The sequence below is a fragment of the Vibrio sp. Vb339 genome (genome assembly GCF_902751245.1).
GTDB classification, from domain to species: domain Bacteria; phylum Pseudomonadota; class Gammaproteobacteria; order Enterobacterales; family Vibrionaceae; genus Vibrio; species Vibrio coralliirubri.
Genome location: NZ_CADDIS010000002.1, coordinates 1 through 230686, shown reverse-complemented (window position 1 = coordinate 230686; position 230686 = coordinate 1). Strand labels below are relative to the sequence as shown.

229 protein-coding genes, 1 tRNA gene and 4 pseudogenes (1 of these 234 cut by a window edge) are annotated in these 230686 nt (G+C 43.3%); 73 read left to right on the top strand and 161 right to left on the bottom strand.

Features of this window, described 5'->3' with window-relative positions; genetic code table 11:
• The 3 genes from HRQ85_RS09880 to HRQ85_RS09870 form a co-directional block, all read right to left on the bottom strand.
• Window positions 1-494: the 5' portion of a glucose 1-dehydrogenase gene (locus tag HRQ85_RS09880; RefSeq protein WP_004733853.1), read on the bottom strand. Its footprint begins 238 nt before the window's first position; the window shows 494 of its 732 coding nt (coding positions 1-494); the start codon lies at window positions 492-494; the stop codon falls past the left edge of the window.
• A gap of 51 nt (window positions 495-545) precedes the next feature.
• Window positions 546-929, bottom strand: a complete 384-nt coding sequence (locus HRQ85_RS09875) for a nuclear transport factor 2 family protein (protein WP_172379506.1) — start codon at window positions 927-929, stop codon at window positions 546-548.
• Between the two features lie 105 nt (window positions 930-1034).
• Window positions 1035-1754 (bottom strand): HAD family hydrolase, encoded by a 720-nt coding sequence (locus HRQ85_RS09870; RefSeq protein ID WP_172379505.1) that lies wholly within the window; start codon window positions 1752-1754, stop codon window positions 1035-1037.
• A 255-nt stretch (window positions 1755-2009) separates the two neighbouring features.
• Here HRQ85_RS09870 and HRQ85_RS09865 point away from each other — a divergent pair, with 255 nt between their 5' ends.
• The gene (locus HRQ85_RS09865) at window positions 2010-2342 is read left to right on the top strand and encodes a PBPRA1643 family SWIM/SEC-C metal-binding motif protein (RefSeq protein WP_017068336.1); all 333 of its coding nucleotides are present in this window, start codon (window positions 2010-2012) and stop codon (window positions 2340-2342) included.
• Between the two features lie 94 nt (window positions 2343-2436).
• On the opposite strand, the gene HRQ85_RS09860 is transcribed toward HRQ85_RS09865, so the two are convergent.
• The 3 genes from HRQ85_RS09860 to HRQ85_RS09850 all read right to left on the bottom strand — a co-directional run bounded on the left by HRQ85_RS09860 (window position 2437) and on the right by HRQ85_RS09850 (window position 5083).
• On the bottom strand, window positions 2437-2988 hold the full coding sequence (locus HRQ85_RS09860; RefSeq protein WP_172379504.1) for a DUF1349 domain-containing protein: 552 nt from the start codon (window positions 2986-2988) through the stop codon (window positions 2437-2439).
• Window positions 2989-3005: 17 nt separating this feature from the next.
• A complete protein-coding gene (locus HRQ85_RS09855) occupies window positions 3006-4034 on the bottom strand; it encodes a B12-binding domain-containing radical SAM protein (protein WP_172379503.1) in 1029 nt (342 codons plus the stop codon).
• A 149-nt stretch (window positions 4035-4183) separates the two neighbouring features.
• Complete coding sequence (locus HRQ85_RS09850) at window positions 4184-5083, bottom strand: LysR family transcriptional regulator (protein WP_172379502.1); 900 nt, start codon at window positions 5081-5083, stop codon at window positions 4184-4186.
• A 149-nt stretch (window positions 5084-5232) separates the two neighbouring features.
• Between HRQ85_RS09850 and HRQ85_RS09845 the strand changes: the two genes are divergently transcribed.
• Window positions 5233-6192, top strand: a complete 960-nt coding sequence (locus HRQ85_RS09845; RefSeq protein WP_172379501.1) for an NAD(P)H-dependent oxidoreductase — start codon at window positions 5233-5235, stop codon at window positions 6190-6192.
• 176 nt (window positions 6193-6368) lie between these two features.
• Here HRQ85_RS09845 and HRQ85_RS09840 read toward each other — a convergent pair whose 3' ends face one another.
• The 26 genes from HRQ85_RS09840 to HRQ85_RS09720 form a co-directional block, all read right to left on the bottom strand.
• On the bottom strand, window positions 6369-6839 hold the full coding sequence (locus HRQ85_RS09840; RefSeq protein ID WP_172379500.1) for a DUF302 domain-containing protein: 471 nt from the start codon (window positions 6837-6839) through the stop codon (window positions 6369-6371).
• 151 nt (window positions 6840-6990) lie between these two features.
• Window positions 6991-7995, bottom strand: coding sequence for a S66 family peptidase (locus HRQ85_RS09835; protein WP_172379499.1), 1005 nt, complete (start codon window positions 7993-7995; stop codon window positions 6991-6993).
• A gap of 96 nt (window positions 7996-8091) precedes the next feature.
• A complete protein-coding gene (locus HRQ85_RS09830) occupies window positions 8092-8550 on the bottom strand; it encodes a GNAT family N-acetyltransferase (RefSeq protein ID WP_172379498.1) in 459 nt (152 codons plus the stop codon).
• A gap of 126 nt (window positions 8551-8676) precedes the next feature.
• Complete coding sequence (locus tag HRQ85_RS09825; protein ID WP_017080543.1) at window positions 8677-8934, bottom strand: hypothetical protein; 258 nt, start codon at window positions 8932-8934, stop codon at window positions 8677-8679.
• 203 nt (window positions 8935-9137) lie between these two features.
• Entirely contained in the window at window positions 9138-9719 is a 582-nt protein-coding gene (locus HRQ85_RS09820) for an HD domain-containing protein (protein WP_172379497.1), read from the bottom strand.
• A gap of 67 nt (window positions 9720-9786) precedes the next feature.
• On the bottom strand, window positions 9787-10194 hold the full coding sequence (locus HRQ85_RS09815) for a GNAT family N-acetyltransferase (RefSeq protein ID WP_172379496.1): 408 nt from the start codon (window positions 10192-10194) through the stop codon (window positions 9787-9789).
• 73 nt (window positions 10195-10267) lie between these two features.
• A complete protein-coding gene (locus HRQ85_RS09810; protein ID WP_050712024.1) occupies window positions 10268-10687 on the bottom strand; it encodes a GNAT family N-acetyltransferase in 420 nt (139 codons plus the stop codon).
• Between the two features lie 52 nt (window positions 10688-10739).
• Window positions 10740-11156, bottom strand: coding sequence for a VOC family protein (locus HRQ85_RS09805; RefSeq protein WP_017061801.1), 417 nt, complete (start codon window positions 11154-11156; stop codon window positions 10740-10742).
• 119 nt (window positions 11157-11275) lie between these two features.
• The gene (locus tag HRQ85_RS09800) at window positions 11276-11620 is read right to left on the bottom strand and encodes a VOC family protein (protein ID WP_172379495.1); all 345 of its coding nucleotides are present in this window, start codon (window positions 11618-11620) and stop codon (window positions 11276-11278) included.
• 88 nt (window positions 11621-11708) lie between these two features.
• Window positions 11709-12179 carry a GNAT family N-acetyltransferase gene (locus tag HRQ85_RS09795; protein ID WP_172379494.1) on the bottom strand — a complete coding sequence of 157 codons (471 nt, stop codon included), beginning with the start codon at window positions 12177-12179 and terminating at the stop codon, window positions 11709-11711.
• Window positions 12180-12215: 36 nt separating this feature from the next.
• Entirely contained in the window at window positions 12216-12572 is a 357-nt protein-coding gene (locus tag HRQ85_RS09790; protein ID WP_172379493.1) for a hypothetical protein, read from the bottom strand.
• 89 nt (window positions 12573-12661) lie between these two features.
• Window positions 12662-13096, bottom strand: coding sequence for a GNAT family N-acetyltransferase (locus tag HRQ85_RS09785; protein WP_172379492.1), 435 nt, complete (start codon window positions 13094-13096; stop codon window positions 12662-12664).
• A 34-nt stretch (window positions 13097-13130) separates the two neighbouring features.
• Window positions 13131-13550 carry a GNAT family N-acetyltransferase gene (locus tag HRQ85_RS09780; RefSeq protein ID WP_172379491.1) on the bottom strand — a complete coding sequence of 140 codons (420 nt, stop codon included), beginning with the start codon at window positions 13548-13550 and terminating at the stop codon, window positions 13131-13133.
• 80 nt (window positions 13551-13630) lie between these two features.
• A complete protein-coding gene (locus tag HRQ85_RS09775) occupies window positions 13631-14062 on the bottom strand; it encodes a DUF2000 domain-containing protein (RefSeq protein WP_172379490.1) in 432 nt (143 codons plus the stop codon).
• A gap of 151 nt (window positions 14063-14213) precedes the next feature.
• Complete coding sequence (locus HRQ85_RS09770) at window positions 14214-14621, bottom strand: bleomycin resistance protein (RefSeq protein WP_172379489.1); 408 nt, start codon at window positions 14619-14621, stop codon at window positions 14214-14216.
• Window positions 14622-14682: 61 nt separating this feature from the next.
• Window positions 14683-15600, bottom strand: coding sequence for a class I SAM-dependent methyltransferase (locus tag HRQ85_RS09765; RefSeq protein WP_050653437.1), 918 nt, complete (start codon window positions 15598-15600; stop codon window positions 14683-14685).
• A gap of 483 nt (window positions 15601-16083) precedes the next feature.
• Complete coding sequence (locus tag HRQ85_RS09760; RefSeq protein WP_172379488.1) at window positions 16084-16422, bottom strand: GFA family protein; 339 nt, start codon at window positions 16420-16422, stop codon at window positions 16084-16086.
• A 45-nt stretch (window positions 16423-16467) separates the two neighbouring features.
• Window positions 16468-16884: a nucleotide triphosphate diphosphatase NUDT15 gene (locus tag HRQ85_RS09755; protein WP_172379487.1), complete on the bottom strand. Its 417-nt coding sequence runs from the start codon at window positions 16882-16884 to the stop codon at window positions 16468-16470.
• A 56-nt stretch (window positions 16885-16940) separates the two neighbouring features.
• Window positions 16941-17786 (bottom strand): MBL fold metallo-hydrolase, encoded by an 846-nt coding sequence (locus HRQ85_RS09750; protein WP_172379486.1) that lies wholly within the window; start codon window positions 17784-17786, stop codon window positions 16941-16943.
• 108 nt (window positions 17787-17894) lie between these two features.
• Window positions 17895-18308: a GFA family protein gene (locus HRQ85_RS09745; protein WP_019823483.1), complete on the bottom strand. Its 414-nt coding sequence runs from the start codon at window positions 18306-18308 to the stop codon at window positions 17895-17897.
• A 76-nt stretch (window positions 18309-18384) separates the two neighbouring features.
• Complete coding sequence (locus tag HRQ85_RS26405; protein WP_086049349.1) at window positions 18385-18519, bottom strand: hypothetical protein; 135 nt, start codon at window positions 18517-18519, stop codon at window positions 18385-18387.
• Between the two features lie 233 nt (window positions 18520-18752).
• Window positions 18753-19565, bottom strand: a complete 813-nt coding sequence (locus HRQ85_RS09740) for a DUF2971 domain-containing protein (protein ID WP_172379485.1) — start codon at window positions 19563-19565, stop codon at window positions 18753-18755.
• A 140-nt stretch (window positions 19566-19705) separates the two neighbouring features.
• On the bottom strand, window positions 19706-20314 hold the full coding sequence (locus tag HRQ85_RS09735; RefSeq protein ID WP_172379484.1) for a sugar O-acetyltransferase: 609 nt from the start codon (window positions 20312-20314) through the stop codon (window positions 19706-19708).
• A 96-nt stretch (window positions 20315-20410) separates the two neighbouring features.
• Window positions 20411-20785, bottom strand: a complete 375-nt coding sequence (locus tag HRQ85_RS09730) for a VOC family protein (RefSeq protein WP_048611985.1) — start codon at window positions 20783-20785, stop codon at window positions 20411-20413.
• A 78-nt stretch (window positions 20786-20863) separates the two neighbouring features.
• Entirely contained in the window at window positions 20864-21562 is a 699-nt protein-coding gene (locus HRQ85_RS09725) for a pseudouridine synthase (protein WP_172379483.1), read from the bottom strand.
• Complete coding sequence (locus tag HRQ85_RS09720) at window positions 21562-21723, bottom strand: hypothetical protein (RefSeq protein ID WP_017059212.1); 162 nt, start codon at window positions 21721-21723, stop codon at window positions 21562-21564. Before HRQ85_RS09720 ends, HRQ85_RS09725 begins: the two co-directional genes overlap by 1 nt.
• A 209-nt stretch (window positions 21724-21932) precedes the next feature.
• Between HRQ85_RS09720 and HRQ85_RS09715 the strand changes: the two genes are divergently transcribed.
• Window positions 21933-22334 carry a YkgJ family cysteine cluster protein gene (locus HRQ85_RS09715; protein WP_017065706.1) on the top strand — a complete coding sequence of 134 codons (402 nt, stop codon included), beginning with the start codon at window positions 21933-21935 and terminating at the stop codon, window positions 22332-22334.
• A 53-nt stretch (window positions 22335-22387) separates the two neighbouring features.
• On the opposite strand, the gene HRQ85_RS09710 is transcribed toward HRQ85_RS09715, so the two are convergent.
• From HRQ85_RS09710 to HRQ85_RS09660, 12 genes are all read right to left on the bottom strand, one after another.
• On the bottom strand, window positions 22388-22789 hold the full coding sequence (locus HRQ85_RS09710; RefSeq protein WP_050653426.1) for an NUDIX hydrolase: 402 nt from the start codon (window positions 22787-22789) through the stop codon (window positions 22388-22390).
• A gap of 228 nt (window positions 22790-23017) precedes the next feature.
• The gene (locus HRQ85_RS09705) at window positions 23018-23398 is read right to left on the bottom strand and encodes an STAS/SEC14 domain-containing protein (RefSeq protein ID WP_172379482.1); all 381 of its coding nucleotides are present in this window, start codon (window positions 23396-23398) and stop codon (window positions 23018-23020) included.
• 112 nt (window positions 23399-23510) lie between these two features.
• The gene (locus HRQ85_RS09700) at window positions 23511-24014 is read right to left on the bottom strand and encodes an HAD family hydrolase (RefSeq protein WP_172379481.1); all 504 of its coding nucleotides are present in this window, start codon (window positions 24012-24014) and stop codon (window positions 23511-23513) included.
• Window positions 24015-24057: 43 nt separating this feature from the next.
• On the bottom strand, window positions 24058-24558 hold the full coding sequence (locus tag HRQ85_RS09695; RefSeq protein ID WP_172379480.1) for a GNAT family N-acetyltransferase: 501 nt from the start codon (window positions 24556-24558) through the stop codon (window positions 24058-24060).
• Window positions 24559-24597: 39 nt separating this feature from the next.
• A complete protein-coding gene (locus HRQ85_RS09690) occupies window positions 24598-25542 on the bottom strand; it encodes a D-2-hydroxyacid dehydrogenase family protein (RefSeq protein ID WP_172379479.1) in 945 nt (314 codons plus the stop codon).
• Window positions 25543-25635: 93 nt separating this feature from the next.
• Window positions 25636-26103 (bottom strand): ASCH domain-containing protein, encoded by a 468-nt coding sequence (locus HRQ85_RS09685; RefSeq protein WP_172379478.1) that lies wholly within the window; start codon window positions 26101-26103, stop codon window positions 25636-25638.
• A 261-nt stretch (window positions 26104-26364) separates the two neighbouring features.
• Window positions 26365-27420, bottom strand: a complete 1056-nt coding sequence (gene glpQ / locus HRQ85_RS09680; protein WP_172379477.1) for a glycerophosphodiester phosphodiesterase — start codon at window positions 27418-27420, stop codon at window positions 26365-26367.
• Window positions 27421-27498: 78 nt separating this feature from the next.
• Window positions 27499-28872, bottom strand: coding sequence for a glycerol-3-phosphate transporter (gene glpT, locus HRQ85_RS09675; protein WP_029235560.1), 1374 nt, complete (start codon window positions 28870-28872; stop codon window positions 27499-27501).
• A 501-nt stretch (window positions 28873-29373) separates the two neighbouring features.
• Complete coding sequence (locus tag HRQ85_RS09670) at window positions 29374-29628, bottom strand: DUF3297 family protein (RefSeq protein ID WP_017059204.1); 255 nt, start codon at window positions 29626-29628, stop codon at window positions 29374-29376.
• Window positions 29629-29870: 242 nt separating this feature from the next.
• Window positions 29871-30305 carry a GNAT family N-acetyltransferase gene (locus tag HRQ85_RS09665; protein WP_172379476.1) on the bottom strand — a complete coding sequence of 145 codons (435 nt, stop codon included), beginning with the start codon at window positions 30303-30305 and terminating at the stop codon, window positions 29871-29873.
• A gap of 66 nt (window positions 30306-30371) precedes the next feature.
• Window positions 30372-30506, bottom strand: coding sequence for a hypothetical protein (locus tag HRQ85_RS26400; RefSeq protein ID WP_017059202.1), 135 nt, complete (start codon window positions 30504-30506; stop codon window positions 30372-30374).
• 23 nt (window positions 30507-30529) lie between these two features.
• A complete protein-coding gene (locus tag HRQ85_RS09660) occupies window positions 30530-31660 on the bottom strand; it encodes a PcfJ domain-containing protein (RefSeq protein ID WP_136982730.1) in 1131 nt (376 codons plus the stop codon).
• Between the two features lie 235 nt (window positions 31661-31895).
• On the opposite strand from HRQ85_RS09660, the gene HRQ85_RS09655 reads away from it, so the two are divergent.
• From HRQ85_RS09655 to HRQ85_RS09640, 4 genes are all read left to right on the top strand, one after another.
• Entirely contained in the window at window positions 31896-32318 is a 423-nt protein-coding gene (locus tag HRQ85_RS09655) for a universal stress protein (RefSeq protein WP_017063967.1), read from the top strand.
• Window positions 32319-32511: 193 nt separating this feature from the next.
• Window positions 32512-33888 carry a DASH family cryptochrome gene (locus HRQ85_RS09650; RefSeq protein WP_172379475.1) on the top strand — a complete coding sequence of 459 codons (1377 nt, stop codon included), beginning with the start codon at window positions 32512-32514 and terminating at the stop codon, window positions 33886-33888.
• Entirely contained in the window at window positions 33885-35456 is a 1572-nt protein-coding gene (locus tag HRQ85_RS09645) for a cryptochrome/photolyase family protein (protein ID WP_172379474.1), read from the top strand. Before HRQ85_RS09650 ends, HRQ85_RS09645 begins: the two co-directional genes overlap by 4 nt.
• The gene (locus HRQ85_RS09640; RefSeq protein WP_172379473.1) at window positions 35456-36196 is read left to right on the top strand and encodes an SDR family oxidoreductase; all 741 of its coding nucleotides are present in this window, start codon (window positions 35456-35458) and stop codon (window positions 36194-36196) included. The genes HRQ85_RS09645 and HRQ85_RS09640 overlap by 1 nt, the downstream gene beginning before the upstream one ends.
• 146 nt (window positions 36197-36342) lie before the next feature.
• Here HRQ85_RS09640 and HRQ85_RS09635 read toward each other — a convergent pair whose 3' ends face one another.
• From HRQ85_RS09635 to HRQ85_RS09600, 8 genes are all read right to left on the bottom strand, one after another.
• Window positions 36343-37227: a PA4780 family RIO1-like protein kinase gene (locus HRQ85_RS09635; protein WP_081231109.1), complete on the bottom strand. Its 885-nt coding sequence runs from the start codon at window positions 37225-37227 to the stop codon at window positions 36343-36345.
• Window positions 37228-37374: 147 nt separating this feature from the next.
• The gene (locus tag HRQ85_RS09630) at window positions 37375-37524 is read right to left on the bottom strand and encodes a DUF2256 domain-containing protein (RefSeq protein ID WP_086970005.1); all 150 of its coding nucleotides are present in this window, start codon (window positions 37522-37524) and stop codon (window positions 37375-37377) included.
• A gap of 330 nt (window positions 37525-37854) precedes the next feature.
• Window positions 37855-41571 (bottom strand): AAA family ATPase, encoded by a 3717-nt coding sequence (locus tag HRQ85_RS09625; RefSeq protein WP_172379471.1) that lies wholly within the window; start codon window positions 41569-41571, stop codon window positions 37855-37857.
• Between the two features lie 5 nt (window positions 41572-41576).
• Window positions 41577-42830, bottom strand: a complete 1254-nt coding sequence (gene sbcD / locus HRQ85_RS09620; RefSeq protein WP_172379470.1) for an exonuclease subunit SbcD — start codon at window positions 42828-42830, stop codon at window positions 41577-41579.
• A 213-nt stretch (window positions 42831-43043) separates the two neighbouring features.
• Window positions 43044-43613: a porin family protein gene (locus tag HRQ85_RS09615; protein WP_102454198.1), complete on the bottom strand. Its 570-nt coding sequence runs from the start codon at window positions 43611-43613 to the stop codon at window positions 43044-43046.
• 508 nt (window positions 43614-44121) lie between these two features.
• Window positions 44122-44778, bottom strand: a complete 657-nt coding sequence (locus HRQ85_RS09610) for a glutathione S-transferase family protein (protein ID WP_172379469.1) — start codon at window positions 44776-44778, stop codon at window positions 44122-44124.
• Window positions 44779-44952: 174 nt separating this feature from the next.
• Window positions 44953-45549: a LysE/ArgO family amino acid transporter gene (locus HRQ85_RS09605; RefSeq protein ID WP_172379468.1), complete on the bottom strand. Its 597-nt coding sequence runs from the start codon at window positions 45547-45549 to the stop codon at window positions 44953-44955.
• A 14-nt stretch (window positions 45550-45563) separates the two neighbouring features.
• Complete coding sequence (locus HRQ85_RS09600; RefSeq protein WP_172379467.1) at window positions 45564-46088, bottom strand: GNAT family N-acetyltransferase; 525 nt, start codon at window positions 46086-46088, stop codon at window positions 45564-45566.
• 274 nt (window positions 46089-46362) lie between these two features.
• Between HRQ85_RS09600 and HRQ85_RS09595 the strand changes: the two genes are divergently transcribed.
• Together HRQ85_RS09595 and HRQ85_RS09590 are read left to right on the top strand one after the other, a co-directional pair.
• The gene (locus tag HRQ85_RS09595) at window positions 46363-47658 is read left to right on the top strand and encodes a sensor domain-containing diguanylate cyclase (protein WP_172379466.1); all 1296 of its coding nucleotides are present in this window, start codon (window positions 46363-46365) and stop codon (window positions 47656-47658) included.
• A 212-nt stretch (window positions 47659-47870) separates the two neighbouring features.
• On the top strand, window positions 47871-48614 hold the full coding sequence (locus HRQ85_RS09590; RefSeq protein WP_172379465.1) for a class I SAM-dependent DNA methyltransferase: 744 nt from the start codon (window positions 47871-47873) through the stop codon (window positions 48612-48614).
• A 130-nt stretch (window positions 48615-48744) separates the two neighbouring features.
• On the opposite strand, the gene HRQ85_RS09585 is transcribed toward HRQ85_RS09590, so the two are convergent.
• Together HRQ85_RS09585 and HRQ85_RS09580 are read right to left on the bottom strand one after the other, a co-directional pair.
• Window positions 48745-50775 (bottom strand): TonB-dependent receptor domain-containing protein, encoded by a 2031-nt coding sequence (locus HRQ85_RS09585; protein ID WP_172379464.1) that lies wholly within the window; start codon window positions 50773-50775, stop codon window positions 48745-48747.
• Between the two features lie 181 nt (window positions 50776-50956).
• Window positions 50957-51877 carry a LysR family transcriptional regulator gene (locus HRQ85_RS09580; RefSeq protein WP_050621429.1) on the bottom strand — a complete coding sequence of 307 codons (921 nt, stop codon included), beginning with the start codon at window positions 51875-51877 and terminating at the stop codon, window positions 50957-50959.
• 457 nt (window positions 51878-52334) lie between these two features.
• Here HRQ85_RS09580 and HRQ85_RS09575 point away from each other — a divergent pair, with 457 nt between their 5' ends.
• Window positions 52335-53339, top strand: coding sequence for a substrate-binding domain-containing protein (locus tag HRQ85_RS09575; RefSeq protein WP_048611268.1), 1005 nt, complete (start codon window positions 52335-52337; stop codon window positions 53337-53339).
• A gap of 133 nt (window positions 53340-53472) precedes the next feature.
• On the opposite strand, the gene HRQ85_RS26115 is transcribed toward HRQ85_RS09575, so the two are convergent.
• The 6 genes from HRQ85_RS26115 to HRQ85_RS09550 form a co-directional block, all read right to left on the bottom strand.
• Entirely contained in the window at window positions 53473-53706 is a 234-nt protein-coding gene (locus HRQ85_RS26115; protein WP_207908201.1) for a glycoside hydrolase family 30 beta sandwich domain-containing protein, read from the bottom strand.
• Entirely contained in the window at window positions 53706-55058 is a 1353-nt protein-coding gene (locus HRQ85_RS09570; RefSeq protein WP_216655509.1) for a glycoside hydrolase, read from the bottom strand. The genes HRQ85_RS26115 and HRQ85_RS09570 overlap by 1 nt, the downstream gene beginning before the upstream one ends.
• Window positions 55059-55118: 60 nt before the next feature.
• Window positions 55119-56075, bottom strand: coding sequence for a hypothetical protein (locus HRQ85_RS09565; protein WP_156172544.1), 957 nt, complete (start codon window positions 56073-56075; stop codon window positions 55119-55121).
• Window positions 56076-56100: 25 nt separating this feature from the next.
• The gene (melB, locus tag HRQ85_RS09560; protein WP_172379463.1) at window positions 56101-57453 is read right to left on the bottom strand and encodes a melibiose:sodium transporter MelB; all 1353 of its coding nucleotides are present in this window, start codon (window positions 57451-57453) and stop codon (window positions 56101-56103) included.
• 81 nt (window positions 57454-57534) lie between these two features.
• The gene (locus HRQ85_RS09555) at window positions 57535-60585 is read right to left on the bottom strand and encodes a beta-galactosidase (protein ID WP_086775452.1); all 3051 of its coding nucleotides are present in this window, start codon (window positions 60583-60585) and stop codon (window positions 57535-57537) included.
• Between the two features lie 577 nt (window positions 60586-61162).
• Entirely contained in the window at window positions 61163-63352 is a 2190-nt protein-coding gene (locus HRQ85_RS09550; RefSeq protein ID WP_172379462.1) for an immunoglobulin-like domain-containing protein, read from the bottom strand.
• A gap of 581 nt (window positions 63353-63933) precedes the next feature.
• On the opposite strand from HRQ85_RS09550, the gene HRQ85_RS09545 reads away from it, so the two are divergent.
• Window positions 63934-64455: a hypothetical protein gene (locus tag HRQ85_RS09545; protein WP_102463799.1), complete on the top strand. Its 522-nt coding sequence runs from the start codon at window positions 63934-63936 to the stop codon at window positions 64453-64455.
• Between the two features lie 374 nt (window positions 64456-64829).
• Complete coding sequence (locus HRQ85_RS09540; protein ID WP_050645223.1) at window positions 64830-65297, top strand: hypothetical protein; 468 nt, start codon at window positions 64830-64832, stop codon at window positions 65295-65297.
• A gap of 293 nt (window positions 65298-65590) precedes the next feature.
• Here HRQ85_RS09540 and HRQ85_RS09535 read toward each other — a convergent pair whose 3' ends face one another.
• From HRQ85_RS09535 to HRQ85_RS26225, 9 genes and pseudogenes are all read right to left on the bottom strand, one after another.
• Window positions 65591-66565, bottom strand: a complete 975-nt coding sequence (locus HRQ85_RS09535; RefSeq protein WP_172379461.1) for a porin — start codon at window positions 66563-66565, stop codon at window positions 65591-65593.
• Between the two features lie 295 nt (window positions 66566-66860).
• Entirely contained in the window at window positions 66861-67301 is a 441-nt protein-coding gene (locus HRQ85_RS09530; protein ID WP_172379460.1) for a low molecular weight protein-tyrosine-phosphatase, read from the bottom strand.
• Window positions 67294-68712 (bottom strand): O-antigen ligase family protein, encoded by a 1419-nt coding sequence (locus HRQ85_RS09525; protein WP_172379459.1) that lies wholly within the window; start codon window positions 68710-68712, stop codon window positions 67294-67296. Before HRQ85_RS09525 ends, HRQ85_RS09530 begins: the two co-directional genes overlap by 8 nt.
• 159 nt (window positions 68713-68871) lie before the next feature.
• Window positions 68872-69615: a hypothetical protein gene (locus HRQ85_RS09520; RefSeq protein ID WP_172379458.1), complete on the bottom strand. Its 744-nt coding sequence runs from the start codon at window positions 69613-69615 to the stop codon at window positions 68872-68874.
• 67 nt (window positions 69616-69682) lie between these two features.
• Window positions 69683-70114, bottom strand: a complete 432-nt coding sequence (locus HRQ85_RS09515) for a VanZ family protein (RefSeq protein WP_172379457.1) — start codon at window positions 70112-70114, stop codon at window positions 69683-69685.
• A 90-nt stretch (window positions 70115-70204) separates the two neighbouring features.
• Complete coding sequence (locus tag HRQ85_RS09510) at window positions 70205-70987, bottom strand: hypothetical protein (RefSeq protein WP_172379456.1); 783 nt, start codon at window positions 70985-70987, stop codon at window positions 70205-70207.
• A 257-nt stretch (window positions 70988-71244) separates the two neighbouring features.
• Window positions 71245-71388, bottom strand: a pseudogene (locus tag HRQ85_RS09505) (sugar phosphate nucleotidyltransferase); the annotation flags it as partial.
• A gap of 322 nt (window positions 71389-71710) precedes the next feature.
• Window positions 71711-72028: a hypothetical protein gene (locus tag HRQ85_RS09500; RefSeq protein ID WP_102463793.1), complete on the bottom strand. Its 318-nt coding sequence runs from the start codon at window positions 72026-72028 to the stop codon at window positions 71711-71713.
• 549 nt (window positions 72029-72577) lie between these two features.
• Window positions 72578-72842, bottom strand: a pseudogene (locus tag HRQ85_RS26225) (helix-turn-helix domain-containing protein); the annotation flags it as partial.
• A 322-nt stretch (window positions 72843-73164) separates the two neighbouring features.
• On the opposite strand from HRQ85_RS26225, the gene HRQ85_RS09490 reads away from it, so the two are divergent.
• The 4 genes from HRQ85_RS09490 to HRQ85_RS09475 all read left to right on the top strand — a co-directional run bounded on the left by HRQ85_RS09490 (window position 73165) and on the right by HRQ85_RS09475 (window position 75305).
• Complete coding sequence (locus tag HRQ85_RS09490) at window positions 73165-73638, top strand: hypothetical protein (protein WP_172379454.1); 474 nt, start codon at window positions 73165-73167, stop codon at window positions 73636-73638.
• On the top strand, window positions 73631-74095 hold the full coding sequence (locus tag HRQ85_RS09485) for an N-acetylmuramoyl-L-alanine amidase (RefSeq protein WP_172379453.1): 465 nt from the start codon (window positions 73631-73633) through the stop codon (window positions 74093-74095). The genes HRQ85_RS09490 and HRQ85_RS09485 overlap by 8 nt, the downstream gene beginning before the upstream one ends.
• A 78-nt stretch (window positions 74096-74173) precedes the next feature.
• On the top strand, window positions 74174-74515 hold the full coding sequence (locus HRQ85_RS09480; RefSeq protein WP_172379452.1) for a hypothetical protein: 342 nt from the start codon (window positions 74174-74176) through the stop codon (window positions 74513-74515).
• Window positions 74516-75017: 502 nt separating this feature from the next.
• Window positions 75018-75305, top strand: a complete 288-nt coding sequence (locus tag HRQ85_RS09475) for a GIY-YIG nuclease family protein (RefSeq protein ID WP_172379451.1) — start codon at window positions 75018-75020, stop codon at window positions 75303-75305.
• Window positions 75306-75657: 352 nt separating this feature from the next.
• On the opposite strand, the gene HRQ85_RS09470 is transcribed toward HRQ85_RS09475, so the two are convergent.
• Window positions 75658-76623 (bottom strand): DHH family phosphoesterase, encoded by a 966-nt coding sequence (locus tag HRQ85_RS09470; protein ID WP_172379450.1) that lies wholly within the window; start codon window positions 76621-76623, stop codon window positions 75658-75660.
• Window positions 76624-76665: 42 nt separating this feature from the next.
• On the opposite strand from HRQ85_RS09470, the gene HRQ85_RS26395 reads away from it, so the two are divergent.
• A complete protein-coding gene (locus HRQ85_RS26395; RefSeq protein WP_301540142.1) occupies window positions 76666-76794 on the top strand; it encodes a hypothetical protein in 129 nt (42 codons plus the stop codon).
• Window positions 76795-76799: 5 nt separating this feature from the next.
• Here HRQ85_RS26395 and cysC read toward each other — a convergent pair whose 3' ends face one another.
• From cysC to HRQ85_RS09405, 13 genes are all read right to left on the bottom strand, one after another.
• Window positions 76800-77432, bottom strand: a complete 633-nt coding sequence (cysC, locus tag HRQ85_RS09465; RefSeq protein ID WP_172379449.1) for an adenylyl-sulfate kinase — start codon at window positions 77430-77432, stop codon at window positions 76800-76802.
• A gap of 732 nt (window positions 77433-78164) precedes the next feature.
• Window positions 78165-79931: an SLC13 family permease gene (locus HRQ85_RS09460; RefSeq protein ID WP_172379448.1), complete on the bottom strand. Its 1767-nt coding sequence runs from the start codon at window positions 79929-79931 to the stop codon at window positions 78165-78167.
• 29 nt (window positions 79932-79960) lie between these two features.
• Entirely contained in the window at window positions 79961-81166 is a 1206-nt protein-coding gene (locus HRQ85_RS09455) for an MATE family efflux transporter (protein ID WP_172379447.1), read from the bottom strand.
• Window positions 81167-81218: 52 nt separating this feature from the next.
• Window positions 81219-82259, bottom strand: coding sequence for a glycosyltransferase (locus HRQ85_RS09450; RefSeq protein ID WP_172379446.1), 1041 nt, complete (start codon window positions 82257-82259; stop codon window positions 81219-81221).
• 6 nt (window positions 82260-82265) lie between these two features.
• Window positions 82266-83366 (bottom strand): EpsG family protein, encoded by a 1101-nt coding sequence (locus tag HRQ85_RS09445; RefSeq protein WP_172379445.1) that lies wholly within the window; start codon window positions 83364-83366, stop codon window positions 82266-82268.
• Between the two features lies 1 nt (window position 83367).
• Window positions 83368-84489, bottom strand: coding sequence for a hypothetical protein (locus tag HRQ85_RS09440; protein WP_172379444.1), 1122 nt, complete (start codon window positions 84487-84489; stop codon window positions 83368-83370).
• Window positions 84464-85438, bottom strand: coding sequence for a sulfotransferase family protein (locus tag HRQ85_RS09435; protein ID WP_172379443.1), 975 nt, complete (start codon window positions 85436-85438; stop codon window positions 84464-84466). The genes HRQ85_RS09440 and HRQ85_RS09435 overlap by 26 nt, the downstream gene beginning before the upstream one ends.
• Entirely contained in the window at window positions 85435-86226 is a 792-nt protein-coding gene (locus HRQ85_RS09430) for a glycosyltransferase family 2 protein (RefSeq protein ID WP_172379442.1), read from the bottom strand. Before HRQ85_RS09430 ends, HRQ85_RS09435 begins: the two co-directional genes overlap by 4 nt.
• A complete protein-coding gene (gene cysN / locus HRQ85_RS09425; protein WP_172379441.1) occupies window positions 86210-87634 on the bottom strand; it encodes a sulfate adenylyltransferase subunit CysN in 1425 nt (474 codons plus the stop codon). The genes HRQ85_RS09430 and cysN overlap by 17 nt, the downstream gene beginning before the upstream one ends.
• Window positions 87634-88551 carry a sulfate adenylyltransferase subunit CysD gene (gene cysD, locus HRQ85_RS09420; protein WP_172379440.1) on the bottom strand — a complete coding sequence of 306 codons (918 nt, stop codon included), beginning with the start codon at window positions 88549-88551 and terminating at the stop codon, window positions 87634-87636. The genes cysN and cysD overlap by 1 nt, the downstream gene beginning before the upstream one ends.
• A gap of 1040 nt (window positions 88552-89591) precedes the next feature.
• The gene (locus HRQ85_RS09415; protein ID WP_172379439.1) at window positions 89592-91832 is read right to left on the bottom strand and encodes a GumC family protein; all 2241 of its coding nucleotides are present in this window, start codon (window positions 91830-91832) and stop codon (window positions 89592-89594) included.
• A gap of 115 nt (window positions 91833-91947) precedes the next feature.
• Window positions 91948-92532 (bottom strand): polysaccharide biosynthesis/export family protein, encoded by a 585-nt coding sequence (locus tag HRQ85_RS09410; RefSeq protein WP_172379438.1) that lies wholly within the window; start codon window positions 92530-92532, stop codon window positions 91948-91950.
• A 144-nt stretch (window positions 92533-92676) separates the two neighbouring features.
• Entirely contained in the window at window positions 92677-94098 is a 1422-nt protein-coding gene (locus HRQ85_RS09405; RefSeq protein ID WP_172379437.1) for an undecaprenyl-phosphate glucose phosphotransferase, read from the bottom strand.
• Between the two features lie 447 nt (window positions 94099-94545).
• Here HRQ85_RS09405 and HRQ85_RS09400 point away from each other — a divergent pair, with 447 nt between their 5' ends.
• Window positions 94546-94785 (top strand): PAS factor family protein, encoded by a 240-nt coding sequence (locus HRQ85_RS09400; protein WP_172379436.1) that lies wholly within the window; start codon window positions 94546-94548, stop codon window positions 94783-94785.
• Window positions 94786-94928: 143 nt separating this feature from the next.
• On the opposite strand, the gene HRQ85_RS09395 is transcribed toward HRQ85_RS09400, so the two are convergent.
• From HRQ85_RS09395 to HRQ85_RS09380, 4 genes are all read right to left on the bottom strand, one after another.
• A complete protein-coding gene (locus HRQ85_RS09395) occupies window positions 94929-96653 on the bottom strand; it encodes a methyl-accepting chemotaxis protein (protein ID WP_172380050.1) in 1725 nt (574 codons plus the stop codon).
• A 617-nt stretch (window positions 96654-97270) separates the two neighbouring features.
• Window positions 97271-97687 carry a MarR family winged helix-turn-helix transcriptional regulator gene (locus HRQ85_RS09390; RefSeq protein ID WP_017059185.1) on the bottom strand — a complete coding sequence of 139 codons (417 nt, stop codon included), beginning with the start codon at window positions 97685-97687 and terminating at the stop codon, window positions 97271-97273.
• A complete protein-coding gene (gene dmeF, locus HRQ85_RS09385; protein WP_172379435.1) occupies window positions 97665-98660 on the bottom strand; it encodes a CDF family Co(II)/Ni(II) efflux transporter DmeF in 996 nt (331 codons plus the stop codon). The genes HRQ85_RS09390 and dmeF overlap by 23 nt, the downstream gene beginning before the upstream one ends.
• A gap of 276 nt (window positions 98661-98936) precedes the next feature.
• Entirely contained in the window at window positions 98937-99809 is an 873-nt protein-coding gene (locus HRQ85_RS09380) for a LysR family transcriptional regulator (protein ID WP_172380049.1), read from the bottom strand.
• A gap of 852 nt (window positions 99810-100661) precedes the next feature.
• Here HRQ85_RS09380 and HRQ85_RS09375 point away from each other — a divergent pair.
• Window positions 100662-101921, top strand: coding sequence for an adenylosuccinate synthase (locus HRQ85_RS09375; RefSeq protein ID WP_050653965.1), 1260 nt, complete (start codon window positions 100662-100664; stop codon window positions 101919-101921).
• Between the two features lie 73 nt (window positions 101922-101994).
• Here HRQ85_RS09375 and HRQ85_RS09370 read toward each other — a convergent pair whose 3' ends face one another.
• From HRQ85_RS09370 to HRQ85_RS09300, 15 genes are all read right to left on the bottom strand, one after another.
• Window positions 101995-102936, bottom strand: coding sequence for a GGDEF domain-containing protein (locus HRQ85_RS09370; RefSeq protein WP_172379434.1), 942 nt, complete (start codon window positions 102934-102936; stop codon window positions 101995-101997).
• Window positions 102937-103071: 135 nt separating this feature from the next.
• Window positions 103072-103710 (bottom strand): OmpA family protein, encoded by a 639-nt coding sequence (locus tag HRQ85_RS09365; RefSeq protein ID WP_172379433.1) that lies wholly within the window; start codon window positions 103708-103710, stop codon window positions 103072-103074.
• A gap of 8 nt (window positions 103711-103718) precedes the next feature.
• The gene (locus HRQ85_RS09360) at window positions 103719-105275 is read right to left on the bottom strand and encodes a TadE/TadG family type IV pilus assembly protein (protein ID WP_172380048.1); all 1557 of its coding nucleotides are present in this window, start codon (window positions 105273-105275) and stop codon (window positions 103719-103721) included.
• A 10-nt stretch (window positions 105276-105285) separates the two neighbouring features.
• On the bottom strand, window positions 105286-105843 hold the full coding sequence (gene tadF / locus HRQ85_RS09355) for a tight adherence pilus pseudopilin TadF (RefSeq protein ID WP_057622512.1): 558 nt from the start codon (window positions 105841-105843) through the stop codon (window positions 105286-105288).
• Window positions 105833-106315 (bottom strand): TadE family protein, encoded by a 483-nt coding sequence (locus HRQ85_RS09350; RefSeq protein WP_172379432.1) that lies wholly within the window; start codon window positions 106313-106315, stop codon window positions 105833-105835. The genes tadF and HRQ85_RS09350 overlap by 11 nt, the downstream gene beginning before the upstream one ends.
• Window positions 106302-107039: a tetratricopeptide repeat protein gene (locus HRQ85_RS09345; protein ID WP_172379431.1), complete on the bottom strand. Its 738-nt coding sequence runs from the start codon at window positions 107037-107039 to the stop codon at window positions 106302-106304. Before HRQ85_RS09345 ends, HRQ85_RS09350 begins: the two co-directional genes overlap by 14 nt.
• A gap of 10 nt (window positions 107040-107049) precedes the next feature.
• Entirely contained in the window at window positions 107050-107892 is an 843-nt protein-coding gene (locus HRQ85_RS09340) for a type II secretion system F family protein (protein ID WP_172379430.1), read from the bottom strand.
• A complete protein-coding gene (locus tag HRQ85_RS09335; RefSeq protein WP_050621443.1) occupies window positions 107889-108791 on the bottom strand; it encodes a type II secretion system F family protein in 903 nt (300 codons plus the stop codon). The genes HRQ85_RS09340 and HRQ85_RS09335 overlap by 4 nt, the downstream gene beginning before the upstream one ends.
• A gap of 1 nt (window position 108792) precedes the next feature.
• Window positions 108793-110064, bottom strand: a complete 1272-nt coding sequence (locus HRQ85_RS09330) for a CpaF family protein (protein ID WP_048611307.1) — start codon at window positions 110062-110064, stop codon at window positions 108793-108795.
• Window positions 110061-111302: an AAA family ATPase gene (locus HRQ85_RS09325; protein ID WP_172379429.1), complete on the bottom strand. Its 1242-nt coding sequence runs from the start codon at window positions 111300-111302 to the stop codon at window positions 110061-110063. Before HRQ85_RS09325 ends, HRQ85_RS09330 begins: the two co-directional genes overlap by 4 nt.
• A complete protein-coding gene (locus tag HRQ85_RS09320) occupies window positions 111302-111781 on the bottom strand; it encodes a hypothetical protein (protein ID WP_172379428.1) in 480 nt (159 codons plus the stop codon). Before HRQ85_RS09320 ends, HRQ85_RS09325 begins: the two co-directional genes overlap by 1 nt.
• Window positions 111778-113148: a type II and III secretion system protein family protein gene (locus tag HRQ85_RS09315; RefSeq protein WP_172380047.1), complete on the bottom strand. Its 1371-nt coding sequence runs from the start codon at window positions 113146-113148 to the stop codon at window positions 111778-111780. Before HRQ85_RS09315 ends, HRQ85_RS09320 begins: the two co-directional genes overlap by 4 nt.
• Complete coding sequence (cpaB, locus tag HRQ85_RS09310) at window positions 113148-113972, bottom strand: Flp pilus assembly protein CpaB (protein ID WP_172379427.1); 825 nt, start codon at window positions 113970-113972, stop codon at window positions 113148-113150. Before cpaB ends, HRQ85_RS09315 begins: the two co-directional genes overlap by 1 nt.
• Window positions 113973-113993: 21 nt before the next feature.
• Entirely contained in the window at window positions 113994-114419 is a 426-nt protein-coding gene (locus HRQ85_RS09305; RefSeq protein ID WP_172380046.1) for a prepilin peptidase, read from the bottom strand.
• Between the two features lie 148 nt (window positions 114420-114567).
• Window positions 114568-114774: a Flp family type IVb pilin gene (locus HRQ85_RS09300; RefSeq protein WP_019826707.1), complete on the bottom strand. Its 207-nt coding sequence runs from the start codon at window positions 114772-114774 to the stop codon at window positions 114568-114570.
• Window positions 114775-115190: 416 nt separating this feature from the next.
• On the opposite strand from HRQ85_RS09300, the gene HRQ85_RS09295 reads away from it, so the two are divergent.
• Window positions 115191-116084 carry a LysR family transcriptional regulator gene (locus HRQ85_RS09295; RefSeq protein ID WP_172379426.1) on the top strand — a complete coding sequence of 298 codons (894 nt, stop codon included), beginning with the start codon at window positions 115191-115193 and terminating at the stop codon, window positions 116082-116084.
• Window positions 116085-116723: 639 nt separating this feature from the next.
• Here HRQ85_RS09295 and HRQ85_RS09290 read toward each other — a convergent pair.
• Window positions 116724-116800 (bottom strand) — tRNA-Val (locus tag HRQ85_RS09290).
• A 265-nt stretch (window positions 116801-117065) separates the two neighbouring features.
• Window positions 117066-117734 carry a DUF2726 domain-containing protein gene (locus tag HRQ85_RS09285; RefSeq protein WP_017630504.1) on the bottom strand — a complete coding sequence of 223 codons (669 nt, stop codon included), beginning with the start codon at window positions 117732-117734 and terminating at the stop codon, window positions 117066-117068.
• 272 nt (window positions 117735-118006) lie between these two features.
• On the opposite strand from HRQ85_RS09285, the gene HRQ85_RS09280 reads away from it, so the two are divergent.
• On the top strand, window positions 118007-118192 hold the full coding sequence (locus HRQ85_RS09280; protein WP_017059179.1) for a hypothetical protein: 186 nt from the start codon (window positions 118007-118009) through the stop codon (window positions 118190-118192).
• 135 nt (window positions 118193-118327) lie between these two features.
• Here HRQ85_RS09280 and HRQ85_RS09275 read toward each other — a convergent pair whose 3' ends face one another.
• Complete coding sequence (locus HRQ85_RS09275) at window positions 118328-120286, bottom strand: tetratricopeptide repeat-containing diguanylate cyclase (RefSeq protein WP_172379425.1); 1959 nt, start codon at window positions 120284-120286, stop codon at window positions 118328-118330.
• A gap of 261 nt (window positions 120287-120547) precedes the next feature.
• Here HRQ85_RS09275 and HRQ85_RS09270 point away from each other — a divergent pair, with 261 nt between their 5' ends.
• Window positions 120548-121654: a M20/M25/M40 family metallo-hydrolase gene (locus tag HRQ85_RS09270; protein ID WP_050645257.1), complete on the top strand. Its 1107-nt coding sequence runs from the start codon at window positions 120548-120550 to the stop codon at window positions 121652-121654.
• Window positions 121655-121762: 108 nt separating this feature from the next.
• Here the strand turns inward: HRQ85_RS09270 and HRQ85_RS09265 are convergent, their stop codons facing one another.
• Both HRQ85_RS09265 and HRQ85_RS09260 read right to left on the bottom strand, forming a co-directional pair.
• A complete protein-coding gene (locus HRQ85_RS09265) occupies window positions 121763-122185 on the bottom strand; it encodes a DUF3859 domain-containing protein (RefSeq protein WP_172379424.1) in 423 nt (140 codons plus the stop codon).
• A 78-nt stretch (window positions 122186-122263) separates the two neighbouring features.
• Window positions 122264-122632 (bottom strand): ATP-binding protein, encoded by a 369-nt coding sequence (locus tag HRQ85_RS09260; RefSeq protein WP_172379423.1) that lies wholly within the window; start codon window positions 122630-122632, stop codon window positions 122264-122266.
• Window positions 122633-122907: 275 nt separating this feature from the next.
• Between HRQ85_RS09260 and metA the strand changes: the two genes are divergently transcribed.
• Window positions 122908-123849, top strand: coding sequence for a homoserine O-acetyltransferase MetA (gene metA / locus HRQ85_RS09255; RefSeq protein ID WP_017059174.1), 942 nt, complete (start codon window positions 122908-122910; stop codon window positions 123847-123849).
• A gap of 169 nt (window positions 123850-124018) precedes the next feature.
• Window positions 124019-124786: a type IV pilus biogenesis/stability protein PilW gene (gene pilW, locus HRQ85_RS09250; protein ID WP_172379422.1), complete on the top strand. Its 768-nt coding sequence runs from the start codon at window positions 124019-124021 to the stop codon at window positions 124784-124786.
• A gap of 88 nt (window positions 124787-124874) precedes the next feature.
• Here the strand turns inward: pilW and rlmF are convergent, their stop codons facing one another.
• Entirely contained in the window at window positions 124875-126197 is a 1323-nt protein-coding gene (gene rlmF / locus HRQ85_RS09245) for a 23S rRNA (adenine(1618)-N(6))-methyltransferase RlmF (protein WP_172379421.1), read from the bottom strand.
• 4 nt (window positions 126198-126201) lie between these two features.
• The gene (locus HRQ85_RS09240) at window positions 126202-126699 is read right to left on the bottom strand and encodes a YgjP-like metallopeptidase domain-containing protein (RefSeq protein WP_004734935.1); all 498 of its coding nucleotides are present in this window, start codon (window positions 126697-126699) and stop codon (window positions 126202-126204) included.
• Window positions 126700-126836: 137 nt separating this feature from the next.
• On the opposite strand from HRQ85_RS09240, the gene HRQ85_RS09235 reads away from it, so the two are divergent.
• Complete coding sequence (locus HRQ85_RS09235) at window positions 126837-127073, top strand: glutaredoxin family protein (RefSeq protein ID WP_016786183.1); 237 nt, start codon at window positions 126837-126839, stop codon at window positions 127071-127073.
• An 89-nt stretch (window positions 127074-127162) separates the two neighbouring features.
• Here HRQ85_RS09235 and HRQ85_RS09230 read toward each other — a convergent pair whose 3' ends face one another.
• A complete protein-coding gene (locus tag HRQ85_RS09230; protein ID WP_017065533.1) occupies window positions 127163-128035 on the bottom strand; it encodes a LysR family transcriptional regulator in 873 nt (290 codons plus the stop codon).
• A gap of 110 nt (window positions 128036-128145) precedes the next feature.
• On the opposite strand from HRQ85_RS09230, the gene HRQ85_RS09225 reads away from it, so the two are divergent.
• A complete protein-coding gene (locus HRQ85_RS09225) occupies window positions 128146-129345 on the top strand; it encodes an MFS transporter (protein ID WP_172379420.1) in 1200 nt (399 codons plus the stop codon).
• A gap of 85 nt (window positions 129346-129430) precedes the next feature.
• On the top strand, window positions 129431-129997 hold the full coding sequence (locus tag HRQ85_RS09220; RefSeq protein WP_017096948.1) for a DUF1415 domain-containing protein: 567 nt from the start codon (window positions 129431-129433) through the stop codon (window positions 129995-129997).
• A 16-nt stretch (window positions 129998-130013) separates the two neighbouring features.
• Here the strand turns inward: HRQ85_RS09220 and HRQ85_RS09215 are convergent, their stop codons facing one another.
• Window positions 130014-131084, bottom strand: coding sequence for a sensor domain-containing diguanylate cyclase (locus HRQ85_RS09215; protein WP_172379419.1), 1071 nt, complete (start codon window positions 131082-131084; stop codon window positions 130014-130016).
• A 213-nt stretch (window positions 131085-131297) separates the two neighbouring features.
• Between HRQ85_RS09215 and HRQ85_RS09210 the strand changes: the two genes are divergently transcribed.
• Complete coding sequence (locus HRQ85_RS09210; RefSeq protein ID WP_172379418.1) at window positions 131298-131873, top strand: nucleoside triphosphate pyrophosphohydrolase family protein; 576 nt, start codon at window positions 131298-131300, stop codon at window positions 131871-131873.
• Window positions 131874-131990: 117 nt separating this feature from the next.
• Here HRQ85_RS09210 and HRQ85_RS09205 read toward each other — a convergent pair whose 3' ends face one another.
• From HRQ85_RS09205 to HRQ85_RS09115, 19 genes are all read right to left on the bottom strand, one after another.
• Entirely contained in the window at window positions 131991-132479 is a 489-nt protein-coding gene (locus HRQ85_RS09205) for a GNAT family N-acetyltransferase (RefSeq protein WP_017068284.1), read from the bottom strand.
• Between the two features lie 288 nt (window positions 132480-132767).
• On the bottom strand, window positions 132768-132947 hold the full coding sequence (locus tag HRQ85_RS09200; RefSeq protein WP_004734908.1) for a hypothetical protein: 180 nt from the start codon (window positions 132945-132947) through the stop codon (window positions 132768-132770).
• Between the two features lie 220 nt (window positions 132948-133167).
• Window positions 133168-133269, bottom strand: coding sequence for a cytochrome bd-I oxidase subunit CydX (gene cydX, locus HRQ85_RS09195; RefSeq protein WP_172379417.1), 102 nt, complete (start codon window positions 133267-133269; stop codon window positions 133168-133170).
• 10 nt (window positions 133270-133279) lie between these two features.
• Window positions 133280-134416 (bottom strand): cytochrome d ubiquinol oxidase subunit II, encoded by a 1137-nt coding sequence (gene cydB, locus HRQ85_RS09190; protein WP_172379416.1) that lies wholly within the window; start codon window positions 134414-134416, stop codon window positions 133280-133282.
• 12 nt (window positions 134417-134428) lie between these two features.
• The gene (locus tag HRQ85_RS09185) at window positions 134429-136015 is read right to left on the bottom strand and encodes a cytochrome ubiquinol oxidase subunit I (RefSeq protein WP_172379415.1); all 1587 of its coding nucleotides are present in this window, start codon (window positions 136013-136015) and stop codon (window positions 134429-134431) included.
• Window positions 136016-136157: 142 nt separating this feature from the next.
• Window positions 136158-137588, bottom strand: coding sequence for an aminotransferase-like domain-containing protein (locus tag HRQ85_RS09180; RefSeq protein WP_172379414.1), 1431 nt, complete (start codon window positions 137586-137588; stop codon window positions 136158-136160).
• Window positions 137589-137710: 122 nt separating this feature from the next.
• Window positions 137711-138268 (bottom strand): MAPEG family protein, encoded by a 558-nt coding sequence (locus HRQ85_RS09175; protein WP_048611886.1) that lies wholly within the window; start codon window positions 138266-138268, stop codon window positions 137711-137713.
• Between the two features lie 195 nt (window positions 138269-138463).
• Complete coding sequence (locus HRQ85_RS09170; RefSeq protein ID WP_172380045.1) at window positions 138464-139930, bottom strand: lytic polysaccharide monooxygenase; 1467 nt, start codon at window positions 139928-139930, stop codon at window positions 138464-138466.
• 383 nt (window positions 139931-140313) lie between these two features.
• Window positions 140314-141759: an N-acetylglucosamine-binding protein GbpA gene (gene gbpA, locus HRQ85_RS09165; protein WP_172379413.1), complete on the bottom strand. Its 1446-nt coding sequence runs from the start codon at window positions 141757-141759 to the stop codon at window positions 140314-140316.
• A 461-nt stretch (window positions 141760-142220) separates the two neighbouring features.
• Window positions 142221-142580 carry a DUF6559 family protein gene (locus HRQ85_RS09160; RefSeq protein WP_059019538.1) on the bottom strand — a complete coding sequence of 120 codons (360 nt, stop codon included), beginning with the start codon at window positions 142578-142580 and terminating at the stop codon, window positions 142221-142223.
• A gap of 58 nt (window positions 142581-142638) precedes the next feature.
• Window positions 142639-143397 carry a vitamin B12 ABC transporter ATP-binding protein BtuD gene (gene btuD, locus HRQ85_RS09155; RefSeq protein ID WP_059019537.1) on the bottom strand — a complete coding sequence of 253 codons (759 nt, stop codon included), beginning with the start codon at window positions 143395-143397 and terminating at the stop codon, window positions 142639-142641.
• Window positions 143384-144379, bottom strand: coding sequence for a vitamin B12 ABC transporter permease BtuC (gene btuC, locus HRQ85_RS09150; RefSeq protein WP_172379412.1), 996 nt, complete (start codon window positions 144377-144379; stop codon window positions 143384-143386). Before btuC ends, btuD begins: the two co-directional genes overlap by 14 nt.
• Before the next feature lie 133 nt (window positions 144380-144512).
• Window positions 144513-145541 (bottom strand): succinylglutamate desuccinylase, encoded by a 1029-nt coding sequence (locus tag HRQ85_RS09145; RefSeq protein ID WP_017092609.1) that lies wholly within the window; start codon window positions 145539-145541, stop codon window positions 144513-144515.
• 268 nt (window positions 145542-145809) lie between these two features.
• Window positions 145810-147606 (bottom strand): M3 family oligoendopeptidase, encoded by a 1797-nt coding sequence (locus HRQ85_RS09140; RefSeq protein ID WP_172379411.1) that lies wholly within the window; start codon window positions 147604-147606, stop codon window positions 145810-145812.
• A 133-nt stretch (window positions 147607-147739) separates the two neighbouring features.
• Window positions 147740-148357 carry a histidine phosphatase family protein gene (locus HRQ85_RS09135; RefSeq protein WP_172379410.1) on the bottom strand — a complete coding sequence of 206 codons (618 nt, stop codon included), beginning with the start codon at window positions 148355-148357 and terminating at the stop codon, window positions 147740-147742.
• 9 nt (window positions 148358-148366) lie between these two features.
• Entirely contained in the window at window positions 148367-148969 is a 603-nt protein-coding gene (cobU, locus tag HRQ85_RS09130; RefSeq protein WP_122082924.1) for a bifunctional adenosylcobinamide kinase/adenosylcobinamide-phosphate guanylyltransferase, read from the bottom strand.
• Window positions 148970-148978: 9 nt separating this feature from the next.
• The gene (locus tag HRQ85_RS09125) at window positions 148979-149785 is read right to left on the bottom strand and encodes an adenosylcobinamide-GDP ribazoletransferase (protein ID WP_122082925.1); all 807 of its coding nucleotides are present in this window, start codon (window positions 149783-149785) and stop codon (window positions 148979-148981) included.
• Window positions 149785-150831, bottom strand: coding sequence for a nicotinate-nucleotide--dimethylbenzimidazole phosphoribosyltransferase (gene cobT / locus HRQ85_RS09120; RefSeq protein ID WP_102530316.1), 1047 nt, complete (start codon window positions 150829-150831; stop codon window positions 149785-149787). Before cobT ends, HRQ85_RS09125 begins: the two co-directional genes overlap by 1 nt.
• Before the next feature lie 43 nt (window positions 150832-150874).
• Window positions 150875-151486 (bottom strand): flavin reductase family protein, encoded by a 612-nt coding sequence (locus HRQ85_RS09115; RefSeq protein ID WP_172379409.1) that lies wholly within the window; start codon window positions 151484-151486, stop codon window positions 150875-150877.
• A 719-nt stretch (window positions 151487-152205) separates the two neighbouring features.
• Between HRQ85_RS09115 and HRQ85_RS09110 the strand changes: the two genes are divergently transcribed.
• The 3 genes from HRQ85_RS09110 to HRQ85_RS09100 all read left to right on the top strand — a co-directional run bounded on the left by HRQ85_RS09110 (window position 152206) and on the right by HRQ85_RS09100 (window position 155165).
• Window positions 152206-152691 carry a type II secretion system protein gene (locus HRQ85_RS09110; protein WP_172379408.1) on the top strand — a complete coding sequence of 162 codons (486 nt, stop codon included), beginning with the start codon at window positions 152206-152208 and terminating at the stop codon, window positions 152689-152691.
• 219 nt (window positions 152692-152910) lie between these two features.
• On the top strand, window positions 152911-153606 hold the full coding sequence (locus tag HRQ85_RS09105; protein WP_172379407.1) for an NAD-dependent epimerase/dehydratase family protein: 696 nt from the start codon (window positions 152911-152913) through the stop codon (window positions 153604-153606).
• A gap of 185 nt (window positions 153607-153791) precedes the next feature.
• Window positions 153792-155165 carry an L-cystine transporter gene (locus HRQ85_RS09100; RefSeq protein ID WP_048611859.1) on the top strand — a complete coding sequence of 458 codons (1374 nt, stop codon included), beginning with the start codon at window positions 153792-153794 and terminating at the stop codon, window positions 155163-155165.
• A 113-nt stretch (window positions 155166-155278) separates the two neighbouring features.
• Here the strand turns inward: HRQ85_RS09100 and HRQ85_RS09095 are convergent, their stop codons facing one another.
• A complete protein-coding gene (locus tag HRQ85_RS09095; RefSeq protein WP_172379406.1) occupies window positions 155279-155671 on the bottom strand; it encodes a GlcG/HbpS family heme-binding protein in 393 nt (130 codons plus the stop codon).
• A 9-nt stretch (window positions 155672-155680) separates the two neighbouring features.
• The gene (locus HRQ85_RS09090; protein WP_172379405.1) at window positions 155681-156691 is read right to left on the bottom strand and encodes an aldo/keto reductase; all 1011 of its coding nucleotides are present in this window, start codon (window positions 156689-156691) and stop codon (window positions 155681-155683) included.
• A gap of 132 nt (window positions 156692-156823) precedes the next feature.
• Between HRQ85_RS09090 and HRQ85_RS09085 the strand changes: the two genes are divergently transcribed.
• The 6 genes from HRQ85_RS09085 (at window position 156824) to HRQ85_RS09060 (ending at window position 163823) form a co-directional block, all read left to right on the top strand.
• Window positions 156824-157708 (top strand): LysR family transcriptional regulator, encoded by an 885-nt coding sequence (locus HRQ85_RS09085; RefSeq protein ID WP_172379404.1) that lies wholly within the window; start codon window positions 156824-156826, stop codon window positions 157706-157708.
• A 357-nt stretch (window positions 157709-158065) separates the two neighbouring features.
• A complete protein-coding gene (locus HRQ85_RS09080; protein WP_172379403.1) occupies window positions 158066-158827 on the top strand; it encodes a YdcF family protein in 762 nt (253 codons plus the stop codon).
• A 478-nt stretch (window positions 158828-159305) separates the two neighbouring features.
• Window positions 159306-160778, top strand: a complete 1473-nt coding sequence (locus HRQ85_RS09075) for an aerolysin family beta-barrel pore-forming toxin (RefSeq protein WP_172379402.1) — start codon at window positions 159306-159308, stop codon at window positions 160776-160778.
• A 218-nt stretch (window positions 160779-160996) separates the two neighbouring features.
• Window positions 160997-161218, top strand: a complete 222-nt coding sequence (locus HRQ85_RS09070; RefSeq protein WP_017059142.1) for a hypothetical protein — start codon at window positions 160997-160999, stop codon at window positions 161216-161218.
• 330 nt (window positions 161219-161548) lie between these two features.
• Window positions 161549-162199 (top strand): DUF3299 domain-containing protein, encoded by a 651-nt coding sequence (locus tag HRQ85_RS09065; RefSeq protein ID WP_172379401.1) that lies wholly within the window; start codon window positions 161549-161551, stop codon window positions 162197-162199.
• A gap of 67 nt (window positions 162200-162266) precedes the next feature.
• The gene (locus HRQ85_RS09060) at window positions 162267-163823 is read left to right on the top strand and encodes an amidohydrolase family protein (protein ID WP_172379400.1); all 1557 of its coding nucleotides are present in this window, start codon (window positions 162267-162269) and stop codon (window positions 163821-163823) included.
• 131 nt (window positions 163824-163954) lie between these two features.
• On the opposite strand, the gene HRQ85_RS09055 is transcribed toward HRQ85_RS09060, so the two are convergent.
• The 3 genes from HRQ85_RS09055 to HRQ85_RS09045 all read right to left on the bottom strand — a co-directional run bounded on the left by HRQ85_RS09055 (window position 163955) and on the right by HRQ85_RS09045 (window position 166663).
• A complete protein-coding gene (locus tag HRQ85_RS09055; RefSeq protein WP_172379399.1) occupies window positions 163955-164905 on the bottom strand; it encodes a helix-turn-helix domain-containing protein in 951 nt (316 codons plus the stop codon).
• A 318-nt stretch (window positions 164906-165223) separates the two neighbouring features.
• Window positions 165224-165979: a hypothetical protein gene (locus HRQ85_RS09050; RefSeq protein ID WP_081228617.1), complete on the bottom strand. Its 756-nt coding sequence runs from the start codon at window positions 165977-165979 to the stop codon at window positions 165224-165226.
• Between the two features lie 162 nt (window positions 165980-166141).
• Window positions 166142-166663, bottom strand: a complete 522-nt coding sequence (locus tag HRQ85_RS09045) for a DUF2058 domain-containing protein (RefSeq protein ID WP_010441213.1) — start codon at window positions 166661-166663, stop codon at window positions 166142-166144.
• 415 nt (window positions 166664-167078) lie between these two features.
• On the opposite strand from HRQ85_RS09045, the gene HRQ85_RS09040 reads away from it, so the two are divergent.
• Complete coding sequence (locus tag HRQ85_RS09040; protein ID WP_019825995.1) at window positions 167079-168413, top strand: sphingomyelin phosphodiesterase; 1335 nt, start codon at window positions 167079-167081, stop codon at window positions 168411-168413.
• Window positions 168414-168452: 39 nt separating this feature from the next.
• Window positions 168453-169403, top strand: coding sequence for a chromosome partitioning protein ParA (locus HRQ85_RS09035; protein ID WP_172380044.1), 951 nt, complete (start codon window positions 168453-168455; stop codon window positions 169401-169403).
• Between the two features lie 4 nt (window positions 169404-169407).
• Here the strand turns inward: HRQ85_RS09035 and HRQ85_RS09030 are convergent, their stop codons facing one another.
• Window positions 169408-170442 carry an AraC family transcriptional regulator gene (locus HRQ85_RS09030; protein WP_172379398.1) on the bottom strand — a complete coding sequence of 345 codons (1035 nt, stop codon included), beginning with the start codon at window positions 170440-170442 and terminating at the stop codon, window positions 169408-169410.
• A 170-nt stretch (window positions 170443-170612) separates the two neighbouring features.
• Between HRQ85_RS09030 and HRQ85_RS09025 the strand changes: the two genes are divergently transcribed.
• The gene (locus tag HRQ85_RS09025; RefSeq protein WP_172379397.1) at window positions 170613-171626 is read left to right on the top strand and encodes a DUF2804 domain-containing protein; all 1014 of its coding nucleotides are present in this window, start codon (window positions 170613-170615) and stop codon (window positions 171624-171626) included.
• 86 nt (window positions 171627-171712) lie between these two features.
• On the top strand, window positions 171713-172561 hold the full coding sequence (locus HRQ85_RS09020) for a sterol desaturase family protein (RefSeq protein WP_172379396.1): 849 nt from the start codon (window positions 171713-171715) through the stop codon (window positions 172559-172561).
• Between the two features lie 15 nt (window positions 172562-172576).
• On the opposite strand, the gene HRQ85_RS09015 is transcribed toward HRQ85_RS09020, so the two are convergent.
• From HRQ85_RS09015 to HRQ85_RS09000, 4 genes are read right to left on the bottom strand one after another with little or no spacing between them, the layout of a single operon-like run.
• On the bottom strand, window positions 172577-175015 hold the full coding sequence (locus HRQ85_RS09015; RefSeq protein WP_172379395.1) for a carboxypeptidase-like regulatory domain-containing protein: 2439 nt from the start codon (window positions 175013-175015) through the stop codon (window positions 172577-172579).
• A gap of 47 nt (window positions 175016-175062) precedes the next feature.
• Window positions 175063-175773, bottom strand: coding sequence for a fimbrial biogenesis chaperone (locus tag HRQ85_RS09010; RefSeq protein ID WP_172379394.1), 711 nt, complete (start codon window positions 175771-175773; stop codon window positions 175063-175065).
• Window positions 175770-176207: a DUF4402 domain-containing protein gene (locus HRQ85_RS09005; protein ID WP_172379393.1), complete on the bottom strand. Its 438-nt coding sequence runs from the start codon at window positions 176205-176207 to the stop codon at window positions 175770-175772. The genes HRQ85_RS09010 and HRQ85_RS09005 overlap by 4 nt, the downstream gene beginning before the upstream one ends.
• A gap of 52 nt (window positions 176208-176259) precedes the next feature.
• A complete protein-coding gene (locus HRQ85_RS09000) occupies window positions 176260-176694 on the bottom strand; it encodes a DUF4402 domain-containing protein (RefSeq protein WP_048611478.1) in 435 nt (144 codons plus the stop codon).
• A gap of 1027 nt (window positions 176695-177721) precedes the next feature.
• On the opposite strand from HRQ85_RS09000, the gene sbcB reads away from it, so the two are divergent.
• The 5 genes from sbcB (at window position 177722) to purT (ending at window position 182740) form a co-directional block, all read left to right on the top strand.
• A complete protein-coding gene (gene sbcB / locus HRQ85_RS08995; RefSeq protein WP_017059136.1) occupies window positions 177722-179146 on the top strand; it encodes an exodeoxyribonuclease I in 1425 nt (474 codons plus the stop codon).
• A 25-nt stretch (window positions 179147-179171) separates the two neighbouring features.
• The gene (locus tag HRQ85_RS08990; protein WP_004734867.1) at window positions 179172-179543 is read left to right on the top strand and encodes a CidA/LrgA family protein; all 372 of its coding nucleotides are present in this window, start codon (window positions 179172-179174) and stop codon (window positions 179541-179543) included.
• A 2-nt stretch (window positions 179544-179545) separates the two neighbouring features.
• Window positions 179546-180223, top strand: coding sequence for an LrgB family protein (locus HRQ85_RS08985; protein WP_017090893.1), 678 nt, complete (start codon window positions 179546-179548; stop codon window positions 180221-180223).
• Window positions 180224-180509: 286 nt separating this feature from the next.
• A complete protein-coding gene (cdd, locus tag HRQ85_RS08980; protein ID WP_172379392.1) occupies window positions 180510-181397 on the top strand; it encodes a cytidine deaminase in 888 nt (295 codons plus the stop codon).
• 167 nt (window positions 181398-181564) lie between these two features.
• Complete coding sequence (purT, locus tag HRQ85_RS08975) at window positions 181565-182740, top strand: formate-dependent phosphoribosylglycinamide formyltransferase (RefSeq protein ID WP_017059132.1); 1176 nt, start codon at window positions 181565-181567, stop codon at window positions 182738-182740.
• A 114-nt stretch (window positions 182741-182854) separates the two neighbouring features.
• Here purT and HRQ85_RS08970 read toward each other — a convergent pair whose 3' ends face one another.
• Window positions 182855-183508, bottom strand: coding sequence for a thiopurine S-methyltransferase (locus HRQ85_RS08970; protein WP_172379391.1), 654 nt, complete (start codon window positions 183506-183508; stop codon window positions 182855-182857).
• Between the two features lie 324 nt (window positions 183509-183832).
• Between HRQ85_RS08970 and HRQ85_RS08965 the strand changes: the two genes are divergently transcribed.
• On the top strand, window positions 183833-184609 hold the full coding sequence (locus HRQ85_RS08965) for a RelA/SpoT domain-containing protein (protein WP_017059130.1): 777 nt from the start codon (window positions 183833-183835) through the stop codon (window positions 184607-184609).
• 142 nt (window positions 184610-184751) lie between these two features.
• On the opposite strand, the gene HRQ85_RS08960 is transcribed toward HRQ85_RS08965, so the two are convergent.
• The 6 genes and pseudogenes from HRQ85_RS08960 to HRQ85_RS08935 form a co-directional block, all read right to left on the bottom strand.
• Window positions 184752-185321, bottom strand: coding sequence for a c-type cytochrome (locus HRQ85_RS08960; RefSeq protein WP_172379390.1), 570 nt, complete (start codon window positions 185319-185321; stop codon window positions 184752-184754).
• Window positions 185318-185821: a cytochrome C gene (locus tag HRQ85_RS08955; protein ID WP_172379389.1), complete on the bottom strand. Its 504-nt coding sequence runs from the start codon at window positions 185819-185821 to the stop codon at window positions 185318-185320. Before HRQ85_RS08955 ends, HRQ85_RS08960 begins: the two co-directional genes overlap by 4 nt.
• Window positions 185821-187048 (bottom strand): annotated as a pseudogene (locus tag HRQ85_RS08950) (molybdopterin-dependent oxidoreductase). The gene HRQ85_RS08955 and the pseudogene HRQ85_RS08950 overlap by 1 nt, the downstream one beginning before the upstream one ends.
• Entirely contained in the window at window positions 187045-187350 is a 306-nt protein-coding gene (locus HRQ85_RS08945; RefSeq protein WP_004734857.1) for a c-type cytochrome, read from the bottom strand. Before HRQ85_RS08945 ends, HRQ85_RS08950 begins: the two are co-directional and overlap by 4 nt.
• Before the next feature lie 370 nt (window positions 187351-187720).
• Complete coding sequence (gene ihfA, locus HRQ85_RS08940) at window positions 187721-188017, bottom strand: integration host factor subunit alpha (RefSeq protein WP_004734853.1); 297 nt, start codon at window positions 188015-188017, stop codon at window positions 187721-187723.
• A gap of 533 nt (window positions 188018-188550) precedes the next feature.
• Window positions 188551-189060: a GNAT family N-acetyltransferase gene (locus HRQ85_RS08935; protein ID WP_172379388.1), complete on the bottom strand. Its 510-nt coding sequence runs from the start codon at window positions 189058-189060 to the stop codon at window positions 188551-188553.
• A 179-nt stretch (window positions 189061-189239) separates the two neighbouring features.
• On the opposite strand from HRQ85_RS08935, the gene HRQ85_RS08930 reads away from it, so the two are divergent.
• The 4 genes from HRQ85_RS08930 to HRQ85_RS08915 all read left to right on the top strand — a co-directional run bounded on the left by HRQ85_RS08930 (window position 189240) and on the right by HRQ85_RS08915 (window position 192836).
• Window positions 189240-189695: a Fur family transcriptional regulator gene (locus HRQ85_RS08930; RefSeq protein ID WP_050646753.1), complete on the top strand. Its 456-nt coding sequence runs from the start codon at window positions 189240-189242 to the stop codon at window positions 189693-189695.
• A gap of 111 nt (window positions 189696-189806) precedes the next feature.
• Complete coding sequence (locus HRQ85_RS08925) at window positions 189807-191177, top strand: dihydroorotase (RefSeq protein ID WP_172379387.1); 1371 nt, start codon at window positions 189807-189809, stop codon at window positions 191175-191177.
• Window positions 191178-191278: 101 nt separating this feature from the next.
• The gene (locus HRQ85_RS08920) at window positions 191279-191839 is read left to right on the top strand and encodes a carbonate dehydratase (RefSeq protein ID WP_048611500.1); all 561 of its coding nucleotides are present in this window, start codon (window positions 191279-191281) and stop codon (window positions 191837-191839) included.
• Window positions 191829-192836 (top strand): CobW family GTP-binding protein, encoded by a 1008-nt coding sequence (locus HRQ85_RS08915; RefSeq protein WP_172379386.1) that lies wholly within the window; start codon window positions 191829-191831, stop codon window positions 192834-192836. Before HRQ85_RS08920 ends, HRQ85_RS08915 begins: the two co-directional genes overlap by 11 nt.
• Before the next feature lie 108 nt (window positions 192837-192944).
• Here the strand turns inward: HRQ85_RS08915 and HRQ85_RS08910 are convergent, their stop codons facing one another.
• Window positions 192945-193817 carry an aspartoacylase gene (locus HRQ85_RS08910; RefSeq protein ID WP_172379385.1) on the bottom strand — a complete coding sequence of 291 codons (873 nt, stop codon included), beginning with the start codon at window positions 193815-193817 and terminating at the stop codon, window positions 192945-192947.
• A 203-nt stretch (window positions 193818-194020) separates the two neighbouring features.
• Window positions 194021-194917: an EamA family transporter gene (locus HRQ85_RS08905; protein WP_172379384.1), complete on the bottom strand. Its 897-nt coding sequence runs from the start codon at window positions 194915-194917 to the stop codon at window positions 194021-194023.
• A 103-nt stretch (window positions 194918-195020) separates the two neighbouring features.
• Here HRQ85_RS08905 and HRQ85_RS08900 point away from each other — a divergent pair, with 103 nt between their 5' ends.
• Window positions 195021-196403: an aminotransferase-like domain-containing protein gene (locus tag HRQ85_RS08900; RefSeq protein WP_172379383.1), complete on the top strand. Its 1383-nt coding sequence runs from the start codon at window positions 195021-195023 to the stop codon at window positions 196401-196403.
• 276 nt (window positions 196404-196679) lie between these two features.
• The gene (cqsA, locus tag HRQ85_RS08895) at window positions 196680-197861 is read left to right on the top strand and encodes an alpha-hydroxyketone-type quorum-sensing autoinducer synthase (protein ID WP_172379382.1); all 1182 of its coding nucleotides are present in this window, start codon (window positions 196680-196682) and stop codon (window positions 197859-197861) included.
• 150 nt (window positions 197862-198011) lie between these two features.
• Here the strand turns inward: cqsA and HRQ85_RS08890 are convergent, their stop codons facing one another.
• From HRQ85_RS08890 to HRQ85_RS08880, 3 genes are all read right to left on the bottom strand, one after another.
• The gene (locus HRQ85_RS08890; protein WP_048611510.1) at window positions 198012-200060 is read right to left on the bottom strand and encodes an ATP-binding response regulator; all 2049 of its coding nucleotides are present in this window, start codon (window positions 200058-200060) and stop codon (window positions 198012-198014) included.
• A 253-nt stretch (window positions 200061-200313) separates the two neighbouring features.
• Complete coding sequence (locus HRQ85_RS08885; RefSeq protein ID WP_172379381.1) at window positions 200314-201129, bottom strand: TauD/TfdA dioxygenase family protein; 816 nt, start codon at window positions 201127-201129, stop codon at window positions 200314-200316.
• Window positions 201130-201432: 303 nt separating this feature from the next.
• Window positions 201433-202332, bottom strand: a complete 900-nt coding sequence (locus tag HRQ85_RS08880; protein ID WP_172379380.1) for a Vmh family MBL fold metallo-hydrolase — start codon at window positions 202330-202332, stop codon at window positions 201433-201435.
• A 160-nt stretch (window positions 202333-202492) separates the two neighbouring features.
• On the opposite strand from HRQ85_RS08880, the gene HRQ85_RS08875 reads away from it, so the two are divergent.
• Both HRQ85_RS08875 and HRQ85_RS08870 read left to right on the top strand, forming a co-directional pair.
• Window positions 202493-203386, top strand: a complete 894-nt coding sequence (locus HRQ85_RS08875) for a LysR family transcriptional regulator (protein WP_172379379.1) — start codon at window positions 202493-202495, stop codon at window positions 203384-203386.
• 145 nt (window positions 203387-203531) lie between these two features.
• Complete coding sequence (locus HRQ85_RS08870) at window positions 203532-203933, top strand: ACT domain-containing protein (protein ID WP_172379378.1); 402 nt, start codon at window positions 203532-203534, stop codon at window positions 203931-203933.
• A 106-nt stretch (window positions 203934-204039) separates the two neighbouring features.
• Here the strand turns inward: HRQ85_RS08870 and HRQ85_RS08865 are convergent, their stop codons facing one another.
• Entirely contained in the window at window positions 204040-205926 is a 1887-nt protein-coding gene (locus HRQ85_RS08865; protein ID WP_050621515.1) for a methyl-accepting chemotaxis protein, read from the bottom strand.
• A 343-nt stretch (window positions 205927-206269) separates the two neighbouring features.
• Window positions 206270-206986: a DUF1826 domain-containing protein gene (locus HRQ85_RS08860; RefSeq protein ID WP_172379377.1), complete on the bottom strand. Its 717-nt coding sequence runs from the start codon at window positions 206984-206986 to the stop codon at window positions 206270-206272.
• 621 nt (window positions 206987-207607) lie between these two features.
• Between HRQ85_RS08860 and HRQ85_RS08855 the strand changes: the two genes are divergently transcribed.
• The 8 genes and pseudogenes from HRQ85_RS08855 (at window position 207608) to HRQ85_RS08820 (ending at window position 215234) form a co-directional block, all read left to right on the top strand.
• A complete protein-coding gene (locus HRQ85_RS08855) occupies window positions 207608-208525 on the top strand; it encodes a LysR family transcriptional regulator (RefSeq protein WP_050645327.1) in 918 nt (305 codons plus the stop codon).
• Between the two features lie 167 nt (window positions 208526-208692).
• The gene (locus HRQ85_RS08850) at window positions 208693-210465 is read left to right on the top strand and encodes a hypothetical protein (RefSeq protein WP_050645328.1); all 1773 of its coding nucleotides are present in this window, start codon (window positions 208693-208695) and stop codon (window positions 210463-210465) included.
• Window positions 210466-210686: 221 nt separating this feature from the next.
• Window positions 210687-211259 carry a YceI family protein gene (locus HRQ85_RS08845; RefSeq protein WP_172379376.1) on the top strand — a complete coding sequence of 191 codons (573 nt, stop codon included), beginning with the start codon at window positions 210687-210689 and terminating at the stop codon, window positions 211257-211259.
• Between the two features lie 384 nt (window positions 211260-211643).
• Window positions 211644-212834 (top strand): YbfB/YjiJ family MFS transporter, encoded by a 1191-nt coding sequence (locus HRQ85_RS08840; protein WP_172379375.1) that lies wholly within the window; start codon window positions 211644-211646, stop codon window positions 212832-212834.
• A gap of 50 nt (window positions 212835-212884) precedes the next feature.
• Window positions 212885-213573 (top strand): annotated as a pseudogene (locus HRQ85_RS08835) (glutathione S-transferase N-terminal domain-containing protein).
• Window positions 213574-213712: 139 nt separating this feature from the next.
• Window positions 213713-214408: a VC0807 family protein gene (locus HRQ85_RS08830; protein WP_172379374.1), complete on the top strand. Its 696-nt coding sequence runs from the start codon at window positions 213713-213715 to the stop codon at window positions 214406-214408.
• A gap of 381 nt (window positions 214409-214789) precedes the next feature.
• Window positions 214790-215065 carry an HU family DNA-binding protein gene (locus HRQ85_RS08825; RefSeq protein ID WP_017059113.1) on the top strand — a complete coding sequence of 92 codons (276 nt, stop codon included), beginning with the start codon at window positions 214790-214792 and terminating at the stop codon, window positions 215063-215065.
• Between the two features lie 25 nt (window positions 215066-215090).
• A complete protein-coding gene (locus HRQ85_RS08820; protein ID WP_172379373.1) occupies window positions 215091-215234 on the top strand; it encodes a hypothetical protein in 144 nt (47 codons plus the stop codon).
• A 203-nt stretch (window positions 215235-215437) separates the two neighbouring features.
• On the opposite strand, the gene HRQ85_RS08815 is transcribed toward HRQ85_RS08820, so the two are convergent.
• The gene (locus HRQ85_RS08815) at window positions 215438-216532 is read right to left on the bottom strand and encodes a UDP-N-acetylglucosamine 2-epimerase (protein WP_017065483.1); all 1095 of its coding nucleotides are present in this window, start codon (window positions 216530-216532) and stop codon (window positions 215438-215440) included.
• A gap of 193 nt (window positions 216533-216725) precedes the next feature.
• On the opposite strand from HRQ85_RS08815, the gene HRQ85_RS08810 reads away from it, so the two are divergent.
• The 5 genes from HRQ85_RS08810 (at window position 216726) to HRQ85_RS08790 (ending at window position 222119) form a co-directional block, all read left to right on the top strand.
• Window positions 216726-218459, top strand: a complete 1734-nt coding sequence (locus HRQ85_RS08810; RefSeq protein ID WP_172379372.1) for an ArnT family glycosyltransferase — start codon at window positions 216726-216728, stop codon at window positions 218457-218459.
• 15 nt (window positions 218460-218474) lie between these two features.
• Window positions 218475-219443: a glycosyltransferase family 2 protein gene (locus HRQ85_RS08805; protein ID WP_172379371.1), complete on the top strand. Its 969-nt coding sequence runs from the start codon at window positions 218475-218477 to the stop codon at window positions 219441-219443.
• A gap of 338 nt (window positions 219444-219781) precedes the next feature.
• Window positions 219782-220417 (top strand): hypothetical protein, encoded by a 636-nt coding sequence (locus HRQ85_RS08800; RefSeq protein ID WP_253918846.1) that lies wholly within the window; start codon window positions 219782-219784, stop codon window positions 220415-220417.
• Window positions 220418-220737: 320 nt separating this feature from the next.
• Window positions 220738-221622 carry a VirK/YbjX family protein gene (locus HRQ85_RS08795; protein ID WP_172379369.1) on the top strand — a complete coding sequence of 295 codons (885 nt, stop codon included), beginning with the start codon at window positions 220738-220740 and terminating at the stop codon, window positions 221620-221622.
• Between the two features lie 293 nt (window positions 221623-221915).
• Window positions 221916-222119, top strand: coding sequence for a hypothetical protein (locus HRQ85_RS08790; protein ID WP_050645367.1), 204 nt, complete (start codon window positions 221916-221918; stop codon window positions 222117-222119).
• A gap of 42 nt (window positions 222120-222161) precedes the next feature.
• On the opposite strand, the gene HRQ85_RS08785 is transcribed toward HRQ85_RS08790, so the two are convergent.
• Window positions 222162-223253, bottom strand: coding sequence for a transporter substrate-binding domain-containing protein (locus HRQ85_RS08785; protein WP_172379368.1), 1092 nt, complete (start codon window positions 223251-223253; stop codon window positions 222162-222164).
• A gap of 217 nt (window positions 223254-223470) precedes the next feature.
• Window positions 223471-223926, bottom strand: coding sequence for a PaaI family thioesterase (locus HRQ85_RS08780; protein ID WP_017083425.1), 456 nt, complete (start codon window positions 223924-223926; stop codon window positions 223471-223473).
• A gap of 35 nt (window positions 223927-223961) precedes the next feature.
• Between HRQ85_RS08780 and HRQ85_RS08775 the strand changes: the two genes are divergently transcribed.
• A complete protein-coding gene (locus HRQ85_RS08775; RefSeq protein WP_172379367.1) occupies window positions 223962-224240 on the top strand; it encodes a DUF134 domain-containing protein in 279 nt (92 codons plus the stop codon).
• A gap of 52 nt (window positions 224241-224292) precedes the next feature.
• Here HRQ85_RS08775 and nqrM read toward each other — a convergent pair whose 3' ends face one another.
• From nqrM to HRQ85_RS08755, 4 genes are all read right to left on the bottom strand, one after another.
• Entirely contained in the window at window positions 224293-224490 is a 198-nt protein-coding gene (nqrM, locus tag HRQ85_RS08770; RefSeq protein WP_172379366.1) for a (Na+)-NQR maturation NqrM, read from the bottom strand.
• Window positions 224487-224933: a NifB/NifX family molybdenum-iron cluster-binding protein gene (locus tag HRQ85_RS08765; RefSeq protein ID WP_172379365.1), complete on the bottom strand. Its 447-nt coding sequence runs from the start codon at window positions 224931-224933 to the stop codon at window positions 224487-224489. Before HRQ85_RS08765 ends, nqrM begins: the two co-directional genes overlap by 4 nt.
• A 281-nt stretch (window positions 224934-225214) precedes the next feature.
• Window positions 225215-226618, bottom strand: a complete 1404-nt coding sequence (locus HRQ85_RS08760) for a sensor histidine kinase (RefSeq protein ID WP_172379364.1) — start codon at window positions 226616-226618, stop codon at window positions 225215-225217.
• Window positions 226602-227276 (bottom strand): response regulator transcription factor, encoded by a 675-nt coding sequence (locus tag HRQ85_RS08755; protein WP_050634514.1) that lies wholly within the window; start codon window positions 227274-227276, stop codon window positions 226602-226604. The genes HRQ85_RS08760 and HRQ85_RS08755 overlap by 17 nt, the downstream gene beginning before the upstream one ends.
• A 225-nt stretch (window positions 227277-227501) precedes the next feature.
• Between HRQ85_RS08755 and HRQ85_RS08750 the strand changes: the two genes are divergently transcribed.
• The 4 genes from HRQ85_RS08750 to HRQ85_RS08735 all read left to right on the top strand — a co-directional run.
• Complete coding sequence (locus tag HRQ85_RS08750) at window positions 227502-227999, top strand: GlcG/HbpS family heme-binding protein (protein ID WP_048611549.1); 498 nt, start codon at window positions 227502-227504, stop codon at window positions 227997-227999.
• A gap of 226 nt (window positions 228000-228225) precedes the next feature.
• Window positions 228226-228948 carry a DUF1007 family protein gene (locus tag HRQ85_RS08745; RefSeq protein WP_172379363.1) on the top strand — a complete coding sequence of 241 codons (723 nt, stop codon included), beginning with the start codon at window positions 228226-228228 and terminating at the stop codon, window positions 228946-228948.
• Window positions 228949-229025: 77 nt separating this feature from the next.
• On the top strand, window positions 229026-230120 hold the full coding sequence (locus tag HRQ85_RS08740) for a nickel/cobalt transporter (RefSeq protein ID WP_172379362.1): 1095 nt from the start codon (window positions 229026-229028) through the stop codon (window positions 230118-230120).
• A gap of 335 nt (window positions 230121-230455) precedes the next feature.
• Window positions 230456-230686 (top strand): transposase (locus HRQ85_RS08735; protein ID WP_172379361.1); only part of this gene is annotated, 231 nt, incomplete at its 3' end.

The following is a 230686-nucleotide window of genomic DNA, read 5'->3' as shown; positions in this document are numbered from 1 at the left end:
CCTTTGGTCAGTGAATCCATCGCACCTTTGGATGCTGCGTAATCCACATACTCAAACGGTGCGCCTGTGCGAGAAGCGGCAGACGATACATTCACAATCGAACCCGCGCCATCAGCTTGTTTGATAAAGGCTTTACTGCACAGAAAGCAGCTTGATACGTTGGACTTCATCACCTTTTCAAAGCGATCCAATTCGATGTCAACTAATGGTGACTGAGTAAACAAAATCCCGGCATTATTGACCAAATGAGTGACTGGACCTAGCTTGTTACGAGCAATCTCGAACAAGGATTTCACATCCGATTCAACAGACACATCCGCCCGAACACTGATAGCGGTTCCGCCTTGTTCGCGAATCTCGTTCACTAGATCTTCAGCTCGCGACTCATTGTGTATAAAGTTAACGCATACGGCATAGCCTTTACTGGCCAATAATTTAGAGGTCGCTGCGCCAATACCTCGGCTTCCACCCGTTACAATCACTACCTTGCTCAATGAAACCTCCTAATGCCACTTGTTTGTTATAACCTGATTTTTCGATACGACCTAATTGTTCGATACGATCTGAACCCACTGCGACCGCCACGCCGGCGCTTCGAATGGGTCTGGCCAAAACTCAGTTTGCTTTTGAATAAAACCATCAACCACCGTGTGAAAGGTAATCACTCGGCCTTTCAACACACTGTCAGTGACCGAAACGTCCGTTACTACAGTATCACCTTCACAGACAATTGAATTGAGCGCGAACTCCCAAACACCATTAGCTGGGTATTCAGCATTGACTGCCGTGAAGTTGTCGCGCCCTACCGTCAATTCAGACGACTGAGGCCAATAGCCTTCAAAATCTGCGGCTAGCCATTCACTCGCCTTTTCAAAATCATTACTGCGCATTGCATCCCAAAATCCTAATACCACTTGTTTTGGTGTCATTATTCTTCCTTAAATTCATTTACGTGTGGTGATTTTTAAACGTCTGCTTCGTTATGTGTACTTAGATTTCTATGCGAACTTAACTTTCTATGCGTACTTAGTTTTCTATGCGTACTTGCTAATGATCGTTAAAAGATCATCGACACTGTTAGCAATGTAGTCCGGCTTGGTTTGCCAATTTTCAGGCTCCGATCGGCTATAACCTGCGGCCACGGCAATCACTTTTGCGTTGTTACCCAGCGCGGCTTCAATGTTGCGAGCAAACTGTGTGTCCGCTTCATGGTCACCGATATACATCAAACAAAGCTTGTTGTTAGTCGGATCGGTGCCAAATATGTTCTCGACACATTTCACACCACCAAATGGATGGGGTTTTTGGTTGCCGTTCGAGACATCGTCATAACCCACGACCGATTTAAACAAATCGCCGATGCCATAACTGTCGAGCACACCACGAATATTCAATTGAGAGTTTTGAGAGCAGATCCCATGTGGAAGATGAGCGAACTGATTAACCACGGTTTCCATTCCTTCAAACAAGGCAACGGCTGTTTGGTTTTTCTCTTGATGCTCTGCCCACATTCCACCAGCGATCAACATTTCATCGTGTGATAAACCGTAATAGTCGACATATAAGGCCTGCCAGTTTTTAGCCCCGTGGTTGGCTTCATGATAAAGCGCTTCGCTAAGCAAATATTTAGGTAAGTTGTCACCTGACAAGTGTGGCGCGACTAAAGAGATAATGTCTTTTGTGATTGCGATATTCTTTGGAACGGAATTGACTAAGGTTCCATCGTAATCCCACAGAATGGCATCTAACTTCATGGTGTATCTCATTGTTTAAATTGACGATTTCAATTTATCACTTGAAGCCCTGTTGAGGGAAACCTTATTGTCTTGAATTTGAAAATTAGTCCAATCCGAACAAAGCTAGAGAGCAAACCGTTACTAGCAAACAAAAACCAAACTGCGTTTGCTCACATCACTGCTTTATCAATTGCAATATATGCGTATAATCCCCGCTCCATTGCGCTATCGCCATTAAAAATAGCGCCATTCAACATTTTTAATGAGTACCCAATGTCGAAACTATTTTTCAAAGGCCGTATCGAAACAAGACAGAACCATGTTCTTGCTGGCTACAACGTAAACCGCGATGTAAAAGCGGGTACTGAAGAATCTCCAATCGCTGTAATGGTTCAAACTGAAGCGCGCAAAGCAGAAGTTGAAGCACTAGCCGCTGAAAATACTATCTTCGTTACCGTTACAGTCGACGCAGACAAAGAAGAGAACACCATCGAGCTTGATACTCTACTGAACAAGCCAAAAACGATGACGTTTGAAAAGACCCCTAACCGTAACGACCCATGTTCTTGCGGCAGCGGTAAGAAATACAAGAAGTGCTGTGCATAAGCGCTTTGACTTGAAGAATTTAAAAACGGACCAGTAGCAATATCGGTCCGTTTTTTTATACGCTAAGGAAGCTTATTCAGCGTAAGACAAACGATTAAACGTCAGACAAACTAAAGCCACTAAACTTGGCGAAATTAGGCGTCGCCTTACTGCCACTGAACGTATAAAGCATCACACCTTGTTCACTGCCTACTAACGAATCAAACTTGATCACTTCCTGCCATTGTTGTTTTTCTAAAGGGTGGAAATGAGCGCTGACTTTACCGCCTTGCTTGACGAGCTTTACCGACACACTAGATTCACTAAATAACAGACGTTCCTTGATCTGTGGCTGACCATTTTGTTCTACAACGAACACCAATGAACGCTCGCCCATGAACATCTCTTTGCTCACTTTAATGTAGTTGTCGTTATCCCAGTAAATACCTAAGCCGGCTTGTTCAAATGAACGGTTTGGATCTAATTGAACCGTCACTTCTGTGCTGTAATCCGAGCTAGATACTGGATGAACGAAGATATTATCAACATCAGCTGAACCCGCACCAAAGATATTGCCCTCTTGCACTTGCATCGTCAGCACGCCGTTTTCCAAAGACCAATGTTCCAGATTTTCATTTCTGATTTGCCAGTTAACGAGGTTATTCATGTTATTAGTCCTTGCTGCTAGATCATGCGTTGACGGAGTTGGTAAAACACATTGTCGAGTTCATCGGCATTTTGCTTTTGAATGCGATTAAGCTCTCTTTGTACAGAATCGTACATAAGTTGGTTATCCATGTCTTTCAATGCGGCGTAGTAATGAATGCGACGTCCCAAGATAAAGTTATTCTGGTCATTCTCACTCATCATATTGAAACGATCTATTGTCGCTAAGAACTTCACTTTATCCTGTGGCAGCTGTCCGTTCAGTTCCATCAACAAATTAATACCGTGATAGTTACCATAGTTGCCCGTCACGCTGTTTAGTTTACTGATCAATTGATATTGTTCTTCAAGCATTTCACGTTCGCTAAGTGGCGTGAACTCTCCATTCTGCACCAGTTCATCCAATTCGGTTCCAGGCTTCACAGCAAGCGACAGAATGCGTATTTCATCTGGGTTGATTTGGTTAAGTAAGGCCGCCGTTTCTTCAACATGCTGCGCCGAATATTCTTTACCACCCAAGCCAAGAATAATGAAGGTCATCATCTTCATACCCGCTTGCTTCGCGTATTCGTTCGATTTCAAAATAGACTTCGGCGTAATGCCTTTTTTCATCAGTTTCAGAACATCAATAGAACCCGACTCCATACCGCAATAAAGCATGTTGAGTCCTGCATCACAGATGGCTTTCATCTCTTCAGGCGACTTCTTAGTCATGCTTTGCGCTCGTCCATAAGAGCTGATCTGCTTTAACTCTGGGAAGGCTTGTTTGAGTGTATTCAACACATCCAGCAAGTCTTCGGTATCCATAGTGAATGAATCACCGTCTTGCAGAAAACACGTCTCAAACTTACGGTTCTTATAGAACGCTTTCGCAGCCCAAATGTCTTTCTTAATCTCTTCAACGGGACGAATTGCAAACTCCATCCCCTCAAACAGCGTACAGAATTTACATTTGTTCCAAGGACAACCTTGGGTGGTACGAATCAATAAGCTATCCGCTTCTGAAGGTGGACGAATAGGCCCTTGTTGGAACTGATACTGTGTCATTTGAATGCCCAATAATTAACTATTCGCATAGGCTACTGGAAGTTCACTCAATAAAAAACACGGTAATATTTGAATTATTATCAAATTAAAACGGATAATTGAAACAGAAATGAGTAAGTCATATCGCTTAAAGCAACGTGTTAGAGCGATTATCCGACTAGCTTTTCGTATAAGAAATCAATCAACACACGAACACGACGGGCTTTTTGTGTATTGCGATGGAAATACAAATAGAGCCCTACATTATCACTCCAGCAATGTTCAAGAATCGGTACTAGCTCACCAGACTCAAACTCTTGCTGCACCATAGGCGTTAGCAAGCGACCTATCCCAAGCCCTTTTTTTGCCGCATCCACCATAATGTCCGTATCGTTCACCGTCATCGCCGTTTGTACGTTTACATGAACCGTATTTCCGTTATCCACCAGTGGCAATAAAGCGAGTTTGTTAGAGGTGATGAATCGATATTGAATCAACTTGTGTTGTGACAGTTCTTCAATGCTTTGGGGTGCACCATGCATCTCTACATAACTCGGTGACGCAAACAGCGCTTCTTTTAACCTCGGAGTGATAGGCTTAGCTATCATTCCCTCTTCGACTTTGTCTCCAAAACGGATCCCCAAATCAATGCCGTTTTTCAATATATCAACGGTCGCATCAGAGATAGAGATCTCGAGTTGAATCTCAGGGTAGCGTAAACAGAATTCCGCATAGATAGGCTCTATCCACTGTTTATAAGCAAAGCGCGGTACCGTGATCGATACATGACCAGATGGATTACGGCTTAGATCTGCAACACTTTCCATTGCGGTACTCAAATCACTGATCGCATCCACCGTTCTTGTGTACAACGTTCTACCAGCTTCTGTCAGTTCAACTCTTCTTGTGGTGCGAATAAACAAAGGCAATCCAAGTTCGCTTTCAAGCGCCTTCAGAGACTGACTCACCGACGGTGGCGCGACTCCAAGCTGCCTTGCTGCACCAGATATTGAACCTTCACTCACAATCGCATGGAACATCGTCAGTTGATTGTATGTTGCACCTTTCATTGTTTCCTACCCATCATTCCAATCGCTACTTTCACTTGCCACCTTATTATTAGCTTCAGCCTAATAGTTATTTAAGGATTAGTCATCTAAAACTAACAAAAGAATGAGCTTATGATTACTCCATCAATTAAGCGAACGAGACAGTCATCATGAGTAAAACCCTTGTTATTTCAGGTCACCCTAACCTTGCCGAGTCATACACGAATACGCTAATCATCGACACTTTAGAAACACAGATGGAAGACGTTTCAATTCGACGCTTGGATACACTTTACCCAGACTACAAAATTGATGTTGAAGCCGAACAAGCAGCATTGATTGAAGCGGATGTGATTGTGTTGCAGTTCCCGTTCTACTGGTACTCTGCGCCAGCATTACTAAAGAAATGGTTAGACGATGTGATGACCTTTAACTTTGCGTACGGGCCAGAAGGTAACAAACTCAAAGAGAAAGATTTGTTCCTCTCTTTTACCATCGGCGGACCGAAAGAGTCCTACGATCCACTGAGCTATAACCACTTTACGATTGAACAGCTTATGTTTCCTCTACAGCAGACGGCGTATCTTGCAGGCATGAACTATCGTCCACCGGTATACACGCATGGTATGGTTTACATCCCTAACGTATATAACAAGTTAGAAGACGTACAAGCCAGAGCTAAACAACATGCTTCGCGTCTAATGGATGAGGTTCGTAAGGTCACTCATTCCGACGAGGAGCTTGTTCGTAAATTCGTCACTCATTGGTTCGAGCAGTTAGACACGCTGCCAACAGAAGAATCGATGTTTACTCAATCGTTGTCATCTGACGTTGTATTCAATATGCCTGAAGGACAATTTATTGGTCACGCTGGGTTTAAAGATTGGTATGCAATTGCTCGATCCACCTTCAAACCAAACTGTTCTCACGGTATTGAACAACTGGAGATCAAACCTATTGGTTCGCAGTATCAAGTTAGCCTGCATGTTCGACTAAAAGCAGACACCTTCCCTGATTCTTCAATGAAAGGCGAGTCAATTGAGTTGGTAGTAAACGAAACCTGGTTGGTCTCTTTGGATGATGCTAACAAAGTCAAAATTCACGAATATGAAGTGGTGACATTGTCGTAGCTTTAAGATGCCAAAAGCCTAATAAAGCGATGAGGAGAGCAAGTTCGTTTCAACTGCTCTCCTCACCTTTGGATCTTTGCGCATTAGGCTAATTAGCTAACTACTTATCTACGTAATTACTTTGTGATTTAGTTACTTATCTACGTAGCTACTTAGCTGGCAACTTAGTGATCAAGCTATTTAGCTTTCGCTTTCTTTTTCGCCACTGTCGCTTCTGATAGCTTGCTTAGTACACCCGATACTTTCTTAACGACCTCGTCACAGCCATTGATCGCGTGACGTTCTACCAAGTAATTAGGATCGTTGTAAGACAACCATACTTTCTTATTAGAATCTTCAGTGACTAACACCTTCTGCGGTAAATCTATCGCGACTTCTTGAGCGCATTGCATTAATGGCGTCCCTACTATCGGGTTACCAAAGATGATGACTTCCGTTGGTCTCAATTCAAGATCGACCTTACTCGCGTTTTTCTGATGATCGATTCTCGCAAACAAGGTCAAACCTTTGCTCTTGGCGATTTCTTCAAAGCGGTCAGCGGTCTCTTTCACTGAGTAATTACTTTGGTATTTAATCAAACCATCAGAAGCCGCAGCTGAAAATGATGCCGAGAGTAAAATGGCGCATAGCGGTAGTAATTTTTTCATCGTCACCTCAGAGATTTAACCTAATCAAACTTACATTCATAGCGCCACTTCTAAAATCAGCGACGTAACCAATGTCAGTATAGACGTGATTCCATTCTCAGTTTGCAGAGAGGATCACTTTTCTAATGCGTCTTATTATCATCAGTTTAGGTTAACTCGACGCTAGCCATTGGCTTCGAAGCTTGAATGTTTGGTCATCAAAATCAATAGTGCCTTGCACACCTAGTGGCGTGACTAGCATAGGATGGGTGTGGCAACTGTCGAAACCATACAGGATCGGGACATTTTTACCGTTCAGCACTTCAAGAAGTACATCGAGTGGTGTTCGCCCTGTCCCTTTGTCATCAAACAGCTCATGTTTGCCGAGTATAATAGCGCCTACTTTATCGAATACTCCGCAAGCCAATAAGTGCGCGAATGAACGCTCGACCGCTTCAATGCCTTTTAGTGAATCTTCGATAAGCAAGATGTTGCCAGACTGAATTTCTGGCATGTATTCGCTGCCCCAAATCCCAGCTATTGTACTCAAGTTGCCACCAATCACGCGACCGCTGACTTGACCTCTTCCCATGAAGTGCCATTCGTTATTGTAAACTGGCTTTGCCGAATCTTGAGTTTCCCAATCGTGTTTAATGTCCGTCCAACTCTCAGGCATCGTGTACTGATGTTGGCTTGAATCCGAACATAATATGTCAGTAAATGATTGGAAGGTTTCGTCGACTAACGGCGGGAACTCACCAAATGACGCGACGAGTGCCGGGCCATAGAAAGTCACCAATCCAGTTTTGGCGTAGATGCCTAACAGTAATGCGGTGGCATCTGAATAGCCGACGATGATCTTAGGGTCGTTTTTAAGGGCATCATAATCGATGTATGGCAACAGTGAGTTGCTGTTGTTACCACCAATGGTCGACATAATGCAGCGCACGTCAGGATCTCGAATGAGCTGATTGAGTTCTTCGGCTCGCGCTTGAATTGAGCCAGAACGATACCCTTCTGACTCTCCAGTTAACGAACCTTCAACTAGAATGAAGCCCTGCTTTTCCAAATAACGTTTAGCACGAGCAAATCGATTGGGTGCAAAGACCGTTGCGGGCGATGAGGGTGAGAAAAATCCGATTTTGTCACCGATATTTAAAGCTTTTGGGTATATCACTCGTTTGTCCTCCATAACAAAGTTGGAATAATACGCCTGATTGAGACTCACTAATTATTAAAGCGAACGAGTTCTTTAAGCGAGTTGATTTCGGGATTAGAGCTCGATGTATAACCTCAACATATCTTGATGTTGAATGCCGTTTTCGAAGATAGGGTCAGGATAATGATCGATGAAATGATTCTTGATGACAGAATCGACGCGAAAGCCTGCTCGCTGGTAATAGATCAGCTGATAGCCGAATGTGCCAGTCCCTAGCTCAACGCGTTTAACCTGCTTATGAGCTAGCTGATTCAATGCGAATTCCAACACTCCAGAGCCAATGCCTTGTTGCTGATGCTTAGGGCATACCGCAACGTTGAAGATCTCAACGATATGTCCACTGATCGGTTTAACAACGCAGACACCGACAATCTCGCTACCTTGCTCGCTATCTTGTTTAGCCGCATAACACCAAGATTCGCTTAGGTACGACGCAATACTTGCTTCTGACGGATCAGCTTCAAGTAACAACGCCATTGGGATTTCGCTAAAATCGACTTCTAAGTATTCCATTTGAACCTCTAAGACCTGAGCCTTTAAATACTATCTCCACTGTACTGTAAGTATCTGATTAGCAACAGGTTAAATCGAAAACTTCGCTTCAAAAACGGTAGATTTACATCAAGTTTTCATACCCAATTAATGCCACGACTTAGTCCCACACTTCTCACATTGGTATTCGTAATCACTGTCGACATAAAAGCCGGGAACATTATGGTCACCTTTAAACAATAACGTCATCAGGTATTCCATCAACACGCCTAACTTCCATTGTTTCTTTTCAGATTCAGCGTCCGCTTTAGATTCAGCATCGGAAGCGTTAACAGCAAGGTGCGGGGTAAGTGCGTTGCACTGCTCACAGTGATAAGGGTGTTTAATATACTTATTATCAAGCATTTACATAAGCCAACTAACATTTATAAAGTTGATGCATACTAACAACTTATCACTTAGTTCTCTAACTTATTGTTGTCCACTAGAGTTTTATTAGAAGGAAATGAGACACAAGGTAAGTGCCATGTATCTTGAATCAGTTACCATCGAGACTTACCTCATTGAACAGCTAAAGCTATTGTTACGCTAAGATATGAAATTAACTTTTACTTTAATAGCCCTTTGCCTGCAGCACCTTCAAGTTGCACTTCTAGTTCTTTCCATAGAGCACGACTGCCTTTAGAAATACGCTCGCCATTGAAGGTCAGTACTTTATCTTTAGATATGTTGTGCTTCTTCCAGCTGTGACCACCACCATGGATGTTATGAAGCAAAGGCGGCACTCTATCGATCGCCTTACTAAATCTAGCTTCCGGTGACTCACCCGCTTCAAACTCAAGCCATAAATCCAAATACTCGGTTCTTAAATGGCTCGGCAATGATTTCAGCAAGCGCTCGACACAGTTTCTCTCTTTGAGCTTGTTTTCTTCGGTTTCACTGGCATAAATGATGGTGTCTCCGGCATCGATTTCCCCAAGGTCATGAATCAGCAACATCTTCATCACTCGCGTAATATCGATTTCTTCATTGGCATAGTCTTTCAACATAAGTGCGCTCAAACAGACGTGCCAACTGTGCTCTGCCGAGTTTTCATATCGCTCCAATCCAACTGGTTTTGTTTGTCGATGAACATCCTTTAATTTTTCAATTTCGACCATGAATTGCAGAATGCCTTTGATTTCTTCCACGATGAGCTTCCTTAACTTAAGTTGATGATTCAACGGTACGGAGGGTTAACCTAGCGACAGAGAAGCGTTACTCCCAATGAACCGACATTTTGTAATACGCAACGCCCGATTTTTCAAATTCAGAGCCTTCTACAGCCATCCCAAACTTTTGATAAAATCCTAAAGCCGTTGTACGCGCATCGCACCAAAAATAGTGGATGTTTAAATCTTTGAGGTTAGAGATTGCATGATCAATCACGTTTGAACCGATTCCCTGCCCTTGGAATTCAGGCAGCGTGGCAAACTTTCTCAGCCTCGCTTCATGGCCTTGGATATAGATAGACGCGACACAAACCAACTGCTCACCAATGAACGCGCCGTAATGCGTTGCATGTTCGTCATCTGGCACCATACAAAACGACATCGGTTTATCAGGCCAAAGCACTTGATGCCTAACCGGAAGTACCTCCGTCGCTGAAAGCTGTTTTATTTCCATATTCTCTGTTTAGCTCCCGACTTGATTACCCTTGTTGTAATTGCAGCGCTTGTGGTTGCCATGATTGTTATTACTAAACTTGGTAAGTCATTAAGTGATAACGCTCTAATCCCTCTCCTTTTGTGGACGAGATAACAAAGCCTTGCGACTGGTAAAAGCCAATAGCATTTTCATTGGCAGTCAAACACTTCAAAGTCAGATCAGAGTAATGTTGCTTGCAGGTATTGAGTAAAGCAGAGCCTGCCCCAGAACGTAGCGTTCGCGCGCAAACATAGAGGTGATGGATGAAGCTTTCAGGTTTCCAAATAGAGGCAAAACCTAAAACCTTATTGCCAGAAACGGCGACCCATATTTCTTCACCTTCTGTATCTAATTCGAAATCGGATAACTTAAAAGCGCCGGCATCAGCCCAATGAAAGGTGTCCTGTCTTGATTCTAGATAGAGCGCCTGTAAAGCGGTTAAATACTTAGGTTGATACCTTGTGACTTCCATGTCGCTCCTGCCAATCCGTATGACTAGAATTAGGGTTGTGGGCTAAGCTTTTCTACCTGTTAGCCATAGGATGTTCAGGGTTTAACTGAAGCAGATCCCACAAGTTACCGTAAAGATCTTCAAACACAGCAACGGTGCCGTAGCCTTGCTCTTTAGGCTCTCGGACAAAGTTAATGCCCAAAGACGTCATGCGTTCGTAATCACGCCAAAAATCATCGGTGTTTAAGAATAGGAATACGCGGCCACCAGCTTGGTTGCCGATGAAATCAAGTTGCTCTGGCTTGGAAGCTCTAGCAAGTAACAAGCTCACACCGGTTGAATTTGGTGGAGCAACAACAACCCAGCGCTTATCTTCTTCTGGTAGATACGTGTCTTCGATGAGATCAAACTTAAGCTTATTTACATAGAAATCAAGCGCTTCATCGTAGTCTTTTACCACGAGTGCAATATGGACAATATTCTGTTTCATAACATACCTTGTTGGGGTTTTAGCTGCGTGGAATAATGCCATGAAGCTGGGAAAGACACTAGGTGTCGCATCATAAATCGTAGTATCTCGTCCTTCAAAATCTAAAAGCTACGCATCACCTATAACTCCCAGAATCCGAGTTCGACGCCACCTTGAATAACAATGGCACACATGCCGTGACGTGGTAACTCCATTGGCGGCACCGCAACTTCGGCGCCTAGTTTCTCGGCTGTAGTTACTGCAGACTGGATATCATCAACCAGCGTGTAATGTCGAACAGTTGGTTCTTCAGTTTCACGAAGCGGTGCTCGAATGCCTATTACCCCACCATTAGATAGCTTTGCAGTGCGCGCCCCACCAAGGTTCACATCTGCACCACTGAACTTCACGTTGTAGAGCTGAGCGTATGTAGCACAAACGATATCGACTTCTGAGGTAACCACTTCAAGATATTGAACCTTCATCAAATTTCCTTCTCGTGTTCTTTAAGACTCTCAATCTGCATACAGCTGCGCAGGTATTTCTCATCAACAATTAGTCGGTTTCATATTACTAAGCAATTTGACCACGCATGATAAATTGCGGGCCTGCTGCGCCACCTAAATACTGCTCACTGGTATCTTCGAAGCCGCCTTTCTTATAACAGTTGAATGCTGCCGGATTTTTGCAATTCACAGTTAAGTAAATCGACTGATACGCTGAGTAATTCGCTTTTAAATATGGAAACAAAGCTTTGACCGTGCGAGTTCCTAAACCTTTACCTTGCTGGTTTTTATCAAGCACAAAAGCTCTTAAGCCAATGCTTCCTTCTGGGCAGAATTCGTAGTGCTCTGCGTAAGCGATATCCAGCTTAAAGAAACCCACAACTTCGTTATCAGACTTAATCACGTGCAAGTGCATCGTTTCACAGCCGTCTAATAAAAACTCTGCAGCTGTACCAGCGAACTTAACCTGTTCATCGGCGAGTTGGATGGCCTGAACAAACGCCACATGGGATTCTTCAAGCCTTTCGATAGTTATCATTGTTGTTCCTTCTGTATAACACGCACGAAAAACCGACTAAAGCTCATCGCTAGTATCTCGAGAACCGTAGTTTGGGAAGTTGATATTAAGAACGTTATCGTCCTCAAGTGTGAATAGAACACTTCCATTCTCTACACCGGTTTCGTTCCTATCTGAACAACCTATAAACAACTCCCAATCAAACGAATATTGAAGTCGGTATTGATTCGCATTGATGTGCAGAACGTCTTTGATGTTAATGCCGTTCACCACGTGTGCCATATCATCGATGTATGACAGATCAGGAATTAATTTTTCTTCGAAATCACTCTTATGCTCGGTTAAGAAGTTGAGCAGTTCAGAACATAACTCGGAGCCATGAACCAATGGTTTAGACAGACTAGAAAACAACATTTCTAAATACTCCAAATTTTGTTTTGATATTGGTCGGGTGCGCGCGAACCTGTTACAAATTCAAGCTCAGCCAGCGCGAACCGTTAAGGCTAAACGTTACTATTATCCGAGCTATTAAACGAGTACATTCGAACTTCATCTCGAGGAAACCAGCCCAACTTTTCGTAAAACTGTTGAGCATTGATGTTGTCGTTATAGACAAACAAGTGGGTCTTCGGGATGCCTAACCCTGCAAGTGCGTTGACTGCCTCTACGACAAGCTTACAACCTAATTTTTGCCCTCTGAAGTTGGCCGAGACAGCTAAATGTTGTAAATACCCACGACGTCCATCCGTTCCGACCAACACAGCGCCAATGATCTCGTTGTTACTTTCGGCCACAAAACTTAGACCGGGGTTACGATCTAAATAGATCCCAATGCTTTCTTTCGAATCGGCATCGCGAATACTCATGCCTTCTGTCTGACACCACAATGCGATCACTGAGTCGTAATCTGAAATTGCCATTTCCCGTATGTTGACCACTCTACTCTCCTTGTATATACGGGGTCTTTATTTGCTACTTTTTGACGAGCGACTTGGTGAGAAACGATAGCGAGGAATCTACAGGGTAATTTTCTAACACCATCTGGCATTCATACCCTCGTTTCTCATAGAAAGGCTTCGCTTGGAAACTTAATGTATCGACCAATGACGACGTACAACCTTGAGACTTCGCATACGCTTCAATACGCTCAAGTAGCTCACTGCCGACTTGCTTTCCTCTCATCGAATCGTCGACCCAGAGGAACTTAATCAGTAACCAGTTTCCCCAAAGGTCAGCGATAATGCCACCGACTTTGTTGCCTTCGTCCATCGCATAGTACGCAACTTGAGACTTGGGGATCCCTTCCAGAAACGGTGTGTTGTGTTTGATTAACCCGCCTCTGATTTCATTAATGTCGTCATCGGAGGGCTCGATATCTAATTGGTATTCCATTCACTTCCTATATCTGGATTAACGGCTTATGTAACATGTTCGATGCACTTACTAGCAGATAGCTAAACCACTAAAGTGAGTTACTTATACAAGCTAAACTTCTTTGTAAACTCACGTAGAATTTCCGTGTCACCAAACAGGCATACACCAAGATACTCAAGGTCTTCTTCTTTGGTTTCTTTGGTTCGTTTCTGCTGCTCAACAGAACCACCTTCGATCATTGAGCTCGTAAAATCAGTAAATTTAATGCCACGACTGAACGCTTCTTCGCGCACTTTTCTAATCTTATTTGAGTTGTCTCCTTTTAGCACGATGAAAGGATAATGAGATAAATTAGGGTGGACATTGCCATCCAAGTCTTCATAGTCAACGTAGTAAGCCTCATCACTTTCTAATAGGTTAGATAGGCCAACGCTCAAGTGCCCTAGCACGTTCAATGTTCTTCCTAAATCCATCTTTTTGCTTAAAATCGCTATGAATCGTTTTTGGCTTTCGTCTGGTAAATTGCTCACTACATATCCTCATTCATTCTTAATCGCACTATTTGTATAACGCATTACTGGGGCGTGAGCAATGCAACCTTAGTACTCAGTTAATACGTTTAGTCTATCCAATAATGGCGAGTAAAGACCAGTATTTGGTATCAAACCACAAGGTCATGATTTAATGAATATCTTGGCAGAACCTAAAGAGATAACCGTCTGGAGTTTGAACGATGAACTGCTTCTGAGTCGCAATCGAATCACCACATTGATAAGACTTCGACTCTAACGCTAAGTAAATAGAATCAGCGGCGCTTTCGTTAACTCTCTGATATAGAGATTCGATGTCGATAACATCCAATTGAAAGTTAACGCCACGCCCTAAAGGAAATTCCAGATCACCTGAAAGCCATTTTCGACTTTTGCCCGCAATCCCTTCAAGCATCACATCAACACCATCAAGCGTTAGATAAGCAAAACCCTCATCTGGGCGCTCGTATTTCACTTCAAACCCTAACACATCGACAAAGAAGGATTTGCTCACATTAATATCGAAACAATAAAGCTCTGGAACTAATCGTAACGTCATGATTTACCTGTCTCATTATTTTATTGCTGATTGATGATCGAGCTTCAATCGACTCTCCAATTTAGGTCGCTGTTGTATTGGATTCTGCCACGACAAAGTGTTCTAGCTTGAAGATGTGATGCTCAGGAATTCTTCTACCGACAGGGGTAAAGTACTCATCATTCAGGTCGGCCAATGTCTTGTTTTGTGTTAATGAAAAACCATTTTCAGACAACAATGTTTCGATCTCTTCAGCGTTGAAGAACGATACCCAAGGTTCACCTACCTTTGCGGATAAGTTTTTAATGGTTTCCGCTCGCTTCGTCGCCTTGGGATACCCTTTACCAAAACAAGCTTCAGGATCATTTTTTAGCGATTCATCGACATACGATATAAAGAAAGTAGAACCAGAATGTTTCGTAAGCTCAGACAGCTCTTTAATGGTCGAGGCTGTCGCGTCTTTGCTTATGTATTGCGAAACACCTTCTAGGGTAATGATCGTGCGCTTCGATTGATCGAACCCCGCCGCCAAGAGCTGTTCGGTGAGTGACTGGTGATTAAAATCGACGCCGACATAGGTAACATTGTTCGCGTTAGGCAAATCTTTAGGCAGCATAGAGCGCTTTCTAGCTTGAACTTCTGGCTGGTCCACTTCAAAAACCTTCAACGAAGATGGCAGTTCAAGGCGATGAGCTCTCAAGTCGTACCCAGCCCCTAATATTATGTATTGCTCTGAACCACTCGCCGCATTCTTTTCGACAAGATCATCAATGAATCGGGTGCGAGAGATTAAGTGCTCATGAAAACCAGGGGCAAACTTTTGAGTTATCCAAACGCTAAGCTTATGCCCCATGAGTTTGATCAGACTTGCGCCTAAAACAAACCGTTTTGCATAAGGGTCGTTAATCACGCGCTGATCAGGTTTAGCCAAGGTTTCGATATAACGCTGTTTTGCCACACCTTGGGCAGTGCCGTCTTTTCTAAAAATCGAATCACTCATAAAGCCCCCTTCTATAAAAACTTACGCCGTATTATGTCATGGGAAACAAGACACCAACCTAAAACCATAAATCTTGATGCATAAACTCAGACTTAGCTCCAAAGTACCAAAGGTTAAGAATCTTCTTTTTATTCTAGAGGGCTATGCGAGACTTTCTTTATTGGCTGACACACTAACAACACGTAAACCAATACAAAACTAAGCACAATGGCACCTAAAGTGCTAAACCCAGCATAATTCATTGATATCGAAAACGAGAAAGGGGCAACAAAGAAGAGTGAGTAGTAATAAATAGTAAAAGGCTTCAATACTTGAGCGCATTGTTTACATGGCATGTGCTTGGAAGGATGCAACTTTGATTTCTCTTTAATAGAAACCGACGCCCCACAATTAGGACACTTGAACATCGAACACCTCCTTTGGTACCACCAAACCTACCGTCTCAATACTGCAAGGCGAAGTGAAAGTACCTTGTTAGTTGACTTAGTACGCTGCACCATTGATCTTACGAACTGGGATACTTGCAAGCACTTCATTTTCGGCCATTCTCATGTTCACGGCCAAAATATCTGCGGAGCATTTCTCTGTCGTTACATAGTGCGTTAAACATCCACATGACTTACAACGATGAAATTCTACTTCTTTATCGCCCCAGCAATAAAACTCAGTTTTCTCGCTCAAGTTGATCTGAACTTGCTTTGGAGAAAAATACGCCCAAGCGGCAGCATAACGACGGCAGATAGAACAATTACACTCCCCGATTTCGTCTGGAAGCGAGCTAAGTTCTAAACTCACGTTTCCACAGTGACACTTTAATTCCATTTGATTATTCCCTGTATTCACATAGCAACGAACTAACAATTTGTATTACTGCGCTAGCTTCCCAAGGATGACTGGATCGCTCAACAGATTCGTCAGAGGAAGAAACAATGGCTCAGGTAACTCATCGAGCTTAAACCATTTCCATTGCTTACATTTATCAGGCTCTGTCAGCTGTGGTTCGCCGCTAACGTCAGAAGCAACAACAAACAGCGTTATATAGTGCTTGTTCTCTTTCTCAAAAATATCATTGGTAAAAGAGAGCTTCTCAAATCCACTAACAACAAGGCCAGTCTCTTCAAGTGTTTCACGTTTGGCACACTCTTCAATGCTCTCACCCCATTCAAGGTGTCCGCCCGGCGTTGCCCACGTATGAGCGCCGTGAGAACCAATTCGTTCTCCAAGTAACACTCGCCCTTCACGTAGAATAACCGCAGCGACACCTACTCTTACTTCCTGACTCACTTAAAACTCCTTAATTCTTACCAAAAGACAAACGAACAGCTAAGGCTTTACCAACGCTACACATTAATACACCTACCTGTCGGCATTACTTCCAAACGCTCGCCTAATACTTCTTTCAATAGGCCATAAGCTTTCTTGCCTGTGCAGTGCCCTGTATAAAGTTTATCGATGGGATATTGAGACAACGTCAATCCAAGCTCTCTAATGTCTTGCTTTGTGCCACCAATACTATTAAAAAATGGTAACCCTACTAGATGGAAGCCCCCAACAACGGCTTTTATTCTCTCTCCTGGGAACAAAGTAACGGCTGTATCAACCATATTGAGAACGCCACTATGCGCACAACCAGTAAATATAACTAAACCGTCCGGCTCTTTAATCACTAACAGTAATTCATGATCAAATAAGTCACGCTCTCGTTGATTCTTCGACTGTGTATATAGGTATTTATTGCCCTTAGGTTGTTCGTGTTTCGCGCTAATATCAGTAATAACAAAGACATTAGAAGCGATCTCGGTCGTACGATTGACGAAGACTAACCGCTCATTGCTGTTTTCTAATAAATCCTTATTGATCCCGACATCACTTTTGAAACCAAAAGCCCGGAAGTGATAGCTTTTCTGTTCGCAATTTTTCAGAAACACTTTGGCTTTAGAGTTATGAGCAACAAAATCAGCGGTGCCATTACAATGATCATGATGTCTGTGTGATATGACGGCGAGGTCTACATCCTTGATATCAACACCCAGTAATGGTGCATTTTGACAAAACGTATCGCCACTTCCCATATCGAACAAGATCTTTAGCTTCTCGGTTTCAATATGCAGTGATAGCCCGCGCTCAACAGCTAAGTCTGTCCTGTTATCCAGTCGAGAGTTATCAACCAGCATCGTTATTTTCATAATTCTCTTTTTATCTGTTCACGAATCGTACATTGCCCAACGGAAATAAGTTCACACTGAGCAACGACGAACCACCAAACCTAAACCGTCGCACCGTAAACCCAGTGATCACTCTCCACTTTCAAAGTGGGCAAATACTTCTGCACCAGTCATATTGTGCGTTTCATTTTTAAATTCGTAGTATTTGGGCTTTTCGTCGATGAATATCTGATGAGTTAACTTGTAGTCATCCCCAGACATCAATAAACCGACAGGAAGGTGGTACTGATTATTTGGCACCAAAAAGTAAAACAAGTGAGTACCACATTTACCGCAGAAACCTCTCTCTGCCCAATCTGATGATTTATATCTCACTACATTTGATTCACCTGATATTTTGACGGAATCAGAGCAATCAATGACTAACATCGGACCGCCAGACCAATTTCTACACATACTACAATGACAAGCCCCCAATTCATTACTGGCGTACTCTACTTCCAACTCAACCGAGCCACATAGGCACTTTCCTTTACCTTTCATGAATCCTCCAATCTTTGCAGTGTTTGTAAATGGATAGCGGATAACGCTTTTTATACCGATGACTTAATAAGAAAGGCTATTTTTTGTTCCCCTTCTCCGACAGATACGCGGCATACTTTTTAGAGATCCATTTATGAATATGAAGCCCTGTTTTACGGACAAGATACCAATCTATCGCAACTAGAATCACCAAACCGATTACAGTACCCATTATAAAGCCTCCATGCTCATTGAAATGTCACTCTAACAAATGGTTAAGAAAAGCACCGTGAACCTAAACAAACTATTAAGACTAGATATGGATAGTTACTTTAACTCAGGAAGAATTGCAGGGGTATGATGTGCGCTTAGGTGGCGAGCAACGTGATACCACCTTAAACACTTGGACAAACACATCGTGTAAATGCCACGCGTGGGGAATCAGTCTTAGATGCTTGTGTCGTTCTAAATTTTGTAATCAGAAACTTCTAAGTTCCAAGTGCCTTCCTTACGTCGTACCAATTGAACATTTACACCGCTTGATTGCCAAGCTTTTCGGGCATTAAGGTAATCATCACTATTCATACCTAAGCGGGTAACATTGCTGTTGGTAGCGCAACCTAAATATGCTTCAACTATTGATTCTTTGGGAATTGATAAGCAATACAGTGGTCGCCCAAAAATTTTCACTTGATTCCACGTTCCAGCTTCATTTTCAAATTCGCATGTTGAATCACGAGATTTCTGAGAACCATTAATATTTTTTACAACCCTCACTTCCTCTTCGTATCCCCATGTCAAATCTTTTAATAGAAATGTGTTTTTAAACAGGTCGTAATTATGATGTCTGAAACTCTTGTGTTCTGTGCCTACAGACATTAATGACTCAACACTTGAAGTCGGGAGCATATTTTGTGGCATCGTTGATGTGTAAACTATCTCACCATATTGAGCAGGAATTACACATGAGTTTTCATCCAGAAAATTAGCCTTTTTCATATCAATGCCAATAACGACACCTCTATGGTCATCACCATAATGTGACCACATAAGAGGATTAAGCGGATTGCGCGTAAGAGACAACACACCATAATTACGACTAAGACGGCTGCGGTGTGAGTTTTTCTGAAGCTTATTAGTTAATGTATCTGATTCCTCAAAACAGATAGCTGTACCTTCAAAAGGATCATTAAGATCTTCTAAGCAAGAAAAAACTATTGAACTATTATTCATTACCTTCGAAGCAGACTGAAATGACATATATTTATAAAGAATCATGATTAACCTTTTTCCTCAAAGAAACCAACAATTAATAAACCGAAAAATTCCACACTTAAATCCTGAATAAATAAGTCTACTTTCTTACTTGCATAACAATGGCTTATGTCACAGCTAATTTTAGGCATGTGAAAAATCGCTTACTTTAATTCATCGGGAATACGGCGATCTTTGTGGTAATACTCTCGGTCGCGTTCGTTGATTTCGCGTACCACTTTGCATGGGTTGCCGACTGCGACGACATTGGCTGGGATGTCTTTGGTGACGATGCTGCCTGCCCCTATTACTGAGTTTTCACCAATGGTGACACCGGGAAGTACGACGGTGTGCGCGCCAAGCCAAACGTTGTTGCCAATACGAACGGGAACATTGAATTGCGCTGCTTTTAGCCTGAGTTCTGGGCTGATGGGGTGTGTGCCTGTGGCGATAGTCACGTTAGGCGCAATCATCACGTTGTCGCCGATGAATACGTCTGTGTCGTCGACCAGAGTTAAATTGAAGTTCACGTATACGTTGTTCCCTAGGTGCGTGTGACGCCCCCAGTTCGCATGTAATGGTGGTTCAATGTAGCAACCCTCACCGACTTTGGCGAACAGCTGTTTCATGATCTGCTGTCGTTTATCACCTTCGCTCGGGCGAGTGTGATTAAAATCGTATAGCACTTCTAAGCATTGAGTTTGCTCAGCAACCAAATCAACGTCGTCACAGTAGTAAACGTCTTGGCTGTGCATTTTAGCCTTTATATCCATGTTTGAACCTATTTGATCATTGCCTTATGTCGGCATAAATAAAGAAACAGATGGATAATTTGAAGTTTTCACTGGTCTTAATGCAAGTTGGATGAATTAACGCGGCCTAATGTTTTCAGCCACACGCCACAGCACACCACTTGGGTCAGTGATACAAAACTCAAGCATTCCCCAAGGCTGTTCAACAACCTCGGAAACGGTAACTTCAAATTCCGACACTACATTAGAGTTTTGGATGTGTTGATACCAACTTTTTACGTCTTCAACCAGCAAGTGCATCATGTAATTGTGACAGTGCGCAGGTTCATAAAAGTTTTGCAGAAGGAACGCACAACTGCCGTGTCGTAGATAGGCGATATCGTGAAATTCAGACATCACTTCAAAGCCGATTGACTGGTAAAAACGCTTGGATAAATCGAAGTCTCTCGCGGGTACGAAAGACTTAATTTCTGAGACTTTGAGGTTTTCCATACTACATCCTTATAGTGTTGATATTCTTGTGCTGACACGCTTAACGCTTTAAGTGGTTACAGCGTTTATTCAGAGATCTTATTCAGAGCCTCGCTGAAATGAGTCGACTTCGGCTTTAGTTAGATAACGCCACTGGCCTGCTTCAACATCTAAACGAACATCACCAATCTGTTCACGGTGAAGGCCAACAACTCGGTTTCCTACCGCAGCAAACATTCGTTTTACTTGATGAAACTTGCCTTCTGTAATGCTCAACAGCACTTCTTTACTGGTAATCACTTCGAGCTCTGCCGGACGCGTCAGTTTTTGCTCGCCTTGCAATTGAATACCCGCTTTGAACTTGTCAGCGACATCGTCTTTGATATCTCGTGACAATGTCACGCGGTACACCTTCTTACATGACTTGGTTGGCAGCGTGATGTTGAATGACCATCGCCCATCATCGGTAATCAAGACTAAGCCTGTGGTGTCAGCATCTAAGCGCCCTGCAATGTGCAGTTCTGATGCTTTGTCTATCTCGATGTAGTTGAACAATGAAGGATAAACTTCATCGATATTAGAGCAGATAGTACCCGCAGGCTTGTGCATTAAGAGGTATCGAAATTCACGCAATTTAAGAGGCGTGCCATTTAACAAGATGGTGTTGCTTTCATGAACCTGAGTCGATTCATCGATGACTGTTTCACTGTTTACGTTCACCTCGCCATTATGGATGCGTTCAATCGCTTCAGGCTTGGTTAGGTCAGTGCTTTTACATAGGTATTTATCAAGGCGCATTAATCGTCGGCACCACATTTAGCACAAGGCTTGTAAGTTCGTTCACCTTGCTCGATAACCACATAATCACCAACGCACTTGTCACATAAAGCGAGCTTTGGGTAAGCCTCTTTTTGTTTCTTTGCGTTGATGTTGCCTTCGGTGGTGTATACGGTTCTCATTTTGATGCCTTTGCTTGAATAACGTGAGAGGCGCAAATTGTATCACTGTTTACAGCTTTGATTGGAGTGGTGGTGCATAGATAAGTTGATTTTAAGTGCCGCTATTCCATGTTCCCGCCCCGTAACGGCTTAACCATGAACAACAAAATCAACGTGCCACGCCTATCAGTGGTAAAATGATAAAAGCTCACCAACCAATGAAGTCGATAATGAAAGATTGTAATCAATGCGGAAAATGCTGTATCAAATACGGAGATGGCGACCTTGCCGCGACTCAAGAAGAGATCGATTTGTGGGAGCTGTTCAACCCAGACATCTTTGAATATGTTCGAGGAAGCGAGATTTGGTTTGACCCTGAATCTGGTGAACGTTTAACTCGCTGCCCTTTTCTGGAGCTGGTTCCGACGAAAGACACCAAGGCTCAAGCCAAGTACACATGTAGTATTTACTTAGACCGACCAGAAGATTGCCGACACTACCCAAGCCTGATTAATGAGATGGTACGAGATGAGTGTGAAATGATTGAGGTGGTGGATTTACAAGACACGAAGAAAGCTCAAAGGAAACTCGACCTATTGATGAAAGACAGCCGCCCTTCAAGCTATTCGTAAGCGATGATCTTTTGAAGATCAATCTTCAGCATTCGCTAAAAGCAGCTAAAACCTTAAGCCAAATACTGGTTCGCTTCTAACCAATCAAGCGCAACCAGTGCTGCCAATGAACATACTGCTCTGTCGTTGCCGTTAACAAACTTAAGTTCTTCGATTTCGGCATCTGGAGACAGTACGCCAGTATAATCAGCAAGGTAACAAGTCAATTGCACCGATACGCCTTCCGCTTTTCCATCAGCTTGGCCTGTAAAGGTCTCAACGTATTTGATGGAGTCAGGCACTAAATCGACTGAGATCTCTTCTTTGATTTCGCGAACCAGTGCTTGCTCATCACTTTCGCCAGCTTCACGCTTACCACCCGGTAGGTAGAACAGTTCTTTGCCTTTTGATCTCACCATCAACAGCTTGCCGTCTTTGATGAATATCCAAGCCAGCTTATCAATTACCTTATGCATGTCGTTAGACCTTATTTCTGTTTTAGTTTTCGTTATTACTGAATCTAGCCACACCATTAGTCGCGACCAAACAAAGCCTGGGTATGTTACACGCTGGAATGAATATACTCTATTGAATCGAATAGGAAATATCATCGCCAAACCGAAAAATGACAGCGTTCGAGACAATGCTCGTCAACTGTCATTGGCGTTGTTTACGGATTACTTTCTAGTTGTTCGTAGATAGAATCAATCGACTAGCCACTTAAGCGCAGAGTCATGGTCTTCGAATGACTTAATCTCACCAGACACAAACCAGCTCCCTACTTTTGAAGCGAATTCTTGCCAGCTTTTATCACCATAAATCGCGATTTTGTCTATCTTCGAATTGAGCTCTAATCCCAGTTTGAAATCATCCCAAGCAGCACGTAACTCCCAACTCGTTAAGGTAGAGATGTCGACCAGCATCTTGAGTTTAGATGAATCGAGTTCTTCTAGCGTAGTATTTAGAATTGGCATCATTGCTTGGTAGTCATCGTGTGTGAGTTTGCCTTTCGCTTTGAACACAACGATGGTTTCACCGCTAACACGTTCAATTCCAACCGATATTCCGTGACGTTCGATACTCATAACCTAGCCCTCATAGTGGAAACTAGAGTTAGCTTAGAGGATTAAACAGCAAAGAGATGAGAGCTTGGCGTCAAAACAGACAAGCGCTTTATCTGAACTTAATATCAGAGAGTTAATCGCGCTTCTCCAACAGTTCGCTTAGGGATTGAACTTGTACGATACGTGGATGCTGTGACTTAAGCTCAACTCCTTCCGTGTTCAACCACACCGCGTGCAAACCCGCTTCAAGTGCTGGGTAAATGTCTTTCTCTAAGGTGTCGCCAACCATGGTGATGTCTTGTGGTGCAACACTGAGCTTAGAAATGATGGCAGGATAGAACCCCGGATCGAACTTAGAAAAGCCAATGCTCGCCTTACAAAAGTAACCCAAGATATATTGAGACAGGCCAACACGCTCAAAGGCACGAATGATGTCGTCTTTACTGGAATCACCAGCATTGGTGGCAACGTAGACTTGATGATTTTTGGAGAGTTCAGCCAGTAATGGACGAGCACCACTCACCTCTTGTACGGTTTCCCAGTCGCACATCTTCCCTTGTGCGTCTGGGAAATCGACCATCAGCGTATTGCCCCAGTCGAATAAGACTATTTCTGTTAATTCGATTAGCTTTGTCATCTTGCCTCCTGCATACGATGAATTATCTAATGTTTAAGCGAGCCTAGAAAAACTTCTCGATAAGGATCTCGTCAAAGTACTGGTCGCCAATTTTACCGTGTTTCTTAGCCGTTCCGACGATGTCAAAACCTTGCTTAAGGTATACCGCTGCCGCGCGCTCGTTGTCTGCTCTTACATAGGCAAAAAGCTTTTCATAACCTTTCGCTTTGGCTGCTTTAAATGTGTAATCAAACAACTGTTTTGCAACGCCTTGCCCACGGCTATTTGCATCAACATAAGTGCCAATAATACCAACGTGGTCAAAGGCCTTAGTGTAAGTAGCAAATGGTTCTACATTCTGAAAACCAAGCAACTGGCTTGTCGTCTCGTTGACTGCAACGCTAAATACACCGCGCTCAGGGAACGACTCAATGAATGCCTTTTCTTCATCAACAGTAAAAGTCTGATCCAAGATCGTATAACGCGCTTCGATAATGATTGGATTCAATACATCAATAATGCCTTGTGCATCTTGTACCGCGACTTCTCTGATTGTTAAGCTCATGCTTCTCTACCTTTTTATTGCTTTGGGCAGATTCTATCGCTATATGCCATCCCTTTGATAGGACAGAATGTTGTCGAAGGCGATATCAAAGTAGAGTTCGTAGCTATTTTGTTCAACATAGCCCAAATGTGGAGTCGCAGTGACGTTTGGCAAGGACAATTGCGGTTCGGAGTCTGTAGTTACTGGCTCACAATCGAACACATCAATAGCGGCTGTTTTGGTCGGTATCTCGCGTAGTTCATGATACAGGGCCATCGGTTCGACTAACTCGGCACGGCTGATGTTCACAAACAGTGAGTCCGGCTTCATCAAGCTTAGGTCGTGTGCCGTAACACATCCTCTGGTCGCATCATTCAAACGCAAATGCAAAGAAAGCACATCAACTTCTCGGAAGAAGTCTTGTTTAGTTGTTGCTGCTTCAAAACCATCTGCTTGCGCTTGATCGCGTGAAGCTTTGCTACCCCACACTACGACAGACATCCCAAATACTTGGGCATATTCTGCAATGCATTTGCCGATCTTGCCGTAGCCCCAAATACCTAGCTTCAAGCCCTTCAAAGTTCGACCTAGCCCTAACGAGCCAGAATCCTGCCACTGGTTCTGTTTAAGGTTTGAAGCGTAAGTGGGAATGTGGCGCGATGCAGCCATAATCAACGCCCAGCATAATTCAGAGGGTGCAACTGGCGAGCCTCGGCCTTCTAAAACGGTAACACCAAATCGTTCGCACATTTGCGGGTCGATATGATTACTCACTTTGCCCGTCTGGCTAATCAGCTTGAGGTTTGCCAGCTGCGATAACAAAGATTCGGTGATCTCGGTTCTTTCACGAATGAGCACAATGGCTTCAAACGGGACCAACTTAGCGATGAGCTCTTGCTCTGAGAAAGTCTGGGTAAATACCGTGACATCGTGTTGTTCAAGTTTGTTGAAGCAGTCGAGGTCTTTAACGACGTTCTGGTAGTCATCCAATATCGCTATTTTCACATCACTCTCCTTGTGATTGTTAGTTATCTTGTATTGGTCAAATGAAGGCTAAAATGCCATGCCTTCCGATTCAACACATCACGTGCTGGGACTTCACTGTTGGTAAACCACTTTGAAACGCTCCAACATAAGTAACATGTCTTCACTTGGTGAGATCTTGAGCTCTTCACATTCACGTGAGAAGAAATTCCAGTGAGCTTCTCTCCACCATTCTAGTGTTTTGTCACCCTCGCCTTCTGCAGAAGCAAACTCAGCCGTCACTTCGTTGTATTTGCACGACGACACCGACGTGATCTCTACAATGCAGACGGGCTTGCCATCCCAATCGGTGACAACTTGCAAGTGACCAACGACTGGTCTCGTCTCTCCTTCATGGCTGTACCAATGTTCAAGGCTGCAGGACGCTTGTTTTTCACCTTTGAGAATCAACTGAGCGCAGAGGTTGGCGTTGTATTCATCAGCACAGTAATAGTCGGCACTAAAAGAGGTGTATTGCGAGGCAACCTCTGCTGGCAATGTGTTGAGGTAGCTATCAAGATAAGCTTTGCTTCTTTCTTCCATGATCTTTCCAAATTCAATATCAGGTTGAGCCGATAAACACTTATAGGTTAAGCATCTGACTGCATTGGGAGTAACCTATCAAGTCAGGTTATTGCTGTAAACCGAGTGAATATCAAAATGTGGGCTGAGAAAGAAGAATATAGGTAGGATTTCGAGGCTAGTACAAGAAGAGCCAAAAAGTAAAAAAGAGCTAAAAGCGCCTTTAGGCTGTGCTTTTAGCTCTTCGTATCTCGTTACTAGTACCTCGTAACTGACAGGGTATTAACGGTTCAAGAAGTCGACCGCTTTGTCTGGGAAGTCAGTAAACACACCATCGACTTTGACTTGGTTGTAGAAGACATCCAACATGCCATCAAAGTTATCAGCATAAGCTGGGATTCTTCCCGGGTCGGCACGGAACGTGTACGGGTGAACGTCTAAGCCTGCGTCTTTTGCTGACTTCATTAACGGTTTAATAATGATGTTATCTTTGGTCGATGCATCGTCCACCAGCATAGGTTTCCATGGGCCAATACCATCAGCATAGCTAGCGACTTTTGCCATTCCACCCTTCTCAAACATCCAGTCATAGCTGTACGGCGTCGCTTTATCGCCCTTGTAAGTCATGGTTTCATTCCAATCTGTATAAGCCATCAACTGAACGAGCTTGAGATCCATTTCCATAGCTGGCATTAACTCATCATTAATGCGTTGCAATTCATTGGCGTCGAAACACTGCAAATACACTTTGTCGTCTTTCGATAAATACCCATATTGTTGCAAGGTCGCAAGCACCGCTTTGGAGATGTCTTTGCCTTCGTGACGATGAAACCAAGGTGCTTTAATTTCAGGATAGATGCCCACGTCATAACCGAGCGTTTTGTTTAAGCCTTGGATCAGCTCGATCTCTTCTGCAAAGGTAGCAACGCGAAAATCAGACTGCCACATTGGGAAGCGCGTTGGGTACCCTGCCACTCTGTTGCCTTGTTCATCTAACTTAAAGCCTTCGGTCACCTTTAATGATTTGATCTCAGCGAGCGTAAAATCAATCGCGTAGTAACGGCCATCTGAACGAGCACGGTCTGGAAAGCGGTCCGCGACATCGGTGACTCGGTCTAGATAGTGATCATGCAAAACCACTAATTGGTCGTCTTTGGTCATCACGACATCTTGTTCGATGTAGTCGGGTTTCATTGCGTAAGCGAGCGCTTTAGCGGGTAAAGTGTGTTCAGGTAAATAACCAGAAGCGCCGCGATGCGCAATCACTAAAGGATCGGCGAACGTATTTGCAGATAAACTTAGTACTAATAAGGTCAGAGACAGTGACGTTGTTTTCATTATTGTTTTCCCTTGATAAAACAGAAGCAGGATATACCTGCCTCTGTTGTTATTTATAGATGTGATTCAGTAAATACACTACTGAGCTAGCGCTTCTTTCTCTCGTTCGAGATCTTTTTGTTTGTGGTGCGCACGTTCACCTAAGAAGGCGTAAAGCAGACAGATGATTGAAGCTACACAAGCGCCGACCAAAATAATGAAGCCGCCATCCCAACCGTAATGGTCAACCATAAAGCCGAGAATTGCGTTCGCAGCAACCGCGCCACCTAAGTAACCAAATAAACCCGTTAGACCAGCCGCTGTACCCGCTGCTTTCTTAGGTGCAAGTTCCAGTGCATACAATCCGATCAGCATTACAGGGCCATAGATAAGGAAACCAATCGCAACCAGTGCCAACATATCAACCGTTGGGTTACCTGCTGGGTTCAGCCAATATACCAACACAGCAACTGTCACTAGAACCATGAACAAGATACCTGCAGGTGCTCGTCGACCTTTGAATAACTTATCTGAAATCCAACCACACAATAACGTTCCAGGAATACCTGCCCACTCATACAAGAAGTAAGCCCAAGATGATTTATCTACAGAGAAGTCTTTTGCTTCTTTTAAATAAACTGGAGCCCAGTCGAGTACGCCATAACGGATAAGGTAAACAAACGCGTTAGCAATCGCGATTGACCACAACAGTTTGTTAGAGAAAACGTACTTAAAGAAGATCTCTTTCGCCGTCATTTCTTTCTCATGAGACGTATCGTAGTCGTCTGGGTAATCGTCTTTGTGTTCTTCAATCGGTGGCAAGCCGCAAGATTGAGGTGTATCTCTTACAGTAAACCAAACAAACACAGCAACGAGAGTGGCAAAAAATGCAGGAACATAAAAAGCGGTTCGCCAATCGTCGTTAAAAGCCCACAGACCCAACAAGAACATTGGGCCAATCAAACCGCCACCCACGTTGTGAGCAACGTTCCATACCGATACGATCTCGCCACGTTCTTTTCGGGACCACCAGTGAACCATGGTTCGTCCACAAGCCGGCCAACCCATACCTTGGAACCAACCATTCAAGAACAGCAGAATAAACATCGCAGTGATGCTGCCTGTTGCCCAAGGCATAAAGCCAAAGCAGAACATCACCAACGCCGACATTAACAAGCCACCGCTGAGGAAGTAACGAGGGTTAGAACGGTCAGAAACACTGCCCATTAAGAACTTAGATAAGCCGTAAGCGATAGATACCGCCGCTAGCGCAACCCCTAGTTCCCCGCGGCTAAAACCTTGTTCAATGAGATAAGGCATCGCCAAACTAAAGTTTTTACGGACTAAGTAGTACCCTGCATAACCAACGAAGATGCCGAGAAACAGCTGCCATCGTAGTCGTGTGTAGGTGCTATCGATCTTATCTGATGACAAGCGATCGATATGCGCCATAGGTTTGAATATTCCAAACATAGGAACCTCATAATTATTGGGCGAAGGAAGAATTTAAATGCTCGAACGAAAAAATTTAGCGCTCATTCGAAATCAAGGGAATTGTATGTGCTTCAGGATTAATTTCTGTGATAGAGGTAGTCATTAACGAAAAATAACTTTAAATACAGCATATTAGTTTCATTTAATTAGACTACGCTTCATATTTTTATTTGTGTCTGCTTAATTAAACATCACAATTTTCGAGTATGAACAGGCCCCAAAAGAGCGAGCGAACATAAATCAACCAACAACAACTTTGTTATTACTGCAAATGCATAGTGAATAACAACAATTTTGGTTGAATCTGTGGAATTATGAAGGTGGTGTGGGCTATTGGTTAAAGAAGTTCACCAAAATCAATGCAAACAAAAAGGGTCTAGATTTATCTAGACCCTTTTAGGTAATAACGCTTGGTGGCTTTGGCTTTATGTTGGCTAATTAAGCTAATTACACGAAGTATTAGCTAGCCACACGACGTGATTATGCGTCGATGTAAAAAGCTTCTACAGTGCCTTTTAGAGTAATAAGCATTGGCTGACCAAAACGATCTAGCGCTTTTGGAGAAGGGATCTTAACCCAACCTTCGCTGATGCAGTATTCTTCAACATCAGTACGCTCTTTACCATTTAGACGAATGCCGATTGGGTATTCGAAACACTCAGCAACGTGGTGTGGGCTGCGTGGGTTACCTGCAAGATGATCTGGTAAAGCTGGTCTTGAATTAGTATCGCTCATGTTCATTACCTGTATGTACGTAAATAAAAAAAGTGCGTCATTCTAGTCAATATAGGCTTTGTGCTCAACAACTGCTGCAATAAATCGTCTTGATCGTTTTAATCAACAGCTAGTTGTTTGATTTAAAGGCGATATCGGCATGAGTTTCAACGAAAATTTAACAGGTTTATGCGTTATGGATGAAAGGGAGAAATTCATTACTCGAACGGCAGATAACCTAATATCAGGCTTTTATTCCGAGCTTATCGATTAAGCTCAATACTCATCACTTTATGGTTCGGTTCTGATTCGATATCGACAACTGACCAACCTAGCCCTTGGTAGAGTCCCATGATATTGGTGTACGCGTAGAGTTGAGTTTGCACTGCAGAAGATACTTGTCTGACACCACGATTAATCAATTCACTGGCAATACCTTGACCGCGCCATTGAGGGTCGACAAACACGGCGTTGATCCACACTACATCCCGAACTTGGTGAGGTTCTTGAAAATAGGAATACGCCAAGCCACCAATGACCACATTATCGCGAAGTACGGTTATTACTGGAGGGAGTTGTACGTTTTCTTTATAGGTATCTTTAAACTTGAAATCAGACCATTCGCTTTGAAATAAGCCCTCTAGCTCGCTCCAATAAGGTGAGGTTTCATCGCAATTTCTAAAGATTACTTTCTGCATTTGTCCGTCCTTTGAAAGGGAGTAATTCGGCCATCCTAGCCTTGTTTAATCTAAGTGTAGGTAAAGCTACTCTTCTTCGTCGTAATCGTCTGCTGGGTCTTGATTAATTTCTTCGCCGCATCCGAGGCATTCACCTTGTAGATCCGTAGGCATCACAATAATCAAACCACAATGCGGGCATAAATCGCCTTGTTGAAACATCCTGTATTCCTTCTACTTCATGGCTATTGCTTAGGATACTTCTGCTTACTCGCTTCTAACCAGTCGTGAATCACTTGGCGAGCGGATTCCGACGGAGGAGCATTTCGTTTTCCGCAGATTTGGTCAATCTCAAACGGAAATGCTTTGCTCGGGACGCGACGTAAACCTATGGTTAAACGCTGAGGTTTGAGCATGCGGAACACCACATAACGATCGCTCATGATTCGGTTATGATACACACCAATACAGTGCTTCTGCTCGATGCCTTCGTGTTCAAGGTCGTAATAATCAGTGAGCGGATGAATGTTGTCATTACCGAGCAAAGGAACGGGATAAGGGATGTCTTTATCCATTGGGCGATTACCCTCCAATCGACGTAATTGGCGTTGCTCCGTCCAGCGGTCATGCAGTTGTTCAAACATCGCGAATGAGTTCTGGCTGGTAATAGCGCGCAGTGGATCATCCATCTCCAAATCTTGCCCTAGCAATATCGCATCTTGGAACATCGCCATCTTCGACGGTGCATTAAGTCTGCCCTCTTCCACCATTGCAATCCCTAATCGACTACCGGTTAGAAATGGATGAACTTGGTCCAAACGCAGGGCTGTGTATCCAACTTTTGAGTAATGCTTAAACTTAAGAACTCGTCTTTGCAGTGGCTCGAGAATGCGAACAATGTGGTCGAGTTCATCACCAACATTGTAATGAAGCTCTAGCTTGTCGATGAATTTGAGTGTCGCCTTACTGCCGTCTAAGCCCAACTTGGTAAGGATCTTCTTCTGCCCTAAGCGACTTAGTGCCAGTGCTTTCTTGTTGTCGACACTGTATTTCATGCAGATAAGAGCTAAAATAACAGGCCTTAATTCAAGCAATTGTGCGGCTTCATAGGTATTCGCAGCAAGCCACAACATCTGGTATTGGTACTCTGGAAAGTCGTCGGTGATTTCACGATAGCGCGCAGGTAATGAATTTAGCCAACGACCATTCACGTCAAACTGCTCAACAAGGTTGAGGCTCAGCCCAATGCCCCCATCGAGCGGTCGTCTACCATCTTCAAACACATGAAAGCCGACGAGCTTTTGAGACCAGTCTCGTATCTCAATATCGTAGTCGAAACCTAATGTTCGAGTGGGAATGGTTAGTAGTGCTGTCATTGATGCCTCTTCGTTATTGGCGCATTGAACTATCAAGCCTATCTAACAGCATAAGCTAGCGCTTCAACCACTATATCAACCTTTTGTAAATTTCTTATCAATCAAAGCGATATAAATACGATAGTGCTTAGAAGAACATTGAATGATGATTTTACGCAATATGAGATCTCTTCGATATCATTTGCGTCAACAGAAACTATGCTTGTTACATAACTCACAACAAGAGGCTTTAATTATGGATTACCGACATATTCTGGTCGCACTTGAACTGTCTGACGACACCAAGATTCTCATTGATAGAGCGACCTTCTTCGCTGATAAACTGGAGGCTGGCATTTCATTTGTTTATATCGATGGTACGCATGGAGAAATTTATCCAGAGCTCGTTGATATTCAGGGAAATGACGGTGATTTACCCATCAATGAAGATGCCGTTAAGCATTTGAAAGAGTTTGAAGCCTACGCCAAGCACCCAATCAAGCACATTTTCGTGGGAACCGGTGATTTGAACGATAAGCTCAAAAATGCCATCGAAGCCAACGGCGTTGACCTATTGCTATGCGGCCATCACCATGATTTTTGGCATAAGCTCATCTCCCATTCTAAACAGATCATCGATACTTCCCCTATCGATATTCTCGTTGTTCCTATGGAATAGAAGCTCCAGTTCGACACTCAAAAATAACCGGCATTGCCAACCTCTATCGGTATTATTGGTTGGCTTGATACCCTCTTCAACACACTCACCCTGACCGAAATCTCCTATTTCCAACTTAGAGTAGTCATTTGTGATCTTGTCAGCCTATCAACTCGTAAGCGTCTAATAATTAACAAATCGCCGAGTGAAAGTAATGAAAAAGATTGGTCTGTATCTTTTTACAAACGACTTAAGAATCAACGACAATGCGCTACTTTACCAAGCAAGCCAAATCGTCGATGAGCTCGTATGTGTCGTCGTTGAACCGATTCTGTCGCACTACTCTTTACTGTTCGCCCAAGAACAACAATATGGCGCTCACCGCACAGCTTTCATTTCGCAATCGATTAGCGATCTTAAGGCTAACCTGAGCGACTTAGAACAAACACTCGTCGTCCTTAAACAAGACCAATCCCAAAGCGATAACGTTAAAGACTCGCTCAACGAGATTATCTCTGCTCTAAACGTCACCCACTTGTTTGCAAATGTTCATTGTGGGTACGACGAGCAACAGCTAGTGCAATCAACGTTGGCTGACTGCGCTAACTTAACTGCGATTCAATCTCATAACTCAACTTTGTTTGAGCTCGATGACTTCCCTTTTACGTTAGACAAGTTACCCCGCTCGTTTACCAGTTTCAGAAAACTCATCGAACACTTGTCTGTCGATACACAAAGTTTGACCATAACGAAGTTACCACCAGCACCAGACCTAACAGAAACGTCACACTCTCACTCAAAAGCCTCCCTTTTTATGACGAACGATTTGACGAGCGAGCTGAGCTTCAAAGGCGGTGAAACATCGGGGTTAGTACATCTCGACCACTACTTCTCACACGATTACGCGAGCCGCTATAAACAGACAAGAAATGCATTGGACGGCATCGAGAACTCGACCAAGTTCTCACCGTGGCTCGCATTAGGTTGTGTCTCACCAAAAACAATCTGCAGACACCTCACGCGATTTGAGTCGCATCATGGTTCCAACGATTCAACCTACTGGATCTATTTCGAGCTGTTGTGGCGTGAGTATTTTTATTGGAAGAGCATGTCGTTGAACTCATCGCTATTTACAGGCTCATACACAAAGCCCGTTGTAGCAGAGAGTAGCAATCCATCGGCAAGCCTTAATTTTGCCAAGTGGAAGAGCGGTAACACCAACTACCCGATTGTCGATGCATGTATGCGCCAACTTAATGCGACTGGCTACATGTCCAATCGTGGAAGGCAGTTAGCCGCAAGCTGTTTGATTTACGAGTTGGGCGTCGACTGGCGACACGGCGCTGCCTATTTTGAAAGCCAGCTTGTCGACTATGATGTGGCATCTAACTGGGGAAATTGGGCTTATATCGCCGGAGCTCTCAATCAACCCGCCCGCAACAACCAGACGAAAAACCAATCACAACCTAAATCACGCCATTTTGATTTGGCCAAGCAGACTGAAATGTACGACCCAGACCATGCCTTCATCAATCAATGGACTGGCGGTAACGCAGTCACAACAAGCCTCACAAACCAGGACGCATTATGAAATTTAAAACGGTACGACTTGTGTTAGGAGACCAGCTAAATATAGAGCACTCATGGTTTCGACAGGTTAACGATGACGTTATTTACATCATTGCTGAGCTCAAACAAGAAACAGATTATGTAGCCTCTCATATTCAAAAAGTGGCCGCGTTTTTCTGTGCCATGGGCTACTTCGCTGACGAGCTCAAAGAACAAGGTCATCAAGTACTCTACCTAACTCTTGATGACACAACGCAATTTGAAAACCTAGATAAACTTCTAAAGCACTATGTACACGAATTCGGCGCTGTGAAATTCGAATATCAAAGGCCAGATGAATATCGCCTCTTAGAGCAAATGAACAAGCTCAAACTCACCAATGCAACCAAAGGTTGTTGTGATACGGAGCACTTCCTCTTTCCATTCGAAGAGATCGAACAACAGTTTCCAAAAGACAAACACATCATGATGGAGCACTTCTATCGCCGAATGAGAAAGCGTTTCGACATTTTGCTAGAAGACGGAAAGCCCGTTGGCGGCAAATGGAATTACGACGCGAACAATCGAAAGAAACTCAAGAAACAAGACATCGAAAACCTGCCTCAGCCTCTGATGTTTACCAATGACATAACCGACATTTTGCAGCGTATCGAACGCCACCAAGTGCAAACCATTGGTCAAGTCGGTAGCCAGTTATTATGGCCGGTGAACCGCGCACAAAGTTTGTCTTTACTCGCTCATTTCTGCCAAGTTTGCTTACCGTTATTTGGGCAGTTTCAAGATGCGATGACTACAGAGCACGACTCTAAATGGAGCTTGTATCATAGCCGCATCTCGTTCTCGCTGAACAGCAAACTGTTGAGCCCTAAAGAAGTGATTGATGCAGCACTGTCGGCCTACCAAGCATCCTGTCTTCGAGACAGTTCACCAGCTAAACCAAGCATCGACATTGCACAGGTCGAAGGATTTGTACGCCAAATACTGGGGTGGCGTGAGTACATACGCGCCGTCTATTGGGCGAATATGCCTGCTTACGCCAACAAAAACCATTACTCAGCAAACAATAACCTGCCACATTACTTTTGGGACGGACAAACCAAGATGAACTGCATGAAGCATGCGATCGACCAGTCTCTTGAATTTGCTTACGCGCACCACATCCAAAGGTTAATGATCACTGGCAACTTCTGTTTAATCACAGGCATAGACCCTGACCAAGTCGACAGTTGGTACCTCGGTATTTACGTCGACGCGATTGAGTGGGTTGAAATGCCAAATACGCGAGGTATGGCACTGTTTGCGGATGGCGGGATCGTCGGAACCAAACCATACTCTGCCAGCGGTTCCTATATCAACCGCATGAGTGACTACTGCAAAGACTGTCACTACAAGATAAAAGACCGCAGCGGCGAGCAATCTTGCCCTTTCAATAGCTTGTATTGGCGCTTTATGAACCAACACCGCGATGCATTAAACCGTAACCCACGTATGGGCATGTTATATCGCTCTTGGGACAATATGGACGAGCAATCACAACAAGCGATTCTCGATACCGCTGAACAACGAATCACAAACTTGGAGAACTTATAATGGTGGAGCAACTCAGATTACACATATTGGTGGTCGGTGGGAGCGGCGGTATTGGTTTCGCTGTGGTTAAACACCTATTATCTGAGCTCTCTCGGTTTGATTTTCTTGATGTGCATGTAGACGCGACTTACCACTCTCAACAGCCGGAACTAGAAAACAATCGCTTGAGCTGGCACAAAGTCGACGCCACCGACGAAGCTGATATTAAGCGCTTGAGTTCTGAGTTTGACCAACTTGATTGGTTGATTAACTGCGTGGGTATGCTCCACACTCCAGATCTTGGGCCAGAAAAAAACTTGGCGTCCATCGACCCTGAGTTTTTCCTGAAAAACATCTCTGTGAATACTCTGCCCAGCTTGTTATTGGCAAAGCACTTCACGCCGATTCTTAGAACGAGTGACAATCCAAAATTTGCGGTGGTATCCGCAAAGGTAGGTAGCATTTCAGACAACCGATTAGGTGGTTGGTATAGCTATCGCTCATCGAAAGCAGCCCTCAACATGTTCATCAAAACCATGTCGATCGAATGGCAACGAACCATTAAGAAAGGCACCGTGTTGGCTCTGCACCCGGGTACAACAGACACGGTTCTGTCGAAGCCTTTTCAGACCAATGTTCCTGAAGGCAAGTTGTTTGAGTCGAGCTATGTCGCCCATCAGTTGGTCGATATTATTCGCACTGCCACGCCGGACAAAAGCGGGCACTTCTACGCTTACGATGGTGAGCGGTTAAATTGGTAGTTAATACCAGTGGCCGTCTTTCATTAGCGCTAAAAAAGAAAACCCAACAGAGTTGAGGCTCTATTGGGTTATTTTTTGAAAGAACGCCTCTGTTTTATAAGGCGTTTGGTTGATATCTAGCTAAAGATCAAAACTGATCATCACGATTACTCAGCCCAATTGAACTTGCTATCGTCGACACCTTCTTTCTCTTCTTTCGCTCGCTCGCGTCGGTGTTGTTCTTCAATTCGCGCAGCGTCTATCTCTTGCATGATGGCTTCGATATCAGCCAAATCGTCCGTTTCCGTAAACTCGCCCGTCAGCTTGCTGTCTGGCTTTAAGTCGCCTTTTTCGTAAAGCGCCCACATTTCCTTGGCATACTCGGTTTTCGCCAATTCAGGAGCAAACTGAGCGTAATAATCACGGATGTTATTGATGTCGCGAGCCAGCATCCACTCAGCGTTGTTGTTCGCAGAAGCATCAACCGCTTGTGGTAAATCGATAATCACCGGGCCGTACTCATCCACCAATACGTTGAACTCAGACAAGTCACCATGGATCAAACCAACACACAGCATTTTAACTACGTAAGTCATCATCACAGCGTGGTCTTCGATCGCCTGCTCTGCAGACATCACGACATCGTTCAAACGTGGCGCAACGTAACCATCATCGTCAGTGACCAGCTCCATAAGCAGTACGCCATCAAAGCAACCATAAGGGACAGGCACACGAACGCCCGCTTCTGCCAGTTTATATAAGGCATCCACTTCAGCACTTTGCCAAACCTTTTCTTGTTGTTCACGACCAAAGCCTGAGCCTTTTTCCATCGCTCGAGCACGGCGGCTATTTCGGACTTTTCGGCCTTCACGATACGCGGTCGCTTTTTTGAAGCTGCGCTGGCTAATTTCCTTATATACCTTGGCACAACGGATCGTATCGCCGCAGCGCACAATGTACACCGATGCTTCTTTGCCACTCATGAGTTGGCTTGTCACCTCGTCGACTAAACCATCGTCAACTAAAGGCTGTATTCTTTTAGGTATCTTCATGTCGCCTTTATACATCACTTATCTTACAGATAGAAATATTAACTTGAGAAATGAATGACGAAACGATTAAAGGATCATCAAAATGATGACAAAGGAAGGAAATATAGGAGTTAGTGGGTTTAGAGCGTGAGGATTGAGCTGATCTATTCAAGAGTATGGAGATTCAGATTTATTACGACGACAACGTTCAGAACAGTAGATCACGTCATCCCAACAGCGCTGCCACTTTTTACGCCATGCGAAAGGTTTTTGGCAAACAGGACATGTCTTAGTCGGTAAATGGGGTTTCTTGTGCATGGCCGTTCCCTTCTTGAAGCATCCACTTCCTGCGTTTACTAGAGATTCCCTATTAGGTTCATTCCTCGCTCTAGGGAGTGACGAAAATAATACCAACAAAACTAGATTCCCTACTTCGCTCGTACCTCACTTTAGGGAATGACGGCTGCTTTTTAATCGTTTCAGACTTTAAGGAGTGATGGCGAAGTGATTTATGGCAACTCCCGACTCCGTCATCCTCGAGAAGGAGGAACGACTGAGTCGGGGATCTGCTGTATCAATGGCAAAGCTAGATTCCCTATTGCGTTCGTACCTCACTTTAGGGAATGAAGATAATGAATACAGCTAAATCTAAGCGACAACCTTGTATTGCTTTTCCATCTCACTCACACCTAAACCAGAGTGTTTTGTCACTTTAAGCTGAACGGGTACTCGCTCTTTCAGTGCTTCAACGTGGCTAATCACACCAATCATCTTGCCTGATGCATTCAAGTTATCCAGCGCGTTTAGAGCAATGTCCAATGTGTCACTATCGAGCGTGCCGAAACCTTCATCTAAGAACAGAGAATCAATACTGGTTTTGTAGCTTACAAGATCAGAAAGCGCTAATGCCAACGCCAAGCTCACCAAAAAGCTTTCGCCACCTGATAACGTCTTGGTATCACGCATCACATCGCCCTGCCATGTGTCGAGCACTTGCAGTTCTAAACCATCGTCGGCTTTACGTTTTAGCTCGTAACGACCATGCAAACGCTGTAGCTGCTTGTTCGCCAAATACACCAAGTTTTCCAACGTTAGACCTTGGGCAAACTTACGGAATTTATCGCCGTTCTTAGAGCCGATAAGTGAGTTCAAACGAGAGATATCATCAAACTCGACTTGTTGCTCGTCGATCTGCTTAAACAGATCTTGCTGATTACTTCGGTTCTGGCTATCCGTTTCAAGATTGGCAGAAATCGCGCCGATCTTGGTCGCATGGCTTTGTTGTGCGTTTTGACACTCAGTAGTTGCTTCTTCAACTTGCTGTTGGTCTTGTTCTTGCCATGCTTTAGCATTTTCGTGGTTTTGTAGCTCCACTTGCGTCGCTTTGGCGGTGTTCAACCTAGCTTGCGCACTGACAATCGCTTCGTCTAAAGACTTCTTCAGGCTTTGAAGTTGAGTTCTAACCTCTTCATCCAACAAGGCCGCTTCAAAATTAGCCTCATTTTCGAATGGGCTGGTTTTCAGTGCTGCTAACCAAGTATTCGACGCTTGTGTGTAGCTCGATTGCTTACTGACTAACTCGTCCGAGAAACCAGTGTGTTTGGTTTGCTCTGTTCGATGTTCCAGTTCGCTGCGGTTAAGCACTAACTGAGCGGCATCAAATGCATTTACCGCTTCAGTGACTTTTTGCTTCATCACATTGCTGGTGGCTTGAATGTCTTTGTCACCAAACAACTCTGTTCTTTCAGCCGTTACACGAGTCAGCTCTAACACTAGAGACTCACTCTCTCGCGTCAGTGTTGCAAGCTCTTTCTCAACACTGCTTAGCTTGTCGTCTAAGGTTTTCAATTCGGCATTTTGAGTAATCAGTTGCTTCTCAATATCGGCCTGTTGCTGTTTAGTTTGCTGCCACATGCTTGATGCTTGTGATTTCGCAGTAAACCAATCATCGATATGTTCTAATTCAGGCGCTTCGATAGCCGTTTGAACAATGCTCTCTTTCAAAGCGATCCATTGCTGCTCTTTCGCTTGAGTTATCTGAGTCACTTGCTCGTTTGCGACTTGGTTTTGCTTATTCAAATCAGCTAAGCGTTGCTCGGCCAACTCGAGATTAGACTGCGCCTTGTCAGCCATAACACTTACAGACAGGCGTTGTTTCTCAGCTTCAGCGTAATGCGCTTTAGCATCAGCCAACGCTTTGAGTTGCTGCGCGCTCTGACTTAGTTGAAGTTCACACTGCTGAGCAAAGGTTGCAACCGTAGCTTCATTGCCTAAATCGTTAATCGTCATCAGCGCCAGTTCAGGAGCCGTGCCAACGAAATCCGATAAACTCTGTTGAAGCTTGCCGACAACGCCTTGCCAATTCATTTGAGCCTGCTGAATATCCGCTTGCGCACGTTGAATGTCATCGTTAAGCGCGACAATCATAGGGGCAAGAGAATCTAATTGCTGACGATGCTCTTGGCCTTCTTTTTTGATAGCCGTTAGCTCTAGGTTTTCCGTTTCTTTTTGAGCAACCAAATTTGCAATATCTTGCGACTGTTCAATCGAATGGTCTGTTGAACCACACAATGGGCATTCAGATCCAGATTCTAGAGCTGCACGGTATTTTGCTAATTCACCTTCTTGATCAATCAAACGCGTTAATCGTTCAAGCGAAGTCTCTCTCTCTTTATATCGCTCCACCAACACTTCACGCTCTTTCGAAAGCTTGTCGACCAACTGAGTGTTGGTTTGATGTGCCTGTGTTTTTGCGTGCAGCTGTTGCTGGGCATTTAGGAAACCACGATTGATCTCGATTAGTGAGTGGGTATTGCGGTTCCAAAACTCCAACAGATCTTTTTGCGCATTCAGCACTTGCTCACTGGTGTTGCCTCGCAACGCTTCCCACTGTTGCTTTGCACTACTCTCTAGCACAACCAATTCAGCTAAGGCCTTATCTTGCGTTGCTTTCGCGTCTTTCGCAGATTTGATGATCATTTGCTGAGCATCAACCGCAGACAAAGCTTGCTTCGCTGAGTTCAGTTGTTCTGCATGTTGACGCTCGAGGGTACGAACTTGCTCGACCTTTGCTTGCCACTGACCTAGGTATTTTTCCAGGTATTGGTCAGCTTGATGCGTATTTAGGTACTGAGTGCTGAGTTTATCTTGTTGCTTCAGTGCATCTGTTTTTTGAACTAAAACAACCTGTTGATTGCGCTGCTGCGTATGTTGCTCGTTTAGCGTATTCGCCGCATTAACGGCCGCAGTTTGCTTATCTTTGAGTACGGCGATTTGGTTATCGAGCGGACGCACCAGATCGATGATCTTCTCTTGATCTTGTTGCTCGCTTTTTACCTGTTCGACAATCGCACTGCTTTGCGTCAGTTTAGTTTGCGCGTCTTTCTTCTCTGCATCACGAACAGCAAGTAACTTAGTGCTGTTATCTAAGTGAGCTTGAGTAGTGTTCACTTCTTGTTCGCAACGCTTTAAATCTTTGTGCATTGGGCGCAGCTTTTCAGCCGGTTCACTGTTTGCCAAGCGCTCTAGTGAAGGTTGATTACGGTCTAATTCATCTTGAGCGGTTTTGAGATCGTGCTCACTGGTCGCGATAGTTTGCTCAGCTTTGGTCACGTCTTTCCACCAACTTAGATGCGCTTGCCACTCTTTTAATTGCTCGGCTAAACGCTTCTGCTCGGCTTCTAGCGTTTCTCGTTCTGCGGCTAGCTCTTTGATTTGCTCTTCAGACAGTAAGCTCACACCTTCTGCTTTCGCTTTAAGGTGATTAAGCGACTCTTCACTCGACTTAAAATGATCGTAGATACGCTCTGAAATCAGGCTATAAACTTCGGTTCCCGTCAGCTCTTCAAGTAGCTCTGCACGGTCGTTAGCATTGGCATTTAAGAACGCCGCAAACTCACCCTGAGACAACATGATGGATTTAGTGAAGCGTGAAAAATCGAGACCGGTTACCTGCTCCACCAACTTAGTTTTCTTGGTCAGCATGGTCTCTAAGACTTTGTCGGTGTCCGCATCCGCAAATTCACACGTTGGCGTTTGTAATGCGCCATCGTGTTTTCCGCGTGCTCGCTTTTGGTGGAAGTTAGAGCGATACGTTTTGCCCTGCACTTCAAACTCCAGCTCAGCAAAACACTCACCCGTGCCACGCGTCATTAATTCATTGTTGCCCTTAGCGATGCTCTTTAAACGCGGTGTGCGGTGGAACAATGCCAAACAAATCGCATCAAGAATGGTGGTTTTACCCGCCCCTGTTGGGCCAGTAATCGCGAACAGGCCATTTTCCGCAAATGGTGATTGAGTAAAATCGAGCTTCCAACGCCCTTTCAAAGAGTTCAGGTTTTCAAATTCTAGGCTTAAAATCTTCATACTGGTTACTCTTCTACTTTGTTTGGCGCTTGAGCGCTCTCGGACACTTCAACCATCACTTGTTTAAACTTCACCGTCATTCGCTCTAAACGCGCTTTTTCAGAGTCGGTTTCAAACTCTTCTAAGGCAATACGCTTGCTAAACACGTCCATCGGGCTCAGTTCAGATAAGGTTTCTGCCGACTCTTGCTCTAATGCTTGATTACGACGCTCTCTTGCTCGGCGCAGTTGAAGTACTTCCACATTCAAACCGTCAGTTAATGAACGCATGCGCTCTTGTAGATCCGACAAGTAATCTTGCGCTTGCACTTCTATCGATAACCACACGCTTTGTTCGCTATCTAAACCTATGTATTGATTCAGCTGAGATTCGATCTCGCTCAAGTCGCCTTTGATTTCAGCTAGAGGTTGGAATGTGGGAACAGGCAGTTGAGAAATGGTGCGCTCACCTTCTACAAATTCAACAACACACACTTGTTTCTGAGATTTAAGTTCATCAAAGCTTAGTGGGATTGGAGAGCCTGAATAACGAATGTATTCACGCTTTGCCACCACTTGTGGACGGTGGATATGACCAAGTGCAATATAGTCTGCGTCTGGGAAGCCATCAGCGGCAAAACCATCAAGGTTGCCGACATAGATATCACGTACCGAATCCGATTGTTGAACACCCATCGCAGTTAAGTGGCCGGTAGCGATGATCGGCATGTGCTCGCTGTTTGCAAACGTCGCGCGCTTAGCAACCGCCGCATCATAAACACTTTGATAATGCTGTTTGATTGCATCGCCGAGTTGTTTTTGGCGCTCAACGCCGGTGACACCGGCTTGGCTCATCAACACATCGCGAGGACGAATAAAAGGAATGGCACAAACCAGCGCTTCTACATCGCCGTTCTTGCCTTTTAGTTCGACAACCTGAGTCGCATGATCTTCATTGGTGTTTGGAATCACGTCTGCACCCATGTATTTGAGCAACTGTTGTGTCTCTTTAAGCACAGAGACTGAATCGTGATTTCCACCTAATAACACCAATTGGCAACCGATCTTGTTCGAATCGACCACAAACTTGTTATACATCTCACGAGCGTAACTCGGCGGTGTACTGGTATCGAAAATGTCGCCAGCAACAATGATCGCGTCGATGTCGTGCTCTGTAACTTGCTCAAGTAACCATTGTAAAAACCGTTCATGTTCATTCTTACGGCTTTTATTGTAGAAGTTTTGGCCAAGGTGCCAATCGGACGTGTGAAGAATCTTCATTGCTGCTCACTGGAAGTCTGTAATACCTTTAATCTACCAAAATAGTCGAGATAATTCCCTTTTATAAGCTTGTGAAAACCAACTAATTTCAGGCTTTGGAGCAACTCCGCCCATAGCGTGACCAATCGTTATTTTGGACATAAAAAAACCGCTCAACGTTAGAGCGGTTTTAGGTGTCCATAACTTTAGCTTTAAGCTATTTCACAGAGGTCATTAAAAATTGTACGAAGCGCCCAGAGTTACTGTGCTAAACGCTACATCACGGCTTGCCAATCTATTACCATTCGGGCCAAAGAATTCGATATTTACTGCATCTGCTTGTGAGATCAAACGTAAGGTTAGGTTTTCTACTGGCGTGTATTCAACACCGATACCAAAATGGAAGCCTGCACCAGAATCATCATCAATGTAACTAGAGCCCTTAGAGTTTAGATCAACGTAGCTAAGGCCTGCGGTTACAAAGGGACGAATCGAGTTATCGAAGGTGTAGCCGAGGTTTGCTGCAACAGAAAGCGATGTTGGTGAAAGTACTTTAGTGCCAAATTTTTCGTAATCAGCATAATCTGTGTAACCAAGTTCGATACCTACAATACGGTTAAACTGGTAGCCACCGTAAAGGCTATACCCCATGCTTTCAGCATCTAAACTGCCTGCGCCGTCCGTGTCTGAGTCTTGATACACACCAAGGCCTGCGCCAATGTATGGACCACCCTCGATACCAGCAGCAAGTGTAGGAAGTGAAACTAAGCCAACTAGGCCCAATAGAAATGATGATTTAAGCATGAAAATACCCTTTTTTTGTCTGTCCTACAGCAACGTTGACCAACAGCCAATAGTTTCCGACACTATTTCACCTGTTGCGTTACTGTTTAAAATAAATTAAATAAGCAACTCCAAATGAATAATAAAACACTGTTCATTTACGGAGCGGATGAGAAAGTACCACAAGATTTTTAGGTCATCAAACGAACAATCATAGATATTTAATCAAGTCTTATTTATGAGACAGTTGTATTTCCTGAGGCGTAACGAGTACTAAAATTAGTATAAACCCGATAGACAACAGGAGTGTCATCAACATTAAATTTATTACATTCAGTTTGTTATCGAGCTAATTAAATTTTCATCCGCTCTCAAAAACAACCTGAATCTTCATGCCTAAATATAAAAACTCACGCTGTTTCTCTCTTTATCCAATAACAGATATAAAGAGAAGAATGAGTTTTATTTTTGGAGAGTGCTTATTTAGAACGGTCTGTTATTAAAATATATTTCAGTTTAATTCATGTTATTAACGAGCGTCAGCAAGACTAGCCAAGTAGTTATTCGTTAAATAGAAACCGCTGAACTTCTCAATAAAGTCCGCAGGGACGGTTTTATCGGTCAAGCCAGATTCAATCAGCGCCGCTTGCCACTTCTGTACTTTCGGGAAGCCTTCAAGCATATCAAAGCCTGAGCCCTCTTTGATTACTGACGCTCGGTGCAACAGTGGTAGCCAAGCGATGTCGACATTAGAGATATAATCGCCTTTGAAAAAGTCGCTGTCACCCAGCTTGTTCTCGGCCTTTTGGAAGGATTTTTGAAGATTCGCTAAACGTGTCTCAAAGGTTTCTTTATCTTTACTGCCCATCGTTCCACATTGTGGCATGTAATGTTTGCTTGCCTGATAAGACCAAGCGCGATCTAGTGCTTTTTGTTCCGCAGACACCTCTTCTATCGGCGTATATTTATCATCTAGGTATTCAATAATTGCATCTAACTCAAAAAGAACCGTTTCATTTTCTGTAATCAAGACAGGCACTTGTCCGTTTGGCGAAATATCTAGGAACCATTGAGGTTTATTATTTAGCTCAATGTATTCAATTTCAAATGGGACATTTTTCATTACCAAAGCACCCATTACACGTTGAACAAATGGGCAGTTTTTAAAGCTAACAAGTTTAATCATGGTGACTCCGAATTAGGTCATTAATTTGTATTTGTACCCCTAAGACGAACGCCAAAACTGAAAGACGAAAAATAATTCTATTTTGTTGGAAATAATTAAATGCGGAGATAACTAAAAGCAGTCACTTTAGATACGCACTTTAAGTAGTAAGCTTGAATGCCTAATTACGCGCAGCTAGACGATCAAAGATATTGCAATAGATGCCATGATCACGCCAACGACAAATTCCAACACCTTCCACGCTCTCGGGTTCTTAAACATTGGAGCCAAGAAGCGAGCGCCATAGCCAAGTGAAAAGAAGAACACGAATGATGCCGATACCGCACCAGCTCCAAACAACATTTGATTCGGTTGATATTGGGTTGAGATAGAACCCAGCAATACCACAGTATCCAAATACACATGCGGATTAAGCCAAGTAAACGCCAAACACATCGCAATCGCTTTGGTTAACGAGTCTTTGGTTTCAGCAGTGGCTTCTAAGGCGTGGTTTTCAGTAAGTGCTGAACGGAAGCTTAAGAATGAATAGACACCCAAAAAGATAGCCCCACCATAACGGGCGAACTGTTCAATTTGTGGGAACTGCTTAACGATTGCGCCAAAGCCCGTCACGCCAAAGCTAATGAGTAAGGCGTCAGAAATGGCACATACAGCACAAACTGCCAATACGTGTTGGTTCTTAAGCCCTTGCTTTAAAACAAACGCATTTTGAGAGCCAATCGCAAGAATCAACGAAAGGCCAAGAGAGAAACCTGCAAAGTAAGTCGACATCTAAGGCTAGCCTCTTAACGCAACTCAATACGCATAAACTGGCTGTGCGGATCCAACACATAATCAGCAAAGGGTTCACAGTATCCAAAGCCAAACTTTTCATACAGGTTACGCGCGGCTTTAAAGTAGTCTTCTGAGCCGGTCTCTAAACTGATTGTTTGATACTGGCGAATGGCCGCTGTATCTAATACGTGCTGTAAAAGTTGGCTCGCAACACCTGACTTTCGAGCAAACTGCGAGGTTCTCATCGATTTGAGTTCAGCGTGTTGGGTATTCAGCTCTTTGATGGCGACACACCCAAGCAGTTGGCTGTCTTTCCAAGCGCTGAAAAAGGTAATCTCTGGTGACTTGAGCCCATCTAGATCCAGTGCATGAACGCTTTCGGCTGGCGAAGTTGCGTACATATCAGCGAGGTGCTCTCTAAGCAATTCAATGACTTCTCCACCCGACAAGTCATCCACCTTAATTTCTATTGAAGCACTGCTTTCCAATGCTGTTCTATTTTCCATTGAACCCTGTGCATTTATTGCTGATGTCATTGTTTCAACTCTCCTTGTTTAGTTCGCTTATTTAGCTTGAGTGATTTGGTTTTTATCAACGGCCCACTTTCCTGAATTGTTTCCTTTTCAAGAACTCGGTTTGAATCAGTAAAATTACTGATTAATCATAAAATAATAAATGTCACACTGGGTACACCTAGATACCATATTTTTCCTATCTAGTCTCGTCATAAAAGCGTGCCACAAAGCCCGTAGGTCGCAGCAGCGAGGGAGCAACACCTGTTTCAGTTAACGAATAAGTAGTCAGGCCGATATGAGTATTCAACTAGATTTAACCACCACTATGCCCTGCCAAAACTTCGACTCGGCACAAGGGCGGATGACACTTCAAAACCATCGGATTATTGATGTCGACAACGAGATCGCCCAAATTTTTGGTTATCGAAACCGCGATGAGTTATTACACAATGTTGAATTTGTGTATGCCTTAGTTCCCGACAATTACCAAAACCTAGCCAAAAAACGCTACCTAGAGGCAATAAAAGGCAAGTTTGATAAGGGAAAATTGTACACGGACATTCCAGCTAATGGTCGCAATATCTCCATATTTTGTTTATCACATGTCATTGAACTGAATAACAAACCTGCGCTTGAAGTACACGTCATTGACATCACATCAATGTTAGAGGCGCAGCGTAAACGCCACGAATCAGATCTCATGTATCGAAAATTACTCAGTACATCGAAACAAGGTATTTTGATCCACCGAAACTTCAAACCTTTGATGGTTAATCAAGCTTGGGTTGAGCAACAAGGTGCCGAATCTATCGAGCAGGTACTTGCGATGGACTCAATCATTTCAATCATTCCTGAAGACCAGCATTCAAATGCCATCAGGCGGTGCGAGAGCATTCTCAATGGCAATACACCCAACTTCAGCTCTGTAGTATCCAACCATTGCTTTGATGGCAGTTATAAATACTTCAATATTTATGACAACGTGATTAACTGGGAAGGTGAAGACGCCATTCAAGTGATTCTCGAAGAGGTCACAGACAAGGTCTTGTTAGAAAAAGAGTTGCTGTACCGCGCTATGCATGATGACTTAACGCAGGTACTCAATCGCCGCGCCATTTATGATTGGATAAAGAAACCAGTGAATCAGCAAATAGAAATGTCTTGTATGCTGATTGATATCGATGACTTTAAATTAATAAACGATCAGTTTGGTCACAGTGTTGGTGATGCTGTCATTAAACACTTAGCCGATTCCATTAAAACGCACGTTGAATTACTCAATGGCGTAGTTGGACGTTGGGGCGGAGAGGAGTTTATTGTGTTCATTCCCAACGCGAAACCTGAGCATACCCAAGTCATTGGCGAACGTATCTGCCGTGCTTTTAATAAGCATACTTTTGTTGGATTCAATCGCCGTCAATTTACATCGAGCGTCAGTATTGGCATCACCAATCGATGTATGTGTCATTCACCCAACAACATTAACACGCTAATTCGGGTGACGGATGATGCACTTTATCGTTCAAAAACAAGTGGGAAAAACCAGGTCTCTATCAATGATGATGTGGTTTGCCAGGAAGCTCTTGCTTAATCCCAGATCTTTACTCTCTTTCGTGATCCAGAGGTACTTCAAACATGCGTCAAATAAGCCGCTTAATCTGACGAATTGAAGCCAGCCAACAGATAATGAAAGTACATTGACCAAGAATTAAAGCGCCTATATTGAACGATATTTGATTGCGATTTTCCAATTTCGGTATATGATGCGCCACCCTAATTTTTCAGCTTATGCTGCAGGCAAATATGTCCGCCAACGCACTCTATACCGACCTATCCGGTTACTATGATTTAATGTGTGTAGATATTGACTACCAAGCGCAAAGTAACTGCGTACGTAGACTCCATCAAATCTTTGGAAATGAAGGAAAAACACACCTCGATTTAGCTTGTGGCACTGGCCCACACGTTCGTCATTTTATTGATTTTGGTTACCAAAGCGGTGGCCTAGATCTTAACAAGCCGATGTTAGATATCGCAGAAGTTCGCTGCCCGGAAGCCAAGTTCTCAGTACAAAACATGAGTAACTTTGAGGTCACTGAACCACTCGATCTTATCACTTGCTTCCTGTATTCCATCCATTACAACGATGGCCTAGAGAAGCTTAAAGAGTGTATAGAAAGTGTGCATCGCACGTTAAAGCCAGAAGGTATTTTCTGTTTTAACGTGGTTGATAAAGACAAGATTAGCAACGACCTGTTTGTTAGACACACAACAAACCAAGACAAAGACGATTTCACGTTCCGATCTGGTTGGTATTACTCTGGTCAGGGTGATAAGCAAGCGCTAAAGCTTAGTATCGAAAAGACGACTGCTGGTGAAACTCAAGTGTGGAATGATGAACACCCAATGGTGGCATTCTCGTTTAAAGAGTTAATCGAGATATTGAAGCCCTACTTCGAGGTTAATATCTTCGAGCACGATTACGACAAGCTAATTCCTTGGGATACTCAGTCCGGTAATGCGCTGATCACATGTGTCAAAATCTAGATAAATAGATACGTGGCGAGTTAAGCCAAACCTATAGATCAAAAAAAGAACCCACACTCGCCGCTCTCCTTATAGAGCATCAGCCAGTGTGGGTTCTTTTGTATCAAGCTATCAGTTACTGAACTCTCGATTAGAAGTCAGCTGTCATACCTACGTAGTAAGTACGTGGCTCTTCAACATAACCTAGATATTCTAGTTCTTCAGATACTGACTCGTCCGTTAGGTTCGAAATACCTGCACGCAGTCGTACTGAATCATTCACGTTGTACACTGTGCCGATGTTCAATGTTGTGTATGCGTCTTGAGTTAGGTCGCTTTCGATCTGACGCTCACCACGGTAACGAGCACTAACAAAGGTGTTCAGGTCGAAAGTCGGGCTCCAGTTCAATTTAACTAAACCAGAGTGCTTGTAACGCTCAAGTAGTTGTTCGCCTGTCGACTTGTCTTCAGTATCTAGGTAAGTATAGTTACCAGAAAACGCCCACTTATCAGAGATTTGATACATACCACCTAGCTCAACACCTTGAATGATTGCTTCAGAGACGTTTTGGTAAGTTTTCGCGCCTAAATTACCCGTTGGTGTGCCGTCTGGGTTTTCACATTGACGAGCACTTTCGTTCCAATCACCGCCTTCTGGGCAGTAACCTTCCGTTCTTTCAATCAGGTCATTAATCTCATTTCGGAACAATGCCGCTTCGATATTCCAACGAGGTTGAGTGTAAACCGCCGCCAACTCGTAGTTTAAGCTTGTTTCTGGGCTTAGATCTTCATTACCGACTAACGCACAACCACCTTTACAGCTTGGTACCTGATAGTCAGATTGGTTTTGAGTCAATGTTGGAGCTTTAAATGCTTTACCCACACCACCCTTGATGATCAGGTCATTCGTTGTTTGGTGTACCAAGTACACACGTGGGCTGAACTCTTCACCGTACAGTTCATGTTTATCTAAACGACCACCAATGGTTGCCGTTAGTTGATCCGTCATTAACCATTGGTCTTGTACAAACAGTGCACCTTGGTAAGCTTCAGACGAACCACTCACTAGGTTCTCTTTATTGGTCAGCTCGCTCAGTTGGTAATCCATACCAAACGTTAGCGTATGGCTTTCACCAAGATAAGTGGTCGCAGACGCTTCAACAATCTGAGTTAATTCTTCGATATCGCTGCTGAAGTTATTACCCAGATCAGCCGCATCATTGTCAGTCACATTTTCGCGTGAGTAACGTACTTGCGTGTCACCCCAGCTCCAAAAACCGCTGTGTGTAATCGCTTGGCTGTTACGTACAACACGCGTGTCAGACTCAATAACTGAGCTTGAGCTCTCAGCCGCTGAATTACGTTCGTCGTCGCTGTAACCAAAATCGAAATCGATGGTTTGGTTATCTGTTGCATGCCATGTCAGGCTAGCAAGCATGCTTAGCGTGTCACGGTCTTCTAAAGCTGTAATATCTTCACGATCGTAGCCAGAGCTGTGTGTAGCAGAATATGGTTGCCATGCGTTACGGCTTGTTTGGTTAACAGAAACTCGCGCGAACAGCTCATCTTCAATCAACGCACCAGAAGTAGTAAAACCAACAGACTGCTCTTGGCCACCGTTGCCATCCATTGGAGATGACGAGTCCATGCTCAGTGTAGAGCTCCAATCATTTTCTGGAGCCTTAGTGATGATGTTGATCGTGCCGCCCATACCATCTGAACCGTAAAGTGCAGACATTGGGCCACGGATAATTTCAACACGTTCAATTGAATCAGCAGGAATCGTTGATAGGTCGAAGTCGTTACCACGGATGATGGCACTCGCCGAGCTTAAACGACGGCCATTCACCATGATAAGTGTGTAGTCTGAATCCATACCACGAATAGAGATCATCTGACGACCAGCACGTGTGCTATCAAAATCAGACTCAACACTCGTTGATTCGGCAACGATGTCCGCCAAGGTAATACCAGGGCTGTCTTCAATGTCTTGCGCGGTGATAACCGACATTGAAGCTGGCGCTTGTTTTAATGCCATCTCGGTACGAGTTGCCGTAACAACCATTTGCTCATCTGTTGCTTGCGCTTCTTCTTGCGCTAACACGTTAGCTGAAAGTGAGGTACAAATAACAGCGACTGCGATCGATAAAGGTTTGCGAATCAAAAGAGATCTCTCAGACATGATATTCATTCTTATATGTGATTAGTAATGATAATGGTTTGCATTAAACAAGCGACTACCATTCTTATCAACGAAAGTTTCATACCAAAAATCGATTCTCGTTATTCATCATTCAAATAACGAAAGAGATCTATATTCAACTCGATAGGTATTCATAATTTTCATTCACCCTGCAGATGAATTATGTATAAAGCTCTTTGAATATATTGCGAACCCAGCGACACATCGGGTCGTTATGAAAGCGCTTATGCCAGTATAGATAGACGTCTTCTGATGGGTGGCGCAACGCTTTAGGGACACGTTTACAAACAAGATCTCTTTGCTTAGCAGCTTGTTGAGCAAAAGGTGTCGGTAAATGAAAGATGATGTCGGTTGCTTCAGCCATATCCGGTGCAACGTTAAAATTGGAAAGCTGGATTGGAATGGAGAGTTGGCGCTGTTTATCAATTAAGCCAAGATCTTTAAATCGACTTTCGATCGAGAGCTTCTTATCCCCTTGCAGTGAGATTTGACCAAGTTGGCTATTCAACAAGTCATCAACGGTGATCTCTTTGTCCGCCAAAGGATGGTTTTTACTCATCAACAAACGGTAATCGCGGCTAATCACGAACATTCGATACAAATTTTGCTCTGAACTTAATGGCTCGTGGGTCGACAACACAAAGTGCGCATCACCGGATAACAGAGGCTCAAAGTGTCGTTTAGGAATAGAGTCGATATCAACAATCATGTTCGGCGCTTGTTGGCGTATCTCCGCAACGACCTTCGGCAACAAGTGCGCGACATTAGGCACTAAACCAAAGAAGCGAACCGTACTGTCACTGCTTTGTGGTTCGAATACATCGCCATGTACCAGCTTTTCTAAACGTGTCAGAACCGAATTGAGATCTTGCTTAATGGCTTCTGCTTTTGGCGTTAACTCATAGCCATAAGCCGCTCGCACCAGTAGATCATCATTGAAAACGGTACGCAGTTTTTGCAGAGATCGGCTCACCGTAGGTTGGCTCATATCCAGCGCCAACGCCGTGTTGGAAACGTGCTTCTCTTCAAGAAGGTGTTTAAGAATAACGAGTAGATTGAGGTCGACTTGAGCAAGATTCATTATGCAAATATTAACAATATAGAAAATTCAATGAGCGCATAGTGCTATTTCTTAACAAGTAATACAATTGATAATCACTCCTATTTTGATCTAGAGCAATACAACCTAAGACATAAAATAAATAGTCCTTTTATCCATTAGTAAAATGAACTAACGCAAAACAGTTTTGACTAATATTGAGCTCTGATTCTATAACGATAGTATTCTCAAACGGTCGTAATAGTGGAACGAAAATACCCTAGAGTCAGAAGAAAGGTGGTAGAAAAAGCAAAACAAATGCAAGGTTTGAAACACAAAAACTAAACATCAATCAGCAAAGTAAACATATGGACTCAGCCTCGTATATTGCTACTATACGTACCATCGGAAAAGTTTAAACCGTACAAGGCGTTCCCCTCTAAAGGACCCGAAGCACTACGATGAAAACTGTTACAACACACTCAACATAAAGAACATTATGGCCAACATAAGAGACGTCGCGAAAGAAGCTAAAGTATCCGTTGCTACCGTATCGAGAGTAATAAATAAACTCCCACATACGAGCGAAACAGCAACGAAAGCTGTGCACGAAGCGATGGAAAGATTGAATTATCGCCCAAATGCGAATGCAAGAGCTCTTGCGAATAAAACTTCGTCTTCCATTGGTGTGTTAGTAGCAGACGTATCAAATCCATTTTATGGTGCTATGGTTCAAGCCATTGACGAAATCGCACGTGAACACAAAAAGCATATCTTGATTACGCACGGTTACCACAATGAAACCTATGAAAGAGAAGCCATCGAACTGTTGATAAATAATCAGTGCGAACATCTCGTTATTCATAGCAAAGGCCTATCGGACCAAGAACTAATTGATTTTTCGAAGCAGATCCCTGGGCTTATCATTATTAACCGTTATATTCCAGAGATAGCGGAACGCTGTATCGCTTTAGATAACATTCGAGGCAGCAGCCTAGCATTAAGCCACCTAATTCGCTTTGGCCATAAGAGAATTGGTTACTTAGCTTCCTCTCATAATATCGATGACTCAATAGATAGGAAACTGGGCTATCGTTCTGAACTGGAGAAGAACCAACTGCCCTACTCGGAGGCTCTGGTGGTGTCCGGTGAACCGAATGAGATTGGCGGCGCAGATGCGATGCGAAATTTATTAGCGAAGAATGAGCCGTTTACCGCTATCGCGACATACAACGATTTAATGGCTGCAGGTGCCATTTCAGTGCTTAAAGAAAACAACCTACGTGTACCAGAAGATGTCTCTGTCATCGGGTTTGATGATGCCATGATAGCCAGCTATTTACAGCCAACTCTGACCACCGTTCGTTACCCAGTACAAATCATGGCGAGCCAAGCGGCAAAGCTGTCTATCCAGTTGGTAGAAAAGTCTCCTCACGAGCATAAAGGAAACCTTTACCTTCCTACACTGGTGAGCCGCAATTCCATTGCTTCACCTAACAATTAACCTATGATTTGTTAGAGAATCAACACTGAATACAAGCTTGTCTTTAGGCTCTTATTCTCGCATTCTGTTTATAAAAGAAACCCCAGCCTTATTCAGACTGGGGTTTCTTTATTATTACTAGCTAAATTTTACGTTATAGTGAGCCAACAAATGTCACCGTTGAGCGCGGAGGTACAAGGTAATCGTCTTGTTCTTTTTCTAATTCAACCAACGCCAAATCATGCTGCGCATTGGTAATGTGTGTTGTATAAGTGGCAGAATTAACAACGCCTTCTAAGTTAATAGAAACATTCTCTACCTTATCACTCGTATTAACGGCAACAATCACCACTTTATCTTGTGTTGGACTGACATAAGCCGATGCCATCAAGCCATCAAGCCATCAAGGTTGTCTACCCCACTCAGTTCTACACGCTGATAACCCGGGCGAACAAAGCGACTGAAGTTACCGACAGTCCACATCATTTTCGAATCTTCTACCGTATTGGCTTCTAAAGATGGGGCAATTTTCACCATACCATCTTTGTAATCATATGGCGTCAAACCTAACCACCAATGCCATGCTGAAGCGTTCAAACGAGTCAGGTCTCGATGCATGATACGTCCCACATGTAACGCATAATCCATATCATCTGCCTCAAAGCCATGACCATCAAAGTCACGAGAATAACCGCCACCGCCCAAGATGCTCATTTCACTCATCCAAATTTCTGCACCCGGAGACACATCCTGTAGGTTTCCATATGTCATATCACGCAGCTTACCTAAACGGTCTGGCCAAGCGTCAGAAAAGTAGCCATGTACTGAGATTTGGTTACCAATAATGTCTCTAATTTCAGGATCCCCTAACAGTTCATCAATGTAGTTTCGGTACAAGCCAACACCACGAGAATTCATGCCATTAGTTTGAGATGAACCGTCAAAGTTACGCTTATAAGCATCACGAAGTGCTGCTGTGAATTCGACCACTTCACCGCCATCAATATGAATGTCGCTACGAATACCCGCTTCGTTCAGCTTTTTATCTAAACTACGGTATACCGCTTTGACTTCCCGCATATTGTAGCGATTGCCTTCTTGAGTCTGTCCTTCCCATTCCCACGTTGGCTCGTTAATTGGACTGATGTAATTAACCGGGATCCCTACTTCTTCACTACGTAAGTAGGTCAACACTTCAACCAAAAAGTCGGAAAATGCATCCACATTTTCAGGTTTAAGGTTAGTAGAGCCTAGGTCATCCGCTGCCGTTGGGTGAGTTAAGCCGTTTTTTGTTAGGTAATGCGGTGGGCTATTAGAAAACGCGATAAAGTTATCGACACCACGTTGATGAGCCTCTTGCATGAAACGAATTTGTCCTTGCTGCTTAGTCGTGTCTATTGCGCCACCCGGCTCAGGTACCAATAATTCCGCACGGCGTAATGGATCACGAATAAAGCTACCATCACCTTGCTCGGTACTGCCTGCACCTATATTAAATCGCCACGCTGTTAAGCCAATACCATTGTCAGTAGAGAACAATAAATCAGCGAGGTGGTCGATAGCCGCATCGTCCCCTTTTTTCTGCCACTTGTTAATTGTTGGGTTAATAGACCAAGCATCCGAAGCACCAAAGCTGTGTATTGTTTGTTTGGTATTTTCAATTTCCACATCTAGTGTTTGGGCATAACTCGGCACTGACAGTATTGATGCGACTGCCATTGATAATAATATTTTTCTCATTTCACATCTCGATATTATTAATTTAATAATCGTATAGATTTAGGATATATTCAGAATTAATTAGAAAGAACGGCGATATCCAAGTTTCACAAAGAAGTAATCATCTTCCCACTGATTTTGGTTCCAATCCTGTTCAAAGTTCTCTTTATCTTCAGTTTGGTAATAAGTTTCGAATACAAACTTAGACTTATCATCTATTTTGTAATCACCCCAGAAGCCCGCTCGAATTCGCAGTTCGTCCTTATCACCGTAATCAACACTCTCTGCATTTCGGTAGAAGGTATAGCGTACAAATGGCGTTACAGTGAGGTCATTGAATGTCTGTGTATAGTTCATACGAACTTGCCATTCTACGCGCTTCTCTTCTTCCCAGGCCCGGTTATCGCCTTCAAACTCACTTTGCTTACTTACTTCGCTGTATAACGTTACCTGCAATGTTTTGTCATAAGCTAGACGAGAGCGAACACCAAAATCTATCTCGTGATAATAGTCTGTATAGCTGGTTCTTAGGTCGTTGTTTGCTTCATCCTGACAGCCATTTTCGCCGACACAATCTTCACCACGAGGGCGATTTCTAACACCAACGGGGGCGATAAAACCATCAAGGATTAAGTCATGGTCTTCTGCTAGGTAATACGCCATATTGTTGTAAAATCGATATTCCGTGCGGCGAGTATCATTCGCGTACATTTCATTTCGAATTTGGAATTTAGGTCCCCACCAAAAGTCTTTGTATCCCTCGGACCAACCAATCGCGACATCCTGTCGAGAACGGTCATTCCAAGTTCGCTCTTCACTCTCAATCATGTGGCGGTAGCTGAAGTTAGCGTACAAAAACATGGATGAATCTTCGATTGGATTAAATTCCATTGCTATGTATGGCATGGTATTCGATCGTTGCTCTTGGTCACCCCAGTTCTCATATTCATTACCTAGCTCGATATAACCAGCCATAGTCGATGAAGAAAAAGCAAGCGCAGAGCACATCAAATAAGATGCCTTATTATTTAATTTCATTGTTAACCTTTATTATTGGATATAATTATGTAGAAGAAATTTCTTTTAAAACCATATTTTGATATTCACCATTCAGGCGATATGTTTTTTGATATATATAAGCGCTAAGTAATACTAATAATGTAGGAATACCAACCATTAATGCTCTTAGACCTAATATGGTTTCTTCACTCTGCTCAATATTAGGAACATAACCCACGGCGGTTAACCCAATGCCGACAAAGAACCCTGAAAGCGCACCTGCAAATTTAACGAGCATGGTTTGAATTGAGAAAATGATACTTTCACTGCGGTGCCCTGTTTTGTATTCTCCGTAATCTACTACGTCAGCTAACATCACTGTCGACAGGCCATTTGATAAACCACCACCAAACTTGAGTGCTGCACCAGCAATTCCGACTAAGATCCCGTTTTCCGGTGCAAAAATTCCCGTTAGAACAAGAATTAGGCTACATAACAATGGGAACAGACACGCTACCAGCCACATAAACTTTCGGTTGATTAAGTTACAAAGCTTAGGAAACAAAAAAACACCAGCGATTTCAGCCATGCCAGATACTAAAGCAAACATCGGGAACAAATCTTCACGCCCAATGGCATAGCTGAAGTAATAGATAGCAAAGCCACCAACCAACTGAATAGCGATATTGAACGTTAGCACTACACCAATCAGTGACTTCAATTGATCATTTTTGCCAATAATGTCTTTTACATCTTTGAGCGTGAATTTGTCTGCAGATACACGCTTATCTTTAATACGTTCTTTAACGTTAAAGAAAGTGATTAAGGCGCTCGCTATGAATGCCGCAATAATAGCCAAGCTTAGGTATACGAACCCCGACCCTTTGTCTTCACCACCAAAGAAGCCAACCAAGTACAAGCCGTATGTACCCATTAGTGTCCATGCACAACTAGCAAACAGACGAGGCCATACCACTAATTTTTCACGTTCAACACGCTTTGAAGACATAGAAGGAATCATCGACCAGTAAGGAATATCCATGATCGTGTAAGTGACACCCCATAAGATATAAGTGACCGTTGCGTATACATACACCATATTTCCTTCGATATTATGGGTATTGAACACCAACAATAGGAAAACAGAGTTAACTAGCGTACCAATCACAATCCAAGGGCGAAATTTCCCAAAACGAGTTCGAGTGTTATCAACAATCATACCCATTACAGGGTCAGTAACCGCATCAACAAAACGAGCGACGAGAAATAACGTACCAACAAATGCAGCAGATATTCCAACGACATCGGTGTAGTAGAACATTAAAAAGATATAAATAATGGAACAGGCGAAATCTTTTCCTAGAGCACCTAGACCATAAGAAAATTTTGTTTTTATCGATATACTACCTTCAGACATATAAGGCTCCTTAGCCTTTGTAGTTAAATGATTCAGGGTTCAAAGAGTGGCTCACCCCTCATTGGAGGTGAGCTCAATTTGTTATTTTAAAACGAATTTCCATCGGTAATTGTTGCGTAGCAAACGGTATTCAGGTCGAACACTTGGTGTCCAAGAATCATCTCCTCCTACCCCCATATGGAAGCCGTCAAAGTAAACAAATAATCCAGGTTGCTTTTGCAGCTCGTAAGTATGTTTAGCTTTAGCGAGTTGTTGCTGACCATACTGACTAACGCTGAAATAGAAGTGACCTAATAGCTGAATATCACCAATTTCAAGTTGTTGGGTATCGCTACGTAATCCGTTATCAGACGGGAATATGTATGGTGTATGCATATTCGAAATAGGTTGCGTCCAACGACCAAGGTCAGCACTTAACTTACGATCTGGATAGTTTTCATGCGGACCTCGCCCTAGCCAGGCCACACTTTGTGGACACTCAATCAAATGCATTTCAGCACCGATTCTTGGCATCGGTGGCATTGAATCATCAACATCGACAGATACCGATACTTGCGCCTCACCCTGCTGCGTAAAGCGGTAATCCCAAACGGACGTTAAAACCAACTTATCGTTTGCAAAATACGTATGTCGCACGCGTACTTCTCCAATCGCGACATTAACCTCAACACCTTTACAGCGATGTTCTAAGTCAAACAATCCAGCATTCTGCCAACGAACCATCCAAGCATTTGGGTCTTGGCGGTCGACTTCACTTACACCAATATCGTTATCAAGTGGTGCGCGGAAAAAATTATCGCGAATTGGAGAAAGCAGTTGTTCACGGTCCGCTTTTTTCCAACTTTCCACTTCACCAGTGGTCGCATTGATATACCATTGATTATGCGCTGCCGTGACACGCAGCCCGCCATCAACCTGTTCAAATTTAGCTGGTACAAATGTTTGGCTTTCGACGTCTTCAAGCTGAAGTTTCTTACCTAATGTTGCCTGATGTTCTGCAACAATATGCCCAGCATTAGCCCAGTTAGTATCTTGCTGCTGTCGAATCGCAACATTAAGATAAGCCTCTGTGTTAAGTAGTCCAAACTCAGAATCTAATTCAATCAGGTGCGTCTGTTGAGCTGGTAGATTCAGACTCAATTCACCACTTCTAATGACAGATCCTTCATCATCAATAACTGTCCAATCTAAGCTGTGGTGAGCAGTATCAACAAACAAATGTTCACTGGTCACTTTAATTGCAAGCGGTTTTGAAGATACAAGTTCAAAACTAAATGGTTGCTGAGCCCGTTTTGCTTCGAATAATGTAGGGTGCGGCGTTCGGTCAGGAAAAACTAAGCCATTTATACAGAACTGACGGTCGTTAATTTCGTCACCGAAATCACCGCCATATGCCCAGTAATGAACGCCATCCTCGCTCGTTTTATCAAGCCCTTGGTCAACCCAATCCCAAATAAAACCACCTTGCAGGCGAGGATGAGATCTAAATGCATCCCAATACTCTGCAAATCCACCAAGGCTATTGCCCATCGCATGTGCGTATTCACACAAAATGATTGGACGGTTTTCATCACCAATACCAACCCATTTCTTTAATGAAAGTTTAGGTTCGTCGGTATGCCCTTGCTCTTGGTCAGCGTCGGTTCTTGCATACATAGGGCAGATAATATCGGTTGCGCTTGTGTCCGAACCGCCTCCCTCATACTGAATAACACGAGAAGGATCGACTCGTTTGGTCCACTCATACATTGCGTTATGGTTTGAACCATAGCCGGACTCATTACCAAGCGACCAAATAATGATGCTTGAGTGATTAAAGTCTCGCTCCACCATGCGGGTCATTCGCTCTAAGAAAGCGCTCGCCCATTGAGGATCATCTGCGATTCGTCCCATTGGTGTCATTCCGTGAGTTTCAATGTTGGCTTCATCGACAACATATAATCCTAAGCGGTCACACAGGCTGTAAAAACCAGGTTGGTTAGGGTAATGAGAGCAGCGGACAGCATTAAAATTATGCTGTTTCATCAGCTTTAAATCTTGCTCTACGCGTTCAAGGCTTTCTGCATGACCTGTTGTAGGATCGTGCTCGTGCTTGTTTACACCACGAATCATCAGTGCTTGACCGTTGATGCACAACTGACCGCCTATGACTTCGATCTTTCGAAAACCGACATCGTAGGCTTCACACTCAATCACATCACCTTCGTTTGTGACTAAGCTAACAACCAGACGGTAAAGGTTTGGCGCCTCAGCACTCCACTTCTTTGGGTTGTTTGCCTTTAACGTTGCGAAACAACGTTCACTGTATCCGCCTTTTTCATCGACAGGCGCTGTACCGACTTCCGTAACATTTGACGCAATTTCTTTCTCACCATCAAACAATGCGGTTTTCACCGACAAGCCCTCACCATTCATGGTGTCGACATTGATTGTCAGCTCACCATCTCGATAAGCAGCATCAAGGTCTGGCGTCACTTTTACATCTTTAATGTGGCGAACTGGTTTATTAAGTAGACGAACTGAGCGGAAAATACCACTCATCCACCACATGTCCTGACCTTCCATGTAACTGCCATCACACCACCGAAGGACTTTGACGGATAATGTGTTATTGCCTTCGGCTAGATATGGACTAAGGTCAAACTCTGCAGCAAGACGACTATCTTGAGAGTAACCAACAAACTCACCATTACACCAAACGTAAAATGCACTATTTACACCATCAAAAACGACTCGCGTTTGTGACTCTTGCTCCCAACTTTCAGGCAATTCAAAAGTCGTCTGGTAACAACCTGTTGGGTTCTCTTTTGGAACAAATGGAGGGTTGCACGGAAATGGGTATTTCACATTGGTATAAATTGGGAAATCATGCCCCTGTAACTGCCAATTACCTGGAACTGTAATTTTCTGACTCGGAAGTTGTTCATCAGCCATCCAGTTTTCAGGAACAGAATCAGGAGACGGAAATAGTGCAAAATCCCATTCCCCATCTAGGCTCATAACCGATGAGCTTATAACTCCAGCGTGAGCACAAGATTCACTACGCCAACTAGATAGTGGCGTGTGTGCTCGTAGTCGGTTGAAAGAAGTAATTTCTGGACTTTCCCAGATACGTGTATTCGTAGCGTACATTTCAGGACCTAACGTTTTAAATGATCTTGGAATCATGTTAACGAAGACATTTAAACCACACCGTGATTAAAGCCACAGTAATTGTAACCGGTTACAAACAAAAACCAAAAAGACCCATCCAATCTAAACCCCATACACCAAACAGCATTAAACTCCAAATATTAACGACAAAATACACATACAAAGGATATAACACCACCGCAATCCATAAATTAGAGTTAACGTCGAAATAAACTCATTCACCAAAACTATAAACCAACTAAAAATCATACGGGCAAGTTAATAGGTATTTGTCATTGCATATACAAACCCCATTACCATACATAGTGTTACATAGATTGTTACATAAATTGTTACAGTAACTATTTATAGTATTTGCACCGCACGTAACTTTAATCGTTCAAAGGTCATTTACCGTGAGAGTCACGTTCAACTTCGGTAAAGTTGGTTAAATTTATAGCGAAGCTCACACCTTTTTAGGTTGCTTTATAGATTTCAAATTCCCCAAATAAAAAAGAGAGGCACAATGGCCTCTCTTTGATCGTCTACTTTATGTTGCTAGCGTTGAGCTATCAGACTACAGCTTTGTCCAAGCATCTTGCCAGTATTGGCTTTCTGCTGGTGCGTAAGACGCGCTTGCACACCATGCCGTGTACGGCCAAGGTTTACATTCGTACAGACCATTATCGCTGCCGACCACAATGTCACCTGCTGCGTAATTTGTGCCTGCTTCATATGGCGGGTAATCACCTGGAGGTGGAGTCGTTCCGCCACCGTCTTTAACAGCGAACGAATCATTTACCATCACCATTTCACCGTCAGATGCTTTACCGACCACTTCAAGTGCATATTGCCCTTCCGCTACATCGTACAAGTCCATGGTAATAGCGCGGCTGTCCGTTAAGTTAACCTGAGTCTGCTCAACCACAGTCCCTGCACTATTGAGCACCATAGCGGTAACATCTAACGCTTCATTTGATGTCAGTGTTAGGTCTAAACGAACATTGCCGTTATCTGGCGCATATTCTGACTGAAGGCCTGAAACTGCAAGCTCTAAGTCATCGCCCGGATCTGGGTTACCACCACATGAAGAGTCTGAAACTTTTCTCCAAACGCCCCACTCACCTGTCGTTCCTGGTTCTTCGCCACGAGTGTACCAACCCGCTCCCCACGTTGAACCGTCGTGAGAGACTTGGTCGCCTTCCACATAAACTGTTTCACTGTCCCATGCATTGGCACAGTTAGAGCCATCAGTCACAGACACTTTACGGTCAGCGGTTACAGTTTGGTTCGCGCTGTCTGTTACGCTATACACAAGCGTGTAGTTGCCGATTTCGTTTACATCAACACTACCAGTATGTGTGATGGTATTTGTTAGGTCGCCATCTTCAGCATCATTCGCCGTCACGCCTGCCATAGCATCAAACGCAGCACCCAACACAACTGTTGTGTCAGACACACCATTAAATACTGGCTTCTGGCTGTAAACCTCTACCGTTCTCGCTTTAGTGGTTTCGTTGTTATCGCTGTCTTTCACTCGGTAAGTCAAAACGTAAGTGCCAATCACACTGGTTTCCACGTAACCTTCAACATCGACAGAAGATGTTAGATCGCCATCTTCTTTATCGGTTGCTGTTACGCCTTCCATAGGATCAAATGTTGTGCCGTGAAGAACACGCGTATTTTCGACACCTTTAAGAACTGGCTCACCCTCGACTGGAGGTGGCGTCACTTGACCGTGTACAAATGGGCCGTAGTCTTTAATAAACTGCTCGTTGTATTGTTGACCGTTTTTGTTAGTGCCCATGTCCCAGTTGATAGACCAAGTCATTACACCACGCAGGGGTTGGCCTTGAGTCGTTAAGGTCTCGAACGCGTCGTATAAATCTTGAGGGTCTTGCACAAAGCCCGTCGCTGCAGCATCGATACTTGAAGGAATACCAAACACCAGCTTGTCATGAGGGATCTTGTGGAAGCCACGCGTTCCGTTGATAAGCGAATCAGAGATGTAGTAGATGAATTCTTCTTTTAATGCATCGTTGTTTTGAGCAATCCAGCCCACACCGTCAACCCAGATACCGTCGCCACCTTGGTTGTAGAACTGTGGGTTAATCCAGTCGTAATAACCTTCTAGATTATCGATATAAGGAACGTACTTACCGCCTGTCGTTAGATACGGGAACTCAGGCGCCATAGTAATAAGGAAGTTTTTCCCTTCGGCACGGTAGTGATCTTTTACTAGCTTAAGTGCGTCAGGAATAACCGTCTGGTTGTTTGCTGCGGTTACTGCTGCTTGTTCAAGGTCGATATCTAGACCATCGAAACCGTAACGCTCAGTAAGGCGGATTATCTCATCAGCAAAGGCTCTTTCATCACCCGTTTCAAGTTCTACGTGTGCATCAGCACCACCCAGCGCTATCAGTACAGAACGGCCTTGCTTGTTGAGCTCGGCAATTTGGTCAATAAATTGTTCTTCTGATAACCCAACGGTTGGGTCCAGTTTAAAAGTTGGGATTCGACCATCAGCCACATCGTAAACCTTCATGAATGACACATTCACGATGTTATACATTGGGTTTACTTCATCCAGCGTCACGCATGGCGCATTACCACCTTGGTAGCCGCCACCGTCACACCAGTTGTGCCAATAACCGACCACGACACCAGAATCTGGATTCGTCATATCTGAACCATTCGCATAAACAGCGCCAGACATTGCGGCCATGCCGACCGATACAGCTAATTGTAGAGCTTTACGTTTCAACATTAGTCCCACTTCCTTACTTAACAGCTGTGCCAATCACAACCGAACCAATTCATTGTAATCATGAATATTTATAGAGAAGTAATGGAATTTATAGGAAAAGATGACCTTTGATTTAACTTGTGATTTTAAGTCACAGATTGAATGTCAGAATCAATATGATTTTGACTTTTCATTCAATTTATAACGCTAAAAGACTGAGAGATATAGTTTTTACATTGTCATTTCAAGCAATTAAATTCACTCAGGGAATGAATTGTAATTCGACTCAAAGTATTTACCAATATTGAGACATCGCTCATAATTTTATAGGTTGAATGAATCAATATCACCATATACAAAAGGTACAACGGTAAATTACAGCTGTTTTTTCACAGAAGATCACAAAAATATCGGACTTTACACGCAACTTGAATGGATATGCACAATGTGGCATTTGACAGTTTTGTTATACATCAAGTATCATTTTCGTGCTAGGTAAGGCTTTGAATAAAGGCCACCAACGTCGCACTGACACACTAAATAACTAACAATAATGCTACAAAAAATATGACATACTATTTTAATAAGGTACCAAGTACGATATGATTGCACTCATAGAAAATTCTAACATTGAGGTTGCTTTGAGTCGTATCACCAAACAGCAAAAAGAAGAGAACTACCAAAAACTCAATTCAGTCATTTTGGACATCTTCTTGACTGAGGGCTGGGGCAAAGTAACATACGATCGTATCTCAAGGATTACAGGGCTTCGTAAAAGCACATTACAAGGCTACTACCCGAGCAACAATGACTTTTTAGTTGCTCTCCAAGGAAATTTAAAAAGCTTAATGCTTGGGGAACTTGATCTATCGAGTAAAGAGAATTTGTTGAATTCATGGGATAAAGCTCTTGGAAAAATGGAATTTAGTTTCATTGTTCAAATGCTAATATCTCACTGTATTTCAAGTGAACCTACGCCAATTGCTAATCAAGCAATGGAAAGCTTCCATAAAACAATTACTCACGCCCTCCCTGATGATGACACCAATGAAATAATGGTTCACGTTTTCGGGTTAGCTGTTATAGCCCCAATAAAAGAGACTCTTACAAAAGCTGTTTGTTAATAATAAAAAATTTTACTATCAGCCACTTAAATTTATCGAGTTAGCTAGGACGTGTTCGTTGTGCTAAGAACGTAGCCTTTTAATACACACTTTTCGGCATAGGCGATAACCTAATGGTTATGCTTTCGTCAGTTAACTCGACATCTCCCGCTTCCCATCTCTCAACTCCCATACAGTAGTATCTCCACTCCTCTTTAGTCGTTAAATTATCAGTTAATAACTTTCTACTTATTTCTCCAAGAAGTATGATTTACCACTTATCTATGTCAACAGCATGTAAAATACTGTTATCCTCTGTCAAGATACTATACGTACCTATTACTTTTTAAAAATTTTGTGCTAATGTTTCATTTATCAACATTATGGAGACAACTATGGCACGTATTAGTAAAGCGCAATGGGAAGAAAATTTCGCCTCTTACAATGCGATCATTCTTGAAATTTTTCTAAACGAAGGCTGGGACAACGTAACCTACGACCGTCTAAGTAAAGAAACAGGATTGAGAAAAAGTACATTACAAGGCTACTACCCTAGTAATGCTGATTTTGAAACCGCGATTCAGGGTAAAGTATTCCCTATTATCCTCAGACATCTCGATTTTTCATCGCGAACTCAACTCATTGATTCTTGGAAACAAGCAATGAGCTCGAATCAATTTAGAATGATCATGCGAATGTTTATCATGCATGCTCATAAGAAAGGCGCCGATGGTAATGGTCGAAATGGTGTGATCACTCTAACGAAGCTCATTTCAGAAAAGCTTCCTGAAGAAGATTCGTTTGCACTAATTCAACTATTATTCGGCTTAACGGTTACCGAGTTAATGGAAATCAACTTTTAATTAACCTTTTATCTTGATGACACTAACAGCTGATATGTAAATGGTGTCTATCAAAAATACGATGGATCGCTAACCGATTAAATTTCATAAAAAAAGCAGTGCGACGAATGTCCCACTGCTTTTTTTATTTAGCCAATACTAATTTCGTAAACACAGCGACGAGCGTCGCCTCATAGTGAGCTCTGCTTATAGCTATCAGTTGAAAGCAACATGCTATAACACTTCTAAGCCGCACACCTACGCGTAACTCTATAGCTGATTTGCTGAAATCAGTCGTATCATCTACCTGTCAATTACCAGCTAACAGTTGCACCTAGTGCATAGTTAGTAGCTTGTTCATCGACTACCTTAGTACCGTCATCAACAAGGTTCACTTCAGCGTAAACACTCGCCCATTCTACGATTTCGTAACGAGAACCTAGGTAGAAGTTATTGATTTCGCCGTCTAAAGTACGTGTGTTTGAATCTTGGGAGATGAACTCATAACCGGTGTAACCAAATAGCTTTTCGATGATCTCAATTTGACCAGCGATAGCGAAAGCGTTTTTCTTAACGTCAAGTTGGCTGTTTGAACGGTCTTCAATATCAGTATTGTAGTACGTTGCACCTAGCTTGTAGTCACCCATGTTGATCTCACCGCTCAGCATAGAGTACAGCTCATCTTTATTGTTTTGAGTCACGTTTGTTGAAGAAGAACCTACACCAGCCGTTAACGTTAGATCCGCTAGGAAGTACTGCCCGTAAGCTTCCATAATTTCACGATCTAAGTCACCAGCTTCAGGCCCGTAGTTAACACTTAGAGCAAACACTTCAGTTTCGAATTTGTACTTAAGACCAAGATCATGTTGGCTTACAGCATTAAGGTTAGCTAAACCACCAAACGCTTCAGAGTAATCGACGCCGTTTAGGTCATCAGAAGTTGTTGCATGTTTACCAAACGTTAGCGTACCTAACACTTCGTGTTGTGCGCCTGCATAGTATTTTGATAGGTAAAGATCATCTTCATCTTTATCTTCTTCAGCATCAAAGTTGATTTCAGCCTCAACCAGTGAAAGTACGCTAGTCGTGTCCGTCACTGAGTAACGCGCATCGACACCAATCTTAGATTCGCCGAACGTATAGTCGTTGCTCTCATTGTCGTAGAAAAACGCACGAGCCTTCACTTCACCATATACATCTAGGTAAGCTGTATCGTTATTAATAATTTCGTAAGCGTAAGCGGGTGACAGAACAGCCGACGTCGCTAAAGCGAGAATAGTCTTCTTCATTGTTATTTCCAAACTAATAGCTACGCACCATTGCGTACCTAGACCGTAAAATGAATACAAGTACTGTATTCCTTAAAAGATTTAAAGGGGTGTATTTCGTGCCCCATTAAACTCAACTTCTTAAATTGATGAATCCGTGGTTTATCTATTAGAACTCATTTAGCCCACTGCGTAATTCATGTCGCACCTAGTCAATATTGCACCTAGTCAATATTGCACCTAGCTGATATTGCACCTAGTTAATATCGTGCGTAGCTCATATCGCAGTAGTTAATATTTTCACTAATGCCGTTAATTAGGCGATCTTTTTCGCCCATTGACGACTTGCTTGCAACACCTGTTGCAGAGCAAATTCAAAAGCCTGTTGGTCTTTTTGGTAAGGATCTGCAATAGTCCCTACACTCCACTGCCCTAGCAATAACGTCTTATGCCTCGCGTTAGGTGCAATGGAAGCGACCAAATCAATATGGGCTGGCTCCATAACCAAAATGAGATCATTGGAATCACACAGCTCTTGAGTTAGCTGTTGTGCTTTGTGTTCATTAAGTTCTAAGCCATGATTCGCCGAAACGTTTTGCATCATAGAATCTGCGGGCTGACCAATTAAGCCACTTGGCTCAGTCGCAATCCCAGCAGAACAAACCGCTTTATTCGGCATTATCGCTTTCAATGACGCTTCACCTAGAGGAGAGCGACAGATGTTACCCATGCAAACCACCAAAATTCGATTAAACATTGTGACTCTCTTGTGTAGACGTACGGCGTTTGCCTGATGGCAATACAGATGACACCCCGACTAGAACCAAGACCATTAAAAACGTCATGGCATTAGCAGAAGGTTGGAGGTTAAAATCCACGGAAATGTGAATCAGCATGCCAACAATGGCCATGTAGCAGCCAAGCGCTGTCCCTTTCATGGTTTTACTACGGCGTTTACGCATGGTTTGAATCGTTTTATATAAAGCGACAAAAAGCATTGTTCCCAACATTAACGTCATCGGTAAACCTGACTCGACTGCAAATTGCAAATACTCGTTATGCGCATGATCGTAATAACCAATGTTCCAAAAACTGAACCTAGGAAATGTGGAATGAAAGCTCCCCGATCCATAACCAGTAAGTGGGGCTTGCTCAACCATTAACGCTCCCCAATCGACCACTTCTACTCGTGTTTCTTTCTCCATAGCGGTTTGCTCTAAGCGATCTTTTACTTTGGATAAACCAAATAAAGACCCGACAACGACGGTATCAATCAAGACCAAGCTGATGACTAGTGCGACTAATGCGCGCGGCTTTTGGTTATAAAACAATAATGCTGTGAATCCGCCAATCAAAGTAGCAGCGAAAAATGCCGTGTTGCCCATTCTAGAACGCGTCATTACAAGCGCGATAACCATCATGATTAGACCGCAACGTACAACCATCTTGTTAGAAATTAACCCTGATACCCAACGTTGAATTCGGATATGCCAAGAACCAGAGGAAGATACATGAAGCTGTGAAACCAACAATCCCGCGCCTAAACACAGGCACATCATCATGTAGTTGGCTAAGTGATTTTTATAGATGAATGAACCCGTTGCGACATCGGGCAAACGAATGCCAAAAACTGGTGAAAACTCGAACCCAAACAACAACACTAACGCGCCATAAACGGCTTGGAAGCAACCACTCAACAACAAAGCGCTAAGCACCCATTTGATGCGTTTCTCCGTGTTGATAAGCACGATCGCTAACACGATAAACAACAGGTAAACCAAGCCTTTAATTAGGCTGCTATATGTACTGAAAGCGTCAACACTAATTCGACCCAAACCTTGTGTATTCGTGATTAAATGAGCCTGTTCATAAGCCAAAGAAGCCATTGACGACATAAACGTCAATGGAAGCTCAGACATTGGCAGTAGTTGCAATGCCGTCCAGAATTGAAAAATAGCAATGGGTAAAATCAACCATTTGAACTGATTCAGACGTTGAAAAGGGAATGCTTGCCAATGAGAACGAAAACTCAGAACCGCTGCGATTAAAGTAGTGCCAACCCAAACTCCAGCAATGGACCATGCCCATATGCGGTTAGAGCCTAATGGAATAGGCAACCAAACTAACAATGTAAGTAAGCTATAGAAGCTAAAAGTATTCAAACGCATTAATCGTAACATTCTCATTGGGAAACAAATCGTGTCATTAAAGCCCGCCCCTTCTTGATATACAAATGCTTGGTAATGAACACATAACCATTCAGGTCATTGCTTGCTATTACCTAACGCTATACACCAACAAAGATTGTGTGCGGGCTTTAGACTGTGTTAGTTGCTTGAAACAGGCGAATCTTTCACAGGTTTTGTCGGCTCTGCACCAGGGAATTTCTTATCTGATTCAGGCGCTTTTGGTGTTTCATCTTTAACTGGAGATTCATCCTTAACCGGAGACTCTTCATTTACTGGGGAATCTTCGTTTGCTGGCGTTTCTTCATTTACAGGAGCTTGCTCGTCCGCAGCTGGAGCTTCTTCGGCTACAGGATTCTCTTCAGCTACCGGAGCTTCCGCTTCTTCAACAACTGGAGCCTCTGCAGCAGGCGCTTGCTCTACTGCTTCAACAGCTTCTTGAACCTGAGTAGGATCAATGCCAGCTTCAATCGCCGCTTCTGTAACTGCTTGGCTAGAAACGCCCGCTTCAGCAGCAACTGTTGCAATAGCAGCTGCTTGTTCTGGTGCTGCTGCGATCGCGACAACCGATACGGCTTCAGCCGATTCAGGTTCAGCTGCTACTGCCGCTTCAACAATCGATGCCGCTTGTTCTGGTTGCGCCGTTACAGCAGCAGTTACGACCGCTTCAGCAGCTTCAGGGTTAGCCGTTACAACCGTTTCAACGATTGCTGCAGCCATTTCTGGGTACTGAGCGATCAACTGTGCAACTAGCTCTTCTGGTGTCAGCTCACTTTGTTCTACGATACCCACTAAATCTACAGATTCAGATGTAGCAGCATAAGTGACCGAAGTTGACATCGTCATACCAAGCAATGCGCTTAGCATAAATTTGTTTAACTTCATGTATATACCTCTTTTAAGAATTAAACAGCGTGAATTCAGCATCCACACCATGGTTTACCAAAGCAAGCTAAGCTGATAGCTGTTGCTTAATCCGATAAATTGAGAAAAGTTGATAGATACCTATTCCGATAAACAAACCAACCATGTTCGCGAACCAGTCATTAACTGAAAATGTTCGCGTAGAAATAAAATACTGCATCGCTTCGTCTAGGCTGACTAAGCTGATACTTAAAACAATGAGCGCGGCTTGCCGTCCACTAAAGTAAAAGAAGTGGCGTTTTGCCTTATTCGTCATACCAGCCCAGCAGGCACTAGCACCTAAGCAAACAGACACCGCCAGATGTAAAACGATATCACCACCCACTTTGTTTTCTAGCTGGACGATTAGCCCCGCTAGAAGGTCTAAAGATTTGGCCAACGAAGCCATTCCACCTAGCGATAGCACGATCAAAAAGAGTCCTACCCGCTTCCAGCTTGTTTGTCTTTGTCCAGAAATCACTTTGTTACTCTCAACAACTGTACTTTTTAAAACTGTTGCCTTGCTATTGCTATTGCTATACACAAAGAAACTTGTTCAACTCGACCATTATCAAGTTCCCTTACACGCGCGCATGGTTTTATCATTGAACGCGAGCAACCGACATGCACGTAGCTTCTCTGGAGAACGCGCAATAATCTTATTGTGCCAGTGATTAATACGGTACTTTTTAGGCTCTAGCAGGTAACTCGACACCAATACACGCTGTTCGACATTTAGTCTTGTCCAATAAGCGAGATAAAACTCCAGACCAAACAAGGCAACTGGTCTTTCAAAGCGACCATTCTGAAGAGCTATTTCAAACGGAGCGTTAACTTGTTCAAATGATGCGCCATTCCGCCATTGGTATTCAGCTTCGGCAACAAACGCTTTAGCGTTCATGGGCCTGAGCAACTGTGCTTGTTTTGCTGTTGCTATCGCATCTTCAAACTTGTATTCGACACTGTAAGAATCATTTTCTGCCCCTAGTTCATGAACTTGCGACGCAATCACTGCTTGGTATGCCGCCAACAATAAAAGGCTATCCGGGTTATTAGCGTCCCACCCAGCAACCTTTTCCATCGCAGATTCTAGTTTGACCAAATCAAAAATCGGCTGACTCTCTGTACTTTGACTTTCTTTATTCTTTAGGAAAGCGCCTAACTGCTTTTCTGCATCCAACACGTAAAAATTAGCTAGCAGCATTTTGCTACTCACACCAACAACAAAAGCTGACAGTAAAAAAATCAGACTGATTCCCAAGTAAACTTTCACTGTGTTTACTCGTTCTTTTCTTTGTGCAATGCCAGCTTCAATTACTACTGGGGTTTCTTTATCTTGAATTAAGGTTGTCAAAAGCAAGGCCTTGTTTAATGCAATTGGTGTAGCTAAAAAGTAAGCAAGTGTTTAGTCTGTCCGGGCATCAGTTATCTAAACACTGGCTTACTAGACTCTCGACATAACCTGTGCGATTTACAGCACAACTTTGTATCCGGTCGCTCTATTCCACACGCTTCAAAAACATATTCTGGTAGCAATAGTTGGTTGCATCGATATAACCTTCAACACTCCCGCAATCAAAGCGTTTACCTTTGAACTTATATGCAATGACACATCCCTGCTTGTATCGCTTCATCAACCCCATACTCAATCAATGGTTTATTCACGATTGGCATCATTTCCTTAGGCATTGACTTTGTTGCTGGTAAAAAGCGAGTTCCGTAGCCAGCAGCAGGAAACAAACAGTGTTTAATCATTAAAGGACCTTTTGTGTACCTAGTACCCATTATGGATAAAGTATTTCATCAAACATACCTAGCATAGGAACATCCAATATTTGAACTTTTATATTCCTAGCAGACACCTAGGATCAATAGGTCGAGATTATACTTATCAAGTACTAAGTACGCAATGGTAAATTCATTCTATACCATTATGAATACTGATTTAATGAACGCTTTATTCATTAATCACTTACAACGGGATTAATGAATAAAGCGATCCACAATTTGAATTATTAGTCTATTCGAAAACGCTTAATAAACTAGACTCTAATTCAAAATTCAAACCAGTTCCTTTTTAAAAACAAGAACATTGATTCAGTAGACGCTGCACACGAACTCGCTCTATCGCTTGAGTATCAAAAGAGTGGAGCATTTGGTTGGTGTTATTACATTGATGCGTCTTAACCTGGATAAATATTTGAGCATTACGCAATGTAGACTGAAATGCGTGGTACCCAGGAGTCGCTAACCCTTTCTGTAGTGTCGATGCCGACAAAGCGTTAGGGTAAGCATCTATCATTAAATCCAATAACTCCCTATGCTTACCTGCGGCCTTGGTAAACTGTTGAATTAATATCTGCTTCTCTTCTTCTATTGATAATGAATAAATCACAAAACACCTTCCCTGTATTCGTTAACATTGATTGATTTCTACGGCTAATGTCGTGCTATTCGGTATCCTCATCGGCTGATAATTCAACACTGTTTGATGCTTGATCATTTGCCCGTTTTTCTTCAATCATTGCCATAATCCGGCTTTTCATTGGGTGTTTCGGATTCTGTTGTGCATACTCCGCAACCAAAGTGTCAACGTAACGAGGCGTGTTGTTTCTGCCTCCCTTTTTTCTTTTTGATTCCTTCTGAGTGATTATGCGTGCAGTAGTAACACCGCCATACTGTGCGGAGTTTGCCTCCTCCTCCGTGTAAATCCCGCCACCGTGTGTTTTGAATGCACAAGTTTGATCGCCATGATTCATTGCGTTGCGCTTACCAGTTGCGCAGTTATTGTCGGTTCGATTCCTGCTGAACTTTATTGCAGCAATATCCGTTTCAAGGTTGGTTTTCGATTGAGACATTGCCTCATATTTTTCACTGGGGCCTGATATCTCTGATTCCTTTTTTTCACATTCTGCATAACCATTTTCAATATGGCGATCATCGAGTAGATGAAGTTGATACAAATTACTTCGCTGTCTACCTCTTTTATCGAAGCGCTTTATCTTCTCTACAAACCCTAAGCTTTCTAACCGTTTGACGTGATCTTTAACTGTTCTCTCTGAAATCTCACAATACTTGGCCAAATATCGATAAGAAGGAAAGCACCGCCCGTAGTTATCCGCATTGTCGGCTAACTTAAGTAAAATCAATTTGCTGATTGGCGAATCCGTTCTCACCAGCATGAATTCTGTTATTAAAGAATGACTCATCACCCTGCTCCATTTATGAAAGTTAGTGAATATCTAAACAATATCTTTCAAATTAGGGGCAAAAATAGACCTCATAAACCTGTAACAAAAAGTACGCTGCTGCATTTCTCACATCATTTGTCGTTAATCCATCATCGTGATCATAAAAAATGCGGCGCACTTAAAATAATTTAAGCTGGCTTTTATTTGAAAAACCCTAACGAACTATTCGCGATTATGGTTATCCGCTCATTCAGTAACATCCTTGAAACGCGAACGTACTGGCTAAACCACGAACTTACAGATCGGATGCACTGTCCATTTCACTAGTTAGGAGCTATTTATGTCACCAGCCATTCGGCGATTTATTCATACTTTCAATCACGACAGTCATTCATTTCCACTTGATCAAGCACATTGGAATTCACATTCGCCTGGGTATTTACCACCCTCTATACATTCCCCAAAAAACCACGACTTAGAAGATGAAGCGAGCGATTTTATTTGGTTGGTCGTGAAAGCAAAGCGCCGGCACCCAGTAGGATACGCCATTGCTTATGTGTGGTTGATAGACCACAAACATCACGAATCATCGGTTTTGTTAAGGGAGGTGTTCTGCAAACTTGGTAAACGAAACAGAGAAAATCAGAGAGTAGAAACAGACGTAAAGATTAGTGCAGGGGTTAAAGACGGAGTTGAGGATAAACCTAGAATTGAAATGGGGATCGAACTAGAAAAATGGCTCAATGATCAAGCTTATGTGTTCTTTGGGTATTTAGAACACCTAATGTTGAAAGAGGTAAACCTTAATGGCTAATAGACTCAACAAACGAAACCAACCACTTCGTTTTGATTGGATCACCGTTCATTGCAGTGCAACACCACCCAACATGAACATAGGCGTAAAAGAAATTCGACGTTGGCACAAGCAACGCGGCTGGACAGACATTGGATATCACTGGGTGATTACACGTAATGGAGAGTTACAAGTCGGCAGGCCAATGGATCAAATGGGTGCCCATGTGAAAGGATACAACCGCCATAATATTGGAGTGTGTTTAATTGGCGGTTACAACAACCGTTTAGAGCCACAAGACAACTTCACCCTCGCGCAACGTAAAACCTTGTTTAAGTTTATTAATGAACTGCAAGACAAGTTCGACATAACCGATGACAAAGTGTTAGGCCATAACCAATGGAACCCAACTAAAGCCTGCCCCGTCATTGGGCTTCATTCGCACAGTGATCCAAACAGTATGAACGCATTTCAGTAGTTTTAAGGAAGAAAAAAAGAAAGGAATGAAAGAAGGTAGGAAATGGATTCAATACAGCAGACAAACATAGGAGCATGAATGAATTTGCTAGGACAAATCTTTGGAAGCCAATCGATGTTAGAACGAGGCTTAGAAACCATCACTCAAACAGGAGACGCGATGTTCTTTACCGATGAAGAGAAAGCTAAACACAAACTTGCCCTTCTGCGCGCCTATGAGCCATTCAAACTAGTACAACGTTACATAGTATTGCTGTTCACTGTCCCTTACGTGTTATTGCATTCGTTTGTGGTGATTGGCTGCATGCACGGTTACGAGTGGCAACCGATTGGAGTAATGATCAACGAAGCCTTTGGCTATCCTGTTTTAGCTATCATTGGATTATATCTAACCGGCGGCGTTTTACCGAAAAAGAAATAACCTGTAGCCTCCCTGCATTCCGACCTTCATAAACGAATGTGATAAGGAATCTCACTTTGGATCTGAGATTCCACATACCTCGTCCCTCGGTTCTGGAATGACGATAGAATTACCGCACAGCCCTCTTCGTCATTCAGTTCCAACGTCCCTAACTCGTCATTCCTTACAGTGAAGAACGAGCACGCGCGCGTCATTCACAACTAACCTACCCCGTCATTCCCTACAGTGAGGAACGAACGTGATAGGGAATCTCGCTTTGGGTCTGAGATTCCACATACCTCGGTTCTGGAATGACGATGGAATTGCCGAGCAACCCTCGTCATCATTTATTACAACTAGGAACAACAACCACGTCATTCAGTTCCAACGACCCTGACCCGTCATTCCCTACAGTGAGGGACGAACGTGATAGGGAATCTGTTTTTTGCTAGCTAGTACTTATTTAATGCCATGAGTGCTTCTCCGTTTGGTAGTTTTACGAGTAACGTTGAAGGGAGGAACCATGAAACAACCTGCGATTTACGTACTATCTAACAGCTCTAATTCGGTTTTGTATATAGGTCTTACTGGAAACCTTTCACAAAGGGTCTGGTTACATAAGACGGGAGACGTCGAGGGCTTCACTCAAAAGTACAATGTTCACAAGTTAGTTTATTTTGAAATTTTCGAAGATTTCAAAACTGCGATTGAGAGAGAAAAGCAGTTAAAGAGATGGAATCGTTCATGGAAGGAGGAACTGATTAGCGAGCGGAATCCGAGTTGGCGAGACCTATACGACGATATATTGTGAGATTCCAGATACCTCGTGCCTCGGTTCTGGAATGACGATGGAATTGGCAAACAATACCCAACTTCGTCATTACCGACAGTAAGGCACGAGCGTGATAGGGAATTTCACTCCGGTCAGAGATTCCACATACCTCGTTCCTCGGTTCTGGAATGACGCTGGAATTAGCAAACAATACCCAACTTCGTCATTACCGACAGTAAGGCACGAGCGTGATAGGGAATTTCACTCCGGTCAGAGATGCCACATACCTCGTCCCTCGGTTCTGGAATGACAATGGATTTAACAAACACACCCCACCCCGTCATTCCCTACAGTGAGGCACGAACGTGATAGGGAATCTCGCCCTTCCCGACTAATTCGAATAGTAATCCGTTAACACTTGAATAAAACGCTGCTTATCCGCTTCTGGCAACACGTTGATACCCGCGGCGGCTTTACGGCCACCGCCCGTTTCAAAACTAGAACAAACCTCATCGGCCCCTGTTCTATTCGACAACGGCGCACGCAAACTCACCATGTAAGATTCGCCATCTTGATTCAGGGTTAACACCGCTTGAGCTCGGTTCGGGTCTTGATTGACGATCTCATTACCAAACACCCCACTAATACGCCTTGCCCAGGTTTTGCTTGGCAGTTCAAATACACGTGCCGCCTCATTCTCGTGAACAGGTGCAAGGCTTGATACTTGTTGATGATCATTTTGGTAAGCCGCACGCAAACGGTAAAATACCGAGCCTCCATCACTTAGAAGATCAAACGGATTCGGGTATTGATAAAGCGTTTGGTAAAGCTCAACAGGTGTAAAGTGCAAATCACCCAGTGATGCTCCATAACCGTTATAGTTAACCAAAGTACCCAACTCTTCCAAGAACGCGATTTGTAATTCATCAAAACCGTTTTCAATCGCAAGCTGATTAGCAACCGCTTTAAGGTTGTCACCAAAGGCCGCAGCAATCGCCCACGCCACATACTCACCATTGAGCTTTTGATTGATTAACAAACTGGTACAGCACTCTGGCGCGGTATCGATTAAGGTTTCAAGGTATGCAGAATCAGGCACTTCACCAGTACGGTGGTGGTCGCAATAGAACACATCGATCTTTTCATCCAACAGCGAACGCAACGCGCCTTGGTTCTTCTCCATCGATACATCTAATACCGTAACAGACGAAACATCCTTTTGAGCGACTACTTGAGAAAGCAACTTAATATCACGCTTAACACCTGTAATAAGCACACTCTCTTTCGGCTCACTTAAGCGCAGTTGCAACAACGCAATGATGCCATCTGCGTCTCCATTGAATACATCGTAGTGCATTGAGTTCCTCTCGTTCTCTAAATCGAATTGGGGTAAAAGCTTATGGTTACATTTGTACAAGCGATTCCGTTTTACATCAATATCATGTCGTTAGGTGATATAACCGATAGAACAACATGGTTTAAGATGAAAGTCATGCTTGACCCAATACCTTGGGTCGAAAAGCGATAGCGTAATTAAATGTAACCACGCTCACGTAGCGCATTCACCACTTGCTCGCCACACTCTTCAATGTTAACACCTGCAGTTTTTACATGAATATCTGGTTGCACTGGCGCTTGGTATTCTGAATCGATACCCGTGAAGTGTTTGATTTCGCCTTTACGTGCTTTCTTATACAAACCTTTAGGGTCACGTGATTCACACACTTCCAACGGCGTATCAATAAATACCTCTAAAAACTGTTGTTCACCTAAAAGATCTCGCACTTGTTGGCGGTCTGAAATGAACGGTGAGATAAACGCCGTCAACACAATGCTTCCTGAATCAACAAACAGTTTAGCCACCTCACCAATACGGCGAATGTTCTCTACTCTATCTGTATCACTAAAGCCGAGATCTTGGTTCAAACCATGACGGACGTTATCGCCGTCTAACAAATAACTGTGTTTGCCCAAAGCCAATAACTGGCTTTCTGCTGCATTAGCAACCGTCGACTTGCCAGAACCACTTAGGCCTGTAAACCACAGCACAACAGGTTTTTGTTGTTTCAGTTCAGCTCTTTGTTGATGCGTTACAGTGGCATTGTGCCAAACCACATCACTCGATTTTTCTATTACATCTGTTTTTTCTTGATATGGAGTTGTCATGAATAACCTTTATATAAACTTTAAAATAACCGTCAAAAACTCGAAAACACCCGCAAAAAAACCTAAAACAATCGTCATTCCAGAATCGAGGAACGAGATATCTGGAATCTCAAACCACAAGCGTGATTCCCTATTACGTTCGTCCCTCACTTTAGGGAATGACGATAACTAGCATGGTAACTTTAAAATAACCGTCAAAACTCGAAAATAAACGCCAAAAACTCGAAAACAACCGTCATTCCAGAACCGAGGAACGAGGTATCTGGAATCTCATACCACAAGCGAGATTCCCTATTACGTTTGTCCCTCACTTTAGGGAATGACGATAACTAGCACAGCAACTTTAAAGTAACCGGCAAAAACTCGAAAGTATCCGCCAAAAACCCTAAAACAACCGTCATTCCAGAACCGAGGAACGAGGTATCTGGAATCTCATACCACAAGCGAGTTTCCCTATCACGTTTGTCCCTCTCTTTAGGGAATGACGATAACTAGCACAGCAACTTTAAAACAACCGTCGAAAACTCGAAAGCAACCGTCATCGAGACCCTAAAATACCCGTCATTCCAGAACCGAGGAACGAGGTATCTGGAATCTCAAACCACAAGCGAGATTCCCTATTACGTTCGTCCCTCACTTTAGGGAATGACGAACGCAAACATCTACTCGACTTACCTTACCGTCATCCCCGAGCAGGAGGAACGACTGAATCGGGGATCTCTTAATAGACACCTAAAACGGATACACCACCGGAATCACCACTAACGCGGTAATGGAATACACAATCGAAAGCGGCAGACCCAGTTTCACATAATCTTTAATAGAATAATTACCCGCCGAGTACACCATCAAATTCGTTTGGTAACCAAACGGCGACAGAAAACTTGCACTCGCCCCAAAAGCCACCGCCATAACAAACGGCATTGGATCGGCGCCATATTGCTGTGCAGTCGCAAGGGCTATAGGGAAAATAATCGCCGCCGCTGCATTATTGGTGATTAACTCTGTAAGCAACAACGTTGCCAAGAACACCCCAATAAACGCGCCGTACACACCATATCCATTAGTCAACGTTAGCAAAGCACCACTCACCGTATCCGCTAACCCACTGGTTTGCATTGCATGAGCTAAGGCCAATGCACTGCCCACAATCACAATAATTTCAAACGGGATACGACGACGAACGTATTGAACATTCAATATACCCGTTATCACATAAGCACCCAGCAAAATCAGTAAACCTTTAAGCAACGGCAATAAGCCAATAGCCGATAACCCTATCACAGCTACAAAACCGCCGAGCACCCAGCGAGACTGAGCTTTAGAAAGCGTTTGTTGCTCACCTGAATGGTTACCAAAATCTGCACCGTCAATGAAAACAAAGTTACGCTTTAAGTTATTCCTATCTTTAAAATCATTCCCGATAGCCAGAAGCAACATGTCACCCGCTTGCAACACAGTATTACCCAAGCCACCGCTTAGCTTTTGGTTACCACGGCGAATACCAATAACAGACGCATCAAACAGAGATCTAAATTTCACCTGCTTTATGGTTTTGCCAACCACGACCGAATCTGCCAAGAGTACTGCTTCAACTGTTTGGCCAATGTTCGCGTCTTCCTCGCTCACAGCGCCTACAGTTTTCAAACCTTTAAACTGCTGTAAAGTCTCTAATGCATTAATATCACCACTGAACATCAACCTGTCGTTAGATTGCAGAACCTCATTGGGTGATACAGGCGTAATAACACCGCCCTGGCGAATGATTTCACTCAAATACAAAGAACCCAAATCGCGCAACCCGTTCTCAAAGACCGTTTTACCCACTAATGATTGGCCGTTAACAACAGCTCGAACTTGGGCTTCAACAAAGTAACTCGTATTTTCTCGATGTTGCTCTTGGATCTTACTAGGCGGAAGCAAAGGAATACAACACAGCAAACAAACCAAACACACGCCCACAACGATAACCGCCACAGGCGTAGTCGTTATCATAGAGAACGGCGCCAACCCTGCTTCTTGGGCAAAGCCCGAGACAATTAAGTTAGTCGAAGTACCAACCAACGTTAACGTCCCCCCTAAGATAGAAGCATAAGAAAGAGGCAATAAATACTTGTTCACGTTGCTTGGTAAGTTCTTCTTTATACAACCCATTAGCGTTGCCACTACCGCCGTGTTATTGGCAAAAGCCGAGGTAAAGCTGCTAACTACCAATAATTTAACGTAGTTCGGGACAAACTTGCCATTGAACAACGATGCCCCCAAATGGCGCACATGATAGGTTTTCTCAATGGCGAAACTACAAATGATCAACACCATCAACGTCATTAAAGAACCGTTAGTAAAACCATTTAGGTATAAGGTTTGATCAACTGCACCAATAATAAACAATGCAGCACCAACACCCGCAAACGCCAATAACGGGCGAATGTGAAACACAACTAAGGCAATAAGCAGCGCAGCAACTAATACAGCGATTAATAATTGAGAATCAAACATACGACCAACTCAAAGTTACGACCCAACAGTTAAACCTTTCTAAATACGTTCAACGTATTAAAGCCCAAACGTTTCTTTACCATCCAAACCGCTAGTAGGTTCTGCGTAGCAACAGAAATTGCAGTCGCATAAGCTGCACCCATTAGTCCAAACTGGCTAGTTAGACCAAAGGCCAACACAATAGCGAGAGGCCCAGAGAACAACACAACGTTACGCATGTCTTTTTCATGACCTGTCATATTAAGCAAGTAACCTACAGAACCTGTAATCACGTTAATAAACTGGCCTATCGCTAGTATTTGCAATAGCGGAGCTGCAACCTTGTACTCTTCACCAAACAGTCCCATCAAGAATTCGGGGAAGAAGGTCATAAATGCCAATACTGGCGTTGCCATCAACATCATCAAACGACTTGAAAGTAGAGACAACTTATTCACTTCACCAGAGTTACCTTTAGCAAACGCTTGTGCGAACTTTGGCGCTACGACTAAGTTGACGGCAATTAATACAAAGCTAGCCAGTGTTGCTGTACGCAGAGTAGAAGCAAAAAATGCGACGTCTGAACTTGAAAGAAATTTAGCTGTGGAAAACTGACCTGCCCACATTGAACATTGACCCATTAGCATGGTTACAAATAATGCTGAAAGACTGACCTTCAATTCTGGCGAGAGCTTTGCTTCTATTTCAAAACTTGCGCCGTTGGCTCTAAACCAGATTACCCCGCCCACAGCCATTGCCAAGCTTATTGCAAACAAATATACATAAACTAAAGAAACACTTGTTTGCGTTATACCGAGCCACGTTGCTAAACCAAGAATTAATATAAACGAAAATTGCGCTACAACATTTTGCACCGTACTCGCCATAATAGCGTGTTGCTTACCTTGCAGCATTGCCGAAAATATCTGTACGAGCGCAAATGCCAGCATAGCTAACGCTATAGCTGGCAAAATCGATTCAACTTCAGGCATACCCAGAGCGGCTGAGATCTGAGTAGGAAAAACTACCGACACAAACATAATGGCTAATGACAGGCCGAACACACATTTGATCACAACCGATACATCTTGGTTTATACACTTCCAGGATACTCCATAATCTGCACCAACCACTTTTAATAAAGCATTAGGAGAACCGAGAGTGAGTAGCCCCCCACCTAACTGAATTAAAGCTAAGGAGAAAAAGAAAACACCAGCGTGATTTACTTCAGTAGTGTTGGCAACAACAAGACTCATTAAAAATCCTGTTGCAGCACCAAATCCGCGTACAATAAATACTTGTAGTGATCTAAAAAGTAAGTTCATATTCACTCGGTCTAAAACTGCTATACAGCGAATTCAGAGCTTGCTGTAAGTTTTCTTGGCTATGGTGTTCATTTATTTTCACATAGTTATTTTTTGCTCTGTGGTAAGCCGCAGTATCTGAGTAAGTTAAAAGCTTAATTTCTTCAATCGCTTTATCAATTGAATCGACCGTATATAAACCCTCAGATAAGAACGGGCCAATTTCACGCAAAATCATAGGCTTATTCATTTTTGCAGCTTCAAGTACAGAAATAGGAAAGCCATCCCATGCCGCTGTATGAAAATAAAAATCTGCATTAGATAATTTCTCCAAAGCACTTTTACGATCAATCCAACCAGTAACGACTACCCCCGATTCTTCGAGGTTTTTAACATATGAAGCTTCACCACCACCGATCCAAACCATATCGGCAAACGAAGTGACCTGCTTAGCTACAGATGCAAAAAAATCATAACCTTTTTGATCAGCAATACGACCTACCATTACAATACTAGGGCGACTACTACCACTCGGTTTGCTATCTAAGTCAATATCATCACATACATTAATGATTTCATGGGTTTTGAATGGATGAACGAAGTGTTGAGCAAGCAACTTTTCATCGAGGCCACAACCAGCAATAACCGCAGTCCTTTTTGCTAGAATCTTTTCAATTAAAAAGTAGGTCCTCTTAATATTTTGACTTGTATTTCGTAAGAAAGAAAAACCATGAGGGGTGTAAATTATTTTTCGTTTAGATATAAATGGAAGGAGTCTAACAATAGCTCCTGCATATGTGCTATGAAGATGAATTACATCAGGGCTGACTTGTTTTATAAACTTGTACAATGAGAAAATTGATCTAGGATTCCTATTCACCAACTTCATTAATAAAAAGTTTCCCTTATCTTCCTCTCCAGTTTCATCCCCCTTTCTCACAGTCGCGAATAAATAATGTTCAAATTGCGAAGAATTATTAACATATGTATTAATTGCAGACGTAACTCCGCCTCCGAATGACTCGGTGATATGTAGTATTTTCATAAGTATCTATATTGTCAATGTAATTATGGCACTATGACTCGATAACACCAAAAAACCAATTACGGAAAATAAAATAGCAAAGACTAGCGACTTGTATTTTATAAATAAAAGCCTGTCAATAAAATAATAGGAAATTATAGGAAAAGCCAAAGCTAAGTAATTGAGCATTCTACCAGATATGACAGGAGCATCAATAAATATTAGAATAATAGATACCACACCTATTATATACCATGACAGTTTGTGATGAGTTCCATAAACAAAAACAAAGGCTATAGATGCTAACATCAACATCCAGAACTGCTTCAACTCTAAAATATTATCGAATTCACCAACTTGTCCATTATTAGTGTAATTATCATATTTAGATATTACCGATGTATTATTAAACATATCAACAAGCCATCCAAACTTGTCCATTAGAAGAGACCCAAAAACCAAAGAAAATGCGAACAACATGATAACATGTTTAACGCTAAGCCTTACTCTCAAAAGAACAAGGGTTAAAATGGGGAAGAAAATAACTGATGATGTGTGAAATAAAAATGCTACTCCCATCAACAGTAATGACAATCTATGTTTTTCTTTTACTGCTAAAGCGAATGAAAGAAATACGAAACCCTCTGAAAAAGACTGCCTCATAGCACAGATAAATACTAAATAGTATGAAAAATACAAACCAGTAAAAACCAATAGATAATTTTTCAATCTTAATTCAGACGAAATTAGCCTATACGACAGTAGCAAAGGCAACATTGTTAAAACTGGCATTAAAATCAACCAAGCTCGATAATTAAAGCCTATCTCTTTAATAAGAGCTGCTAATGGCCAAAATAAAAGCTCATGGTTCCCATAAATTTCAAGCCCATCTTCTCTAGCCGTAAACATTGAATCAAGTTGATTATAAGTGAAAACATACTTCCAAGTATCACCGCTTGACTCTAAAGATCTAGTTGCAGAGAAGTATATTACATTAAAAAAAACAATTCCAAGTAAGACTATAAAGAACACTGGCTTTGAAGACTTTTCATTCCTATCAATAAATAATGATGTTACTATAAATATTGATGAGGCACACAAAAAAAACATTAATGATAAATGATTCATACTAAATATTAATTATTTCCTGAAGAGCAAAGCTAGCTGGTCTATCAAACTTAGATGAATATACATTTTCAATCACTTTTTCTTGTACTACCTCCTCCTCCTTTGATAGCCCTGAATTAATAACACACTTAAAACTTTCAAAGTTTTCAACTCTCTGACCTAGTGAGTGCATTATTTTTGATTCATCCGTATGATAAGATATAGTGTCAATAAAAATACATTGCCTCCTCTTTATCGCAATATATTCATATACCTGACTACTTACATCCCCAACATAAACATCACAATAATTAGAATAATATAAATTACTTAGATTTTCGCTATCTAAATCTATAATGACATTATTTTTACATCTAAATCTATCAAAATCTGTTTTTTTTAAAATCTCACCTAGCCTTGGATGTGGTGCAAATATAACATTAAACTCATTAGAGGAGGAAAGATAGTCTAGAACCCTAACTCCCATACTATCCCAAGCATTGGCCCCTACCTTCTTATTAAAATGAGGATTAAATACAACTGTTCTCCTATCATTATTAAAAAGCTTCCCCCCCCCATTAACATGGTTATTTTTGAACCACTCCAACTTCAACGAACCAGATTGACATATATTCAACTTTGAATTTTTAAATACATTTGAAGTTGTTTCTCCAGATGTAATAACACAGTCAACCCCTCTAGTATCAGAAAAAGTTCCATACGAAGTTGCAACCCCAAGAGGCCCATGTAATGCCCAGATTACCTTGATTTTTGGGTTAATTTTCTTTAAGTAATTTCCATTATCGAGCTCTGTGGTAATTACATAGTCATACTTGGAAATCTCACTAGAATTAACCTTATGAATATAAATGTAATCCGTATGAGAATTCTTAGTTATCTTTCTAAATAAAAATCGACAATATCTTAATAAAAGATCCAAATAAAATAAATCACGCAACGCTATTCTATCGTAAAACTTATATAAACACTTCATCATGGGTTCAGTCAACATGCTAACATCTGTGCCATTAACATATGCAATCTTAACATCTAAGCTCTTACAATTTATTGCCTCATCTATCAAAGACAAAACATGTGGAATATGCGCTTGATTATTATTAAGAAGGAATAAAATCTTTTTCATAATACTTTTTCATCTTTGACAAATATTTCGAAACCAATACACTTTTAGACTTGTTCATTCTATTTTTTAATATAGATATATCATGATAATTTAATTTACCGTAGCCTTTCCCTATACTATCAGGGGTTATTGGCTTATTCACATTAGCATGATGAGGCAATAAGTTAACATCACCCAAATCTTTAGAGCTATGCTGCATCATCGACTCTTCGTAGCTCACATCAAGAAAGTCACATATTCCAGAAATTGTTTCTTCTGGTTTTGTAACCAAATCAGAGTAATAAACCATAATACAAGAGTTTTTGTTGTTAATATTAAACTCTTCAGCAAGTTCAATAGCTTTAACCCATCTATCTATTGCCTCCTCTGTAGAGCTATAAAGCTTCGCATCGATAAATGAACTTACAGAGTCTACCGGATCTCGTACAATATGAATAAATTGAGATTTTGGGAAAGTATTTTTTATATTATCTAAATAAAAAACATTCAAAGGTGTCTTATCCCCCCATCGCCTTGCGGCAATCCCATGAAAATCGAGGTAATTCAAGTAGTATTCATTAATTATTCTTGCAAATGACTGTTCGCTTTTGGGTAAACATTTTAGTGATTGATGTAATTCATTTAGGTTCGAGATTTTGAATGTGTAGAAGTCTGGGTGGAACTGAAAGTTACCTAAAATTGTAGTTACCATCGTATGCCACCCTACATGTGGCATAGCTGTATGTTGCATTGAAGCTACCCCTAGTACATATGTTTCGGGTGGTATTGCAACTTCAGAGTGTTGGTTTAGAATTCGTCTTAATAAAGTATTTCCTGATCGACCTGCTCCAATAATGAAAATAGGACTAATATTTTCATTTCTATTAATAGGAATTCGATAAAATCTTTTAGTAAAATTATTACCATGTATCAACTTAGTTAGCTTATTAGCAATATTATTTATTTTCATATTTTTCTAAAATACCTAGTAGGGAGCTTCAACAATTCATAGATAATAGCTAAAATAGTAATAAAGGGATGCTTCACGGCTCTCTTGTAAAGCAAGAACTTAATTTTATATAGACACATCTTAACTTGATTACTACTTAAACCAGATTCAAATCTATTTTCTCTGCCTTTTGCACCTTTTTCATTAACACAGTAGCCTTGATAGCCATCATCAATAAGATCAATCCAAAGCGCTAAATCTTCACAAAAATGAGCATTGGGGAACTTGACACGTTCACTATTTGTTAATATCGCACATGGCGTATGAATTCTAGGTGAAAATAGAATGTTTCTATGATTTAGTCTGGATTGCCTCATAACACTGTGATTATACATATCAAAATATAGTATTTTCGAACATCCAGAATTCAACCTTTTTTTATAAAACTCAAAAAAACCAGTAATATGACAATCTTCCCACTCATCATCAGCATCTAAAAAAGCGATAAATTTATAACCGGCTGCATGTTTTAAGCCTAGATTTCTAGCCGCACCAGGCCCTAAATTAGACTTAGTACTAACATACTGTATTTCACAGCACGATTTCAGGTTAAAACTCAATTCATTAACAGTACTTTCTAGATGTTTTAGCTTTAATTCATAGTCAAAAATCGTTTCATCATTCTTTTTATCAAAAACTATAATTAGCTTATCTACACTTTTTTCCTGATTTAGTACTGATTTTACTGACTTTAAAAGTATCCCCTCTGTTTCTATAGTTGGAATAATTACGCTAATAGTTTCTTGCATAGTCACAATTCCATTCAGGAAAAAACTTTCGTATATAAGCATTCAATTCAAGTTCGGCATCAGTATATATACGCTTAACTTGGTTTCTTTTCTGCCTCTGTGAGATTTTAACCACCCCTGCCCCAACCGTCACGTTAGTCATTCGGTCAATCACCACAAACGCGCCGGTTTGTTTGATTTGTTTATATAGGTCGACTGAGATTGCTTCGTTTAGGTTGATATCGACGCTGCCGATTGAATTAAGCTCTAGCTTGGTAAACTCATTATCAGATTTAATTTGAAGTGTATTAACATCGACTTCATGGTTAATCGCTGTTACTCGACCATTTACTGATTTAGACGCAAACTTAAACATATACTCTTTATTAGTTTGTAGTGGTGCTTCGCCCATCCAAACCATAATCGCTTGAACTGCATTACTTACGGTCGGTAGATTGTTGCTATGTACAAGTACATCCCCACGACTTACGTCGATTTCATCATTTAGAGTAATTGTTACAGCATCACCTGCGATGGCTTGCTCGATGTCACCTTCAAAGGTCACAACGTTTTTCACTGTGCTTTGTTTTCCTGAAGGCATCGCAGTAATTGCATCACCCGGGCGAACGACACCAGAAGCGATGGTTCCGCAGAAACCACGGAAATCTAGGTTCGGGCGGTTAACGTATTGCACTGGCATACGGAAGTCAGTTAAGTTTTTATCTTGCTCAACTTTTACCGTTTCTAGAAGCTTCATTAGTGTGGCACCTGGGTACCAATCCATGAGCGTACTTGGCGTTACTACGTTGTCGCCGTTTAGAGCTGAAATAGGGACAAAACGTAAGTCTTGGATGTCCAGCTCTTTGGCCATTTCACGGTAGTCGGCTTTGATTTTCTGGAATACTTCCTGGCTGTAGTCCATTAAGTCCATTTTGTTGATAGCAACAATATAGTGCTTAATACCCAACAGAGAACAAATGTAACTATGTCGGCGCGTTTGGGTTTGAATACCGTGGCGAGCGTCTACCATTACAATCGCTAGGTCACAGGTAGAAGCACCTGTTGCCATGTTTCTCGTGTATTGCTCGTGCCCTGGGGTGTCAGCAATAATAAATTTGCGCTTGTCTGTCGAGAAATAACGGTAAGCAACATCAATAGTAATGCCCTGCTCTCGTTCGCTTTGTAAGCCGTCTACCAATAGTGCTAAGTCAAACTCTTTGTCTGTGGTGTTGAACTTTTGGGAGTCTTTCTCGATGGCTGCCATTTGATCTTCGTAGATCAACTTTGAATCAAACAACAAACGGCCGATAAGGGTCGATTTACCATCGTCTACTGAGCCACAAGTAATGAAGCGCATTAGATCTTTGTTTTCGTGTTGCTTTAGGTACGCTTCAATGTCTGATGCGATTAGGGCTGATGCGTGGCTCATTAGAAGTATCCCTCACGTTTTTTCTTTTCCATCGAGCCAGACGAATCGTGGTCGATAGCGCGGCCTTGACGTTCTGATGTTATGGTTAACAGCATCTCTTGAATGATTTCTGGCAGTGTTGTCGCTTCTGATTCCACTGCGCCTGTTAGTGGGTAGCAGCCTAAAGTACGGAAGCGAACCATTTTCTCTTGGATCTCTTCGCTTTCTTCGATTGGCATACGTTCGTCGTCGACCATGATTAACATTCCGTCACGTTCTACCACCGGACGCTTTTCTGAAAGGTAAAGCGGCACAATTTCAATGCTTTCTAGGTAGATGTATTGCCAAATATCTAGCTCAGTCCAGTTTGATAACGGGAACACTCGGATAGATTCGCCTTTATCGACTTTGCCGTTGTAGACGTTCCACAGTTCTGGGCGCTGGTTTTTAGGGTCCCAACGGTGGTTCTTATCGCGGAATGAGTACACACGTTCTTTAGCGCGAGACTTTTCTTCGTCGCGGCGTGCGCCACCGAATGCTGCATCGAAGCCGTATTTGTCTAATGCCTGCTTAAGCCCCTGCGTTTTCATAATGTCGGTGTGCTTAGAGCTACCATGAACGAATGGGCTGATCCCCATTTCGATGCCTTCTGGGTTTTGGTGAACGATTAAGTCCATGCCTACTTTTTCAGCCATTTGGTCACGGAACTGGATCATTTCTTTGAATTTCCAGTTTGTGTCTACGTGCATTAACGGAAACGGAGGCTTCCCAGGTGCAAATGCTTTGCGAGCAAGGTGCAGCATTACTGCTGAGTCTTTGCCTACTGAATAGAGCATTACTGGATTATCAAACTCAGCGGCGACTTCACGGATGATGTGAATCGACTCCGCTTCGAGCTGCTTAAGGTGTGTTCTTTTGGTGCTATTTAAGACTGTCATGACGTTGTTATTGCCTTTGGTGTTGCCGCCCTTAATTTAAGTATTAAGTACGAATTTTGAATTCAAGGGGAGGTGCAAAAAGCAGATTCCCTATTACGCTCGTCCCTCGCTTTAGGGAATGACGTGTATGTTGTCGTTGCTCTCTGTGGGCATGACTGATTCGGGGGTCTCAAACCCAAAAGCGAGATTCCCAATTACGCTCGTCCCTCGCTGTAGGGAATGACGTGTATGTTGTCGTTGCTCATTATTGGGAACCGTGCGTTTGTTCTGGTTCGTCACTCTTGGAATGACGAACAGGCCGTGGCGCTAACCACCGTCATCCTTGAGAAGGAGGAACGACTGAGTTGAGGATCTCTAAACCAAAAGAGAGATTCCCTATCACGTTCGTCCCTCACTGTAGGGAATGACGTGTGTGGCGTTCTTCTTTATAGGGAAGGACACGTATGTTGTCGTTCCTCGTTATTGGGAACCGCGCGTTTGTTCTGGTTCGTCACTATTAGAATGACGAACGCGTGTAGCGCTAACCACCGTCATCCTCGAGAAGGAGGAACGACTGAGTTGAGGAGCTCTCAACCAAAAGCAGATTCCCTATCACGCTCGTCCCTCACTGTAGGGAATGACGTTTGTTGTCGTTCCTCGCTATGGGGGATGACGATTCCTGCAAAATAAGGCTACTTTTGATACGCTACCGCCCTTAGGTTTCAGCCCCTAATCTGCTATCAATTTTCTAATTTTTCGTTGTTTGGCTTTGTGCTTTTAGCTAACTTGGTCGTCACAACGATTGAAGCTAATGGGCTTCATTCAGACCAGTTTTTTTGCTACTACTTTATGGGGTGTGATTTTATTGCGTATTTGGTACGCTGTAAAGGCTTTATTGCGTATCTGGTACTTTTTGTTGTTATGGTTGTGTGATTGATTGTAAATTTCAAGACAACACGCTGTTTTCATTACCAAATAAATTCAGTTGTAACAGATCTAAAAAGGCCAAGCTGTTTCCAACTTGGCCTTTCACTGCGGTGTTACTTGAACTGTTTGCCTAGTTAAACGGGTTGTTTCGCTAGGTGGTTGTCACCATAGCTTCCGTAGTAACCACCATAGCCATACTCGTTCTTTAACGCTTTTTCAGTGACTTGGTTAATCACGATGCCGTCTATCTTTATGTTGTGTGTCATAAAGCGGCCTAGCGTGTTTCTTACACTTGCAAGGCGTGTGCTGTTCGCTTTTACCACAACGGTAATTGAGCCCACCAAACGGCTTATTACTAGGCTGTCTGCTACAGGTAACGTTGGTGGCGTATCGATGATTACGCGATCGAACTTCTCATCGAGCTGGTCTAACATTTTAGCGAATGCTTCTGATGTTAAAAGCTCTTGTGGGTTTGGCGTTAACATACCTGCGGGTAAAATCGTTAGGCCTGACTTCTCGTCTTTGTATAAGCAGTTTTCTAATGCGTCTCCCATTAGCAAGTGGTTAGTAATACCCTGCTGGAACTTCTTCAAACCAAAACGCTCTGCTACTGCCGGCTTACGTAAATCCGCATCGATAAGTAATGTACGTTCTACTTGTGCATACGCCATCGCCAGGTTGATAGACGTTGTAGTTTTACCTTCGCCCGGTAATGAAGAAGTAATCGCTAGTCGCTTACTGTTTGATTGCATTTTCGATAACGTCAATGCAGTACGAATTGAACGAACTGATTCGCTGAAGGAATTAGCTTCTTTCTCAAAATACAGTGCTTTGTCTAACGCTTTCTTTTTGTATTTCTTCATCGATACTTTTGGTAAGCCACCCAATGGGATTAAACCAAAGCGATCTTCGAACGTTTTTACTGATTCAACGGTGTTACGCAGTGCGTCTAACAGGAACACCATCACAACCGCAAAGCCAAAGCTTGCTACGAATGAAAGCGCAATGATTAACCCTTTCTTCGGTGCCGCTGCTTTCTGTGGGATCATCGCGTAGTCAGTAAAACGAGCGCTTTCTGCTGCAAAGTCACTGGTTGCTGAAGTCTCTTTTTGACGCGACAGGAACAAGTTGAATACGTCACGGTTGGTTTTTACTTCACGCTTTAACGCTTCAAATTGACGCTTTTTAACTGAAATAGTCTGGTAAGCATCTTTATTGGATTTCAGCTCTGCTTTTAGTAAGCGCTCTTGTTGCACTACCGATTTAAGCTCTTGGTCAATGCCATTAACCAGCTCTTTTACCACTGATCTTATTTGGTTATCTAAAGAACGCACCTTTGCATTCGCAGCCTTCATATCTTCATGAGCTGGACCATAGCGTTTCGCTAATTTGCTGAGCTCTTTATCGGCTAAGATCTTTTGCTCTTTTAGCGCCAGAACTTGAGGGTGCTTAGATACAAGTGGAATAGTAATAAACGCTTCTTGAGTTTTACCTTGTGCCGCTCTTAACGTACTGTAAGAAGATTCAATTTCGATTCTTCTATCTGTAATCTCTGTTAAACGTGTGGTTAAGCTACTGATTGTCGATCGAGCTTGTGCATCAATACCGCCCTCTACACCACTGTCATCAACCAGTTTTTCTTTAGCAAGAAAGTCCGTTAGAGCCGTTTCAGAGCTCGACAGTTGTTCTTTTAGTTCTGTTAGTCGGTTGGTGATCCAGTGTGATGCTTGTTGTGTCGCACCTAAGCTCGCCTCTAGGTTTAGGTTGATGTATTCCTCACCTATTGCATTTGCAATTACCGCTGCTAGTTTTGGATCTTCTGATTCAAAGCTGATGTTAACCAACTGAGTTTTTCGGATCGGAGAAATCGTTAAGCGCTCTTTAAATGCATCCAGTACCGACTGGCGAATTGCTTCTTGAGCATCTTCTTCGGTTATTGGTGTATTGTCACGATACGCGTCAAACACAGGTAAAGATTTCACTGAATCTACAAGTTGTTCCTTCAGCGACAACTCTGGGTCCAATGACGAGTTGAATTCTAGCTTATTAGTTAAACCTAGCTTGTCGATCACACGCTCAGCGATTTGGTTCGACTTTAAGATCTCAAATTGAGTTAGATAATACTCTTTTTGATTTGAATCGATGCCAACCACTTCTTCAATTGAAACGGCTTTCTTTTGCTTCGATTCAATCAATAGCGTTGCAGTCGCTACGTATTTTGGAGTTAGTGCGAACACCACTAGCATAGTTAAAATAGTAATAACCAAAGTAAACATGGTGATCTTCAACCAGCTTTGTTTGATAAGCTGGAAATACTTTCCGAGATCGATAATCTCTTCACTGTTCGTATTATTTTCTTTAGAGAGCAATTGCATAGCGAGTTGTATTCTCAATAGATTTAAATAGGTAATTGTTAGACTTTAGCTAAAGGTCTAAGGCCGTCGGTTTCACTGCTTGAGCTATTAACTCACAGCTAAAAAATATTCACGTTTACCAGAACGAACCAATAACATGCAGTGTGTCACCCGGCTGTATCTTTTGATAAAGCGCAACTTCATTTTCAGTATCGCTTTCAAACGCTTTTGTTAACTGTTCAGAAGTGTAACCTCCGTATTCACCTGCTGACGTTAGGTAAACCTTTGCGCTACGGCGGTATTTCGTTAATACGCCACCAGCCAACGAGATTGCTTCTTGTACAGTTAGTGCTGGTTCATATTCGTAACCGCCCGGTTTATTCACTAAGCCGTTTACGTAAATATTGCGATATTGGACGATCGAAACATTAACTTTAGGATTGATTAGCACGTTACCTTTCAATCCATCAGTGATTTCTAATTGAAGTTGCTCTAGTGTTTTACCACCTAGCTTGATTCTCCCTAGGTACGGGTAATCAACTGTTTCTCGGTTATCGATTTTTAGCTCTTCAATTGAAAGGTTATCTTCGCCATATACGGTGATACTGATGGTATCGCCCGCGGTTAATGTGTAAAGAATTGGTGCTGGCTTTGCATTGCTAACTGCTGATGTGAACAGGGTTAACATCACAATCAATGAACCAAGTAGCTTTTTAAACATGTGTTTGCTCTTATTGTTTGTCATTGGTAATCGTTTTTCATTCGTGAATCAGTAATTGAGTAAGCAAGTCGACCTGATGTTGAAAGGTCAGTGACTCTTTGTTCCGTGACTCGCGTTTACGCTTGTCGCATTTTGTTAGGGCGATCAGTAAGCCGCTTTGCCTACAAAGCCTTTGAATACCGTCATCACGATGATTTTAATATCTAACCAAAGCGACCAAGTTCGAATGTATTTCAAATCGTATTCCACACGTTTTTCCATTTTGTCTAACGTATCGGTTTCACCTCGATAACCACTGACTTGCGCTAAGCCAGTTATCCCCGGTTTCACGTTATGACGAAGCATGTATCTACCTACAATTTGACGGTATTCCTCATTGTGTGCGACCGCATGGGGACGAGGGCCAACGATCGACATTCGCCCTTGCAACACATTGATAAATTGGGGTAATTCATCAAGCGATGTTCTACGGATGAATGCACCAAATTTAGTGACTCGAGGGTCATCCTTCGTTGCTTGTTTCACCACGGCACCGTTATCTTGTGTGCTCATTGAACGGAATTTCCAAATCAGAATTTCTTCTCCATCTAGGCCATAGCGTTTTTGCTTAAAGATCACTGGGCCTGGCGAACTTAACTTCACGCCGATAGCAACGGCTAACAATACCGGCGATATCATCGCCAAAATAAGCGTCGAAAAAACAATATCTTCCATACGCTTGATACTGCTTCTTACGCTGTTAAACGGCGTATCGTGCACACTTACAGTCGCGACACCGTTAATGGTTCTCCAACGAGATTGCACGAGATTAAACGTTTGTAAGTTTGGCACCACGTATACACGGGCGTTTGAATCAGAAAAACGATCAACCAAAGCTTTTGTTTTTTGGCTTCCTAACGGGTGTAACGCAATGAACACATGTTTTAACTGTCTCGATTTTGCTAAAACCAGTGCTTGTTCAATATTGCCTTTGACTGGATAAGCCACAGCTCCATTAGACGAAGTCGTTGTTGGTTGGTTAATGTTCTTTTCTGCGTCATCGTAAATACCTTCAAATGTTAAAATTGAACCTTTTTGATCTAGCGCTCCGGCCATGTGATAACCCGTTTGCGTCGCTCCGATGACGATGGCTTTGTTCCTATACTGATCTTGAGCAAACATGCCTGTTTTAGTAAATCGTTCCAGTGCCCTTGCCGATATCATGAAATAAGGTACGGCCATAGACCAAATCGCGATAACTACACGTGAATGGTCTTCCGAACGCTTCGCAAAAAAAGCGATCATTAGAATGACAAGAATCGTCATTCCCCAACACAAGGTCAGTCTCTGAATTTTTTGAAACGTTGTTGTGAAGTCTTGGTTTCGATAAAGCTCAAAAACTTGTGCGAACAACAAGTGAAGTACACAACCTAAGCTTGCAAGGGTGACGTAATCCTTTGATACGTTACCAATATAAAGCCAACTTGCGCCCGTTAATGTCGCGACGATAATGAGCAAATCCAGCATCTTATGAGCGACTACACTTTCGTACTCACCATTCTGTACTTGGTATTCTTTTGAAATCATTGTTTCAAAGCCAGTTTGTTATAAGCCATTAATTTTGAAAGTGATTAGTCGAACAACTGTTGCTTTTAGTAGTACCTGATTCACTGATAGTTCAGGCTGTGATTACTGCTCTACTATTTGTTTATAATGACTAATACAGAAGCGCAGTTGCCGTTGCTTACTTTCTTCCTTTCGGTCAGTGGGAGTAAACTTAATTTCACTCCTACTTAGACACTTTATAATTGGCTGAAATATTAATGCGTATTTGGTACGCTGTAAAGATATTATTTGTACTTGGTACGCAATAATATCTTTACAGCGTAGAAAAGACCGCGATCTAAGGTTCCGCTTTGAAACCAGTATTAGGCTTCCCTTAAAATATTAATAATATTGTATGACTTATATCACAGTAAACGAACCTGAAAAGATTATAAAATAAGCGCCTCCCACTTAATGATAAAGAGAAGAATGAACACTACCACCACTCTTGTTTATGACACTTTGAAAAGCCTTGCTGCTCACGCTCCTGAGCAACATGCCGAGATTCGCCAGCGTTTATATGAGCAGTTGAGCCTGCCATTTAACAAGCAGCTCTCGTTATACGCTAATGTGCTTGGTCCTATCAGCTCAGGTAAGTTAGCGGGATGCGACAATATTGATAAAGCGGTTGAACTGGCACTGGATGTGTTGGAATGCCGAAATAAGTAACTCCCCTTTACATACCTAATATAACGGCCTAGATCTTCCCCCAGATCGGGCCGTTTTTTTATTCTCGTCATTTATCTATCTGAATTTTAGACACAAAAAAGGCGCAGATGAACCGCGCCTTTGGTTTAGTTTACTCTGAATGTTTACGAAGTCTTGAACTGCGCGACCGCTTGGTCCATGTCGTTCGCTTGCTCTGCTACCTTGTCCACTTCAACTAAGCAATGCTGCGCCGAAGCGTTATTGTCGTTCGAGATAGTGTTCAGCTCAGTGATTGAATCGCTCACTTGCGCCATTACTGCGCCCTGCTCTTCAATCGCTGAGGCAATACGTTCTGAATTGCCTTGGATGCTTTCCATATCGCTCAAGATAAGTTGCAAGCTTGCATCCAGCTCTTCCGAATCTTTCAGCGTTAGTTGGCCTTGTTGATTACACTCGCCAATCTCTGTCATCGACGCCTGCATCTGGCTTTGAATGGCACTCACCACTGAGGTTATTTCTGTGGTCGATTGATGTGTTCTGCTTGCTAGTGCACGTACTTCATCGGCAACCACCGCGAAGCCTCTGCCTTGTTCACCCGCACGTGCTGCTTCAATCGCTGCGTTCAATGCCAATAGGTTAGTTTGTTCTGCAATGCCTTGGATGATATTTACCGCATCGCCAATTTGATCAACATGATGGTTCAGTGAGCTGATCGAATCTTGGCTACTTGAAAGGCGTTCAGACAACTGGGTGATGTTGCTGATAGTTTCAACCACCACTTCTCGGCCTTTATCGGCATTCACTTTCGCTTGATGTACACCTTCAGCCGCAACCGATGTGCTTTCTGAGATCTCTCCAATGGTGAGTACCATCTCTTGCACTGACGTTGTCATGGTTGAGGTGTGATTTGCTTGAACTTCAAACTGTTTGATTACTGACTCTAGCTCATCATGCATGTTTGATGTGCTTTGTGTCAGTTGCAGTGACTTAGATTGAGATGCCGCGATTAAGCCCTCCAACTGATCAAGCAATTGGTTAAAGTATTGGCCTAGCGTGCTGAGTTCGTCTTTACCATCTAGGTGCGAACGAATAGACACATCGTTTGAATTAACGATATTACGGATAACCGAAAGCAGTGACTCAATTTTGCCAATGATAGAACGGACGATTAACCAGCTGAACAGAATGATCGACACAAGTAGTGTGACGCAAAGGATGTTGTTGATCAGCGATAGTTTGTCCATCTCTTGCTGCGTTTGTTGGTCTAGCACCGCCGAGAACTCTTTAAACTGAGTCTCGATAACGTGTGAACCAGAACGCGCCTCACCTAGCAGACCTTCGTTATGCTTCAAGCCAATCACGCGCTTCTGTTCAACCACTTGGCGCGCAGCGTCAATCAAAGCAGCTGAGCTACTCATATTCGAAGTTATAGAAAGAACACTCGGGTCAAACTCCCCCTTCTCAATTAAGTCATTGAACAGGTAAAGTTCGATTTTTTGTTCCGCACCGGCTGTCGCGCTGATGTTATCGAGCAAACCATGAAACTCGCCTAGCAGGCCTTTGTCGCGTGCTAGCCCATAGACTTCGCTCGCTTTAACTAAGTTAACAAAGCTGGTGTGGTAGGTTTCGATGTCTTCACGTAGGTGCGTGCTGTTGGCTAAACCTAGATCACTGAGCACTGTATCTAGCTCAGATTCAGACGCTAAGAATTTGTTGTAATTTACGTCGAACTTGTCGAGGTATTTCATATCGCTACGCAGCAAGAAATCTTTCTCGTTACGGCGAAGGTTGAGCAAGCGCACTTCAAGTTCTTTGGTAATTTGTTTGGCTACGCTCATTTGAGCGGTGGTGTCTGCAAATTGTGATGTAGTAAACAGCAGTGAAATCATGCCGAAGATGGAGAACATCCCCAGCGAATAGAGCTTTTTCTTTATATTCATATACGTGGCTCGTCTTTACTAAATTAACTATGAGTATCTAAATAAATCGCATCAAAGAATGGATATCCAACTTGCGCGACCTGATTATTGTTATGGTTTTTATATCGATAATGAGCGTCTAAAACTGTGGCTTCTAAGTCCACTAGCTATGACGTTCTCAATTGCATTTAAACAGCAAATGAAGCAGCCAACTAAAGTTAATTTTATCAATAACACAAATTTATTACATGTACATTAGTTGAATGATAAAAGTGAGAGACAGCTATTTGACGGAGTGTGAGGGCTTGAACACCTTGCTATGTAAGACTTTGAATTAAAACACTTTGGACTATTATTGACCTAAGGGTTAGAAATGACACTTTTTTGGCTCATCAGAGGAGCAAGAACGAAGCGTAATATTGGAGATTTTGACTTGTTTTTTAAACGGTGAATCCATCGATTGGTGATTGTACAGTCGATCGTAAATGGCGAAAAAAATGGACCTACTCAATTCGAGTCAGGTCCATTTTTGGATTTCTAATCAATCGCTTTGCGGCTAATAAGTTAGGCTGCGAACTTAAGGCTGACTAAAACGCTTTCACCATCTTGGTTAGGCACTTCAATAACACCGCTTTCTCGTCTTCTTCGATGTCTTGCGTCAGTTCATTAACCAAATTCAAGTGAAGCTGGTTGTGGTGAACGTGGATCTTCTGACCTTCATCAGTTAATGCCACCACAATTGCACGACGATCCGTTGGGTGTTCATGGCGTTCAATCAATTCAGCTTTAACCAGCTTTTCGATTTGAACGGTAAGTGTACCCGTGGTGATGCCCAACTTTTCAGCGAGCTCTTTCATTCTTAACGCGCCATGCATACCAAGTACTTCAATGGTGTGTACTTGAGCCAGGGAGTAACCCGTCTCTTTGACAACAGACTGCTCCCACGAAGACATTTTATCGTAGAACTCAGTCAGTATTTGGTTAAGCTGTTCTATATTTCGCATGGTCGTTTGAATGCACTTCAAGAGTAAGATGATTAATCTTATCAAACTTGGAGAGCATTTGTTTATATTCAGAGACGGTTTTATCACTGTTTGATTCAAGAGTAATCGCTGCTGAATAGTGATGCCCACTCACCTTCCACATATGGAAATCGGTGACCGACGCATAAGGCGTTAAAGTTTCGGTCACTGAGTCACGATAATCTTGGTCGATATTCTCATCAAGTAGGATTGGGCTGGTTTGTTTCATAAGGTTCATCGTCCACTTGGCAATCACGAATGCGCCAACCATTCCCATTGCTGCATCTAACCAGTTCCAACCGTAAAACTTACCAAATAGCAGCGCAACAATCGCAAGCAATGAAGTTAGAGTATCCGCCAACACATGCATGTAGGCTGCACGTAGGTTGTGATCATGATGGTGTCCGTGATGCTCACCATGTTTATGACTGTGGTCGCTATCATGATCATGACTATGTGAATGACCGTGATTCTTACTATGATTGTGGCTATGCTCGTGTCCGTGATCATGATGGTGATCGCCAAGTAAAAACATACTCACCACATTCACAGTTAAACCAATACAAGCAACGATGATCGCTTCATTGAACTGAATTGCTTGCGGGTTAAACAAGCGATGTACCGATTCCACCAGCATCAGTAATGCCACAATCCCCAATGCAATCGCGCTGGTGTAGCCCCCTAACACGCTGACTTTACCGGTACCGAAAGAGAAACGTTCGCTCTCGGCATGTTTCTTCGCATATCGGTATGCAAACAAAGTGATACCAAACGCTGCAGCATGCGTACCCATGTGCCAACCATCGGCAAGCAATGCCATCGATCCGTAAATAGTGCCCGCAACGATCTCAACAACCATTGTAACGACGGTCAATAACAGGACATAGAACGTGCGTTTCTCACCTTGACTGTTGTGTGAAGAAAAGTTGTGTTGGTGACGTGTTGGAAAACTCAAAATGGCGTCCTTAGCTGATGTTTGTGGTTAGATGATCGTTGTTAATAAAAGCCCTTTGATTGACAAGTAATTTGACAATCAAAGTAATTGGTTGGAATTTAGTTTGATTATCAAACTTTGTCAACGATGAATTTTGAAACTCGGATTTGCGGGACGAATAGTTTATGGTGCGCTCTAGATTGTTCTAGCGCTTATTGATTCAGTAAAAACGAGGCTTTGCAGGGACAAAAAAGCCCACGCGAGGTGGGCTAATTGAATCAAACTTAATGATTGTATTTATTTGTTTTGCAATGAAATAATCTCATCATTCACCCACCCTAACAACTGCTTAATCGCTTTCGACAAGACTTGGTTCTGCCTAACAATATAACCGAGACTGGTACTCGAGAAGTTGGTCAATGGTGTTACTTTTGAATTCAGGTGATGCTTAGTTGATACCGCAAACTCCGGGACAATAGCCACACCAAAACCGGCTTCTGCCCAGTCGATTTGAGCATCGACACTCCCTACTTCCATCACCCTATAACTTGGTAGATTAAGACTTGGTAAACCCTCATCAATGAAATCACGCGTTCTCGTATCGTGGCCAAGTAAAATCAAAGAGAGCTCTGCATCTGAGTCTTGGATATCAAACCCATCGCCAAGCGCACACCAAGAAAGCTCTTGCAGCTTAGTGAAATAGAGTGACTCGTTGTGCTGTTCTTTGGCGATAACAAAACCAATATCCGCTTGAGCATTTTTAACTAAACTCGATGCCTGAGATGAGGTGGTATTCAAGAGCGTCAGGTCAATACCGGGATACTGCGCTTTGAACTTCTGGAACGGACGAATCAACAAGAATCGAGAAATGATGTCACTCACAGCAATGGTTAACGTCCCTATTTTAAGGTCGTTAATGGCATTGAGATCAGCCTGACAAATCTGCAGTTCGAGCAGCGTTCTTTGGCTTGTTTCCAATAGCCGCTCACCCGCTTGAGTCAATTGAAATGGACTTCTCTCTATCAACTTTATGCGTGTTTGTTGTTCTAGTTGTTTTAGGTGCAAACTCACATTGGGTTGCGTCATATGCAGTGCAATGGCCGCTTTCCCGAAATGCTTGTATTCCGCTAGCGTCACAAACGTTTTCAATAAATTAATATCGAGCATAATGTCCTCTCTCTCGTGTCACTTATTTCATTCCCAAAAAATGAAGAATGCCCTTCCGTCACTCCCTTCTGTGTGGAATATCCTCACATCGTCATTCCCTACAGTAAGGAACGAACGCGATAGGGAATCTCGCTTGTGGTTTGAGATTCCAGATACCTCGTTCCTCGGTTCTGGAATGACGGTTGTTTTTAAGTTTTTGTACCAATTATCGTCATTCCCTACAGTGAGGAACGAACGCGATAGGGAATCTCGCTTGTGGTTTGAGATTCCTGATACCTCGTTCCTCGGTTCTGGAATGACGCCAAGAAAGCGAGTCGACGTTAGGTTCGGCACTTCAAGTTGTAAGGAACTGATATCGCGTCACTCTCTACGACGAATTACACCACCCCGTCATTCCCTACAGTGAGGAACGAACATGATAGGGAATCTCGCTTGTGGTTTGAGATTCCAGATACCTCGTTCCTCGGTTCTGGAATGACGGTTGTTTTAAGGTTTATCTACCCATTATCGTCATTCTCTACAGTGAGGGACGAACGTGATAGGGAATCTCGTTTATGGTTTGAGATTCCAGATACCTCGTTCCTCGGTTCTGGAATGACGGTTGTTTTGACGTTTCTCTGCTAATCATCGCCATTCACTAAAGTGAGGAATATCCTCATATCGTCATTCCGCCAAGCAAGGGACTACCCCACCCAGTCATTCCCTAAAGTGAGGAACGAACGCGATAGGGAATCTCGTTTGTAGATTAAGACTTTAAGGATATATGAAATCCTTATCAAGATAATAAAGATAATTAATTTCTCTTATCCACCTTGTAGGCCTAACATGATTTCTCAATCAGTTAGGAGAAAAATTATGCCATCTATCGTTGTTGTGGGCGCAAACTGGGGTGATGAAGGCAAAGGCCGCATCGTCGATTTTTTAGCAGACCAAGCTTCTGCTAGCATTCGTTTTCAAGGCGGAAACAATGCAGGTCATACTGTGGTAAATGACTTCGGTACATTCAAACTGCACCAACTACCTAGTGGTATTTTTAATCCTAATTGTACGGCGGTTCTTGGCCCTGGCATGGTGATCAGCCCTGCTGCGCTAACTGAAGAGATTGCAGAAGTACAGGCGGCTGGCATCAAAGTGAAAATGGCGATCTCAGATCGTGCGACACTGTGCCTCCCTTTACATGCTCTTGAAGATACGCTTGAAGAAGAGCGTTTGGGCGATGGCGCTTACGGTTCAACACGTCAAGGTATTGCACCAGCGTACGGCGATCGTGTAATGAAAAAAGGCATTCTTGTGGGTTGGCTGAATCAACCTGAGATTTTAGAGCAGCGTATTCAATTCCTACTTGATTGGAAGATGCCTCAGCTTAAAGCGCTATACCCTCAATGTGACTTCTCTCAGACTGCATCTGAAATGACAGAATGGCTACTTGAAGTAACTAAAGCGTGGCGCCCGTTCATCTGCAACGTAACTGAGCCGCTTAAAGCACTGCAATCACAAGACGCAAACCTACTGTTTGAAGCTCAGTTAGGCGCAGGTCGCGACCTTGTCTACGGTGAATACCCTTGGACAACGTCTTCGAATGTAACTGCAGCTTATGCAGGCATTGGTAGCGGTTTACCTGCCCTTCGCCCTGAGCGCGTTATTGCTGTTGCTAAATCGTTCAGCTCGTCTGTTGGTACTGGCACGCTAGTAACTGCAATGGAAGAGCAAGACAGCTTCCGCGAAAGCTCTAACGAATACGGTGCTACAACAGGCCGCCCACGTGATATGGGTTACTTCGACGCGGTAGCAACTCGCAACGGCGTTGACCTACAAGCCGCGACTGAAATCGCACTGACTAAGATTGACTGCCTGTCTGGTTTGTCTGAACTTAAGATCTGTACTGCTTACTCAGGCGAACATACTGAGAACCCAATTTGGCCACAAACGGCTGAGCTAAAGCCTGTATATGAAGATATGGCTGGCTGGGATGAAGACATCACGGGTTGCCGCACGTTTGAGAGCCTTCCTCAAGCAGCACAAGATTACGTTACTCGTATCGAAGAGCTGATGGGTGTGCCAATCGTGATGGTATCGGTAGGTCCAGAGCGCGAACAAATGATCATTCGCGCTTAGTTTAGAAAGCTATTACACATACATCTACATCTAAGCCCACACTAGTGGGCTTTTTTACGCCTGTCACAAACATCTAAATCTTGTTTTTCTTATTGAGGTACATGTTTTCATCGGAGGACTTTATTAGATTAATGATATTGAAGCTTCGAGAATCAGCAATACCGCAACCATATGAAAAGCCGAGTGAAACCTCATCATCACAACGAAAGCCTTCAATGAAATCATGGAATTCAGCGTGAATTTTGTTGACCAACTCACGAGCATAACCCGGCTCTTCTGAGTGTATGACGACAATGAATTCATCACCGCCAATTCTCGCCGATATCGTGTTGTACTTTGAATTATTTTTTATGCATGACGCAAAGCCAGATATGTAATCATCACCTTTAAAGTGACCATACGTATCATTGATGTATTTAAGGTTATCCAAATCAAAATACAAACAAACAACCTCTCCATCGCTGATGTTTGCTTTGTTGAATTCATGGAAAAAGCCCCTTCGATTAAGCAGCGTCGTCATGATATCAAAGTGACTGTTTTTGTATAAAATCCTGCTCTCTTCCTTTAACAGGATTTCAGAACGTAATAGAGTCGATATGTTCTCAATCAAGTTAACTTGGCTTTCGGTATACGTTGTTGGGCTTAAATCAAACACCAAGAGCACCGCAAACACTTCTTCATCTATATCCCTAACAGGAACCCCGCAAAAAGACTTATAGGCATCCTTACCATTCGCAGAAACGGAATCACCACCAGCGTGACCACTCAAATAGACCGTGCGATTTTCGTTATGCACATACTCACAAAAGAGGCTAATTTTGCTCTTATGTTGGTTGCACGATATGTTTGAGGAGCTCCACACACTCTCAGAACCAGAGCAACTCAAATCAGAGATCATGATGATGCCCGCATTCGATGCGTCCATTATGTCTCGTATGTTATCCAATATAGATACCCAAGTATCGACATCGATATTTCTTTGCATCCCTTCAGAAGAGAACTTATCAAAAAGCATTAATATTTCTTTAGTGTCAGACAGTTAAACTTAATCGAATATTCATTAGTATACGTTGTAACAAAAATCCCAAGAGCGATGATCTAGGGCGGTTATTACCTAGTACTAAGCAACAACCAAACCCAATCGCGCATCTTAATTTTCTAATTTGACGCTATCGTTTTCAGAAGCCCAAACCTCGGAGCGTCTATTCTTCGCTCTACCCTCTGGCGTTGCGTTAGACGCGATAGGTTCACTTTCACCAAATGAACGAATCACAAGACGGTTTTTCTCGACACCGTCAGCGATTAAGCCATCCGACGTCGTAAGCGCTCTTTGCATGCCCAGCGCTTGGTTATAACCTTCTGCGCCTGTGCTATCCGTGTGGCCATCAACCGAAATTGAACTTCCGTTAGCCTTCAGTTCACCTGCAAGCTGACTCAATGCTTTGCTGCCCATCGGCGTTAAGTTATGTTGATCAAAACCAAAATGAAGACGGGCCAACAACCCTTGACGCTCTTGATTACTGATCCAAGTCTTACAGCCGGATTGGTTCGAACTTAGATTAGATTGACCTGCCAAGGCTTGTTTTAACTCACTGCTATCAGACTGCTGCTCAATTTGTAAAAAGCCCTGTCTGTGTTGAGCTATACCCACGATATCATCGACCCTAACACTGTGTTGATATTCACTGAACGCAGTGTCGCAATAGACATTGATGCTTTCTTCCGCATGGGCGATAAGGCTAAATTGCAATGTCGATAAGACGATTGAGCTGACCATAAACTTTTTCATATTTTCCTCTAGTACAACTTAGTTATTCCGCTTGTTTTCGAGCCTTTACGGATGAGTTCTTCTATCTTTTCAATCAATTCATCGAGGTTAGATACATCGATGATGTCTTCATTGGAATCCACAACACAGTCTTGAAAACCACTTTGTTGAGACGCTCGAAAATCGATACCAATAACACCTATGTATAAGCCGGGTATCTCCTCTCTTGCTTTGTCACACATACCTCGGTCGACAAGTCCTTTGAGGATGCCGTTATTAGGGCTCTCTTGCCCGTCGCTCAAAATCAGTAGCATCTTGATTTTCTTGTTGTAAGCCTGTTGTTCTTCTTGATCGGAACTGTTCGGATCACCATCATGGAGAACTTGAGAGCCTCTCAAAATACCCTGAAACGCCGCTGTACCTCCGTCTGCCCACATCGAGTTAATCGGGTCTAAATCTGATAGCTTGTTCGATAGCTGAATGTTGGAAAACTGCGATGAATTTGAAGAACCATGCGCGTTGAATAGTTTTGCTCCACTCACACCATAGAAATCAGGTTTTAACCCCGACTTGTCAGTAAACATGGTCGACACTGATGTCGATAAATCTACATAGTCGTAAACATCGGCAACAAGGAAACGATCGAGACTCATCACATCTTTGATACGCTTAGCGTACTTTTGGTTGTCCGATTTTGGGTTAGGGCAATATGATTTCCAGTACGCACAATCAAGCACATCATCTTCCGAATAGGTTCGCCAGTAATCCCAGTCAACATCGTTGTAGGAATATGGTGATACATTCGTTTTATAGTTGTCTTTGTAGCTCAACTGGCTTGTCGCACGAGCTTTATTACCCGAAACGATTTCCCTCGTTCGAACGTTAAACGGAACAAAACCAACTCGGTTAAGCAGCTTGTCTCCGGTGGTATCTTCTCCCGGCTCATCGCACACCTCTATCACTTCGCCACCGACAGAGTCTTGGTCAATCGACGTACAAAGGATCTTGTTTGATATTTCGTCGATGGCGGTTTTCAAATCGTCGATTTTTTTATGTCGATTTGAACCCCATCGCTCATCCATAGAACCGGAAAAGTCCGACACAAACACAATATCGATGTTGTTATCGCCAAGGTAAACTGGGTACTTACGAGCTAACGAACGCCCCGCCAAATCTTGCTGCTGACCAAATGAAGGGATAAAGCTGCTCGCGAACCAAGAGTCGTATGTGGTCTTGGCATTCACTGTGTATTGAATGTATTCAAGAACCCCTGTGCTCTCGTCCTCCGCTTGATGGAACCGGTCTGCAGAGAGGTTGGTTGATTTAATGTCCCGAACATAGTTTTCGACATATTTGGTTGCTAGCCTACCAGCCTGATCTTGTTGATCTTCAATGGTCACTGCTATGGCTGCAGCCTCTGCGGAATCTCGTAATCGACTGGTCTCTTGAACATAACGTGTGCCTTCAACCGCCCAAAAGGTCATGCCCATGATTGGAACAAGCAATAAGCCCATCCACACCGCGGCAACCCCTTGTTGTCTTTGGAGACTGATATGCTGGCGATTGATTTGACGCCCATGCTGCATTTTCATTTCATTATCTCCCTGGCATTATTGAAGAAGAGCCAATCTTAACCGTGGTACTGCTACCACCGTTGAAGAAGGGTTTGAACCAAGAGCTTTCCTCTTCACAAAGACTTATTCGGTACAATGGATACACAACCCCCTTTTCTACAGGCGCTAGATCCGCATGATCGAGAATCGAATCGGTTTGGCAATTTAAGCTTCGATACTTGCTGGTTGAGAATTCAGCGACATTCGTTTTATTGGTCAACGCTTCAATCTTGATGGCCACATTGTCTACTGGTGTATTGAGCATTCGGCTTGCTACTTTCGTCATGTCTTCTAACTCTGCGTTGGTCACAGATAGGTTCGTTCCTGCCAACACATCGGCTTCAAAATAACGAGTACGCTCTTTGATAACATTGACTAAGGCAAAGCTGGATCGATCAAGCTTGGCACGTGCGAGCAATTGATAGCTCAAGTCAGCCCCAAACAGATAAACGCCCCATAAGGCCACAAGAATGAAAACTAACTCAATGGTGTACGAGCCTTGCTGGCGTCTTTTGGAAAGCACGCATTGCTTACGGAGCATCATCTTTCCACCCCTCGTGCTCTAAGTTCAAAACCATGGTTCGTGAGATATCTCTGTCAACGGCACCGGTCAGTTTAATTACGGGTGTGTAGCGGTAAGTCACTGTCATTTCGGCTAAGTCGTAATTGAAGTTCAGCCCTTGATCAGAGTGCCCTCTGTTCGCGATAAAATCATCATAGGTTTTGAAGTACTGACCTGCGATAGAGAACCGTGAGCTATCAATAAGGAAACTCCAGAGATTGTCATCGTCTTCGATTAACGATCTGAACTTGTTCTCGTACTGTTCGTTGATCCCTTTACCTTCATAGATTTTGGTATTCCTGATGGTTTCTCTAAGAGAATACTCGGTCATGTTCACGACATAGATCTGGTAACTCGATTCAAAAATCGCAAAGGTAGCGAAAAACAGAACAAGCGCACCCAACACAAACTCAATCGCCGTGACTCCTTTCTGCTTGTTAAGACGCTTCATCGTTAACTCCTAGTTGAGTTAATTCAGCGGCAATGCTCTGGATCTCTTCTGCTGAGAAATCGCCTTTGAGTAACTTTTTGGCCGAATCGATTTGCTGGGTTTTCATAAGAGCAATAGCCAGATTTGCTTTTACGATCTTATTTGCCGGGTCTTCTTTTAAAATCGGGGCTAACGTTGCGATCGCCTGTTGGTACTCGCCATTGGCCATTTGAATCATCGCAATGTTATTCTTAACAACAACATCGTCGTAACCACGTAAACGGGCTAGATTAAGCTCGTGGTACGCTTCATCGAATCTTCCAACTTTGGTATATGACACGCCCAGTAACACGTGAATTTGGCCCGTTGTGTTTCCTGCTTCGATAGAAGTTACATACGCAGCAATCGCACTTTCAACGTCATTTTTTGCATCAAACACTTGTCCTTCTAACTGGTACAAGTTGGGATTTTCAATTCCCTCTTTTTGCAAGTGTTGAACATAAAAGTCAGCCGATTCGATATCCCCTTTATGGAAATATGCCCAAGCCAGTTTCTCTTTTACCTCTGGGTCTTCCGAACCTTGTGCTAACTCAGCCTTGTAATAGCTAATGAGGCCGTCATAGTTATTCACTTTTTCCATGCTAGTGACGTCGGCAAGCTGCAAGTCTTGTTGTGACGGTGCTGATTGACAGCCCGCCAACACACTAAGCGCTAGACCAATGAGATAGATACGTTTTCCAATCACTGGTAACTCCCTATATGTTCAATGTCATTTGCATGATGCTCGGTGCGAGAATCAGGATAACGATCGGAAACATAATGAAGAGGATCAGAGGCACACTCATCTTCGCAGAAAGCTTACCTACCTTCTCCTCAACGGTAAGAATTTGAACTTTTCGCATGTCTTCAGCAAGATCACTTAACACACTCGCCACAGATGTTCCGTATTGCAGGTTCTGGATGATGGTCAGCACAAAGCTTCGTACTGGTGGCGTCGGGATACGTTCACTCAGATCATTGAGCGCCTTTTCCAGTCCGTGTATTTTCGCCGAGTCCGATGTGCGTTTAATTTGGTAACAAAGGTCTGAGTCAAATTCAGCCAACTCTTTTCCCAAATAAACCAAGGCGGCTTCAATCGTCATACCGGTTTGTACACATACCGACATCATGTCGAGCAGATACGGCAGTTGAGCAGAGGTTCTGCTGATCAACATCTTACGTCGCATTTGCAACAAGGTATCTGGAACGACAATGACGCCAATCAGCGAGAAAATAACCACGACCAGTTTGTTGGTTGATGTCATATCCCCCAACAGCACCAACCCAGAAACCAACGCCAATACCAGTAACTTGGCAGGAAAATAAAATTTCGCCCACTCAGTGTTGTAGTACCCCGCCTCGATCATTTTTTGCTCGAGTTCATGGCGATGTTCTTTACCAAAGCGAACAAAAAAACGGTTAACGCGAGAAGGTGCGCGAGCCGAGCTATCTCCAATATAGAGCGCAACTTTCTTATGTCGTTGATCTTTACGAATAGAATCGATAATCAAAAATAGTAGCGAAAAAAACAACACAATAAGGGAAGCCAGTAACATCATGCGCGTACCCCTCTGACTAATAGCCAAACAATGAACAAGCCGAAAAGCTCACTACCCAGTACGTAAAACAATACGATCCTTCCCTCTGGGTCATAGAGAACAAAATCCACATTCTCAGGGTTAACGTAGTTAAGAATAATCATAAAAATCAGAGGAATGGCCGCAACGATTTTGGCGGAGATTCGAGCTTCCGAAGTCATCGCCATTTTCTTTTTCTCTAGTGTTCTAGAATCGACCAGCACTCTAATTAACCGCGCTAACACCCCCTTAAGTTGCCCGCCTCGAGCGATATTTGCCCTGATTGTCACGGTAAAGAACAGAAACTCTGGATACGGATAGTTTTTACACGATCGTTGAAGCACGACTTCGGGAGATTCGCCTAATTTCAGTCGCTCTCCCATTAGCTTAAACTCACGGCCAATTGGGTTGTGCATGACATCGCCGACATAACTGATGGCTTGCATTAAGCTGTCACCCGCGGTGACGGCACTCATCAGGATATTCAGCGCATCAGGGAACGTATTCTCAAAGTCTCGACGCCTTCTTGTGACCAGAAAACGGTAGCCGAAAAAGGTAAACATCAAAGATGAACCCAGTACCAGCCAAGAATTGGTGATAGATAGCAGATCAGTAACGATGTACCAAGACGCGATAAGGCTGCCCGTTATATATAAGGCAATGTACAACGACGATCTCGGGCCCAACACCATTAATGTTGGCGAGATGGAATCTTTGAACTTTTGCCAGCCCTGCTTACGTACTAATGACTTAACGTTAATCGCATTAAAGTTTTCAGCTTCCGCTTCTTCGATATTGAAAAATTGGTAAACCTTTTTGACCTTGGAATCTCGGATCAAAAGCAGCACAAACGCGAACAGGATTAATGAAACCCAAAGCATATTATGCCCCCTTAAACGCAGCGATGAGCTCTTCATAGAGCCCGAAGAATTGCGCTTTTTTCACAAGCTCAGATCGTTGCATAATGCCGTCGGTGACAAATTCGCCTTTAACCGTTTCTCCGTAATGCGCATCGTCATAGCGAAAGCGATAGATCTCTTCCATCACCACGCTCTCGCCTTCAAGGCCGACAATTTCTGAGATGCTCGTGATCTTACGAGACCCATCGCGCAATCTGTTGACCTGAACAATCATCTGAACGGCACTCACGATCGTTCTTCGAATCGCATCAAGCGGTTGATTCAAATTCGCCATCATCACCATTGATTCAACACGAGCAATGGCATCGCGCGGCGTGTTAGCGTGCAATGTAGACATCGAACCATCGTGACCCGTATTCATGGCTTGCAGCATTTCAAACGCTTCAGAGCCACGACACTCGCCCAGAATAATGCGGTCCGGACGCATACGAAGCGCATTGATCACCAACTCGCGCTGCGTTACTGCTCCAGTTTGCTCAACACTTGAGGTACGTGTTTCTAGTCGTACCAAGTTGGGTTGTTGCAGGCGCAGCTCGGCCGCATCTTCAATGGTGACGATGCGTTCATCTTCAGCGATATATTGAGACAGCGCATTGAGTAGCGTGGTTTTACCTGAACCTGTACCGCCAGAAATCAACACATTGATGCGACAGCGAGAAGCGATCATCAACACTCGTGCCATCTCTGGAGACATCGACCCAAAGCCAATCAAATCTTCAAAGCCAATCTTCTGCTCTCTAAACTTACGAATAGAGATCGATGTGCCATCCAATGAAATCGGCGGAATCACAATATTCACACGGCTGCCATCTTCAAGCCTGGCATCGACCGTCGGCGAAAGCTCATCCACACGTCTTCCAACACGTGAAGCAATACGCTTAGCAATCGCTAACAACTGCTCTTCATTGACGAACGAGACTTCGGATTTTTTGACCTTGCCGTGTCGTTCGAAAAAGATGTTGTTAGGCCCATTGACCATGATGTCGGAAATGGACTGATCTTCGACTAACGGCTGCAAAGGCCCCAGACCAAACAGTTCATCGATTAAGCTTTTCACCAAGCCTGACTTCATCATCGAAGTGATCGGTCTTTGGTAGCTATTCGCCAACAGATCGACAGCCGCTTGTATTTGGGATTCAAGGTCTCGGCGGCTCATTTTCTGAACCGCTTCTGCATCTAGGGCTTCAAAGATTTGGCCACGAAATGCGAGGTATAAGTCTTTGTTAGAACTCATTTAGCACGCACCTTTTTCAACCAAGAATTCATACTCTTGTGGTCTAAAGGCTGACCATTAATCAACTTCACTAGCTGTTCCATAGAACGGCTAATGTGGCGGTCATGCTTATGGCCTCGTTTACCATCGATAATGATGTGTGCCAACGCTTTGCAGTAGTCGACTTCGAGATCAACCTCTGCGCCTAAATACTTAGTCAGGTCGGGCTTTTGTAAGACGTAAGCGTTTTCCGGACGATGGTAGTTCACCACGGTAATCACACGAGTACGCGACGATAACGAAAGCTGTAAGCTGGAGACTTTCTCAAACAGTCGCTTCGCACTTCTTACTGAAGACACCGACGCATCTAAAACCAGCACCACCACATCAAAGTTTTCTACCAAGAGTTGAGGTTCAACTTTGAAGTCCACACCACCTGAAAAGTCTTCAATAATGAAGTTGGCGTTGCGCGCTAACAACTCACACAAAGTTTGGTTGTAATTAAGAACATCGGTTTGGCTCATGTCGCCATCAATCGCCAACAGACGTAAATTCTTGCGAGCGTTAATTAGGTAACTCAACGCCCCTTCTTCATCCATTTCATGCAATGGCGCAGTAAACTCATCAATGGTTCGCGGCTTAAAGTCTTTGAGACCCAGCAGGACATCAATGTTGGTATCGGCATATTGATGGTCGACAAGAATCGTGTCCGAGCCTTGAGTCGATAACAGTGAACCCAACTCCGTGGTGATAAACGACGCGCCAACGCCGCCTTTGGCACCAACAATTGCAACTCGCTTGGCTTTGCGTTTCTGGCTCACACCAGAGAACGTCTTCAGGTTTTTGCTAACGTGATTTAAGAAGTCCGCAAATTCTTGTTTGTTCACTGGCCAGAAAACGTAATAGAAACCCATCTCTTTAAGAGAACGAAGCGTAGAAATCGCATCCTCTTTACCAATCACGACCACACCTTTATGGGTGGGCAGTTTGCTGGCAAAAGACTTAGCGTCTTCAACAACATTAGTCGATTCATTAAGTTCCAGAATAACGATATGGCTACTCTGTTGTTCTGTCAGTTTGGTCAATCCCGCTTTGGCTTTGACGCATGCAGGATCACTCCACCCTTCAAAGCGGAAGACTTCTTGAACAAGGTCTAAACACTCTTGAGATTGATAGAACAAAGTACACCCGGCAACGCCTGTTGTTTCGGTCGGAGTTGGCTTGGCCTTTGTTGTTAATGCTTTCGTCAGGTCAAACATTATTGTTCTCCTACCAATCTTGATTTGTAGGCCACTTGCTTCAAACGCATCGATTCAGCAAAGCAGTCTGGCTGCCTCAAGCGAACGTGAATCTGTGCTGGCGTGCATTCTTGAGTCTTCAAACGTGTTAGCGTCACCTGAATACTTAAGTCGTTAGGCAACAGCTGAGCACTTCGATACACCACTCTTTGTGGCGCAATGACATGCGATGGATATTGCTCGAAAATCTCTTGCAACATCGCTTTGCTACGAATTGATTTGTAATCCACAACATAGGTCGCTTCTTTGTCCATGGATTCAATATCCTGAATCAACCCTTTAAGTTGCTTGGCCGTTTCAGCACGGTTTTTCATCGCAAACTCAAAGTTATGATGCTCTTTGTACACCAAGGCCTCAGAACCATGCCCGACAAAATATTGCTCAGAGGCGCAGCCCAAAAGTGAAGAGGTAAATAACGCCATCAATAATAGTTTCTTCATTGGATAAACCCTCCTTGCGACAACAGGCGAATCGTTGCATCAGAAGACGTCACCGACTTGCCATCCCACTTAACGTTGAGCCAACGCGCTAATGTCGAGGTCTTCTTGATGTAAGGCAGTTGAATGTCTTTCGGTTTCATCGGTTCCACAAGATTCACGGTCGCAACGATGATCAATTCAGTGCGCTTTCTTTCCGTGGTTGCTTTTCGGAATGCAGCGCCAAGTACCGGAATATCGCCAACGAAAGGGATCTTTTGCATTTTTTCCAAATCAGCACTGCTCATCAAGCCACCAAGAACGAAGCTGTCGCCATCGGCCAGTTCAACGGTTGTCATGGCACGTCGTGAAGCCAATTGTGGGACTTTGATTCCTGCCGCTTCGACATAGCCCTCAACTTCGCTCACTTCAGGCGCTAACTGCATGCGGATCTTGTCTTGGCTAAGCACTTTGGCAGTAAGGTCGAGTTTGATGCCGAACTCTTTGAATGAAATGTTCACGTTACTGCTGGTAGAAACGATAACGGGCACTTCACCACCCACAAGGAAACTTGCAGATTCACCAGATAACACGGTTAAGTTAGGCTCAGCCAACACCTCTGCAATCTGATCGTTACCTAACGCAGTGATTAATGTACTTAGGTTAGCTGCATCGAACTGGTCGAAAACAAACTCGCCAACACTCGAGCCCACTGAGCTCCAATCGACACCAACGGTTTGACCAAACGACTCGGTAACTTGAGCCACCGATATTTTGACGTTCACCTGCTGGGTGGCCGCGACTTCAATACGTTCGATGATCCCTTCCCACGTCATGTTGCGCGCAAAGACCATACTTTCTGGCTCTTCATAATCAGAGTTGTCGGATTTAAACTCTAGCTTCTGAGTTTTATCCCACTTCTCGGTCTTTTCTCGTCCTAGCAGAGTGGCAACCAAACGATAGATATCGTCACGCGTCGCTTCCGAATCCACAAGGCCACTAACGGCAACTTGCTCACCCACTGACTGAACCTTAACCTTGGCATCAGGGAAATGAAATTTGAGCTGGCGTCTAATATCCATCAGATTCAAATCAACAATAATGCGATCGGAAAGCAATACCTCGTCGTCGATTCCGTAGACGATCAGACGTGACTGCCCAATACTATTGGCGAACACGACTAGGGTGTTGTCATTGATTACCTTGTAGTCAACGATATCTGGGTTATTAATGAACACTTGACCAATCGGGCTTTTGAATTTGATGTGCTGACCATCGTTGAGCGTAATGGAGCGATCGGCAGCAAAACTGTTTGTTATAAAAAGTAAGCCAATCAGCGGTGCCAACATGGAAACACGCAGTGCTTGCTTGATTCGATGATGAATCATAATTACAAAGCCTCTCTAGGGTTATTCTCATTACCGCGTAACTCAGCAATCCCGGTATAGTTATCGATAATGTTGCGCACCTCCGCAAACTCAGGTTGCGTATAGGTTTGGCTTCGATAAATTTCGATGTGCATTGTTCGCTGGGCTAGTGCGAGCTTTGGTAACTCATCGGGGCTAACTTCAATGACTACCGTAGTCAGTCCATCCTCTTTGCTCGGAGCTCGAGCAGTGACAGAACTGTCGCCTGTTTCGTCATTTCCGATGTTGAGGACTTTGACGTTTTTAAGAAACATCGAGGCTTTCACTCCCCTAAAGCGCTTTGGCTTATCGATATTGCCAGCCAAGTTGGCATTAGGAGAACTCACTGTCAGAACATCAATAAACGAACCCGGTCGGATGTAGTCGTTAATTAAGTTTTTGTCGCTGACTTTTAATGGGTATAGCGTCATACCATCCGAGACCAGAAGATCAATGTATCCAGGCTGACCAGGCGTCACCTGATATTCAGGCAGTACAACCTCGCCGGCGTTAAGGTTTCGATTTAACAAAATAGAGGGTGAAAAGCTGATTTGGGCGTCTTCTCTGACACCGAGCGTTAATGCTTTACTAAGAGGGAGTTGTTGTTTGACGACGCCTTGAGCATCGAGCGGAAGCCCTTTTTCATAAGGTTCCGTGGTCATCCAAACAGAAACATACTCTTCACTTTTTTCTTCCGTTACTTCAGCGGTCGTTGACGGTTTAGGTTCACTCTTGAACAAGTCGATAACGCCCAGTGCGCCAACTATCAAGGCGGCAATGGCAACAAGTAATACCAGTCGAGATCTCATAATGCTCTCATTCTTGGAGGTTTATATATGTGGCGTAGATTGAGTTAAAATAACTAAGTAAAATCCAATGCTAATGGCTATCCCATATGGAATACCCTCTTGGTAACGGGCATTTTCTCTTATTAATTTTTTACTCATTAGATAAGTAACTGCTAAAATACCACCAGCAAAAGCCGTCAGAATATACGCCAATAATAAGTCATCAAAAGGGATGGTAAGTGACAAAATAACGGCGTATTTAATATCACCAGCTCCAATCCATATCAGCTTATAAAGAATAAGCCCTCCACCTAACATCAGTAAAAAGCTCATTATTTGAATATCTAACGGGGATATGAAACACTGCAAGAAGAGCAATACGTACAGGGCGTAATTTTGTATCTTGCGATAGAGAAAATCAGTAACCGACACATATATACTCAGCATTGCCAAAGCCACTAAATACAATTCATGACTAAAAATTGGAAGTACCACCTAAATTTGGTTAGAATAAATCTTATTTTACGATGTAAATTAACCAAGCCAGACCAATGTAAACATGGGTCTGGCACGAATATCTTTCGATATCTTCTACATTAGCTAATAAGGCTTGATGTTAGCTGCTAGCAGTTTCAATAGCCGTAGCTACTTGTTCAAAAGCACCTTCTAGCTTACCAATGAAGCCATCAGCGCCTACTGCTGTAGTTACTAATACAGCCATTGCAACAGCAATAAGACCATATTCAATCGCAGTTACGCCGCGCTCATCGTTCTTGAATTGTGATAGAAACATGTTTGTTTTCACGTAAAGCTTAGTAATCATTATTTCTTCCTATAAGGGCTGTTGAAAATTCGTCGTCATTATAATTACCGCCCCACTCAGTGGAAAATACCCCCCTATCGATTTAATCAATAGGTCGAGCAAAAAATGATCAGAATAAGCACAATAAAAACAGAAGAATTAAAAACAAATCGCTAAATAACAACACCTTACATATAAAGCCAACTCCCACAAAGAATATTAATTTAAATTTATAAACTTGAAAAAGTAAGACACAGGTCAATATTATTACTTGTCTAAAGTTTATATAAGGTTTGGAAGCAACCTAAGAATTAATTGAACAAGCTTTATTACTCCTTATAAAACTTGTTGAAATACAATTATCATCACGCTATTGTTCTTCGAATCAACAAACAATAATAAATATAATTTCTTTGTGTCAAAAGGTTAGTCGAATCATGAAACTACATTTCGAAAATATTGTTTCGTTCATTGCAGTAGTTGAAGAAGGTTCATTTAGCTCTGCTGCTCGCATGCTTGGAAAATCACAGTCAACCGTTAGTACAGCGGTTCAGAATCTGGAGTCAGATTTAGGTTTCAATGTATTTAATAGAGAACACTCTAAAGTTTGGCTAACGGAGAAAGGAGAACGCCTATTCCAACTCTCTTTACCTGTGGTATCGAAATATCGAGAATTGGTCACCATTGCTCAACAAATGAATATATCTGACCAGATAGTTTACCGAGTAGGTATAGATCCGTTGGTGTTCAATCAAAACGTAAAGAAGACACTATTGGCATTTTCAGAGGCATTCCCAAATGTGAATTTACTTGTGGTCACGAAACCGAGTTTCGTTTTAGGAAACTACATAAATGAAGGGAAGATAGACCTAGCGTTAGGTAACCCCTATCACAAAACAAATTACGACTTCAATATAGAGGAGTTATTTCACGTCAACTGTTGGTGGGTAGCCCATGAAGACTTGGTAACCTTTGAGTCTCACACACCATCACAGCGAGTCCTATTAATGGATGGTTGTGAAGAGCTTCTTAACTTATCAAACATCGCTGCATATAACCTATGGCGACTGGATGACCTAGGGACCATCATCGACTTATGTAAGGCGCAAAAAGGCATCGCATTTTTACCCGGGTTTCTTATCGATGGTAACGTAAAAGAGAATAAGCTTAAGGTCATTACAGACCACCCTGATTTTTTTGGTAAACGAGTTATTGCATCCCTCTTCTGGCACATACATTCTGACTTTAGCTTGTTTAACCAATGGATAAAAAAAGAGCTACAAACCACAACTAATTACAAACAAACATTTGTTGCTGATTTAGCTCAATAACGTTCTCTTAAAATCTGGCAATCACGCTCTGGTACATTCACTAGCTTAGGGTGTGATACTAATAAATCCATACATCTTGATATACCTCCGAAACAAATCATAGATAATAAGTATAATTAACGTCGTTATAAATTTGTTTATTCTATAGCTCATCAATCAAAACTTAACTGCACATATAACCTTTCATTGCTTAGATTTAATTAACAGAAAGAACTTAGATCTATTTATCGCCATACTCATAATTAAACTGGTCACAAGATCTAAGGTTATGTGTTTGGCGGTATTTCGAAGAGATCAGTTGGGATTGTCGATTAGTCGTCTACAAGTCCACTGTGTAGCTATTTAGGTAATACGTGTATCTCGGAGACATAGAACGACTTAGCTTTCGCTTAATCTCTCACAAGCGACGATATAGAGGATTAGAAGGTAGGTCGATGTAGACGACTCTCATGCCCCTCTTTTGATGCTAACGACCTTTCTAGCAACGTTAATCTACATTCGGACTACAACATTGGATAGGCAAGCCCTAAAGAGCTTCATAATAGATGAGAAGACTAGAACATTCATAATGCGGGGAATTACAGACACAAAAAAGCCCACACTAGGTGGGCTTTTTTGCTTGTTCATAAAGAACGAATCTGGTGCCCGCTACTGGACTCGAACCAGTGACACCTTGCATGTCATGCAAGTACTCTAACCAACTGAGCTAAGCGGGCAATGCTTTGAAACTTGTCTAACCGCTTTACTAAGTGGCTAACGCTTCAGAACGAGATGGATAATAACGAGTGAATGGGTAGCGTGCAAGGATAAATTTGCACAAATCAGTTCGTTTGCTTTTAAAAACAACAATCAGAATAAATTTTAAACACAAAGCAGATCAATGGCTTGAAGTAGATCACATTTCATCTCTACTTCTATGGCGACATACAACGACACGCTTTGTGCTATTTACGGCTGTCTTGAGTATTTTGACTCAAGATATTAGTTCGTTTCCTCATCTACATCGAATACAACGTTGTAGTTTTCGGTATAGGTGCAGTTTGGCTGGCGGCTACAAGTGAAGAAGCGTCGGCCTTTGTAATCGCCTTGGCTTGCCAGTTTGATGATCATCGGGCTACCACACTTCTTACAAAATCGAACTTCTTTGGATGGTTCGATTAGATCGATGTGGGCTGCCAGTAACCTCTTCAAACGGCTCACTTGGTAGCTGTGTTTAATTGAAGCACCAATCAGAGGTAAACCTGCTGATTTGCAAACGTGAATCAGTAGCTTTTCGCGGTCGACTTTCCCTTTATTGAGCTCTTTGCCGTTATCAAGTTCAATGATCACGCGAGGCTCTAACGTTCGCGGATCGCAAACAACAAAGTCGAAGTAACTACGTGAGATCTTGTTGTTGGCGATAAACCAATTCTTCTTGTTGTTCGTCTTAGCTGGCACAAGCACGTTCGACATGCTGACTTTCGCAAACACTTCCCCATGGTTGCCCACAGCGGATTTAAGCGCGTTATAGAAGGTCGCCTGTTGCGCCGACATCAACGCGCCTTTCTTCTGATAAGCGTGGTCTTTGGTGTCATCGTGTTTCACCACATACTTTTGAATAAAGTAAAAGAACACAACCAGAACAATTACAACGATAAAGATATTAGTCATTTTCCAACACAATCAAGTCTGTATAGGGATTAAGAGAGTGGCTAGCGTATGTAGAAAAGCATCACCTGGCAAGCAAAAGAGCAAGAGTTGCCAACCAGAATCACGACCTTTGAGCGCAGTGTTTAGCGAGAGGTTGCTCCTTCGCTAGACATACCTCTCCTATTTTGATAATCAAATCATCAATTACACTCTAGATTGATTTAGATCAATTTACCTAGATTTGTGATCAACTAGTCTGAAAAACGTTAGACAAATGTTAATAGGAAATTGATATGGAACTTAAACAAGACCCAAGATGTTATACCGACGTATGTGTAGATGGTAAATGGTTCCACTATGACCACTGCGGAACCCAAGCCTACATGTTAAAAGGCGGCGCTTCGGCAGTGATTGAACTCGCTAGCGAACCTGCGACAGAAGGCGAATTGGTTGAAATGCTCCAAGGTGTCGCTAAATAATCCAGCAAACCAAATCAAAGTATGAATTAAGCGAATAAGAGTAGATAGCTGTATTAGTTCAGATAAGCACTCTTATTCGCTTAGTTATTGGAGTTCAGGTTTCTTGATTACAGGGGATTAACCAAGTTTAGGCACTCAAATAATAACGACTTTATTACGCCCTGACTGCTTAGCTTGATACAAAGCATCGTCTGCCGATTTCAAGTGTTTCTTATAGGTAAGGCTATTCAACTGTTGCTCCGTTAGATAAGTCGTCGCACCAATCGATGTGGTTAATTCTAGTGGGCCAGAATGTGTTTCAATCGGTCGGTCAGCGATCGCTTGCCTTATAAGCTCAAGCTCTTTATTAGGATCTTGATTCCCAGCCAGCAACAAAACAAACTCTTCCCCACCCCATCTTGCCACTACATCGCTTGTTGATAAGATTTGCTCTAAACGTTGAGCGACTTCCACCAACACTTGGTCACCGATATCATGCCCATAAGTATCATTTACTTGTTTGAAGCGGTCTAAATCTAGAATAGCGAGCGTATACCCAAACGACGACAAAGGATGTGGCATCGGCTGAGTTAACCGTTGCTCTAAATAACGCCTATTGTATAAACCTGTCAGTTCGCATCTTGTTGATTGCTTCAGTAGTTCTTTGTTGGTCTTCTGGATCGAGCGTAACCTAATCAAAAGTAATGCGGCACTTATCATCACCATGATACCCAAGGCGACAACAATTCGATTCCGTAGCTGCTGCTTATCTAATGTCAGCTCACCTAACTCTTTTTCTGCGTTAAGCAGTTCGTTTTCTTGAGCTAATGATGCTGTAGCGAAATCTTGCTCTAGTAAAAAGATATCACTCTGGCGCTTATCAAATAGCAGCGCTTTGTTGCCCTTATAATAGAGCTTGAAGTAGCGGAGTGCGTTCTCGCTGTCGCCTCTTGAATCATAGTATTCAGCAAGTGTTCTTAAGCCGAGGACCTTCCAGCTGCGAGTCCCCACAACATCGAACATTGCAGACGATCGCTTTAGATCAGCAAAGACAAAATTATCTCGATTCAAACCGATATTTGCTAAGGCTCTATTTAGGTAACACTGCCCCAATTGAAGTGTGTATTTGTCCACTCCTGGGTATCTAAGACACAAGTTTGCGACTTGCCGTGCTGACTCAAAGTGCTTTTCCGCCAACAACACATCACTCTCTGCTTTTAATAGGATGATTTTGTATCGTTCACTCACGTTATCGCCATTAAGCTTAGCCGCACTTTGATATGCTTCTCGCCCTTTGACCAAATCACCACTGCGCAGATAAGCAAAAGACTCATTCACATGCAGCACGCCGATGGTAGACGCTTCGAGTAGTCCACTCTTGTAATAAAGTTTTTTGGCTCTTTTAATCAGCTTGAGCGCTTTAGGCCAGTCTTCCAAATAGATATAAAGCAGTGCCATGTTTGACACTAACTTACTGTTGTAGATGTGTTGAGGGTACTTCTTGCCAAGGTCTAAACCTTTATGAAAAAAGTATTGAGCTTCAGGAAAGTCATTGCGGATGTTATTGATGACACCAGCCGTGTTATAGGCCTTAATCAATAACTCTTCATAGTGAAGCGATTCTGCGATATCTATCGCTGCTCTGATTTGGATTTCAGATTCCGCTAGCTCACCCGTACTGATGTATTCGATCGCCAATTCAACGAGAGATTGGGCCTTTAGCCAACCCATATGTTCGTGTTGTGCGAGCGCTTTAATCTGTCTGACGTATTCGGAAACCGCTTTGGTATCCAACTTGTGTTGCGCGAGGTTCGACAAAATCATCAATTCGTAAGCACGATAGATGGCTTTATCTTGGTCTGGGAACTTGGCTTGGAGAGCCTCAAGTTGTTGGGAAGCTAAATTAGGGTCACCACGAGATACATCGAGAATATCGATCAACGCAGATCCATATTGAGAGAGTGATAACTCTTTCTCTGGACTATAAACACTCGGGTTTTCAGGGCGAATATGCTTTAAATCGTCGTCATAAGTTGGGTAGAGCAAATACAGCCCCAGCACAACACTCATCAGCACCACTAAAAGGAATGAACCTAACACATTGTTTCTATTCATTTATCAGTGCCATTATTGATTGCATTCCAATTTCATCGACGTATGTTTAAAAGCGGTCAAACATTATACCCGACAGATATACAGATTAAAATCCTGCGCACTGGTGGATCAGAGTTGGGTTTTTCTCATTAATTAGAATAATCAGGCAACTTTCTTGATTTAACTCAGACAATCATCTACCTCATTGGCGTTATAGTGATTTTCCTGTTCCTACCTCCGCGGCTTCTTTTTGAACAAGCGGAAGCATAATGAGAATTAACAATGACCCAAATTAATGAACAACGTCTTGTAGAACATTTCTGCGATCTAGTGAAAATTGATAGTGAATCTCGTAACGAAAAAGCGATTGCTGAAGCTTTGGCTGAGCAACTCGGTGAACTAGGTTTTGAAGTTCACAAACTGGCGGTTCCTGAAGAAGTATCTAACGGTTTCAACATCTACGCTCGTCTAGATGGCACTCTTCCAGGTAGCACAGTGTTCAGCTGCCACATGGACACAGTAACGCCAGGCATCGGCATTGAGCCAATAATCGAAGACGGCATTATCCGTTCAAAAGGCAACACAATTCTAGGTGGTGACGACAAGTCTGGTATCGCAGCTATCATGGAAGCGGTTCGTTGCATCAAAGCAGAAGGCCAAGAGCACAAAACTATCGAGATTGCGTTTACTGTATTCGAAGAAGGCGGTCTGTTCGGTTCTTTGAACTTCGACATGTCTTACATTCAATCTGAGCACGCAATCGTACTTGATACAGGCGGTCCAATTGGCACTATCGTAAACGCAGCGCCTGGTCAGCAGAAGATTGTTGCTAAGATCAAAGGTCGCCCTGCTCACGCTGGTTTAGCGCCAGAAGAAGGCATCAGCGCAATTCAGGTTGCTGCAGACGCAATCACTAAGATGAACCTACTTCGTATCGATGAAGAAACGACAGCAAACGTTGGTATTGTTGAAGGTGGTCAAGCGACTAACATCGTAATGCCAGAGCTTAAAGTCGTGGCTGAAGCTCGTTCTCTAAACGGCGAAAAGCTAACGGCTCAAGTTGAGCACATGATCTCGACATTCGAAGAGAGCGCGAAGCAGTTTGGCGCTGAAGTAGAAATCGAATCTACTCGTGCTTACGATGCATTCGTTATTGCAGACGACCACCCGCATATTCTTTCTATCAAATCAGCGTTTGAGAAGCTTGGCGTAACAGCGAACACTAAACGCACTGGTGGCGGTAGTGATGCAAACAACTTCAACGCGAAAGGCCTAACAACGGTTAACCTTTCTACTGGTATGGCGAAAGTTCACACCACTGAAGAGTACATTGCAGTGAAAGACATGGTCGCTATCACTGAGTTTGTTGTGGCTTACGTAACGCAATAATCTAATCCATTAGTTAGGTCGTCACTTCTATCTAGCACAATGAAAAAAGCCGAGACATCATCACGATGCTCGGCTTTTTGCTGTTTAGGTGAACATAGAAGGTCGAACCTAAAATCCCCTACGCTTCCAGAACTGGCTTTCGTCTTTCGCTACTAGGTCGAATGTTTTGTCGGCGATGATGTTGCCTTTTAGCTCGACTGTCATACGCCATTTGCCTAACTTGTTCGAGACTGGGGCCCAGATAGTGTCACCTAAGTAAAAATCCCAGTCATTGTTACCGACATACTCTTCACCATCGAACGGTTCGAGCACTTCACCTTTGTCTGTAGTGATGTTCGGGTGATAAATGCAGTAACGGAGCTTCTCCCCTTTGGCTTTTTTGATATTCAAGATATAGCCAAATTCTACGTCGATTTCAGCATCAACGGTGGTGGTGAACTCTTGGATTTTTGGAAGATCTTTAGATTTGGAATCCCACGTTGTGTAGATCCCGTAAGATGTCATGTCGACCACAACAGAGCGCTTTGCCATTTCAATCGTTACCTTGAAGTTGTTCTATAAATTTAATTCTATTTGCCATTCAGCCACGCAAGCAAAGGAAAAACGAGGCTATTCTTGCCAATCTTTTGCCATGCGCTTAATCACCGACGGCTCAATGTCGTGAATTGTGCCATATTGCTCTCGGCACACTTCGATAACCAATTCTGCTTTATATTTGAGTGCAAGTTGGCGATAGGCTTTCATTTCCCACTGCTTAATAAAGGTATTCGAAACAACCACATCAAGCCCTTGCTTTAAGCCGTTTTCAGCCGTGTTTTGACACCACTCATGAGCTTGTTGCAGCTGCCTAGGGTCAAAATGGTACTCACCTTGCTCATTCACATAATACATATCGGCTTCGACATGCAATGCATCGTAGGTTTTTGCTTTTGTTGATTTGCCAGAGCCGGGCAACCCTCGAATGAGTATTAACTTCATCTGTCACTTTACAGGCTAATTCGAAAACATGAGTTTATCGTAAATAGTAACGAGTTGCTCTGATAACTGCCTCTGCTCAGCATCCGAAAACCAACTACTTAAACACGACTCAGATAATCACTGAATACAATGAGACTCGCCTCGAAGCGCTTGGATAGCTTCTGATAGAAAACACAAATAATTTACATCTATCCATTTTGCATATCGACAAGCGTATCAAACTACTATAGATTTAGATGTATAGACGTCTACATATCTAGCTTAGGGAGAAAGCTGTGCCTATTCGCATTCCAGACCAATTGCCAGCATCCGATGTTCTTCGTGAAGAAAACATCTTCGTTATGCCGTTATCAAGAGCATCGACACAGGAAATTCGTCCACTTCGAGTCTTGATCCTCAACCTAATGCCGAAAAAGATTGAAACTGAAACTCAATTTTTACGCCTACTATCGAACAGCCCATTGCAAGTTGATGTAGAGCTGCTGCGCATTGATGACCGACCAAGTAAAAACACCCCAACTGAACACCTTGATAACTTCTACCGCCAATTTGAAATGGTCAAAGGAAGAAACTTTGATGGATTGATCATCACTGGTGCGCCGCTTGGCTTGGTTCAATTTGAAGATGTGATCTACTGGGATCACCTGAAAACCATCATGGAATGGGCAAACAAGCACGTTACTTCAACGCTATACGTGTGTTGGGCGGCTCAGGCTGGTTTGAAATTACTGTATGATTTGCCAAAACGCACTCGTAAAGAGAAGCTGTCTGGTGTTTACAACCACGAGATTCATAACCCATACCACCCTATTTTACGTGGCTTCGACGATACATTCTTAGCTCCGCACTCTCGCTATGCGGACTTCTCTCAAGAGTACTTAGCGGAACATACCGACCTTGATGTTCTTGCGACTTCTGATGTTGCGGGCGTATACCTAGCGGCGACCAAAGATAAACGAAACGTGTTTGTCACCGGTCACCCCGAGTACGACTCTCATACACTACACAATGAATACATTCGTGATTTGGGTGAAGGTATGGAGCCTGTGATTCCAATCAACTACTACCCGAACAACAATCCAGACAACAAACCAGTTGCAAGCTGGCGTAGCCACGGACACTTGTTGTTCTCAAATTGGCTAAACTACTGTGTTTACCAACAAACGCCTTACGATCTGGATCACTTCAGCGAAGACAACTTTACCAAAGACGATTAAGTTCTTTCTTCCGATTCACAAACACATAAAGCCGTGTTCAGTATGTTGTTGATAAAACGACGAATTGGACGCGTTTTTTTTATGGTGTGTGGGTCGCATTCCGTAATAGATTTACCACTTCAATGGGTTTGATTTCATATGATGGGTTGGTGTTCATAAGGAGCTTCACATGCCTGCCAAGCCATCATTTTCAAATCCGATTTCGTTGTCCCGCCGCCTTTCGTTATCAAGTGTTGTACTACTCGCCTTGCTTTCGTTGGTCGGTTGCGTCTCTGTCACTGAAGGCCCACCAAAGATTGAAAGTGACCCTATCGCGATGTCTGAATCTCGAATCGAATTAGGTTTGGGCTATATGGGACAAGGTAATATGGTAAGAGCACGTGAAAACCTTGAGCTTGCGATTAAACACGCACCTAGCTACTACCGTGCTCGGCTTTCAATGGCGCATTACTACGAAAAAGTGGGCGAAGCAGACGAAGCAAGAACCACTTACCGAAAAGCTCTCAGTCTCGATTCAAGAAACGGCAATGTATTGAACAACTACGGTACTTTCTTGTGTAAACAAGGCGAATACGAACAAGCCGATAAGTACTTCAATCGCGCCATCGACCAACCCTACTACTACTTGGTGTCTGCAAGTTATGAAAACGCCGCATTTTGTGCATTTAAGGCTGGCAATACCGACCAAGCGAAGTACTACTTCAGCAGAGCGATTGACCACGATCCAAACCGCGTAAAATCGATACTACAGTTATCCAAAATTGAAGTGAGTGACGCCGATTACAATGACGCTCGACTCCGTTTATTTAAATTCCACCAGCGTTATGGCTATCAAATTCCATCGCTTAAAATCTTGGTCGATCTCGAAAATAAAGCAGGCAACAGAGCTCTAGAGCAGAAATATCAGAGCAAGTTAGATGAGTTGCTTTCTGCTTAGCGTATAGGCAAAACACAAAAAACGGGCTTGTTGCGTTAACAACAGGCCCGTCCGTATTTCAGTTTAATGCCTTAACTAAGAGCAGCGACTATTTAAGCGCAATCCACTCTTGTCTTTGCTCGTCGTCCATAAAGGTCCATGCGATAAAGCGACTTACCTTCTGGCCTTGTGACATCTCGACGACTTTCACTTGTTTAGCTCGCAGCTTACCCAACTCTGAACGAACCATATCGACATTGTCTTTCTTAGAAATCAATGTCGTAAACCACAAGACTTGAGTAGCAAAAAGTTGACTCTCTCTCGCCATCTTCATAATGAAAGCGGCTTCACCACCTGGGCACCAAAGCTCGGCTTTTTGGCCACCAAAATTTAAGGTTGGTTTAGCTTGCTTAGCTGATTTATCTAACTTAACTGGCTTCTTGTTCGTTTCAGGCTTGAATGACTGACCGGCTTTTTTAGCACGGTTCGCCGCTAGATTATCCAGTTTACGTTGTGACCCCTTTTCCGCCTCTTCAAGAGAGCTGTGGAATGGAGGGTTACAAATAGTGACATCGTAACGTTCATTATCCTTAATCACGCCCTTAAAGATAGATTCAGAGTCAGCTTGTAGGCGAGCGCGGATCTTACCTTTTAGATTAGGGTTACTTTCCGCTATGAAGTTCGCTGTTTTGATAGAGACTGAATCGACATCAGTTCCCGTGCAGCGCCACTTATACTCTGTCGCACCAATGATTGGGTAGATACAGTTTGCACCAACACCAATATCTAATGCTTTCACAGAAGCATGATTATAGGGTTCGCCTTGACCATCGCTATTAAGGATGTCGGCTACTCTGTGAATGTAGTCTGCACGGCCAGGAATTGGCGGACACAAGTAACCAGCAGGAATATCCCAATGTTTAACGCCATAGTGATGTGCCAACAAAGCTTTGTTGAGTAGCTTAACGGCCAATGGATCAGAGAAATTAATGGTGTCTTCACCCAAGGGGTTCTTGATCAGATGCTCTTTTAGCTCAGGCAAGGCTGCAACCAACAACTCGAAGTTATAGCGGCCAGTGTGCTGGTTTCTTGGGTGTAATCCACCTTGAGGTTTTTCAGCCGAGCGTCTTTTCTGGGCTGCGTTCTTGTTAAAAGCCGTTTTATTGAAAGAACCCTTATTAGATGATCCTTTATTTGCACCCGGTTTGCCTTTGCTGTCTTTTGCAAAAGGTCGCTTTGCTTTGTTATTGCCCGCGCCTTTAGGTGCACTATTCTTGCGACTTTTATCAGATGTTTTCTTGGTAGAAATACGCTTGTCGCTGCTTGGCTTAGCTGTACTTGGCTTAACATCAGCTTGGTTGTCTTTTGTTTTTGCTGATGAAGTACTGTTTTTCGACAGGCTTAGCGTCGTTCTATTTTGTGATTGGCTCATTGGGCTACTTCTTTAAATCTAAATACATCATGAATAAACGGGCATCCAACTCAAGTTGATGATATTCCGGTTCCATGTGACAGCATAGTTGGTAAAAGGCTTTGTCGTGCTCTTTCTCTTTGATATGCGCCAGTTCGTGTACCACCAGCATTCTTAGCAAAGGTTCTGGTGCATTTTTAAAAACACTGGCGATACGAATTTCATTCTTCGATTTGATCTTTCCACCGTGATTCTTCGCAACGTAAGAATGAAGACCTAACGCATTGTTGATTAGGTGTATCTTGCCGTCGTAAATCACTTTGCTGATCGGTGGTGTTTTTTTCATGTAGCGATTTTTTATCTCAATCGCATAGTCAAACAGGGCTTTCTCACTTTTGATTTCATGATTCTTTGGGTAGCGAGCTTCAAACCAAGGCACCAATTTACCCGACTCTACAAGTTGAGTAACAGGATCAAGAATGTGCTTAGGATAGCCTTGAATATAGCGTAAAGAAGGATGCATGCTGAAAGACCGTACAAGTTACACCACGACAATACGTTGTGGTCTTGAAAATTGAGCCGCATAGTGTAACTGATCACACTTTTCTAATCACCTAGGATTCGTTACACTTTAGCGAGATTCACCAAGAGAATGAAAAAATGAAACGTGTTGTATTGTACGTCGCAGACAAATGCCCGCACTGTAAAGATGCCCAAAGGTATTTAGACTCTAAGAAAATTGTTTACCGCCTGACGAATGCAAAGATGCAGCGTGGTCGTAAAGAATTGCAAGCGATGGGTGCTCGTTCTATCCCCGTGCTTAAGATCGGCGATCAAGTGATGGTCGGCTGGAATCAGAAGAACTTCGATAAGATGTATAACTCAAAGAACACTTAACGTGATTTAAGAGACTTATATTTCTACAAACAAAGCCCGAATGTCCAACCTAGGATGTTCGGGCTTTGTTTTGTCTATTGCATTCTAAATCACACATACCGCTTAACGAAGTCGATAAAGGTTCGGTCTGCTTTTGACAGGTACCCTTCTTTTCTCCACGCCAAAGATAGATTCAGTTTCACAGGGTCTTTAAATGGCACGCCTACTACGTCTTCCTCGTATTCTGTAACCAAGCTAAGCAGCGCAGTAATGGCAAACTCTCGCTTCACGATAGAAAGAATCATCGGTAACAAATTGGTTTCGAAGGCGATGGTCATGTCTAGGTTGTACTTCTTGCAAGTCGCATCAATAAAATCACGGTGGAAGTAGCCTGATTTGAACATAATCAGCTCTTGAGCGAAAAATTCTTCAAAGGTGATGGACGGTTGCGTTGCCAGTGGATGATCTTTGCCAACTACGGCTAGCATTTCTGAGCTTAACAGGTGGTCAGTTTCAAGATCATCAGGGACATTCTCATGGTTGATTACGCCGATATCGAGTTCGCCGTTTAACAACATTTCACGAATAGAAGCGGTGCCGGCATCAATCAAGGTCAACTTTAGATTTGGGTATTGGCTTTTAAATGCCATCACAACTTGAGGGAAAAAGTAGCTGCCCATCATGCTTGGAGCGCCTAATCGAACCTCGCCTTTTTCTAGCCCCTTTAGCTCATTCATCGCGAGTTGAGCGTCATCAAACTGCTGGGCTATTCGCTTCGCATGCTCAAACAGTACCTTTCCCTCCTCGGTTAAGGTGACGGATTTATCTCCTCGACGGAATAGAATCAACTCAAGTGTTTGTTCGAGTTTTTTAATGGAGATACTCAATGCAGGCTGTGCTATATGCAGCGCTTTGGCGGCCTGAGTGAAGTTACCAAACTGCGCAACAGCCAGAAAATGTCGAAGTGGTTTTGATTCAAGCATGGCGATATATTAAATATATAGAGGTGATATTTTTAATATATTTCTTTAATCACACTTGTGCTGATAACTTGTTCACAAATAGCTTACTAACTCGTGCAGGCACAACGTAAATGTTTGATAAAGGCAGTCCTCAATACAAACGCATCACCCAATCATTGGCGATTGGCTCGTTTATCATTTTCTGTAACCTTTACCTCTTTCAGCCAATCTTGCCGCACATGGCGGAGCACTTCCAAGTTTCGGAAACTCAAATCAACTGGCTGTTTGCCGCGACAACACTTGGGCTTTCCATCAGCTTGGTGCCTTGGGCGATCGCTTCTGAAACCTTTGGCCGAAAACCCATAATTCTGTTCAGTCTGTTCGCTATTCCTTTGATTGGGCTGAGTATGGTGTTCACGACTACCCTACTACAGCTTGTTATTGCGCGAGCGTTCATGGGAATCGCAGTTGCTGCTTTTGCAGGCGTGGCGGTTGCCTACATGGTGGAAGAATTATCACCCAAAGCATTCGCAGTCGCGATTGGTGGTTATATTGCGGCTAACTCACTAGGCGGTATCTTCGGGCGTGTATTAGGTGGCTTGATTACGGATTATTTCGACTGGCATGCGACAGTTTTGTTTTTCGTTGTCGGCTCTTTGCTTGGCGCACTCTATATTGCGTATAGCCTGCCTGACCAACAAAACTTCAAACCACAGAAAGGGCTGTTCTTTCATCATAACCGATCTGTAATGATGCACTTAAGAAACCGTACACTTTGGTTAGCTATGCTGATTGGTGGTGCTAACTTTGCCCTGTTCGTTAACCTGTATTCAGTAATGGGCTTTAGGCTCGTATCTGCGCCTCACTCGGTGCCCGTTGGTTTAGCTTCGCTGATATTCTTATGTTACTTGGCCGGTACGGTGAGCTCTAAGCTCTCAAACAAATGGACACTTCGTTTCGATCCGTTAAACGGTATATTGATGGGCGTGTGCATTAGCTTAATTGGAATGCTGGTTTCTGCGGTCGATAAAGTCCCGTTCATGCTAGCGGGCTTGTTATTGATTAGTGGCGGTGCGTTCTTTGCCCATACCCTTGCCTACTCTTGGGTGAGTCAAAAAGCGCCGAGCGCGAAAGCGACAGCAACGGCACTTTACTTAGTCCACTACTACATAGGTGGCAGTTTAGGTGGTTTCTTACTCCTATATTGCTGGCAACTGTTCGGTTGGAATGGCGTGATCGCGGGCGGTTCAATCTTCTATGTTGCGATATTTGCTTGGGTCTACCAGTTAAAACAGCGCCAAGTATCGGCGTCCAAACTCGCACAAGCATAAGTACGACTGAGGTTGTAACTCAATTATTGCTTTTGATTAACGTCCGTTCTGATATCCTACGCAAAATTTCATTTCGGAACCTGTTATGTCGAACACTCAAAGCACAGATCTTCAAACCATCCACGACCAAGTAAAACAGTGGTTAGACGATGTCGTTATTGGCCTAAACCTGTGTCCATTTGCAGCCAAGCCACAACGTAATAAACAGATTAAGATCTTTGTGAGTGAAGCGAATACGGAAGAAGCGTTGTTGGAAGACATCATGACGCATTTCGTAGAGTTAGATAACACACCAGTCGCTGAACTAGAGACGACTCTGGTTGTGGTTCCTAACATGCTGCAAGATTTCTTCGATTACAACATGTTCATTGATTGGATTGAAGCGCTGATCAAGCAAGAAGATTGGGAAGGCGTTTACCAAGTGGCAACCTTCCACCCAGACTATTGCTTTGGCGGTGCAGATCCAGAAGACGATGAAAACCTAACGAACCGTTCTCCGTATCCGGTTTACCATTTGATTCGTGAAGCGAGTATGGAAAAGGTGTTGAAGCACTACCCTAACCCTGAAGCGATTCCTGATACCAACATCGCGAGAGTTGAGTCTTTAACGCCGGAAGAACGTCGTAAGCTATTCCCTTACCTGTTCAGTTAATCTCTAACATGCTGGCTCATATTCCTGAGCGCTCTTGATGATATGGACGAGAAATAAACTGATCTCGTCCATTTTGTTTCGCAATGTACAGACATTCATCGGCAACTTTGATTAGCTTATCTAACGCCGACATCCTTTCCCCTTTGGTATCCCCTGTACTCAACTCAAAATGACACGCACCGATTGATATAGTAACAGGCTTTCTATCCAGCGTGATTTTCTTCATCTCTTGCAAAAGAGTCATGAGCTTATCTTCTACACAACTTGGTGTTTTATTTGGGTACCAAAGAATAAACTCTTCACCACCAAAACGCGCGACAAACTCACCCTCTTGAGTGTTATTACTTAGCACGTTCGCCACTTTCTTTAAGACAACATCACCCATTTGGTGGCCATAAGTGTCATTGACCTGTTTAAAGAAATCGATGTCGACAACTGCCAAGGTTCCTTTTCCTAAAGAGCCTTTTAACTGCTCGACTTCCGCATTCAACGTTTTGAACAAGCAACGTCTATTTGGTAAATGTGTCAAAGGATCGTACATAGCTTGGTACTCTAACTTCTCATTGAGCTCTTTGAGTTTTCGTTCTTGTTGTCTTCTAACCAGCTCTACTTCGATCCATGAGGCCATTAGCCTCATCACGTCGATATCGAACTCTTTGAACTCACGATGATAAGGCTCTGGGCTTGAAAAGTTTAAGGTGCCATAAAGCTCATCATTAACGAAAATGGGAATACCAATGTATGACTCCAAACCAAAAGACTGATAGGCAGGATGAGTCGCATACTTATCGTGTTTACCACAATGCTCAATGCAGATAGGACCAATCGATTTACAAGTAATTTCGCAATAAGTCGAACGATAATCGAAGGTGTCACCGCTATTGAGTTCTACTCCTTCAGGCGTAACACAATGTTCAACAACGTAAGCATTGCCATCGACTTTCGATAAGATACCAATATCAAGGTTGAAGCGTTCAAGCCCCATAATAAGCAGCTGAGCGATTTGAATATCGAAGCCCTTTCGATAATCATTGGTTATTTGATACAAGCGGCGTATAACAATTTCGCTTTCACTGGCTTGGTTCATAAATGGGATTCCGCTGCTGCTGAAGTTAATGGCAACATTAATATTTGGTATATTAAGAAGAGTAAAGTGTAAAAAAACATAATAATCAATTAGTTTGTATGCAAAATACCTCATTGGTCCAATGAATAAAAGTCGACTTCTTCGACTTTGCGTTAGCACCCTATTCCTAGCTTTGGTAAAATAATCCATTAACGAAACAGAATGGATAGGAAAATGAACCTTTCTCAACTAAGCCAAGAAATCTACGATCACCTTTACCGCGACATTGAAGAGTTCCGCAGTACTTTTGATCTGCCTGTTGCTGCTCCTGAAACAATGGACGAAAAAGGCGATACGCTACATACCTCTCTAGCGATCGAAGAACTAACAGAACTTGCAGAAGCTGACTCTAAAATCGAACAAGCGGACGCTATTGTAGACAGCGTTTATGTTTTGATGGGACGTTTGGTTCACCTTGGCCAAGCTAAGGTAGAAGACAACCTAGCAATCAGCTACCTGATCGACCTGCTATTGAATGTTTCTAAAAACCGTTCAATCGACTTCTTGCCTTGCTGGGACGAAGTACATTCAAGCAACATGAGCAAAGTATGTCGCAACGAAACTGAATACGCTGAAACAGAAGCTTTCTATGCTGAGCAAAACATCAAGCTGATGGCGGTTCAAAAAGGCGAATACATCATCGCTAAATGTGCGGAAGATTTCGTATCTGAAGGCAAGACAGTTCGCCAAGGTAAGGTACTAAAATCTGTATACTACCGCCCTGCGCACCTTGAGCCACTCACGGCTTAAGTAAGGTTAAGACTGAAGCGGTTAAAAGCTTCAGCTAACTTGAATAGCAAACGCCACGTTTAAATAACGTGGCGTTTTATTATCTGTCCGTAAATTCTAACTGTGTGTAGCTAAGCGCTATACCAGTCGCGCCATATGATAAGCCGCCACATATTCGCCATTTCTGAAAGCGAATCCTGCGGACTCTCCTTCAATCACGAAGCCAAATTTCTTATACAGGCTGATCGCTCTTTCATTATCGGTGTATACCGTTAACTCCATTCGCTTGATGTTAATCCAGTTATCACACAAGTCGATTGCTGTTGCGAGCAGTTGGCTACCAACGCCTTTGCCTAACACATCGTCTTTAACACCCATACCAAATGAAGCCACATGTCGTCTCCTTGGGTTCACACACACTTCCATTCCCAAGTTGCCAACAATCTCATCGTCGATCATCGCGACATACGAGTACACGTTATCAGGCATATTAGAGATTCGTTTTTGCCAGCTTTCCAGAGATGGATTTGGGAGTTGCAGCGTACCGGTATAAGCATTAGTGCATTCGTAAACTTCTTTGATTCCCTTTGCATCTGACGGTTCAGACCGTCTCACTATAATACTCATCGCAACTCCTAATATTTCTTCGCTAAATATGAAACACATCCTTAATGTGCACCTAAACACACTAACAAATAGTAAATATTTAACAATAGGTTAGATGAAATTGTTTCAAATTAAGGAATTAGTAAGTGGAGGGGAAATAGTATTTTGACGAAGGCGTGTTAATAGTATGGTTTTACTTGTAGTGGCTAACGGAAGAGTTTCCGATAGAGAGAATAAAGAATAGGTTATTATGTTGATGTGATATGGACACAAAGATATGTGCCCATATTGTTAAACTAGCTCTCTTGATTAGTCACGTTCACATTGAACTTGCATGACTTTAAGATCCGTAGCATTGAGCTTCTTAGCTAACGCTGCGCCTTCTTCATTACATTGCTCAAGAGTCGTAAATTGAGTGTTAACTTCCATTTCTGCTGTGCTGTCTGCACCACCCATCATTAGACTTAGAATCAGTGTTAGTTCGTACATAAGTTAATCCTCTCTCGAGTTTTCAAAGCATCCATTCGAATTAGATAAAGTGACCACGTTAAGTGCTAGCTCACTTGTTTCGTTTGAGATAATTCTAGTTATTCACCCGATTCAAGTCTTACCATTTTATGCCACTCGTTCATAAAGCAGCAAAGCCATGATTTAGGTGTAAAAAAGACCAGAGCATCATGCTTCTGGCCTTTTATGAATCAAACGTCAATCAGCGTTCAGTTTCTGAGTCACTTTTTTCTAGGCTGATGACATTCAAAACCGCAAAAGCAGAGGCTAGAAATAAACCCAATATCCAAACAAAATACCACATGAGAAACTCCTTAATACAGTGAATGGCCATTACGTTCGACATACTCGCTATCGAGTCGTCCAAACATGGTTCGGTAACTGAACGCGGTATAACACAGGATGATTGGCACCATCACAAACGCCACACCTGTCATGATGTTCAAGGTCAGTTCACTGGAGGTTGAATCCCACAACGTTAGGCTATGACTCGGATTAACGCTAGACGGGATAATAAACGGGAACATCGAGAAACCAGCCGTTAAGATGATGCAAGCGTTAGTCAGGCTTGAACTAATAAAAGCAATCGCATCCCATTTTAACCTTGCGCCAATCAAAGCCAACAATGGAATCGTCACGCTGCCGAGCGGTGCGAACCACATCCAAGAGTACGTATCGAAGTTGGTTAACCAAGCGCCTGCTTGTGTGACGACTTCTTTGTTCAAAGGATTCGAAGCCGAATTATGATCCATCGCACTGACTATCACATACCCATCACTATGGTTAATCGCCATACAGCCAACCACCATAAGGAAAGCGACAAGTACCGCACTCGCCTGCGTCACCGTTCTTGCCTTTTTGTACACTGCGTCTGTGGTTTTCATCATCAACCATGCACTGCCTTGTAACAGCGCCATCAATAACCCAACCAAACCACACAAAAGCGCAACTGGATTAATTAAATCGATAAACGAACCATGGTACTCAACCATCAATAAGCTATTTAGTGTAAAAGGTAAGCCTTGCATCAAATTGCCAAACGCCACCCCAAACAAGATAGGTGGGAAGAAGCCTGAGAAAGAGATTGCTAAGTCACATACTTGTCGCCACTGATCGCTGTCGATCTTTGCTCGATACTCAAGCGCCAAAGGACGTAACCACAGTGAAATAAGCACCAAATACATCGCTACATAAAGACTTGAAAACGATGTCGCATAAACCAAAGGCCAAGCCGCAAACAACGCGCCACCTGCGGTAATTAACCAAACTTGGTTGCCGTCCCAATGGGGCGCGATGGAATTAATCATCACTCGTCTTTCAGCGTTCGTTTTACCAATAAACGGTAACAACGCCCCCACTCCCATATCAAAACCATCGGTGATCATAAAACCAATCAGCAGTACACCAATCAGAACCCACCAAATTAAACGCAATGTGTCATATTCGAACATGAGTCAGTCACCTTATTGTTGAACTTGTTGTGCCAATTTGGCTTCAAGTGAAGTTGTATTTTGTTCATAGTGATAGCGACCCGTTTTTAAACTGCTTGGGCCTTTTTTAGCCACGGTAATCATCAAGTAACTTTCAACAATGATGAATACGGTATACAGGCTAATAATGAGAGCAAGAGACGTAAGCAGGTTTTCAACGGTTTGAGAAGAAGCCGCCACCGTCACAGGAAGGATTTCACCTACAGCCCAAGGCTGACGGCCATATTCCGCAACAAACCAGCCAGCTTCAATGGCAATCCAAGGTAATGGAATTGACCATAGTGCCGCTTTCAGTAGCCAAGGCTTTTGCGTAATGTTTTTACGGTAGGTTTGCAGGAAGGCCGCACCAAAGACAAACAACATAATGAAGCCACAGCCCACCATGATTCGGAATGACCAGAAAAGTGGCCAGACAGTTGGGATTGAATCATCAGCCGCTTGTTGGATTTGCTGTTCAGTCGCATCGGTTACGGTATGGGTATAACGCTTGAGTAATAAGCCATAGCCGAGATCGTGCTTGGTTTGATCAAAGGCTTGTTCCGTCTCATAAGAGGTATCACCTGATCGTAAACGCTCCAGCAATTCATAAGCGATGATTCCGTTCCGAATGCGGACGAGGTGTTGGTCGCGTAGGTCATGAAGGCCCGTTACTTGCTCATCCAGAGATCGCGTCGCAATAATTCCCATCACATAAGGGATTTTGACCGCGAAGTCGGTTTTGCCTTTCTCTTGGTTTGGTAATCCGAACAAGGTAAATGCCGCAGGTGCGGGTTCTGTGTGCCATTCCGCTTCAATTGCCGCAAGTTTCACTTTTTGAACATCACCCAGTTCATAGCCCGACTCATCACCTAATACGATCACCGAGATAATAGAAGCAATGCCAAACGAAGCTGCGACAGCAAACGAACGTTTTGCAAAAGCAACGTCACGACCTTTAAGCAAGTAGTAAGAGCTCACACCAAGGATAAACATTGATCCACAGGTATACGCTGATGCCACGGTATGCAGGAATTTAACTTGTGCGACAGGATTAAGCACCACGTCGGCAAAGCTGGTCATTTCCATACGCATGGTTTGGTAATTGAACTCTGATCCAATCGGGTTTTGCATCCAACCGTTAGCAACCAAAATCCACAGTGCAGAGAAGCTTGAGCCCAGAGCCACCAGCCAAGTCACTAAAAGGTGTTGGCGTTTAGATAGCCTTTCCCAGCCGAAGAAGAACAATCCAACAAAGGTAGATTCTAGGAAAAATGCGACAAGCGCTTCGATGGCTAAAGGTGCCCCGAAAATATCGCCAACATAGTGAGAATAATAAGACCAGTTGGTGCCGAACTGGAACTCCATGGTTAAACCCGTCGTGACACCCAAGGCAAAATTAATGCCGAACAGTTTGCCCCAGAAGCGGGTCATGTCTTGATAAATTTGTTTACCGGTAAGTACATAGATCGACTCCATGATTGCCAGTAAGCACGACATACCGATAGTCAGAGGGACGAAAAGAAAGTGGAACATAGCGGTTAGCGCAAACTGTAAACGCGACAATTCAACTACATCAAACATTTAAGCTCCAAACATCATAATGATGGCTTTCATATTAAGAATTGGAGCGTATTTCAGCACAGTTCTCGCGAACCAAACTAGAACAGATTGGTTGTTAAAAAACAGAACAGATTTACTTGTTAGACGAACGACTGGTCAGAGTTTAGCTGCAACTATTGGCTTGCAATTCCATTGTCTGAATCAAGCCGCCTAATGTTTGAATGGCTTCTGCTATTTTGTCGTCACAAGCGTACGAACAGTTAAGACGAATGTGATGAGAGAACTTTTTGTCACTGCTGAATATGATTCCCGGTGCGACAGAGATGTTTTGTTCAAGGGCTAGTTCATACAACTTCTCAACACAAACAGAGTGAGGCAGTTCAATCCAAATGAAGTAACCACCTTGGCTTTTATGCACCATCGCACTTGAAGGTAAGCTAGATTCTAACAATGCAATATGTGCCTTCTTCCTTTCATTCAAAAGTTTACGAAGCTTTTTAAGATGGTTGTCATAGCTATAAAACGTAAGGTAGTGAGACAAACCGATCTGAATAGGAATACTGCTGGAAAGTGTTGATAAGTGCTGTAACCGCTGAATCTTTAACGCTTGTTTACGTGCCACTACCCAACCGATTCGAAAGCCCGGTGACAATGATTTGGAAAACGAACCACAAAGCATGATCTGCTCGTCAGTGTCATACGCTTTAGCAGGCAATGAGCTTTGATTACCGAAGTGAAGCTCTCGATACACATCGTCTTCAATCATCGAGATCTTATGTTGGTTCACCAACTCGGCCAATCGCTGCTTGTTTCCATCACTCATCGAATAGCCTACTGGGTTTTGCGACTCTGTCATAAACCAGCACGCTTTGATGTCCATTGAAGCGAACACCGACTCCAACACATCTAAATCAATCCCTCTTCTCGGGTCTGTTGGAATCTCAACAGCAGTGAGGTTTAGCCTTTCTATGGTCTGTAACACACCGTAAAACGCTGGGTACTCTATCGCGACTAAGTCACCCGGTTCGGTACAGGATTGCAGGCATAAGTTAAGTGCCTCCATCGCCCCAGAAGTAATCACAATGTCGTCTGGCAGTACGTTTAAACCTTGAACTTGATAGCGTTGGGCAATTTGCCTGCGAAGTGTTTCACTGCCTGGAGGTAAATTGGTGAGCATGCTGTTGTCGGGCATTTGGCGGCTGGCATTAGCTAAGCTGCGTGACAGTGCTTGATGGGGAAACAAGGCGGGATCAGGGAATGCCGAGCTAAGTGGAATGATGCTAGGGTCTTTGGCTCGTTGAAGTACATCGTATAGCAGGTCACTGATTTTAACAGGATACGGCTTGATGGCTTTTTGTTGCGTGTGTTCTGAGGTGAATACATTTCTACGCGGTAACACGAAATAGCCAGACTTAGGCTTTGAGCGCACATAGCCTTGGTCTTCAAGTTGCTGATAGGCTTGTAATACCGTCTCGATACTGAGTTTATAGCGCTTACATGCATCTCTTATTGATGGGATCTTCTCACCACTCAGCCAGATGTTTTGCTCTATCTGATTCTTGATTGTATTGGCGAGTATCTGTGATTTTTTCATCAAAAAGTCTTTCGTGTTCGAAGATAGTAAACACATCATGTTACAGGCAAAGGGATACTCTGCCCTAATCGAAATTTATTTGCCTTGGTTTAAAGTAGACAGCACCTTAGCAAAACGTCTAACTAACTTAAGGCGAATACCAATTGAGTGACCACCAATACCAAGCACAGCACTACCGTTGAATAAAAGGTTAACGCAAAACCAAAAGCCCTTGCCGGTGCTCCATGACTGTAGCCTTTGAAAAAGAAGATACGCCCAATAAAAAATAACACTGAACACACGAGTCCCGCCGATAACCAAGCAAAAGGCATTAATAAACACCACGCGGTATAGACACCAAATGCGATGACCAGTTGCTCTAAGGTATTTTGAAGCAAGCTTTGCAGCATGATGGCTTGCTTTGTTCCAGACGTTAACCCACTGCCATCGATATCTTCTGGGCTGAAGAAGCGAAACTTGGCTAAGCGTCCAATAGAGACGATTAACATCAAGGTCGGTAGTATCAGAGACTGCCCTAAAACAGTCACCCTATCTTCTAGCAAACTGGTTTGAGCGTAATTGAGAGGGTCTAAAACGATGGCTGCCCAGATTGCAACAATGGCGGTTAGCATAGCCCACGCCATTCCCTTAAAGACTCCAACTTGCTTACTGGTTAGTTCCATAAAACCCTCGTCATCCATCCAACAGATTTACTCATTATTAACTATCAACCAGTCGATATTTGTGACGTTCTCTTACTATATGAAAGGATAAAACCAATAGAAATCAAATCTATTTCGCTTATTAAGCCTTTCCAATAAAAAAGACACCACACTCGTCAAAAAGTGTGGTGTCTTGGTTATTCCTTTAAAGCTAATTAACTAACGATAGTTAAATTAGTTGGCTGGACGCCAAACGCCCCATTTGTCATTTTCGTAGGTCACTTTAGGGTTTGTACCACCTTGAACCCACCATTGTGCTTTCCATGACTGGTTCGAGTAAGTCACGACTTCGCCACCAAGGTAAGTCGCTGATGAGTCCCACGAGCCTGGGTCTGGCGTAGGGTCTGGGTCAGGAGTCGGCGTTGGATCTGGGTCTGGGTTTGGTGTCACGCCACCGTCATCAGCAATTACTTCAAAAGTGAAAGTTTCAACACTGTCGCTTTCAATCGAGCTAGCCATAAACGATAACGTTTCGTTTGCAGTGATGCCAGTGGTATCAACTACGATAGAAGCCGTCCCGTTATTTTGAATGCTTACTGAAGAACCTTGAGTTTGAGTCAATGTCGCCGCTTCGCTTGTTGCAATCACAACTTTATCGCCAACATTCACTACGTTGTCACTCTTCACTAGCTCGTAGATGTCACCTTTCAATGGTTCAACACCACCGTCGCCACCATCAATCAACGTTAACTGACCAGAAGCACGGCTATCTTTTGAGTTGAAGAAGTTACGTGAAGGATCGTTTTGGAAATACATGTAGTGCTGCATTTCAGCGTGCCAGTCACCAATGAAGATCGCGCCGTCTTTAAACTCTTCATGCCAGCCGTTAATTTCTGAAGCCAACAAACGAGCCCAATCGTTAACGTTTGAAGCATCAATGACGATGTCGAAGCTTCGCGCTACTTCACCATACTTGTTGATGATGTCGTACTTAACGGTGTCGCCAACTTGTGGAGTACCAAATTGCTCTGAAACAAACAGGTCGCCACGGACTAGATCAGGCTCAGGACCCGGCTCTGGTGGAGGAGTTGTTCCCCCCGCGATAGTGATGTCTGAACAGTTGTAGAAACCTTCACCTGCTGCATCGTCACGTTGCCAACGTACATATAGAATTGCGTCGCCAGAGCGGTCTGAAGGAATCGTGACGTTGATACGGTATTTGCCACCACTTACAGGAACATTCCCAACTTCTTGGATAAGATCTAAATCACCCCACGCTAGGCCTTTGCTCAGGTCGGCGTTTGGTTTCGTTAGGTAGAACTCCCAAAATGACGGGTTGTGTGGTGCAGTCGCATTGAATACATATTCAAATGTACCAGTGCTTAGCTCGGTACGAGTCCAACCAGTATGAGGCGCACCCATGCCGCGTTTTTGCGAATCATTGGCATAACATAACGTGCCGTCGGGAATCGCCGCTTTTACAGCATTGATGTTATTGAAATCCTGAACATTTTTAGCGTATTCGTTACGTTGAACAAATGGGTAGGAACCCGAAATGTCTTTTGCTTGAGCACACGCAGCATTAGGTGGTGTACCCGACCAAATCCCGCCTTGCTCGTAACACGTGTTCTGACGCGCACTTGGAAATTCAGACCAACCATGAGCATTTGCCACTGAAGGCACACTCGATAGCATAGCCATACCTACTGCTACTTTTAGAATATTATTATTTATTGTTGTCACTTTCCCACTCTCTATTATTTTACCCTGCACACAACATTAACTGGTCACTTACCAATCAAAATTGCACTTCGAGGGTTTATAGTTTTTGTTTGAAGAACAACGAAAAATATATACGTCAATTTTATCAATGACAGCGGGTTTTATATTGATAGGAATCAGAGTCACACAACTCAAAGAAATGCGTTGTCGATAGATGATGTTGCTTCGAATTATTGGATCTCAGTATTCCGTCTTGATTGACGTAACATTATTCAAAGTGAATAAAAAAGCGGCTTGATGATTAAGCCGCTTTTGCATCTGGAGATTTAATATACAGCTAAGTGAGTTCGATTAACTCGTAATTAATCTAACTTTTTCCATTGTTGCTCAACCCAATTTGGATCTGCTGCCACGCCTGGAAGGTACGCTTCATTGTTACATTCTGCTGCCCATGGGCCGTAACATTGATAAACACCTTCGCCTTCAAATAAAACGACGTCGCCATCAACATAGTTACCAAAGCCTTCTGGGTAGACATAATCATGTGCAGGTGGTGGCACATCGGCATCAACTAAATGGAAATCCATCATTTGTTGGCCTACCAATTTACCTTCGCTGTTTTTGACACTCACTACCAACATATGATGACCAGCCTCTGATTTAGACAAAGGTAATGCTACCGATTCTGACGAGTTATCTTCAACCTCCCCACTCCAGTATGCTAAAGACTCTCGAGCATGGTTATACACGGTGAGTTCAGCTTGGGCATCGCCCTCGGCTACCAATGATAGCTCGAGTACGGTTGCTTGTTCTCCGATCACGTATTCTGAATCCAGACCTTCAACCGTCAGTGACGTATCGGGTTCTGGCACCTCAACATCGTAGCCTATTTCCACACGCTGAATACCGCTGTCAGAATTCACATATATTGGGTTCACACCGTAAATAGGTGCAAAACCATTTTCAGTCAACACGCCAGACTTAATGTTATTGCGATCTTCATTAACTTTGGTTGCTAATGCCTTAGACCAGTTCTTTGGTTGGCCATCCTCACTATTTGCAATCTCGATACGAGTACTGAGCGCTGAGTTTTCACCAGATCCATCAAACACGCGCGTATATACCGCGTCGCCTTCTTTCAAATTAATCGTAGGAGTTATCTGACCTGCTTTTTCCCAACCCGGAAGTTGAGAATCATCGCCATCAAACACCACATCAATCGCGTTATAGAAAGCCTTGTCGGTATCGCCCACATCCCACACAGCCAGAATCACATGATAACCTTCTCTCTCTGGTACGTTACAGGTGTGAGTCGCCGTGTTCTGCGTCATCTCTCCATGGGCATCAACTTCACAAAAGGGATTTAAGTCAAACTCTAAGCGAGCTAATGGTGAATTTTGGTCCCAACCCTCTTTTGTGATGTAATATTTAAAACCAGCCGCAATATGGTTGGCTCTAAACGTCCATTCAAACTCTTGAGAGCCCGCTTCGATTGGGCGTTTCTGCCAGCGCTCTGAAGTTTGCTCGTCTAGGTTTCTTGCCATTAATATTTCAGCACTGGCAATGTAACCATCAGCAGGGCCATCTTCAGGGAAGCCGTCAAAGCCTTCCACACTTTGTGGCTCATACTGTATGTCGCCGCAGTCCATGTTCTTCGCCTGACCTTCAGAATCTTCTAAGTGACACAAAGCGACACGACTTATGATGTTGCCATCATCGTTCAGCGATATAAATCCATGTGCCATAGCACCACCACAAGCCACAGACAAAGCGATGGCTAAAGCCGTTTTCTCTATTCCGATTCTCATAACAATTCCACTTAAAGACGTCATATTTCCCATTAACAAGACAAAACGATCTTCGCTTGTTTACCTATCCACTTGTTTGATTGAGTAAGCACCTCAATTTGCTATTACCCGTTACTTGGCTCGAACATTAATAAAGCAAATGCATATCAATCAATTTGAGCATGGTCGAGGAAGGTAGGATTATTTAGTCAATAAGGCTGATTGATATTCATCAAAGGTAATACGAAGGGGAAATTATCTTATACATCTGAAGACTATGAAGTTTATTCAAGAAATCGAGCATGGGAACTGGCTAAGAACATGAGAGACTAGAGGTGAGAAACGTATGAACGGGCTGTTCAGGATATCGCATTGACGCGAAAGTAGAGGGTTTGTTGTCAAAATAACGGTTTTGACGAGTCACATTAGATAAAGGTGCTTTTATGCGAAGTTGATTTAAATAGAGGGAGCTTGCTAAAGCCTTAATAACGGCTATGCATGCCCATGCGATGTGACATGTCATCGTGCATACGACCGCCCTTCCAGCCGCCGCCACCCAATAGATTAAGTACATCTCGCGCTGTGTAGTCTTCTCCGCCGAAGAAGTCATTAGACACATCATTACGCAGCAACTGAATAGTTGGAGCTAATTCAACAGCAAGATCTTGTGGATCCGCAAACAAGGCTAAAGCAATCTGTTGTTGGCGTTTACTCAACTCACGAGAACTTGTTTCAACCTGCCCAATAGAGAAGAAATCACGGCTTCCGTAGCTCTTCATCATCTTTGCAGACAATGACTTAATCACCTTTTTGATTCTTCTTCTTTGGATGTATCTAAACATGTTTGCTTCCTTTACTAACTCGCCTTAAACCCAATGATCTGCTTAACCAATTAGTCTTTTAACCAAACAAAAGATAGGTTTGATTATCGACTGAGATACTTTTGACTTCGGTGTTGAACACGGACTCTAGTTGTTCTGGCGTAAGAACTTGTTCTGCACTACCTGATGCTTGAAGTACACCTTTATCAAGCAGCAACACTTGGTCTGCGTGTCTTAGTGCTCTGTTCAAATCATGGTTAGCCATGATCACGGCAATCCCCTTCTCTGCCACTCGTTCAATGAGCTTGTATAACAAGGCTTCTTGAGCAATATCCAACGGAGCTGCGGGTTCGTCGAGGATCAGCAGCTTCGCGTATGGGTTAAGTGTCGGCCAAATTTGCAGGCACATTCCAGCTAAACGAACGCGTTGCCATTCACCACCAGACAGTGTCTGAATGGAACGATGAAGTTTGTCTGTGATGTCCAACATCTGACTTATCTCTTCCAAAGCTGCGTTGATTTCAATATCAAGTCCGTGTGATGAACTTGGTAATGAGAGCGCGAGATATTGGAACACTTCTAAGTTGAAGGCTGGTCTTGCACTTTGGCACAAGTAAGCACGATGCAATGATAAATCTTGTAAAGACAGTTCCGACAAATCCTGCCCGTCAATCTTTATATCGCCTTTGTAGCCTTCACCAATGCCAGATATCGCTTCGAGTAAGGTACTTTTACCGCTGCCATTCGGGCCGATAACGTGAGTCACCTGCCCTTGCTTGAGCTCAAATGAGAGTGGTAATAAACGAGCGCCGACGCTCAGGCTCTTAATTTGAATCATGATTTTTAATTAACATCCAAATGAAGATAGGCGCACCGATACTGGTGGTCATCACACCCAAAGGTAATTCTGCAGAATCGAGTAATGTACGCGCGCAAATATCAGCAAATACCAGCAGTGCTGCACCTGCGACGGCAGACAAAGGAAGAAGGTATCGGTTGTCGGTACCAATCGCTAAACGCAACAAGTGCGGCACAACTAAGCCAACAAAGCTGATCACGCCGCCCAATGCCACCGCGCAGCCGACTAAAATAGACACGGCGAAGATTAAACGCCAACGTAATCTCGGTACGTTCACACCTAACTGTGCGGCATGTGTTTCGCCAATCATCAGTTTGTCTAGTTTGCTACCTTGCAAACACAGCCAAATAATCACGGGGATCATCACTAACGTGAGCGAGTGTTGATACCAAGTGACTCCACCCAAGCTGCCCATCAGCCAATACATCAATAAGCGTAGGCTTAAGTCATCACTAAAATAGAACGCCCATGTCACCATCGCACCAGAAAGAATGCCCAATGCGACACCCACCAACAGTAATTTAGCCGTGGTGAGTCGCATCGTTTTTACCATGCTCACCAGTATCACGGTGAAACAGAGCGAGCCTAAAACGGCCGCAATCATGAACACTTCTGGAGTCGGAGCAAACGGCAAGAAGAACAGCACGATAACCATCGCCAAGCTTGCGCCACCAGAAATGCCGAGCACACCTGGCTCTGCTAATACGTTACCCAATAAGACTTGTAAGCTTGCGCCAGATACGGCTAACCCAGCCCCGATCGCAATCGCTGCTAATAATCGAGGTAAGCGTAAATCAATCAGTAGTTTTTGTTCTAACGTGGACAATGTGCCCAGAGGGGAAATGAAAAGATCGCCAACCATTAGGTAAATCGCACTCAGCGCGACAAGCAGTGCTGCCATCAGATAAATGGCTTGGGTCCATTTGCGCTGTTTTTGGTGAAGAAGTTGTTGGAAATCCATATCAAGCTACTTTGAAATTGTTCGCGTAACCTTACCTGTATCCCTAAATAAACTCAAGGCTCACACCGTAATGTGAACCTTGATATTTCAACCAGTTGAGCGGTTGTTTTTCTCGCTTTAACCCGGCTCGGTATTAATCGTACACAAGCTGACCGTGGTCGAATCGTGTTTCAACTTCGCACACCATTAAGGCCGCTCGTTGACCGATAGCCACGTTACGATTTGGGAATACCACTGCTTCGTTTTCATTCTTCGCCATCAATGGCTTATCACCATCATGACCAAACACTTCACCGTGCTTGAACGCCGTAAAGTTCTCAACGTCGTCAGAGAACATGAAATCAAAGTCATCGTGCAAACGAACAATGGTTCGGCTTACGCGATATGTAATGGTTTTCTTCGGCAAATGCTCTGGTTCTATTTCAGCAATCAGATTACGCATTGCCAAATCGAAAGCCGTTAGCTTATCAAGTTGGTTCTCACCAATTCTTGCAACCTGCCCTAGCTCCATTGTCAGAGCTTGCGCTTCAAAGTTTTCAGCGCTGTACCAACTGAAGGTGCTGGTTGGTGCATTCGATAGCAGTACAGCTTCAACGTGAGCACTGTTGATGAAATCGAAAAGCTCCTTGTTGCGTACTTCGTGGCGAACCTTAGGGCTCACAGCGAACGAGTAATGCTTAGATAAACGGATCGCACAGTGCAAATCTAAGTGCCAACGAGTGGCAGGTACCGTTTCTTTGTAAAACTCAGTAACCAAGTACTTAAGGTTCTTTGCGATATCCACTTCTCGATTACTTTCGTGCTGTTTTTCATCAAACAGACGGTTCATATTCACATCAAGAAAACGAGTATGCGCGTTGGTTGCTTCCGGGTGAGCAATGATGAACAAACATCTTGCTGTCACTACTTGGAAGCCTGTTTCAATATCCTCAATGAGCTTATCAATCAGCTCCATTGGTGAAGTTTCATCGCCATGAACACCTGTTGAAAAGATGATGTTCTTGGTTTCAGAATTGTACTCTGCGGGAATCACTTCCAATACACCGCGTTGATGAAGCTTAATTTGAACACCGTTACTCAGTACGGTCTGTCCTGCAACCACTTCTTGCTCAAGATCTAGGCTGTCAAAAAGAAATGATTGGCGAAAGAGGGTCTTCGTCATGCGCTACTCCTTAATTGCACGGCCGTATGTTAATAAATTGTACATAGAAATTGTGTTGCTAGGATCGCACTTATCAATAGAAACTCCGTTATCACTCACAAATACTACCCATATATTTTTGTATTACCTGCTGATTTTACTAACCGACATCTGTTCCAAATAACTTTCTCTATTTAGAGCAGCTTTTGGTAGTCTCTGGTCATCTCAGCAAGATAAGAGCCACGTAAGCTAACACAGCTCTTACCTGCCATGAACAGATTGAGATCAATTAATCTTCCTGATCAAGCAATCTTTCAAATTCATCGATTTGAACTTTGACCATGTCGATGCTTTGTTGCCAAAAATCCGCTTGAGTCAGGTCCATTCCTAAGTGCTTTTGAACGACTTCTTCCGCCATCATGCTGCCCGTATCACGAAGCAACGACACGTAATCTCCGTAAAATTGCTCGCCTTTTGCATCGCGTTGAGCGTAAACACCTTTACTGAACAGATAACCGAACAGGTATGGATAGTTGTAGAAGCTCACTTGAGAGATGCTGAAGTGCAGTTTGCTCGCCCAAAAGTAAGGGTCGGCTTCTGTCATTGCATCGCCGTACCACTCTTTCCAAGTCGTTTCCATCAAGTCACACAGCTGCTGAGCCGTTAGCTCGCCTTTTTCACGCTGCTCGTAGAAAGCTTTTTCAAACTCAAAACGGACAGGAATGTTCACCATTAATGCTAAAGAAGAAGAAAGCTCTTCCCATAGCATTTCAAGTTTCTCATTGCGTGTTTGGGCTTGCTTCAATAGATAGTCACGAACGATGTTCTCAGCGAAGATAGAAGCTGTTTCTGCTAGCGTCATCGGGTAGCGTGTTTGACACAACGGCATGTCTTTCATCACCCAGTTGTGGAACGCGTGGCCTAGCTCGTGTGCTAATGTCATTAAATCTGAGCGGCTACCGCTCCATGTCATGAACACAAGCGGTGTGCGTGTCGCAGCAAATTTAGTGCAGTACGCACCTAGACGTTTATTGGCTGCTGGAGCGGCATCAATCCAACCGTTCTCAACCATTAATGCGACAAAATCAGCCATCTCTGGATTTACTTCAGCGAACGCAGTTTTGATCACTTCGATCGCCTCATCAAATGGGTAAACCTTAGATTCAGCGTCACCCAGCGGCGGCATCGCAGCTAAGTGATTCCAAGGCTTCATTTCATCTAGCCGGTGAACTCTTGCCATCAACAAACCCGCTTTCTGACCAACAGTGCGATTCGCTTTTGCTACCGACATCATGGTGTCTAGCGTTTCTGGCACAATGCGGCTGCCGTGTAGGCTTGGATCTAAGAAATGCACATCGCTAATCTTCGAGCGCTTTTTGTTTTCAGTCAGTCGCCAACCCGCCAATGCATTTAGAATCGAAGCAAAAGACTCTTGATGCGTTTTCATTGCGCCTTGAACCGCGCGCCATGCCGGTTCTTGTTTGTCGAATTCGCTGCCGTACAACAGACTCGCGGCTTGTGAAAAACCTAGAGCTTCCTCTTCACCTTCCAGCTTTAGCGACAGTTTTAAAGATCCGGTTAGGTTATCGTATAAACGGCCCCACCCATCACGGCCATCAACCTTCATCGCCGCTAACAACTGCTCTTCAGCAACACTGAGTCGGCTGCTTGATAACTTACGAGAGCTTTCAATCGCAAAGCGTTGGCCTGCAACATCCGCGCTCTCATGCTCTAATACTGCATCAATAAATTCTGGTTCTGCGTGAATTAGTGTGTCTTCGTAAGGGCTGAACGCTTGAGACATTTCAGAGTTCAGCTTTGCGACACGACCAAGCAGTGCTTTGGATTCTGTGTGTGTCGCGTCGACCGATGCGTGGCAATTCGCGAAGGTGTTGATCGTGCTTAGTAGCGTGCCTGCCGCTTCTGAAGTTTGAATGGCGTTTTGCATCGCTAGAATGATATGACGCTTTTCAACGTGTAGGTTCAACAGCTCAATACACTGTTGAATGAGTTCAATGTCCTGTTCGATTTTTGCATCATTAAGATCGCTATAAGCAATGCTTAGATCCCAACTTGGTGTTGTCATGACTAAATTCCTTTCACGTAGGTAGTAATACCAATCAGGTATAGCGGCTGTGAACGCCGCTTTATATTTCGATTTCTGTTTCTATTTACAGATCTAATAGATTGTTAATTCTTAAACTGTGTTTTTTGAACACTCAGAGTACAGGTAGCCCTATCGATTTAACGCTGATAAAACTTTGCGCAAACTGAGTGATTTGAATATGAGTTATCGACGCGTTTTCTATCGATAACTTCGAGTACAAACTCGGGTTTTTCCAATCAATATCAAGGCAATGCGCTAACAATATGCGAATCACACCACCATGAGTAACCAACAATATATTGTCACTTGGATCATTCAAAAGTTGCGACCAAGCTTGAGTTACTCTGTCGTGGAAGCCGTGTAAACTTTCTGCGCCAGTCAATTGATGATTTGCTGGGTTTTGCCAAAAGGTTTCTAGCATTTCCCACTTGTCTTCAAGTTCATCAAATGGGACACCATCTACTTCACCGAAGTTCATTTCCTGAAAGCAAGGTGCAATCGACAAAGGCACAGACATACGCTCTGCATACAAGCTCGCGAGACCACCACATCGTCTTAATGGCGAGGTAACCACGCTATCAAAGGTAATGTCTTGTGTAGCAAGCGCCTCACATATCTGTTCTTGAAGCTCAGGGCTCACCAATACATCAGATAAACCATTGAGTGCAGCTTTTCCTTCGACTTTGCCATGTCTTAGCAGATAGATGTTTTTGGTTGTTCCATTGACCATGTGTGTGACCTAGGCTTGAGTATCAAGCAAGTGATTGGATGGTTTTAAGCTCAGTGGTAACCCTGCTGCGACCAGAGTGACTCGTTCAACAACGCGAGCTAGCGCTTGGTTCATTCGCCCAGCATTGTCAACAAACAAGCGCGACACTTTACCCAGTGGCACCACACCTAAACCGACCTCATTAGACACCATGATAATTTGTGCCGGACTTTGCTCGATGCTTTTTACCAAAACTTCAACCACGGCTTCAATCTGCTCATTGGTTGCATCATCACCCAGTTCAAAGATGATGTTGTTCAACCACAATGTTAGGCAGTCAATCAACACCACATCTTCTTTCTCAAAAGACTGCAGTTTTTCGGCTAACTCAACGGGTACTTCATGCTCGATCCACTGTTCTCCACGACGTTGTTGATGGTGCGAGATTCGTTCTCGCATTTCGTCATCAAGATACGTCGCTGTCGCAATATAATTGAGGCGTCCATTTGAACATGCTTCAAACGCACATAATGCTTGTTGCTCTGCAAAACTCGACTTACCTGAACGAGCCCCGCCCAATACCAGATAGCTGTTTCGCTGTCTTGTTTGACTAATTTGATTCGTGTTTGTCATAGGAAACCGTTATAGAAAGCCATTGTAAAATGCAGTAATGAATACCAGGTAAATCAATAACTCCATCAACTGCTGTGCTGCCCCCAAACAGTCGCCAGTAAAGCCACCTATTCGAGCCGTTAACCACTTTTTGAAACCTGCTCTGAACAGATAGGCGACGACCGATAAAACCATAGCGAATTCAAGACCAAACCACAGGCTAGGCAGTACGCCCACAAACAATAAAAAGACAAGTTCACCTTTAGTTTGCTTGTTGGCCAATGGCTTACTCTTGCTCGTGTCCAAATCACTGACATAAGGCATGTCGTAAATTAGCGATGCTGCGATCGCTCGGCTAAAGGTGTAGCTCGTCACGATGACCATAAACAATCCAGTCAAGCTGAGGAGCTCATGCAGCAGAACCCACTTACCAAGCAATGCCATGATCAGCGCAGACGCACCATATGTGCCAATTCGGCTGTCTTTCATGATGGTCAAGCGGCGTTCAAGTGTCATACCGCCACCGATGCCATCCGCCATGTCGGTCAATCCGTCTTCATGGAAAGCGCCAGTGAGCATTAAGCTGAAACTCATCATCAAGAAGATCGCTACTGCACTCGGCAGTACCGCATCAAGTAGCAAGAACACACCGCCACATAGAACACCAAGTAACAAACCAACCGTTGAAAAGTAGCGACCAGAACGATTCATTCGCTCTGTTGAATAAGGCGTGTTCTTTGGCATTGGCAATCGAGAAAAGAAACCCATCGCCAGCGCAAACAGCTCCCACTGATAAGTAACTCGATCTTTCAACGATCTTTCTGGTGCATCACTCATTAAACTGTGACTCCAGCGCTTTCGAAGCTCGCCATGTTGTTATAAAACTCGGCTGCCGCACGAATAATTGGCATCGCCAGAGCTGCACCAGTGCCCTCGCCCAATCTCAATCCAAGATCGAGCAGAGGCTCAGCTCTTAGCAGCTCTAACAGAATTTTGTGCCCTGACTCTTCAGAGCGATGTGCAAAAATCATATAGTCACGGCAGTTCGGTTCAATTAAGGTCGCGACATACGCCGCAACCGACACGATAAAGCCATCGACTAATACTGGTGTTCTGTTTTGGTAAGCACCAAGGAAACCACCGACCATTTGAACGATTTCATAACCGCCGACTTGTGCTAGTACCTCTTTAATATCTTTAACTTCAGTCGCATCTAAACCTTTGCAACGCGCAACACCTTGCTCAACCACAGCCACTTTACGTGTAAGCTGTTCATTGTTGATGCCAGTTCCGAGGCCAACACATTCATCTGCAGAGCGATTCGCTAACACACTTAAAATCGCTGACGCGCTGCTGGTATTGCCGATGCCCATTTCACCAAACATGATGATATTAGTGCCATTCGAAATGGTTCTAGATACAAGCTCTGCGCCCAGTTCAATCCCACGTTCCACCGTTTCTAAATTCATTGCCGCTTCGTTGGCAAAGTTTTTGGTTCGCGTACCCAAGCGCTGAGAAATCAACATGCCACTATCAGATTCCACAGGCAACAATATCCCCGTGTCGACTACCGTGATATCGATATTATTCACCGCACAGAAGCAATTAATCGCTGCACCTCCATTTAGGAAGTTCAACACCATCTGCTGTGTTACCGCGCTTGGAGCAATACTCACACCTTCATCAGCTATGCCATGGTCGCCAGCAAAAATGATGATACTTGGCGTATTCAATTCGATGTGTTCAACCGCAGCTTGTTTGCCTTGGCTCTGAATCAATGCCAGTTGATGCGCGACTTTTTCTAGTAAGCCAAGCGCGCCATGTGGCTTGGTTTTTTGGTCAATACGGTGTTGGATGTACTGCGAGTATTGGGTATCTAACATAGTTTTAAAAACGCTTATTCTGGGTACGGTTTAGTTAGGAAAGCTATTTAGGGCGTGCTACAGAGAACACATTAGAAAGCGTCGCGTATTCACCGCCGCCCAGTCGAGATAAAGGATCAAGTGCTAGTGCATCAATCTTCAAGCGATCGCTCTCTTTATCGATCACACCTTCAGAGATATACACCTGTTCAACTTGAGCAAAGATAAGGCTTTGCGGTACTTCACCGACTTCTTTAACTTCATACAATGTGCAGCCAAAAGCCACGGCGCACTCTTTCACTCTCGGTAAAGAAAAGCCCTCAAATTCAACCAGCTCAATATTATTCGCGGTTACTTCAGAATCACCATGATCGAGAGTGGCAGCTGTTGCCGTCATTATTTCTGCAGAACTTGAAGACGCGATATGGATCACCAGCTTACCCGTTTCAAGGGCGTTACGAGTGGTATCTTTGATTTCGCCCGTTGGCTTCTTCCCGACCGACAACATCAGTAGCGGTGGATTGCTGGAAACGGGTGTGAAATAAGAGAAAGGCGCTAGGTTGTACTCTTGCTCAGAAGATTCCGTCAATGCCCACGCAATAGGGCGAGGAACAACGGTTTGTGTCATCAGGTGATAAATCTGAGTGGGAGCAAGAGTATCAAGCTTGAAGTTCATAGCACGTCCTTGGTCTATGTGAATTACGACTCAGTTTACGTGTTAAGAAGAGTCGTATCTATGGCTAAGTACTAGAAACCGCAGAGAGTGTTCTTAATTTAGACAGATCACGTTGGTTTTTTCTCAAATTGACAATCAAATTGACGAACCCTATAACACCAACAATTCTGATAATAGATTTATCAATAACTTACATTTTGGCATCGTTTATGCATTATCTAAAACACTTGTTAATCTCTCCATTGATAAGTACCCATACAGTGAATTCCCACAACACTGACGCTACACAAAGAAACACAAGCGATAGAAATACTCAACAGAACAGCGATTTAGGAGGTGTAATGATTCCGAACTCAAGTAAAAGAAAGCCAAATAAATCAAATAAGAAAACCAGCAAAAAGGTAAGGAAAATCCCACTGTCCTTCACCTAGTAAGCAGCAAAGCAAGTAACAAAGCCCGTCGCCCAGCGGGCTTTGTTATGTTTGGAGTTTTGAATTTGCAATCATATCAAGATCAGACTCAGTTGGTTCATCGAAAATCTCAATAGTTAGACAATTAGTTCACTTTAAAACCACTCTGCAATCTAAATATCAAACATTGGCTCACTTGTTACACTTCGTAAACTTATTCTTACATTTCATGAAGTTATAATCACCCTCGGTTTATTTACTCTTATACCCTTGTTGATAGTATCGCCCCATAAATGATTAAGGGGATTTATGAAAAAAAAAGGCTTTACGTTAATCGAGTTAGTTTCCGTTATCGCTATTTTAGGCATTGTGGCTGTGACAGCAGCACCACGCTTTTTGAACCTCAAGTCTGACGCAACAATAGCCAGTCTCGATGGCTTCATTGGCGCATTCAACGCAACCAATGAAATTGTCATGGGTAAAGCAACCATTGAAGGTTTAGAAAAAGAAAAACTCGTTCAATTGCCAGATCAAGATATATGGATTCGATGGGGCGCTATTGCTCTTGACTCTGACAATATCAAAAACGCGATGCAATCAGATGATTATCAATTACTCAGCTATGGACCCAAATTCAACCCTACCCTTATTGTTTACACGGGCAGAGAAAGGAAGTTTGTAGAGTTGGGAAGCTATAACTGTTTTGTTCAATTCACACGATCTTACACATCGAATCAAAGCCAAGTCATCAACATTGGCGATCTGACAATCAATAAATTCTATGACGGGTGTTAACCTCCTCGTTTAAAAATTTCGCATGATCATTATGTCGTCTGAACTCTTTAAGCCCGCAAATACGGGCTTTTTGTTTCCATAACATTATTTTTCCATAGCTAATATAGATAACTGACAATTAATTTGCATGTGCCTTCACATTAAAAGCGAACAAGTTTTCGTCATTGAATAAGAAGGTTTAAATTACAACAGTGACTTACTTAAGTGTTAGGGAGAACCATGAGCATTTCTGGAGACAAAACATCGGTCGTGGTGGCTGGTGCAACCGGGTTAATTGGTCATCATGTGATGAAATTGCTCATCGATGAACCCGCGGTTGATCATATCTATGCCCTATCTCGCCGAGCGTTAGATTCACAGTTTGACTCCAACAAACTCCACACTCTTATTCACAGCGACCTGCAAGTTACCCGTTGGGATGACACCAATGCGACGCCTAATCTTGGCGTTATATGCTTAGGTACAACTAAGAAAAAGGCAGGGTCAAAAGAAGCGCTTCGTAAAATCGATGTGGAACTGGTTAGCCAAGTCGCACAGTCGATGAAGTTTCTTGGGGTTCAACGCGTAGCGGTCGTTTCTAGCCATGGCGCTTCACCAGATTCCTATTCGCACTACCTTCGCTGTAAAGGACAAATGGAACAAAATTTAAAACGTATTGGCTTCAAGCAGCTTTTCATCGCACGCCCTGGGCCTCTGGTGGGTGAGCGTGATGAACCTAGAGCTGATGAAAAACTCCTGCAAAGTGTCTTTCCTCTGCTGTCTCCATTTATGCTTGGTAAGTTCAAAAACCTACGCCCTATTCAGTCGGAAGACGTAGCCAAAGCAATGTTGTTCCGATTATTCGAAAATAATTTCCAAAATATCGAAATTTACTCGTCAAGTGACATGCTCAATTTATTGGCAAAATATCGCTAAAAAGCTCACCTATTCATCACAATGTTGAATATCCACCCATCCTATTGAGTGGATATTACTAATCGTTCTAATAAATTACTTTTCCTTATTTTACGTTTTGTTACAGGTCGCTACTGTAGCTAACAGTATTTGCGCCCATATATCTAAGCGCCCTATCGATTTAAAGAAATTCATAAGGAAAACAAATGTCATTTTCAGCTATCGCTGCCTTAGCGGTATTCACTGGTATCCTCTTTTTTCTCTACGGACAGCAGAAAAAAGAAAACACACTTTCTCGCCTCGTTTTACTCGGTTTAGTATTTGGTAGCGCATTTGGTCTTGGTCTACAGCTGTTATTTGGTGAAGGCAATCCGGTCATCAACGAAACACTAGACTGGGTAAACATTGTTGGCCGTGGTTATGTTGGCCTACTAAAAATGGTGATCATGCCATTAGTATTGGTTTCAATGATTGCTGCAGTAGTGAAGCTTGAAAAAGGCGGTTCACTGGGCAAAATCTCTGGCATCACCATTTCTGTACTGTTAGCAACAACCGCGATATCTGCGATTGTTGGTATTGTTGTAACGCAAGCATTCGGCTTATCTGCTGAAGGTTTAACAGAAGGCGCTCGCGAAACAGCACGTATCGCAACACTTGAAAGCCGCATCGGTAGCGTTTCAGACCTAACAATTCCACAAATGCTGATTAGCTTTATTCCGACTAACCCATTTGCAGACCTAACGGGCGCTCGCTCTACGTCTATCATCGCAGTGGTTATCTTTGGTGTGCTAACGGGTATTGCTGCTCGTAAAGTGATGGCAGAGAAAGAAGAACTAGAATCTCCAATCCGTACTTTCGTTGAAGCGGCACAATCTATCGTGATGCGCTTAGTTAAGATGATCATGGCACTCACGCCATACGGCATCGCAGCGTTAATGGCGAAGGTAGTTGCAACATCAAGTGCTTCTGACATCCTCAGCCTACTAGGTTTCATCGTTGCATCTTACGTTGCGATTCTACTAATGTTCGTTGTACACGGTGTGTTGGTTTCTTTTGTTGGTGTAAACCCGAAAGAGTACTTCCAAAAGATCTGGCCTGTACTGACGTTCGCTTTCACGTCTCGTAGTTCTGCCGCAACGATTCCACTGAACGTTGAAGCTCAAATCACTAAGCTAAACGTGCCACCAGCGATTGCTAACCTGTCTGCCTCTTTCGGTGCGACGATTGGTCAAAACGGTTGTGCGGGTATCTACCCTGCAATGCTAGCAGTCATGGTTGCACCTACGGTTGGCATTGACCCAATGGACATCAACTTCATTCTGTCTCTGATTGCTATTATTACAGTTAGCTCATTCGGTATTGCTGGCGTAGGTGGCGGTGCAACGTTCGCGGCACTTATTGTACTTCCTGCTATGGGCCTTCCTGTAACGATTGCAGCACTGCTTATCTCTATCGAGCCACTTATCGATATGGCACGTACAGCGCTTAACGTATCTGGTGCAATGACAGCCGGTACGATCACAAGCCGCCTATTGGGTAAGAAAGACAAGCAACAAGATCTGGAACAAGCGAACGCTTAATGGATTCGATTGATTCAAGCACTTGAATCTCGTTAAACAAAAAACCGATGCACATGCATCGGTTTTTTATTATCTGCTACTTCTAACTTCCATTGCTTCACAGGCAACAGCGCTTAGAGCACAAGTTGAATCACTTTCTCAGCAAGTGCTTCATCGTCATCTTCACTCAATCCGCTGATACCAATCGCGCCAATCACCTGCCCATTTAACTCAATAGGAACACCGCCTTTAAAGCCAGTGATCTTAGCGTCAGTCCAGTAACTTAAGTCTTTACCGGTTTCTCTCGCCCAAGCCCCTAAGTTACCACTTGGCTGTCTGTCTCTTGCAGACGTATAAGCTTTGTTCTGTGCTAACAATCCGGCTTGAACACTCACATTATCCATGCGAATAAACGCCTGTAATTCACCGTGCGTATCACACACGCTCACCGCGATTGCTTGCTGATTACGCTCAGCAATATCGAGAGCATTAGACACCAATTGTTGCGCGATCTTTTGATTCAACATACTCATTCCTTATGGCAGTGCCTGACCACGTGAGTACACGTATAAGTTGTACCACTCTTCACGAGACAGGTTTATCTGAGTCGCGACTGCCGAAGCTTTGATTCGCTCTAGATTTGTGGTGCCAATTACAGGTTGGATACGAGCAGGGTGACGAAGCAAAAATGCTAACACAATCGCTTCACTTTCTACGCCATATTGGTTCGCTAACTGAGCCACATAGTGCGCTGTCTTTTTCACATTCTCATGTTCTGAATACAAACCTTGCTCAGCAAATCGGCCTTGTGCCAAACAGCCCCAAGCTTGCAGTTGGATGTTATTCATTTGGCAATGCTCTAGCGTGCCTGCGGCGAAGTCTGATTGATGGTGCCCTTGCGAGTTAATCATCACCCCATCATTCAACCAATCCAGCTTGGCTAAGCTCATCTCAACTTGATTCGCGACAATAGGTTGCCCTAGCGCAGATTGAAGATACTGAATTTGATGGCTGTTCATGTTCGACACACCAAAGAAATCGACCTTACCTTGCGTTTTTATGTTCTCTAACGTTCTTGCTAGCTCATCGAGTTCCATCAAAGGGTCAGGGCGATGCAATAACAACACATCAAGCTTCTCAGTGTTCAAACGGTCGAGAATACCGTCTACCGATTGGCCTACCCAATCAGCCGAGAAATCATAACGACCAACATTGCCCTCGCCTTCAAAACGAATCCCACACTTAGATTGAATGAACATCTGTTCACGCAGATCAGGCGCTTGTTGTAATGCTTGACCAAAGGCTTGCTCAGCTTTGCTGAAGGTATAGATATCCGCATGGTCGAATAAGTTAATGCCCGATTCTAGTGCGGTGTCGATTACGCTTCGTGTTTGAGCAACATCCGCACTCATCACTGGATTATCATTCCAGCCACCACCTAATCCCATGCAGCCATAGGCAACTTGCCCAACATTTGGCAGATGGTTTGATAATGGGATCCTCTTTTTGTCATTCGTTTTATTTGTAGATTCAATGCTGTTCGTCATATCGATTCTCGCTTAGAAGATTTGCTGACCAGAAATATGCCTCTATCATATTGTTCTTTTTAAAAAACAGAATATGCTAGTTACGAAATGATTGTTTGATATGACGAACAATAGATTGGTAGGAGCGCGCGAATGAACGAACACAAAAGAATAGAACGACTGATCCTGTTTGTAGAACTGGCTCAGCAACTTAACTTTACCAAGGCAGCCGAAAAGCTCGGTATCTCTAAGAGCTACCTTTCTGAGCAGATCAAACGTTTAGAGAACGATTTACAGTGCCCGCTTTTGGTCAGAACCACGCGCAGTGTTCGTTTAACCCAAGAAGGTGAACGCGCGTTACAACAAGGCTTAACGATTCGTTCGCAAGTCTTACAGCTTGAACGCAGCGTTTCAGAGCAACATGACGTCGTCAAAGGTCTATTACGCCTTACCGCGCCAAAGATGTTTACTGAGGTATATCTATTCGATATCTGCCAACAGTTTAGGCAACAATATCCAGAAATCCGCTTTGAGATAAACAGCAGCTACACCAACTTTAATCTCAACCAAGATGATATCGATATCGCGTTTCGTGCCACCAATACGCCACCTGACAACATGGTGGCGAAACACTTGATTAGCTATCAGCATGATTTAGTCGCGACTCCCGGTTATCTTAATCAATTTGGTCGCCCTACCAATGTGAGTGACTTAAGTGATCACCAATGCTTAGCAACGCTGCACCAAACCGAGTGGCCTTTAAAATCGGCAAATATTGATGTGTCCGGCTGGCTTTCAAGTAATGACAACCACTTACTTAAGCAACAAGCTATGGCAGGCAGTGGCATCATCCGTATCGCAAGTTACTACGTTGCGAAAGAGGTCGAGCTTGGAGAGTTAGAGCAAGTGCTGCCTGATGAATGCCTACAACAAGGCAACAGTATTTACCTGTTCTATCCGCAAGTTATTTACCCGGCAAAAAAACACCAAGTGTTCGTTAAATTTGTTCAAGCTTACTTTGATAATTTGAGAGCTTGAAAACTTAAGAGCTTGATCATTTAAGAGCTGAGAGCTTGATAATTTGGCAGTTTAAGAATATCAGAGCTGATCTAACGAATTGAAAAATGAGAAGCCGAGGAACCGATAAATTAAATAACACGAAATAAGGTTTAAACAACCCTCTTGGTTTATATACCTATATTTAGAATGGGATTATCGAACAATAATAAAGCAATTTTGCGAATACTATCATCGATGATTATGTTTAATAGAGAGAAATCGTGCATTTGTTCAATAATACAATGAGTTAGTTATGAACGATTAACATAACTGATATATGATGCACCGCTTCAGTATGTCACATCATTTTGGCACCAGTTCGATAACAGGATCCTCATGAGCTTTATTATATTATTACTTCTTCTGCTAGTCGTAGGCTTTACACGTTTACTTCAGTGGCGAAAAACCTCTCTGTTTTTATCTCTTGTTCTTATATCGTCATTTGTGCTGATTGGTTCAGGTTTAATTCCTCGTTATTTACTGAACGACCTACAAGCCAACTACGAAAGTAAGCCTGATATCCAATGGTCTGACAATAACGCCATTGTTCTTCTGGGTGCGGGAACGCAGTTAATTAAAAGCACGCAAGAGTTTGAGCCAGCCTTTTTCTCTTTTGGCCGAATCAGTGAAACGGCAAGCCAATATAAAGAGTGTGCAAAAACGCAAACTACATGCAAAGTGATCATCAGTGGTGGCGATGCACAAAATAACGGTGTTACCGAAGCAGAAGTTTATCAACAACAATTGCTCAGACTTGGCGTTCCGATGGGTGACATCATTCAAGAGCCAAATAGCGTCAACACTTGGAAGAATGCACAGCTCACTAGTGACCTAATGAAGCACCATAAATTCGACAACATTGTGTTGGTTTCATCTGGCCTGCATATTCGTCGTAGCGAGCTCTACTTCAACCACTTTGGCTTGAATGTTATTCCAGTAAGAGCCGACTATATGGCTGCTCAAATTTCATGGTTGCCGTTGTGGTACAACTTTGCGGTCACAGATTTTGCTTTGCATGAGCAGATAGGCTTTGCCCGTTACAACATCTACAACTTTATGGGTTGGAACAGCAAACGCGAAAAGCCAGGTGATGCTTAACCTCTACCAATTAAGTTAACTCGAACAATACAAAATGCAGCAGCAATCAAACGGTTGATGGCTGCATTTTTTGATCTTGCTTATCACAACATCCTTTCTTATTTGGCTTACTCAGTACTTCCCCATCCTTTAAGCAATAAACCTCTCTAATCCATCTTGCTGGCCTAATTTTTTCCAAGCCAACATACCAAATAGCGAGACTTCAAAAACAGAAACGTTCAACAATTAATCACCCATAGATTGGATTGTTGAAACTAATTGAAGTCATCAAGATAAGTCTTTATCAAACAACAAGTTGATCAGTACAACCTCCTGATATCTATAAGTATTTATTTTCAATTCATTTCAGTATTTTTGGCATTGTTTTATATGACAAAGTACACCCCGCTAGAGTCCTTCGGCTTTAAATCAATACCCATAAAACTAATAAATCGAATTAAATAAAAATAGCCAAACAATGGCATTTAGGAACTTATTCATGCTTAACGTCAGTAAAACCGTTCTATTTAGCTCTGCCCTTTGTTTCATCTCTTTTAGCACTCATGCAAAGATATATTCAGACCAAATCGTATTGGATAACCTCGGTGAAGACATCTGCCGTTCCGATTATCGTCCGCTCAGTAATACAGAAGCGCAAGAACACAAAACCGCCCTACTATCTCGCATGAATGTGTGGGACATTGCTGGCCTTAAAAATGACTGGGTGATCATGGGGTCTGGCTACCACGGGCTCATCAAACAAGGACAACCAAGCGACAATACTTGGTGCTACCCCAATACCCCAGACGCTGGCCTGCCTTACTACGAAGCGCAAGCCATCGAAACGAACAATAACCTTGATGTTCAACGCGCCTTAGTCAGCGACAACACGAACTTTATCAGACCACTGAGTTACTTAGCCCATAACCTGGGTTACGCTTGGGTTGGAGGCGATAGCGCACATTATGTCGGTCAAGACATGGCAATAAAACCGCTTAACAATGGTTGGGAGATTAAAGGCAATAACGATGGAAGCTGTGCCGGTGATCGCTGTAATGAGAAGACAAGCATCATTGTTGATAACTTCGCTTACACGCTCGATAACATATCGTTTTTACACGGCTCCATAACAGAGACCGACCAAGAGCTGATTGAAACCGTTTCGGCTTATGCAATCAATGATGGAGATCAGCCTAAACAAATCGTCGTTGACCTTCATTTTGAGCAATCCACACAATGGAGTAAAACACAGCGCTTCGACCTTGCTGATTTAGTCGTCATTGATGAAACCTTTCATTGGCCACAAGTTGGAAAAACAGAAGTAAGAGTAGCGCTAGAAGATGGCCAACGTTTCTCCGATACCAACAGTGGTGCTCGTTTTAAACCAACAGAACTACAAGCCATCATCACCGTGCCTGCTCACTCAGTACTTCCTTTTCAAGTAGAGTTCTTACGCTCTACCATCACTTACCCATACCGTATCAAAACCAGCATGAGTTACGACGTGAACTTCACAGGTTTCCTTCGCTATAGCGGCAATGCACTAAACTCACACCCAACAAACCGTCCGACTGTCTCACACACCTTTACTATGGGAACCACCAGCGAAGATCAAGCCAATATCCGCTACCAATGGGATCACCGTTATATTCCAGGAGAGATGAAATGGTGGGATTGGAGCTGGGCAATCAACACCAATGGCTTGAGTAGCATGCAGTACGCCGCAGGTGCCAGTGTCCGTCCTTTCTACACCTATGTTTCAGGCCAGTTTAGTGCGGAGTCACAATATTCTGGAATGATCGATATTGGTACCGAGCACTCTATTGATTCATTTAACGCCATGACACCTTCTGGCGATTACACAACCTACTACGCCGGTGACATCAAAGTTCTGACTGACTTCGACCCTGCGGCTCTAGCGCAAATGGGTTATAACAGCGCTCAGCTAACGCTTACCCCAATACAGCAATAACGTCATAGAAAGTGTCATCTGTGATTCCAAGCCCATTGCACCTGCTCTGGGCTTGATTCGTCTTACATTCTCTCAGTCATACATCTGCATTAGCCGCTAAGTATTCACTTTCTGAATCGTTTTTCATTGACTTAAAAATGAAATCATAACGACACACTAATTTGCGTAACTTAGGGTGCAAATAGGCAATCAGATTAAAGTGCCTATCAGGAGGATGTATGAAACCAAATCGATCTACGGTACTCACTGGACATGTAAAACATTGCCCATGTTGTTCTACCGAACTGGTCATCAAAGACCACATTCACGTTTGCCCGCGCAATGAAATTGGCGACTGTTACTTCGATGGCTACGACCAACACGAACAGCGCGCTAATACCGATTTTATCGATCATGCAAGTGCCAATGATAGCCTTGTTTACGGCATGTCAGAACATTAGCTAGCGAACGAACGTCAATCAGTCTCAATTCCTGTTCAAATGCAAACAAGCCCTGATGCTCTTTCTAGTTAAAAGCGCATCAGGGCTTTTCATTTATTACGCCCTTTTTATTCTTCAATAATCCCTCTTCCTCCTATCAGAATACCCACCCACTCTTGGCGCAAAGTGACCTATCTGTATTTTCAGCGGTTGCTATTATTCACAGCACGAATTACGGAGAGCAAATCAATAGGATTTGACAAAGCTTCGTTACTTACTATTCGTTTAGATTGATAGCGAATAGCTGAGACATTGCGAACGACCCTACGACAACGCTGGAGAATCCATCAGATGCTATTTCGATTTAGTTCACTATTTACGACTCTGTTACCAGGTTTACTGCTTAGCTTTAGTGCTATGTCGTCAACTATGGTGATGTGGGAAGACCTGATTCCGCCGCCAACAAAAGAAGTCGCGCTACCCGCGTTGAATCAAGATCAAGTCTCTAATCTATTTGCCGTTTTGAACTATCAGAAAACGAGCCTCAAGCGCGAGATGAATTCTGGAGAGACACAGCAATACGAAGCAAGCAAGCTCGCATTAAGTGAATCTGGTTATGACGCTGATGAATTACTGGCACTGAGAGAAGAAGCACTGGCGGTAGAACACATTCGCTTAACAACGGTCAACACCGACCTCGAACTGAACGATGTGACTATTCCGGGCTTCGTTGTCCCGCTTGAAATGGACGGCGTGTTAACGACGAAGTTTCTTTTGGTACCCATCGCAGGCGCGTGTATCCATACCCCGCCACCACCGGCAAATCAGACCATTATTGTCGATATTGATGAAGGCTTCCCACTTCAGGATCTTTACAGAGTCGTTATGGTGTCGGGAGATATCGCCACCTTTGAACAAGATCTACCTATCTCATTCATTGATGGAACCGAAGTGATCAGCACGGGTTACTCAATGGCGGCGCATAAAGTCAATTACCCTTAGTAATTCGCCAACTTGCAATAACGTATTCATTTTCAATAACGTATTTATTTTCAATAGGAAAGCAGTCATGAAATCATCCATTCGCTCTGTTGCGTTACCCATCGTCTTAATTGCGTCAGCAGCTAATGTTTACGCAGAAAGCTACGACGTAGTCATTCAAGGTGGTCATGTTATCGACCCAGAGACAGGTTTGAGTGATGTACGAAATATTGGTATCAACAAAGGCACCATTGAAGCGATCACTAAAGATTCAATCACGGGTAAAACCATCATTGATGCGAACGATCACATTGTTTCTCCAGGTTTCATCGACCTCCATCACCATGGCCAAAATATTGCTGGCTATCGTATGCAGGCACAACAAGGTGTGACCACTGCCCTTGAATTAGAATCGGGTATTTTGCCTATCGGTGACTGGTACAAAGGACAGGCAGAAAAGAACCTGCCGATTAACTATGGTGCATCAGCAGCGTGGACATTTGCTCGTATCGCAACGTTCACCGACAGTGAGCCACAAGCTAATTTGCAGTACTTTCAAAGCATGCAAGGGCTCGATAACTGGAAGCAGAAAATCGCGACACCAGAGCAGCTAGAAAAGATCATGGCATACGTTGAACAAGGCTTAGACGAAGGTGCAATCGGGATTGGTATCAATGCGGGTTATGCGCCGGGCTATGGCCAGAAGGAATATTATGCCCTTTCTAAGCTTGCAGCAGAGCGCGACGTTGCAACCTACACGCACGTTCGCTATGCCAGCATGATGGAACCAGGAAGCAGCTTTGAGGCTATTCAAGAGTTGATTGCGAACTCTGCACTGACTGGCGCAAAGATGCACATTAACCACATCAACAGTACCTCACTGCGCGATATTGACGCGACATTAGAACTGTTCGATGAAGCAACAGAGAATGGTTTCCATGTTACAGCCGGCGCTTACCCATGGGGAGCAGCAAGTACGGTGGTTGGCGCGGCGATGTTTAGCGGGCCTGAATGGAAAGAACGTTTAGGCTATCAAGAGGAAAGTATCCAAATGGGTACCGAACGCCTTAATAACGAAGAGCTTCTCAAAGCACAGAAAGAACAACCGGGCTCTATCATAAACTGGCACTTCTTAGATGAAGCGGTACCAAGTGAGTTGTCTGCACTGGATAAGTCAATCATCCATCCCAATGTGTTGATTGAATCAGACTCCATGCCTTGGATGTTGATCGAAGATGGCAAGGTAAGCTATTACGAAGGTGATGAGTGGCCAATTCCAAGCGAGGCATTTGCACACCCTAGATCGAGCGGTACGTTCACTAAAATCTTAGGTACGTACGTAAGAGAGCGTGGTTTGCTCTCTATGGAAGAAGCGATTCGCAAAATGAGTTACATGCCTGCTACTGTGCTTGATGGCTTCGTACCGCAAATGGAGAAAAAAGGCCGTATCCAAGTGGGTATGGACGCAGACATCGTTATCTTTGACCCAAAAACGGTCGCGAACAAAGCGACATACCAAGTACCGGCTGCGATTTCTACAGGGGTTGATACCGTGTTAGTTAACGGTCAGTTTGTGGTTCAAGATGGTGAGCTTGTAACCACTGCAGCACCAGGACAAGCTATACGTCGTGACATTAAGAAATAAGGTCATTCGAGCGTTAGAGTAATATACACAGATCAAAATTAGATTAAATCAAAATAAAGCCAGCCCCCTCCAACTTACATCTAGTGACTGCAAGGGCTGGCTTTTTGTTTATCCGTTAAAACATATCTTAATTAGCTGGTTTGCTTTTGATATTGCGCCGGCGTTTTGCCCAACCACCCTTTGAATGCTCGGTTAAAGTTAGATAAGTCGCTATAGCCACATCGCCATGCTGTCTCGAAAGGTGATGTGTTGGCTTTAAGCAACCGCTTCGCCACCTGACAACGAGCCTCATCTCGCAAACCACGAAATGTACAACCATGCTCGGTGAACTGCCTCTGTAGAGAACGCGACGAAGTTCCAATCAATGAGGCAAGCCATTGAATATTAAACCACGGTAGCACTGCATAGGTTTGCACCAGTGCAGTAATTACCGTCAACCAATCACTGTCTATTGGCTTGTCTACTGGGACGAAATCCGCTGACAACGGCACTTCAATGGCACCAAACGCATGATCGAAACGGAACGCTTCTAGGTTCTCAGCATTGGTAACATCTCTCGCCAAGTGGTCAGGAAAACTCATAAACACCGAGTTAGGTTCCCAATGATTGCCCAAGAACATGCGACACAACGAAATAAAAGCAAAGGTTCGAAACCATTCTGCTTGGTCATAACCGGGTAACGAAGGATGGTATGAGCCTCGGTGACACAAGTACCACTTGCCATCAATTTTATCGACCCAAACCACCATGTAGTTGTTTAACGTCGGCATCATTTCAAGCAGATGATGAAGTGCATGTTCTAAGTTTTCACATCCCGAGAACTCAGAAACTAACTCAGGTGAGATTTGGTCAAGCGTGATTAACCGCCCCACGTCAAACCCAACATTCTTATTGGTTTGTTTGACCATTGCACCGAGAAAAGCCATCGCTTGATGAGAAGACAACCAATACTCTTGGTCTTCAATATCTTCAGGGAAGTCGTATTCAGCCGCAATTTTTCGCCACTCAATCCCCTTTTGTTCAAAGTAAGCTAAGAAGGGAGCAAGGTTGTTTGAATTACTGATATTAATAGGATTCTGCATTAAGCGATTAAAACCTTAGAGACTATCTATTAACGACTATAGCGTTAATTGTTTTTCGATGTGAACTGTTACCGAAACATTGAGTAGTACGCTGCGAAAAAGTACGCTGCGAAAATACACTACAAGTGATAAGAGCAAAGTAAACGTGCTGGCATAGAGCTTTGATTGAATGGTTTTGGGTGTGCAGATGGAAGAAGCGTACAAGGGGCGATATTAAGACAGGTTGCGGAAAGTGAAGGAGTAAGATGAGAAACTGAAATTGAAATTGAATGAAGCCTCCATGCTTCGGGATCTTTAATCGTTAAATAGGTGTAGGTTCTAGAAGTAAACCTTATAGAAAACCCACGCTACCGTGTCATCAATATCGATTTTTTTCGATGTAGATTTCATGCTGCCATTGGTGTTTTCAATCTTAAATTGCCCCCAACGAGTACCATCGCTCGACAAAGGCGTACCCGCAGTTATTGAGCTTTTCAGTAATGAGGTTTCAATGTCACCATCCATGTAGGTGTATTCAGGTGAAAGCATAAAGTACGTGCCATCAGCACCCGGCTTCCATGAAATATACGCCGCAGCCATACCACCAAGTATGTCGGTCTTTTTTTCACCCATCGAAGATGCAAAATCACTGTCGTAATCACCCGCTAGCACGCCCACTCGACCGAACAGAGTTAGGTTTTCTACGTCCGGTTTGATCATCACGACTCCGCCCAACGCTGCAGTCGTGAACTGAGTATTGTCGATGATATCAATCGAGCCCGCCGCTGACGGCATAACAGGGTTAGCGAAATTCATAACATGGAAATATTGCAGTCGGCTGTCTTTGTATTTTCCGTCTTGGTCCATGGTTCCTTCGATGGTACCCATCGCCATTTGACCGTTTTGTAAACCATAGCCAATAGAGCCCGACAGTTTCACGTCGCCTTGGTTACTAAAGCCTAAATAAGCGGATGTGTTAACGGCGGTCAGGTTCGAAGGATCAATCACTTCTTCATTAGAATCTTGTGCGTGAGCTAAAGTGATGCCAGCGCAAAACAGAGTGGTTGCGAAAGCAATTTTGGTGCGTTTTTTCATGTGTGTTCTCCCGTATTAAGGGGACGCACTATAGAGGTTTGCTTAGGTTTATTAAGGTCATTTCGCGCCAAAAAAAATGCAGCGCCAATCAAGTGATTGTTCGCTGCATTCTTAGATCCTGTAAACTTAGCTAGCCATTAGAATGGAGCTAGGTAAAACGGATTACCACATTAGATCATCTGGGATCACGAAGTCTTTGTACGGGTCATCTTCGTCTACTTCGTCTGTGCTACCTGCCTGCGTATCAACGATAGATTCTTCGTCGCGCATAGCAATCTTGTTCGCTACTGCTGTTGGAATAACAACATAGCTCTCGCCTTGACGAGCAATACTTAGAATGCCTTTACTTAGTTGCTTTTGAGTCAGCTCTTCTACGTAAAGGTATTTAACTAGCGTACCGTCGGTGAAGTTGTATTTGATCTCACCGTTCTTCTGTTCGATCTTGTTCATCTCAATCAGTTGCTTCACTTGAGCTTTAATTTCTTTGCTCAACTGCTGTTCTTTCAACTGTTGGTTTAGCTCTTTGTCTTTCGCTTGCTGCGCCAGTTTAGTTTCTTCAGCTGCCGCTTTTGCTTCACGAGACTGAACGCGAGACTTTTTAGAGCCTTTCTTCGCCTTCTTTAATTTTTTCTCATTTACCAAGCCAGCTTTAAGCATCTGCTCTTGGAGTGTTAACTTTGCCATGACTTTCCCAGTTCAGGATTAAAAACGGCACTATCATACCTGTTTTTAAGGTTTCTGTTTACTGAACAAGAATAAATTACAGAACAATCGCAAAATTTGTGCTGATAGGTCTAAGCTGTCGACATAATCCCTTCTAGCTGCCCACAATCTCTACTCTCCCCGAACAAACAGTTTTCATTCAAGCATGCCAACATTGGCTGTTCCGCAGACTCGAAACCATTATCTGACTCTATTATTCGCGCGCGTACCATTTATCATTCCAACAAGACAATATGTTAATTTTCAATGGTTAATCAATTTTATAAAACCTTGGCATATATCTCATATTTGAATAAATGCCATAGAGTTATAACTCCAATGTCATAACTCTTGACTACGTTATTCTAGACATCAATCAATAAGGATAACGTAAACGATGAAAACTCAATGGACTTGGTTAGCTGCACTTGTGGCATCCACATCAATCGCTTCGACCTCTGCCATAGCAGACACTGACGTGTATCTCACCAATAACACCAATCAAGTAATGACCATTCAAGCCAACCACAGCGGTACCGACCTGCTTCAACTCGGTGATGAGTGGCAACAGCATGTTGAACAGATTGGTCCTTGGGAGACGAAGAAGCTGATCAGTTTTAACCGCTGGACTGGTGTGAAATCTGGGAAGACCTATGAGTTTGACACTGTGGTATCGAACGCTGTGGGTGAGAGTGTCACGCTCAACCAAACCATGAAGGGACATTGGTATAACTCGACACTGCAACATGGTTTGAGTGCCGCAGACGTCAACCTAACGTTGCATGACGACCGTAATATTCATCGCAGCACCACCGATGCGTTCGGGGTCAATGCAGAGCTAGCACTTAAAGCCGATTCTACGGCGCGTTATGATGATATTTATTACACCATCACCCCGTCAAAAGTGGATGAACAACCAGAGCCGGATGCCAATACACTGAAAGTCATGACTTACAACATCTGGGCGCTGCCTGCTATCGCGTCGCATATTGGTGACCGCTACGATCTTCTCCCTCAATATGTAAAAGGCTACGACGTGTTGGCGCTTCAAGAAGTGTTTGCTAACGGCAGAGATGAATTCTTGCGTGAACTTGCGAAAGAGTATCCTTATCAAACTAAAATGCTCGATAAAGATGGGATTAACATCTATGACGGTGGTGTGATCATTGTCAGCCGCTACCCTATCGTTAACGAAGCTCAGTATGTTTTCCCTGATTGTACGGGCACTGACTGCTTTGCAGATAAAGGCGTTAACTACGCGGAAGTGATCAAGAATGGTCAGGCTTACCATGTTTTCGGTACCCACACGGCATCATTCGATACGGACACGGCACGTGACTACCGACAACGTCAATTCAAGCAGATGCGTGCACTGGCGCAGTCTCTGAATATCCCGGCATCAGAAACTGTGGTTTACAGCGGTGACTTCAACGTGAACAAGCTCAAGTTCCCGGGCGACTACCAACAGATGTTTGCTAACCTGCAGGCTGATGAACCAACATACTCAGGTTACACCGCTTCTACCTTTGACCCACGCATCAACAACTTTGCGGGTGAGCCTATGTCGGGTGGCGAGAACGTTGAGTATCTCGATTATGTGGTAGTGAGCTCAGAGTATGCCGCTAAAGCGCATAACGACAATCGCGTGGATGTTCCAAGATCAACAAGCAGTGAGTTATGGAAGCACTACAACCTTTCAGACCACTTCCCTGTTAGCGCCGTGATCAAGTAACTCGGTGAACCAATAATGCATCGAGTTATATTAATCCTAATGCTCGTCTTAACGGCGAGCATTATTGGCTATTCGTGGTCATCAAAAACGAACGAAACAGCGCTATCTTCTGCTCAACACACAGAAGCTAAGCCGCGTGTTTCTACGACAACTGATGACGATAATTTCACGCCCACTGCAACCACCAGTTCGGGAAATTCAGCATCGCAGAGCAATCTATCCCTAACTGAATCATCGGGCGGAGAAACGCATGTTGAAAACTTGACTGAGCTTGAAGGTAAGGCTTTATTCGATGAACTCGACGGGTTCTGGAAGCTTTGCCAACAACGCGATGACTGCGCAGAGCAACTCGCACGATTGAAATCAGAATTGCCGAGCATATGGTTTGAGTTACTGAGCGACTATCCGCAGCTATCAGTCGGCTGGCAATTAGCCCAAAGTACCATCCCACTTGAATCCATAGAGACTCTTGAAGATCGTGTTGCCTTATTCAAGCAGTCTGCACAGCAAATATGGGGCGAGTTGGCCCACCAGCTATTCGCAGACCAGTTTGCGCATCTAGATTTTACGCTCGACGCAAACACCCTTAAAGAAAACGAAGCGAGCGAGTTTTTGGCCAACTATCAAGATTTGCTCAGTGAATGGCAAAACAATACGGACACGTTAAACGCGGAAACACAGCTTCTAAAATATGAATTGGCAGTCTCTTTGATACCCAGCAGCTATAGCCCTGCTGAGATAGTATCAGTCAAAGCCGACCTTCAAGAGACCTACTTAGATGAAATGCAGACCAGCAACATTGCCGCGCGAGAACAGCAAGTCGCGCAACAGCAGCAAACCGTGATGAGTTATCACGAGCAACTGGATCAGCTCAACGCGACCTTAGGCTCTCAGCGCTCTTCAAGTTATGCCACTTGGACTCAATACGATTGGGACAGTTACTACCAACAGCAAGTCACCGATTTCAGGGAGCAGTTTTTTAGCAAGTAACTCTTTAACTTAAACCGTCACGAAACTGCGCGGGCGTTTTATTGAGCCAACCTTTAAACGCCCTTCTGAAATTTGCGGGGTCGCTATAACCGAGCCTTTCACCGATGTCATCGATACTCATAGTTGTGCCGAGTAACAGCTCTTTGGCCAGTTCCACTCGAACTTCGGTAAGCAATATTTGATAACCGGAATCATGGGTCACTAGCTCTCTCCTGAGCGTACGAGAGCTACAACCAAACTCATCCGCGAGTTGCTCTATATTCGGGAAACTACCTGCGGTTTGATAAAAGATCGTTTTGATCTGGTTAGTCAGCAAGTGCTCAGAGTCCAGCGTTTCGACTATCGACTGGCAAGACGCAAGATAGCGCTTCAGTGTCGCGGCATCATGAGTCAATAAGGTTTGTGATAAAACCGAGGCATCAAAACGCAGTTCACAATGGTTTTGCTCAAAAATCACCGGGCACTGGAAGCGGTTGTCATAAAGCTTGGTGTAATTGGGACGAGCGTAAGGCAAAGCCAAAGTATGAATATCCAACTCATGACCAGTCAGTTCTTTGAACAAAGAGACGATTGAACTCAAGAAATATTCACTGCAGAAAGGAAGGAGATCACCCACTTCCAAGGTGTTCTCAATCTGAATCACTGCTTGCTCGAAATGTAGAAACAATTTAACCGAGAAGATAGGACCGTTCAGGCGCAGATATTTAAAGCCCGACTTGATGGCCTCCCCGACATTTTGACTGGTCGATAGCGCATAACCCAACACACCAAAGTGGCTCAAGCTAGCGTGTTCCCCCAGCCAAAGCCCTAAGCCATCGTGAGGAAAGCTCTGATTCGCCGCGCTAAATAACGCAAGTTTATCAGCGTATGTCAGTTTTCCATTCGGATCTCGCCAATCCATGTTTGGCAAACCCACATCATTGAGTAGCCTTTCAATATCGATACCTCGTTGCTCTAGCGTATTCAACAGCAGCGCGATATCTAATGTCCCCAACTGATGCCGATGTCCGGTCGGCTTATACTCCGCGATAATCTCCAATCGTCTCTCCTTATATCGAGCCCATTCCCATCAACATGACTACTCAGCTTCAACAGCACATGCTGACGAAATCGTGATTGGTAACATGCTCTTGTCCGAATATGACCTCCCAATTCTACGCTACTCATCGCACAATGGTTTTAGTTGTTAAAATAATGTGAACCATCGCAATGATAAAAACCAACCCAGCCCCACACAGTTTGATTGATTCTAATGGTCAGCCGATCATTGGACATTTCGATGGCATCCCAAAGCACCTGAACATCGAGAACTTTGACTACCGAAACTCGATGGATTCAAAAGCAAACTCTTGGCAGAAGCACTTCCACTACAAACAATTCCAGTTTGTCAGCATCGTCACCGACACACATATTATTGGCGTGGCCATCGCGGATATTCGCTACTTGGGCTCAGCATTTTGTTATGTCTACGACATCGAGAACAACCATCTACAAGAGTCATCTTGGTTGAGGCTATTAGGGTTTGATAAGCATGTAACGCGTTCACCATTCGAAGGAAAGACAAGCATTGCAGATCAAAGTATCACCTTTGATATTGAAGACGGACAATGGCGAGTTCGCTTGAATACCAAACTCATCAAGGCCGATATCGCTTTAGAGCCTGAAACTGATAGCTTGCCCATCGCGATGTGCAGCCCAACGGGTTATTCAGGTTGGACTTACACTCAAAAGCACAATGCTTTGAACATCAGCGGCGACATCCAAATCAAAGGAGAATCACTCGATCTCACTCAAGCTCGTGCTGGTTATGACCTTTCAGCGGGTTACATGAGGCGCGAGACCAGTTGGCGCTGGGCAAGCATTAACTCGCAATCCAATGGTACTGATATTGGCTTGAACCTCGCGGCGGGCGTGAATGAAACTGGAGGCTGCGAAAACGCATTATGGATCAATGGAACTCGGCACTTGCTTAACCCGGTACAGTTTACGTTTAGTCGCCAAAACACGGATTTACCTTGGCAGATAACATCACAAGATGGACGTATAAACCTGACCTTTACGCCCTTAAATAATCGCAGCGAAAAGCTCAATTTATGGCTGTTAAAAAGTAACTTCCGTCAGTTCGTTGGTCACTTTTCTGGCTCGGTTGAAGACAACAATGGAGTGACACATCAACTCGATGGTGTTCTTGGCCTAACAGAAGATCACTTTGCCCGATGGTAGCGAAATTCTGCTGACTGAATCTCAGGCGAGCAAGTCTAAGTAAACTGATACTAAGAACGCTTATGGCGTCTCAACAAGGATAAAACATGAATATCGACGCATTAATCAATCACCCAGAATGGCTACTGCTGGTATTAGCGCCCTTGTTCGTGGTGTGCATGTTGGCTGAGTATTTTATAGGTCAGAAGCAAGGTCGATTGCCAGATAACTCGAGCTACAAACTTTCAGAAGTAATGTGTAACTTCACGCTGGCCGGAATGCATCAACTCTCCGATTTGCTCACCGGGTTATTGGTCGTGCAGCTGTACCTTTGGATGTTTGGTTGGCGCTTAATGGACATTGAAATGGGCGTGCTGAGTTTTGTTGTATTGATGGTGTTGCAAGACTTTTGCTATTACTGGTTCCATAGAGCAAGCCATCGTGTTCGCTGGATGTGGGCAGCACACGTGGCACACCACAGTTCAGAAAGCATGAACTTCAGTACGGCTTTCCGTCAAAGCTTAATGTATCCACTTGCTGGGATGTGGCTTTTCTGGGTACCGTTGGTCACCATAGGTTTTGACCCTAAGTGGGTCATCTTTGTGGTGCTTCTCAATCTGGGTTTACAGTTCTTTGTCCATACACAATGGATACGAAGCTTGGGGCCACTTGAATACATCTTTAATACCCCTTCGCATCATCGAGTACATCACGGCAAAAACCCGCAATACATCGATAAGAACTACGCCGGCGTTTTGATCATTTGGGATAAATTGTTTGGTACATTCGAGCCTGAAATTGAAACCGTACGTTACGGCGTCACCAAACCCGTGAACAGTTTTAACCCGATAGTCGTCACCTTTCAAGAATGGAAGGCCATATTCAAAGATTTGAAGAACCGAGAGCTAACCACGAAACAGAAAGTGCGATTGATACTCTCGCCTCCGTCAGACTAATCAAAGTAATCTGGGCTAATACACCTTATGAAAATCAATGAGGTTGAATGTGAGGTCGCTTACCCAGAAATCGCCGTCCAAGTCGGCACCTTGCACGTATCGCTTGTCTCCCATTTCTAAAGTCACAATGTATTTGCCCGCGATTAGCCCCTCTACCATGTAAAAGCCATCACTCTCAATCTCGCTCGAATACTCGGTGCCTTTCTGGATATGTTTAAAGTGCAGATAAGCACTGTTTTCTAGGTCACCTTCTACCGTGCCATCGACGCCAAATGACACCACCATTTCGATATGAGCATGAGTTAGCCCGACTTGCTTAGTATTTACAAATACGGGGTTTTGAATCGGCGTGAGGTTAAGGTCGAGTGCCCCTTCATCAATATAGATAGGTAGATTATCTCGAGCTGGAACACTTGAGAATTCAAATCGGCCTTTTGCATCACTGACCGCTCGTTGATCCAAGATTTGTAGGCTTACACCTTGTATGGGCTGTTTGTGGTGATCGTAAACAATGCCCGTCAGCTTAGAATGGTTGTATCGATTCCACTCAACAAACTCACCAATGCTTTCATCAAAGTAAGTCTTCGCGCCGAATTCGGTTGTCATCTCGACACCGTATCGGTCTTCAGTTCCTTCTAGCTTAAAGAGCAAATAAGGATTCACTCGAGCTTCCAAAGAAGCCGTAAACGAAACCTCTTGTTTCTGATAGCGAGCCGATACGTTGGTCGTGAGCTCTTGAAAAACCTCCAGAGGATCGAGCAGGCACTCTTTGCACGCATTTCTTAGGGATAGTTCCGTTCGTTCATGATGACCAGAGCCATCAACGGTTCCTGAGATATTCCACGACGTATCCGAAAACCCGCTTTTGGCCAGACCAATAGTGTGTAGATAATCATCTTGATGAGAAGCTTTGGTGTATCGATAGTCACCAGCGTATGAGACAAACAGATTACGAGCCACTTTCGAGTTCAACTTGGGTTCAACGCTCAATTCGTCGTCATAATTTCTTACCGTTAAAAAGGCCGTTAGATTTGCAAGCGACAAGTTATATTTGAAAACGTCGTACTCCATCGACTCTAAGTCCAATTCATCGGTTTTATTGAGCTCTATCGATGCCGACTGATCGCCGTTGATCAAGATATCAAACTCCATTGGAAAGCGATTGAACCCTGGTAACCAACCAATATGACCCGCAAACCAGTGCACTGGTAAATATCGTCCTTGAAAGCCAATCAGGTCTTTGCCATGTTGCCTCATAAAGGCGCTACCCACGGTGAAGTAATCGGCAAGCCCATACTCAAGCGACACAGCGCCCGCTCGGTCTGCACCTTCATTTCCCACCACTTGAACGCCCCACTCGTTGCTTGGTAGAAATGCATCTTCTAAACCGGCAACGGTGATCTCTTCTTCCTGCCAGACACCTTTCGACAAGTAGTAGCGAAACTTGATGGTGTCACCGGGGGAAATATTGTCTTCTTCAACAACGAAGCGTCCAAACTCATCAGAGCGATAAGTGGTTTGATAGATGCCATTAACCAAAACATCGATGCTGATGTTAGGTTGAGTAGTTCGTTCGAGTTGAAGGTTGCCGAACTCTGTCTGTCGTTTTCGATTTGTGTAATAGAGCCCGTCTTCTAGGGTTTGATTCACGGTAAAGACGCTGCCATCTAATAACACATGGCCGACTTCCAAAGACCCTTCACCATCATGAGCTTCAACCGCAATGTTGTAATAAACGATGGGGTTATCTTCTCGTGAATCAATCGACAAGCGAGACAAGGAGTGTTCAGTGCTTAATATGGTGTCTGAGATTGAGTAAACATCACCACCAGTTTCACTGTCGTGATAAACAGAAGCCGCTAACCGAGTCGCCAAACCCACAGCGGCAACAGGTTCGAAAGCTGGCGTGTTTTCTGCTCGCTTGAGATCCTCGGCCTTCTTACGTGATTCATTTTTCATCTTAGAAATGGCCGCTTCCAACTCAGTCAATGAACTGAATTCTGGAGAAACAGTGAGCCGGTAATCATCAATATCCCAACGGACTTTAGCCGGGATACAAGCTTGTAAGCTATACCAATGGACGTAAGTTTCTGAGTCGATGACTTGATATTTGATCGACTGGATATTGTTGTCATCGCGATAACAGATGGCTTGTTCGGTATCAACAATATACGGCGGAGATTCTCTGCCCACATCTTGTGGCAAGTACAATTCGCAATATCGGCTTTCATCACACTGACCATTCATTTCTAGCAGATAAAAAGCGGCATTGGATATCGAAATGAAGGGTTCTTCGTAGTCATCCATCATGACACGATAAAAGCTATCCCCCACTTTCCCGACTCGAACTTCAACATGGGCTGGATAGAGTTCGTTCGCCTCACTTTCTTCTTCAGATTGCGAATACGCAGCAAAAGGAAACAATGAAGCAAGCAAAAAGAGTCGCCAAAGCATGCAATTGAACACTAGCCTTTAAAGATTCTGAGACAATGAAACGAACGCTACAGAACACATTCGTACAGAGGCTGTTCGTTCTGAACCAGTGAGATCTTCGAGCCTTTTGGGAAAGGCTTAGTTAGTTCAGCATTACGAAGTAGCACCACTTTTTCGCTATGCTCATCGACATTCAATTTTGCAGTAAATTGAAAGTTACCATCGTTACGAATCTTGATGCTTTGGTTGTCACACGCAAACTTAACATCTTGTACCTGCACACCTTTCTGAACATAAACAGGCACATAACTGTTGATGTGAAAGTTCAGTTGAAAGGCTGAACCGTCACTGTTGGTTTTACTTGAAGATAGCGCAATGTCCGATAACTCTGCGGCTTTTGCTATTGGGGAAAACCACAAGTAAGCACGATATTCACCATCAGCCATGTCAGCAGGCAGAGCATTCATACGTAAGCGAACCGTGCGTCTTTGATTGGGTTTAAGTTCACGAATTATTGGTGGTGACACTTTAATCCAACTTGCGATGTCTTCCGATAGCGCGATATTAGCGTCAGTTCGAACCAAACCACTCGCCTTTACTGGGCGATAAATCGGTTTTATCTCCAAGCGAATCGGTTGATCTGAGTTATTTTCGACGACGATTTTTTCAGTCACCGAAGTGTCGGCATCCAAAACAAAACGAGTCGGAGCGATGAGTAGCTGAGCATAGGCTTGTGCTGTGAAGATTAAGCCGAGAACACATGGGATAAACAACTTCATTTATAATTAACCTCAAAAGGGATTATACTGGTGTAAAGGCCTGCGGGGTGGTTAGCGCCGATTTTCACTTTCGCACCAATACACAATAATTTGCTTCTTCCATTCCCTTTGATTTTGGCTCTACCGCGCTTGGATAAGCCACAACCAAAATAAAACTTTCTAATACGCAGGCGCTTGGATTTACGGGAATGATTTAGGTATTGCTTGGAAGGGAGAGAAACCACGATTTTTTTACCAGGCTCACCTTCAACGTAAAAGCGCACCACATATACCTGACTATTGGCTGGGTTTGAATCCGCATTCTGACCCGATCCAGAGATATACATGCCTGGAAATTTCACTTCCATATTCTCAGGAATAATTTCTAGCGCATGAAAAGGGCTAGAGTAAATAATTAGACTGATATAAATCGCGTATTTTAATAGAATACTCATAGTAAAGACGGCTGCTTTTTAACAGCCGCAATATTATACTGGTTTCATTTAATTATTGGTAAGTGACATCTACCGCAACGTTAGCAGTATATGTACCAGCAACTAATGTCGCACTTGAAGTACGTGCAGTGCCGCCAATATTAAGATCCGCAGTACCACCCGTAAGGGTAATAGCATTATTAAAGTCAAATTCAGCTGCAATGGTATTTACGCCATTCACCAAGTTAGTATCAGAAATAACGACTGTTACTGCATCACCAGACTCTCCAGAAAGAGTAAATGCCGCCGCTCCTGCATCGCCTTGAGCGATAACAACGTCGGTTGTGTTATCTGAAGTGATGATACCGAAGTCAAGATCACTTGTTTTTGTCATTGTAATTGCTTGTTTTACTTCTAGTGTTGCATCAAAAGTGTCACTCACAGCGAAAACGTTCGCTGAAGAGATAGAAAGTGCAGATACAGCAACAACCTTAAAGACTTTGTTCATTTCTTTAATCCTTTATATAAAATCGGCTTTATTATTAGGGTTACCTAATAGTCAATCAAAGTTAACAATTAAGTAACAACAATCCTATTTAGAAAATATATATATTGACACTTATTTATAAAGAAATGAGGCGCAGTGAGAATAAGATCACGCAAATTGATATAAATAACACTAACGAAAATAATGGTATTAGAGTATTACTACCAATTAGATATAAAACTGGTTTTACATCTAATTCCTTTGTTTCTGTGTGTTATTTATATTTATAAAAACACCTCAACTTAAATAGTCCAAAAATAAGATAGAACATTCCCCCACTATTCTATTCAGATTCATCACTATATAGATCGACGTGTTGCAATATAGTCTCAAAAGTGAAACAAACTGATATCTACACAGTATTGCAATAAAAATGAAATATTAGAGTTTTATTTATATCCAATTCAAACACGGATTATATAAAGTATTAAAAGTGAGACAGGTACAACTATCCAGTCAAATTAACCCCAACAATCATAAATACCGAAAATCAAGTCAAATCTAAGGAGATTGTATTATGAAAAACACCATCTTTGGACAGAGCCTAGACAGGTAAATGAAGCGGTTTAAACATCTGTGCTACGGATTAGACATTTGCGCTGCGGTTTAGACACAAGCACAGCGGATTAGCTACAGGTACAGTAGATTAGCCATCAGTGAAAAAACAACGAGCGTGTTTCTAATGACACAGGTTTACAGTAAAAGACAAACAAACTCATTCGCGGTCAACCTTAAAACCCGACTCATCGCCATACAACGGCTAGGTTGAAAAGATAGGTAAAAAGAGGTAACTAGGCAGAATCACGACTATAAAAAAGCCACAATTGGTTTCAAAACCTTCCCCACTGACTCGATTGAATAGTAAAGCACCGTTTTCCGGCAATTTATTTGTGATCTGGGTTGCACGCGTACCGCATACTATCAGATACTGAACAAAACTAACCTTCAGCCACAGTATACGTTCCGCGCTTGCTGTTCAGGAAATTCAATGAGTTCAGATAATCAGCCAACCTACTTCTTTTTCGATTACGAAACTTGGGGCGTGAGCCCAGCAAAAGACCGTCCGAGTCAGTTTGCAGGTGTTCGTACCGACCAAGATTTCAATGTTATTGGAGAGCCTCTGGTTATCTATTGCCAACCTCCTGCTGATTACCTCCCTGCACCTGAAGCTGCATTGATTACCCGTATCACGCCACAGAAAGCGGCTTCACAAGGTCTCCCTGAGCCAGAGTTTATCGCTAAGATCCATGCTGAGTTAGCGAAACCAAACACCACAAGCCTTGGCTACAACAGTATTCGATTCGATGATGAAGTAACGCGTTACACCTGTTACCGAAACTTCATCGACCCATATGCGTGGAGTTGGCAGAACGGCAACTCACGTTGGGATCTGTTAGATGTAATGCGCGCCGTACACGCACTGCGTCCTGAAGGCATTGTTTGGCCAGAGAATGAAGAAGGTTATCCAAGCTTCAAACTGGAACACCTATCTGTGGCAAATGGCATTGAACACGAAAACGCGCACGATGCGATGGCCGATGTTATTGCGACCATCGAGTTAGCGAAGAAGCTGAAAGCTGCACAGCCTAAGATGTTTGATTACCTTTACAACATGCGTCATAAGCGTAAGCTGAATGACCTGGTTGATATCGTAAACATGACACCATTGATGCACGTTTCTGGCATGTTTGGCCGTGACTGCAACTACACAAGTTGGATTGTGCCTATGGCTTGGCACCCAACCAATCAAAATGCCGTTATCGTGGTTGATTTAGCCAAAGATCCAAGCCCACTGTTAGAACTGGACGCTGATGAACTCAGAGACAGACTCTACACCAAACGCAGTGAACTGGGTGAAGACGAGCTACCAGTACCAATCAAATTGGTTCAACTGAACAAGTGCCCTATTCTTGCTCCAGCCAAAACGCTGACGGCTGAAAATGCCGAAACCATCGGTATTGATCGCCAACAATGCTTGAAGAACTTGGCACTGCTGCGCGAACATCCAGAGATCCGCGAAAAACTGATCGGCCTGTACTCACAAGAACGCGAGTACGAAAAGAGTGATGATGTTGATACGCACCTTTACGACGGTTTCTTTTCACCTGCTGATAAAACAGCGATGAACATCATTCGCGAAACTGACCCGAACAACTTGGCAGCTTTAGATATCACCTTCAGTGACGAACGAATTAAACCGTTACTGTTCCGTTACCGTGCACGTAACTTCCCATGGACGCTCGACGAAGCTGAGCAATTGAAATGGGCGAACCATTGTCGTGAGTTTTATGAGTGCCGTTTAGAAGAGTACATGCTCAACCTTGAAAACCTCGCGCACGAACATGAAAGCGACGAGAAGAAAATGGCTATCTTGAAGGCGGTTTATCAATACGTAGAAAAGTTAGCTAGCTAATTCCATTATCAAGAGACGTAACACTTTGAAAGAAAGATTGATCCAACTGGTTTACTGCTTAATCTCCTTCACCTTAATCATAGGTGCACTTACAGCAGGTAACGCGTTACAGCACTTTTTGGATACCTCAATCCCAGGCAGTATTTTTGGCATGTTGATTCTGTTTGCAGCCATGGTGATTGGTATTGTTCCTTCGCACTGGGTACAGCCCGGTGCAAGCTTGATTATCCGCCTAATGATCTTACTGTTTGTTCCGATCAGTGTTGGGTTGATGGATCATTTCGACATGCTTATCGCGAACGCATTGCCAATTATGGCGAGCGCCGTTGGTGGCACGTTGTTGGTGTTGGTGTCCTTATCATGGTTCTTAGACCGCTTGCTTTCGAGAGGTAACTGATCATGTGGATTCTACTCACCATCGTGGTATTCCTATTTGCTCGCTGGGTAAGTCAAAAAGTAAACTCGCCGCTGTGTAACCCCCTGCTTATCAGCATTGGTATCATCATTCCGATTCTCACGTTCTTTAGAGTACCGTTTGAGACTTACTATGCTGACAACACTTGGATTACCTACATGCTTCAGCCTGCGGTTGTTGCCCTTGCTTATCCGCTTTACGAACAGCTACCTCAAATCAGAGCAAACTGGCGCATCATCACCTTTGCTTGCACGCTAGGCAGTGTGATGTCGATGACAACGACAGCATTAATCGCAGTGGCTTTTAAAGCTGACTTAACTTTGATTGCGAGTTTATTAGGTAAGTCAGTCACCACACCAATTGCGATGGAAGTATCGAGCCATTTAGGTGGTGAAGCAGCGATTGCGGCAATACTGGTATTGATTGTTGGTCTGTTTGGGGCAATTTTTGCTTATCCAATCTACAATCTCATTGGTATTAAAAGCCCGATCGCCCGTGGTTTAACCATGGGTACCGTGTCTCACGCTTTAGGCACCGCGACTTGTGCGGAAAAGAATCAGGAAGATGCAGCATTCAGTTCTTTGGCTCTTGTGCTTTGTGGCGTCATTACCTCAATCATCGCACCGAGTATATTTTCGCTCGTGGTTTGGTTCTACTCTTAACCTAAACGATCACTACGCGATTCAGCCCAACCAGAATGCTGTTTATTACAGTGTCTGTTTGGGCTTTTTATTCGCATTTATTTAGCAATAGCAGTCAAGTCACGGTCTTTTACGAGCACTAAGTGCGATATCAGCTGTATAAATGGCTCTTGTAATCGATTTCAAGTGTGACCTCACTCTAATTATGCAAACCAATGTAACAACAACAATTCAATAGTGATCTTTATCACAGAAAATTCCTGAGCAATGCATAAACTTAAAGCCTAAGGTCAATTAAGGATTCAACATGAACAGTCGTATTACCCTGGCGCTGGAAAGTGCTCCATCATCAATGAAAGCGCTTTTGAGTGACATCGTATTAGCAGACAACTTTGACGCGACATTGTCTCCAGAACAATTTGCTAGCCTACTGCAAGCAAGTGGTCTAGCGGATGACGAGCTACGTATTGAGCTACTTCCTTTTGCCGCAGCCTATTCTTACGCTCCGCTATCTGACTTTTATGTTGGTGCAATCGTGCGTGGTTTGTCTGGTACTCTGTATTTTGGTGCAAACCTTGAAATCGCTGGTGCTCAACTTGGTCAAACCGTTCACGCTGAGCAATCTGCAATCAGCCACGCTTGGATGAAAGGCGAACTAGGTATCTCAGATATCACCATCAACTTCAGTCCTTGTGGTCACTGTCGTCAATTCATGAACGAACTGACAACAGCAAAAGAACTTAAAGTTCAGCTTCCACAACGTGATGAAATGTCTCTGCAAGAGTACCTACCAGACTCGTTCGGCCCTGCTGATTTAGGTGTGACAACTGGCCTAATGACAAAGCTTGATCATAAGTACACGACCGAAGAAACAACACCTATTGTTGTAGAGGCGCTAGCAGCACTAAACCGCAGCCATGCTCCTTACACCAAAAACCTAAGTGGTGTTTCATTACAACTGACGTCAGGTGAGATTTTCACGGGTGCTTACGCAGAAAATGCAGCGTTCAACCCGAGCCTACCTCCTCTGCAAGTCGCGTTAATTCAACTTAAACTGGCTGGCTTCGATTTCGAACAAATTGAAAGTGCTGCTTTGGTTGAAATCGCAGAAGGTAGCATCAGTCACCTAGCGGATACGCAATCTACATTAGAAGCGATTAATCCCGACATTCCAGTGACTTACTTAGCAATCTAAGTACATCTGATTAACAAAAATTTAAATAAGCAGCCCTATTTAACAGGGCTGCTTTTTTTATGCCTGTAATTAACGCAACAACTTGCGCAAACGTTTGCTTTTGTCATTGAAATAAGTATGATCACCCCGTTTTAAATCAATCGTTCAAAAGATCGGAAGGAATTTCTATGTTTGGTACTGCTACTCGTGAAAATGCTACTCGTGTACTTCTATTAGGTTCAGGTGAACTCGGCAAAGAAGTTGCTATTGAGTGCCAACGTTTAGGTTTGGAAGTTATTGCTTGTGACCGTTATGCAGACGCACCAGCGATGCAAGTTGCGCATCGTAGCCATGTATTAGACATGTTAGACGGCGATGCACTTCAAGCGATCATTGAACTAGAAAAGCCAGATTATGTGGTTCCTGAAATTGAAGCTATTGCCACCAGCAAACTGGTAGAGCTAGAAGCGCAAGGCTTAAATGTCGTTCCAACTGCGAATGCGACCAAGCTAACGATGAACCGCGAAGGTATCCGTCGTCTAGCTGCAGAAGAGTTGAAACTGAGCACTTCTCCTTACCGCTTTGCAGACACCTTTGAAGATTTCTCAGCCGCTGTTGAATTCGTGGGCATGCCTTGCGTTGTTAAGCCAGTAATGAGCTCTTCAGGTAAAGGTCAAAGCGTTATCAAAACAGAAGAAGACATTCAGAAGTCTTGGGACTACGCACAAGAAGGCGGTCGTACTGGTGCGGGTCGTGTGATCGTTGAAGGCTTCATCGACTTTGATTACGAGATCACGCTTCTAACCGTTCGCGCAGTCGACGGTGTTCACTTCTGTGCGCCTATCGGTCACCGCCAAGAAGACGGTGATTACCGCGAATCATGGCAGCCACAAGTGATGTCAGACAACGCACTTAAAGCCGCGCAATACACGGCTGAACAAGTGGTTAACGCACTAGGTGGTCACGGTATCTTTGGTGTCGAGCTGTTTGTTAAAGGCGATCACGTTATCTTCAATGAAGTATCCCCTCGCCCACACGATACTGGCTTAGTCACATTGATGTCTCAAGACTCATCTGAATTCGCACTGCACGTACGCGCATTTACAGGTATGCCTATCAAATCAATTACTCAGTATGGCCCTTGTGCCTCTGCTGTAATCCTTGGCCAAGGCACTTCAACCAACATTCGTTTTGAAGGTCTTACAGAGGCGCTAGATGCACCACAAACACAAGTTCGCCTGTTTGGTAAGCCTGATATCGATGGCCGCCGTCGTCTAGGTGTGGCGCTTACTCGTCGCAACAGTACAGAGACAGCAATTGAAGATGCCATTGAGAGCGCGTCAAAAGTAAAAGTGATTTACTAACCTGCTATTCAATTCTGAACAATCACGATTTCAAATCTGAACAATAAAAAAGACGGGCTATCGAGCCCGTCTTTTTGTTGGTGTTATCTGTTAGCTTAACTAAGCAGACTGAACTTAAGCGTCTGACTCAATCAAGTACACTTCTTCACAGAAGCGAGTAAAGCCTTTCTTAGCAATCTTCGGATGTTCATCGTCCGCTATATCTTGGTTCAACAATGTGATTTTGTATCCTGAGAACAACTGATCGATCTCTAGTTTAGGCACGCTAAACGGAGGCCCTGCCATCTCGCTTTGGTCATAATCTAGAGTCACCAGAAGGATCTTACCACCCGGTTTCAGCAGTTGTTTTAAACGCTCTACATACTGCACTCGCATCTCTTCAGGCAATGCGACTAAAGACGCGCGATCATAAATGGTGTCGACAGGCTGGATTGGTGCTGAAAAGTAATCGCCCGTGTAGATGTTCAGTTCATCGAATTGGTAGAGCTCGTGCTGACCGCTAATTTGAGTCACAGTCGGGGTGTAAAGGTGTTCTGCAAAAAATGCGCGAACCGCAATCTGGCTTAACTCGACACCTTGAACATCTTCATGCTTTGAAGCTAGCCAAATCAGATCTTCACTTTTACCACAAAGTGGAACAAACACACTCTTCTCGTAGCTAGGCTCAGTCTTTTCCCAAAATTTAATCAAAAGTGGGTTTACATCTTCGAGGTGGAAACCAATTTGGTTGGCTGCCCATTTATTGTGCCAAAATTCAGGATTATTCATCTTTCGTTCATGTTAAACAGTCATAATGCAAGGGTACAGTATAGAGAGGTAAGAGCAACCTTAGCTTGGTTTAAAGTACCAAATTGGTTTCGATAAAATCAGAAACTGGCTAAGTTCAAAGTTCTGATAATTGCGGAACTAACGGTTGGATTATTTGTCTATATCTTCACATTTTAAAGCAATATTAAACGTTAGAGTTGGTTTCTGTCTTAGCTAGCCCCATTTAATATGTAGTGAGTTTAGTTAAGCTGTTTTTACTCTTGTGCGTTACTGGTTACCCCTTTTGACTACCCGTTTTTTGTAACCTTGTATTTTGGAGTTTGAATGAGTGTATTTCTCCGTACGACGGCCCTAATGCTTCTGGTATTGAGCCGAGCGCCTGCATTCGCAGCAGCACCTGTTTCAACAAGTTCAACTGATCAAACGCGCACTCCTGCGCAAAACCAAGTATCTTCAAACGTATTCCGTCATAGTTTGAGCGGCCTTTACGGCATCAAAGCCTTCGACTCACGCCCGACTCAGCCTTACACCGACTTCGATATTCTGTACAGCAAAGCGCATCAAGGCCAAGCTGAACTAGAAACTATCTGTAAAAGTACTGCCCTACTCACCAATTCTGAAGCGCTATTTGCTGGCGTTAAATCTCAAGCTCGCGCAGAAGAAAAAATCGCCCTTGAGCTTGATGGTGATGTGACAAAAATTACCGACTTAGCCCGTGCAACTATCATCGCAAACGATGTAGAGAGCTTGGTTGAAGTTTACGAAGCGTTAAGCCGTGAAGCAGACGTTGTTAAACTGAAAAACAAGTTTAAATCACCAGCTGACTCTGGCTACCGTGACCTTAACTTGTTGGTTCGTTTGCCTAAAACCAACATCATTGCAGAGGTTCAACTTCACTTAAAAGCGATTGCTGATGTGAAAAGTGGCCCTGAGCACGAGCTGTACGAAATTATCCAAGGTATTGAGCGTCACGCAATTGCAGAACATCGCCCAATCAACGATATCGAAGCGGCACAAATTAATAGCTTAAGACGCCAATCTTTAGAGCTTTACCAACAAGCATGGCAACCGTACATTACAACGCACATTAAAGCGGCTTAACCGCTTATTCATAAACAAGAACGACAAAGGGCTGCATAATCGCAGCCCTTTCTTTTATCTATCGTTTTGCTTATCGTTATCTACTGTTTTAGCCACCGAACCTCGTAGAGACCAACTTAACCAGTGTTCCCAGAAAGCTCAGCTACTGGTGATAATACTCTTTAGTGCGATTGTATAAGTCCAATGGCTTCAACGTACCATAGAACGCAGCTACGTCTTGTAGGTCTTCATCTGAAAGGTGTTTGACCACAGACTGCATGTATAAATCTTGGCGTTCATCACTTTTAAAATCACGCAGCTGCTTAAGAATATACCCAGCTTTCTGACCTTTGATGTTTGGATAAGATTGTACGAAGGGAATAATTTTGTCGCCATGACACTGGCTACATAGATTTTGAACCAACTTCTCACCTGACACTAAGCTAGGTATGTAAACTTTGGTGATTACCTTGCTATCGACAAGCGTTTCAACCTCAATTTTAGCTTGCGCTTCAAGCTTTGGCACTGGTTTCGACTCTATTCCTAATGATTCGACGCGCGAGGCAACTTTATCTTCAGTGCTCGGCTGTTCATCAGTACACGCCGACAACAACAAAACTACTGATACAGCGGCTATCGCCATAGCTCTATTGGCAGCAACTCTATTAGCAATAGCTCTATTAACAACAGCTCCATTCACAAGAGAGGTCCGTTTTAATCGATTGATGATCATTGGCTCTCTCCCGGCATAGGTGGCATCAAAGCGCTATCAATAGGCTTACGACGATACTTGTTCATATCGATGCCTTTGTCTTGATAGTAGGTACTGAGGTAATCCAATACTGGATCCCAAGTATCAGACAGATCCCACAGCCCTTGAGTGTCGACCATCCACTGAATGGTTTCACGCCATTGCTCTCTGGTGCCGCTGTTCTGAGCAACGATTAAGCTGGTATGGCAGGCGTTACATTGCCCTTTCACGGTCTCCCAACCGGGTGCCATGATCAGCCCCGAGGCTTTATCTACGCCGTAGTACTCTTTTGGGTTCTCTGGAATGTCTTCAGCGTGAACAAGCATCGACGTTAATAAGCTACACACCAATGCAGCTCTCATTATGCCTTTACGGTAACTGCGCTTGTTGACAGGAGTTGAGTCTGCATGAAATGACTGGCCATTAACCAAATTGGTAAGCTTAGAACGGCCATCAATAGGCTTATTGGAAATAGACAGCATCACGACACTCTTACTGCGATACGGTGGCAACCATTAAACAAGTAACCTTTAGGGTTCCATTGCGGTTGCACGACTGGCTGGCTATCGCCTTCGCTATCGGTCGCCTTCGCCCAGATCTCATAATAGCCTGTCATGGGAAGGTCTAGATCGGCTTCCCATTGTTGCCACGCGCCCTTGTTTACCGGCTTATTCAGCTTTGCATCATGCCAAGTGGTGCCGTAGTCGTAACTCACTTGCAGCTTCTCAACAGTTCTTAACCCAGCCCAAGCATGACCACTGACTTTAACCTTCTTACCGAGGCCAAACTCTGTCCCACTTTTTGGAAAAGTAATCAGCGACTTCACAATCATCTCTTCAATGATTCGGAAATCTTTGTTATCCACTTTCTCACCCGGAGCGATTGGGTTCTTAGGCACTTGATAAGCAGGAGCCGCCATCTTGTGCCCATCATGAATCTTGTTTCGAATACTGATGCCTGTTGTGCATTTCTGAGAAACAGAAGCCGGTCGACCGCCAAATACCGTTCGTAACGGATAGCCATGGAGGTATGGGATCGGCTCGCCATTCATTTCCCATGCAATCAAGGCGTTATCGTTCATCGCCGCTGCAATAGGAACGCCACGTGAAATTGCCTCACCTTTACCACTCAAGTGCTTATCAAAGCCATGGTTACCGACGTAAACCGCATCATCTTTAATGCCACAGTCTTTAAGCACATCACTCAACAACACACCTGTCCACTGTGAACAATAAACACCAGCATTGTTCCATTGATTGCCTTTAGTACTCGGATAAAAATTGTTACGGCTGTTACCGCCACACTCCAATACTAGGCTTTGCGTGTGATGTTTAAACTTAGATTTGAGCTCAGCTATCGTGTAGGTTTTACTCTGTTTTACCGATTCACCTTTCACTTCAAAGGTCCAAGTATCTGGGTCCATCTCCGTAAAATCTGGCATCAAACCATTCCAACGAACAAAGGGAACATCTGCAGGATGTCACAGCAGGCGCAAGCATACTTTCTGGCGGATACGCATTCAAAGGATTGGTATTTAAAACGGTGTAGTAATCCGGTAGATCTTCTGCTTTTGCCCACGTTAATGCATTGATGTCCAGTGCAGCTAAACCTTCAGGGCGATTCGCAGCAAATACCCACGACACCGGCAATGCAGATACTGCGGTTGCTGAAAGCGCGGCTTTAAGGAACTGTCTTCTATCTAAACTCATTGTGGTGACCCTGTGTTGTTCAGTTGGTAAAAGTAATTAGCTAACTTCTTGATGTCTTCTTCTGACAATAGTTGCGCGACTTTAGACATCGTTTTGTCCTCACGCTTGCCACTTTTAAAGTCAGTCAGTTGCTCAGTAAGGTAGACTTGGTTTTGCCACTTTAAGTTAGGGATAGAGGGAAACGAGGTATCGTTGTTACTGCCATGACAAGCAATGCACATATTGGCGAGTTGCTGGTACTCCGCTGCCGAAGCGACAGTCGATAAAAAGAGTAACATCAAAGCTAAAGCGGACTTACGCAAAGCTTCTCCTTAGATTTAGATCAACAAAATAGATTAACTGGCTGTTTATTGAGCACATTACAGCAAATCACTCGGTAGATTTAAATTCAATTAGATTTAACCTCTGTTCAATTTCACTGAACGGATTTAAAAAACCAATAAGATACACTTAATTCATACTCTCTAGCTGTCCATTTTAAATGTATGGGTAATAACTAAAGTGAGACGTCGATGTATGGAAATACGTACGATATAGAATGCGCGAGATGCGAGATGCGAGATGCGAGATGCGAGATGCGAGATGCGAGATGCGAGATGATAAAAGAGAGAAACAACAATAATTGCCAGACTAAAAACAAAAAGACCACGCTAGGCGTGGTCTATTGCTTGGCTACTTCTCGATTTTAATATTTTCAACTCGGGCCTTTAGTTTTTGCCCCGGTCTGAAAGTAACAACACGTCGAGCAGAAATTGGAATGTCTTCACCAGTTTTCGGGTTACGACCAGGTCGCTCGTTTTTCTCGCGAAGATCAAAATTACCAAAACCAGACAGTTTTACCTGTTCGCCATTTTCGAGTGCTTTACGAACTTCTTCGAAAAACACTTCAACCGTTTCCTTGGCATCCCGCTTGCTGTATCCGAGTGTCTCAAACAGGTTCTCAGCCAAATCGGCCTTCGTGAGTGCCATAAAACTTTCCTCAAAGCTATGTTAAACATTGCTACTATCGTGAGTAGCGCCAAAGCATTTACCCTATTCAATCAATGAGATAAGGTCATTTACAAGGAAAGTGTATGCCAAGCTTCTGATTTTCGCCAACTTTTTTATCTTAACTATTTAATTATTCTTTCAAATCAGAAAGATAACTCGCTTCAAAATTCACATATATAGCTAAAAACCATCTACCCAACAGCCACCAAATGGAGTTATACCCCATACAAATAACATTTAGTAGAATTTAAAACTTTAGCGATCTAAATAATAATTTTTGAGACTTTTCTCCGATACCCAATAAAATCAGCCACTTGATTTGATATGGGACTCAACAGAGGTTACTAAATAAGCGTTATTAAATATGAGATTTGTATCATTTCAGAATTTAATTCGAATTCACTTATAACAACCCACTCTCTTTTGGGGTTTTAATCAGTAATCCAATCATTATAAGAAAGCTTCTTTGGCACAACATGCAAAATGATGAGTAATAAACAGCTCATCTTCATCTACAAAGTACGCACTAAGATAATATCTCTTTGCGGATCGTTACCTAGCGGAAATACGTGCTCACCCACTTTTTCAAAATCGAACTTGTTATAGAAAGCGATAGCTCGCGGGTTATGCTCCCACACACCAAGCCAAACTACGTCGTTACCTCGTGCTTTTAAGATATCGAAACATTCCGCCATCATGTCTTGAGCAATGCCTTTCCCATGCCATGACTTATCAATGTATAGACGTTGAATTTCACCTATCGACTGACCTAAGACACAACTTGGTGCCGTCTTCCAGTTAAGCTTAGCGAATGCAATCAGCTGGTTGTCTTGTTCAACTACAATGGTCAAGGATTCAGAGTCAGCTATCTCTCGCGATTGCAGCTGTTCACTGTATGAAGAACGACAATGAGCCTCCATATCCTCTACGGTATTCTGAGCTGCGAATGTGTCTCTAAATGTCGTTTCCGCCAGTTGTGCTAACGGTTTAGCGTCCGACTGTTCTGCCTTACGAATGATCATCCTATATCTCAGTCCCTTAGTTTGATAACAACCGTTACTATTGCAATTATTGCTAACAAGATCCATTGGTCGCCTCAAAAGAAAGATCCCACCTAGAGGTTCTTTAAGTGAAAGTTCGTTCCCCGCAATCAACTGTTATGTTATAACATATCGACATTATCACTAATTTTGTGGATTGAATGAGAGACATCGAAGAGATCATCGAGCACGTAAAACAAGGCTGTAAAACGAACGGAAAACAGTTTACCGCTAAAAGACTGTTGATACTGCGTGCACTGGTTCATGCCGACAAAGCGCTGTCTGCTTATGAAATCGTTGAGTATTGTAAGGAACACTTTGATCAACACGTTCAAGCGATGTCGGTTTACCGAGTGTTGGAGTTTCTTGAAGAGCAGCACTTAGCGCACAAACTGCAAGTCTCTAATAAGTACATACTTTGCGACCATATCCTTTGCGATCATGAGCACGGCATCCCGCAGTTTTTGATTTGCTCTAAGTGCGACAAAATCAGCGAACAAACCATCGCCCCTTCCATCATTCGCGATCTTCAATCTCACGCAAAGCAAGAAGGCTTTACTGTAACAAGCCCCCAGTTAGAGATTAGCTGCGTATGTGATGAATGCGTCGATACATAAGCTCTAAGCTCTAAGCTCTAAGCTCTAAGCTCTAAGAAGCATAGCCGTAACGCTATTTTATTAAACACTCCCCCAGCATTAGCACTAATCAAAAAGGAAGAATGAACCGCTATGTCTGCAACACTCATCAAGAATGCCCGCTTGGTCAATGAAGGCATCATTGCCGAATCGGATCTATTGATCGTTAACCAGCGAATAGAAAGAATTGCCAACAACATTGAACCAAAACCAGACGATGAGATTATTGACGCTCAAGGGTGCTATCTCCTTCCAGGGATGATTGACGACCAAGTCCATTTTCGCGAACCCGGCCTCACTCACAAAGGCTCAATCGCCACCGAATCACGAGCTGCAGTTGCTGGCGGCATTACGAGTTATATGGAAATGCCGAACGTAAACCCGGCGACCACCACCATTGAAGCATTAGAACGAAAGTTTGATATTGCAGCACAAAGCTCACTGGCAAATTATTCATTTTACCTTGGTGCGACCGAAGACAACCTTGAACAAATCAAACAACTCGACCCTAAGAATCATTGTGGGGTGAAGGTGTTTATGGGCGCTTCCACTGGCAACCTATTGGTGGAAGATCCTCAAGCGCTAGATGCTATATTCCGCGACTCTCCCGTCCTTATCGTTACCCATTGTGAAAGCGGCCCTGTCATTGCCCAAAACCAAGAAAAACTGAGACAAGAGAAAGCCGAATTCACGATTGAAGACCACCCTACTCTGCGAGACGCCAATGCTTGCTACGCCTCTTCGTCATACGCCGTAGAGCTAGCCAAAAATCACAGCAGTCAACTTCATGTACTGCACATCACGACTGAGAAAGAACTCTCACTGTTTGAAGCTGGCCCCATTCAAAACAAGCACATTACGGCTGAAGCTTGTGTCCACCACCTTTGGTTTAGCAACCAAGACTACGCAACGTTGGGCAATCAGATTAAGTGTAACCCTGCCATCAAATACCCGAGTGATCGTAACGCGTTATTAGCGGCTTTGAATTCGGGAAAAATCGACATTATTGCGACGGATCACGCACCTCATACATGGGAAGAAAAACAGGTTCCCTATGAACAAGCACCCGCCGGTTTGCCTTTAGTCCAGCACGCTTTGTTGACCCTATTTGACCATGTGAAGTCAGGAAGAATGACAATGACTCAGGTTGTAGAGAAAACGTCTCACAACCCAGCACTGCGCTATGCAATTCGTGACCGAGGCTTTCTTCGTGAAGGTTACTACGCCGATTTAGTTTTGGTTGACTCGCAAGCACCAACCTTAGTCAGCGATGAAAACAGCTTATACCAATGTGTATGGTCACCATTTTCAGGGCATGAGTTCTCCGCTCAGATAAGGCACACATGGGTAAATGGAGCCCGAGTGTATAGCCATCCTGAGGCATTCGCAGATCAAAAGACTCAAGACATCGTCAAACAAAGCACTCTGCCAACACCGGCAATGAGGCTCTCCTTTGAACGTTAGAGCCTCCACTAAGAAACAAACCTCCATCTAAACAACGAAATAAATCTCTGGCCACTTGTAAAGCTAGACCCAGCGGCACTAAAAAAATAAAAGAGCTCAATATGTTAAGAAGAAACCCTAGCGGCCATATGCCGAACGTATCGGAAACCGCCTTCATTGACCCGACCGCTATCATCTGCGGGAAAGTTATCATTGAAGATAACGTGTTTATCGGCCCCTACGCCGTCATTCGTGCCGACGAGGTTAACGAACAAGGTGACATGGAAGCAATCGTGATTAAGCGCGATACCAATATTCAAGATGGTGTCGTCATACACTCAAAAGCAGGAGCAGCGGTTACCATTGGAGAACGATCTTCTATCGCTCACCGTTCCATCATTCATGGGCCATGTGAAGTTTGTGACGATGTCTTTATTGGCTTCAACTCGGTGGTATTCAATGCTGTGATTGGCAAAGGTTGCGTCATTCGCCACAACTGTGTGGTAGATGGCCTCGATTTACCGGAAAACTTCCATGTTCCACCAATGACCAATATAGGCTCTGGGTTTGACTTAAATAGCATCTCCAAAGTACCGCCTGAATACTCTGCATTTTCAGAGTCTGTGGTATCAGCCAACCACACCCTAGTTCAAGGCTATAGGAGAATTGCTAATGAGCTCTGATAAGTCACCTATGTTAGGCATTCCAACTAACATTATTACTGGGTTCCTTGGGGTGGGAAAAACCTCTGCGATTCTCAACCTGATGAAGAACAAACCAGAAAATGAACGCTGGGCTGTGCTAGTGAATGAGTTTGGAGAAATCGGCGTTGATGGTAGCTTGATTCAAGGCAACCAGACCACACAACAAGTGTTCATTCGTGAAGTACCCGGTGGTTGCATGTGTTGTGCGGCAGGTTTACCGATGCAAATCGCGCTCAATCAACTGCTTACCGAAGCCAAACCCGATCGTTTGTTAATCGAACCAACAGGGCTTGGTCACCCTAAAGAAGTGCTGCAAGTTTTGTCCTCTGAACATTACCGTAAAGTACTATCACTGCAGAAAAACGTTACCTTAGTCGATGCACGGAAGCTCTCTGATTCTCGCTATGCAGATCACGATACCTTCAATCAGCAAATCACCATTGCCGATACCGTAGTTGGTAACAAAGTCGACCTATACCAAGATGGCGACGCAGAGAAACTGGCTGAATACGTGACTGAAATTTGTCACCCGAATACCAAGCTAGTCTTCGCTCGCCATGGAAAAATCCCTTTTGAAGAGTTCGAAGGAGATACAAATTTCTTTGGCCAACAAGCGCACCACCACCATCATCATCATCACCAGCAAGAAAAGCCGCTCGCTTCAGAATTACCGATGCCAGAAAGCGGCATGATCAAAGCGACTAACCAAGGTGAAGGTTTTGAAAGCGTTGGCTGGCGATTCTCTGCAGAGAAACTGTTTGACCACCAGCGTTTGAGACACTTTTTAGTTGGATTGAAAGCTGAGCGGATGAAAGCGGTATTCATTACTCAAAGTGGTATTTTCGGGTACAACTTAACAGAGGATGGCTTGACGGAATCAGAACTCGATGAGTGTATCGAAACCAGAATAGAAGTGATCGGTCTAGAAATAGACGACGATCTTGAGAGCCAGTTACTTGAGTGCATGATCGCTTAAGTCATAGAAAGAAATAAGCCCACTAGCCTTGTATACCAAAGCTAGTGGGCTTATTTGCTTGTTATGGATTAGCAGTCTTATCAGCTCCTAGAAAAATTCTGAGCCTGATTAGCCTACAGAAACTAGACGCTTCTCTGCCAAGGCCATCGCAATGTTCGCTTTAGCGTAAGCGCTCTCATTAATGAAATGTGGATAGATATCTTGTTCGCGCTCCCAATAGATATCATAACCAAAGAAAGTCGCTAACAACGGCTCACCTTGCTTCACGGCTTCGAAATCTCTGCCACAAATCGCTGGGTGTACCGTAGCGACTCGCATACCATCAGGACCAAGTGGCACATTCACTTCCTCAACATAGAAGAAAGCACTGTAGTCTTGTAACGCTTTAACTTGGTTAAGGTTATGGTTCTCAACGTAATCAAGAACCAAGGTTAGCATCTGCTTCATCAGTTTGAGAGTGTCGAACTTGAGTGACCCATGCGCTTGAGCCCCTACTTCAATCATGACGCCGCGATCACCTGCCGTGCACAGGTATGGCTGCTCATCCCACGGTTTTCTGTCTTCAAAAAGAATATTGGCTTCCGGCATACGTTGCTTCACATACGCGCCCATTTTTTGGTAGAAAGCATCATTTGACAGCAAGATTAATGTCGCCCCCATATTGCTGGTCGTGTTGTGTAAATCAACGATCAATTGTTGCTCTCGATTTGCATACCTTTCAGCAAACTGACGCGCGACCGCCTGTTCAGCTAAGTCAGATCCGCTTTCTTCATCACCCACAGCAAACTGACGGTTTAGGTCTGTATCTAGGTATCGTACATTCTGTTCTACCGCTTTCGGATTTGCGATAACAGAAGTCGCAGCGAACGTTGAACGATCAGCCCCATACATGCCCTCTTTGATCAGCTTATTTAGGTAAATACCTGAGAGCTCATTGCCGTGTGTTCCCGCAACCAGCAAGACTTGTTTAATTTTATCCATGATATCGATGTCCAAATGTCGAGTAATCTAGTCACTCATTATTGATACGATATAACATAACAATTACTAGCAAGTTTCTCCAGATAACTTGACCGCCTTCCGTAAGATAACTTTAATCAAATTCGATACATAGAATAAGACCTCACAAGTGCGAGGTCTTATTTGTCATTCAAAGCTGGTCATGCAATATCAGTTTTCTTCAATCACTTTTGCTTGGCAAGTGTTTGTGTCGCTTTGGTATTCGTTGTATTCGCAGGTTTCACAATCAAACCAATCCCGACAAGAAACAGTATTGATGCAACAACCTGAGCGACAGACAACACCTCGTCATACATAAAGTAACCACTTATCAATGCGAAGATAGGCACTAACAAGGTTAACGGCGCGGTCGTACTTAACGGGTATTGGATTAGCAGCTTATTCCATACCCAATAACCAAATAGCGTGGTTGGGTAAGCTTGAAACAGCACCGCAATCGTCGTGTTCCAATCCCATTGTTCGATGCCCTGCCAGATAATTTGGTCACCGTGTAACATCACGGCAAATAACACTAATGGCACTGGAGCAAACAACATCCCCCAGACATTAAATGCAAAAGCTTGAGTGGTTTTCGATGCCTTAACAATCACGCCCATCAAGGTCCAACTGCACGCCGCAATCATAATCAAGATCACGCCATTAACGGTGACATTGCCCGTTGCTGCGGATACCAATACCGCCAACGCACACATAGCTAGCATCGCACCCAATAATTTACGAACAGAAGCACTCTCCTTGAACACCCACACGCCAACCGCCATGCCGATTAATACGTTGGTTGAAAGCAAGACCGATGAAAGCCCAGACGATAAACCAGCAGTGATCGACCATGAAGCCATACCCCAAATTCCCACACCGAATACAAAGCCATAACTCACTAAGTAGCGCCAAGCGACATTAGGTCTCGCTACAAAAAATATCACCGGAATCACCGCTAGCGAAAAACGCGCGGCGGTTGCTAACAACGGATGAACATTAGTCACACCCATTTTGATCATCGAGAAGTTGAATCCCCAAATCGCCATGACGAATACCGCTAACAACAAATCATTTCTTTTCATACTGACCCCTCCTTTGTTTTAAATGAGTATCCCTTGAACAATAAAACCAGTACAGATACAATTTTTATAATAAAAACCAGTACAGTTAACAACGGTCGTGACAATGAGTATCTATAGAAAGCTAGCCAATCAGTTTATCGATGAGATAGAAACAGGCAAAAGAGCGGAAGGCGGACGCATGCCTTCGCTACGTCAATTGGCCAAGCAACAAGCCATAAGCATGTCGACCGTGGTGAGCTGTTACCAAGAACTGGAATCACAAGGCTGGATACATTCTCGACCGCAAGCGGGGTATTTTGTCTCGCCTCACAAGCCGTCTCACTCTACGCCTGAGTGGGTACAGTTTGAGAGTAAGATATCGAGTGTTAAGCAAACCTCTTCGACCCACAACTCAATCAAAGGGCCGTTAGGGGTTTCGAGCACCACCAATGATGAGCAGTCGATCGTAGAACTGGAACGAAGTTTTCGTCGTGCTATTAGGCGTATGAGTAGCAGGCTCAACCATTACCCAGATACACAAGGTGAGCCGATATTGCGACAGGCATTATCCACTCACTTCGCCAAGCTCGATGTGCACTTTTCACCTGAAGAGATGGTGATCACCGCTGGCTGCATGTCGGCGATAAAAGCTGCACTTGAATCGTGTACCAAAGAAGGCGACACCATTGCGATTAGCTCTCCTTGTTTCAATGGAATTCTGGAGTTACTCGGAAAGATGTCACGCCAGATCATAGAAATCCCATCGCTCGATGATGGTGTCGACTTGCAACAACTGGAAGCGCATTTGAAGAACAAGCGAGTCGATGCCGCGATCTTTTGTACCTCTCATATGAACCCTCAGGGGATCAATATGTCGGCAAGTCAAAAACAGAAGCTTGCCGAATTAGCGAATCAATATCGAGTGCCGATCATTGAAGATGACGTGTATCTTGAACTGTCCTACTCCTCACACACACCACTCCCCGCGAAATACTACGACAAAGGCGGTTATGTCTTATGGTGTGGATCAGTATCGAAAAGTTTGTCACCGAGTTACCGTTTGGGATGGTGCTTGCCGGGCAGATTTATCAACGAATACAAGGCTCAGTTCTCTGCTGCGAGCTACGGCATTGCCCTGCCTACTCAACTTGCGGTTGCTGACTTTATTGAATCTGGCCAATACGCTAAGCACGTGAGGAGAAGATGCACTCAGATCTTGTCTTTGCGCCAGCAATACCTAAGTTATTTGGCTCAGCACCTTCCTCGAGATGTGAAGATAAGTAATCCACAAGGTGGCATGGTGCTTTGGCTACAAACCCCAAGCTTGAACCAGTCAGCCTTTTCTCAGGGCATTAGCGAGAAGAACATTGATATTAGGTTTGGACACCTGTTCAGTACTCTCGACCTTTACAGTAACTGCTTACGCATCAATATTGGGTATTCGTTAGAGGGTGAAGCCAAGCAGCAATTGGATGCCTTAATCGAGCTTATCCATATTCACAGCTAACAGCTAACAGCCCGTAGCCTTTCAAAGTCAGCTTTTTTAAAAGCCTTTCGAACACCGAATTCTAATAGCCTTTTGTCATAAAAAAGAAGGCTATTATTCCTATCTTGATTCGGTTAAAGCCCCGAACCGTAAGGAAACCCACTCGCCTCAAAACCCTTAAATGCTGAGTTTGCAAGCACCCACAAATTTATGCAACTTGGCTAATGACACATCACTTTTTATCGTCAATATACAACCGTCAGCGCTGGCGTTTTCCTGTATTTGAAGAGAACTATTATGAGTGATAAAACAAAAAACAAACCACTACCTTCCTTTATCGAAGAGCGCTTGAACTTCTATATTCAAGACCTGATTACCCAGAACCAAAGCCAGAAGCATTTGGTATTGGGTAAACGCCCCCAGCGCAATTCCGTTGTGATGCAGAGCAATGATTACCTAGCGCTGTCACACAACAAACAGATCCAAAAAGCCCATCAAGCGGCGATCTGTGAGCACGATGACAACGTGGTGATGTCTGCTATTTTCTTACAAGATGATCAGTCTAAACCTGCGTTCGAAACTGAGCTCGCGAACTATGTTGGAATGGAGAACTGTTTGCTTTCTCAATCGGGCTGGGCGGCCAATATTGGGCTATTGCAAACCATCTGCCCACCGGGCACACCTGTTTATATTGATTTCCTTGCACACATGTCCCTATGGGAAGGGGTTCGGGCTGCCGGCGCAGTTGCCCATCCGTTTATGCATAACAATATGAATCACCTACGCAAACAGTTAGAGCGCCACGGCTCAGGCGTCATTGTTGTCGACTCTGTATACAGCACAATCGGAACCATTGCCCCACTACGCGACATCTACGAAATGGCGCAAGAGTTTGATTGTGCGGTCGTCGTTGATGAATCCCATTCACTGGGTACACATGGAGAAAATGGTGCAGGCTTAGTGCAAGCGTTAGGACTCACCAACCAAGTCGACTTCATCACCGTTAGCTTGGCAAAAACCTTTGCTTACCGCGCTGGGGCAATCCTTGGTCCTAAACAACTCTCTAGAACCTTACCGTTTGTGGCGTACCCTGCGATTTTTAGCTCGACGGTGTTACCACAAGAGGTGGTTCGTTTAGAGAAAACGTTGGAAGTGATCAAAGGTGCGGAAGACAAAAGAGAAGCCTTATTCAATCGGGCAAAATCGCTGACTACGGGGCTAAAGCGAATTGGCTTTAATATCCGCAGTGAGTCTCAAATTGTAGCGCTAGAGTGCGGCAATGAAAGAAACACTGAACGAGTGCGTGACTTCCTAGAACAGCGTGACGTGTTCGGTGCGGTTTTCTGCCGCCCTGCTACTGGCAAGAACAAAAACATCATCCGTTTTTCAGTGAATGCCGACATGACGCCAAGAGACATTGACCATGTGCTCACGGTTTGTCACGAAGCGTACCATCACCCCGAGTTAGAGTTCGTGTAACCTTTTTCGAACCGTATTTATAACCAACACCAACGGCAGGACTGAATGGACGCTATCATGTCGCGATACAAAAAGAGCCCAGCAATTCGCTGAGCTCTTTCTTGAATCTATGTCTACCCACTGCCCGTGAACTTCAGACGATTACATCCGCTAAATCCAGTGAGCAATTTTATCGAACAGTCGGTTTTTGTCGGCAGGTTTAACAATAAAGTCCGACATGCCTGACGATTCCATCTTTTCCAAGGTAACGGGAGAACTGTCACCCGTGTGAGCAATAATCGGCACCGAAGAGTATTCTTTGTCGGCACTTCGAATTCGGCGAGAAGCTTCAACACCGTCCATGATTGGCATTTCAATATCCATTAGGATCAAGTCGATGTCGTCGGTATCAAGCGCATCTAAGGCTTGTTGTCCGTCTTCTTTCTGCACAACATCAAAGCCCTGTTTTTCCAATAACATTGCCGTAAATCGGCGTAGAGATTCATTGTCATCGACCACCATAATCGTACGTTTAGTGGTGGCCTCTAGCGGTTTTACAGCAACCGATGTCATCACGTAGTTGGAGTCAAACAGTAAACGGTCAATGGTCGCTTTAGTATTCAGTAGCCAGACTTGTGTTTCCACCCAAATAGGCTCGAAAGAGATGTTACGTACATGCTTGATAGGATGACGCTCATACAAGTAAATGATTCGCGCCTCAGTAAACGAAAGTAACGATTCAATCCTATCGAGGCAATTGGCTCTTAAATCCAAGCTCTCCATATCAACAAAGATCAGATCGAATTCGAACTGATACTCCTTGTTCTTAAGCGCAGATGCGACATCTAAGACGGCAAGTTCAAAGCCCATAAAACGCGATATCTCGGTCATTTTACTGGTCAGAATCTTCTGGTCGCTCACCATTAATACGGTCTTCAGCTTAGTGAGCTCACTCTTGATCTCTTTCACTGTATTTGAAGCCAAAGATGGGAACGTCATCGTAAACTGCGTCCATTGTTCCACTTCAGACTGGCATTTAATCTCACCACCAAACGAACGCATCACCTTCTTACAAAATGGTAAACCCAGCCCGTAATTACCCGACTGGCCTGTGGTGTAAAAATCTTGGAAAATACGACGAATGATATCGCTCGAAATACCAGACCCGTTATCCGTCACCATAATTTGGTTCGTCACTTCATCACTGAACATGGTGACATGAATATGGAAATCTTCAGGGCTACGATGATGGAACGCATTCTTGAACAGGTTATACATGACGTATTTCAGCAAGGTGTCGCTGCCCAAGAACTCAAAGTTACTCTGCACATCCAAGGAGATTGCTGACTTATCAGCAGTACGTTTGTAATTGAAGCTGTCTATCGCATCCTCAACCACCGCTTGCGCTGAATGCTTCTTAAACGTAGAGCGAGAGACGCGGTTTTCATCAATTGAAGTCAGTAACAGATCAATCGTTTCGTTGCCGGAATGAATGATCTCCATCGCTTCATCGCCCACTTCACGCAACTGAATCACTTCTTCATTGCTTAACGCATATTGCCCTTTTTGAACGCCACTTTTAGGGTTAGGCAATATAGACTGCATAACATCAATAGAGGTAAGTAATCCGCTTAGAGGGTTTCGCATCTCGTGGGCAATACCCGCACCAAAAGACTTCGCCAATGACACCTTGTTTTCATGTTCCACCTGATTGCGGAAGTAGAACAAGTTGCCGAATAAGTAGATAAACAAAAAGATTGGCACATGCGTCCAATCCATTGTGAGTTCGAGGTAGAAACCTTGTGCAATCCAAGCACACAACGTAGCAATCCCAATACCGGCAAAGGTTTGTGCAAACATCACTCTCGTCACGTGCACCAATAAAATATGGAGGAAAATAGCCGACATGAATGACATAACCCAAACGTTGGACCAATTATTCATTAGCAGCATGTAGAAAAAGAAACCTGGCAAACAGATAGTTACAGCAACTTGATAATAAGCCGGAAGGTATTTTCGCCATTCAAATGGGACACGATTACGAAATATAATGCCAAAGAACAATACCGAGCAAAACAGGCGAAGCGCTAAGTTTTCGTAGGGTTGCGGAAACAAAAACTCCCACACAATGTAGTAAATTGGAAAGCCGACAAAGCCCATCCAACCTACGAGAGTAAGGTTTGGTTCTGCGTACTGGTAAACTTTACGAATCGCGTTCATACGAAATACTTTGTTCTCTAAGCCCTGACGTTTATTAATTCTATGATTTGGTTTTTATACTTATATTTTGGCGCCGATTATATTACACATCACGTCCGAGCAGTGGGGTTTCAATCAAAGAACCAACAGATTTGTTTTTATTATTAAGCTTAGATGAATAAAGTCTCAGTTTTATACTTTAATTCAGACACTAAACCTGAGTTCCTGAGACTTGTCCGCTAGCGCCTACACCAATTACCCCTCTTACTTACTGTTATGTAACTGTTACTCGATGCATTTTTCTTGGAGTATCGCCGTAATCTATCACTGCGTAATGTTGCGTTACCCTGTTATCCCAGATCGCCATTGAGCCGTTGTCCCATTTGAAACGAACTTGAAACTCAGGGCGTCTCGCAATTTCAAACAGTTGGCTGAGTAAAACATCACTCTCTTTGCGGTCGAGCTCATTGATATAACGCGTAAACTGTTCATTGATATAAAGCGTTTCCTTACCCGTTTCAGGATGAATTTGAACAACCGGGTGAACCACTGGCGGATTCTCCTGTGCTGTTTTAATCAAGGACTTGTGCCAATCGAGCTCAATGTCTTCTGATTCTATACCTTCAAAGGCCACCAGCGAATGAGTCGCCGACAACCCTCTCAACTTAGCTTTAATATCTTCATTAAGAGATTCAAAAACCGCCGTCATAGAACACCAGATAGTGTCACCACCGACGCTTGGAATGTGTTGAGCATGCAACAGGGAAGCTTTCGACGGCAAGCTGCGCCACGTTAAGTCGGTATGCCAATAACTTTCCATTGGCGCATTGCCACGGGTTGTTTCAATCACACTCACTTGAGGCGCACTTTCCACGCGAGGGAAGAAAGGATGTGCAGGTTCTAACGTTCCAAAGCGTTCTGCAATCATCAAGTGTTGTTCTGGAGACAAAGTCTGCCCGTCGAGAAAAATCACTTGATGGGTAATAAGCGCTTGATACACCTTATCAAGTTCATCAGCACTGCATGTAGAAAGCTCTAATTCGTGGATGCGAGCTCCGATGTGAGGAGTAATGGGTTCTATTTTCAACATACTTTCGCTTATTGGTGGTATTAGGGGCGGATCTGGCTACTAGGCTAATCTAGCTACTAACAGTAAACCGGGCAAATGCAGATTTTCTTTCCCACTTGAAATAGAAATCGTCTCTCCGAAACAAAAAAAGAGCCCCTAAACTGGAGCTCTTTTCGTTTTTTGATACTTCCTGTATCCATAGACAAGTCCAATCTGTAGTACTTTCACTGAAAGCCAGATCATCGATATCTCCAGTTGTGTATCACTAATAAATCTAGCATACAATCTTCAGACTGTTCTGCGACACAACCGAGATAATCAACTCTAGTACCAAACCATCTCGCCACTCAGCACTTTCGCGCCAAGTTCTAAATCGCCTTCCGTAGCCTCAAATTTCGGGTAGGCTTTCTTCATATAATCACTGATCTCGACCGATGTTGGATTACTTTTGCTCACCAATGCTTTTTCAATATCAGCCACATAATCCTGCGTGAACTGAACTGCATTTATCCCAGTTGGCATTTCACCTAAATAGTGACCCGGAATTACAACCTCTGGCTCAAGTGCTTTCATACGATCCAACGATTGTGACCAACGGCTACGAATCTCTTTCGATGCAGTATCTGCCATCCATACATGCACGCCGCTATACACCGACACGCCACCAAATACAGTCTTTTCAGATGGCACCCACAGGTAAGCTTGATGTGTGTTTATCTCTTTCACTTCGATAGTTTCACCTTCGATGCTTAATGTTGAGCCTTTCATCACCGTTGGAACAATCACCTTAGAGGGCGCATTGCCTTCTAATATAGGTCCCCAGTATTCAAGCTTTGCATCTTTGGTGCGTTTGATATGCGCGACAACGGCTTCACTGGCAACGACCTTAACGTTGGGAAATGCCGAAACTATCGGTTCCAAACCAAAGTAGTAATCTGGGTCGCCGCTACTGATGTAAATCATCGATAATTTGTTGCCTGTGGCTTTGATTTGCTCCACTAGCTTTTGCCCATCAGCCACACTGAATTGTGCGTCAAATAAGATCACTTCTTTCTCACCCGAGACCAATACCGAGCTGGCTGGGAATATCGCGTTCTCGCCGGGGTTATAGTGAGTGATATTCAGATCCGCAGCTAAAGCAACACTTGATGCCATTACGGTTCCTAGGCTTATGGTTCCTAAAAGCATGCTTTTTGATAACAGGTTTTTCGATAATGTATTCATGGCTTTATTCCGGTATTTGGAGTTGAACACCTGCCAACTCGCTGAATGTCCAAATATCTTATTTGATTGTTTTTAGATGAAATAGCTATCAAATTGACTTTAACTGTTGCAGTTTTCGGACATATACTGAGGTCGGTTTAATTCTCTAGGCAATAAAACAATGGATAAACTCGAGGCAATGGATGTCTTTGTCACCATCGTGGAACGTGGCAGTTTGAGCGCAGCGGCAGAGCACCTTGATCTCTCACGAACCAAGGTCACTCGTTATTTGAGTGAGTTAGAAACATGGATGGACACACGCTTGCTTCACAGAACAACACGAAGCTTGAGTTTAACCAGCGCAGGTAAAGAAACACTTGAGGTCGCCAGAGAACTTTTGGCACTGGAAGCATCCCTAGCTGGAATCAGAAACCAAAACCGAGAGCATTTAAAAGGTCAGCTGCGTATTACTGCGAGCTACTCGATTGTCGATAGCTTCTTGATGGAATCAATTAGTCGTTTCATCGCCAAATGGCCAGAGGTTTCTATCGACATTATCTCGACTGATCAGACAGTCAATCTGGTTGAGTCACGCATCGATTTAGCCATTCGCATAACCAACGAACTGACGCCCAATATTGTCGCGAAGCAGATCGGTGAATGCCGCTCCGTGATTTGCGCGTCGCCTAAATATCTAAAAGAGAAAGGCACCCCCACAGAAGCCCAAGATCTAGCGCACCACAACTGTTTATCGTTCAGTTACTTTGGCAAAACCGCTTGGACGTTCAATGGCCCCAATGGGCTCGAATCAGTCCCAATTAAAGGGAATATCAGTGCAAACACCTCGGAAGTATTGCTGTCTGCCACCTTGAAAGGCAACGGGATCAGCATATTGCCCTTCCCTTCAGTCGAAACCTTGATGCGTGATGGTCTATTAGTGCCACTGCTTTCTGAATGGCAACCTAAAACGCTCGGTGTTCATGCTATTTACGGAACGCGTAAGCAAGTAACGCCACTGCTAAGAGCCTTTATCGATCACCTATCAAGTGAGATGGAACAGTCGACAAGCTGGTAGAAGTACGATGCCATCAATAAAGAGGAAAACTTACCATTAGTAAAACTGATGTAGAATTAAAATCATTAATTTTACTTAACTGCCAGTTACTTCTATCGTGACTGCATACATCTTCAATAAGCTTATTAACGCAGGGACACTGACTATGACTGCCATTACCGATCTAGACCTCCTACTGAAATCCATGTCACCAGAATTAATCGACGGGAGCTATGTTTTTTGCACTGTCGACGGAGCGTTAGCAGACTATGTTCAGCTCAACCCAATCTCGACTTTTCGTGAGAAAGAAGGTTTAACACTGGTGCTCGCTGAGGATGCCGCACGCCAAGCTCAACTCGATTTCGATGGTGTGTTTAGCTTGATTACTTTGTCGGTACACTCAAGCCTTGAAGCGGTTGGATTAACAGCTGCCTTTGCCACCAAGCTAGGCTCATACGGCATTAGCGCCAACGTGATTGCTGGCTTTTATCACGACCACATCTTTGTGCAAAAAGACAAAGCAGAAGCCGCAATGAGTGCGCTGAAAGAATTTTCACAAGCCGATTAATTAAGAGTTCGATGACTCACAAACACAAAAAAAGCGACGTAATCTACGTCGCTTTGGCTTATTGCTTACCGCGCACTCACTGATCAGGCATCAGCGAGTGAAACAGTTAAGCAAGCTTAAAAGTCGCCACTTTGTCGCTTAAACCCGCGGCTTGGCTCTTAAGTTCGTTCGACTCAGTTAAGCTGTCCTGTGCCCCCACAACTAGGTGGTCAGTAACATCTTTAATGGTCGTAATGTTTTGGGTAATTTCACCCGTCACGTGTGTTTGCTCTTCAGCAGCCGTCGCGATTTGAGTCGCCATATCACTGATCAAAGCAACCGCCGAGTTGATCTCTTCAAGCGCATGCGAAGCTCTGTCAGCATCTTCTACTGAATGTATCGCCAGTTTAGAACTGCTTTCCATCAGCTCAACCGCCTGAGCTGTCGTGCGCTGTAGGATATCAATCGTTGATTTGATCTCTTCTGTTGAAGAGTGAGTGCGCTGCGAAAGCACACGTACTTCATCAGCAACCACAGCAAAGCCACGACCTTGTTCGCCAGCACGAGCCGCTTCAATCGCAGCATTCAAAGCAAGTAAGTTGGTTTGCTCTGCAATGCCTTGAATCGTTGCGAGTACAGTCGAGATCTCTTGAGCATGCTTGTTAAGTTCGCTAATCACACTACCCGCTTCATTCACTTCATTAGCTAGGTTATTGATTGAACCTTTGGTATCCACAACCAGAGCGTGACCGCTGTTAGTGCTTGTCGCTGAATCTTGCGCCGCTTTTGCTGTTTGCTCGGCATGCGATGCGATCTCTTGCGTGGCGCTCGCCATTTCAGTTACGGCCGTCGCGACCATGGTGATTTCTTGCTGCTGATGATTAAGCTCATCCACCGAACGGTTCGCACGCTGAGCACTTTGCTCTGACTGGCTGTTTAGCTGTTCTGACTGCCCACGGATATGGCCAATCAACTGCTGCAAGCTTCCAACAAAGGTATTGAAGTTATGAGCCAACTCGCCCACTTCATCTTGGTTTTCAACATGAATGCGTTGAGTTAAATCACCACTACCATTCGCGATTTGCGCCAGTGCTTGAGAAACGTGGTTCAACGGGCGGAATAGAATCGTACACAACAGGTTAAACAGTATGGTACATACGATCACCACAAGTAGCGTCACCAACACTTGACCAATCACTGCATCAAATAGTGGCGCAACCAGAGAGTCATGGTTAACAACGCTCACAGTAATCAGGCTCGTTCCATCAATCGCACGTGCGTACAGAACATAGTCGCTGCCGTTCAACTCGATAGAAGTGTCTTTACCGCTAGTCAGCGCCTTTTGTACATCTGCAAAATCTAACCCAAGTGAGCTGATATTTTTGTTCAGTAACTTGGTGTCAGGGTGCGTATAAACCGTGCCTTTATTGGTCGCGATGAACATGTAACCTTCACCCGGAAGAATCACTTGCTCTAGGCTATTAAGAATGTCGGTAATTTCAACATCCGCGCCTAACACAACCTGTTGACCATGTAATTGCATGGCAGTACCCAGCGACACAACATTCGCCCCAGTTGCAGCTGCAACCGTTGGATTATCCATGAACACCTTACTAGGGTTTGCTACCGCGTTGGTGTACCAACCCCATAGACGTGGGTCATCATTGCCCGGCGGCAATACCACTCCGTTTGCGTTCTTTTGCGAACCGTCTGGAAACGCCAAGAAGACATTATCAAAAGAGGCTGAATCACGAACCTGTTTTAGGTGAGTCACCAAGCTTTCTTGTTTGGATTCTTTCGAAAGAGAAGTAAGCGCACGCTCTTTGGATAAGATCCAATCCGATACATATTGATTGTAAGAAGCCGATGCGCCTTCTAAACGCTGTTCAACTTCTGTATCCAACCTTTGCAATGAAGCACGAAAAGACAATGCCTCGACCAAAATCCCCCCCAGGATAATGGCCATACTGGCTGAAATCGCCAGTTTATTTTTAAGCGAGAGTTTCTTGAACATAGGAAACCTATAATGTGGAAGTAAAAAACCGTGGCGAACAAATTGGTTGCCAAAGAGGTTTGCAAGCGGGATATATTTTACGCTTTAAAATAAATTAAGAAACCGATGAGGAACTGAAATATTGATATATGTGAGTAAGTGCACGCATCGTAACCCATTGATTTAGAGAATGGTAAACTCTAAATTTTGAATTAATGTGCTAAACAAGGTCAGCTGATGGGTGTCTCTGTTTGAGAGTAATAACGGTACAGATCGTGCTATACCGTTAGCTCATTAGGAAGGTATTTAAATGAGTTGAACGTCTGAAAAGAAACAGGTTGCGGACTAAATAGTCAAAAGTTGATCAACCAAAGTCCAACGTTAACAACAATCGTGTCTCGTCAGATGAAGTGACTGGTGAACGATGCACAAGACCCGCATTTTCGTTGCCACTCCAGCGATCCCCTTTTAGTAATGCCACATCACCACTCGACAGTTGTTGGATATCTGACTCATGATTGTATAAGCCGGACTCTGAATCTGGCTGTCCGTTAGCCCCTCGCCCTAGCTTAGAACGGTCGACTAAGTCGTTTGGCAACCATTGAGTCGCAACACCATGATAAGTTGTCACCAAGCGGCAAGGCACTTGATCAAAATGGAAACGTGGGCACATCGCTTTATTCAGAACGGCTAAACGCAACCCGACTTCTTCAAGCTCAAACAAACAACAGAACATATCCACCAGCTCTGCCATGTTTTCTAATAGCGCTTTAGAGGCGGTGCCATCGGTAGCAAATTCCAACTTATCGAAAGCATTTTCAGGTGACACGCTAACAGACTTACTAAAGTTTGGATTCAAGGCGATAAAATCACTGATTGCCGTCCTTAAGCCTTCATCAAACTGTCGCTGCCATACCGCTATATTAATATCGCTTTGGTAGATATCCGCTAATGCCGTTGGCTGCTCAGAAGCACTAAAGCTTGGCTTGTGATTCGACTGATCCTGGATACTCACAACTGAACTAATGTTGAGTGGCTGGTTGCTATTGGTTGCCAAAGGCTTGGTTAACACGGCATTCATTACGTCGTCTCCTTGTCAGTGATATTATCTAATTATTTGTTTTTGTTAACTTTAAAATACATCAGCACATGACCTTTCTTAAACGCACTAACAAACTACTACAAAGAAAACAAACACAAGGTTATGTTATAACATAACACTTAGAACGGCGAAACCTGTAAAATCCTCTGCGACATGAAGGAACATCAGTATTTTCAATTCATAATCGACACCTTAATTAGAGATCTTCCGATAACAGGTAAGAATATCTCGTCTTTTAATTAGCCTACTTATACTTTCTTTATATTAACTCGGAAAGATCAAGTTATAAAAATAACAAAACCAACCGATATCGCATTTTACTATTAGCACAAAAACTCACAGCATTAAGAAACAATTAGAATATAAACAACTCAACATAACTAGTAATTAATTTCCAAAAAATAATTATCACAAGTAGTCCTCTCCCTTTAAAATTAACTAAAACGAGTTAAAAAATGAACAAAAAAGGTGAGTATCGAACAAATTCCGTCCCAAAAAAACCATCAATAAAACATTGTTTTATTGATGGTTTTAAATAGCGTAGAATAATAGATAACTATAAAAATTGTGCCAATGGTACCCTAGTCTTAAAGTCATTTAATGAAAACCACCGACCTTAACCTCATTCCTGTATTTGTCGCGATATTTGAAGAAAGAAACTTATCAAGAGCTGCAAAGCGACTGGATATAACTCAACCTGCCGTAAGTAAAGCACTATCAAGATTAAGAGATGTGTATGAAGATACACTGTTCAATAGAACACGTTCAGGCGTTGAACCAACGAGCTATGCGTCCGCTCTGTATCCTGATATGTCTGCAATCATTAACAATTTCAATGCCACTTTATCGTCAGCGCATAACTCTTTTGAACCAGCAACATCTATACGTTCGTTCTCTATTGGCTGTATACATGCGATTGACTTCTACATTCTGCCAGAACTATTTTCTAGAATTCAACAATCCTCCCCTGGTATAACTCTAATCGTTCACCCTATTACTTCTTCTGATTACGAAAACGATCTTAGCTTAGGTAAATACGATCTAATTATTGGCTTACGCCCCATTGGGAATACTCTATTAAAACATAAAGTCATTCTTACCGGAAAAATGAAAGTATGTTGCAGCGCTGATCACCCTAGAATTCAGGAAAACGCAGTTACTAACGAAGAATTCTATGCAGAAAACCATGTTGCGGTAACTCATGAGGTAAACAGAGAGCATGTATTATCTGATGCCGACATTAAAGCACTAAACAAGCGAAATGTTGTCTATAACGCTTCTAGTTTTTTTGAAACATTTCCCTTAATAGAAAAAACTGACTGTATAGCCCTTTTACCTTCATTTATGGAAAGTATTTGTAGAGAGAAGTTCTCAATAAAAACTTTTGACCTACCTTTTGACTTCAACGATATAAGCATATCGATGTATTGGCACCCACGTAAAAACGTCGATACAGCACATCAATGGCTCAGAAATCAAGTATGTGCAACAACCACACGTACAAAAAAACAAAACTGATTAATATTTAGTCTAAATTGATGTAATTTAATGAAAAAGCCCCTGCTAATTAATCGCTACTACGGTGAGGTAATAATTATTATTTAATATATAACCAATTTTCATATTTCAATTCGTCATAATCCTTGCGCTTTATTGGAGTAACCTCACAAAATCAAGGTATTATAATGAGAAAAATGAACATTGGCTCACTTAAGATGTGCGCTTTGTCAGCAGCAATTTTGGTTGGCATCACTGGGTGTAACGATGATGACGATAGTACAAGCTCTGCACCGATTGAATTCAACAACCCAGTTACGAATATACAAGGCACCTTCGTAGACGCTGTGGTTGATGGCCTTTATTACACAGATAGCAAAGTTAACTCTGGCTTCACTGAAAATGGCGGTCAATATACTGCTTTATCAAATAGTGCAGTAACCTTTTACCTTGGTGGTGAAAATGGACTTAAAGTCGGTGCGGCATCTAACCGTGATGTTTTAAGCCCATTCGAAGCAACAGGTACTTACGAAAGAGCAGTCAACCTCGCGATTCTTCTTCAATCTGTCAATGTTGGCGACGGTGATTCAAACATTGTACTACCCGAAACACTCTCGACGAACATCGATGAAGCAACAATCAGTGCACTACATAAAATCAACCTAGACGACCAAGAGACAGTTATTGACTTCCTAGATGATCATATGGGAATGGATGAGGCTGACATCGTAAGCGAGGATGATGCGATCGCTCACATGAACGATTCTTTAGGCAAGTATGAGCGAGGCGAAGATGCAGTTGTACCAATGTTTCAACGTGACCAAAACAACCTGATCCGTGAAGTTAGCATTAATCAATATCAACTACATGAGTTGAATGACCATGACCCTCTTACTAATCAAAAGCAGTTTTATGTACACGCAGACAAAACTGTTGATCAAGAAACGTTTGATCTAGTTCGTAATTCTGCTCGTTGGGATTACAAACTCTCTGACCTCGAAGTTGTTTTCCCCGCAGGAAACAACGACTCGGGTTTTGGCTCAGCTTGGGGTGCCCAATACTTAAGCTGTGTTACTGCGACTGGTGACTCTAGTAAATTCACTGTTATCAATGAAAATCAAACCAAATGTGACGGCCAAGACGCAACAACTGATGAACGATTCAGTCTTGAAAGCCAATTCTTATACAAGTTTAACAACCCAAATAAGAGTGACCCCGAAGAAAGCATGGGCTATGACGATGAGGAGTTAGAAATCTACATGCCTTATGTTCTCGCTACTTCACAGTCTCAATTGAATTCTATGATTGAGACTGAGTTATATGATGATTCAAATAATAAAGACGGAACAGCGTGGCAATACAACATTTACTCACAGTCTTATGATGCTACTACTGAGGTTTTAACCATTCTAGATAAGAAATTCAACCTCGGTTCGGTACAAGATAAATCAGCCCCATCAGATAGTTCTAAAGGTGGTGTTAGCGAATCTATTCGCTTCATTTACCAGATTGACGATCAAGAAACCGACCGCTACGTTGACTTTGTTGGTACATGGGAACACTTAGAAACTTGTAACAATGGGGAACAAGCACGTTCTGAGTATGTATTTGGTGAAAAGGACATCACCGTATCTGGCCAAGAGTGTTCAGGTTCCACGCCAGTAGAGTTGGATGATGAGGGGCCTTATTCTTATGCCGACTTTTCTAACCTAGACTACTGGTGGTTTAACCAAACGGACCGAGCTTCAAAAGCAACGCTTACCGAGTTAAATACAACTGTTCGCTTCTGTGACTCTAGCGGATACGAAATGGGCAATGAATGTCCAAACGGAAAAGAGTACTTTGTTAAATGGTCATACATGCCAGCAGGTAAAGACTGGGATCAAGGTGTTTTAACTCGTCGTAAAATGCTACCAACTGGCGAGTCAACGAGCGTATCTACATACCAAAAATTAAACTAACCTAATACTTGTGGGGCCATATAGGCCTCACAAGCACAACTCCTGAGTGCTACCTTGGTATCTCATTCAACTAACTGCTCCCTTTATCACATCAAATGCTTGCTTCTTGCGCTTACTTCCAACGATTGACTGCTTCCTAGTGGGTTACGGTAATTCTTTAGATACTGACCTAAGCTTCTAAATACCCTTACCAAAGATACTCATCAATCTGGTGACAACTTATGAAAAAACTAATCTCTACATTCGGCCTCCTATGCACCGTTATCTCCGCTCAATCTTTCGCGGAGTCGGGCTACACATTAGATCCGAAGTTATCGAACATCACATTCGCGACCATTAAAAAGCAGTTTGTTGTTGAGCCCGCATCCATCAAACCTATGTCTGGAGGGCTTACCGAAGAGGGTCAGTTTTCAATAGTATTGGACTTGAAAAGCGTGAGCACCGGTGTCGCTATCCGTGACCAGAGACTCAATGAACTCTACTTCGAATCAATGAATTTTCCTGAAGTGAAGATCTCTGGAAAGGTTGAACCGTCGATGCTATCCGGTGACCCAAAAAGAGCAACAATAGCAGCGGAAGTTACCTTACACGGCGTAACCAAAACGATCGATTTCCCAGTTGTGGTGGTTCCATCCTCAGGGTTTGTCATGGTTAGCTCAGCTTCGACAATCATCGTCAACGGCGCTGATTTTGGGATATCGACAGAGAATCTAAACAAACTTTCAGCGACCGTGGGTGGATTAGCGATTTCCGACAAAACCCCTTTAAGCTTTAACCTACTTTTCGACCAATAATGGACTTGTAACTCTTCGTTTCTCTTCTGCCTCATTTCACATTCATCAATCTTTTGAGAGCGGTGAATGTGAGTGAGAGTAACTGGGCATCAATCTTTTCTAAATAACCTAATCATTTAGATCCAACTTTAGTCTAACCATTGATCACTCAATTCTACGATGATTAAAACAATCGCTTATTGCCTTCCCCTTGGCATAGCAACAGATCTCCCTAAGTGTTTAAACATACTGGCAATTTTCCTACCTCGAAACCACCTTTAGATATGCAACTTATATGACTAACAGCCTAGTGATATTGATGGTGAATGATGTCAGTATGCAAAATCAAACAAAGATTTTGCCCTATTGCCAGAGCATCTAGTCAAACTGAAAAGAGCCCCTTTTATGATGAATACACACATCGTTAATCGAGACAGCTTGGCTGGAATGGGGGCGACTCTAATAGGCAACAGAATCGGCAGGTTCGCTTACATAGCCTTAATGCCGGCTCTCATTCAAAGCGGTTGGTTTAGCGAGAGTGATGCGTCTTATCTTGGTGTAGCAACCCTTCTTGGATACATATTAGGTGCACCAGCTGCCAATATACTGTTGCGTTATTTCAGCGCCGGTCAGTTGATTCGTTTCGCGATGTTGGTGAGCAGCTTTAGCTACTTGGGCTGTGCACTGCAGGATGCGCCCTTGTCATGGTTCTATGTTTGGCGAACTTTGGCTGGAGTTTCGGGTGCTTTGCTCATGGTTGTCGCCCCTCCGGTAATTGTTCGCAAATTTAACCCAGATGTGAAGGCTCGTGTCAGCGGTGTTGTATTTTCAGGCATTGGGCTTGGTGCAATGTTATCTGGCACCCTAATTCCTGTGCTCATTTATTTTAGTGTAGTTTCGGCTTGGATTGGCATGGGAGTCATCGCGTTGGCCACCACTATACTCACCTGGAATGCATGGCAAACCCAACCTAATACGTCAAAAGCACCTTATATAAAGTCTTCATTCTCACAGCTATCAAGGCCTAAGTTAATCAGCGTAACGCTTATTCTTGTGGCTTATACCTTCGATGCTATCGGCTACCTACCACACACTTTGTTTTGGGTTGATTACATCGTGCGTGAACTGGGCATGTCGTTCACTAGCGGTGGGTTATTCTGGGCAACCTTTGGTATTGGTGCCGCCATTGGCCCATTGATAACAGGCATATTGGGAGACAAGCTAGGGCTAAAGAAATCACTCTGTATTGCATTTAGCTTCAAGGCTCTAGGCGTCGCATTACCCCTTTTTAGCACTCATCCCATAGCGTTACTCATTTCTTCATTACTGGTCGGTATTTTCACTCCGGGGACGGTCACTCTGGTGTCGACTTACACATTGGAGATTGTCGGTTATGAACTGCACACCAAAGCGTGGGCTGGGATGACACTTTCCTTTGCAATATCACAAGGCGTAGTCGGGCTTGTGATGGCGTACTACTTAAATCACATGGCGTCATACAATCTATTGTTCAGCATGAGTGCTGCTGCTTTGATTTTGTCTGCGGTGTGCACCTTAATGACCGAGGCTCAACCTAAGCGTGAACACTCAATCTAAATCTAAACGCACTTTTTGGACTCAGTTATCGAATAAAATAAGGGATTAACATGCAACTCTACCTAAATGAAACCTCTCCGTTTTCACGCGTAGTCGCAGCAACAGCACTTCTGTCTCGTTGTTCACCTTTGTCTTTTGTTTGGGTCGACCCTTGGAGTACGCCGACCAACCTGATAAACGTAAATCCGTTTTGCTTAATTCCGGCATTGGAACTGGAAGACGGAACTTCACTGACAGAAAGCTTGTGTATTTGCCAATACCTAATTGAAACCTATCAACCTCAAACGCTGCGCCAAGTGACATTAAGTGATGCCCATCAAATGAAGTATCTAGGAACAGCAAAGACATTAATGGAGATAGCTTTTCGAACCGCAGCACTAACACGCTATACCGACAGTGATAATTCGCTAATCAAGAGAGGACAAGACGGTATCGCTGCCGCGCTAAAGCAACTTGACCAAGAAATAGACAAACAAGGGTTAGATTCCCTTCTTACCGACAACTTGGCCACGCTGTATCTCCATGTCGCTTTGGATTACGTCCAATTCCGACATACTGCGTTGTTTGATGAAGCGAACAGCCGAAACATCACCGATTTTTACACCGTTCTCCATTCGCAGACGTACTGGCACACATAAGCATTGAGATATTGGCAAGCAAGCCTGACTATGAAATGTTATTAAACTCGTTCGGTCATGAGGCTGAAAATTGGCATGAAACAAAGGCGTGCAAAGTCTAGAATTGAGCGTTAGATAGGCTCAGAGGTGTCGTTGATGTCACATGTCGTTACACAGCATGACGCCTTAAGGCTTTACATCTTGGGCGAGGTAAACAACAATCCCTGAGAATAAATCCATAACATAATGTATTTAGAAATTATGAGTAGTACAGAAAACAAAAAATCGAGTCCTCTTTTCGAAGTCGTGTTTAACGTCTTTCTTCCTTCATTCATCTTAATGAAGTTCAGTGGAGAGGAGCACCTTGGAACAGGCTTAGCATTGCTTGTCGCCCTTGCTTTCCCTATTGCTTACGGTGGCATGGAGTTAATCCGCAATAAGAAGTTCAACTTCATCGCGGCGCTTGGCTTCGTCAGCGTGCTATTAACGGGCGGTATTGGTTTCTTCGAACTAGACACTCGCTGGTTAGCACTAAAAGAAGCATTAATCCCTGGTCTAATTGGTTTAGCGGTTCTTGGCTCAACCTTCACCCGCTACCCGTTTATCCAAAAAGTTATCTTCACACCGGCTCTGTTAAACATCTCTCTTATTGAAGAGCGCCTCAAGCAGTTCGGTAACCAAACAAAGTTTGATCGTTGCCTGATGACATCGAACTACCTATTCGCGAGTACCTTCGCTTTCTCTTCTGCGATGAACTACTTCCTTGCGACTTGGATTGTGACTAGCCCAGCAGGCACGGTAGCCTTCAATGAAGAACTAGGTAAGCTGACACTATACAGTTACCCTGCAATCGCTATCCCAAGCCTTCTAATGATGCTAGGTATCTTCTACTACATCTGGCGCCAAGTTCGCGACATGACTTCGCTAGAAACAGAACAAATCTTTATTACTAAGTAGTTCTCTTTGCGTTCGCTTTATATAGAGAACCGCTTCAAATACTAGATTATTTGAATACCATAAAGCCCAGCCCTGTCGCTGGGCTTTATAGTTTTTGCTGTCTAATTCATAAAATCGATCGGCGTTCCTTTGATTGATACTCTCAATCAACCAAGACATTCACAGTCACTTATCTCTCGTGAGCTCAACTAACTCGTTTTAAATCCATAATAATCAATGAATTCCATTGATTGAGCCGACAGATGCTTTTATAGTCAATTCTGTTGGTTACTTTACAAAGCTCTACCCAACCACTGACAATATTTCAGTTGCCGTTGATAAGATCGCATAAGCTAGGTGCTAAAGGTAGACGCCAGCCGTACTCAATAAGGAATATAGATTATGAACAAATCTCAATTAGTTGAACACATCGCGACTTCTGCAGACATCTCAAAAGACCAAGCAGGCACGGCGCTCAATGCGCTTGTTGAAGGTATTTCTACTTCGCTTGCTAACGGTGATGACGTATCGATCCTTGGATTTGGTAGCTTTAAAGTTAACTCTCGTGCCGCTCGAACTGGTCGCAACCCGCGTACCGGAGAAGAGATTCAAATTGCAGCGTCAAAAACGCCAGCATTTAAAGCAGGCAAAGCACTGAAAGAGACGTGCAACCTGTAATACAAAAAACACAAGGAAGGTTACGATGACGACTAAGGAAAAAGCGAAAACGAGCCGAAGCAAAAAAGCAGGTAAGTCGCCTAAAGCGCAAGCTGAGACGCCTAAGACTCGTCAACGCATTGAAGAGCTTCTCGAAGAGCGTGAATTGGCCAAACTGTTAGAACTATAGTTTATGTAAGAACTAAAGTTTAGGTTTGAGCAAAGTGATAGTTTGTTATCGTTCTAATGCCACTGCAGATTTGTAGTGGCATTTTTGGTTATAGGCTTGTCTTAGTGATCTATGACGTCAGCAACTACAATGAGTTTGTTCGTTATGGTTACGTATCGCTAACTCTTAACACCCACCCAAGTAGATGATCAAAACTGGTTTTATCACAATGACTTAGTTACGTTGTCGATAATGATTTCACTGGGGCTTCTCTTGAGAACTTTACTCGGGCGACGATATTCAGAATAGTTTTCAATGAAACTATCAATCACGTTATAGTCAAAATATGAAAGAACTGCATTATCACCAAGTCCATCTTTTCTCTCTGTTTCATTTCTAATAACTAAACATGGAATTCCGAGAAATGCGCATTCTTCCTGATTACTACCGCCATCAGTAACCATAAACTCAGATTTCGATATGAGTTTATTAAAGTTCAAAAATGTCATACGAGGAATTAAGTCTAGATTGATGTTGTTTTCCAAAGTTCTATAAAGCCCATTCTTCTTAAGTGCTTCTCTTGTTGGAGGGTGTAATATAAACTTAACTTGAATAACATTAGTGAGTTTTTCTATTAGTTCCACTATTTTCTTCAAACCACTTATATTTGATATCGTTTCGAATCTATGGAGTGAGACAGTAGCGTAGCGTTCTTGTTTATCAGAGATAGAATTGGTCGATAATTTATTTATAGAGCTAGCAAGTTGTATAGTATCAACAATAGTATTCCCATTAGTGTTGACAACTTGTTTATTATATTTACTTACGTTCTCTGCAGAGAGTTGATCCTGACAATAAAAAACATCAATTAATCCCAATTTAGCTGTAACAACACGAGTTATTTCCTCAGGAAAAGGCTTGAGTAAATTAAAAGAACGTAAGCCAGCTTCGACCGAGGCGACCCTTAATTTCTGGCTTTTAGCCAAAATAGCACCTAATAACAATGGGGGGGCATCACCATGAATCATTACGATCCCGTCCTTATCTCCTCTGAATAACTCCCGTTTATTATAAATACCGACAAGTAAAACCTTAATAGACCATGCAACCATCTGTATACTGCTAACGATATCTCTATTATCGTCACATAAAACATAATCTGGCTCTTTGATTCCAAATTCAAATAATATTTCTAATATAGTTTCTCTATGCTGTGCCATAAATATAAAATTGTATTCAACATTTCTATCTTGAAGATTTTTCATAATGGGAATCATTTTTATGAGCTGTGCGCGAGTACCAATCAAAATATGTATCATCAATAGCTCCATAAAACAGATTATTTCATACTTTTATCTTAGCCCAACAGACGATAAACCGTTAGCTAATCGTCTAAGTAATCAAGCTCTAACTCACTAAAAACAAGAAAATCCAAAGGTACTATAGTTAGAAAAAGCAACAGAGCTTTTAGATGAAATAACAAAGTCTTTGGAAGTTTAGGGTAGAAGGAAAATGTTTGAAAAAACAAATAGTAAGCCTAATATATTAAATAGAGATATCAAGGTAAGCAGAAGTTCCATTATGCTTACCTTGATATTTCTAGCTATAGTTCTTCGAGTATACAACGCGTTCAATTATGAGGTTAATTGGGATGAATTCTACTATCTGTCTTTTGTTCATCAGTTTTTAGCTGGAGAATCGATAAGTAGCTTTCAAACATTCCATGTGCATTTTTTCACTTGGTTAAGCTGGGTATCCGATAATGAGGTTAACCAAATCATTGTTGCTCGTAATGTTATGCTGTGTCTTCAAATTGCTACAGGATTTTTTATATTTAGAATTTGTCGTAGACACCTTGGTAGATCCGCTTCTCTATTTTCGGTTTTAGCTTACTTTTCATTTACATTTGTAATTAGGATGGGAGCTAGTTTTCGGACAGACCCTATTGCAACTTTTTGCTTAATGGCTAGTTTAGATTATCTGCTAAAACTAGAGTATTCTTTCAAACGAACATTGATTACTGCATTGCTTACTGCCATAGCATTCCTTATAACACTAAAGTCTGTGTTTTATCTTCCTACTATTATCCTAATTTCACTTTTATCCATTGTACAATCTTCCCAAAAACGTAGAACTAGCATTATCCTTTCGCGATATTTTATTTTAGTCACGTTACTGTTTTTATCTCTATACTTTTGGCACTCACAAAGCATTACATCAACAATCGAGAACGATGCTATATCAATGCTAAGTGGGGCAAACAAAACACTAAACCATAATTTATTTTTCCCTCGAGCTAATTACTTTATATATACATTAGGAACAGACTTAGGCTTTTGGTTTACTTTAGTTTGTGGCGTTTACTTCTGCCTATCTTCAACAATTAAAAATAATAATATTGAAATAAAATTAGATTACTTAAAGCTCATGACTTTGATACTTCCTTTATTATCTATTCTTATTTATCGTAACGCATTCCCTTACTTTTATTCATTTATATTAGCTCCTTCGGCAATTTATTTCGGCCTAGCTTGGGAGGTATGGAATCAAAGAAAAACTCGTAAGCGATACATGCGAATAAGCCGTGGGGTTGTTTTTTTGTTTGTTTTTAACTTAATATTTCAAAGTATTTACTTGAAATATTCCCGGAACTTAGATTATCAGCATCATTTTATTAATGTTGTTCATAAGATATTTCCTGAACCTGTCGCCTACATAGATAGGTGCTCTATGATCTCATCATACCCTCAGAAAGGCTTTTTCATGAGCTCTTGGGGGATGGATAACTACTTAATAGCAGGACAGCCTATACTTAAGGTTGCTATTGAAGATCACGAACCTAAATTTTTGATCGTGAATTCAGAATACCTTGAGTTCATTCACAGCGAGAGCAGTGTGGGATCAATCTATTTGGCTCTTTTAGAAGAAGATAGGAAAGCTATTAAAAACAATTATATAAGTCACTGGAATGAACTCTATGTTGCAGGTAAAGAGTTGCTGTTAACTCAAGAGGATAACGCCGTGACGTTTACCTTAAATATCTCTGGTAATTACACTTTGGAATCAGATTCAAAAGTAATCATAAATAATAAAGTTATCCACCCACAAGAAATCGTCGCTTTATCAAAAGGAAAACATACTATTAAAATTTTCGAAGATACAGGTACATATACACTTCGTTGGGGGGAGAATTTATATAGGCCTAAAGAGAACAACCGAGAATCTCGTATGTTTAGCGGATTTTAAATAGAGGTGGCAGAATTGAAACTAATTGTTCAAATCCCTTGCTATAACGAAAGAAGTAACCTCAAATCAGTAATCCGAGGTATACCGGAAGAAATCAAAGGTATAGATAAAATTGAGATACTTGTTATAGACGATGGTTCTACAGATGATACGGTTGCTATAGCGCAACAGTTAGGCGTAGATTACATAGTAGAGAGCACGAGAAATAAGGGTTTAGCCCACGCGTTTCACCTAGGGTTAGAAACCTGCATAGATAAGAAAGCTGATATCATTGTCAATACTGATGGTGACAACCAATACAATGGCTCTGAAATCTCTAAGTTAGTGGAACCCATCCTGAACAAGAGAGCCGATATTGTCGTCGGAAACCGAGGTGGTTATAACAATAAACATTTCTCATTTTTCAAGCGAACCCTTCAAGTATTAGGTAGTTATATCGTGTCCAAAGCGACTGGCTTAGACATAAAAGACTCAGTCAGTGGTTTCAGAGCAATATCAAGATCAGCAGCACAACAAATAAATATAGTATCAGAGTTCAGTTACACGATTGAGATGCTCATTCAAGCTAGTGCGAAAAAGCTTTGTGTTATCTCCGTTCCAATCCACACTAACGAGAAGACTAGAGAGTCTAGGCTATTTTCAAGTATTCCTCACTTTTTAAGGATGTCTATTTCCACATTAATTCGTATCTACACAATGTACAAACCCTTGCGTGTGTTCTTTATTTTAGGTGCCATAATGGCTGCCGTTGGTGTATTACCCATCATTCGTTTCCTATACTTTTTCATGGATGGGGGTGGCGATGGCCATATCCAGTCCTTATTACTCGGCAGCACATTATTAATACTTGGGTTTCTCACTATGATTGTAGGATTTGTCGCAGACCTAGTAAGCTTCAATCGCAAGTTAATGGAAAAACTGCTGTACCGAATCGAGAAACTAGAGGATAGGTTAGCGGATGAAAAATCAAAAATATCAAAGTAACCGTCTAAGGGTTTCTCTTGGTGTCTAATATACGAATACAGGTAGAGAAACTAGGTTGGCTTATATCCATATCGCTAATTATATGGTTTTGTTATCAGTCATTAATTCAAGTATCAATTTGGTACACGATTAATTGGAGCTACGATCTAATATTAGTCCTAGTCGGAAGTATTGCTCTTTATTGCTGGACGTTAATAAATGGTGGTTTAGTTAGCTACTACCTACTGAAATCCGTAGGAGAAAGTAGAGGTAACATAACTCAGGTCGTTTCAATAAACCTTTTAGCTCAATTGGCAAAGTACTTACCCGGAAACATAGCACACCATATAGGGCGCGTTGTGTTATCTGAAAAGTTAAGAATGAAGCGAAGTAAAATTCTCTTGAGTATGCTTATCGAAACCATTTGGGTAGTTGGAGTTGTGGTTATCTTGACCCTATATCATGGGATCCATCAAGGGAATGACTTCATTCACGAATCATCCATACAAACACACGTACTTATACTTAGTTTGACTATTGCCACTATTGTCTTTGGACCGAAGATCTTTCGGCATTCGTTTGTTCGCCTGTATGCTTGGTTTCTATCAAAACAAGACGTGGCACAAATAGACGAACTTAAACTCCCTACGTTACCAATTGTGATGGTGAGTTTAGTAACATATTTATTTAACTATTTACTATTGGGCGCGGTAATATCTTTAGTTGGAGGAGCACTGTTTGACCTTTGGAAACTCGATATATTGACACTAGGGAGCATTTTCGCGGTCGCCTGGATTGTTGGATTCTTCACCCCCGGGTCCCCTGCTGGGATCGGAGTTAGAGAACTTGTTCTGGTTAGCCTGCTTAACCCAATTTACGGTTCAGAGGCTTCTTTAGCGATAACCATGACATTGCGTCTAACCACTATAAGCGGAGATGTTACAGCTTGGGTTATCGGTGCTTTTATGTGGTCAAAGTCTTATACAGAACCCTAAAACCGAAACTAACCTCCACCAGATTCGATAGACCAAATACTTTTCGGCTTACAACTCTAAAAGCTCGTAACCCATAAAGGGCGCAACATTGTTCCTAAGAACGACTCTTTTATGGTTATCAACCCAGTTTCCTCTCACATAACAAGGCATAATCGTACAAGAACCACTCACTAAGTAACTGATTAAGTTACATAGCTATACATATCCATACTTACCCAAATCGCCTTTTTCACTATCATCATTTTCTTGTTATTGGTGAGATTATTGGAAGGGTTCGTGACACGACTGTGTTCGAGCAATCCTTCTTCTTTGAGGTGATTATGAATGTCGTTCGCATGGGGATTGAAGCAAATACCCATAAAAATAAGGGTAAGTACAAAGCGATACTTAAGTTTACTATTCGAGCCCTGTTTTATTATTCAGCTACTCGAAAAATGAGTGATAATTTCAACTCTGAAGAGAGAAAGTTGTTATTTATAAAGCAACCCAACTTCCTTTCTAAATTTGTCACTCCCTACTTATGCACTGGCTTTAGCAATAAAGAAAAGATTGATATCTTATCCAAACACTACGACTGGTTTGAAAACACCTTCGCAAGAGAAGCTAGACACCAAATCTATAATGAAAGGCTCAATCTTTTAAAACTTGAGATAGATGACAACGTTTATCTGGTTAATCTCAGCTTCGAAAGAAACGCGAGAAAAGAAGGTGAACTGACAATTTCATTGACCAACTCTCAACTCGAAAAAATGTATACCATCTCGTTCACGGTTTTCGACAACAGCTTCTACATCGGCGGTATTCAAGGCGGGGCCAATGACAATGGATTTAGCCGCACATTCACAAAAGCTTTCTACGGTTTAAGACCTAAATCCTTCATGGTAGAAACACTAAGACTGTTAGCCATTAACTTAGGTATCAACAATATCTATGCGGTAAAAGAGTCTGGCCATGTGTCGAACTCATTACGCTACGGCAAGAAAAACAAAGACATCAGCCTTAAGTACGATAGTTTGTGGGAGGAGCACGATGGACAGGTGCATAACGACTATTTTTATCGTCTACCGACAAATCCAAACAAGAAAGATCTTGAGGCTCTAAAACGCCAAAAGCGCAAGTTGTATCGCGAGCGTTATGCCTGGCTAGATCAGTATGAACAAGATCTAAAGAACGAAATACGCCACCACATCCACGGTTCCATTTAACTAACAACTGCCTTTAAACCAGCACTAGTTGGCTAATACTTTCTACTGAGAAAAACACTAAGCCTCGTAATACGGGGCTTTATAATCGAGAAGTAGAACTGCTATTGCCCAGCAGTACAAGCCTCTACCAAAAACGAAATTTTAGCTTACTGGCTTTAAGCTGATATCGCGTTGACGGTTACGTTTGAGAAGCGCATGATTTTATTTCGAGCAGAATCGTTGTCTGGCGTGTTAACCGTGTAATCGCCCCAAAACTCGTTCTGTGCAACGTACTCAATTGAATGGCAGGTCACATGAATAAAGTAATTATGTTAGTAATGGGGCTGCTTTTTACCAGTCGATTGTTTGCCAGTATTGTGCCGCATGTTGGTCAACTTGAGCATGATGCGCCTATTCTCCTTCGCTCGGCATTGATTGTGGGTGTTGCGGCTTACGCGGTTTGGAGTGCATTCAAATACTTCAAAAAGACCAAGGCCTCAGGTTCAGATCAACTGTAACGGCGACAGTCCAAAAGCTTTTGAATAAGCCTCTAATTTCGATTACTGATCTGCGAAATAATCGACCAAGATTTTACGCCACTTTCGTGACTCACGAATCTTCAGCAGAGCGCGGTTAATTTCTTCTTCATACGAGTTATTTTCAGTGATGATAAAGCCATAATTCTGCTTTTCTAGCTGATACGGCAACACTTCCAGATCTTCAAACTGCCCGCTTATTCTGCCATTACCAATCATATATTTGAGCACCACATCATCAGCGACAATCGCTTCCACTTCGCCTTCCTCTAAAGCCGCCAACAGTCTTGGCATATCGATATAACTCTTGTGTCGAATACCAAAGCTTGTGAGCATCAAAGAAGAAGTCGTCGCGACTTTTGCCCCTACTTCAACATCCGCAAGATCATTCACACCTTTAATATGGGAAGAGCCTTGGCTGAGCGTAAGCTTGCTGGCTAATACCGCAGTAATACTGGCGATGAAAAGCATACTTAGCACACCAATGAACACCGTGGCGATTCGTCCCGTTAAGCTCTTAAACTCGAAATAATTGAATGGGCCTCGAGTGATAAAAAGTAAACCCAATATGAAACTTTCTAACCAACGGCCCGTTCGGCTTTTCATCGAGTAGAGCTTTTCATTTTCACCGTGTTCCAATACGTAAAAAAAGGCACCAATCACACCAGAGATAAAGACGATAACGCCAATGATCAGCCACAATGCAGGGTTTAAGAAAATGGCGTGTAAGGTATGAAGGTAACCTTGCTTCTTCACTGCGATAGCGAGGTGAGTTTCATAAAAGGAATGGGAAAAGTCAGCAAACAACTCACGCTCTGGGGTGATGGAAATACAAGAGACACCGATGTCGATTTGCTCTGTTTCAATCGCATTGAGTAATTCATCCAAACGGTGATTCTCTATCGTGTACTCAACGTCCATTTCTTTAGCGATCTGTTCCCAAAGCTCGACACTCAGGCCATTCCATTGACTTTCCATCGAACTGATCACAAAAGGAGGACACGGGTAAACACCGACTTTAAGTGGAGAAGAAGAGGCAAAAGTACTGAAGAATAGAAAAAGAGAAACGATTGAAGTGACACCGTATCGGAGTGTCGATTTGAAGTATTTGTGCATCAGCAGCCCTCCAGAAGAAGGCAGCAATGAATTGAATCGAGTACGAAGGCTCGACTAATGAACACACATCAGCGCGATCAGAAGTGAAGAAAGATTATGATAAATTCAATACTGCCCTAGTTTTATTCGTTATTACCTTAACTATAGAAAACCTCTATTTATTGTGCAAAACAATGGGCGTAACAAACTAACGGCATAGGGAACATCAGATCGATAGCTAGTGGGATGACATAAACTGGCTTTGTGCCGACGAACATAACTTTCCGCACTGCGTAATTTGGCTTTCAAGGAAGTAGATATTACGTCTGCTTTTGACCCATTGGGCACGAACTTCCAGTTCTTGACCAATGGAAATAGGATGATGAAAGCGAGACGCCAAACTCACCGTCATTGCAGTGATGTTATTTTGGAACAAACAATGCAGCATCGCACTGTCGTGTAACGCGGTGACAATGCCACCCTGCATGATGCCATCGTAGCCCTCAGCTTTATCTGTTGGTACAATCTTGGCCCTGGTTTTATATTTAGCTAAAGTCTCATACTTGGATAAAGTCTCGTGCTTAACTAAAGCCTCGTGCTCACCAATAGCTTCAAATATTATTGGATTGTCTGAAAAAAAACCTTGGCTGCACACTTGGCAACGCCGATGGTTGTGTGGAATGAAAACCTTCATACTTACCTTTTAACCTTAAATGCCTAGAGATTAATATGGCTCGACCAAAAAAACATCGCCAGTTATGCACCCGAGCGGCTTACTCTTGCTTTAAGCCTAATGGCGTTCCTATGAACGAGCTTCATAAAGAAGAATTGCTATTAGAAGAGTTAGAAGCCTTACGCTTGGCTGATCAAGAAGGATTGAGCCAACTTGAAGCCGCTGAACAAATGCAGGTGTCTCGCCAAACGTTCGGCAACATCATCAAGCGTGCAAGAGCCAAAGTCGCCAAGTGCATCGTCAACGGTCACGCGTTGGTGATTCAAAGTAGTTAATTAACGTGTTAGCCAGAAGTTATTTAACTCAGTGAGCGAGAACTCTTGATGCTTAGCTTGATGGCTCAGTAATCTGATACAGCTTTCTACTTTGCCCTTCACACACATCCTTGCAATTGCACGCACGCTCAATATCTAACTTCGCCAATCCTCCACAGCTGCCTTTGATTGGCTTGCGCGAAAAAATCACGCCTATCGCCATCAATGTAACGACTCCGACAAACCCCAATAGCGTCAACAAAAAGGTCATTTTCGGAACCCTCGAATAGCACCTAGCTGATTAGGCTGTACCATTAGAATCGAAGCTTGTTTTTTGTGCCCGTTTTCGCCGCACGTTTTATTGCCACACCCACTATTTCTCGGCTCGCGACCATAATCGAGATCGGTCACTTCCCGTAGATTGTCGAAATCCAAAGTCCCGATTTCTGCCTTACCTGTCGATGCCAAGACTCGAATATCGTTATTGAACAAGTGCGCCAGCATCTTCTTACCTATATGACGAACCACCACAGATTTCACATCGTAAGAACGAAGCACTGAGATCCATTGCTTCTTTTTATTGCAAGCGGTGTCGGACTCAACCAAAGGAACAATCTGCTTTATTTGTCGTTGTTCATCGACAATCGCAATCTGTGGGGAACGAGCAAAATGGTTGCCTACATGAAGGTCGCGACAAGGTACTGCGTATAACATAGTAACTTCCTGTTATTGATGATCAGAAGTTCAGCATACGCCCCATTATTGGCATATGCCAACAACTATCATGTGAAAAATAAGATTTACTGGATCGATAACTAAGATCAAAAGCTACAAGCTACAAGCAGCCAATAGGGTTGGCGCAGGTTACTCTACCTCCCAAACCTGTTCACGGAGAGCCTCCCTTCCCCAAAAACAAGAATGCCCCACTAGTGCGGGGCATTCTTTGTACCTGCGAGCTGGAATTTCAAAGGCAGAAGTGACGATATAAATCGTTGTTACAACGAAAGAGTAAAAGTACTCCCCACACCCAGTTCAGATTCAACGACTAGCGTTCCTTCTAGATTCTCGACCATGGCAAGCGCTAAAGATAACCCAAGACCATACCCCTCGATATTGCTGCGGCTGCTGTCGACTCGGTAAAGTCGTTCAAAAATCAAATCCTGATATTTCTGTTCAATGCCAACACCAGTATCTTGGATGGTTATCGCGATCTTACCCTCTGAACTTTGCTCGGCTTTGACCGTCACTCTTCCTTCGGGCTCGGTGTACTTAATCGCGTTATCAACAAGGTTAACCAACACCTGAGTCAATTTGTCAGGATCTGACTGAATAACAAGAGCATCAGCGCTCTCAACCTCAAGCTCAACTTGTTTATCTTCTGCGACATCTTCATACCAGCTCACCACATTGGCAATCACATCAGAGACCTGAGTCGGCACTTTCTGTGGTATGCGCTTTCCAGTCAGCTCGTCGTTCAGCTTCATCAAGGCGGTTAACATATTGCTTGCCTGCATGGCGTGTTCAGAACAATCTGCCAATGCGTCTTTCATCGCTTGTTGGTCGGCGTTATTGAGCAATGCCGTTTGGGAGGCTAACGTAATACGCGACAAAGGAGTTCGAATATCATGAGCGATCGCATCGACGGTCGTATTCAAGGTTGTCGTCACGTGCTGTAACTTGGCAACCGCAGTATGGACACTAGAGCTGATCACATTGAGCCCTTGCGGTAAATCAGATTCGGCTTCATTTTTAGTGCTAGCGCTAGGAAATTCTAACTGCCCTTTTTTCAGCTTATCGAGCAGGTCGCCAAAGGTCACTAACGGAGACATCGCACTCTGGATAATGTTACGAGTAAAAACTGCGGTCACAGCCACGAGAGCAAGCAACGCATATAAAGTCATTAGCCATTGATTGTACGCGATAAAGTCTCTTGCTCGGTTATCCAAAACCAACCAGAAATCATACTGCTCCCCTTCAATAGGCAACGACATATAGGGACTCAAGATGAAGCTCTCCAGCCATGAACGATTGTCATCAATTTGGTAGCTAGAAAAAGGCTGTTCTGTCGATAAATGTTGAACACCAGCGATAAACACGCCATCAGATGAAGCGCCCTTCTCAAGCTTATACGCCGCAATGTTGTTTTCGAGTAGCCGATGAGGATTCGCCTCTAAAACATGAATCAATCGCTCACTCGAATCGTAAGTCAAAATACGCTGATACTCGGTCGACATAGACGTAAGGATCTTCTTTTCCGTTTGGTAAAGGTCGAAAAAGAAGATAGCCCCAACAATCAGTTCCACCAGCAGCAAGCAGAGCAGTAAGGCCGACATAAAGCGAACCAACAAATGTCTCTGCGTTTTAGCAAGCGCCTGTTCAATACTACGACTTGAGGACATAGCCAACACCTCGAAGTGTGTGAATTAATGGCTTAGAAAAACCCTTATCAACTTTGCTGCGAAGCCTACAAACCAAAACATCGACCACGTTGGTTTGCGGATCAAACTGATGCCCCCAAACATGCTCAAGAATCGCGGTTTTCGACATCACAGCCTCTCGGTTTTCGAGCAATAATTTCATCAACATAAACTCGCGTTGATTAATGGTGATCGTTTGTTGCTCTCTTTGTAGCGTGTGTTTAAGTAGGTCTAGGCTAAGCGGGCCGTAATGCAATTCTAATGCTTGAGGCGTGGGTTGCTTTCCTCGGCGTACCAAGGTTTGGCAACGAGCCAATAACTCAGGAAACGCAAAAGGTTTTACCAAATAATCATCAGCCCCGGACTGTAGCCCTTGCACTCGTTCTTCCACTGAGTGTTTGGCACTTAATATGATGACAGGCGTCGCGTAACCTTGCCCTCTGAGTTCAGCCAACACTTCAAACCCATCTTTCTTTGGCAACATGATATCGAGAATGATCACGTCATACTCTTCGGTTACGGCCTCGTGTAATCCATCAACACCATCTGTTGCGTGCGTCACCGTTATCCCTTCTTGCTGAAAACCATTCACCAAAAATCTCGCGATATGAATGTCATCCTCAATCAATAGTATTTTCATTAACGTCCGTTTATCTGTTAGCCGTGGTCTAAACACACTCTATCAATATCCTTTCTCGAATATAACCAACATTGCAACTTTGTAATGTTCGAGAAAGCTCCTCGTAATCATGTGTTCGTTAGAATGAACCTGTTGAATAAAAACACCCTTTCTAAACAAGCAAAAAATAGTATTCGGAACTTGAAAACGGATATTTTTGAAAACAGATGCTTTAACGGAGTAAACATGAAAATGACAAAACTAACTGTACTAGCAGCAACTCTTGGTTTCCTTAGCCTTTCTCACAACGCAATGGCAGCAGAAACACAAACGGTCTCTTTCACACAGATCTCATCAGAAGCGGCATTCAAGCTTGCTCATGAAGCGGTTAGCCAATGTGAGGCTGATGGTTACAAGGTGTCTGCTACGGTCGTCGGTTTATCAGGGAATGTGATTGCGCAACTTCGCTCAGATGGCGCAGGTATCCACACGCTTGATAGCTCACGCAAGAAAGCTTTTACTGTCACTAGCATGAAGCAGCCGTCAGGTAATCTGATGAAGCTCATTGCAGAAAAGCCAATCATGCAACCATTACAAAATATGGATGACAACTTGCTGTTCTTAGCTGGCGGTGTTCCGGTACAACTGAACAATGCCATGATTGGTGCGATTGGTGTGGGTGGTGCGCCAGGAGGTCACCTAGATGTGGCGTGTGCTGAAAAAGCGATTAAGAAGTTCTTCTAAGCAAGTCCATTCACTCGCCTAATTTGGTCATACCCTTGCTTGCCCCAACAATAAATGCCTCGCACTTGCGGGGCATTGCTGCAAATTAAAGCAGTTGCGAATAAAAGCAACTCCGAATTGGAACCGATAATAGAAACGTAAACAGGCAAAACATGACACAAACTTGATGTGAACAACCCACTCAATTGTTATATTATAACATTACACTTAATGACCATTCTTTCTCATGAAACAGCTATTTAATCTAATCGATGTAATTAATCGCTTCTTCTCTCGCTACGTAAGCCGTTTCTCGACATGCTGTCGTTCTCTAAAGGGTTTGCCTTTTGGCCTAGTCTTACTGTGTTTTGCGCCAAATCTATATGCCCACCCTCACTCTTGGATAGAGATGAAAACTCATATTGAGGGGGAGAATGGCATGATCACCGGTCTCTCTATGGAGTGGTCTTTTGATGCAATGACATCCATGTACATGTTGGATGGAGAAGACGTCTCTGCCGATACAGAAGCTGAAACATTCAAAAAGCTCGCTGCGTCTGTTATTGAAAACATGAAGTATGAGCACTACTTCACGTACTTTTATGATGGTGAAGAGCCCATCAAATATCAGGTTGCTGAACACGCCAAGTTTGAGCGTGATAAAGCCAAGATGGTTCTAACATTTGACCTACCACTTTCTAAACCTAAACCAGTAACACGAGGCTCGCTTCGCGTATTGATTTTTGACCCTAGTTACTTCGTCGACATGTCGTGGCTATCGAATAGCGACGTGACCTTGTCACCTGAACTAGCGAGACAATGTCAGTTGGAATTAATCGAGCCCAACCCGACGCCAGAACAGATGAGTTATGCGATGTCTTTACCAGCCGACGCAGATCCAGATAACACGTTAGGCCAACTGTTTACACAATCGGTTGAGCTTCATTGTGCAGCAGTTCCTGCGTCCTAATAAAGCGACTCTTTACCGCCATTACGTAAGCTTCTCAATTCATTTAGAGAAAAATATCTGATATAGGTTCTTGTGAAATGCAGACAAATCAACTTAAAACAAACTATTACCTTATTGGCGCCGGAGCTTTACTGCTTGTTGCTGTCGGTGCATATCAAGTGTGGTCCATGTGGCCATCGTTAGTTATCTCTAGCATCCAATGGCAAAGAGAAGTCAATTCAGAGCTTGCAGACCTACTTTATGAAGCTAAGTCCAACCCTTGGGGTGCAGGCAGTTACCTTATCGGGTTCAGCTTTATCTATGGCATGCTTCATTCTCTGGGGCCTGGGCACGGAAAAGTTATCGTGTCTACTTACTTAGCGACTCATCCAACCAAAGCAAAAGCGAGTTTAGTGCTTACGGTCGTCTCCGCTTTTTTACAAGCACTGGTCGCAATCTTACTAGTAAGCGTGTTGCTGTGGGGCTTTAGTGCTTCCATGCGAGTCGTGAATGACAAAGCGAATATGTTTGTTTCATTAAGCTTTGCATTAGTGGCCGTGGTAGGTGCGTTGATTTGCTGGAAAGCTCTGAAAAACATCCACTCAACGATGCGTAAACCGCAACCAACTCTGAGAGTGAAAGCCATCACTCCATTAGCAACAGGCACAGCTTCGTCAGTGCCAGTTCGTACGCCAATGGCGCTTCGTTCATCTGGTTCAATGGTTATGGGCGCTACCAATGCATTGCAAGCCGCTGACCACACTCATGCAGATCATTCTCATGCCGACTGTGGGTGCGGCCACCAGCATGTAGCCGATGCAGATGCAATCAACAAAGCCTCAACGCTCCGAGAATATGCGGGAATCATCGTGACGATTGGTATCAGGCCATGCACCGGAGCAATCATGGTTCTGCTTTTCGCAAACATGGTTGGCCTATATTGGATGGGCGTTCTGAGTGCCTTTGCGATGGCCGTAGGCACAGCACTAACAACCTCATTAATTGCAATGATGACGCTAACAGGTAAACATCTAGTGAAGCGCTATTTGGCAGCGGGTAACAAGAACAGTAGTGAATCATTGAAAGTCGCAGGTCACTATCTTCAGCTTTTCGGTGGCATTCTACTTGTGTTGATTGGCTTGTTGCTAATGAGTGGACAAGACAGCGGTATGTCGCCTGTTTTCACTATGTAGCGAACGATGTAATAACAAACCTCAGTTTATTGCGACCTTTACCATTTTTACTAAAAAACACTAGCCCTTATCTCTCAAATCTGAATTAACAGCTACATAATTTCTACTAACCTAACTTTGCACAGCCAGTTAGGTTAGTAGTCAGCCATTCAGAACAGCGCGCTCTATGTAGTTCTGTAACAAACCTACATCCAACTTTGATTTTCCTATTCTTAGCTACTCTTTCATAAACTAACTTAGATTGTTCTAACAATATTAGAGCACTATCTGTAGTGGTCTAATGATCCCGGACACCAAATTAGGTGGTAAAGTCTCCACCATAAATGAGGTGTTCAATGACAAAACGACAACGACGTACATTTTCAGCTGAGTTCAAACTAGATGCTGCAAGTTTGGTTCTTGATCAAGGGTACTCCATACCTGAAGCAGCTAACTCTATGGGCGTAGGTGAAACAGCTTTACGGCGATGGGTCGACCAACTCAAAGTTGAGCGAGGTGGGATGACTCCAACGACTAAAGCCCTCACGCCTGAGCAAAAGAAAATCCAAGAGTTAGAAGCCCGGATT

Coding starts and splice junctions, on each gene's coding strand:
- HRQ85_RS09360 (WP_172380048.1), bottom strand. CDS start 105,275: ATGCAGCATGGGCGTCAAATCAATCGCCAGCATATCAGTCTCCAAAGA.
- HRQ85_RS09590 (WP_172379465.1), top strand. CDS start 47,871: ATGTCCGCCAACGCACTCTATACCGACCTATCCGGTTACTATGATTTA.
- HRQ85_RS09455 (WP_172379447.1), bottom strand. CDS start 81,166: ATGAGTCTTGTTGTTGCCAACACTACTGAAGTAAATCACGCTGGTGTT.
- HRQ85_RS08755 (WP_050634514.1), bottom strand. CDS start 227,276: ATGAAAATACTATTGATTGAGGATGACATTCATATCGCGAGATTTTTG.
- HRQ85_RS09815 (WP_172379496.1), bottom strand. CDS start 10,194: ATGGAAATAAAACAGCTTTCAGCGACGGAGGTACTTCCGGTTAGGCAT.
- HRQ85_RS26115 (WP_207908201.1), bottom strand. CDS start 53,706: ATGGCATCGGCTTATGTCAGTCCAACACAAGATAAAGTGGTGATTGTT.
- HRQ85_RS09035 (WP_172380044.1), top strand. CDS start 168,453: ATGCTCGTCTTAACGGCGAGCATTATTGGCTATTCGTGGTCATCAAAA.
- HRQ85_RS08780 (WP_017083425.1), bottom strand. CDS start 223,926: ATGAAGGTTTTCATTCCACACAACCATCGGCGTTGCCAAGTGTGCAGC.
- HRQ85_RS09055 (WP_172379399.1), bottom strand. CDS start 164,905: ATGCAGAATCCTATTAATATCAGTAATTCAAACAACCTTGCTCCCTTC.
- HRQ85_RS09230 (WP_017065533.1), bottom strand. CDS start 128,035: ATGCTTGAATCAAAACCACTTCGACATTTTCTGGCTGTTGCGCAGTTT.
- HRQ85_RS09335 (WP_050621443.1), bottom strand. CDS start 108,791: ATGCTTTGGGTTTCATTAATCCTGTTCGCGTTTGTGCTGCTTTTGATC.
- HRQ85_RS08965 (WP_017059130.1), top strand. CDS start 183,833: ATGAGTGTATTTCTCCGTACGACGGCCCTAATGCTTCTGGTATTGAGC.
- HRQ85_RS09685 (WP_172379478.1), bottom strand. CDS start 26,103: ATGGAAGAAAGAAGCAAAGCTTATCTTGATAGCTACCTCAACACATTG.
- HRQ85_RS09020 (WP_172379396.1), top strand. CDS start 171,713: ATGAATATCGACGCATTAATCAATCACCCAGAATGGCTACTGCTGGTA.
- btuC (WP_172379412.1), bottom strand. CDS start 144,379: ATGGATTTCCAACAACTTCTTCACCAAAAACAGCGCAAATGGACCCAA.
- HRQ85_RS09460 (WP_172379448.1), bottom strand. CDS start 79,931: ATGTTTGATTCTCAATTATTAATCGCTGTATTAGTTGCTGCGCTGCTT.
- HRQ85_RS09740 (WP_172379485.1), bottom strand. CDS start 19,565: ATGATTCTTTATAAATATATGTCATTTCAGTCTGCTTCGAAGGTAATG.
- HRQ85_RS09520 (WP_172379458.1), bottom strand. CDS start 69,615: ATGAAGTTAAACAAATTTATGCTAAGCGCATTGCTTGGTATGACGATG.
- HRQ85_RS09280 (WP_017059179.1), top strand. CDS start 118,007: ATGGAACTTAAACAAGACCCAAGATGTTATACCGACGTATGTGTAGAT.
- HRQ85_RS09795 (WP_172379494.1), bottom strand. CDS start 12,179: ATGATAACTATCGAAAGGCTTGAAGAATCCCATGTGGCGTTTGTTCAG.
- HRQ85_RS09580 (WP_050621429.1), bottom strand. CDS start 51,877: ATGAATCTTGCTCAAGTCGACCTCAATCTACTCGTTATTCTTAAACAC.
- HRQ85_RS09185 (WP_172379415.1), bottom strand. CDS start 136,015: ATGTTTGATGTAGTTGAATTGTCGCGTTTACAGTTTGCGCTAACCGCT.
- HRQ85_RS09805 (WP_017061801.1), bottom strand. CDS start 11,156: ATGAAACAGAATATTGTCCATATTGCACTCGTGGTAAAAGACTACGAT.
- HRQ85_RS09040 (WP_019825995.1), top strand. CDS start 167,079: ATGAAAACTCAATGGACTTGGTTAGCTGCACTTGTGGCATCCACATCA.
- cobU (WP_122082924.1), bottom strand. CDS start 148,969: ATGACAAACACGAATCAAATTAGTCAAACAAGACAGCGAAACAGCTAT.
- HRQ85_RS09615 (WP_102454198.1), bottom strand. CDS start 43,613: ATGCTTAAATCATCATTTCTATTGGGCCTAGTTGGCTTAGTTTCACTT.
- HRQ85_RS09000 (WP_048611478.1), bottom strand. CDS start 176,694: ATGAACAAAGTCTTTAAGGTTGTTGCTGTATCTGCACTTTCTATCTCT.
- HRQ85_RS09015 (WP_172379395.1), bottom strand. CDS start 175,015: ATGCTTTGGCGACTCTTTTTGCTTGCTTCATTGTTTCCTTTTGCTGCG.
- HRQ85_RS09585 (WP_172379464.1), bottom strand. CDS start 50,775: ATGTCTGAGAGATCTCTTTTGATTCGCAAACCTTTATCGATCGCAGTC.
- HRQ85_RS09565 (WP_156172544.1), bottom strand. CDS start 56,075: ATGAAATTAAATAATAAGGCATCTTATTTGATGTGCTCTGCGCTTGCT.
- HRQ85_RS08740 (WP_172379362.1), top strand. CDS start 229,026: ATGCAGACAAATCAACTTAAAACAAACTATTACCTTATTGGCGCCGGA.
- HRQ85_RS08935 (WP_172379388.1), bottom strand. CDS start 189,060: ATGATCATTCGTAAGGCAGAACAGTCGGACGCTAAACCGTTAGCACAA.
- HRQ85_RS09215 (WP_172379419.1), bottom strand. CDS start 131,084: ATGAACCAAGCCAGTGAAAGCGAAATTGTTATACGCCGCTTGTATCAA.
- HRQ85_RS08955 (WP_172379389.1), bottom strand. CDS start 185,821: ATGCTGTCTATTTCCAATAAGCCTATTGATGGCCGTTCTAAGCTTACC.
- HRQ85_RS09320 (WP_172379428.1), bottom strand. CDS start 111,781: ATGAAGAAACTATTATTGATGGCGTTATTTACCTCTTCACTTTTGGGC.
- HRQ85_RS09300 (WP_019826707.1), bottom strand. CDS start 114,774: ATGATTACTAAGCTTTACGTGAAAACAAACATGTTTCTATCACAATTC.
- HRQ85_RS09005 (WP_172379393.1), bottom strand. CDS start 176,207: ATGAGTATTCTATTAAAATACGCGATTTATATCAGTCTAATTATTTAC.
- pilW (WP_172379422.1), top strand. CDS start 124,019: ATGCCTGCCAAGCCATCATTTTCAAATCCGATTTCGTTGTCCCGCCGC.
- HRQ85_RS09645 (WP_172379474.1), top strand. CDS start 33,885: ATGAAATTTAAAACGGTACGACTTGTGTTAGGAGACCAGCTAAATATA.
- HRQ85_RS09225 (WP_172379420.1), top strand. CDS start 128,146: ATGTTTGATAAAGGCAGTCCTCAATACAAACGCATCACCCAATCATTG.
- HRQ85_RS08880 (WP_172379380.1), bottom strand. CDS start 202,332: ATGAATACATTATCGAAAAACCTGTTATCAAAAAGCATGCTTTTAGGA.
- HRQ85_RS08970 (WP_172379391.1), bottom strand. CDS start 183,508: ATGAATAATCCTGAATTTTGGCACAATAAATGGGCAGCCAACCAAATT.
- HRQ85_RS09545 (WP_102463799.1), top strand. CDS start 63,934: ATGATTGCACTCATAGAAAATTCTAACATTGAGGTTGCTTTGAGTCGT.
- HRQ85_RS09075 (WP_172379402.1), top strand. CDS start 159,306: ATGCTTAACGTCAGTAAAACCGTTCTATTTAGCTCTGCCCTTTGTTTC.
- HRQ85_RS09180 (WP_172379414.1), bottom strand. CDS start 137,588: ATGAAAAAATCACAGATACTCGCCAATACAATCAAGAATCAGATAGAG.
- HRQ85_RS08845 (WP_172379376.1), top strand. CDS start 210,687: ATGAAAAAACTAATCTCTACATTCGGCCTCCTATGCACCGTTATCTCC.
- HRQ85_RS09840 (WP_172379500.1), bottom strand. CDS start 6,839: ATGAAAAAATTACTACCGCTATGCGCCATTTTACTCTCGGCATCATTT.
- HRQ85_RS09765 (WP_050653437.1), bottom strand. CDS start 15,600: ATGAGTGATTCGATTTTTAGAAAAGACGGCACTGCCCAAGGTGTGGCA.
- cpaB (WP_172379427.1), bottom strand. CDS start 113,972: ATGAGATCTCGACTGGTATTACTTGTTGCCATTGCCGCCTTGATAGTT.
- HRQ85_RS09485 (WP_172379453.1), top strand. CDS start 73,631: ATGGCTAATAGACTCAACAAACGAAACCAACCACTTCGTTTTGATTGG.
- HRQ85_RS09400 (WP_172379436.1), top strand. CDS start 94,546: ATGAACACTACCACCACTCTTGTTTATGACACTTTGAAAAGCCTTGCT.
- HRQ85_RS09430 (WP_172379442.1), bottom strand. CDS start 86,226: ATGCAAGAAACTATTAGCGTAATTATTCCAACTATAGAAACAGAGGGG.
- glpT (WP_029235560.1), bottom strand. CDS start 28,872: ATGTTTGGAATATTCAAACCTATGGCGCATATCGATCGCTTGTCATCA.
- HRQ85_RS09570 (WP_216655509.1), bottom strand. CDS start 55,058: ATGAGAAAAATATTATTATCAATGGCAGTCGCATCAATACTGTCAGTG.
- HRQ85_RS09665 (WP_172379476.1), bottom strand. CDS start 30,305: ATGCAGAAAGTAATCTTTAGAAATTGCGATGAAACCTCACCTTATTGG.
- ihfA (WP_004734853.1), bottom strand. CDS start 188,017: ATGGCACTCACGAAGGCCGATTTGGCTGAGAACCTGTTTGAGACACTC.
- sbcD (WP_172379470.1), bottom strand. CDS start 42,830: ATGAAGATTCTTCACACGTCCGATTGGCACCTTGGCCAAAACTTCTAC.
- cysC (WP_172379449.1), bottom strand. CDS start 77,432: ATGACAACTCCATATCAAGAAAAAACAGATGTAATAGAAAAATCGAGT.
- HRQ85_RS08815 (WP_017065483.1), bottom strand. CDS start 216,532: ATGATACATATTTTGATTGGTACTCGCGCACAGCTCATAAAAATGATT.
- HRQ85_RS09700 (WP_172379481.1), bottom strand. CDS start 24,014: ATGACAAAGCTAATCGAATTAACAGAAATAGTCTTATTCGACTGGGGC.
- HRQ85_RS08750 (WP_048611549.1), top strand. CDS start 227,502: ATGAAAATGACAAAACTAACTGTACTAGCAGCAACTCTTGGTTTCCTT.
- HRQ85_RS09205 (WP_017068284.1), bottom strand. CDS start 132,479: ATGAGTATTATAGTGAGACGGTCTGAACCGTCAGATGCAAAGGGAATC.
- cydX (WP_172379417.1), bottom strand. CDS start 133,269: ATGTGGTATTTTGTTTGGATATTGGGTTTATTTCTAGCCTCTGCTTTT.
- HRQ85_RS09240 (WP_004734935.1), bottom strand. CDS start 126,699: ATGCATCCTTCTTTACGCTATATTCAAGGCTATCCTAAGCACATTCTT.
- HRQ85_RS09640 (WP_172379473.1), top strand. CDS start 35,456: ATGGTGGAGCAACTCAGATTACACATATTGGTGGTCGGTGGGAGCGGC.
- HRQ85_RS08925 (WP_172379387.1), top strand. CDS start 189,807: ATGTCTGCAACACTCATCAAGAATGCCCGCTTGGTCAATGAAGGCATC.
- HRQ85_RS09050 (WP_081228617.1), bottom strand. CDS start 165,979: ATGAAAAAACGCACCAAAATTGCTTTCGCAACCACTCTGTTTTGCGCT.
- HRQ85_RS08790 (WP_050645367.1), top strand. CDS start 221,916: ATGAATAAAGTAATTATGTTAGTAATGGGGCTGCTTTTTACCAGTCGA.
- HRQ85_RS08920 (WP_048611500.1), top strand. CDS start 191,279: ATGTTAAGAAGAAACCCTAGCGGCCATATGCCGAACGTATCGGAAACC.
- HRQ85_RS09870 (WP_172379505.1), bottom strand. CDS start 1,754: ATGAAGTTAGATGCCATTCTGTGGGATTACGATGGAACCTTAGTCAAT.
- HRQ85_RS08775 (WP_172379367.1), top strand. CDS start 223,962: ATGGCTCGACCAAAAAAACATCGCCAGTTATGCACCCGAGCGGCTTAC.
- HRQ85_RS08810 (WP_172379372.1), top strand. CDS start 216,726: ATGTTTGAAAAAACAAATAGTAAGCCTAATATATTAAATAGAGATATC.
- HRQ85_RS09865 (WP_017068336.1), top strand. CDS start 2,010: ATGTCGAAACTATTTTTCAAAGGCCGTATCGAAACAAGACAGAACCAT.
- HRQ85_RS09095 (WP_172379406.1), bottom strand. CDS start 155,671: ATGTTGAATCAAAAGATCGCGCAACAATTGGTGTCTAATGCTCTCGAT.
- HRQ85_RS09105 (WP_172379407.1), top strand. CDS start 152,911: ATGAGCATTTCTGGAGACAAAACATCGGTCGTGGTGGCTGGTGCAACC.
- HRQ85_RS09115 (WP_172379409.1), bottom strand. CDS start 151,486: ATGAACTTCAAGCTTGATACTCTTGCTCCCACTCAGATTTATCACCTG.
- HRQ85_RS09760 (WP_172379488.1), bottom strand. CDS start 16,422: ATGGAATTAAAGTGTCACTGTGGAAACGTGAGTTTAGAACTTAGCTCG.
- HRQ85_RS09670 (WP_017059204.1), bottom strand. CDS start 29,628: ATGAGCGATACTAATTCAAGACCAGCTTTACCAGATCATCTTGCAGGT.
- HRQ85_RS26395 (WP_301540142.1), top strand. CDS start 76,666: ATGGTTACATTTGTACAAGCGATTCCGTTTTACATCAATATCATGTCG.
- HRQ85_RS09595 (WP_172379466.1), top strand. CDS start 46,363: ATGAGTATTCAACTAGATTTAACCACCACTATGCCCTGCCAAAACTTC.
- HRQ85_RS09175 (WP_048611886.1), bottom strand. CDS start 138,268: ATGGATGACGAGGGTTTTATGGAACTAACCAGTAAGCAAGTTGGAGTC.
- HRQ85_RS09390 (WP_017059185.1), bottom strand. CDS start 97,687: ATGCGAAATATAGAACAGCTTAACCAAATACTGACTGAGTTCTACGAT.
- HRQ85_RS09085 (WP_172379404.1), top strand. CDS start 156,824: ATGAACGAACACAAAAGAATAGAACGACTGATCCTGTTTGTAGAACTG.
- HRQ85_RS08855 (WP_050645327.1), top strand. CDS start 207,608: ATGAAAACCACCGACCTTAACCTCATTCCTGTATTTGTCGCGATATTT.
- HRQ85_RS08910 (WP_172379385.1), bottom strand. CDS start 193,817: ATGGATAAAATTAAACAAGTCTTGCTGGTTGCGGGAACACACGGCAAT.
- HRQ85_RS09045 (WP_010441213.1), bottom strand. CDS start 166,663: ATGGCAAAGTTAACACTCCAAGAGCAGATGCTTAAAGCTGGCTTGGTA.
- HRQ85_RS09725 (WP_172379483.1), bottom strand. CDS start 21,562: ATGCGCCTTGATAAATACCTATGTAAAAGCACTGACCTAACCAAGCCT.
- HRQ85_RS09660 (WP_136982730.1), bottom strand. CDS start 31,660: ATGACAGCACTACTAACCATTCCCACTCGAACATTAGGTTTCGACTAC.
- HRQ85_RS09730 (WP_048611985.1), bottom strand. CDS start 20,785: ATGGAAAACCTCAAAGTCTCAGAAATTAAGTCTTTCGTACCCGCGAGA.
- HRQ85_RS09770 (WP_172379489.1), bottom strand. CDS start 14,621: ATGACGTTACGATTAGTTCCAGAGCTTTATTGTTTCGATATTAATGTG.
- HRQ85_RS09845 (WP_172379501.1), top strand. CDS start 5,233: ATGAGTAAAACCCTTGTTATTTCAGGTCACCCTAACCTTGCCGAGTCA.
- HRQ85_RS09200 (WP_004734908.1), bottom strand. CDS start 132,947: ATGTACGAACTAACACTGATTCTAAGTCTAATGATGGGTGGTGCAGAC.
- nqrM (WP_172379366.1), bottom strand. CDS start 224,490: ATGACCTTTTTGTTGACGCTATTGGGGTTTGTCGGAGTCGTTACATTG.
- HRQ85_RS09875 (WP_172379506.1), bottom strand. CDS start 929: ATGACACCAAAACAAGTGGTATTAGGATTTTGGGATGCAATGCGCAGT.
- HRQ85_RS09860 (WP_172379504.1), bottom strand. CDS start 2,988: ATGAATAACCTCGTTAACTGGCAAATCAGAAATGAAAATCTGGAACAT.
- HRQ85_RS09475 (WP_172379451.1), top strand. CDS start 75,018: ATGAAACAACCTGCGATTTACGTACTATCTAACAGCTCTAATTCGGTT.
- HRQ85_RS09735 (WP_172379484.1), bottom strand. CDS start 20,314: ATGGATATAAAGGCTAAAATGCACAGCCAAGACGTTTACTACTGTGAC.
- HRQ85_RS09625 (WP_172379471.1), bottom strand. CDS start 41,571: ATGAAGATTTTAAGCCTAGAATTTGAAAACCTGAACTCTTTGAAAGGG.
- HRQ85_RS09285 (WP_017630504.1), bottom strand. CDS start 117,734: ATGACTAATATCTTTATCGTTGTAATTGTTCTGGTTGTGTTCTTTTAC.
- glpQ (WP_172379477.1), bottom strand. CDS start 27,420: ATGAAAACAACGTCACTGTCTCTGACCTTATTAGTACTAAGTTTATCT.
- HRQ85_RS09550 (WP_172379462.1), bottom strand. CDS start 63,352: ATGTTGAAACGTAAAGCTCTACAATTAGCTGTATCGGTCGGCATGGCC.
- btuD (WP_059019537.1), bottom strand. CDS start 143,397: ATGATTCAAATTAAGAGCCTGAGCGTCGGCGCTCGTTTATTACCACTC.
- HRQ85_RS08930 (WP_050646753.1), top strand. CDS start 189,240: ATGAGAGACATCGAAGAGATCATCGAGCACGTAAAACAAGGCTGTAAA.
- HRQ85_RS09370 (WP_172379434.1), bottom strand. CDS start 102,936: ATGCTTTTTGATAAGTTCTCTTCTGAAGGGATGCAAAGAAATATCGAT.
- HRQ85_RS08795 (WP_172379369.1), top strand. CDS start 220,738: ATGAATGTCGTTCGCATGGGGATTGAAGCAAATACCCATAAAAATAAG.
- cydB (WP_172379416.1), bottom strand. CDS start 134,416: ATGTTCGAATATGACACATTGCGTTTAATTTGGTGGGTTCTGATTGGT.
- HRQ85_RS09340 (WP_172379430.1), bottom strand. CDS start 107,892: ATGATGTTACTGGCTTCCCTTATTGTGTTGTTTTTTTCGCTACTATTT.
- HRQ85_RS09325 (WP_172379429.1), bottom strand. CDS start 111,302: ATGTTTGACCTGACGAAAGCATTAACAACAAAGGCCAAGCCAACTCCG.
- HRQ85_RS09480 (WP_172379452.1), top strand. CDS start 74,174: ATGAATTTGCTAGGACAAATCTTTGGAAGCCAATCGATGTTAGAACGA.
- HRQ85_RS08745 (WP_172379363.1), top strand. CDS start 228,226: ATGAAACAGCTATTTAATCTAATCGATGTAATTAATCGCTTCTTCTCT.
- HRQ85_RS09780 (WP_172379491.1), bottom strand. CDS start 13,550: ATGGAATACCAATTAGATATCGAGCCCTCCGATGACGACATTAATGAA.
- HRQ85_RS08870 (WP_172379378.1), top strand. CDS start 203,532: ATGACTGCCATTACCGATCTAGACCTCCTACTGAAATCCATGTCACCA.
- HRQ85_RS09145 (WP_017092609.1), bottom strand. CDS start 145,541: ATGACGAAGACCCTCTTTCGCCAATCATTTCTTTTTGACAGCCTAGAT.
- HRQ85_RS09855 (WP_172379503.1), bottom strand. CDS start 4,034: ATGACACAGTATCAGTTCCAACAAGGGCCTATTCGTCCACCTTCAGAA.
- HRQ85_RS09825 (WP_017080543.1), bottom strand. CDS start 8,934: ATGCTTGATAATAAGTATATTAAACACCCTTATCACTGTGAGCAGTGC.
- HRQ85_RS09850 (WP_172379502.1), bottom strand. CDS start 5,083: ATGAAAGGTGCAACATACAATCAACTGACGATGTTCCATGCGATTGTG.
- HRQ85_RS09540 (WP_050645223.1), top strand. CDS start 64,830: ATGGCACGTATTAGTAAAGCGCAATGGGAAGAAAATTTCGCCTCTTAC.
- HRQ85_RS09140 (WP_172379411.1), bottom strand. CDS start 147,606: ATGACAACACCAAGTTGGGATCTAAGCATTGCTTATAGCGATCTTAAT.
- HRQ85_RS09715 (WP_017065706.1), top strand. CDS start 21,933: ATGAAAGATTGTAATCAATGCGGAAAATGCTGTATCAAATACGGAGAT.
- HRQ85_RS09090 (WP_172379405.1), bottom strand. CDS start 156,691: ATGACGAACAGCATTGAATCTACAAATAAAACGAATGACAAAAAGAGG.
- HRQ85_RS09365 (WP_172379433.1), bottom strand. CDS start 103,710: ATGAAAAAGTTTATGGTCAGCTCAATCGTCTTATCGACATTGCAATTT.
- HRQ85_RS09410 (WP_172379438.1), bottom strand. CDS start 92,532: ATGTTTAAAAAGCTACTTGGTTCATTGATTGTGATGTTAACCCTGTTC.
- HRQ85_RS09530 (WP_172379460.1), bottom strand. CDS start 67,301: ATGTTTAATCGAATTTTGGTGGTTTGCATGGGTAACATCTGTCGCTCT.
- cysN (WP_172379441.1), bottom strand. CDS start 87,634: ATGAGCCACGCATCAGCCCTAATCGCATCAGACATTGAAGCGTACCTA.
- HRQ85_RS09575 (WP_048611268.1), top strand. CDS start 52,335: ATGGCCAACATAAGAGACGTCGCGAAAGAAGCTAAAGTATCCGTTGCT.
- HRQ85_RS09270 (WP_050645257.1), top strand. CDS start 120,548: ATGACCCAAATTAATGAACAACGTCTTGTAGAACATTTCTGCGATCTA.
- gbpA (WP_172379413.1), bottom strand. CDS start 141,759: ATGAGAATCGGAATAGAGAAAACGGCTTTAGCCATCGCTTTGTCTGTG.
- HRQ85_RS09610 (WP_172379469.1), bottom strand. CDS start 44,778: ATGATTAAACTTGTTAGCTTTAAAAACTGCCCATTTGTTCAACGTGTA.
- HRQ85_RS09470 (WP_172379450.1), bottom strand. CDS start 76,623: ATGCACTACGATGTATTCAATGGAGACGCAGATGGCATCATTGCGTTG.
- HRQ85_RS08825 (WP_017059113.1), top strand. CDS start 214,790: ATGAACAAATCTCAATTAGTTGAACACATCGCGACTTCTGCAGACATC.
- HRQ85_RS09720 (WP_017059212.1), bottom strand. CDS start 21,723: ATGAGAACCGTATACACCACCGAAGGCAACATCAACGCAAAGAAACAA.
- HRQ85_RS09605 (WP_172379468.1), bottom strand. CDS start 45,549: ATGTCGACTTACTTTGCAGGTTTCTCTCTTGGCCTTTCGTTGATTCTT.
- HRQ85_RS09445 (WP_172379445.1), bottom strand. CDS start 83,366: ATGAATCATTTATCATTAATGTTTTTTTTGTGTGCCTCATCAATATTT.
- HRQ85_RS09220 (WP_017096948.1), top strand. CDS start 129,431: ATGTCGAACACTCAAAGCACAGATCTTCAAACCATCCACGACCAAGTA.
- HRQ85_RS08985 (WP_017090893.1), top strand. CDS start 179,546: ATGTGGATTCTACTCACCATCGTGGTATTCCTATTTGCTCGCTGGGTA.
- HRQ85_RS08960 (WP_172379390.1), bottom strand. CDS start 185,321: ATGATCATCAATCGATTAAAACGGACCTCTCTTGTGAATGGAGCTGTT.
- HRQ85_RS09525 (WP_172379459.1), bottom strand. CDS start 68,712: ATGCGTTTGAATACTTTTAGCTTCTATAGCTTACTTACATTGTTAGTT.
- tadF (WP_057622512.1), bottom strand. CDS start 105,843: ATGCTCCGTAAGCAATGCGTGCTTTCCAAAAGACGCCAGCAAGGCTCG.
- HRQ85_RS09800 (WP_172379495.1), bottom strand. CDS start 11,620: ATGAAGGTTCAATATCTTGAAGTGGTTACCTCAGAAGTCGATATCGTT.
- HRQ85_RS09790 (WP_172379493.1), bottom strand. CDS start 12,572: ATGTTGTTTTCTAGTCTGTCTAAACCATTGGTTCATGGCTCCGAGTTA.
- HRQ85_RS09110 (WP_172379408.1), top strand. CDS start 152,206: ATGAAAAAAAAAGGCTTTACGTTAATCGAGTTAGTTTCCGTTATCGCT.
- HRQ85_RS08785 (WP_172379368.1), bottom strand. CDS start 223,253: ATGCACAAATACTTCAAATCGACACTCCGATACGGTGTCACTTCAATC.
- HRQ85_RS08860 (WP_172379377.1), bottom strand. CDS start 206,986: ATGAATGCCGTGTTAACCAAGCCTTTGGCAACCAATAGCAACCAGCCA.
- HRQ85_RS09745 (WP_019823483.1), bottom strand. CDS start 18,308: ATGAAAGGTAAAGGAAAGTGCCTATGTGGCTCGGTTGAGTTGGAAGTA.
- HRQ85_RS09490 (WP_172379454.1), top strand. CDS start 73,165: ATGTCACCAGCCATTCGGCGATTTATTCATACTTTCAATCACGACAGT.
- HRQ85_RS09695 (WP_172379480.1), bottom strand. CDS start 24,558: ATGAGCTTAACAATCAGAGAAGTCGCGGTACAAGATGCACAAGGCATT.
- HRQ85_RS08840 (WP_172379375.1), top strand. CDS start 211,644: ATGATGAATACACACATCGTTAATCGAGACAGCTTGGCTGGAATGGGG.
- HRQ85_RS08760 (WP_172379364.1), bottom strand. CDS start 226,618: ATGTCCTCAAGTCGTAGTATTGAACAGGCGCTTGCTAAAACGCAGAGA.
- HRQ85_RS09275 (WP_172379425.1), bottom strand. CDS start 120,286: ATGAATAGAAACAATGTGTTAGGTTCATTCCTTTTAGTGGTGCTGATG.
- HRQ85_RS08905 (WP_172379384.1), bottom strand. CDS start 194,917: ATGAAAAGAAATGATTTGTTGTTAGCGGTATTCGTCATGGCGATTTGG.
- HRQ85_RS09830 (WP_172379498.1), bottom strand. CDS start 8,550: ATGGAATACTTAGAAGTCGATTTTAGCGAAATCCCAATGGCGTTGTTA.
- cdd (WP_172379392.1), top strand. CDS start 180,510: ATGAACAGTCGTATTACCCTGGCGCTGGAAAGTGCTCCATCATCAATG.
- HRQ85_RS09065 (WP_172379401.1), top strand. CDS start 161,549: ATGCTATTTCGATTTAGTTCACTATTTACGACTCTGTTACCAGGTTTA.
- HRQ85_RS08885 (WP_172379381.1), bottom strand. CDS start 201,129: ATGTTGAAAATAGAACCCATTACTCCTCACATCGGAGCTCGCATCCAC.
- HRQ85_RS09010 (WP_172379394.1), bottom strand. CDS start 175,773: ATGAAGTTGTTTATCCCATGTGTTCTCGGCTTAATCTTCACAGCACAA.
- rlmF (WP_172379421.1), bottom strand. CDS start 126,197: ATGAGCCAATCACAAAATAGAACGACGCTAAGCCTGTCGAAAAACAGT.
- cysD (WP_172379440.1), bottom strand. CDS start 88,551: ATGACAGTCTTAAATAGCACCAAAAGAACACACCTTAAGCAGCTCGAA.
- HRQ85_RS09415 (WP_172379439.1), bottom strand. CDS start 91,832: ATGCAATTGCTCTCTAAAGAAAATAATACGAACAGTGAAGAGATTATC.
- HRQ85_RS09440 (WP_172379444.1), bottom strand. CDS start 84,489: ATGAAAAAGATTTTATTCCTTCTTAATAATAATCAAGCGCATATTCCA.
- HRQ85_RS09060 (WP_172379400.1), top strand. CDS start 162,267: ATGAAATCATCCATTCGCTCTGTTGCGTTACCCATCGTCTTAATTGCG.
- HRQ85_RS09655 (WP_017063967.1), top strand. CDS start 31,896: ATGGATTACCGACATATTCTGGTCGCACTTGAACTGTCTGACGACACC.
- HRQ85_RS09160 (WP_059019538.1), bottom strand. CDS start 142,580: ATGTTTAGATACATCCAAAGAAGAAGAATCAAAAAGGTGATTAAGTCA.
- HRQ85_RS09070 (WP_017059142.1), top strand. CDS start 160,997: ATGAAACCAAATCGATCTACGGTACTCACTGGACATGTAAAACATTGC.
- HRQ85_RS09350 (WP_172379432.1), bottom strand. CDS start 106,315: ATGAAGCGTCTTAACAAGCAGAAAGGAGTCACGGCGATTGAGTTTGTG.
- HRQ85_RS09555 (WP_086775452.1), bottom strand. CDS start 60,585: ATGTACGCTACGAATACACGTATCTGGGAAAGTCCAGAAATTACTTCT.
- HRQ85_RS09330 (WP_048611307.1), bottom strand. CDS start 110,064: ATGAGTTCTAACAAAGACTTATACCTCGCATTTCGTGGCCAAATCTTT.
- HRQ85_RS09210 (WP_172379418.1), top strand. CDS start 131,298: ATGAACCTTTCTCAACTAAGCCAAGAAATCTACGATCACCTTTACCGC.
- cobT (WP_102530316.1), bottom strand. CDS start 150,831: ATGTTAGATACCCAATACTCGCAGTACATCCAACACCGTATTGACCAA.
- HRQ85_RS09435 (WP_172379443.1), bottom strand. CDS start 85,438: ATGAAAATAAATAATATTGCTAATAAGCTAACTAAGTTGATACATGGT.
- HRQ85_RS09810 (WP_050712024.1), bottom strand. CDS start 10,687: ATGGAAGTCACAAGGTATCAACCTAAGTATTTAACCGCTTTACAGGCG.
- HRQ85_RS09135 (WP_172379410.1), bottom strand. CDS start 148,357: ATGGTCAATGGAACAACCAAAAACATCTATCTGCTAAGACATGGCAAA.
- HRQ85_RS09650 (WP_172379475.1), top strand. CDS start 32,512: ATGAAAAAGATTGGTCTGTATCTTTTTACAAACGACTTAAGAATCAAC.
- HRQ85_RS09710 (WP_050653426.1), bottom strand. CDS start 22,789: ATGCATAAGGTAATTGATAAGCTGGCTTGGATATTCATCAAAGACGGC.
- HRQ85_RS09375 (WP_050653965.1), top strand. CDS start 100,662: ATGCCATCTATCGTTGTTGTGGGCGCAAACTGGGGTGATGAAGGCAAA.
- HRQ85_RS09630 (WP_086970005.1), bottom strand. CDS start 37,524: ATGCACAAGAAACCCCATTTACCGACTAAGACATGTCCTGTTTGCCAA.
- HRQ85_RS08890 (WP_048611510.1), bottom strand. CDS start 200,060: ATGAACGCGATTCGTAAAGTTTACCAGTACGCAGAACCAAACCTTACT.
- HRQ85_RS08900 (WP_172379383.1), top strand. CDS start 195,021: ATGAGTATCTATAGAAAGCTAGCCAATCAGTTTATCGATGAGATAGAA.
- HRQ85_RS09600 (WP_172379467.1), bottom strand. CDS start 46,088: ATGACATCAGCAATAAATGCACAGGGTTCAATGGAAAATAGAACAGCA.
- HRQ85_RS09235 (WP_016786183.1), top strand. CDS start 126,837: ATGAAACGTGTTGTATTGTACGTCGCAGACAAATGCCCGCACTGTAAA.
- HRQ85_RS09450 (WP_172379446.1), bottom strand. CDS start 82,259: ATGAAAATACTACATATCACCGAGTCATTCGGAGGCGGAGTTACGTCT.
- HRQ85_RS09750 (WP_172379486.1), bottom strand. CDS start 17,786: ATGAAAATAACGATGCTGGTTGATAACTCTCGACTGGATAACAGGACA.
- HRQ85_RS08865 (WP_050621515.1), bottom strand. CDS start 205,926: ATGTTCAAGAAACTCTCGCTTAAAAATAAACTGGCGATTTCAGCCAGT.
- HRQ85_RS09125 (WP_122082925.1), bottom strand. CDS start 149,785: ATGAGTGATGCACCAGAAAGATCGTTGAAAGATCGAGTTACTTATCAG.
- HRQ85_RS09395 (WP_172380050.1), bottom strand. CDS start 96,653: ATGATTTCACTGCTGTTTACTACATCACAATTTGCAGACACCACCGCT.
- sbcB (WP_017059136.1), top strand. CDS start 177,722: ATGAGTTCAGATAATCAGCCAACCTACTTCTTTTTCGATTACGAAACT.
- HRQ85_RS09265 (WP_172379424.1), bottom strand. CDS start 122,185: ATGGCAAAGCGCTCTGTTGTGGTCGACATGACATCTTACGGGATCTAC.
- purT (WP_017059132.1), top strand. CDS start 181,565: ATGTTTGGTACTGCTACTCGTGAAAATGCTACTCGTGTACTTCTATTA.
- HRQ85_RS08875 (WP_172379379.1), top strand. CDS start 202,493: ATGGATAAACTCGAGGCAATGGATGTCTTTGTCACCATCGTGGAACGT.
- HRQ85_RS08820 (WP_172379373.1), top strand. CDS start 215,091: ATGACGACTAAGGAAAAAGCGAAAACGAGCCGAAGCAAAAAAGCAGGT.
- HRQ85_RS26400 (WP_017059202.1), bottom strand. CDS start 30,506: ATGTTTCAACAAGGCGATTTATGCCCGCATTGTGGTTTGATTATTGTG.
- HRQ85_RS08830 (WP_172379374.1), top strand. CDS start 213,713: ATGAGTAGTACAGAAAACAAAAAATCGAGTCCTCTTTTCGAAGTCGTG.
- HRQ85_RS09260 (WP_172379423.1), bottom strand. CDS start 122,632: ATGAAGTTAATACTCATTCGAGGGTTGCCCGGCTCTGGCAAATCAACA.
- HRQ85_RS09635 (WP_081231109.1), bottom strand. CDS start 37,227: ATGAAGATACCTAAAAGAATACAGCCTTTAGTTGACGATGGTTTAGTC.
- HRQ85_RS09535 (WP_172379461.1), bottom strand. CDS start 66,565: ATGAAGAAGACTATTCTCGCTTTAGCGACGTCGGCTGTTCTGTCACCC.
- HRQ85_RS09100 (WP_048611859.1), top strand. CDS start 153,792: ATGTCATTTTCAGCTATCGCTGCCTTAGCGGTATTCACTGGTATCCTC.
- HRQ85_RS08915 (WP_172379386.1), top strand. CDS start 191,829: ATGAGCTCTGATAAGTCACCTATGTTAGGCATTCCAACTAACATTATT.
- HRQ85_RS26405 (WP_086049349.1), bottom strand. CDS start 18,519: ATGGGTACTGTAATCGGTTTGGTGATTCTAGTTGCGATAGATTGGTAT.
- HRQ85_RS09170 (WP_172380045.1), bottom strand. CDS start 139,930: ATGGCTATGCTATCGAGTGTGCCTTCAGTGGCAAATGCTCATGGTTGG.
- melB (WP_172379463.1), bottom strand. CDS start 57,453: ATGTCTGAAGGTAGTATATCGATAAAAACAAAATTTTCTTATGGTCTA.
- HRQ85_RS09705 (WP_172379482.1), bottom strand. CDS start 23,398: ATGAGTATCGAACGTCACGGAATATCGGTTGGAATTGAACGTGTTAGC.
- HRQ85_RS09025 (WP_172379397.1), top strand. CDS start 170,613: ATGATAAAAACCAACCCAGCCCCACACAGTTTGATTGATTCTAATGGT.
- HRQ85_RS09080 (WP_172379403.1), top strand. CDS start 158,066: ATGAGCTTTATTATATTATTACTTCTTCTGCTAGTCGTAGGCTTTACA.
- HRQ85_RS09405 (WP_172379437.1), bottom strand. CDS start 94,098: ATGATTTCAAAAGAATACCAAGTACAGAATGGTGAGTACGAAAGTGTA.
- cqsA (WP_172379382.1), top strand. CDS start 196,680: ATGAGTGATAAAACAAAAAACAAACCACTACCTTCCTTTATCGAAGAG.
- HRQ85_RS08850 (WP_050645328.1), top strand. CDS start 208,693: ATGAGAAAAATGAACATTGGCTCACTTAAGATGTGCGCTTTGTCAGCA.
- HRQ85_RS08765 (WP_172379365.1), bottom strand. CDS start 224,933: ATGTTATACGCAGTACCTTGTCGCGACCTTCATGTAGGCAACCATTTT.
- HRQ85_RS09295 (WP_172379426.1), top strand. CDS start 115,191: ATGAAACTACATTTCGAAAATATTGTTTCGTTCATTGCAGTAGTTGAA.